Annotated in this window: 220 protein-coding genes, 1 tRNA gene and 2 pseudogenes (1 of these 223 only partly in view); 93 read left to right on the plus strand and 130 right to left on the minus strand. The window is 69.9% G+C overall.

Annotated elements, in window-relative coordinates; translation table 11 throughout:
• The 4 genes from ACFY0U_RS33865 to glgB form a co-directional block, all read left to right on the plus strand.
• Window positions 1-449: alpha-glucosidase C-terminal domain-containing protein (locus ACFY0U_RS33865; protein WP_388642306.1), on the plus strand; the 449-nt coding region annotated here is incomplete at its 5' end.
• Window positions 446-2,146, plus strand: coding sequence for a maltose alpha-D-glucosyltransferase (gene treS / locus ACFY0U_RS33870; protein WP_388642307.1), 1,701 nt, complete (start codon window positions 446-448; stop codon window positions 2,144-2,146). The genes ACFY0U_RS33865 and treS, both read left to right, overlap by 4 nt.
• 83 nt (window positions 2,147-2,229) lie before the next feature.
• The gene (locus tag ACFY0U_RS33875) at window positions 2,230-3,600 is read left to right on the plus strand and encodes a phosphotransferase (RefSeq protein ID WP_388642308.1); all 1,371 of its coding nucleotides are present in this window, start codon (window positions 2,230-2,232) and stop codon (window positions 3,598-3,600) included.
• A 26-nt stretch (window positions 3,601-3,626) separates the two neighbouring features.
• Window positions 3,627-6,059: a 1,4-alpha-glucan branching enzyme gene (glgB, locus tag ACFY0U_RS33880; protein WP_388642309.1), complete on the plus strand. Its 2,433-nt coding sequence runs from the start codon at window positions 3,627-3,629 to the stop codon at window positions 6,057-6,059.
• 51 nt (window positions 6,060-6,110) lie between these two features.
• On the opposite strand, the gene ACFY0U_RS33885 is transcribed toward glgB, so the two are convergent.
• From ACFY0U_RS33885 to ACFY0U_RS33900, 4 genes are all read right to left on the minus strand, one after another.
• Window positions 6,111-8,324 carry a HelD family protein gene (locus ACFY0U_RS33885; protein ID WP_388642692.1) on the minus strand — a complete coding sequence of 738 codons (2,214 nt, stop codon included), beginning with the start codon at window positions 8,322-8,324 and terminating at the stop codon, window positions 6,111-6,113.
• Window positions 8,325-8,477: 153 nt separating this feature from the next.
• Window positions 8,478-8,792 (minus strand): co-chaperone YbbN, encoded by a 315-nt coding sequence (locus tag ACFY0U_RS33890; RefSeq protein ID WP_266887862.1) that lies wholly within the window; start codon window positions 8,790-8,792, stop codon window positions 8,478-8,480.
• A complete protein-coding gene (locus ACFY0U_RS33895; RefSeq protein ID WP_388642311.1) occupies window positions 8,789-9,178 on the minus strand; it encodes a MerR family transcriptional regulator in 390 nt (129 codons plus the stop codon). Before ACFY0U_RS33895 ends, ACFY0U_RS33890 begins: the two co-directional genes overlap by 4 nt.
• Window positions 9,179-9,207: 29 nt before the next feature.
• Window positions 9,208-9,717 (minus strand): Lrp/AsnC family transcriptional regulator, encoded by a 510-nt coding sequence (locus ACFY0U_RS33900; protein ID WP_388642313.1) that lies wholly within the window; start codon window positions 9,715-9,717, stop codon window positions 9,208-9,210.
• A gap of 45 nt (window positions 9,718-9,762) precedes the next feature.
• On the opposite strand from ACFY0U_RS33900, the gene ACFY0U_RS33905 reads away from it, so the two are divergent.
• On the plus strand, window positions 9,763-10,677 hold the full coding sequence (locus ACFY0U_RS33905) for an NAD-dependent epimerase/dehydratase family protein (RefSeq protein WP_388642315.1): 915 nt from the start codon (window positions 9,763-9,765) through the stop codon (window positions 10,675-10,677).
• A 1-nt stretch (window position 10,678) separates the two neighbouring features.
• Window positions 10,679-11,575, plus strand: coding sequence for an aldo/keto reductase (locus ACFY0U_RS33910; RefSeq protein ID WP_388642316.1), 897 nt, complete (start codon window positions 10,679-10,681; stop codon window positions 11,573-11,575).
• Here ACFY0U_RS33910 and ACFY0U_RS33915 read toward each other — a convergent pair.
• From ACFY0U_RS33915 to ACFY0U_RS33925, 3 genes are all read right to left on the minus strand, one after another.
• Entirely contained in the window at window positions 11,554-13,161 is a 1,608-nt protein-coding gene (locus ACFY0U_RS33915) for an AAA family ATPase (RefSeq protein ID WP_388642318.1), read from the minus strand. The genes ACFY0U_RS33910 and ACFY0U_RS33915 overlap by 22 nt on opposite strands.
• Before the next feature lie 120 nt (window positions 13,162-13,281).
• A complete protein-coding gene (locus tag ACFY0U_RS33920; RefSeq protein ID WP_388642320.1) occupies window positions 13,282-13,887 on the minus strand; it encodes a hypothetical protein in 606 nt (201 codons plus the stop codon).
• Window positions 13,888-14,084: 197 nt separating this feature from the next.
• A complete protein-coding gene (locus ACFY0U_RS33925; protein ID WP_388642321.1) occupies window positions 14,085-14,726 on the minus strand; it encodes a maleylpyruvate isomerase family mycothiol-dependent enzyme in 642 nt (213 codons plus the stop codon).
• A 91-nt stretch (window positions 14,727-14,817) separates the two neighbouring features.
• On the opposite strand from ACFY0U_RS33925, the gene ACFY0U_RS33930 reads away from it, so the two are divergent.
• Window positions 14,818-15,258, plus strand: a complete 441-nt coding sequence (locus ACFY0U_RS33930; protein ID WP_388642323.1) for a MarR family winged helix-turn-helix transcriptional regulator — start codon at window positions 14,818-14,820, stop codon at window positions 15,256-15,258.
• Here the strand turns inward: ACFY0U_RS33930 and ACFY0U_RS33935 are convergent.
• Window positions 15,255-16,025, minus strand: coding sequence for a DUF2127 domain-containing protein (locus ACFY0U_RS33935; RefSeq protein ID WP_388642325.1), 771 nt, complete (start codon window positions 16,023-16,025; stop codon window positions 15,255-15,257). The two genes, ACFY0U_RS33930 and ACFY0U_RS33935, sit on opposite strands and share 4 nt — an antisense overlap.
• 80 nt (window positions 16,026-16,105) lie before the next feature.
• Entirely contained in the window at window positions 16,106-17,779 is a 1,674-nt protein-coding gene (locus ACFY0U_RS33940) for an MFS transporter (protein WP_388642327.1), read from the minus strand.
• 125 nt (window positions 17,780-17,904) lie between these two features.
• On the opposite strand from ACFY0U_RS33940, the gene ACFY0U_RS33945 reads away from it, so the two are divergent.
• Window positions 17,905-18,522 (plus strand): TetR/AcrR family transcriptional regulator, encoded by a 618-nt coding sequence (locus ACFY0U_RS33945; RefSeq protein ID WP_388642329.1) that lies wholly within the window; start codon window positions 17,905-17,907, stop codon window positions 18,520-18,522.
• Between the two features lie 180 nt (window positions 18,523-18,702).
• Here the strand turns inward: ACFY0U_RS33945 and ACFY0U_RS33950 are convergent, their stop codons facing one another.
• Window positions 18,703-20,085, minus strand: coding sequence for a cation:dicarboxylate symporter family transporter (locus tag ACFY0U_RS33950; RefSeq protein ID WP_388642331.1), 1,383 nt, complete (start codon window positions 20,083-20,085; stop codon window positions 18,703-18,705).
• A gap of 152 nt (window positions 20,086-20,237) precedes the next feature.
• Here ACFY0U_RS33950 and ACFY0U_RS33955 point away from each other — a divergent pair, with 152 nt between their 5' ends.
• Both ACFY0U_RS33955 and ACFY0U_RS33960 read left to right on the plus strand, forming a co-directional pair.
• Window positions 20,238-22,100, plus strand: coding sequence for an ATP-binding protein (locus ACFY0U_RS33955; protein WP_388642333.1), 1,863 nt, complete (start codon window positions 20,238-20,240; stop codon window positions 22,098-22,100).
• Window positions 22,097-22,783 carry a response regulator gene (locus tag ACFY0U_RS33960; RefSeq protein WP_388642335.1) on the plus strand — a complete coding sequence of 229 codons (687 nt, stop codon included), beginning with the start codon at window positions 22,097-22,099 and terminating at the stop codon, window positions 22,781-22,783. Before ACFY0U_RS33955 ends, ACFY0U_RS33960 begins: the two co-directional genes overlap by 4 nt.
• Here the strand turns inward: ACFY0U_RS33960 and ACFY0U_RS33965 are convergent.
• On the minus strand, window positions 22,770-23,315 hold the full coding sequence (locus ACFY0U_RS33965; RefSeq protein ID WP_388642337.1) for a hypothetical protein: 546 nt from the start codon (window positions 23,313-23,315) through the stop codon (window positions 22,770-22,772). The two genes, ACFY0U_RS33960 and ACFY0U_RS33965, sit on opposite strands and share 14 nt — an antisense overlap.
• Window positions 23,316-23,389: 74 nt before the next feature.
• On the opposite strand from ACFY0U_RS33965, the pseudogene ACFY0U_RS33970 reads away from it, so the two are divergent.
• The 5 genes and pseudogenes from ACFY0U_RS33970 to ACFY0U_RS33990 all read left to right on the plus strand — a co-directional run bounded on the left by ACFY0U_RS33970 (window position 23,390) and on the right by ACFY0U_RS33990 (window position 27,822).
• Window positions 23,390-24,244 (plus strand): annotated as a pseudogene (locus ACFY0U_RS33970) (5'-methylthioadenosine/S-adenosylhomocysteine nucleosidase).
• Between the two features lie 142 nt (window positions 24,245-24,386).
• Window positions 24,387-24,677 (plus strand): hypothetical protein, encoded by a 291-nt coding sequence (locus ACFY0U_RS33975; RefSeq protein ID WP_388642339.1) that lies wholly within the window; start codon window positions 24,387-24,389, stop codon window positions 24,675-24,677.
• 67 nt (window positions 24,678-24,744) lie between these two features.
• Window positions 24,745-26,127, plus strand: coding sequence for an extracellular solute-binding protein (locus ACFY0U_RS33980; protein ID WP_388642341.1), 1,383 nt, complete (start codon window positions 24,745-24,747; stop codon window positions 26,125-26,127).
• Between the two features lie 10 nt (window positions 26,128-26,137).
• Window positions 26,138-26,989: a carbohydrate ABC transporter permease gene (locus tag ACFY0U_RS33985; RefSeq protein ID WP_388642343.1), complete on the plus strand. Its 852-nt coding sequence runs from the start codon at window positions 26,138-26,140 to the stop codon at window positions 26,987-26,989.
• Between the two features lie 5 nt (window positions 26,990-26,994).
• A complete protein-coding gene (locus ACFY0U_RS33990) occupies window positions 26,995-27,822 on the plus strand; it encodes a carbohydrate ABC transporter permease (RefSeq protein WP_388642345.1) in 828 nt (275 codons plus the stop codon).
• A gap of 135 nt (window positions 27,823-27,957) precedes the next feature.
• Here ACFY0U_RS33990 and ACFY0U_RS33995 read toward each other — a convergent pair whose 3' ends face one another.
• Together ACFY0U_RS33995 and ACFY0U_RS34000 are read right to left on the minus strand one after the other, a co-directional pair.
• Complete coding sequence (locus ACFY0U_RS33995; RefSeq protein WP_388642347.1) at window positions 27,958-28,281, minus strand: hypothetical protein; 324 nt, start codon at window positions 28,279-28,281, stop codon at window positions 27,958-27,960.
• Window positions 28,282-28,623: 342 nt separating this feature from the next.
• Window positions 28,624-29,076, minus strand: coding sequence for a PPOX class F420-dependent oxidoreductase (locus ACFY0U_RS34000; protein ID WP_388642349.1), 453 nt, complete (start codon window positions 29,074-29,076; stop codon window positions 28,624-28,626).
• Window positions 29,077-29,264: 188 nt separating this feature from the next.
• On the opposite strand from ACFY0U_RS34000, the gene ACFY0U_RS34005 reads away from it, so the two are divergent.
• Complete coding sequence (locus ACFY0U_RS34005) at window positions 29,265-29,978, plus strand: helix-turn-helix domain-containing protein (RefSeq protein WP_388642351.1); 714 nt, start codon at window positions 29,265-29,267, stop codon at window positions 29,976-29,978.
• A gap of 44 nt (window positions 29,979-30,022) precedes the next feature.
• Here ACFY0U_RS34005 and ACFY0U_RS34010 read toward each other — a convergent pair whose 3' ends face one another.
• Window positions 30,023-31,048: an ATP-dependent 6-phosphofructokinase gene (locus tag ACFY0U_RS34010; protein ID WP_388642353.1), complete on the minus strand. Its 1,026-nt coding sequence runs from the start codon at window positions 31,046-31,048 to the stop codon at window positions 30,023-30,025.
• Between the two features lie 182 nt (window positions 31,049-31,230).
• On the opposite strand from ACFY0U_RS34010, the gene pta reads away from it, so the two are divergent.
• The 3 genes from pta to pyk all read left to right on the plus strand — a co-directional run bounded on the left by pta (window position 31,231) and on the right by pyk (window position 36,051).
• Window positions 31,231-33,324: a phosphate acetyltransferase gene (gene pta / locus ACFY0U_RS34015; RefSeq protein ID WP_388642355.1), complete on the plus strand. Its 2,094-nt coding sequence runs from the start codon at window positions 31,231-31,233 to the stop codon at window positions 33,322-33,324.
• Entirely contained in the window at window positions 33,321-34,544 is a 1,224-nt protein-coding gene (locus ACFY0U_RS34020; RefSeq protein WP_388642357.1) for an acetate kinase, read from the plus strand. Before pta ends, ACFY0U_RS34020 begins: the two co-directional genes overlap by 4 nt.
• An 82-nt stretch (window positions 34,545-34,626) precedes the next feature.
• Entirely contained in the window at window positions 34,627-36,051 is a 1,425-nt protein-coding gene (pyk, locus tag ACFY0U_RS34025; RefSeq protein ID WP_388642359.1) for a pyruvate kinase, read from the plus strand.
• A 124-nt stretch (window positions 36,052-36,175) separates the two neighbouring features.
• Here pyk and ACFY0U_RS34030 read toward each other — a convergent pair whose 3' ends face one another.
• The 4 genes from ACFY0U_RS34030 to ACFY0U_RS34045 all read right to left on the minus strand — a co-directional run bounded on the left by ACFY0U_RS34030 (window position 36,176) and on the right by ACFY0U_RS34045 (window position 40,441).
• Entirely contained in the window at window positions 36,176-37,480 is a 1,305-nt protein-coding gene (locus tag ACFY0U_RS34030) for a hypothetical protein (protein WP_388642361.1), read from the minus strand.
• Window positions 37,470-38,039, minus strand: a complete 570-nt coding sequence (locus tag ACFY0U_RS34035; protein WP_388642363.1) for a DUF6114 domain-containing protein — start codon at window positions 38,037-38,039, stop codon at window positions 37,470-37,472. Before ACFY0U_RS34035 ends, ACFY0U_RS34030 begins: the two co-directional genes overlap by 11 nt.
• 119 nt (window positions 38,040-38,158) lie before the next feature.
• Entirely contained in the window at window positions 38,159-38,794 is a 636-nt protein-coding gene (locus ACFY0U_RS34040; RefSeq protein WP_388642365.1) for a DUF6230 family protein, read from the minus strand.
• 666 nt (window positions 38,795-39,460) lie between these two features.
• Window positions 39,461-40,441 (minus strand): tetratricopeptide repeat protein, encoded by a 981-nt coding sequence (locus ACFY0U_RS34045; protein ID WP_388642366.1) that lies wholly within the window; start codon window positions 40,439-40,441, stop codon window positions 39,461-39,463.
• 235 nt (window positions 40,442-40,676) lie between these two features.
• Between ACFY0U_RS34045 and ACFY0U_RS34050 the strand changes: the two genes are divergently transcribed.
• Window positions 40,677-41,303, plus strand: a complete 627-nt coding sequence (locus tag ACFY0U_RS34050; protein WP_388642368.1) for a TetR/AcrR family transcriptional regulator — start codon at window positions 40,677-40,679, stop codon at window positions 41,301-41,303.
• 34 nt (window positions 41,304-41,337) lie between these two features.
• Here ACFY0U_RS34050 and ACFY0U_RS34055 read toward each other — a convergent pair whose 3' ends face one another.
• Window positions 41,338-42,312: a hypothetical protein gene (locus tag ACFY0U_RS34055; protein WP_388642370.1), complete on the minus strand. Its 975-nt coding sequence runs from the start codon at window positions 42,310-42,312 to the stop codon at window positions 41,338-41,340.
• 92 nt (window positions 42,313-42,404) lie between these two features.
• The gene (locus tag ACFY0U_RS34060; RefSeq protein ID WP_388642372.1) at window positions 42,405-42,890 is read right to left on the minus strand and encodes a peptidase inhibitor family I36 protein; all 486 of its coding nucleotides are present in this window, start codon (window positions 42,888-42,890) and stop codon (window positions 42,405-42,407) included.
• A gap of 217 nt (window positions 42,891-43,107) precedes the next feature.
• Between ACFY0U_RS34060 and ACFY0U_RS34065 the strand changes: the two genes are divergently transcribed.
• Entirely contained in the window at window positions 43,108-44,121 is a 1,014-nt protein-coding gene (locus ACFY0U_RS34065) for an ArsR/SmtB family transcription factor (RefSeq protein WP_388642373.1), read from the plus strand.
• 31 nt (window positions 44,122-44,152) lie between these two features.
• Here the strand turns inward: ACFY0U_RS34065 and ACFY0U_RS34070 are convergent, their stop codons facing one another.
• A complete protein-coding gene (locus ACFY0U_RS34070) occupies window positions 44,153-45,853 on the minus strand; it encodes a methylmalonyl-CoA mutase (RefSeq protein WP_388642375.1) in 1,701 nt (566 codons plus the stop codon).
• 64 nt (window positions 45,854-45,917) lie between these two features.
• On the opposite strand from ACFY0U_RS34070, the gene ACFY0U_RS34075 reads away from it, so the two are divergent.
• Window positions 45,918-46,259, plus strand: coding sequence for a DUF3817 domain-containing protein (locus tag ACFY0U_RS34075; RefSeq protein WP_388642376.1), 342 nt, complete (start codon window positions 45,918-45,920; stop codon window positions 46,257-46,259).
• Between the two features lie 3 nt (window positions 46,260-46,262).
• On the opposite strand, the gene ACFY0U_RS34080 is transcribed toward ACFY0U_RS34075, so the two are convergent.
• From ACFY0U_RS34080 to ACFY0U_RS34090, 3 genes are all read right to left on the minus strand, one after another.
• Window positions 46,263-46,622 (minus strand): hypothetical protein, encoded by a 360-nt coding sequence (locus ACFY0U_RS34080; protein WP_388642378.1) that lies wholly within the window; start codon window positions 46,620-46,622, stop codon window positions 46,263-46,265.
• A 163-nt stretch (window positions 46,623-46,785) separates the two neighbouring features.
• Complete coding sequence (locus ACFY0U_RS34085) at window positions 46,786-47,295, minus strand: MarR family winged helix-turn-helix transcriptional regulator (protein WP_388642380.1); 510 nt, start codon at window positions 47,293-47,295, stop codon at window positions 46,786-46,788.
• 11 nt (window positions 47,296-47,306) lie between these two features.
• Window positions 47,307-48,557: an MFS transporter gene (locus tag ACFY0U_RS34090; protein WP_388642381.1), complete on the minus strand. Its 1,251-nt coding sequence runs from the start codon at window positions 48,555-48,557 to the stop codon at window positions 47,307-47,309.
• A gap of 85 nt (window positions 48,558-48,642) precedes the next feature.
• Between ACFY0U_RS34090 and ACFY0U_RS34095 the strand changes: the two genes are divergently transcribed.
• Window positions 48,643-49,629 (plus strand): DUF5937 family protein, encoded by a 987-nt coding sequence (locus ACFY0U_RS34095; RefSeq protein ID WP_388642382.1) that lies wholly within the window; start codon window positions 48,643-48,645, stop codon window positions 49,627-49,629.
• 141 nt (window positions 49,630-49,770) lie between these two features.
• Window positions 49,771-50,769 (plus strand): glycoside hydrolase family 6 protein, encoded by a 999-nt coding sequence (locus tag ACFY0U_RS34100; RefSeq protein WP_388642384.1) that lies wholly within the window; start codon window positions 49,771-49,773, stop codon window positions 50,767-50,769.
• 22 nt (window positions 50,770-50,791) lie between these two features.
• On the opposite strand, the gene ACFY0U_RS34105 is transcribed toward ACFY0U_RS34100, so the two are convergent.
• The 7 genes from ACFY0U_RS34105 to ACFY0U_RS34135 all read right to left on the minus strand — a co-directional run bounded on the left by ACFY0U_RS34105 (window position 50,792) and on the right by ACFY0U_RS34135 (window position 58,336).
• On the minus strand, window positions 50,792-52,747 hold the full coding sequence (locus ACFY0U_RS34105; protein ID WP_388642385.1) for a galactose oxidase-like domain-containing protein: 1,956 nt from the start codon (window positions 52,745-52,747) through the stop codon (window positions 50,792-50,794).
• A 3-nt stretch (window positions 52,748-52,750) separates the two neighbouring features.
• Entirely contained in the window at window positions 52,751-54,526 is a 1,776-nt protein-coding gene (locus ACFY0U_RS34110) for a glycosyltransferase family 2 protein (RefSeq protein WP_388642386.1), read from the minus strand.
• Window positions 54,527-55,429: 903 nt separating this feature from the next.
• Window positions 55,430-56,095, minus strand: coding sequence for a TetR/AcrR family transcriptional regulator (locus tag ACFY0U_RS34115; protein WP_388642388.1), 666 nt, complete (start codon window positions 56,093-56,095; stop codon window positions 55,430-55,432).
• Window positions 56,092-56,772, minus strand: a complete 681-nt coding sequence (locus tag ACFY0U_RS34120) for a DUF4166 domain-containing protein (RefSeq protein WP_388642389.1) — start codon at window positions 56,770-56,772, stop codon at window positions 56,092-56,094. The genes ACFY0U_RS34115 and ACFY0U_RS34120 overlap by 4 nt, the downstream gene beginning before the upstream one ends.
• Complete coding sequence (locus tag ACFY0U_RS34125; protein ID WP_388642391.1) at window positions 56,769-57,533, minus strand: hypothetical protein; 765 nt, start codon at window positions 57,531-57,533, stop codon at window positions 56,769-56,771. The genes ACFY0U_RS34120 and ACFY0U_RS34125 overlap by 4 nt, the downstream gene beginning before the upstream one ends.
• 165 nt (window positions 57,534-57,698) lie before the next feature.
• Entirely contained in the window at window positions 57,699-57,992 is a 294-nt protein-coding gene (locus tag ACFY0U_RS34130) for an MTH1187 family thiamine-binding protein (RefSeq protein ID WP_388642393.1), read from the minus strand.
• Window positions 57,989-58,336: a DUF3817 domain-containing protein gene (locus tag ACFY0U_RS34135; protein WP_388642395.1), complete on the minus strand. Its 348-nt coding sequence runs from the start codon at window positions 58,334-58,336 to the stop codon at window positions 57,989-57,991. The genes ACFY0U_RS34130 and ACFY0U_RS34135 overlap by 4 nt, the downstream gene beginning before the upstream one ends.
• Before the next feature lie 129 nt (window positions 58,337-58,465).
• On the opposite strand from ACFY0U_RS34135, the gene ACFY0U_RS34140 reads away from it, so the two are divergent.
• The 5 genes from ACFY0U_RS34140 to ACFY0U_RS34160 all read left to right on the plus strand — a co-directional run bounded on the left by ACFY0U_RS34140 (window position 58,466) and on the right by ACFY0U_RS34160 (window position 61,518).
• The gene (locus ACFY0U_RS34140) at window positions 58,466-58,783 is read left to right on the plus strand and encodes a DUF6191 domain-containing protein (protein WP_388642397.1); all 318 of its coding nucleotides are present in this window, start codon (window positions 58,466-58,468) and stop codon (window positions 58,781-58,783) included.
• Window positions 58,784-58,867: 84 nt separating this feature from the next.
• Window positions 58,868-59,500 carry an AIM24 family protein gene (locus ACFY0U_RS34145; RefSeq protein WP_388642694.1) on the plus strand — a complete coding sequence of 211 codons (633 nt, stop codon included), beginning with the start codon at window positions 58,868-58,870 and terminating at the stop codon, window positions 59,498-59,500.
• A 1-nt stretch (window position 59,501) separates the two neighbouring features.
• The gene (locus ACFY0U_RS34150) at window positions 59,502-60,152 is read left to right on the plus strand and encodes an AIM24 family protein (protein ID WP_388642695.1); all 651 of its coding nucleotides are present in this window, start codon (window positions 59,502-59,504) and stop codon (window positions 60,150-60,152) included.
• On the plus strand, window positions 60,149-60,946 hold the full coding sequence (locus ACFY0U_RS34155; protein WP_388642399.1) for an AIM24 family protein: 798 nt from the start codon (window positions 60,149-60,151) through the stop codon (window positions 60,944-60,946). The genes ACFY0U_RS34150 and ACFY0U_RS34155 overlap by 4 nt, the downstream gene beginning before the upstream one ends.
• A 95-nt stretch (window positions 60,947-61,041) precedes the next feature.
• Window positions 61,042-61,518 carry a MarR family winged helix-turn-helix transcriptional regulator gene (locus ACFY0U_RS34160; protein WP_388642400.1) on the plus strand — a complete coding sequence of 159 codons (477 nt, stop codon included), beginning with the start codon at window positions 61,042-61,044 and terminating at the stop codon, window positions 61,516-61,518.
• A 14-nt stretch (window positions 61,519-61,532) separates the two neighbouring features.
• Here the strand turns inward: ACFY0U_RS34160 and ACFY0U_RS34165 are convergent, their stop codons facing one another.
• Together ACFY0U_RS34165 and ACFY0U_RS34170 are read right to left on the minus strand one after the other, a co-directional pair.
• Window positions 61,533-62,951, minus strand: a complete 1,419-nt coding sequence (locus ACFY0U_RS34165) for a sensor histidine kinase (RefSeq protein ID WP_388642402.1) — start codon at window positions 62,949-62,951, stop codon at window positions 61,533-61,535.
• Window positions 62,948-63,616: a response regulator transcription factor gene (locus tag ACFY0U_RS34170; RefSeq protein WP_388642404.1), complete on the minus strand. Its 669-nt coding sequence runs from the start codon at window positions 63,614-63,616 to the stop codon at window positions 62,948-62,950. Before ACFY0U_RS34170 ends, ACFY0U_RS34165 begins: the two co-directional genes overlap by 4 nt.
• A gap of 143 nt (window positions 63,617-63,759) precedes the next feature.
• On the opposite strand from ACFY0U_RS34170, the gene ACFY0U_RS34175 reads away from it, so the two are divergent.
• On the plus strand, window positions 63,760-64,434 hold the full coding sequence (locus ACFY0U_RS34175; protein ID WP_388642405.1) for a PepSY domain-containing protein: 675 nt from the start codon (window positions 63,760-63,762) through the stop codon (window positions 64,432-64,434).
• Window positions 64,435-64,440: 6 nt separating this feature from the next.
• Here ACFY0U_RS34175 and ACFY0U_RS34180 read toward each other — a convergent pair whose 3' ends face one another.
• The 3 genes from ACFY0U_RS34180 to ACFY0U_RS34190 all read right to left on the minus strand — a co-directional run bounded on the left by ACFY0U_RS34180 (window position 64,441) and on the right by ACFY0U_RS34190 (window position 68,225).
• Window positions 64,441-65,715 (minus strand): MFS transporter, encoded by a 1,275-nt coding sequence (locus tag ACFY0U_RS34180; RefSeq protein WP_388642406.1) that lies wholly within the window; start codon window positions 65,713-65,715, stop codon window positions 64,441-64,443.
• A gap of 320 nt (window positions 65,716-66,035) precedes the next feature.
• Window positions 66,036-66,992: a methylmalonyl Co-A mutase-associated GTPase MeaB gene (meaB, locus tag ACFY0U_RS34185; RefSeq protein WP_388642408.1), complete on the minus strand. Its 957-nt coding sequence runs from the start codon at window positions 66,990-66,992 to the stop codon at window positions 66,036-66,038.
• Between the two features lie 30 nt (window positions 66,993-67,022).
• Entirely contained in the window at window positions 67,023-68,225 is a 1,203-nt protein-coding gene (locus tag ACFY0U_RS34190; RefSeq protein WP_388642410.1) for an acetyl-CoA C-acetyltransferase, read from the minus strand.
• A gap of 148 nt (window positions 68,226-68,373) precedes the next feature.
• On the opposite strand from ACFY0U_RS34190, the gene mce reads away from it, so the two are divergent.
• The 3 genes from mce (at window position 68,374) to ACFY0U_RS34205 (ending at window position 74,043) form a co-directional block, all read left to right on the plus strand.
• Window positions 68,374-68,814 carry a methylmalonyl-CoA epimerase gene (gene mce / locus ACFY0U_RS34195; RefSeq protein WP_388642411.1) on the plus strand — a complete coding sequence of 147 codons (441 nt, stop codon included), beginning with the start codon at window positions 68,374-68,376 and terminating at the stop codon, window positions 68,812-68,814.
• Between the two features lie 210 nt (window positions 68,815-69,024).
• A complete protein-coding gene (gene scy, locus ACFY0U_RS34200) occupies window positions 69,025-72,906 on the plus strand; it encodes a polarized growth protein Scy (RefSeq protein ID WP_388642413.1) in 3,882 nt (1,293 codons plus the stop codon).
• A gap of 198 nt (window positions 72,907-73,104) precedes the next feature.
• Entirely contained in the window at window positions 73,105-74,043 is a 939-nt protein-coding gene (locus ACFY0U_RS34205) for a cellulose-binding protein (RefSeq protein ID WP_388642415.1), read from the plus strand.
• A 12-nt stretch (window positions 74,044-74,055) separates the two neighbouring features.
• On the opposite strand, the gene ACFY0U_RS34210 is transcribed toward ACFY0U_RS34205, so the two are convergent.
• On the minus strand, window positions 74,056-74,466 hold the full coding sequence (locus tag ACFY0U_RS34210) for a TetR-like C-terminal domain-containing protein (protein WP_388642697.1): 411 nt from the start codon (window positions 74,464-74,466) through the stop codon (window positions 74,056-74,058).
• 12 nt (window positions 74,467-74,478) lie between these two features.
• Window positions 74,479-74,589 (minus strand): annotated as a pseudogene (locus ACFY0U_RS34215) (TetR family transcriptional regulator); the annotation flags it as partial.
• 119 nt (window positions 74,590-74,708) lie between these two features.
• Between ACFY0U_RS34215 and ACFY0U_RS34220 the strand changes: the two are divergent.
• From ACFY0U_RS34220 to ACFY0U_RS34235, 4 genes are all read left to right on the plus strand, one after another.
• Complete coding sequence (locus ACFY0U_RS34220; RefSeq protein WP_388642416.1) at window positions 74,709-75,680, plus strand: ABC transporter ATP-binding protein; 972 nt, start codon at window positions 74,709-74,711, stop codon at window positions 75,678-75,680.
• Entirely contained in the window at window positions 75,677-76,447 is a 771-nt protein-coding gene (locus ACFY0U_RS34225; protein WP_388642417.1) for an ABC transporter permease subunit, read from the plus strand. Before ACFY0U_RS34220 ends, ACFY0U_RS34225 begins: the two co-directional genes overlap by 4 nt.
• Window positions 76,448-76,558: 111 nt before the next feature.
• On the plus strand, window positions 76,559-77,989 hold the full coding sequence (locus ACFY0U_RS34230) for an ABC transporter ATP-binding protein (protein WP_388642418.1): 1,431 nt from the start codon (window positions 76,559-76,561) through the stop codon (window positions 77,987-77,989).
• Window positions 77,986-78,864: an ABC transporter permease gene (locus ACFY0U_RS34235; RefSeq protein WP_388642419.1), complete on the plus strand. Its 879-nt coding sequence runs from the start codon at window positions 77,986-77,988 to the stop codon at window positions 78,862-78,864. Before ACFY0U_RS34230 ends, ACFY0U_RS34235 begins: the two co-directional genes overlap by 4 nt.
• Here the strand turns inward: ACFY0U_RS34235 and ACFY0U_RS34240 are convergent.
• Window positions 78,861-79,190: an ATP/GTP-binding protein gene (locus tag ACFY0U_RS34240; RefSeq protein WP_388642421.1), complete on the minus strand. Its 330-nt coding sequence runs from the start codon at window positions 79,188-79,190 to the stop codon at window positions 78,861-78,863. The two genes, ACFY0U_RS34235 and ACFY0U_RS34240, sit on opposite strands and share 4 nt — an antisense overlap.
• Window positions 79,191-79,413: 223 nt before the next feature.
• Here ACFY0U_RS34240 and ACFY0U_RS34245 point away from each other — a divergent pair, with 223 nt between their 5' ends.
• Window positions 79,414-80,442: an LLM class flavin-dependent oxidoreductase gene (locus ACFY0U_RS34245; protein ID WP_388642422.1), complete on the plus strand. Its 1,029-nt coding sequence runs from the start codon at window positions 79,414-79,416 to the stop codon at window positions 80,440-80,442.
• 86 nt (window positions 80,443-80,528) lie between these two features.
• On the opposite strand, the gene ACFY0U_RS34250 is transcribed toward ACFY0U_RS34245, so the two are convergent.
• Window positions 80,529-80,921 carry an SCO5389 family protein gene (locus ACFY0U_RS34250; protein WP_388642424.1) on the minus strand — a complete coding sequence of 131 codons (393 nt, stop codon included), beginning with the start codon at window positions 80,919-80,921 and terminating at the stop codon, window positions 80,529-80,531.
• A gap of 249 nt (window positions 80,922-81,170) precedes the next feature.
• Between ACFY0U_RS34250 and nucS the strand changes: the two genes are divergently transcribed.
• Entirely contained in the window at window positions 81,171-81,842 is a 672-nt protein-coding gene (gene nucS, locus ACFY0U_RS34255; RefSeq protein WP_388642426.1) for an endonuclease NucS, read from the plus strand.
• Window positions 81,843-81,917: 75 nt separating this feature from the next.
• Here nucS and ACFY0U_RS34260 read toward each other — a convergent pair whose 3' ends face one another.
• The 4 genes from ACFY0U_RS34260 to ACFY0U_RS34275 form a co-directional block, all read right to left on the minus strand.
• Entirely contained in the window at window positions 81,918-84,440 is a 2,523-nt protein-coding gene (locus ACFY0U_RS34260) for an ATP-binding protein (RefSeq protein WP_388642427.1), read from the minus strand.
• Window positions 84,441-84,694: 254 nt separating this feature from the next.
• Window positions 84,695-85,018 carry an STAS domain-containing protein gene (locus ACFY0U_RS34265; protein WP_067029557.1) on the minus strand — a complete coding sequence of 108 codons (324 nt, stop codon included), beginning with the start codon at window positions 85,016-85,018 and terminating at the stop codon, window positions 84,695-84,697.
• Between the two features lie 150 nt (window positions 85,019-85,168).
• Window positions 85,169-86,017 (minus strand): 3-hydroxyacyl-CoA dehydrogenase family protein, encoded by an 849-nt coding sequence (locus ACFY0U_RS34270; protein WP_388642428.1) that lies wholly within the window; start codon window positions 86,015-86,017, stop codon window positions 85,169-85,171.
• A 136-nt stretch (window positions 86,018-86,153) separates the two neighbouring features.
• Window positions 86,154-86,795, minus strand: a complete 642-nt coding sequence (locus ACFY0U_RS34275) for a TetR/AcrR family transcriptional regulator (protein ID WP_388642429.1) — start codon at window positions 86,793-86,795, stop codon at window positions 86,154-86,156.
• Window positions 86,796-86,875: 80 nt separating this feature from the next.
• On the opposite strand from ACFY0U_RS34275, the gene ACFY0U_RS34280 reads away from it, so the two are divergent.
• Genes ACFY0U_RS34280 through ACFY0U_RS34290 form a run of 3 tightly spaced genes read left to right on the plus strand, consistent with a single transcriptional unit; the run spans window position 86,876 to window position 89,001 of the window.
• Window positions 86,876-87,658 carry an ABC transporter ATP-binding protein gene (locus ACFY0U_RS34280; protein ID WP_388642431.1) on the plus strand — a complete coding sequence of 261 codons (783 nt, stop codon included), beginning with the start codon at window positions 86,876-86,878 and terminating at the stop codon, window positions 87,656-87,658.
• Between the two features lie 7 nt (window positions 87,659-87,665).
• Complete coding sequence (locus tag ACFY0U_RS34285; protein WP_388642433.1) at window positions 87,666-88,415, plus strand: ABC transporter permease; 750 nt, start codon at window positions 87,666-87,668, stop codon at window positions 88,413-88,415.
• Window positions 88,416-88,428: 13 nt separating this feature from the next.
• On the plus strand, window positions 88,429-89,001 hold the full coding sequence (locus tag ACFY0U_RS34290) for a cob(I)yrinic acid a,c-diamide adenosyltransferase (protein ID WP_388642434.1): 573 nt from the start codon (window positions 88,429-88,431) through the stop codon (window positions 88,999-89,001).
• On the opposite strand, the gene ACFY0U_RS34295 is transcribed toward ACFY0U_RS34290, so the two are convergent.
• On the minus strand, window positions 88,927-89,535 hold the full coding sequence (locus ACFY0U_RS34295; RefSeq protein WP_388642436.1) for a hypothetical protein: 609 nt from the start codon (window positions 89,533-89,535) through the stop codon (window positions 88,927-88,929). The two genes, ACFY0U_RS34290 and ACFY0U_RS34295, sit on opposite strands and share 75 nt — an antisense overlap.
• A gap of 152 nt (window positions 89,536-89,687) precedes the next feature.
• On the opposite strand from ACFY0U_RS34295, the gene ACFY0U_RS34300 reads away from it, so the two are divergent.
• From ACFY0U_RS34300 to ACFY0U_RS34310, 3 genes are all read left to right on the plus strand, one after another.
• Window positions 89,688-90,869 (plus strand): sensor histidine kinase, encoded by a 1,182-nt coding sequence (locus ACFY0U_RS34300; RefSeq protein WP_388642438.1) that lies wholly within the window; start codon window positions 89,688-89,690, stop codon window positions 90,867-90,869.
• Window positions 90,866-91,507: a response regulator gene (locus tag ACFY0U_RS34305; RefSeq protein WP_388642440.1), complete on the plus strand. Its 642-nt coding sequence runs from the start codon at window positions 90,866-90,868 to the stop codon at window positions 91,505-91,507. Before ACFY0U_RS34300 ends, ACFY0U_RS34305 begins: the two co-directional genes overlap by 4 nt.
• Before the next feature lie 131 nt (window positions 91,508-91,638).
• Entirely contained in the window at window positions 91,639-93,465 is a 1,827-nt protein-coding gene (locus tag ACFY0U_RS34310) for a glycosyl hydrolase family 18 protein (RefSeq protein ID WP_388642442.1), read from the plus strand.
• 5 nt (window positions 93,466-93,470) lie between these two features.
• On the opposite strand, the gene ACFY0U_RS34315 is transcribed toward ACFY0U_RS34310, so the two are convergent.
• The 26 genes from ACFY0U_RS34315 to ACFY0U_RS34440 all read right to left on the minus strand — a co-directional run bounded on the left by ACFY0U_RS34315 (window position 93,471) and on the right by ACFY0U_RS34440 (window position 121,234).
• The gene (locus ACFY0U_RS34315; protein ID WP_388642444.1) at window positions 93,471-93,917 is read right to left on the minus strand and encodes a DUF2550 domain-containing protein; all 447 of its coding nucleotides are present in this window, start codon (window positions 93,915-93,917) and stop codon (window positions 93,471-93,473) included.
• Between the two features lie 129 nt (window positions 93,918-94,046).
• Window positions 94,047-94,421, minus strand: a complete 375-nt coding sequence (locus tag ACFY0U_RS34320) for a F0F1 ATP synthase subunit epsilon (RefSeq protein WP_171143736.1) — start codon at window positions 94,419-94,421, stop codon at window positions 94,047-94,049.
• Window positions 94,422-94,531: 110 nt separating this feature from the next.
• Window positions 94,532-95,968: a F0F1 ATP synthase subunit beta gene (gene atpD, locus ACFY0U_RS34325; RefSeq protein ID WP_388642446.1), complete on the minus strand. Its 1,437-nt coding sequence runs from the start codon at window positions 95,966-95,968 to the stop codon at window positions 94,532-94,534.
• Window positions 95,968-96,885: a F0F1 ATP synthase subunit gamma gene (locus tag ACFY0U_RS34330; protein ID WP_388642448.1), complete on the minus strand. Its 918-nt coding sequence runs from the start codon at window positions 96,883-96,885 to the stop codon at window positions 95,968-95,970. The genes atpD and ACFY0U_RS34330 overlap by 1 nt, the downstream gene beginning before the upstream one ends.
• 20 nt (window positions 96,886-96,905) lie before the next feature.
• The gene (atpA, locus tag ACFY0U_RS34335; RefSeq protein WP_388642450.1) at window positions 96,906-98,498 is read right to left on the minus strand and encodes a F0F1 ATP synthase subunit alpha; all 1,593 of its coding nucleotides are present in this window, start codon (window positions 98,496-98,498) and stop codon (window positions 96,906-96,908) included.
• A 122-nt stretch (window positions 98,499-98,620) separates the two neighbouring features.
• Window positions 98,621-99,436, minus strand: coding sequence for a F0F1 ATP synthase subunit delta (locus ACFY0U_RS34340; protein WP_388642452.1), 816 nt, complete (start codon window positions 99,434-99,436; stop codon window positions 98,621-98,623).
• Window positions 99,433-99,981: a F0F1 ATP synthase subunit B gene (locus ACFY0U_RS34345; RefSeq protein ID WP_388642453.1), complete on the minus strand. Its 549-nt coding sequence runs from the start codon at window positions 99,979-99,981 to the stop codon at window positions 99,433-99,435. Before ACFY0U_RS34345 ends, ACFY0U_RS34340 begins: the two co-directional genes overlap by 4 nt.
• 41 nt (window positions 99,982-100,022) lie before the next feature.
• The gene (gene atpE / locus ACFY0U_RS34350) at window positions 100,023-100,256 is read right to left on the minus strand and encodes an ATP synthase F0 subunit C (RefSeq protein WP_031485821.1); all 234 of its coding nucleotides are present in this window, start codon (window positions 100,254-100,256) and stop codon (window positions 100,023-100,025) included.
• Between the two features lie 76 nt (window positions 100,257-100,332).
• Entirely contained in the window at window positions 100,333-101,103 is a 771-nt protein-coding gene (gene atpB, locus ACFY0U_RS34355) for a F0F1 ATP synthase subunit A (protein ID WP_327722604.1), read from the minus strand.
• A gap of 273 nt (window positions 101,104-101,376) precedes the next feature.
• A complete protein-coding gene (locus ACFY0U_RS34360; RefSeq protein ID WP_388642455.1) occupies window positions 101,377-101,808 on the minus strand; it encodes a hypothetical protein in 432 nt (143 codons plus the stop codon).
• Window positions 101,809-102,120: 312 nt separating this feature from the next.
• Window positions 102,121-103,461 carry an MraY family glycosyltransferase gene (locus tag ACFY0U_RS34365; RefSeq protein WP_388642457.1) on the minus strand — a complete coding sequence of 447 codons (1,341 nt, stop codon included), beginning with the start codon at window positions 103,459-103,461 and terminating at the stop codon, window positions 102,121-102,123.
• A gap of 129 nt (window positions 103,462-103,590) precedes the next feature.
• The gene (glyA, locus tag ACFY0U_RS34370) at window positions 103,591-104,832 is read right to left on the minus strand and encodes a serine hydroxymethyltransferase (RefSeq protein WP_388642459.1); all 1,242 of its coding nucleotides are present in this window, start codon (window positions 104,830-104,832) and stop codon (window positions 103,591-103,593) included.
• 78 nt (window positions 104,833-104,910) lie between these two features.
• Entirely contained in the window at window positions 104,911-105,582 is a 672-nt protein-coding gene (locus tag ACFY0U_RS34375; RefSeq protein ID WP_388642461.1) for a protein-tyrosine-phosphatase, read from the minus strand.
• Entirely contained in the window at window positions 105,579-106,226 is a 648-nt protein-coding gene (locus ACFY0U_RS34380) for an L-threonylcarbamoyladenylate synthase (protein WP_046262518.1), read from the minus strand. Before ACFY0U_RS34380 ends, ACFY0U_RS34375 begins: the two co-directional genes overlap by 4 nt.
• Before the next feature lie 50 nt (window positions 106,227-106,276).
• A complete protein-coding gene (gene prmC, locus ACFY0U_RS34385; protein ID WP_388642463.1) occupies window positions 106,277-107,122 on the minus strand; it encodes a peptide chain release factor N(5)-glutamine methyltransferase in 846 nt (281 codons plus the stop codon).
• A gap of 40 nt (window positions 107,123-107,162) precedes the next feature.
• Window positions 107,163-108,239 (minus strand): peptide chain release factor 1, encoded by a 1,077-nt coding sequence (gene prfA, locus ACFY0U_RS34390; protein WP_388642464.1) that lies wholly within the window; start codon window positions 108,237-108,239, stop codon window positions 107,163-107,165.
• A gap of 103 nt (window positions 108,240-108,342) precedes the next feature.
• A complete protein-coding gene (gene rpmE, locus ACFY0U_RS34395) occupies window positions 108,343-108,561 on the minus strand; it encodes a 50S ribosomal protein L31 (RefSeq protein ID WP_266821981.1) in 219 nt (72 codons plus the stop codon).
• 149 nt (window positions 108,562-108,710) lie between these two features.
• Entirely contained in the window at window positions 108,711-109,847 is a 1,137-nt protein-coding gene (locus ACFY0U_RS34400; protein ID WP_388642466.1) for an LCP family protein, read from the minus strand.
• Between the two features lie 207 nt (window positions 109,848-110,054).
• On the minus strand, window positions 110,055-111,800 hold the full coding sequence (locus ACFY0U_RS34405) for a trypsin-like serine protease (RefSeq protein WP_388642468.1): 1,746 nt from the start codon (window positions 111,798-111,800) through the stop codon (window positions 110,055-110,057).
• Window positions 111,801-111,973: 173 nt separating this feature from the next.
• Window positions 111,974-113,986 carry a transcription termination factor Rho gene (gene rho / locus ACFY0U_RS34410; protein ID WP_388642470.1) on the minus strand — a complete coding sequence of 671 codons (2,013 nt, stop codon included), beginning with the start codon at window positions 113,984-113,986 and terminating at the stop codon, window positions 111,974-111,976.
• Between the two features lie 422 nt (window positions 113,987-114,408).
• Window positions 114,409-115,338, minus strand: coding sequence for a homoserine kinase (thrB, locus tag ACFY0U_RS34415; protein WP_388642471.1), 930 nt, complete (start codon window positions 115,336-115,338; stop codon window positions 114,409-114,411).
• 258 nt (window positions 115,339-115,596) lie between these two features.
• Window positions 115,597-116,655, minus strand: a complete 1,059-nt coding sequence (thrC, locus tag ACFY0U_RS34420; protein ID WP_388642473.1) for a threonine synthase — start codon at window positions 116,653-116,655, stop codon at window positions 115,597-115,599.
• A gap of 6 nt (window positions 116,656-116,661) precedes the next feature.
• Window positions 116,662-117,954, minus strand: coding sequence for a homoserine dehydrogenase (locus ACFY0U_RS34425; RefSeq protein WP_388642699.1), 1,293 nt, complete (start codon window positions 117,952-117,954; stop codon window positions 116,662-116,664).
• Between the two features lie 146 nt (window positions 117,955-118,100).
• Window positions 118,101-119,492: a diaminopimelate decarboxylase gene (lysA, locus tag ACFY0U_RS34430; protein WP_388642475.1), complete on the minus strand. Its 1,392-nt coding sequence runs from the start codon at window positions 119,490-119,492 to the stop codon at window positions 118,101-118,103.
• Window positions 119,493-119,509: 17 nt separating this feature from the next.
• A complete protein-coding gene (gene nrtL, locus ACFY0U_RS34435) occupies window positions 119,510-120,643 on the minus strand; it encodes an ArgS-related anticodon-binding protein NrtL (protein ID WP_388642476.1) in 1,134 nt (377 codons plus the stop codon).
• A 120-nt stretch (window positions 120,644-120,763) separates the two neighbouring features.
• On the minus strand, window positions 120,764-121,234 hold the full coding sequence (locus ACFY0U_RS34440) for a response regulator (protein ID WP_388642478.1): 471 nt from the start codon (window positions 121,232-121,234) through the stop codon (window positions 120,764-120,766).
• Between the two features lie 206 nt (window positions 121,235-121,440).
• Here ACFY0U_RS34440 and ACFY0U_RS34445 point away from each other — a divergent pair.
• The 3 genes from ACFY0U_RS34445 to ACFY0U_RS34455 all read left to right on the plus strand — a co-directional run bounded on the left by ACFY0U_RS34445 (window position 121,441) and on the right by ACFY0U_RS34455 (window position 122,704).
• Window positions 121,441-121,512 (plus strand) — tRNA-Arg (locus ACFY0U_RS34445).
• Window positions 121,513-121,715: 203 nt separating this feature from the next.
• Window positions 121,716-121,949: a YozE family protein gene (locus ACFY0U_RS34450; protein ID WP_388642479.1), complete on the plus strand. Its 234-nt coding sequence runs from the start codon at window positions 121,716-121,718 to the stop codon at window positions 121,947-121,949.
• Window positions 121,950-122,074: 125 nt separating this feature from the next.
• The gene (locus ACFY0U_RS34455; RefSeq protein WP_388642480.1) at window positions 122,075-122,704 is read left to right on the plus strand and encodes a hypothetical protein; all 630 of its coding nucleotides are present in this window, start codon (window positions 122,075-122,077) and stop codon (window positions 122,702-122,704) included.
• A 134-nt stretch (window positions 122,705-122,838) separates the two neighbouring features.
• Here the strand turns inward: ACFY0U_RS34455 and ACFY0U_RS34460 are convergent, their stop codons facing one another.
• From ACFY0U_RS34460 to ACFY0U_RS34535, 16 genes are all read right to left on the minus strand, one after another.
• The gene (locus ACFY0U_RS34460; RefSeq protein ID WP_388642701.1) at window positions 122,839-124,293 is read right to left on the minus strand and encodes a tyrosine-type recombinase/integrase; all 1,455 of its coding nucleotides are present in this window, start codon (window positions 124,291-124,293) and stop codon (window positions 122,839-122,841) included.
• A gap of 2 nt (window positions 124,294-124,295) precedes the next feature.
• The gene (locus ACFY0U_RS34465) at window positions 124,296-124,490 is read right to left on the minus strand and encodes a helix-turn-helix transcriptional regulator (protein WP_388642481.1); all 195 of its coding nucleotides are present in this window, start codon (window positions 124,488-124,490) and stop codon (window positions 124,296-124,298) included.
• Window positions 124,487-125,644 (minus strand): AAA family ATPase, encoded by a 1,158-nt coding sequence (locus ACFY0U_RS34470; RefSeq protein ID WP_388642482.1) that lies wholly within the window; start codon window positions 125,642-125,644, stop codon window positions 124,487-124,489. Before ACFY0U_RS34470 ends, ACFY0U_RS34465 begins: the two co-directional genes overlap by 4 nt.
• Entirely contained in the window at window positions 125,641-126,540 is a 900-nt protein-coding gene (locus ACFY0U_RS34475) for a bifunctional DNA primase/polymerase (protein WP_388642484.1), read from the minus strand. The genes ACFY0U_RS34470 and ACFY0U_RS34475 overlap by 4 nt, the downstream gene beginning before the upstream one ends.
• A gap of 89 nt (window positions 126,541-126,629) precedes the next feature.
• Window positions 126,630-127,139, minus strand: coding sequence for a hypothetical protein (locus ACFY0U_RS34480; protein ID WP_388642486.1), 510 nt, complete (start codon window positions 127,137-127,139; stop codon window positions 126,630-126,632).
• A 3-nt stretch (window positions 127,140-127,142) separates the two neighbouring features.
• Entirely contained in the window at window positions 127,143-127,748 is a 606-nt protein-coding gene (locus tag ACFY0U_RS34485) for a hypothetical protein (RefSeq protein ID WP_388642487.1), read from the minus strand.
• A gap of 10 nt (window positions 127,749-127,758) precedes the next feature.
• Window positions 127,759-127,947, minus strand: a complete 189-nt coding sequence (locus ACFY0U_RS34490) for a hypothetical protein (RefSeq protein WP_388642489.1) — start codon at window positions 127,945-127,947, stop codon at window positions 127,759-127,761.
• A gap of 3 nt (window positions 127,948-127,950) precedes the next feature.
• Window positions 127,951-128,232 carry a hypothetical protein gene (locus tag ACFY0U_RS34495; RefSeq protein WP_388642490.1) on the minus strand — a complete coding sequence of 94 codons (282 nt, stop codon included), beginning with the start codon at window positions 128,230-128,232 and terminating at the stop codon, window positions 127,951-127,953.
• Between the two features lie 141 nt (window positions 128,233-128,373).
• Window positions 128,374-130,611, minus strand: a complete 2,238-nt coding sequence (locus ACFY0U_RS34500) for a cell division protein FtsK (protein WP_388642492.1) — start codon at window positions 130,609-130,611, stop codon at window positions 128,374-128,376.
• A 124-nt stretch (window positions 130,612-130,735) separates the two neighbouring features.
• Window positions 130,736-130,912: a pRL2-8 gene (locus tag ACFY0U_RS34505; RefSeq protein ID WP_388642494.1), complete on the minus strand. Its 177-nt coding sequence runs from the start codon at window positions 130,910-130,912 to the stop codon at window positions 130,736-130,738.
• Window positions 130,909-131,226 (minus strand): hypothetical protein, encoded by a 318-nt coding sequence (locus ACFY0U_RS34510; protein ID WP_388642496.1) that lies wholly within the window; start codon window positions 131,224-131,226, stop codon window positions 130,909-130,911. Before ACFY0U_RS34510 ends, ACFY0U_RS34505 begins: the two co-directional genes overlap by 4 nt.
• A 2-nt stretch (window positions 131,227-131,228) precedes the next feature.
• Window positions 131,229-131,636 carry an RRQRL motif-containing zinc-binding protein gene (locus ACFY0U_RS34515; RefSeq protein WP_388642498.1) on the minus strand — a complete coding sequence of 136 codons (408 nt, stop codon included), beginning with the start codon at window positions 131,634-131,636 and terminating at the stop codon, window positions 131,229-131,231.
• A complete protein-coding gene (locus ACFY0U_RS34520; RefSeq protein WP_388642500.1) occupies window positions 131,636-132,286 on the minus strand; it encodes a GGDEF domain-containing protein in 651 nt (216 codons plus the stop codon). Before ACFY0U_RS34520 ends, ACFY0U_RS34515 begins: the two co-directional genes overlap by 1 nt.
• Window positions 132,283-133,284 (minus strand): DUF2637 domain-containing protein, encoded by a 1,002-nt coding sequence (locus tag ACFY0U_RS34525; protein WP_388642501.1) that lies wholly within the window; start codon window positions 133,282-133,284, stop codon window positions 132,283-132,285. Before ACFY0U_RS34525 ends, ACFY0U_RS34520 begins: the two co-directional genes overlap by 4 nt.
• Window positions 133,284-133,427 (minus strand): hypothetical protein, encoded by a 144-nt coding sequence (locus ACFY0U_RS34530; protein ID WP_388642503.1) that lies wholly within the window; start codon window positions 133,425-133,427, stop codon window positions 133,284-133,286. Before ACFY0U_RS34530 ends, ACFY0U_RS34525 begins: the two co-directional genes overlap by 1 nt.
• Entirely contained in the window at window positions 133,424-133,714 is a 291-nt protein-coding gene (locus ACFY0U_RS34535; protein WP_388642505.1) for a hypothetical protein, read from the minus strand. Before ACFY0U_RS34535 ends, ACFY0U_RS34530 begins: the two co-directional genes overlap by 4 nt.
• Before the next feature lie 162 nt (window positions 133,715-133,876).
• On the opposite strand from ACFY0U_RS34535, the gene ACFY0U_RS34540 reads away from it, so the two are divergent.
• The gene (locus tag ACFY0U_RS34540) at window positions 133,877-134,272 is read left to right on the plus strand and encodes a GntR family transcriptional regulator (protein ID WP_388642506.1); all 396 of its coding nucleotides are present in this window, start codon (window positions 133,877-133,879) and stop codon (window positions 134,270-134,272) included.
• A 213-nt stretch (window positions 134,273-134,485) separates the two neighbouring features.
• On the opposite strand, the gene ACFY0U_RS34545 is transcribed toward ACFY0U_RS34540, so the two are convergent.
• Window positions 134,486-135,049, minus strand: a complete 564-nt coding sequence (locus ACFY0U_RS34545) for a flavoprotein (protein WP_388642507.1) — start codon at window positions 135,047-135,049, stop codon at window positions 134,486-134,488.
• Window positions 135,046-136,281 (minus strand): helix-turn-helix domain-containing protein, encoded by a 1,236-nt coding sequence (locus ACFY0U_RS34550; RefSeq protein ID WP_388642509.1) that lies wholly within the window; start codon window positions 136,279-136,281, stop codon window positions 135,046-135,048. The genes ACFY0U_RS34545 and ACFY0U_RS34550 overlap by 4 nt, the downstream gene beginning before the upstream one ends.
• Before the next feature lie 1,286 nt (window positions 136,282-137,567).
• On the opposite strand from ACFY0U_RS34550, the gene ACFY0U_RS34555 reads away from it, so the two are divergent.
• The 3 genes from ACFY0U_RS34555 to ACFY0U_RS34565 all read left to right on the plus strand — a co-directional run bounded on the left by ACFY0U_RS34555 (window position 137,568) and on the right by ACFY0U_RS34565 (window position 142,712).
• Complete coding sequence (locus tag ACFY0U_RS34555) at window positions 137,568-138,899, plus strand: sugar transferase (protein WP_388642510.1); 1,332 nt, start codon at window positions 137,568-137,570, stop codon at window positions 138,897-138,899.
• A 579-nt stretch (window positions 138,900-139,478) separates the two neighbouring features.
• Window positions 139,479-140,789, plus strand: coding sequence for an acyltransferase (locus tag ACFY0U_RS34560; RefSeq protein WP_388642511.1), 1,311 nt, complete (start codon window positions 139,479-139,481; stop codon window positions 140,787-140,789).
• 144 nt (window positions 140,790-140,933) lie between these two features.
• The gene (locus ACFY0U_RS34565) at window positions 140,934-142,712 is read left to right on the plus strand and encodes a beta-ketoacyl-[acyl-carrier-protein] synthase family protein (RefSeq protein WP_388642513.1); all 1,779 of its coding nucleotides are present in this window, start codon (window positions 140,934-140,936) and stop codon (window positions 142,710-142,712) included.
• A gap of 87 nt (window positions 142,713-142,799) precedes the next feature.
• Here the strand turns inward: ACFY0U_RS34565 and ACFY0U_RS34570 are convergent, their stop codons facing one another.
• A complete protein-coding gene (locus ACFY0U_RS34570; RefSeq protein WP_388642515.1) occupies window positions 142,800-143,825 on the minus strand; it encodes a Ku protein in 1,026 nt (341 codons plus the stop codon).
• Window positions 143,826-143,887: 62 nt separating this feature from the next.
• Here ACFY0U_RS34570 and ligD point away from each other — a divergent pair, with 62 nt between their 5' ends.
• Window positions 143,888-144,769, plus strand: coding sequence for a non-homologous end-joining DNA ligase (ligD, locus tag ACFY0U_RS34575; protein WP_388642516.1), 882 nt, complete (start codon window positions 143,888-143,890; stop codon window positions 144,767-144,769).
• Between the two features lie 217 nt (window positions 144,770-144,986).
• Here ligD and ACFY0U_RS34580 read toward each other — a convergent pair whose 3' ends face one another.
• Window positions 144,987-145,793, minus strand: a complete 807-nt coding sequence (locus ACFY0U_RS34580; RefSeq protein WP_388642518.1) for a nuclease-related domain-containing protein — start codon at window positions 145,791-145,793, stop codon at window positions 144,987-144,989.
• Between the two features lie 100 nt (window positions 145,794-145,893).
• Here ACFY0U_RS34580 and ACFY0U_RS34585 point away from each other — a divergent pair, with 100 nt between their 5' ends.
• From ACFY0U_RS34585 to ACFY0U_RS34615, 7 genes are all read left to right on the plus strand, one after another.
• Window positions 145,894-146,400 (plus strand): dual specificity protein phosphatase family protein, encoded by a 507-nt coding sequence (locus tag ACFY0U_RS34585; RefSeq protein WP_388642519.1) that lies wholly within the window; start codon window positions 145,894-145,896, stop codon window positions 146,398-146,400.
• A gap of 102 nt (window positions 146,401-146,502) precedes the next feature.
• Window positions 146,503-147,192, plus strand: coding sequence for a hypothetical protein (locus ACFY0U_RS34590; RefSeq protein ID WP_388642521.1), 690 nt, complete (start codon window positions 146,503-146,505; stop codon window positions 147,190-147,192).
• The gene (locus ACFY0U_RS34595) at window positions 147,189-148,424 is read left to right on the plus strand and encodes an ATP-binding protein (RefSeq protein WP_388642522.1); all 1,236 of its coding nucleotides are present in this window, start codon (window positions 147,189-147,191) and stop codon (window positions 148,422-148,424) included. Before ACFY0U_RS34590 ends, ACFY0U_RS34595 begins: the two co-directional genes overlap by 4 nt.
• Window positions 148,425-148,582: 158 nt before the next feature.
• Window positions 148,583-149,059, plus strand: a complete 477-nt coding sequence (locus tag ACFY0U_RS34600) for an SH3 domain-containing protein (protein WP_388642523.1) — start codon at window positions 148,583-148,585, stop codon at window positions 149,057-149,059.
• A 43-nt stretch (window positions 149,060-149,102) separates the two neighbouring features.
• The gene (locus ACFY0U_RS34605; protein ID WP_388642524.1) at window positions 149,103-150,464 is read left to right on the plus strand and encodes an FtsW/RodA/SpoVE family cell cycle protein; all 1,362 of its coding nucleotides are present in this window, start codon (window positions 149,103-149,105) and stop codon (window positions 150,462-150,464) included.
• Between the two features lie 20 nt (window positions 150,465-150,484).
• The gene (locus ACFY0U_RS34610; protein WP_388642703.1) at window positions 150,485-151,942 is read left to right on the plus strand and encodes a penicillin-binding transpeptidase domain-containing protein; all 1,458 of its coding nucleotides are present in this window, start codon (window positions 150,485-150,487) and stop codon (window positions 151,940-151,942) included.
• Between the two features lie 44 nt (window positions 151,943-151,986).
• Window positions 151,987-152,493 (plus strand): DUF3291 domain-containing protein, encoded by a 507-nt coding sequence (locus tag ACFY0U_RS34615; protein WP_388642526.1) that lies wholly within the window; start codon window positions 151,987-151,989, stop codon window positions 152,491-152,493.
• Here ACFY0U_RS34615 and ACFY0U_RS34620 read toward each other — a convergent pair.
• On the minus strand, window positions 152,490-153,386 hold the full coding sequence (locus ACFY0U_RS34620) for an ADP-ribosylglycohydrolase family protein (protein ID WP_388642528.1): 897 nt from the start codon (window positions 153,384-153,386) through the stop codon (window positions 152,490-152,492). The genes ACFY0U_RS34615 and ACFY0U_RS34620 overlap by 4 nt on opposite strands.
• Window positions 153,383-154,489, minus strand: coding sequence for a ferritin-like domain-containing protein (locus tag ACFY0U_RS34625; protein WP_388642529.1), 1,107 nt, complete (start codon window positions 154,487-154,489; stop codon window positions 153,383-153,385). Before ACFY0U_RS34625 ends, ACFY0U_RS34620 begins: the two co-directional genes overlap by 4 nt.
• 89 nt (window positions 154,490-154,578) lie before the next feature.
• On the opposite strand from ACFY0U_RS34625, the gene ACFY0U_RS34630 reads away from it, so the two are divergent.
• The 4 genes from ACFY0U_RS34630 to ACFY0U_RS34645 all read left to right on the plus strand — a co-directional run bounded on the left by ACFY0U_RS34630 (window position 154,579) and on the right by ACFY0U_RS34645 (window position 157,766).
• Window positions 154,579-155,517 carry a diiron oxygenase gene (locus ACFY0U_RS34630; RefSeq protein ID WP_388642531.1) on the plus strand — a complete coding sequence of 313 codons (939 nt, stop codon included), beginning with the start codon at window positions 154,579-154,581 and terminating at the stop codon, window positions 155,515-155,517.
• Between the two features lie 126 nt (window positions 155,518-155,643).
• Entirely contained in the window at window positions 155,644-156,291 is a 648-nt protein-coding gene (locus ACFY0U_RS34635; RefSeq protein WP_388642532.1) for a TetR/AcrR family transcriptional regulator, read from the plus strand.
• Window positions 156,284-156,613, plus strand: a complete 330-nt coding sequence (locus ACFY0U_RS34640; protein ID WP_388642534.1) for a hypothetical protein — start codon at window positions 156,284-156,286, stop codon at window positions 156,611-156,613. Before ACFY0U_RS34635 ends, ACFY0U_RS34640 begins: the two co-directional genes overlap by 8 nt.
• 103 nt (window positions 156,614-156,716) lie before the next feature.
• Window positions 156,717-157,766: an NlpC/P60 family protein gene (locus ACFY0U_RS34645; RefSeq protein WP_388642536.1), complete on the plus strand. Its 1,050-nt coding sequence runs from the start codon at window positions 156,717-156,719 to the stop codon at window positions 157,764-157,766.
• Here ACFY0U_RS34645 and ACFY0U_RS34650 read toward each other — a convergent pair.
• Genes ACFY0U_RS34650 through ACFY0U_RS34670 form a run of 5 tightly spaced genes read right to left on the minus strand, consistent with a single transcriptional unit; the run spans window position 157,745 to window position 163,165 of the window.
• A complete protein-coding gene (locus ACFY0U_RS34650) occupies window positions 157,745-158,992 on the minus strand; it encodes a styrene monooxygenase/indole monooxygenase family protein (protein WP_388642538.1) in 1,248 nt (415 codons plus the stop codon). The genes ACFY0U_RS34645 and ACFY0U_RS34650 overlap by 22 nt on opposite strands.
• A gap of 25 nt (window positions 158,993-159,017) precedes the next feature.
• Complete coding sequence (locus ACFY0U_RS34655; RefSeq protein ID WP_388642539.1) at window positions 159,018-159,629, minus strand: ATP/GTP-binding protein; 612 nt, start codon at window positions 159,627-159,629, stop codon at window positions 159,018-159,020.
• Window positions 159,610-160,017 carry a DUF742 domain-containing protein gene (locus tag ACFY0U_RS34660; protein WP_388642541.1) on the minus strand — a complete coding sequence of 136 codons (408 nt, stop codon included), beginning with the start codon at window positions 160,015-160,017 and terminating at the stop codon, window positions 159,610-159,612. Before ACFY0U_RS34660 ends, ACFY0U_RS34655 begins: the two co-directional genes overlap by 20 nt.
• Window positions 160,014-160,514 carry a roadblock/LC7 domain-containing protein gene (locus ACFY0U_RS34665; protein ID WP_388642543.1) on the minus strand — a complete coding sequence of 167 codons (501 nt, stop codon included), beginning with the start codon at window positions 160,512-160,514 and terminating at the stop codon, window positions 160,014-160,016. The genes ACFY0U_RS34660 and ACFY0U_RS34665 overlap by 4 nt, the downstream gene beginning before the upstream one ends.
• A complete protein-coding gene (locus ACFY0U_RS34670) occupies window positions 160,511-163,165 on the minus strand; it encodes a nitrate- and nitrite sensing domain-containing protein (protein ID WP_388642544.1) in 2,655 nt (884 codons plus the stop codon). Before ACFY0U_RS34670 ends, ACFY0U_RS34665 begins: the two co-directional genes overlap by 4 nt.
• 369 nt (window positions 163,166-163,534) lie before the next feature.
• Between ACFY0U_RS34670 and ACFY0U_RS34675 the strand changes: the two genes are divergently transcribed.
• Window positions 163,535-164,323, plus strand: a complete 789-nt coding sequence (locus ACFY0U_RS34675) for a protein phosphatase 2C domain-containing protein (RefSeq protein WP_388642546.1) — start codon at window positions 163,535-163,537, stop codon at window positions 164,321-164,323.
• A 35-nt stretch (window positions 164,324-164,358) separates the two neighbouring features.
• On the opposite strand, the gene ACFY0U_RS34680 is transcribed toward ACFY0U_RS34675, so the two are convergent.
• Entirely contained in the window at window positions 164,359-164,853 is a 495-nt protein-coding gene (locus ACFY0U_RS34680) for a MarR family winged helix-turn-helix transcriptional regulator (protein WP_388642547.1), read from the minus strand.
• A gap of 233 nt (window positions 164,854-165,086) precedes the next feature.
• Between ACFY0U_RS34680 and ACFY0U_RS34685 the strand changes: the two genes are divergently transcribed.
• Entirely contained in the window at window positions 165,087-165,920 is an 834-nt protein-coding gene (locus ACFY0U_RS34685) for a lysozyme (RefSeq protein ID WP_388642548.1), read from the plus strand.
• Between the two features lie 75 nt (window positions 165,921-165,995).
• Here the strand turns inward: ACFY0U_RS34685 and lon are convergent, their stop codons facing one another.
• The gene (lon, locus tag ACFY0U_RS34690) at window positions 165,996-168,410 is read right to left on the minus strand and encodes an endopeptidase La (RefSeq protein WP_388642549.1); all 2,415 of its coding nucleotides are present in this window, start codon (window positions 168,408-168,410) and stop codon (window positions 165,996-165,998) included.
• 165 nt (window positions 168,411-168,575) lie between these two features.
• On the opposite strand from lon, the gene ACFY0U_RS34695 reads away from it, so the two are divergent.
• Entirely contained in the window at window positions 168,576-169,220 is a 645-nt protein-coding gene (locus ACFY0U_RS34695) for a GNAT family N-acetyltransferase (protein WP_388642550.1), read from the plus strand.
• Between the two features lie 95 nt (window positions 169,221-169,315).
• The gene (locus ACFY0U_RS34700; RefSeq protein WP_388642705.1) at window positions 169,316-170,071 is read left to right on the plus strand and encodes a GNAT family N-acetyltransferase; all 756 of its coding nucleotides are present in this window, start codon (window positions 169,316-169,318) and stop codon (window positions 170,069-170,071) included.
• 150 nt (window positions 170,072-170,221) lie between these two features.
• Here ACFY0U_RS34700 and ACFY0U_RS34705 read toward each other — a convergent pair whose 3' ends face one another.
• Together ACFY0U_RS34705 and ACFY0U_RS34710 are read right to left on the minus strand one after the other, a co-directional pair.
• Complete coding sequence (locus tag ACFY0U_RS34705; RefSeq protein WP_388642552.1) at window positions 170,222-170,623, minus strand: hypothetical protein; 402 nt, start codon at window positions 170,621-170,623, stop codon at window positions 170,222-170,224.
• Between the two features lie 8 nt (window positions 170,624-170,631).
• The gene (locus tag ACFY0U_RS34710; protein WP_388642553.1) at window positions 170,632-171,408 is read right to left on the minus strand and encodes a rhomboid-like protein; all 777 of its coding nucleotides are present in this window, start codon (window positions 171,406-171,408) and stop codon (window positions 170,632-170,634) included.
• Window positions 171,409-171,587: 179 nt separating this feature from the next.
• On the opposite strand from ACFY0U_RS34710, the gene ACFY0U_RS34715 reads away from it, so the two are divergent.
• From ACFY0U_RS34715 to ACFY0U_RS34735, 5 genes are all read left to right on the plus strand, one after another.
• On the plus strand, window positions 171,588-172,265 hold the full coding sequence (locus ACFY0U_RS34715; RefSeq protein ID WP_388642555.1) for a spermidine synthase: 678 nt from the start codon (window positions 171,588-171,590) through the stop codon (window positions 172,263-172,265).
• Between the two features lie 134 nt (window positions 172,266-172,399).
• On the plus strand, window positions 172,400-173,140 hold the full coding sequence (locus tag ACFY0U_RS34720; protein WP_046261291.1) for a response regulator transcription factor: 741 nt from the start codon (window positions 172,400-172,402) through the stop codon (window positions 173,138-173,140).
• Window positions 173,137-174,243 carry an ATP-binding protein gene (locus tag ACFY0U_RS34725; protein ID WP_388642557.1) on the plus strand — a complete coding sequence of 369 codons (1,107 nt, stop codon included), beginning with the start codon at window positions 173,137-173,139 and terminating at the stop codon, window positions 174,241-174,243. Before ACFY0U_RS34720 ends, ACFY0U_RS34725 begins: the two co-directional genes overlap by 4 nt.
• Before the next feature lie 281 nt (window positions 174,244-174,524).
• Window positions 174,525-178,328, plus strand: coding sequence for a multifunctional oxoglutarate decarboxylase/oxoglutarate dehydrogenase thiamine pyrophosphate-binding subunit/dihydrolipoyllysine-residue succinyltransferase subunit (locus tag ACFY0U_RS34730; RefSeq protein WP_388642558.1), 3,804 nt, complete (start codon window positions 174,525-174,527; stop codon window positions 178,326-178,328).
• Window positions 178,329-178,411: 83 nt separating this feature from the next.
• Window positions 178,412-178,996 carry a hypothetical protein gene (locus ACFY0U_RS34735; protein WP_388642560.1) on the plus strand — a complete coding sequence of 195 codons (585 nt, stop codon included), beginning with the start codon at window positions 178,412-178,414 and terminating at the stop codon, window positions 178,994-178,996.
• Here the strand turns inward: ACFY0U_RS34735 and ACFY0U_RS34740 are convergent, their stop codons facing one another.
• Together ACFY0U_RS34740 and ACFY0U_RS34745 are read right to left on the minus strand one after the other, a co-directional pair.
• Window positions 178,997-179,176, minus strand: coding sequence for a DUF6104 family protein (locus ACFY0U_RS34740; protein WP_010476542.1), 180 nt, complete (start codon window positions 179,174-179,176; stop codon window positions 178,997-178,999).
• A gap of 110 nt (window positions 179,177-179,286) precedes the next feature.
• Window positions 179,287-180,138 (minus strand): hypothetical protein, encoded by an 852-nt coding sequence (locus ACFY0U_RS34745; RefSeq protein WP_388642562.1) that lies wholly within the window; start codon window positions 180,136-180,138, stop codon window positions 179,287-179,289.
• A gap of 150 nt (window positions 180,139-180,288) precedes the next feature.
• On the opposite strand from ACFY0U_RS34745, the gene ACFY0U_RS34750 reads away from it, so the two are divergent.
• A complete protein-coding gene (locus ACFY0U_RS34750; protein ID WP_388642563.1) occupies window positions 180,289-181,290 on the plus strand; it encodes a DUF4097 domain-containing protein in 1,002 nt (333 codons plus the stop codon).
• 1 nt (window position 181,291) lies between these two features.
• The gene (locus ACFY0U_RS34755; protein ID WP_388642564.1) at window positions 181,292-182,344 is read left to right on the plus strand and encodes a helix-turn-helix transcriptional regulator; all 1,053 of its coding nucleotides are present in this window, start codon (window positions 181,292-181,294) and stop codon (window positions 182,342-182,344) included.
• A gap of 60 nt (window positions 182,345-182,404) precedes the next feature.
• Here the strand turns inward: ACFY0U_RS34755 and ACFY0U_RS34760 are convergent, their stop codons facing one another.
• From ACFY0U_RS34760 to ACFY0U_RS34775, 4 genes are all read right to left on the minus strand, one after another.
• A complete protein-coding gene (locus ACFY0U_RS34760; RefSeq protein ID WP_388642566.1) occupies window positions 182,405-182,971 on the minus strand; it encodes a Clp protease N-terminal domain-containing protein in 567 nt (188 codons plus the stop codon).
• Complete coding sequence (locus ACFY0U_RS34765; protein ID WP_007384656.1) at window positions 182,971-183,180, minus strand: helix-turn-helix domain-containing protein; 210 nt, start codon at window positions 183,178-183,180, stop codon at window positions 182,971-182,973. Before ACFY0U_RS34765 ends, ACFY0U_RS34760 begins: the two co-directional genes overlap by 1 nt.
• Before the next feature lie 114 nt (window positions 183,181-183,294).
• Window positions 183,295-184,260, minus strand: coding sequence for a zinc-binding dehydrogenase (locus ACFY0U_RS34770; RefSeq protein WP_388642568.1), 966 nt, complete (start codon window positions 184,258-184,260; stop codon window positions 183,295-183,297).
• Window positions 184,261-184,477: 217 nt separating this feature from the next.
• On the minus strand, window positions 184,478-185,698 hold the full coding sequence (locus ACFY0U_RS34775) for an NADP-dependent malic enzyme (protein WP_388642570.1): 1,221 nt from the start codon (window positions 185,696-185,698) through the stop codon (window positions 184,478-184,480).
• A gap of 614 nt (window positions 185,699-186,312) precedes the next feature.
• Between ACFY0U_RS34775 and ACFY0U_RS34780 the strand changes: the two genes are divergently transcribed.
• From ACFY0U_RS34780 to ACFY0U_RS34790, 3 genes are read left to right on the plus strand one after another with little or no spacing between them, the layout of a single operon-like run.
• On the plus strand, window positions 186,313-187,272 hold the full coding sequence (locus ACFY0U_RS34780; protein ID WP_388642571.1) for an ABC transporter substrate-binding protein: 960 nt from the start codon (window positions 186,313-186,315) through the stop codon (window positions 187,270-187,272).
• A 30-nt stretch (window positions 187,273-187,302) separates the two neighbouring features.
• Window positions 187,303-188,268 carry an amino acid ABC transporter permease gene (locus ACFY0U_RS34785; RefSeq protein WP_388642573.1) on the plus strand — a complete coding sequence of 322 codons (966 nt, stop codon included), beginning with the start codon at window positions 187,303-187,305 and terminating at the stop codon, window positions 188,266-188,268.
• Window positions 188,265-189,026 (plus strand): amino acid ABC transporter ATP-binding protein, encoded by a 762-nt coding sequence (locus ACFY0U_RS34790; RefSeq protein WP_388642574.1) that lies wholly within the window; start codon window positions 188,265-188,267, stop codon window positions 189,024-189,026. Before ACFY0U_RS34785 ends, ACFY0U_RS34790 begins: the two co-directional genes overlap by 4 nt.
• Window positions 189,027-189,083: 57 nt before the next feature.
• On the opposite strand, the gene ACFY0U_RS34795 is transcribed toward ACFY0U_RS34790, so the two are convergent.
• The gene (locus tag ACFY0U_RS34795; RefSeq protein WP_388642575.1) at window positions 189,084-189,842 is read right to left on the minus strand and encodes a class I SAM-dependent methyltransferase; all 759 of its coding nucleotides are present in this window, start codon (window positions 189,840-189,842) and stop codon (window positions 189,084-189,086) included.
• Window positions 189,843-189,944: 102 nt separating this feature from the next.
• Between ACFY0U_RS34795 and ACFY0U_RS34800 the strand changes: the two genes are divergently transcribed.
• A complete protein-coding gene (locus tag ACFY0U_RS34800) occupies window positions 189,945-190,574 on the plus strand; it encodes a CGNR zinc finger domain-containing protein (RefSeq protein WP_388642576.1) in 630 nt (209 codons plus the stop codon).
• Here the strand turns inward: ACFY0U_RS34800 and sodX are convergent.
• Window positions 190,478-190,912, minus strand: a complete 435-nt coding sequence (gene sodX / locus ACFY0U_RS34805; protein WP_388642707.1) for a nickel-type superoxide dismutase maturation protease — start codon at window positions 190,910-190,912, stop codon at window positions 190,478-190,480. The genes ACFY0U_RS34800 and sodX overlap by 97 nt on opposite strands.
• 145 nt (window positions 190,913-191,057) lie before the next feature.
• Here sodX and sodN point away from each other — a divergent pair, with 145 nt between their 5' ends.
• Both sodN and ACFY0U_RS34815 read left to right on the plus strand, forming a co-directional pair.
• Complete coding sequence (gene sodN / locus ACFY0U_RS34810) at window positions 191,058-191,453, plus strand: superoxide dismutase, Ni (protein WP_059192389.1); 396 nt, start codon at window positions 191,058-191,060, stop codon at window positions 191,451-191,453.
• A 209-nt stretch (window positions 191,454-191,662) separates the two neighbouring features.
• Entirely contained in the window at window positions 191,663-193,918 is a 2,256-nt protein-coding gene (locus ACFY0U_RS34815; RefSeq protein WP_388642578.1) for a peptidoglycan recognition protein, read from the plus strand.
• A 42-nt stretch (window positions 193,919-193,960) separates the two neighbouring features.
• Here ACFY0U_RS34815 and ACFY0U_RS34820 read toward each other — a convergent pair whose 3' ends face one another.
• Both ACFY0U_RS34820 and ACFY0U_RS34825 read right to left on the minus strand, forming a co-directional pair.
• Window positions 193,961-194,194, minus strand: coding sequence for a hypothetical protein (locus ACFY0U_RS34820; protein ID WP_388642579.1), 234 nt, complete (start codon window positions 194,192-194,194; stop codon window positions 193,961-193,963).
• Between the two features lie 16 nt (window positions 194,195-194,210).
• Window positions 194,211-195,365, minus strand: coding sequence for an anion permease (locus ACFY0U_RS34825; protein WP_388642580.1), 1,155 nt, complete (start codon window positions 195,363-195,365; stop codon window positions 194,211-194,213).
• 90 nt (window positions 195,366-195,455) lie between these two features.
• On the opposite strand from ACFY0U_RS34825, the gene ACFY0U_RS34830 reads away from it, so the two are divergent.
• The 3 genes from ACFY0U_RS34830 to ACFY0U_RS34840 are packed head-to-tail and all read left to right on the plus strand — an operon-like array spanning window position 195,456 to window position 197,045.
• Window positions 195,456-195,848 (plus strand): helix-turn-helix transcriptional regulator, encoded by a 393-nt coding sequence (locus tag ACFY0U_RS34830; protein WP_046260418.1) that lies wholly within the window; start codon window positions 195,456-195,458, stop codon window positions 195,846-195,848.
• Between the two features lie 27 nt (window positions 195,849-195,875).
• On the plus strand, window positions 195,876-196,286 hold the full coding sequence (locus ACFY0U_RS34835) for a VOC family protein (protein ID WP_388642583.1): 411 nt from the start codon (window positions 195,876-195,878) through the stop codon (window positions 196,284-196,286).
• 15 nt (window positions 196,287-196,301) lie between these two features.
• Window positions 196,302-197,045, plus strand: a complete 744-nt coding sequence (locus ACFY0U_RS34840; protein ID WP_388642585.1) for a VOC family protein — start codon at window positions 196,302-196,304, stop codon at window positions 197,043-197,045.
• Here ACFY0U_RS34840 and ACFY0U_RS34845 read toward each other — a convergent pair.
• From ACFY0U_RS34845 to ACFY0U_RS34885, 9 genes are all read right to left on the minus strand, one after another.
• Entirely contained in the window at window positions 197,032-197,280 is a 249-nt protein-coding gene (locus tag ACFY0U_RS34845; RefSeq protein WP_388642587.1) for a hypothetical protein, read from the minus strand. The genes ACFY0U_RS34840 and ACFY0U_RS34845 overlap by 14 nt on opposite strands.
• Window positions 197,277-197,603, minus strand: a complete 327-nt coding sequence (locus ACFY0U_RS34850; protein WP_388642588.1) for a DUF952 domain-containing protein — start codon at window positions 197,601-197,603, stop codon at window positions 197,277-197,279. Before ACFY0U_RS34850 ends, ACFY0U_RS34845 begins: the two co-directional genes overlap by 4 nt.
• A 9-nt stretch (window positions 197,604-197,612) precedes the next feature.
• Window positions 197,613-198,809: an RNA polymerase sigma factor gene (locus tag ACFY0U_RS34855; RefSeq protein WP_388642589.1), complete on the minus strand. Its 1,197-nt coding sequence runs from the start codon at window positions 198,807-198,809 to the stop codon at window positions 197,613-197,615.
• 5 nt (window positions 198,810-198,814) lie between these two features.
• Window positions 198,815-199,228 (minus strand): YciI family protein, encoded by a 414-nt coding sequence (locus tag ACFY0U_RS34860; protein ID WP_388642591.1) that lies wholly within the window; start codon window positions 199,226-199,228, stop codon window positions 198,815-198,817.
• An 84-nt stretch (window positions 199,229-199,312) separates the two neighbouring features.
• Window positions 199,313-199,522, minus strand: a complete 210-nt coding sequence (locus ACFY0U_RS34865; RefSeq protein WP_388642592.1) for a hypothetical protein — start codon at window positions 199,520-199,522, stop codon at window positions 199,313-199,315.
• A 26-nt stretch (window positions 199,523-199,548) separates the two neighbouring features.
• A complete protein-coding gene (locus ACFY0U_RS34870; RefSeq protein ID WP_388642594.1) occupies window positions 199,549-200,133 on the minus strand; it encodes a dihydrofolate reductase family protein in 585 nt (194 codons plus the stop codon).
• Between the two features lie 211 nt (window positions 200,134-200,344).
• Window positions 200,345-200,944 (minus strand): GNAT family N-acetyltransferase, encoded by a 600-nt coding sequence (locus tag ACFY0U_RS34875; protein WP_388642596.1) that lies wholly within the window; start codon window positions 200,942-200,944, stop codon window positions 200,345-200,347.
• Between the two features lie 225 nt (window positions 200,945-201,169).
• The gene (locus tag ACFY0U_RS34880) at window positions 201,170-202,246 is read right to left on the minus strand and encodes a family 2 encapsulin nanocompartment cargo protein polyprenyl transferase (RefSeq protein WP_388642597.1); all 1,077 of its coding nucleotides are present in this window, start codon (window positions 202,244-202,246) and stop codon (window positions 201,170-201,172) included.
• Window positions 202,247-202,359: 113 nt separating this feature from the next.
• Window positions 202,360-203,766, minus strand: a complete 1,407-nt coding sequence (locus ACFY0U_RS34885) for a family 2B encapsulin nanocompartment shell protein (protein WP_388642599.1) — start codon at window positions 203,764-203,766, stop codon at window positions 202,360-202,362.
• A 285-nt stretch (window positions 203,767-204,051) separates the two neighbouring features.
• On the opposite strand from ACFY0U_RS34885, the gene ACFY0U_RS34890 reads away from it, so the two are divergent.
• Together ACFY0U_RS34890 and ACFY0U_RS34895 are read left to right on the plus strand one after the other, a co-directional pair.
• A complete protein-coding gene (locus tag ACFY0U_RS34890) occupies window positions 204,052-204,642 on the plus strand; it encodes an N-acetylmuramoyl-L-alanine amidase (protein ID WP_388642601.1) in 591 nt (196 codons plus the stop codon).
• Between the two features lie 45 nt (window positions 204,643-204,687).
• On the plus strand, window positions 204,688-205,590 hold the full coding sequence (locus tag ACFY0U_RS34895; RefSeq protein WP_388642602.1) for a 1-aminocyclopropane-1-carboxylate deaminase/D-cysteine desulfhydrase: 903 nt from the start codon (window positions 204,688-204,690) through the stop codon (window positions 205,588-205,590).
• Window positions 205,591-205,710: 120 nt separating this feature from the next.
• Here ACFY0U_RS34895 and ACFY0U_RS34900 read toward each other — a convergent pair whose 3' ends face one another.
• Window positions 205,711-207,306 (minus strand): Na+/H+ antiporter, encoded by a 1,596-nt coding sequence (locus tag ACFY0U_RS34900; protein WP_388642603.1) that lies wholly within the window; start codon window positions 207,304-207,306, stop codon window positions 205,711-205,713.
• 85 nt (window positions 207,307-207,391) lie between these two features.
• Here ACFY0U_RS34900 and ACFY0U_RS34905 point away from each other — a divergent pair, with 85 nt between their 5' ends.
• The 3 genes from ACFY0U_RS34905 to ACFY0U_RS34915 all read left to right on the plus strand — a co-directional run bounded on the left by ACFY0U_RS34905 (window position 207,392) and on the right by ACFY0U_RS34915 (window position 209,419).
• Window positions 207,392-207,652 carry a UBP-type zinc finger domain-containing protein gene (locus ACFY0U_RS34905; protein WP_388642605.1) on the plus strand — a complete coding sequence of 87 codons (261 nt, stop codon included), beginning with the start codon at window positions 207,392-207,394 and terminating at the stop codon, window positions 207,650-207,652.
• Between the two features lie 259 nt (window positions 207,653-207,911).
• The gene (locus ACFY0U_RS34910; protein ID WP_030784224.1) at window positions 207,912-208,325 is read left to right on the plus strand and encodes an anti-sigma regulatory factor; all 414 of its coding nucleotides are present in this window, start codon (window positions 207,912-207,914) and stop codon (window positions 208,323-208,325) included.
• A gap of 17 nt (window positions 208,326-208,342) precedes the next feature.
• Complete coding sequence (locus tag ACFY0U_RS34915; protein ID WP_388642606.1) at window positions 208,343-209,419, plus strand: RNA polymerase sigma factor SigF; 1,077 nt, start codon at window positions 208,343-208,345, stop codon at window positions 209,417-209,419.
• Between the two features lie 14 nt (window positions 209,420-209,433).
• Here ACFY0U_RS34915 and ACFY0U_RS34920 read toward each other — a convergent pair whose 3' ends face one another.
• Window positions 209,434-209,883: a hypothetical protein gene (locus ACFY0U_RS34920; protein WP_388642608.1), complete on the minus strand. Its 450-nt coding sequence runs from the start codon at window positions 209,881-209,883 to the stop codon at window positions 209,434-209,436.
• A 242-nt stretch (window positions 209,884-210,125) separates the two neighbouring features.
• On the opposite strand from ACFY0U_RS34920, the gene ACFY0U_RS34925 reads away from it, so the two are divergent.
• Both ACFY0U_RS34925 and ACFY0U_RS34930 read left to right on the plus strand, forming a co-directional pair.
• A complete protein-coding gene (locus tag ACFY0U_RS34925; protein ID WP_388642610.1) occupies window positions 210,126-211,094 on the plus strand; it encodes a diacylglycerol/lipid kinase family protein in 969 nt (322 codons plus the stop codon).
• 318 nt (window positions 211,095-211,412) lie between these two features.
• Window positions 211,413-211,670, plus strand: coding sequence for a WhiB family transcriptional regulator (locus tag ACFY0U_RS34930; protein ID WP_016639615.1), 258 nt, complete (start codon window positions 211,413-211,415; stop codon window positions 211,668-211,670).
• Between the two features lie 181 nt (window positions 211,671-211,851).
• Here ACFY0U_RS34930 and ACFY0U_RS34935 read toward each other — a convergent pair whose 3' ends face one another.
• Together ACFY0U_RS34935 and ACFY0U_RS34940 are read right to left on the minus strand one after the other, a co-directional pair.
• A complete protein-coding gene (locus ACFY0U_RS34935) occupies window positions 211,852-213,318 on the minus strand; it encodes a sensor histidine kinase (protein WP_388642708.1) in 1,467 nt (488 codons plus the stop codon).
• Between the two features lie 448 nt (window positions 213,319-213,766).
• Window positions 213,767-214,399, minus strand: a complete 633-nt coding sequence (locus ACFY0U_RS34940) for a TetR/AcrR family transcriptional regulator (protein ID WP_388642613.1) — start codon at window positions 214,397-214,399, stop codon at window positions 213,767-213,769.
• Window positions 214,400-214,494: 95 nt separating this feature from the next.
• On the opposite strand from ACFY0U_RS34940, the gene ACFY0U_RS34945 reads away from it, so the two are divergent.
• Entirely contained in the window at window positions 214,495-215,256 is a 762-nt protein-coding gene (locus ACFY0U_RS34945; RefSeq protein WP_388642614.1) for an SDR family oxidoreductase, read from the plus strand.
• Between the two features lie 97 nt (window positions 215,257-215,353).
• Here ACFY0U_RS34945 and ACFY0U_RS34950 read toward each other — a convergent pair whose 3' ends face one another.
• On the minus strand, window positions 215,354-216,424 hold the full coding sequence (locus ACFY0U_RS34950) for an SIS domain-containing protein (protein WP_388642615.1): 1,071 nt from the start codon (window positions 216,422-216,424) through the stop codon (window positions 215,354-215,356).
• Window positions 216,425-216,692: 268 nt separating this feature from the next.
• Here ACFY0U_RS34950 and nagB point away from each other — a divergent pair, with 268 nt between their 5' ends.
• Complete coding sequence (nagB, locus tag ACFY0U_RS34955; protein WP_388642617.1) at window positions 216,693-217,478, plus strand: glucosamine-6-phosphate deaminase; 786 nt, start codon at window positions 216,693-216,695, stop codon at window positions 217,476-217,478.
• Between the two features lie 87 nt (window positions 217,479-217,565).
• Here nagB and ACFY0U_RS34960 read toward each other — a convergent pair whose 3' ends face one another.
• The 4 genes from ACFY0U_RS34960 to ACFY0U_RS34975 all read right to left on the minus strand — a co-directional run.
• Window positions 217,566-219,053, minus strand: a complete 1,488-nt coding sequence (locus ACFY0U_RS34960; RefSeq protein ID WP_388642619.1) for a glycoside hydrolase family 3 protein — start codon at window positions 219,051-219,053, stop codon at window positions 217,566-217,568.
• Between the two features lie 9 nt (window positions 219,054-219,062).
• The gene (locus ACFY0U_RS34965; RefSeq protein ID WP_388642621.1) at window positions 219,063-219,908 is read right to left on the minus strand and encodes a carbohydrate ABC transporter permease; all 846 of its coding nucleotides are present in this window, start codon (window positions 219,906-219,908) and stop codon (window positions 219,063-219,065) included.
• Window positions 219,905-220,891 (minus strand): carbohydrate ABC transporter permease, encoded by a 987-nt coding sequence (locus ACFY0U_RS34970; RefSeq protein ID WP_388642623.1) that lies wholly within the window; start codon window positions 220,889-220,891, stop codon window positions 219,905-219,907. The genes ACFY0U_RS34965 and ACFY0U_RS34970 overlap by 4 nt, the downstream gene beginning before the upstream one ends.
• Before the next feature lie 108 nt (window positions 220,892-220,999).
• A protein-coding gene (locus ACFY0U_RS34975; protein WP_388642625.1) for an extracellular solute-binding protein crosses the window boundary here: on the minus strand, window positions 221,000-222,006 show its 3' portion. The gene runs 277 nt beyond the window's last position; the window shows 1,007 of its 1,284 coding nt (coding positions 278-1,284); the start codon falls outside the window, past its right edge; the stop codon is at window positions 221,000-221,002.

Here is a 222,006-nt window from a genome sequence, read left to right on the forward strand (position 1 = left end):
GCGCCGGCAGCGAGGAATACCTCGACTCGGAGAAATACCAGCTCCGCCCCCGCGACTGGGACACCACCGACACCATCGCCCCCCTGATCACCCGGCTCAACCGGATCAGGCGGGCGAGCCCCGCGCTGCGCCAGTTGCGCGATCTCCACTTCCATCACACGGACCAGGAAGCGGTGATCGCGTACTCGAAGCGGAGCGGATCGAACACGGTTCTGGTGGTCGCCAACCTCGACCCTCACCACACCCAGGAGGCCACGGTCTCGTTGGACATGCCGCAACTCGGCCTGGAATGGCACGAGTCGGTGCCGGTGCGCGACGAGCTCACCGGCGAGACCTATCACTGGGGCAGGGCGAACTATGTGCGCCTCGAACCGGGCACTCGCCCCGCGCACATCCTCACCGTCCTGCGACCGTCCACCCCGCAGACCGGAGGGTCACCCACAACATGATCGTCAACGAGCCCGTCCAGGACACCTTCGAGGACACCCCCGCGAAGGACCGGGACCCCGACTGGTTCAAGCGCGCCGTCTTCTACGAGGTGCTCGTCCGCTCCTTCCAGGACAGCAACGGCGACGGCGTCGGCGACCTCAAGGGCCTCACCGCCAAACTCGACTACCTGCAATGGCTGGGCGTCGACTGCCTGTGGCTGCCGCCCTTCTTCAAGTCGCCGCTGCGCGACGGCGGCTACGACGTCTCCGACTACACCGCCGTCCTGCCCGAGTTCGGCGACCTCGCCGACTTCGTGGAGTTCGTCGACGCCGCCCACCAGCGCGGCATGCGCGTCATCATCGACTTCGTCATGAACCACACCAGCGACCAGCACCCGTGGTTCCAGGAGTCCCGCAAGGACCCCGACGGCCCCTACGGCGACTACTACGTCTGGGCCGACGACGACAAGCAGTACCAGGACGCCCGGATCATCTTCGTCGACACCGAGGCCTCCAACTGGACCTTCGACCCGGTCCGCAAGCAGTACTACTGGCACCGCTTCTTCTCCCACCAGCCGGACCTCAACTACGAGAACCCGGCGGTCCAGGAGGAGATCACCTCGGCGCTGCGGTTCTGGCTGGATCTGGGCATCGACGGCTTCCGCCTCGACGCGGTGCCGTACCTGTACCAGCAGGAGGGCACCAACTGCGAAAACCTTCCGGCGACCCATGAGTTCCTCAAGCGGGTCCGCAAGGAGATCGACGCGCACTATCCGGACACGGTGCTGCTGGCGGAGGCCAATCAGTGGCCCGAGGACGTCGTCGACTACTTCGGCGACTACCAGTCCGGCGGCGACGAATGCCACATGGCCTTCCACTTCCCCGTCATGCCCCGCATCTTCATGGCGGTGCGCCGCGAATCGCGCTACCCCGTCTCCGAAATCCTCGCCAAGACGCCCGCGATCCCGTCGGGCTGCCAGTGGGGCATCTTCCTGCGCAACCACGACGAGCTCACCCTCGAAATGGTCACCGACGAGGAACGCGACTACATGTGGGCCGAATACGCCAAAGACCCCCGCATGCGCGCCAACATCGGCATCCGCCGCCGGCTCGCCACCCTGCTCGACAACGACCGCAACCAGATCGAGCTGTTCACCGCACTCCTGCTCTCCCTGCCCGGCTCGCCGATCCTCTACTACGGCGACGAGATCGGCATGGGCGACAACATCTGGCTCGGCGACCGCGACGCCGTGCGCACCCCCATGCAGTGGACACCGGACCGCAACGCAGGTTTTTCCTCGTGCGACCCCGGACGGCTCTACCTGCCGACCATCATGGACCCCGTCTACGGCTACCAGGTCACCAACGTCGAGGCGTCGATGTCGTCGCCCTCCTCGCTGCTGCACTGGACCCGCCGCATGATCGAGATCCGCAAACAGAACCCCGCCTTCGGCCTCGGCTCCTACACCGAACTCCAGTCGTCCAACCCCGCCGTCATCGCGTTCCTGCGCGAGTACGAGGACGACCTCGTCCTGTGCGTGCACAACTTCTCCCGCTTCGCACAGCCGACGGAGCTGGACCTGAGCACGTTCAACGGGCGCAACCCGGTCGAGCTGTTCGGCGGGGTGCGGTTCCCGGCCATCGGGGACCTGCCGTACTTGCTGACGCTGGCAGGGCACGGTTTCTACTGGTTCCGGCTCCGCAAGGAAGCCCCTTAGAAGCCCGGCGGGACGGTTTCCCCCGTCCCGCCCGGGGCACGCATCAGTAACACCCCGCCCACCCGGGGAAAGGACGCGACGCCATGTCGGAAGCCGTCATCCGTACTGCCACGACAAGTCCCGCCCTCCTTGCGTCACTTGATCCACTGCTGCGGGAGTGGCTGCCGCGGCAGCGGTGGTTCGCGGGCAAGGGCCGTCCGGTCACCGGGTTCTCGCTGGTCGCGGCCACCGAACTGCTCCCCGTCGACGGCCGGCTGGGCCTGTACCACCTGCTGGTGCGGGCCCATCAGCCCATGACGTCGGGCGACTGCTACCAGCTCCTCATAGGCGTGCGCGAGGCGCTGCCACCCCATCTGGCGCCCGCGCTGATCGGTCACATGGAAGAGGGCCCGCTCGCCGGACGCACGGTGTACGAGGCCCTGTACGACACCCGGCCCGCCGAGGTGCTCCTGGAGGCACTGCGCACCCAGGCCCGCATCGGCGGGCTGCGCTTCGAGCGGGAACCGGGCCAGGAGATCCGGCCCGGGCTGGTGCCCCGCATGGTGACCGCCGAGCAGTCGAACTCGTCGGTGATCTACGGAGATACGTTCATCCTCAAACTGCTCCGCCGGATCGTGCCCGGCGTCAACCCCGACCTGGAGCTGCCGCTGGCGCTGGCCCGCGAGGGCTGCCCGCGGGTACCGGCGCCGACGGCTTGGCTGCACGCCGACCTCGACGAGGAGCCGGCCGTCCTCGGTGTGCTCCAGCCCTTCGTCCAGGGCGCGGCGGACGGCTGGGAGCTGGCGCTGCGCGAGCTGGCCAAGGGGGAGGACTTCGCCGCGGAGGCGCGGGCGCTGGGGCGGGCCACCGCCGAGGTGCACACCGCGCTGGCCCGGGCGCTGCCCTCGGTGACCCTGGGCGCGGCCCAGCTGCACCTGCTGGTCGACGGCATGATCGAGCGCCTGGAGGCGGCCGTGCAGGCGGTGCCCTCGCTGCACCCGTACGCCCCCGGGCTGTACTCGGCGTTCACCGCGCTGGCCGACCTGGCCGCGGAGGGCCGTACCTGGACCGCGCAGCGTGTGCACGGCGATCTGCACCTGGGCCAGTGCCTGCGCTCGCCCGCCGGGCAGTGGTCGCTGATCGACTTCGAGGGCGAGCCGTCCAAGCCGCTGGCCGAGCGGCGGATGCCCCAGCCACCGTCGCGGGACGTGGCGGGCATGCTCCGCTCCTTCGACTACGCCGCGCTCTCGGCCGATCCCCCGATGCCGGGCTGGGCGCACGCCTGCCGGGCCGCGTACTGCTCCGGGTACGCCGAGATCGCCGGCGCCGATCCGCGTACCGATCCCGTGCTGCTGCGGGCCTACGAGACGGACAAGGCGATCTACGAGGTCGTCTACGAGGCCCGGCACCGCCCCGACTGGCTGCCGGTGCCCATGGCCGCGATCGAGCGGTACGCCACATCCGATCCGATCTGACCCGCACAGCCGAGGAGGCTCCACCCGTGACCCCGCGCCCCCCGTCCAGCGACTCGGATCCGAAGAAGTCGGCCAAGAAGGCCGCGAAGAGTGTGAAGAAGGCCGCGGAGAAGGCGGTCACGAAGAAGGCCGCCGCGAAGAAGGAGGCTCCGGCGGCGAAGAAGGCCGCCGCCAAGAAGGTCGCGGCGAAGAAGGTCACGGCGAAGAAGGCTGTCACCAGGAAGGCGCCCGCCAAGAAGGTCCCGGCGCAGCCCGAGCCCCTCGTCCCGGCCGTCTCCCCCACCGTCGACGCCCACGACCGCGAGCGTCTCCTGTCCGCCACCCACCACGACCCGCACGGCGTCCTCGGCGCCCATCCGGTGCCCGGCGGCATCGCCTTCCGTGTCTTCAAGCCGTACGCGCTCTCCGTCACGGTCGTCGCCGGCACCCTGCGGGCGGAGCTGCACGACGACGGCGACGGGTTCTTCACGGGCCTGGTGCCGCTGCGGGAGGTCCCCGCGTACCGGCTGCTCGTGACGTACGAGGGAAGCGTCCAGGAGACCGAGGACGCCTACCGTTTCCTGCCCGCCCTGGGCGATCTGGACCTGCATCTGATCGGCGAGGGCCGGCACGAACAGCTGTGGACGGCGCTCGGCGCCGAGCCGATGACCCACCAGGGGGTGACCGGCACCCGCTTCACGGTGTGGGCGCCGAACGCGCGCGGGGTGAGTCTGGCCGGCACCTTCAACTTCTGGGACGGAACCGGCTATCCGATGCGCTCGCTCGGTGCGACCGGCGTCTGGGAGCTGTTCGTGCCCGGCATCGGCGAGGGCGAGCTGTACAAGTTCGAGATCACCCGGCAGGACGGTTCGAAGACCCTGCGGGCCGACCCGCTGGCCCGCCGTACGGAGGTCCCGCCCAACACCTCGTCCATCGTGCACGCCTCGCGTCACGAGTGGCACGACGAGGCGTGGCTGGAGCGGCGCGCGGACATCCCGGCGCACGAGGGCCCGTTCTCGGTGTACGAGGTCCATCTGGCGTCCTGGCGACCGGGGCTGACGTACCGTCAACTCGCCGAGCAGCTCCCGGCGTACGTCAAGGACCTCGGGTTCACCCATGTCGAGCTGATGCCGGTCGCCGAGCACCCCTTCGGCGGCTCCTGGGGCTACCAGGTCACCGGGTTCTACGCGCCGACGGCCCGTCTGGGCACCCCCGACGACTTCAAGTACCTGGTGGACGCCTTCCACCAGGCCGGCATCGGTGTGCTGATGGACTGGGTGCCGGCCCACTTCCCGCGCGACGACTGGGCGCTGGCCGAGTTCGACGGGCGGCCCCTGTACGAGCACGAGGATCCGCTGCGCTCCGCGCATCCCGACTGGGGCACCCTGGAGTTCGACTTCGGACGCCGCGAGGTGCGCAACTTCCTGGTCGCCAACGCCGTCTACTGGTGCGAGGAGTTCCACATCGACGGGCTGCGGGTGGACGCGGTCGCCTCGATGCTCTACCTCGACTACTCGCGCGAGCCGGGCCAGTGGCTGCCCAACGAGCACGGCGGCCGGGAGAACCTGGACGCGGTGGCGTTCCTCCAGGAGATGAACGCCACGGTCTACCGGCGGGTGCCGGGCGTGGTGACCATCGCCGAGGAGTCGACGGCCTGGGACGGCGTCACCCGCGCCACCCATCACATCGGGCCCGGCGGCTTCGGCGGTCTGGGCTTCGGTCTGAAGTGGAACATGGGCTGGATGCACGACTCCCTGGGCTACGTCCAGCACGAGCCGGTCCACCGCAAGTACCACCACCACGAGATGACCTTCTCGATGGTGTACGCGTACAGCGAGAACTACGTGCTCCCCATCTCCCACGACGAGGTGGTCCACGGCAAGCGGTCCCTGGTGTCGAAGATGCCCGGCGACTGGTGGCAGCAACGCGCCACCCACCGCGCCTACCTGGGCTTCATGTGGGCCCACCCCGGCAAACAACTCCTCTTCATGGGCCAGGAGTTCGCCCAGGGCGCCGAGTGGTCGGAGGCGCACGGCCCGGACTGGTGGCTCCTGGATCCGGCGTACGGCGCGGAGGCGGACCACCGGGGAGTGCGGGACCTGGTCCGCGACCTCAACATCGTCTACCGCCACACCCCGGCACTGTGGCAGCGGGACACGACTCCCGACGGCTTCCAGTGGATCGTGGGAGACGCGGCAGACGACAACGTCTTCGCCTTCCTCCGCCTCGACGCCGACGGAACCCCGCTCCTCTCGGTCTCCAACTTCTCCCCCGTCGTCCGCCACGACTACCGCCTCGGCGTCCCCGACGACATCCCTGCCTGGCACGAGACCCTCAACACCGACGTCGGCAAGTACGGCGGCGGCGACCTCATCAACCCTGACGTCATCAAGCCGGAGGCGACGGCCTGGCACGGCCGCCCGGCCAGCGTCACCCTGACGCTGCCGCCGCTGGCGACGGTGTGGCTACGGCCCGAGTAGCCGGCAGCGGCACTCCCCGCGGTGGCGCGGGTCCACGTCGGCACCCGCGCCCTAGCCGGCCAGCGCCTTCGGCAGTCGCCCGGTGTGCAGCACTCCCAGCCGCTGCGTCGCCCGCGTCAGCGCCACGTACAGGTCGCTCGTGCCGTACAGCCCCGGCTCGACCACCAGCACGGAGTCGAATTCGAGGCCCTTGGACTGCCGCGGGTCCAGGAGGACGACGGTCCGGGTCAGGTCGGGTTCGGTGTCCGCCGTCACCCCGTCCAGGTGTGCGGCGAGCTTCCGGTGAAGGTGGCGCGGGGCGATGACCGCGAGCCGGCCCTCGGCGGGGGTCAGCTCCTCGACCGCCTTGGCCACGGCGCCGGGGAGGTCGTCGGTGGCGCGGATCCAGGGGCGTACACCGGTGGAACGGATCGAGCTCGGCGGCTCGAAGTCCGGGTTCTCCGCGCGTACGACGGCCGCCGCCAGCTCCATGATCTCGGCGGGCGTGCGGTAGTTGACGCCCAGCCGGGTGTGGTCCCAGCGGTCCTCGACATACGGTTCGAGGATCTTCCGCCAGGAGCCGACGCCCGCCGCCTCCGCGGTCTGCGCGGGGTCGCCGACCAGGGTCATCGAGCGGGTCGGGCTGCGCCGCATGAGCAGCCGCCAGGCCATCGGCGACAGCTCCTGTGCCTCGTCCACGATGATGTGTCCGAAGGCCCAGGTCCGGTCGGCCGCCGCGCGCTCGGCGGCGCTGCGGTGGTCGTCCTCCTCCTGCCGCTCGGCGAACCGCTCGGCGTCGATGATGTCGTGCGCGGACAGCACCTCGGAGTCCTCGTCGTCGATGTCCTCGAACTCATAGGTCCGGGAGGCGTAGGAGACGTCCAGCACACCCTGCGCGTACGCGACCTGGGTCTCCCGCTCGCGCTCGGCCCGGGCCCGCGCCAACCGCTCGTCCACGCCGAGCAGTTCGGCCGCCTCGTCGAGAAGCGGTACGTCCGCCACGGTCCACGCCCGCGTCACCGGGCGCCGGATCGCGGCCGCGTCCTCGTCGGGGAGGTGGCCCACCGGGTCGGCGAGGAAGTCCGCGACCAGGCGCTGGGGCGTCAGCCGGGGCCACAACTGGTCGATGGCGGCCCACACTTCACGGTTCTCGGCGATCTCGTCGCGGATCTGGGTGACGTCGCTCGGGTCGAGAAGGTTCGTGCCGTCGTACGGGTCGGTGCCGACGCGCTCGGCGTACAGCTCGGTGAGCGTGTTGAGGATGTGGCCCTCGAAGTGCTCGCGGGCGACGTTGTGCGGCAGCCCGGCCTCGCGGGTGCGCTCGCGGGCGACCCGCACCAGGTCGTCGTCGAGCATGAGGATCTCGCGTTCGTGCTCGATCGCGATCACCGGATCGGGCAGCGACTGCCAGTCGCGTACGGCGGCGGCGAGCACGTCCGCCATGTCGGCGCGGCCCTTGACCGCGGCCGCCTCACGGGTGTCGGTCGCCTTCGCCTTCACGCCGGGGAACAGTTCGCCGACCGTCGCGAGCAGCACGCCCGTCTCGCCCAGCGAGGGCAGCACCTCGCCGATGTAGCCGAGGAAGGCGGGGTTGGGGCCGACGATCAGGACGGCGCGCTTGGCCAGCAACTCCCGGTATTCGTAGAGGAGATACGCGGCACGGTGCAGGGCGACGGCCGTCTTGCCGGTGCCAGGGCCGCCCTCGACGACCAGGACCCCGCGGTGCGGTGCGCGGATGATCTCGTCCTGCTCGGCCTGGATGGTCTGCACGATGTCGTGCATCCGGCCGGTGCGGGCGGCGTCGAGCGCGGCCAGCAGGACGGCGTCGCCGGTCGGGTCCTCGTGGCCGGTGCGGGTGGCGTCGCCCAGGTCGAGGATCTCGTCGTGCAGGGCGGTGACCTCACGGCCCTCGGTGGTGATGTGCCGGCGCCGCCGCAGGCCCATCGGGGTGTGGCCGGTGGCGAGGTAGAAGGGGCGGGCGACCTCGGCCCGCCAGTCGATCAGGACCGGGGTGCGCTCGGCGTCGTCCTTGCGCAGACCGATCCGGCCGATGTGGTGGCTGGTGCCGGACGTCAGATCGATCCGGCCGAAGCACAGCGAGCCGTCCACCGCGTTGAGCGCGGCCAGCAGCCCCGAGCGCTCGGCGACGAGGATGTCCCGCTCCAGGCGGGCCTGCATCGGCGTGTTGCCCTGCGCGAGCGCGTCGGTGACACCGGCCTCGGTGTCACCGCGCAGGGCGTCCACGCGTGCGTACAGGGTGTCGATGAATTCCTGCTCACCGCGAATTTCATCGCTGTTTGACAATTCCACTCCCACGCCGATATACTGTGCCTACTGAACTTCTCCGCGACTGAATTCCCGTAAAGTCGCGAACCATTGAGTGTAAGCAAAGAAATCCCCCCGGCGCAATTGCCGAGGGGATTCTTTCGTTGTGCGGAATCAGATCACGTCGGCCAGTTCCTCCAGCAGACGGCGCTTGGGCCTGGCTCCCACCATGGACTTCACCGGCTCACCACCGCGGAAGACCATGAAGGTGGGCATCGAGAGGACTTTGTAGGCGTTCGTGGTCAGCGGATTGTGGTCCACGTTCAGCTGCACCACCTTGAGCCGGTCGGCCTCCTCGGCGGCGAGGGCGCGCAGCACGGGCCCCATCTGCCGGCACGGCGGGCACCAGTCCGCCGTGAACTCCACGAGCACCGGCATCTCGGACCCGATCACTTCCGCCGCGAAATCCGCGTCCGTCACATCGATCACCGTTCCTGCCCTCCCAGTTCGCACAACGGTGGTTCCTCCCCGGCCATGGCCGCAAGGCGTACGCCGATCTGCGCCCGCACCGCCTGGAGTTCGCCGATCAGCTCGTCCAGCTCGGTCAGCTTGCGCCGGTAGACCGCGAGCGAGGCGGGGCACGAGTCGCCCTCGGGGTGCCCCGACCGCAGGCACTCCACGAAGGGCCGCGTCTCCTCCAGGTCGAACCCGAAGTCCTGGAGCGTCCTGATCTGCCGCAGCAGCCTCAGATCGCTCTCGTCGTACGCCCGGTACCCGTTCTCGCCGCGCCGCGCGGGCAGCAGCCCCCGGGACTCGTAGTACCGCAGCGTCCGCGTCGTGGTCCCGGCCCGTGCGGCCAGCTCGCCGATTCGCATGCGTACGAACGTAAGCCTTGACCCCGACGTCAAGGCAACAGGGGTTTGCGCTCCACGGGAGAGGTGAGCACGATCGAGGTGGTCGTGCGGCCCAGCGCGGAGACCGCTTCGAGGACCTCCTCCAGGTGGACCGTGTCGCGGACGGCGACCTTGAGGATCCAGCAGTCCTCGCCGACCACGTGGTGCACCTCGGTGATCTCGGGGCGCTCGATCAGCTCCAGGGTCCTCGGGTGCTTCAGGGTGTAGCCGCCGTGCGGGTTGACCCGGATGAACGCCTGGATGCCGTAGCCCAGCCGGGCGGGGGCGACATGGGCGCCGTATCCGCTGATCACGCCCGCTGCCTCCAGCCGCCGCACCCGCTCGGTGACCGCCGCCGGACTCAGCCGCACCCGGCGCCCCAGCTCGCTCAGCCTGATCCGGCCGTCGCTCTGGAGCAGCTCCAGGATCTGCCGGTCCACCGCGTCGAAGGCCACCGAGGTTTCGTCGGCGGCGGCGCGCAGATGCCGAGGTTCTTTTGGTGCGGCTGCCTGAACTCCCATGGTTCCCCCTTCAGAACGCGGATGTACGCCGGGAGAATTATGGCCATGGAAAAGGCACGGGAGATACTGGTCATCGGCGGCAACCGCTATTTCGGCAAGCGCCTCATCGCGCGGCTGCTGGCCGCCGGGGACCGCGTGACCGTACTGAATCGCGGCTCCTCGCCGCCACCGCCGGGCGCGACGCATCTGGTCGCCGACCGGAACGACGAGAAGTCCCTGACCGACGCGCTCGGTCCACGCGTGTTCGACGTCGTCGTCGACCAGGTCTGCTACACCCCGCGGCAGGCGGAGATCGCCCGCCGGGTCTTCGCGGGGCGCACCGGGCGCTATGTGATGACGTCGACGGTCGAGGTCTACGAGTACGAGGACTCCATCGCGCTCGTACGGGAGGACGCCGTCGACCCGCTGACGGTGCCGGTCGACACCGAACTCCCGTGGGACGACCCGGAGTTCCTGGAGTCGCACTACGGCGAGGGCAAGCGGCAGGCGGAGGCGGTGTTCGCGGCCGCGCCGGACTTCCCGTACACGGCCGTCCGCGTGGCCCATGTGCTGGGCGGCGACGACGACTTCACGGGACGCCTCGACCACTACGCCGACCGCATCCGCACCGGCGAGCCGATCGCGGTGCCCTTCTCGAACCAGCCCGCCACCTACATCCATGTCGAGGAGATCGCCGACTTCCTGGCGTGGGCGGCCGGCGAGGAGTTCACGGGCCCGGTCAACGCGGCCTCCCACGGTCTGCTGGCCACCGTCGAGCTGTGCGAGGCGGTGACCGCGCACCTGCCCCAGGGCAAGGTCGTGCTCCAGCTCGTCGAGGTCGGCGAGGTCTCGCCGTTCGCCTTCTCCCGCTCCTACGGCATGGACAACTCCCGCGCCACACGGCTCGGTTTCCCCTTCGGCGACGTACGGAAGTGGCTGCCCACAGCGGTCGCCGAGACCCTCGGCAAGGGCGGCAACTGACATGCGGTACCGCACACTTGGCGACCTGCGGGTCAGTGCCGTCGGGCTGGGCGCGATGCCGCTGTCCCTGGAGGGCCGCCCGGACGAGCGGCGGGCGCTGGCCACCGTGCACGCGGCGCTGGACGCGGGCGTCACGCTGCTGGACACGGCGGACTCGTACCATCTGCCCGGCGCCGAACCCGGCCACAACGAACTGCTGGTGGCCCGCGCCCTCGCCGCGTACGGCGGTGACACGTCCGAGGTGCTGGTGACGACGAAGGGCGGCCGGGGCCGGCCGGCCGACGGCGGCTGGACGGTGACGGGCGACCCGCGCCATCTGAAGCGGGCCGCCGAGGGCTCCCTCAAGCGGCTCGGCGTCGAGGCGATCGGCCTCTACCAGCTGCACAAGCCCGACCCGGCCGTGCCCTTCGAGGAGTCCGCCGGGGCGCTGCGGGAGCTGCTCGACGAGGGCAAGATCCGCCTCGCCGGGGTCTCCAACACGGACGTGGAGCAGATCCGTGCGGCGCGCGCGATCCTCGGGGAGCGGCTGGTGTCGGTGCAGAACCAGTACTCCCCCGCCGTGCGCGACAGCGAGGCCGAGCTGCGGCTGTGCGCGGAGCTGGGACTGGCGTTCCTGCCGTGGAGCCCGCTGGGCGGGATCTCGCGCAGCGCGCTGGACGGGCCGTCACGGCTGCCGGGGGCGGGGCGCTTCGGCGTCTTCCACGAGGTCGCGGCCGAGCGCGGGGTCAGTGCCCAGCAGGTGTGCCTCGCCTGGCTGTTGGCCAGGTCGCCGACCGTGATCCCGATTCCGGGCGCGAGCAGGCCGGAGACGATCCGGGACTCGGCGGGCGCGGCGGACCTCGTGCTGGACGCGGGGGAGCTGGCGCGGCTGGACGGTCAGCGCGGCGGCGGGTCGTAACGGCCGGGCGGCATCCCCGGATACCCCGGGTACAGGCCCGGACCCGGGCGCAGGCCCTTGACGACCCGCACCACCCCTCCCCCGTCCTCCTCGCCCTCCGTCATCCAGTCCTCGTCCTCGATGTCCTCGGCGCCCCGCACCCCCAGCAGCCGCCGGGTGAGCCGGTCCCCGTCGGACAGCAGCTCGTCGAGGGCCTCGCGGACGTCCCGCGCCTCGGTGCGGTCCGACTCGCGTTCGACGGAGATGAGCACGGACCGGCGGACCAGCTCCTTGGTGAAGGAGGCGGTCGTGCCCTCCGTACGGGCCACGACCTCGTCCGTGATGTCCTGGCCGAGGCCCAGTCCGCCGCCGTACAGGCCGAGCAGGGCGGCACGGCCCTCGGCGTCGGGGAGCGGGATCTCGACGGCGAGGTCGACCCGGCCGGGGCGCTGCACGAGAGCGGGTTCGAGGAGGTCGGCGCGGTTGGTGGTGAGGAGGAAGGTCACGTCGGCGTCGTCGCCGAGGCCGTCCATCTCGTTCAGCACCTGGAAGAGCAGGGGCTGCTCGCCGCCGCCGTAGTCACGGGCCTCGGCGATGAGGTCGCAGTCCTCCAGGACGACGAGGGCCGGCTGGAGCATCCGGGCCAGGGCGCAGGCCGGGCCGATGGCCCCGATGCTCTCGCCGGACAGGATCACCACGGTGAACTGCGGGAGGTGGGAGAGGAGATAGCGGATCGTGTGCGTCTTGCCGGTGCCGGGCGGGCCGTACAGCAGCAGGCCCCGGCGCAGATGCTGACCGGCCGCGCGGAGCTGCTCGCGGCGCCGGGCCACGCCCACGACCTGGCGCTCCACGCGGTCCAGGAGTCCGGTCGGCAGCACGATGTCGTCGCGGGTCAGGTCGGGGCGGCGGTGGAAGCGGAACGGGCCGAGGCCATGGCCGAACTCCGAGCCCTCGAAGGAGAGGACCTGGCCGCGGAAGACGTTGTGCTCGCGCAGGAGGGCGTCGATCTCGGCGAGGAAGCGGTCGCCGAACTCCTTTTCTCCTGCCAGGACTTCGAGCTCGACCTTGTTGCGTCCGTACTCGTCCTGCGGGCCGCGCAGAAGGACGGCGAACCGTTCCTCGCCCTCCGCACCGAGGTAGAACCCGCAGGAGACGCAGGCCAGTTCCTCGTCCGGGGAGACCGGCATGTGCGCGTAGTCGACGGCGCCGATCACGAACCGCTCGTGACGGTGGGCGACTTCGAGGATGTCGCCGAGGGTGAGGTCGCCGTGGTGCTGGGAGCCGCGCATGCCGATCAGTTCATGCGTACGGCCGTCCGCGGCGAACCAGCGCTCCAGGGCGAGGTGGACGTTGGGCAGGTCGAAGGAGGCGTACGCCGCCTTCACCACCGGGCGGTCCGTCGGAGCCGAACCCAGATGGTCGCGGAGCCGTTTGGCGAGGTCCCGGCCGCCGTCGGTGGCGCGCTTCGGGCGGGCGACCGCCGCGAGGAACTCGTAGAACAGCTCGCTGATCCGGTCCAGCGACAGGGGCGAGGGTTCGCGCTCCTTGCCGTACCTCGCCTCGTACTCGGCGTTGCTGACGATCTCCGCCCCACCGGGCTCCCCCATGTCCGCCTCCGCGTCGCTCTGCCGTACGCCCCGAGGCTCTCCAGCGTGCGCCCCGGCGGGCCGCGGGTCAAAGCATGTGGGGCAAGTGGTCGCGAACAGACCGCAAAGGGGCGGGAGGCGTCACTCGGAGAGCGCCTCGACCAGGGCCAGTTCCTCGTCGGTGATCCCGCGGAAGCAGGTGTCCTCCGTGGCCATGACGGTGGACCGGCTCCAGGCCCCCAGGCTGGTGTGCCGGGCGTGGAGCGTCCATCCCTGCTTCTTGTACGTGGCCATGAAGTAGGTGCCGTTGTCCGCGACCGGCGCTTCGGTGGCCGGTGCGGACGTCTCCCAGTCCCGCTTCTCAAGGCCGGACAACACGACGTCGAGCTGCCGACGCGGCTCGGTCGGGCCGGTCGTGGGGGTCGTGGGCCCCGTGTCCTTGGACGACCAGGAGACCACGCAGGGTGATATCCGGGTGATGAGGGCGGCCAGTTTCCGTTCGTCCGCGGCGGTCGCCGCACTGGCGGACCTGCCCGTCCGGTCGTACCCCACCTCGATCTTCCCCTCCGGCAGCCCGGCGGCCCGGACGGCCGCTGCCACGTCACCCCGCACGCCTTCCTGTCCGAAGGACGCCGGGGAGGACGCGGTCGAGGCGGAGGGCCCCTCGGTACCGCCGCATCCGGCGACGAGAAACGCCCCCGTCGCGGCAGCGGCCATCCATCCGGTCCTGGTCACGGTGGTACGCATGCGCTCTTCTCGGTCGCTGGATCGTCGGCTCCGGATCCTCGCACGACCGGATCGGCCGGCGTCGCGGGAGGTCGGCCGAGCGAGCCCTGGGGGCTCCGGTCCTGGAGCCCCCGTTCGCCGGCGTTTCAGCCGGTCGGTGAGCGAGCCCTGAGGGCTCCGGGTCCTGGACGTCCGGGCCCGGAGCCCCCACCCCCCGTTCAGCCCGCCTTCGGAACCGGCCCGTCGAGCCGTGGTGCGGCCGCCTCCGAGCGTCCCGTCAGCAGGAGCAGCAGCGCGGAGATCGGGCCGCTGATCTCCTCCCCCTCACCCCGCGTCCACGCGATGTCGGTGGCGACGAGGCGGGCCTTCGGCAGCGGCCAGGGGCGGGGCGGGAAGCGCATGGTCCACACCCGGTCGGCGGAGTCACGGGCGGCGGCCGGGGGCATCTCACGGGTCCGGCCGAGCGCGAGGGCGATGTCCTGGCCGTGGACGAGGAGGTCGAGGAGGGGCTCGCGGGGTGAGGTGGTGGGGGCGAGACGGCGGGAGCCGATGGTGGAGCGCACGGTGGCCACGATCTCGGCGACGGGCCGCTGCGCCTCCCGCACGGCCGAGTCGTGGATCATCCGGTTCCAGTCGCCGCGAGCACGGAACATCTCCCGTACGACCTGCCCGTATGTGAAGCGCGCGGCGACGGTCAGATGCGCGGCCACGTCCCTGACCCGCCAGTCACCGCACCGCGTGCGCGTCTCCCACTCCTCGGGGCGCAGCCCCTCCAGGAGGTCGGCCAGAGTCTCGCGCTCCCGGTCGACGATCCGCCAGAGTTCGTCGGTGTCCAGCGCGGCATCCGAGACAGCACCCACGGAAATCACCCACTCAAGTGGTAAGCTTCTCTGACCAAATTAGTCAGAGACCCTGACCAATGTCAAGCGATACGGACCGGAGGCGTCGACCATGGTGGCGGAGAGCGAGCTCAACACGGGCGTGCTCCTGTTCCTCCCGTACCGGGCCCTGGAGAGCCGGGTCTTCGCCGCGCTCGCCGAGGCCGGCTTCGACGACTTCACCCCCGCCCAGGCCCGGGTCATGCAGCGCATCGGCCCCGACGGCACCCGTCTGACAGAACTGGCCGAACAGGCCCAGATCACCAAGCAGACCGCCGGCTTCCTGGTCGACCAGCTGGAGAAGTCGGGCTATGTGACGCGGGTCCCGGACCCGACGGACAGACGGGCCCGTCTGGTCCGCGGCGCGGCGAAGGCCTGGGCGGCCAAGGAGGTCGCCGACGCGGTGGTCGCCGAGGTCGAGAAGGAGTGGGAGGAGCACCTGGGCAAGCGGCGCATGGGACAACTCCGGGAGGCCCTGACGCTGCTGCGGGAGATCACGGACCCTTGGGCCTAGGCCGGAGCCCCCGCCTTCGCCGCCTCCTCGACCTCCAGCAGGGACGCACTCCGCCGTTCCGCCTCGAAGGCGCGGTGGCCGCCGCGCAGCCCGAACAGCCGCTTGGCCAGCAGGATGTAGGCCACGGCCAGGACGTTGAGGACCAGCGTGGCGATCTTCAACCAGCTGATGTGTTCGGTGAGTTCGTAGATCTCCAGGGGCAGGAACGCGGCCGTGGCGACGACTGTCAGGTACTCCGCCCAGCGCTTGGCGTACCAGAGGCCGACCGCCTCGACGAGTTCGATCAGGGCGTAGGCCAGGAGCAGCACCGCGACCAGGACGAGGGTGTTGTGGCGATAGCCGAAGGTCTTCTGGATGGTGCCGACGACCGGTGAATGGTCGAGGTCGTAGTGGAAGTGCTCGAACACCGGGCGGAGGACGTCCAGATACTCGTCGAAGAGACTGCGCACCGCGTCCTGGGAGTTGCTGAACTTCCAGACCGCCAGCGCCACCAGCACGACGAACACCCCGCGCACGGCCCGCTCGACGGCGAGGAAGCGGAGGATGAACAGATCGCGCAGGACCTTGCCGCGCGGCACCAGCGGGGCTTCGGAGGCCGGTCCGGAACCGTGCGGCTCGCCCAGGGCGAAGTCGCCGCAGCGCAGACAGCGCCAGACCTCCCCGAGGGCGGTCTCGGCGCGCAGCCTCCCTCGCAGCCGGGGGTCGTCCGGCGCGTACGTCACATGCCCGCGCCGAGCGCACGTCCGCCGGTCCCAGTCGATCGCCATCCCCCGTGCCTCCACCGACGTGCCGCGCCTGTACTGGACAGACGCGGCACGCTAGCGGGACCGGGTAAGAGTCCGGTGAGTCAGCGGCTGCCGGCCAACTCCTTCTCCTCCGTGGCCGTTTCGGCGGGCTCCGCCGTCTTCTTCCGCTCCGGCAGCAGCACCGCGACCAGGACCGTGCCGACGCCCAGGATCACGGCCCCGATCAGGCTGGTGTGGGCGACCGCGTCCGAGAAGGAGGAGCCGACCGCGTCGGCCATCTGCCGGGCGCCGGTGGCGAGTTCCTCGGCCTGTGCCTTCAACTGGGCGGCCTGCTGGGGGTCCGTGGCCTTCGCGGCCTGCGCGGCGATCTGCCGGGCCTGTTCCCCGATGCCCTGCGCGACGGTGTACCCGGCGCCGACGGAGTCCTGCGCGGTGTCGAGCGTGGCCGCGGGGAGCTTGCTGCCGCCCGTGGCGTCGGCGAGGTGGTCCGAGTACGAGGTCGCCAGCAGCGAGCCGAGGATGGCGATGCCGAGCGAGCCGCCGAGTTCGATCGAGGTGTCGTTCACCGCGCCGCCGACGCCCAGTTCGGACTCGGGGAAGGCACCCATGATCGCGTCCGTGGCGGGCGAGAGGGCGAGGCCGATCGCCAGGCCGAGGACGGCGAGGGGGGCGACGAAATCGCCGTACGGCGAACCGGCGTCCACCTGCGTCAGCAGCGCGAGCGCCGCCGTGCCGCCGACCATGCCCGCGGTGACCGTCCACTTCATGCCGACCCGGGGGGTGAGGAAGGCGGTCAGCGCCGAGCCCACGAAGACCGCGCCGGCGAGCGGCAGCATGCGCAGTCCGGTCTCCAGGGCGCTGTAGCCGAGGACGAACTGGAGGTGCTGGGTGAGGTAGTAGAAGGCGCCGAAGACGGCCAGGAAGAACAGGGCGACGGCGAGGTTGGAGCCGGCGAAACCGCGGTCGGTGAAGCGGCGGACGTCCACGAGGGGACGCGGGTGCCGCAGCTCCCACAGGACGAAGGCCAGCAGTCCGGCGGCCGCGACGACCGCGGCGCCGATGGCCTTCACGCCCCATCCGAAGTGCGGACCCTCGATGATCATGTAGACCAGCGAGCCGATCCACACCACCGACAGCAGGCCGCCGACGTAGTCGATCCGGCCCTTGTCCTTGGCCTTGGACGGCGGGACGAGGACCAGGGCGCCGACGATGGCGAGCGCGGCGACGGGGACGTTGATGAGGAACGTCGAGGTCCAGTCGTGGTTCTCCAGGAGCGCGCCCGCGACCAGCGGACCGGCCGCGATGGCCACGCCCGAGGTGGCGGTCCACACGGTGATCGCCTTGGCCCGCTCGGCGCGCGGGAAGGTCGAGGCGAGCAGGGACAGCGTCGCCGGCATGATCATCGCGGCGCCGGCGCCCATCACGGCGCGGGCCGCGATGACCGTCGTAGAGCTGTCGGCGAAGTACCCGAAGACGGACCCGCCGCCGAACACGGCCAGCCCGAGGAGCAGGGCGCCGCGGCGGCTGTACTTGTCGCCGATCGCGCCGAGCAGCAGCATCAGGGCGGCGTACGGGACGGTGTAGCCGTCGATGACCCACTGAAGGTCGGCGCTGGACAGGCCGAGGTCCTCGGTCATGGCGGGCGCGGCGACCGTGAGGGCGGTGTTCGCCATCACGATGATCAGCAGGCTCAGACAGAGCACCAGGAGCGCCCACCAGCGCCGGGCGTAGGGGCGGTCCATCCTCTCGACCGGTTCGGTCATGACGAGTCGCATGGCAGGGGTGGCCTTCCTCAGCGGACTTGTTCCAGCGGAACTGCACAGCGCCGTGCAGTTGCACAACGCTGTGCAATGTACGCTCGTTGCACAGGTCTGTGCAAGTCGATGAGGGAGAAGGCACAATGGCGTCCATGACCACGGGTAACACCAGCCGCGCCGACGCCAACCGCCGCCGCATCCTCGACGTGGCGCTCGCCGAGCTGCTGCGCGATCCGGACGCGTCCATGGACCAGATCGCGCGCGCCGCGGGAGTCGTACGACGGACCGTGTACGGGCACTTCCCCAGCCGCGAGGCGCTGGTGAGCACGCTCATCGATGGAGCCGTGGAAGCGGTGGCGGCCGCCGACGAGGCGGGGCGCAAGGACGTCGAGGACCCGGCGCAGGCGCTGGCCGCCTCCACCCTGTCGGTCTGGGAGGTCGCCGACCGCTATCGCATCCTGGTCGCGCTGGCCCAGCGCAGCGTGACGATGCAGGGCATCCGGGAACGTCTGGCGCCGGTGCGCGAGTCCAGCGAGGAGCTGCTGCGGCGCGGCCTCGAAGAGGGCGTCTTCGCCTCCGTGCTGCCCGTGCCGGCCCTGGCGTATGTCCATGAACAGCTGGTGTTCGCGGTGATGGAGGCGGTGAACGACGGTCTCCTGGCACCCGAAGAGGCGGGCCGCTCCGCCGCGATCACCGTACTGACCGCGGCGGGCGTACCCGCCTCTCGTGCCACCGAGCTGGTGGCGAAGCTGAGCGATTGAGTTGTCCTGCTCGGGTTGTTGCCCGGGCGGCTGAGCGACGGGGGAGCTACTCAGCCGCCCGGAGTTCGGGGGGGCAGCGTCCCGAAGTGGCGCGGGGAACTGCGCGACCAGCCAGAGCGGACCCGCAGTTCCCGACCAGAGCAAGCCCCCGAGTTCTCGACGGCTTACCCAGCGGAGCGCCTACGCCTTCGCGAGTTCCTTCTCGCCGCCCTGCTCCGGCACCTCCACGGCAGCGGTTCCGTGGCCGTCGTCGAGGAGGGTCTTCTCGTCGAAGGGGATCTGGCCGGCGAGGACCTGGTCGACGCGCTCGCGGTCGATCTCCTTGGTCCAGGTGCCGATCAGGACCGTGGCGACGGCGTTGCCCGCGAAGTTGGTGAGGGCGCGGGCCTCGCTCATGAAGCGGTCGATGCCGACGATGAGGCCGATGCCGTCCACCAGGGCCGGCTTGTGCGACTGCAGACCACCGGCCAGCGTGGCCAGACCCGCGCCGGTGACACCGGCGGCGCCCTTCGAGGCGACCAGCAGGAAGAGCAGCAGCGGGATCTGCTCGCCGATCGACATCGGCGTACCCATGGCGTCGGCGATGAACAGGGACGCCATGGTCATGTAGATCATGGTGCCGTCGAGGTTGAACGAGTAGCCGGTCGGGACGGTGATGCCGACGACGGGCTTGCTGACACCGAGGTGCTCCATCTTCGCGATGAGGCGCGGCAGCGCCGACTCGGAGGAGGAGGTCGACAGGATCAGCAGGAACTCACGGCCGAGGTACTTGAAGAACGTCAGGATGTTCAGGCCCGAGACGATCTTCAGCAGCGCGGCGAGCACGATGAAGACGAAGAGGAAACAGGTGGTGTAGAAGCCGAGCATCAGTACGGCGAGGCTCTTGAGCGCGTCCAGACCGGCGGAACCGGTGACGGCGGCGATGGCACCGAAGGCACCGATCGGCGCGGCCCACATCACCATGGCGAGGATGCGGAAGACGAGCCGCTGGATGTGCTCCACACCGCGCAGGATCGGCTGACCGGCGTCACCCATGGCCTGCAGCGCGAACCCGGCGAGCAGGGCGATGAGCAGGGTCTGGAGGACCTCGCCGCCGGTGAAGGCGGAGACCATCGTGGTCGGGATGATGCCCAGCAGGAACTCGGTGGTGTCCTTGGCCTCGGCGTCCACCTGCGCGTGGCCGACGTCCTTCACGGCGTCGGTGATCGCGAGGCCGGTGCCCGGCTCCAGGATGTTGCCGACGACCAGGCCGATGCCCAGCGCGACCAGCGACATGACCGTGAAGTAGACGAGGGCGATACCGCCGACGGCGCCGACCTTCGCGGCCTTCCGTACCGAGCCGATGCCGAGCACGATCGTGCAGAAGATGATCGGCGAGATCATCATCTTGATCAGGTTCACAAAGCCCGTACCGATGGGCTTCAGCTCGACCGCGAAATCGGGAGCGGCCAGACCGACGGTGATGCCGAGGGCGACCGCGACGATCACCGCGATGTACAGATAATGGGTGCGGTCCCGCTTGGCGGGTGCGGCAGGTGCGGTCTCGGGGGTGCTGGCGGCCACGGCTGCCCTCCTTTGACGTCTTCGTCGGTTGTCACCGGCGTGCGGCTCACGTCCGGGCTTTAGAGGAATGCCGTGACTATCTCCCGCCCTGTGAGGGCGGTCACCCTTCCGTTCATTTAGTTCACACTTACTGTCGGGGGCACACTGACGACATGCACATCCCGGTCCCCCGACCCCGCAGCCTGGCCGGCCAGCTCTTCGCGATGCAGGCCGTGCTCATAGCGGTGCTCGTCGCCGGGTACGCGCTGTTCACCTACGTCAGCGACCGCAGCCAGGCGGAGGAGGCGGCGGGCCGCCAGGCGATGGCGGTGGCGCGTACGGTCGCGGACTCCCCGTCGGTCCGGGAGGCGATCGGTACGTCCGACCCCTCGGCGCGGCTCCAGCCGTACGCCTTGCGCGTCATGCGCGACGCCGAGGTCGACTTCGTCACGATCATGGACCCCGAGGGCACCCGCTGGACCCACCCGAACAAGGACGAGATCGGCCGCAAGTTCCTCGGCCACATCGCCCCCGCCCTGAGGGGCGAGTCCTTCACCGAGATCTACAAGGGCACCCTCGGCCGCTCCGTCCGCGCGGTCACCCCGATCGAGACGGACGGCCAGGTCGTCGGCCTGGTCAGCGCCGGCATCCGGGTCGAGGCGATCAGCGAGCGGGTGCAGGGCCAGCTGACGGCCCTGCTGGGCGTCGCCGCGGGCGCGCTGGCGCTGGGCGCGGTGGGCACGTACGTCATCAACGCCCGGCTGCGCCGCCACACCCACAACATGAACGCGACCGAGCTCAGCCATATGCACGACTACCACCAGGCCGCGTTGCACGCGGTGCGCGAGGGGTTGTTGATGCTGGACGGGCAGTACCGGGTGGCGCTGATCAACGACGGCGGCCGGGAACTGCTGGGCGTGGCCGACGACGTGGTGGGCCGCTCGGTGGCGGAACTGGGCCTGCCCGCGCCCCTGACGGGTGCGCTGCTGGCGTCGGAGCCTCGCGTGGACGAGGTGCACCTCACGGCGGACCGGGTCCTGGTGATCAACACCTCACCGGTGTCCGGAGGAGAGCGCCGGGGCACGGTCGTGACCCTGCGCGACGTGACCGAACTCCAGTCCCTGATGGGCGAGTTGAACTCCGAGCGCGGCTTCACGCAGGCGCTGCGCTCACAGGCGCACGAGGCGGCGAACCGTCTCCACACGGTCGTCTCGCTGATCGAACTGGGCCGCGCCGAAGAGGCGGTGGACTTCGCGACGGCCGAGCTGGAGCTGGCGCAGGCGCTGACCGACCAGGTGGTGGCGGCAGTGAGCGAACCGGTGCTGGCGGCCTTGCTGCTGGGGAAGACGGCACAGGCGAACGAGCGGGGTGTCGAGCTGGTGGTGTCGGAGGACAGCCGCCTGGACGACGGTTTGCTGCCGCCGTCGCTGCCCTCCCGGGACCTGGTGACGATCCTCGGGAACCTCATCGACAACGCGGTGGACGCGGCGCAGGGCAGCGTCGGCGCGCGGGTCACGGTGACGGCTTACACGGATGAGGGTGAGCTGGTCCTGCGCGTCTCCGACACGGGCGCGGGCGTGGATCCGGCGCACGCGGAGGCGGTGTTCCAGCGCGGCTTCTCGACGAAGCCGGCGGGGCCGGGTGGGCGGGGGCTGGGCCTGGCTCTCGTACGACAGGCTGTCGGCCGGCACGAGGGGACACTGACGGTGGCGGAGGCCGCGGAGGGTGGGGCGGAGTTCGAGGTTCGGGTGCCGTTGCGGGGTGGGGGGTCGCGGGAGGCCCGGGAGCGGGCCGTGAGCGTCGGGAGCGAGGCGGAGGCCGGGGCGTCGGTGTCCTCGCGGGGCGGCGGAGTGGGGGCCGGGCGTGTGGCGGGGGCGGTGGTGTCCGAAGATGCGTCGACGACAGGTGCCGTACCGGTGGGGATCGAGCCGCGAACCCCGGAGCCGGAGGGTGCCGAACCGGAGGGCTCCGGGCGTGGGGCTCCCGCGCCGGAGGGCGCCGGTTCGCGGGGTACCGCTTCTGGAGGCGACGCATGACGAGTGAGCAGCCCATCCGTGTCCTGGTCGTGGAGGACGACCCGGTCGCCGCCGACGCGCACGTCATGTACGTCAACCGGGTCCAGGGCTTCACCGCCGTGGGCAAGGCGCACACCGGGGCGGAGGCGCGGCGCCTGCTGGACCGTACGCCGGTGGACCTGCTCCTGCTCGACCTGCACCTCCCCGACGTGCACGGTCTCCAGTTCGCCCGCTCGCTGCGGGCCGCCGGACATCAGGCGGACGTGATCGCGGTGACGTCGGCGCGGGACCTGACGGTCGTACGGGAAGGGGTCTCGCTGGGTGTCGTCCAGTACGTCCTGAAGCCGTTCACCTTCGCCACGCTGCGCGACCGACTGGTGCGGTACGCCGAGTTCCACGCGGCGGCGGGCGAGGCGAGCGGGCAGGACGAGGTGGACCGGGCGCTCGCGACACTGCGGGCGCCGGGGCCCGCGGCACTGCCGAAAGGGTTGAGCTCCCCGACGCTGGAACGGGTCACCGTGGCACTGCGGGACAGCGGTGAGGGACTGACGGCCACCGGGCTCGCGGAGGTCGTGGGGATCTCACGGATCACCGCCCGGCGTTATCTGGAGCACCTGGTGGACGCGGGAAGGGCGGCGCGCGCCCCGCAGTACGGCACCGTGGGACGCCCGGAGTTGCAGTACCGGTGGGTCAAGGGGCCGTAGGGCCGAACGGCCGCGTATATACGACGACTTGGGCCGCGAGCCCGATCACGGTCAGCGCCTCGACGAGCGACAGTACGAGAAGCCCCGCGCCGGTCCCGCCCGCCACCCAGTAGACGGCGAGCCCGGCGAGGGGCACGACACAGAAGGCGAGCAGATCGATCCCGCACTGGATGACCTTGCGCTGACGCCGGCGGGAGTCGGAGCGGTGGGCGGACTCCCAGGTGAACGCGTGCTCGGCCTGCGCGAGTCGGGCGAGCTTCGGTCCGAGATCGTGACGTATGTGCCTGCCGATCGCGGAGATCTTCTCGTCGTTGACGAGGTACGTCCACCCGAGCACGACGCACACCGGCGGGAGCGCGAGCAGCATGTCGGGACGCTCGGCCTGCGCGGTGGCGGCGATGACGGCCGCGACGATGGTGAGGGTGACGTAGAGGAGGTTGTCGCGGAAGCCGATACGGGTCTTCTGCTCGTCCTTGAGGGTCTGGTACTCGGCGAGGAGCAACTGCCCGACGGTGACGTCCGACTCCGCCATTGGCTGCGCCTCCCCCGGCTGCCCCGATGTCCAACGCCCCTCGTGGGAAGGGTGCTTGGCAGTACCTTAAATGCGTGCCGCAGACTTCACCCACCGTTGTGGTCCTGACCGCTCTGTCCGTCGAGTACGACGCCGTACGTGCCCATCTGGGCGACGAGGTCGAGGAGTTGGTGCACGAGGACGGTACCCGGGTGGAGCGAGGGCGACTGGCCGGTACGGAGTGGACGGTGGCCGTCGCGGAACTGGGCGAGGGCGCGCTGAACGCCGCCGCGCTCACCACGCAGATCGTCACCTGACTCCGTCCGGAGGCCATGCTGTTCGTGGGTGTGGCGGGTGCGCTCAAGGACGACGTCGAGATCGGTGACGTCGTGGTGGGGACGAAGGTGTATGCCGTGCAGGGCGGCAAGGTGACACCGGAGGGTTTCCAGACACGGCCCGAGGTCTGGCACGGATCCCATCGGCTGTCGCAGGCGGCCCGGTCGGCATTGCGGGGAATGGCGGAGGTGAGGGGGCACTTGAAGCCCATCGCCTGCGGGGACGTGGTCCTGACCGACAGCAGGTCGGCCTTCGCCGAGTTCATCAAGCGCAACTACAACGACGCCAACGCCATCGAGATGGAGGGGTCGGGGGCGGCGCACGCGGCGCATCTCAGCGGACAGTTGGACGCGTTGGTGATCCGTGGGATCAGTGACCGGGCGAACCCGGGTAAGTCCGAGGAGGACGCGGGCGGTTCGCAGGAACGGGCGGCCGCGCGGGCGGCGGCGGTGGCGGTGGCGTTGCTGCGGAAGCAGCGGCCCCACGGAAGCAGGGAAGCCGGCGACTCCCGGCCCTCCGGCCCCGAGGAGGGGCCCCAATACGGCGGTGACCACATCGACTTCCGGGGCGGGGTCTTCCACGGGCCCGTCGTCGGGAAGCGGGTCGAGCGGTAGCGGGATCGGCAAAGGCACCATCCATGGGCCGGTACCGCGGGCGACGGCGACTCTCCCGCCACGGCGGTTGGGGTTCACTGGACGGTCGGCCGAGCTGAAGCGGCTGCTCAGGCAGCTCGCGCCGGGGGCCGGTGGCACGGAAGTGATCATTTTCGCGGTCGCGGGGATGGGCGGAATCGGCAAGACGGCGTTGGCATTGGAGGCGGCGCACGGGGCGGGCGAAGAGGGGTGCCGGTCCCTGGAGGTCCGCTCCGAGTTCGAGGACTGGTACGGGACCGCCCAGACCCTCGACAACTTGGCCCTCGCGCACATGGACATCGACCACTCCGCCGAAGCCCGCGCCTGCTACCTCCAGGCCGCCGACGACTACACCCAAGCCAACGCCCCCACCGAAGCCGCCGACGCCCAATCCGCCGCAGAGTCATTGACCTGACTAGACCACTCCCCCTACGTTCACCGGGCAGCCACCAGGCCACCCCCACGTGAGCCCGTAGGAGGTCATGCCCGTGCGCCCCACCGCCGTTCGCTCCGCGCTCCCCACACTCCTCGCCGCCACTCTCACCGCCACCGCCCTCACCGCGTGCAGCTCCGGCTCCGGCAGCGACCCGGACACGCTGAAGGTCTCCTTCAAGCAGTCGACGGACAACTCCGTCAAGGTGATGGACGAGTACCTGGCCGACATCAAGTCGCAGTTCGAGAAGGCGAATCCCGGCAAGAAGGTCGAGCTCGTCCCGATCAAGGCCCCGGACTCGGAGTACTACACCAAGGTCCAGCAGATGCTCCGCTCCCCCAAGACCGCGCCGGACCTGGTCTACGAGGACACGTTCCTCATCAACTCCGACATCACCAGCGGGTACTTGAAGCCCCTGGACGCCTACCTCGCCAAGTGGCCGGACTGGGACCAGTTCATCGACACGGCGAAGACCGCGGCCAAAGCCGAGGACGGAAAGACGTACGGCGTCCCGGACGGCACGGACACCCGGGGACTGTGGTTCGACAAGGCCATCTTCAGCAAGGCCGGCCTCCCGACCGACTGGCAGCCCAAGACCTGGGACGACGTCCTGGAAGCGGCCCGCACGATCAAGGAGAAGGTCCCCGACGTCACCCCCCTCAACGTCTACACCGGCAAACCCGCGGGTGAGGCCGCGACGATGCAGGGCTTCGAGATGCTGCTCTACGGCACGAACGACGGCACCACGGACCCCCTCTACGACACCGCCACCAAGAAGTGGATCGCCGGCGGCCAGGGCTTCAAGGACGCCCTCTCCTTCGTCGAGACGGTCTACAAGGAGAAGCTCGGCCCGGACGTCGAGACCGCCCTGGACCCCAACATCCAGACCATCATCCGCGGCGACCTCCTCCCCAAGGGCAAGCTCGGCATCGACCTGGACGGCTCCTGGCTCCCGCAGGACTGGCTCCCCGGCAGCGGCCACGAATGGCCCGAGTGGTCCCAGAAGCTGGGCCTCGCCTACATGCCCACACAGAACGGCCAGGCCCCCGGCAAGGTGAGCATGTCCGGCGGCTGGACGTGGGCGATCCCGTCGAAGGCGGCCAACCCCGACCTGGCCTTCGACTTCATCAAGACGATGCAGACGAAGGCGAACGCCCAGAAGTGGTACGTCGCCAACTCCGGCATCGCGGTCCGCAAGGACGTCGCGGAGGACCCGGCGTACGCCGACGCCCAGCCCGGCATCAAGTTCTTCACGGACCTCGTCGCGAGCACGCACTACCGGCCCGCCTACCCGGCGTACCCGAAGGTCTCCACGGCGATCCAGGAGGCGATGGAGGGTGTGACGACGGGCGACATGTCGGTGGAGGAGGCGGCGAAGGCCTACGACGAGGAGCTGAAGACGGCGGCGGACAACCAGGTGATCCAGAAGTGAGCCCCCGCGTATGAAGCCCGTCCGCGCCCTGCCCCTCCTCCCCTCCGTGGTCCTCCTGACCCTCTTCCTGGCCGGCCCGATCGCGTACTGCGCCTACATCGCCTTCACCGACCTCCAACTCACCGGCCAGGCCCAGGAGTCGTTCATCGGCTTCGAGAACTTCCGTACGGCGTTCGGGGACGAGGCGTTCCTCAACGCGGTGTGGCTGACGCTGGTCTTCACGGTCGTGTCGGCGCTGATCGGCCAGAACACGCTGGGCCTGGCGCTGGCGGCGCTGATGCGGCGGGCCTCGAAGCCGGTGCGTACGGTCGTCGGCGCGGTGGTCATCGCGGCATGGGTGCTCCCGGAGGTGGTCGCCGGTTTCCTCCTCTACGCCTTCTTCCGCCGCGAGGGCACGCTGAACGCCATCCTCGACTGGCTCCAACTCCCCACTCAGAACTGGCTGTTCACGCTCCCGATCCTCGCGGTGTCCTTCGCGAACGTCTGGCGGGGTACGGCCTTCTCGATGCTGGTCTACTCGGCGGCTCTGAACGAGATCCCCAAGGAGATCACCGAGGCGGCGGAGGTCGACGGCGCGGGCGGCTGGCGCCGCATGTGGCACATCACCCTCCCGATGATCCGCCGCTCGATCGGCACGAACCTGATGCTGATCACCCTCCAGACCCTGTCCGTCTTCGGCCTGATCTGGGTGATGACGAGGGGCGGCCCGGGCGGCAAGAGTCAGACGCTGCCGTTGTTCATGTACGAGGAGGCGTTCCAGAAGAGCATGATCGGCTACGGCACGGCGGTGGCGCTGCTGCTTCTGGTCGTGGGCTCGCTGTTCTCGCTGGTGTACGTGCGCCTGCTGCGGACGGAGGTCTGACGCCCATGGCATCCCGCAGAACGACCCACCGTCTGGCGGCCGACGCGGGCCTCCTGGTGGTGGCCGCCGCGTTCATGCTCCCGCTGGCGTGGGTGCTCCTGTCATCGGTGGACACGGAGGCGAACCTCCAGGTGAAGGTCCCTGACGGTGTGACCCTGTCCAACTTCGACGCGGTTCTGACTCCGGAGATCACGTTCACGCCGCTGCTGAACAGCCTGCTGCTGTGCGGTGGGGGTACGGCGTTGACGGTGGTGTGCGCGGCATTGGCCGCGTATCCCTTGTCACGGTTCCGGTCCCGCCTGAACAGACCCTTCCTGCTCACGATCCTGTTCGCGACAAGCCTGCCGATCACCGCGATCATGGTCCCGGTGTACGCGCTGTTCGTCCAGGTAAACCTGATCGACACCCTGCAAGGCACGATCTTCTTCTTCGCAGCCTCTCAACTCCCCTTCGCCATATGGCTGATGAAGAACTTCATGGACGGCGTTCCGAAGGAACTGGAGGAGGCGGCCTGGACGGACGGAGCGTCGCCCTTCCAGTCCCTGCTCCGGATAGTCCTGCCGCTGATGGGCCCGGGTGTGGCGGTGGTGACGGTGTTCTCGTTCGTGATGATGTGGGGGAACTTCTTCGTCCCGTTCATGCTGCTGCTCACACCGGATCAGATGCCGGCTGCGGTGAGCATCAATGAGTTCTTCGGGAATCGGGGGATGGTGGCGTATGGGCAGTTGGCGGCGTTCTCGGTGATCTACTCGACGCCGGTGATTTTGCTGTACGTGCTGGTGGCGCGGCGGTTGGGTGGGGGGTTCGCGTTGGGTGGAGCGGTCAAGGGGTGAGGGTTTCGGCTCGGGCGTCGGCGGCTTGGAAGAAGTAGGCGCGGGCTTGGCCGGGCTGGTCGAAGTTCTTGTGGACGTTGCCCAGGTTGTGCAAGACGTTGCCTGTTTCGTACCAGTCCTCGAACTAACGGAAGATCACCAGACCCTTGCTGCCTTGTCCCGGTCCAGCACAAGCAGCGCCGCCGCAATCTGAAGTGCCAGCGGCAGATACCCACACCGCGAGGCAACCTGCGCGGCGGCCTCGGCTTCATCGACAACCCGACTGTCGTCCGGATCGGCAATCCGCAACGCACGGTCGAGAAGCTCGTACGCCTCCCCCGGCGAAAGCTCGTCCAAAGCAAGCAACCGAGCCCCCAGCTGAGGCAACTTGCCGCGCGAAGTCACCAGCAGACGATGCCGCCCATCCCCGGGAAGCAACGGCCGCACCTGATCCGGAGAAGAGGCATTGTCGGCAAGCACCAGTACGGCACCCCGCTCCCGCCCCCGCTCAGCAATCACCGACCGATACAACGCCCCCCGCGCATCCACCCCCGCCCACACGCCTCATGCGCGGCCTCCACCGCAAGCGTGGTCTTCCCGATCCCCCCGAGCCCGGACATGGCGGCAACCAACACAGGCACCGACCCGTCCCCCACCGACGGGTCGAAGGCCCGAAGCAGGAGGTCCAGTTCGCCACCCCGCCCGTTGAACTCCGCGCCCGAAAACTCGAACCGATCCCCGCCGTACCCGTCGCCCACCACGCCGACCCCCGTGCAGCCCCCGACCCCGCGTGGCAACGAAGTACGCCCCCGCCGCCCTCCCCTACCCCTCTTCAGGCAACACCCCGGGACGGAACGGCTCCACCCCCACAACGCGCCGCACCTTCACCGGCTCGATCAACAACATCACCCGCCGCTCCCCAGCAAGCAGCCACGGATACCGCTCCTCCCCGATGTACTTGCGAGTAAGCCGATCCATGGACCGCTCCGCCTCCTCCCCCTCGACGAATCGCACAACCCGCCCCCGGATCTCCACCCGGTCGTAGGGGTTCTCGGGGTCATGGTGCGACAGCGAAACGCTCGGATTGCGCCGAAGATTCTCCTCCTTCACGCGCCCGATCGCCGTGTTGACCATGACGTACTCCCCTTCGAGATCCGCCCACATGGGCGAGACCTGCGGAGACCCGTCTGCCCCCACCGTCGCGAGGTGCCAGAAGTTCGGCGCCAGCAGGCGCTCGCGAATATGCCCCTCTACCTTGCCATTCACTTCGTACACGAAGATCCACACACCTTCCCGGCCGCCGGAACAACGCACTCCGCGCCATCCTCGCGACCACCCCCACCCACCCGACAGACGATCTTCGGCCACCCCCGACCGGGGCCTGAACCGTACGTTCCTACAATCCGTGTTCCTGGCCGAACAGACCGTAGTCATCTGAGCCCAGGGCCCCTACGTTGTGCCCCGTGCGCCGACCCCCAGCCCTACCGAACCAGCCAGGCCCTCCCTTCAACGCCCCCGCCGCCCGCCGCCTCCGTACCGCCCTGAACATGGGACCCGAACATGTCGCCTACGGCATGCGGGCCTCCTACGGGCTGCCCTATGTCACCCCGGACCTCGTCATCGCGTGGGAACGGGGCATGACGAACCCCACCAGCCCCGAACTCACCGCTCTCGCGGGCGTGTTGTGGTGTTCCCCCGGTGAACTCATCGGCAAGCCCCGCACCCTGCGCGAGCATCGCATCAGCCGGAGCCTGGCCCCCGAGGACGTCGCTCATTCCCTCGGACTCGAACTCCTCGCCTATCTGCGCATGGAGGAGAACAACGACTGGCGCGGCAACGACCGGCAGTCCGCCGCGCTCGCCGAGGTGCTCGACCTGGCGCTGCCGGACTTCATCAAGGTGACCGGCCGCGAGGCGCGGCTCGTCGAGCTGCTGCACAGCGCCGTCACCACGCGCTGGCAGGCGTACGTCCGTCCCGTGAGCAAGATCGTGCCCCTGGACCGGCGGCTCCTGGAGGACGTCCTCCAGGAGCTGCACCAGGAGTACCAGGGGCAGATGGTCGCCACGCTGAGCTGGGGAGAAGGCAGCGCGGCCGGTGAGTCGAGCCACTCCGGCCGGGATTTCCTGGACCGGATCGTCGATCACTTCTGGACGAACGTCCAGCAATTCACCGGCTGAAAGGCCCCACGAAGGCCGGCGAACGACTCCTAGAAGACCGACTCCTAGAAGACCGACTCCGCCTCGTCCATCCGATCCTTCGGCACCGTCTTCAGCTCAGTGACCGCCTCCGCGAGCGGCACCATCACCACATCAGTCCCCCGCAGCGCCGTCATCCGCCCGAACTCGCCCCGGTGCGCGGCCTCCACCGCGTGCCATCCGAAGCGGGTGGCGAGGACGCGGTCGTACGCCGTCGGTACGCCGCCTCGCTGGACATGGCCCAGGATGACCGGCTTGGCCTCCTTGCCGAGGCGTCGCTCCAGCTCGTACGCCAGCGCCGTACCGATGCCCTGGAACCGCTCGTGCCCGAACTGGTCGATCTCACCCTTGCCGTAGTCCATGGAGCCCTCGGCGGGGTGGGCGCCCTCGGCGACGCAGATCACCGCGAACTTCTTGCCGCGGGAGAAGCGTTCCTCGACCATCTTCACCAGGTCGGCCGGGTCGAACGGTCGCTCCGGCAGACAGATCCCGTGCGCACCCGCCGCCATCCCCGACTCCAGCGCGATCCAGCCCGCGTGCCGGCCCATGACCTCGACGACCATCACCCGCTGGTGGGACTCGGCCGTCGTCTTGAGGCGGTCCATCGCCTCCGTGGCGACCCCCACCGCGGTGTCGAAGCCGAAGGTCCGGTCCGTCGAGGAGATGTCGTTGTCGATCGTCTTGGGGACGCCGACGACCGGGAGGCCCGCGTCCGACAGCATCCGTGCCGCGGTCAGCGTGCCCTCGCCGCCGATCGGGATCAGCGCGTCGATGCCGAAGGCACGGGCGATGTCGGGCGCGTTCTCGCAGGCCTCGCGGAGGCGGTCGCGCTCCAGCCGGGAGGAGCCGAGGATCGTGCCGCCGCGGGCCAGGATGCCGCTCACCGCGTCGAGGTCGAGGCTGCGGTGGTGGCCGTCCAGGAGACCCGCGTAGCCGTCCTCGAAGCCGATCACCTCGTCGCCGTACTGCGTGACCGCTCGGTGCACGACCGACCGGATCACTGCGTTCAGGCCGGGGCAGTCGCCGCCTGCGGTGAGAACTCCGATACGCATCGTGCTGTGTCTCCTGCTCGCTGTTGATACCGGTGAGCCAGTCCGATTGTTTCACGTCCCACACCGCACCGCCGCCTCCACTCCTGACGGGCGCCTTATCCAGCGCGAGAGGTATTGTCAAGAGGGTTCTGCTCACCTCGGTGGGCGATTTTTGTGCCCCCTCTTTCGAACGGAGAGCACGCGTGACCCGCAGCGTGTACGTGACCGGAATCGACCGCGGCGACGGCCGCCAGGTCGTCGAGCTGGGGGTCATGGAACTCCTGACCCGGCAGGTCGACCGGGTGGGTGTCTTCCGGCCCCTCGTCCACCACAGTCCCGATCGCCTGTTCGACTTGCTGCGTGCCCGCTACCGCCTCTCCCAGGACCCGGCGACGGTCTACGGCATGGACTACCACGAGGCGTCCACGCTCCAGGCCGAACGGGGCACCGACGAGCTGGTCTCGACGCTCGTCGACCGCTTCCATCTCGTCGCGCGGGACTACGACGTCGTCCTCGTCCTCGGTACGGACTTCGCCGACACCCAGCTCCCCGACGAGCTCTCGCTCAACGCCCGGCTCGCCAACGAGTTCGGCGCGTCCGTGATCCCCGTCGTCGGCGGCCGCAAGCAGCCCGCCGAGTCGGTGCTCGCCGAGACCCGTAACGCGTATCGCGCCTACGACGGCCTGGGCTGCGACGTCCTCGCCATGGTCGCCAACCGGGTCACCCGCGAGGACCGGGACCTCATCGCCGAGCGGCTCGACTCCTCCCGGCTGCCCGTGCCCTGCTACGTCGTGCCCGACGAGCCCGCCCTGTCCGCGCCGACCGTCTCGCAGATCGGCCAGTCCCTCGGCGCCAAGGTGCTGCTCGGCGACGACTCGGGGCTCGCCCGGGACGCGCTCGGCTTCGTCTTCGGCGGTGCGATGCTGCCGAACTTCCTCGGCGCCCTGACCCCGGGCTGTCTCGTCGTGACCCCGGGCGACCGCGCCGACCTGGTCGTCGGCTCGCTCGCCGCGCACAGCGCCGGCACCCCGCCGATAGCCGGTGTGCTCCTCACCCTGGGCGAGGTGCCGAACGACGACGTCCTCACCCTCGCCGCCCGTCTCGCCCCCGGCACCCCGGTGCTCTCGGTGCCCGGCAACAGCTTCCCGACGGCCGAGCAGCTCTTCTCCCTGGAAGGGAAGTTGAACGCGGCCACACCGCGCAAGGCGGAGACCGCGCTCGGCCTCTTCGAGCGGTACATCGACAGCGGCGACCTGCTCAAGCGGGTCTCGGCACCGAGCAGCGACCGCGTCACCCCGATGATGTTCGAGCACAAGCTCCTGGAGCAGGCCCGCTCCGACAAGCGCCGCGTCGTCCTGCCCGAGGGCACCGAGCCGCGCGTCCTGCACGCCGCCGAGGTGCTGCTGCGCCGCGGCGTCTGCGAACTCACCCTCCTCGGCCCCGTCGACCAGATCCGCAAGAAGGCCGCCGACCTCGGCATCGACCTCGGCCACGCCCAGCTCATCGACCCGGCCACCAGCGAGCTGCGCGACTCCTTCGCCGAGAAGTACGCGACCCTGCGCGCCCACAAGGGCGTGACCGTGGAGCTGGCGTACGACGTCGTCTCCGACGTGAACTACTTCGGGACGCTGATGGTGCAGGAGGGGCTCGCCGACGGCATGGTCTCCGGCTCCGTGCACTCCACCGCCGCGACCATCCGGCCCGCCTTCGAGATCATCAAGACCAAGCCGGACGCCGACATCGTCTCGTCCGTCTTCTTCATGTGCCTCGCCGACAAGGTCCTCGTCTACGGCGACTGCGCGGTCAACCCGGACCCGAACGCCGAGCAGCTGGCCGACATCGCCATCCAGGCGGCCGCGACCGCCGGGCAGTTCGGGGTGGACCCGCGGATCGCGATGCTGTCGTACTCGACGGGTACGTCCGGCTCCGGCGCCGACGTCGACAAGGTGCGCGAGGCGACCGAGCTGGTACGGCTGCGGCGACCGGATCTGCGGATCGAGGGGCCGATCCAGTACGACGCCGCCGTCGAGCCCACCGTCGCGGCGACCAAGCTGCCGGAGTCCGAGGTGGCCGGGCAGGCGACGGTGCTGATCTTCCCGGACCTCAACACCGGCAACAACACCTACAAGGCCGTGCAGCGTTCGGCCGGCGCGATCGCCGTCGGCCCGGTCCTCCAGGGTCTGCGCAAGCCGGTCAACGACCTGTCCCGCGGCGCGCTCGTCCAGGACATCGTCAACACCGTCGCCATCACGGCGATCCAGGCCCAGTCCCCCACCGAGAAGGCGTCCCAGCAGTGAGCTCGTCCCGCGGAACCCGCGTCCTCGTCCTCAACTCCGGCTCCTCGTCGGTGAAGTACCAGCTGCTCGACATGAGCGACAGCAGCCGGCTCGCGGTGGGCCTCGTCGAGCGCATCGGCGAGGAGACCTCACGGCTCAGGCACACCCCCCTCACCACAGGTGCCACCCGTGAGTGGACCGGGCCGATCCCCGACCACGAGGCCGCCCTCGAAGCCGTATCGGAAGAACTGGCCAAGGACGGGCTCGGCCTCGACTCCCCCGAGCTGGCCGCCATCGGCCACCGGGTCGTGCACGGCGGGCAGACGTTCACCGCGCCCACCGTCGTCGACGACACCGTGCTCGCCGAGATCGAACGGCTGATCCCGGTCGCCCCGCTGCACAACCCGGCCAACCTCACCGGCATCCGCACCGCCCAGGCGCTGCGCCCCGACCTGCCCCAGGTCGCCGTCTTCGACACCGCGTTCCACACGACGATGCCGGAGTCGGCCGCCCGGTACGCGATCGACGTCGCCACCGCCGACGAGCACCGCATCCGGCGCTACGGCTTCCACGGCACCTCGCACGCGTATGTCGCCCGGGCCACCGCGAAGCTGCTGGGCAAGGCGCCGGAGGAGGTGAACGTCATCGTGCTGCACCTGGGCAACGGGGCCTCGGCCTCGGCGGTCCGGAAGGGCCGGTGCGTGGACACCTCCATGGGGCTGACGCCTTTGGAGGGGCTCGTGATGGGTACGCGCTCCGGAGACGTGGATCCGGCCGTCATCTTCCATTTGATGCGTGTTGGCGGAATGTCCACGGACGAGATCGACACTCTTCTCAACAAGAAGAGCGGCTTGATCGGGCTGTGCGGGGACAACGACATGCGGGAGATCCGCCGCCGCGTGGACGAGGGTGACGAACAGGCGCAACTCGCCTTCGACATCTACATTCACCGTTTGAAGAAGTACATAGGCGCTTATTACGCGGTGCTGGGCCGGGTGGACGCGGTCGCCTTCACAGCGGGAGTCGGGGAAAACGCGAGCCCGGTGCGGGAGGCTGCGGTGGCGGGCCTGGAGGAACTGGGCCTCGTGGTGGACAGCGAGCTCAACGCCGTACGGAGCGACGAGCCGCGGCTGATCTCCCCGGAGTACGCGCGCGTGGCCGTGGCCGTCGTGCCCACCGACGAAGAACTGGAGATCGCCACACAGACCTACGCGCTGGTCGGAAGTAATACACGTCAGTAACACGCCTGAGCAGATAGCCGCCCATTTGTATCTTCCACCAGACGGAATATTCCGTAGCGAAACAAACCGATAGGATCGCCCCATGCGCCGTTCGAAAATCGTCTGTACTCTCGGCCCCGCGGTCGACTCCCACGAAATGCTCGTGTCCCTGATCGAAGCCGGCATGAACGTGGCCCGCTTCAACTTCAGCCACGGCACGCACGCCGAACACCAGGGGCGGTACGACCGCGTCCGTGCCGCCGCCAAGGAGACCGGCCGGGCCATCGGTGTGCTCGCCGACCTCCAGGGCCCGAAGATCCGGCTGGAGACCTTCGCCGAGGGCCCGGTGGAGCTGGAGCGCGGTGACGAGTTCGTCATCACCACCGAGGACGTTCCGGGTGACAAGCAGATCTGCGGGACCACCTACAAGGGCCTGCCGGGCGATGTCTCGCGCGGCGACCAGATCCTCATCAACGACGGCAACGTCGAGCTGAAGGTCCTGGACGTCGAGGGCCCGCGGGTCAAGACGATCGTCATCGAGGGCGGTGTCGTCTCCGACCACAAGGGCATCAACCTGCCCGGCGCGGCCGTGAACGTGCCGGCGCTGTCCGAGAAGGACGTCGAGGACCTCCGTTTCGCGCTGCGCATGGGCGCCGACATGGTCGCGCTGTCCTTCGTCCGCGACGCCAAGGACGTGGCCGATGTCCACAAGGTGATGGACGAGGAGGGCCGCCGGGTCCCCGTCATCGCCAAGGTGGAGAAGCCGCAGGCGGTGGACAACATGGAGGACGTCGTGATGGCGTTCGACGCCGTCATGGTGGCCCGCGGTGACCTGGCCGTCGAGTACCCGCTCGAGAAGGTCCCGATGGTGCAGAAGCGCCTCATCGAGCTGTGCCGCCGCAACGCCAAGCCGGTGATCGTGGCGACCCAGATGATGGAGTCGATGATCACCAACTCCCGTCCCACCCGCGCCGAGGCCTCCGACGTGGCCAACGCGATCCTGGACGGCGCGGACGCGGTCATGCTGTCCGCCGAGTCGAGCGTGGGCGCGTACCCGATCGAGACCGTGAAGACGATGTCGAAGATCGTCACCGCGGCCGAGGAAGAGCTCATGTCGAAGGGCCTGCAGCCCCTCGTCCCGGGCAAGAAGCCGCGCACGCAGGGTGGTTCGGTCGCCCGTGCCGCCTGCGAGATCGCCGACTTCCTCGGCGGCCGGGGCCTGGTGGCCTTCACGCAGTCCGGTGACACCGCGCGCCGTCTGTCGCGCTACCGCGCCGTGCAGCCGATCATCGCCTTCACCACCGACGAGAACACCCGCAACCAGCTGGCGCTCAGCTGGGGCGTCGAGTCCCACGTCGTGCCGTTCGTCAACAGCACCGACGAGATGGTCGACCTGGTCGACCAGGAGATCACCAAGCTCAACCGCTTCAACCCGGGCGAGATCGTCATCATCACCGCCGGCTCGCCCCCCGGCGTCCCCGGCACCACCAACATGGTCCGCGTCCACCACCTGGGCGGCGAGAAGTAGCACCCCGGGGCCCCTGCGGGGGCCCCGACGGCCGAGAAGGCCCGTGTACGGCGCTGAGGGCGCCCCCTGATCCAGGGGGCGCCCTCAGGCGTGTTGCGGCTCCCGAACGGGCCTGTGGCGGCGCTCAGTCGGTCTGGTAGCTGTGCAGTCCCGGCACGTGCAGGGTGCCGCCGAACTGGCCGGCCTGCACGACCGTCACCTTGGTGAAGTAGATCAAAGGGATGTTCAGCGGCGGCGGGCTCTTCGGACTGAACGTCACCGGGATCAGCCCCAGCAGGTTGCCGGAGATGCTCTCCGTGTACATCACCGTGTCACCGTTGCGGATCGTGGACGTCGAGCCCTTGGCCGCTTCCACGTGGTAGGTCTTGCCGGACTGCTCGTCCTTCACCGTCTGGTGGAGGTCGCCGATGTCGGTGCCGTCGGAGACGACGTACTTCAGCACCTCCTTGACGGTGCCGTCGGCCGTGCGCACCTTGACGATGCCCTTGTAGTCGGCGCCCTTCAGCAGCAGCGAGCTGGCGTTCAGGTACCAGGGGTCGACCGGCAGCGGCACGGCGTTGTCCACGCCGCCCTCCGCGTCGGTGGCGACCGGGCAGTCGTCGACGTCCGTGCTGGCACTCGGCGACGGGCTGGCGGTGGCCGCCTCGGCCGCCTCCTCGACAGCCTTGGTGGTGTCCTCGGCGGCCTCGGACGCCGTGTCGGTCGTGTCCTTCACGGTGTCGCCGACCGTGTCGGTGACCTTCTCGGTGGTGTCCTTGACGGCGTCGGACGCGTCGTCGTCCTTGCTGTCGTCGGAGGCGCTCTCCGAGGCCGTGGCCGACGGAGTCGGGCTGGCGCTCGCGGACGGCGAGGCGCTCTCACCGCCCGTGAAGATGCCCTCGATGGCGTCGCCGATCTCCTCCAGCACGTTCCCGCCGCTCTCGGAGGCCGAGGGCGAGGGCGTGGCGGTGGCACCGGACTGGGGCTCGTTGGAGCTCGCCGAGGGCGAACCGGCGGACGCCGACGGGGTGGGCTCGGCCTCGTCGTCGGAACCTGAATCCGACGAAGAGCCGTTGCCCGAGTCCGTGTCCGAAGGGGACGCGGACGCCGACGGGGTCGCCTCGGCCTCGTCGTCCTTGGAGTCGGAGTCACTGGCGCTCGCGGACGGTGAGGCGGACGCCGAGGCGCCGTCCTCCAGGGCCGCGACACAGTCCTTGTACTCGTCGGCCGTCAGGCTCTTGGAGGCGGGCTGGTCCTCGGCGTTGGCGAGCGTCGGCGTGAACCCCATCCCCATGAGGACCGCGGTCGGCATCGCCGCCAGGGCTATCGCCTTGCCGGCGGGCATGTGGAAGCGGGTGAACAGCGGCTTCTTGGGCGCCGCGTGCCGCGGCCCGGTTCTCGCACGGGACTCCTCCACATCAGTCCCGTGGGTCACCTCGTCAGCCGGCACTGTGCCTCCCGTTCGCCCCGTTCGCCGGGCTCGTTCCTGACAGATCGTTCGGCTCACCGACGTCGTACGCGTCCTTGGAGAGCGTGGGAACCGCACCCTCGGGGGCGTCGCCCTCACCCGCGGTGTCCTCCTGGACCGGCTCCTGCACCGGCGGCTCGCCCGGTACCCAGGCCACGGCCATCGCTCCGCCGACGAGGGCGAAGAGGAAGCCGATGAGGAAACCCCCGAGGTTGGACACGGGGATGGACACCAGGGCCAGCAGGATCGCCGCGACGCCCGCGAACGTGCGGACGTGCTTCTGGAACCAGAGGCTGATGCCGAGGACACCCAGCAGCACGCCGATGATCAGCGACCCGGCGCCCGCGGTGGTGGCCATCGCGAGGGTCAGGTGACCGATCTGGAGGTGTGCGTAAGGGAAGTACGCGATGGGGATTCCGCCCAGAAGGATGAACAGCCCGGCCCAGAACGGCCGGTCGCCGCGCCAGGCGCGGAACTTCCGCTTGGCGACCCGGAGGTAGTGCTCATCGCGACCGGGTACGGCAGGAGTCTCGGCGCTCATGGAAAAACAGCTCCCTGGTGCGGCGTTGCTGTGGTGGTGAGTTGTACGGCGCGTGAAGAACCGCGCTTCACAGTGGACGGGCGGGGGCGCCACCGGCCCCCCCGCCCGTCAGCGAGTGCTTAGTAGCACTCCTTGACGCCGGACGACAGCGACATCTTCAGGCCGCTGAGCTTGAAGGTTCCGGCGGTGGTGGCCCACGCCGTCTGCTTCACGTCGGTCAGCGTGGCCTTGTCGGCCTGCTGGGCGAAGCCGAAGGGGTTGGCCTGCTCGCCGCCGCCCTTCATGCCCGGACCCTTGCTGGCGTCCTTCGCGGCAACACCGATGTCGATGTTCTCGAAGGTCGCGTTGGCCTCGAGCTCTTCGACGTCGATGTACAGGTTCTGAGCCTCGACGGGAGTACCGCCGCCGCCGGCCTTCAGGATCAGGCTGACGGAACCGAGGACCGGGATGTTCGGCGTGACCACGGACTGGCACATGCCGGTGATCGAGGCCGACTTGAAGGCCGAGACCGCGACGGGGTGAGCCGTCTTCTTTCCGTCGAGGGTGTACCCCGAGTCAAGCGCACCGTACTGGGAGAAGCCCGTACCGACGAGCTTGTCCGCGGTGACCTTGAACGACTGACCCGACACGCTGAACGACGCGGCGAGAGCGCCCTGCGCGAGGGCGACACCTATCGCAGCCGTGGCGGCCACGCTGGGCACCATCACGACGGCGAACCGCTTCCATCTGGTCCCGCCACGCACCTGGGACTCCATATTTCCTCCTTCTCGGACGTACATCTCCTGGCCCTGACTGCCCCTGTCGAACATGACGGCTCAGCCGGGCAGGGATGGGAGAAGTGCTACGTCCTCGGGAAGGGGAGCGCCCGTACTCGGAGGCGCGAACCGCGCACCGATCACCGGCGATCACCCCCGAGCGACAACCACTGGTCGCGCCTGAAGCACATCACGCACAACCTTGCTGGACAGGCTTCACCGGAAGGTGAAGACCCCCCTGTCCAAGAGCGGGCACCACTGCTGCCCGCTCTGCTCGGTGGGGACCCAGGAGTTCCCGCGGGCCCGATTGGCTGTCGGGGTGCGGGGAATGGACCGAGCGTCGCCGATCGTGGTGCATTCTCGCCGCCCGCACAAGGGGCTTCGTTACTCGGTAGTAACGGGCGGATAACCGAACAACGACCCGCTGGTCTCGGCCGACGACTCTGGGTGGCGCGTAGTGGCCGGACAAAGTTGTTGATGAACGGACAGAGTCCGACAGATCAACGCCTGAAACTTACTGGAAGTAACAGCGGCCGCGATTACCAAGATTTGGTAAAGCGCGGCCGCAGTGGCACCTCATCGGCAAATCTTTCACTCGGGCACCACATGCCCGGGTGTTTAGGGACTGGTCAGAACGGGGCTCCCGCCCCGGTCGGCACCGCTCCCCTAGAACAGGGCCCGCGCCAGCGCCCGACGCGCCGCGGCCACCCGCGGATCATCGGCCCCGACGACCTCGAAGAGGTCCAACAGCCGTACACGTACGGCATCCCGGTCATCACCGAACGTGCGCCGCACGGTGTCGATGAGCCGCCCGAAGGCGTCCTCCACATGCCCGCCCACCAGATCCAGGTCGGCCGCGGCGATCTGCGCCGGCACATCGGCCGGCTTCTCGGCGGCGTCCTTGCGGACCTGCTGCGGGTCAAGCCCCTGCACCCGCTGGAGCAACTCGGCCTGGGCGAGACCGAGTTTGGCCTCGGAGTTGCCCGGGTCGTCGCTCAGCACGTTCTTGTACGCCTGCACCGCACCGCCGAAGTCCCCCGCGTCCAGGGCCTGTACGGCGGCCTCGAGGAGCGCGTCGTAGGGCCCGGCCGGCGTGGCGGGAGCGGCCGCCTGCGCGGCACCGGGCGCGGCGTCCGGGTCCACCGTGATCCCGGTGAGCCCGAAGCGCTGCTCGGCGACCTGCACCAGCTGGTCCAGGGTCTGCTGGATCTGCTCCTTGCCGGCGGCGCCCTGGAAGAGCGGCAGGGCCTGACCGGCCACCACCGCGAAGACGGCGGGGATCCCCTGGACCCCGAACTGCTGCATCAGCATCTGATTGGCGTCGACGTCGATCTTGGCGAGGAGAAGGCGCCCGTTGTACTCGACGACGAGCTGCTCCAGGACCGGGCTCAGCTGCTTGCAGGGCTCGCACCACTCGGCCCAGAAGTCGATGACGACGGGCACCTCGGTGGAGCGCTGCAGGACGTCCCGCTCGAACCCGGCCTCGTCGACGTCGATGACGAGATCGGCCGGCGAGACGGCTCCGGTGCCGCCGCCCTGGCGGGCCGCTTCGGCGCGCGCCTGCTCCGCCTTCTCCTTGGCCTCCTGGGCCGCCTTCACCGCGGCGAGGTCGACGACTCCGCTCATGGACATGTTCCGTGGCTGCATGCGTCTATCCTCCCCCGTCCGCGCGTGCAAGTGCTCCATACCCCGGGGACAACCCCGGACCCCCGGCCGATTCTCAAGCCAGGGGTCATTCGATTCAGTGCTCGGCGTCGGGTCCCCACCCTGCGCCCGTGGTTTCGCTACGGGTCGTAGCGTAATGGCACTGAGTGCCTCGGGGCCACCGGAGCCCGGTGATCTCCCTCACGGCCGCACCGGAACCGCCGGTTATGGTCAGGGGATGCAGAGCCGCACTCCCGTCCCACGGGCCACAGGACGCCCCCGCAGCGCCACCGCGGACGCGGCGATCCTCGCGGCGACCCGGGAGGCCCTGGTGGAGCTGGGCTGGTCCAAGCTCACCCTGGGAGACGTGGCGGCACGGGCGGGGGTCGCGAAGACGACGCTCTACCGCCGCTGGGCGGGCAAGAACGAACTGGTCGTCGACGCGGTGGCGGAGCTCTTCGACGAGCTGGAACTCCCCGACCGCGGCACGCTCGCCGCCGACATCGCGGGCGTGGTCCTCCAGTTCGCGCGGATCCTGGCCCGTCCGGAGGCGAAGAGCGGGCTGATGGCGGTGATCGCCGAGTCCACCCGCGACGACGTCCTGCGCGAACGCATCCGCGAGTCGATCGTCGAACGCCAGAAACGCCTCGTCCTCGAAGGCCGCGCCCGCGCCCAGGCCCGCGGCGAACTCCCCCCGGAATCAGACCCGGAGGAAGCCGCCCGCACCGTCGACCTCATCTTCGACGTCGTCGCCGGTGCGGTGGTCCACCGCACCCTGGTGAGCGCGGAACCGGCGGACGAGGAGTGGGTCCGCAGCTTCACCCAGATCCTGCTCCTGGGCCTGACCTCGGCCACACCCCGGTAAGTGCGGGAGGCCGCCCGGCGCCGAGTGGGTCGCCTCAGCCGTCTGTCGTGGGGTGGGACCGCACCGTGGGGCTGACATCACGGGCCCGTGCCACGGCCCTGGACCAGATCTCGGCGACCTTGCGCAGCCTGGACCTGTCGGCGACGGGCAGCGCGGCCGCGTACTGCTTGCGCAGCGAGAGCGCCGTGGACGGGATGTGCGACCGCGCGGCGCACTCCCCGTCTCCCACCGCCACCGCGATCTCCCGTCGGCGCAACTCCTCGGTCGCGCCCCGCTCGCGGAACTCGGTGCGGAGCCGCTCGCTCGCACCTTCGGGGGTCGGGTAGGGATGCCCCTTCTCCCTCATGCACGTCCGCCAGTCGCGCAGGGCGGCCGTGTACCGGGGAGCGCGGGCCACCTGGTCCGTGAGCGAGGCGTTGAGGTTCTGCGGGATGTGCATCGCCGCCGCCCAGGCGTCCAGGTCGCCGAACAGCCGTCTGCGGCTGTCCGCCTCGCACCCCACGGCCGAGAAGGTGACGGTGCTGCCCGCGCCGAACCTGATCTCCCGCAGGTCCGCCGGAGTGCCGCGCAGAGCGCGCAGATACGCGTCCGCTTCCCCGGCCGGCAGCCGGGCCACGTACTGGTCGTTGGTCGGACCGTCCGTGTCCGCCGCCTTGCGGGCACGCTCCTTCGAGAACCTCGCATACAGCCCGTAGCCTTCGCGGCGCCGGGTGTCCAAGCCGATCTCCCGCTCCTCGTAGGAGCCGGTGGCCGGGGCGAACGCGTCGACGCGGTAGGGGAAGCCCTTGGCTGTCATGCATGACGCGATGAGTTCGGTCTCGGCGTGGAAGAGCCGGGCCTCGTCCAGCGGCTGGCCCCCCGAGCGCGTGAGCAACGCGAGCTCGGCCTGGCCGAGTTCCGGCGTGGACGCCGGGGCCGAGCCCGAGTCGCTGCACGCCGTCACCACGAGAGCCGCCGCCACGGCGCAGGCGGACAAGGCTGCGCTTGTCGCCTTCCGGCGGTGTGTCATACGACCGTCCCCTCTCTGGACGTAGACGGCGTCCCGTCCGTGGACATGGGCGCGAGTGGCGGGCGGTGCCCAGGGACACCGCCCGGGCGCGCTCAGTCGAACGGGTTGGGGCCGCCGCACGCGGAAGTGGTCGTGTCGCTGGGCGAGATCCAGCTGTTGGACGAGAAGTTGTTGTTGTGCGAGGAGGCGAACTGGGTCTCACCGGAACCGCGGGACAACCGGTAGAAGCCGCCGGTGTAGTTCGTCCCGGTCCACATGACCGCGTTGCAGCTGACCCCGTTGTTGTAGGCGGAGGAGGCGCAGTCGCTCCAGGTGCCGTTCGGGCAGGCGCTCTGGCCGAACACCCCCCAGTTCGCGTTCCGTCCGGACAACTCGCCCGGTCCGGCGCCCGTGTAGTTCTCACCGTTCCAGAAACAGAGGTTCCCCGAGTCGCAGCCGGCGGGCGCGGCCGCTATCGCCACGCTCTTGGGCAGGGCGGCGGACGTACCGGCGACGCCACCGGACGAGGCGGCGGACGTTCCGGCCAGACCGGCGACCGCCAGGACCGCTCCCGCGGCGACCGACAAGAGTCTCTTCACGCATTTCTCCTTCCGATGTGGCCAGAATGCATCGGCCGTTCATGGCGCCCGAATTCCTCACCGGCAAAAGAGTCTCGCCCGGTCCTTTCCGGATGCCGATCCGGCCATGTTGCGCATGGCTGGCCTGAGCTGACCGGTACAGCATTGCCCGCTGATGCGAGAGCGGTCCATGATGCTGAATCTCATGGAAAAAGCGCAGGTACAGGGGAGGAATCAAATGCTCCGCATCCATTTCACGGACGCCGACCTCGCCCGGACACGCGTGGTCCGCTCACCCGACCCGATGTGGGAGATCACCACGAGCCTGCACCGTCTCCAGACGAAGCGCGGCCGCTGGTTCCATGCGGAATGGCACAGATCGACCCGCGACCGCATCGTGGATCGAGGACTCGGAAGTCTGCTGAAGAAGTTCTTACTGCCGCTCTTTCCCAGAGCCGCGTATTTTCCCGACTTCCTCACGCCGGGTCAGGGCGCTCATGAGGAACTCGACGGCTGCCTCGAAGGCATGCTCGCCACATCGCCCGACCGGGTTCTGAAGGAAATGGCGATCCTCGACCGCAGGGTGGGCGCCCCCTCCTGGGCGCCCCGCATCGCCGAGAAGGAGTCGAGGCAGGAACTCGCGGCGGCGCTGCGCGCCTATCACGACGTCGCCGTCGCTCCGTACGCCGAGCGGATGCAGGCACGCATGGACGCCGAGCGGGCCCTCTGCTGCCGGCACGCCCTCGACGGCGGCATCGGGGGGATGCTGGCGAGCCTGGGACCCACCATGTGCTGGCGGCAGCCGGTCCTGCACGTCTCGTTCACGGTCGCGGACCGGGACCTCTATCTGAACGGGCGAGGGCTGGTGCTGATCCCGTCCTACTTCGCCGCGCAGAATCCGACCACCCTCGCCGACCCGGAACTGCCGCCCGTCCTGGTCTACCCGGTCCACCGCGCCGCCCCGGAACGTCCCCCGCTCGCCACTGTGGCCGCGAACGCCGGTGCACCGCTCACGGCACTGCTCGGTCGCGCGCGAGCCGGGGTGTTGCGGGCCACCGCCGCGGGAGCCACAACCGGCGAGATCGCTCGCGTCACCGGCATCTCCGCGTCGTCCGCGAGCAAGCACACCACGACCCTGCGGGAGGCAGGGCTGATCATCAGCCATCGGCACGCGACGACGGTGCTGCACACGTTGACGCCCGCGGGGGCCGCGGTGCTGCGAGCGGCCACCCGCACCGCGCCCGACGCGTGAGCCGCCCTGTCCGCTCGGGGTCGGTACGGGCTCAGAACCCCGCAGGCTCCGTGTAGACGCCCCACTCGTCCCGCAGCACCCCACAGATCTCACCGAGGGTCGCCTCGGCCCGTACGGCGTCCAGCATCGGTCCGATCATGTTCGAGCCGTCCCGCGCGGCCGCGAGCATCGCGTCGAGCGCGGACCGTACGGCGGTGTCGTCCCGCGAGCCCTTGCGGTCCCCCAGCACGCGCACCTGCTCACGCTCCACCTCGTGGCTGACCCGCAGGATCTCCAGGTCGCCGGTGACGGAGCCGTGGTGGACGTTGACGCCCACGACCCTCTTGTCGCCCTTCTCCAGGGCCCGTTGGTACTGGAACGCGGACTCGGCGATCTCGCCGGTGAACCAGCCGTCCTCGATACCGCGCAGGATGCCGGAGGTGATGGGCCCGATGGGATGCCGCCCGTCGGGATGGGCCCGCAGGCCCCGCTCCTTGATCTGCTCGAAGATCTTCTCGGCCTCTGCCTCGATACGGTCGGTCAGCTGCTCCACGTACCACGAACCACCCAGCGGATCCGCCACGTTGGCGACACCGGTCTCCTCCATGAGCACCTGCTGGGTGCGCAGCGCGATCTCCGCGGCCTGCTCGGAGGGGAGCGCGAGGGTCTCGTCGAGGGCATTGGTGTGCAGGGAGTTGGTGCCGCCGAGCACGGCCGCGAGCGCCTCGACGGCCGTCCGTACGACGTTGTTGTACGGCTGCTGCGCGGTCAGCGAGACGCCGGCGGTCTGGGTGTGGAACCGCAGCCACTGCGCCTTGTCGCTCCGCGCCCCGTACACGTCCCGCATCCAGCGCGCCCAGATCCTGCGCGCCGCGCGGAACTTGGCGATCTCCTCGAAGAAATCGACGTGGGCGTCGAAGAAGAAGGAGAGCCCGGGCGCGAAGACCTCGACATCGAGTCCGCGACTCAGCCCCAGTTCCACGTACCCGAACCCGTCGGCGAGCGTGTACGCGAGCTCCTGTGCGGCCGTCGATCCCGCCTCCCGGATGTGGTACCCGGAGACGGACAGCGGCTTGTACGCGGGGATGCCGGTCGCGCAGTACTCCATCAGGTCCCCGATGAGCCGCAGATGGGGCTCGGGCTGGAAGAGCCACTCCTTCTGCGCGATGTACTCCTTGAAGATGTCGGTCTGGAGGGTCCCGTTGAGCACCCCCGGATCCACGCCCTGCCGCTCCGCGGCGACGAGGTACATACAGAAGACAGGTACGGCCGGCCCGCTGATGGTCATGGAGGTGGTGACGTCCCCCAGCGGGATGTCCTTGAACAGCACCTCCATGTCGGCGGCGGAGTCGATGGCCACGCCGCAGTGCCCGACCTCACCCAGCGAGCGGGGGTCGTCGGAGTCCCGCCCCATGAGGGTGGGCATGTCGAAGGCGACGGACAGCCCCCCGCCCCCGTTGGCGAGGATCATCTTGTACCGCTCATTGGTCTGCTCGGCGTTCCCGAACCCGGCGAACTGCCGAATGGTCCACGTCCGCCCCCGGTACCCGGTCGCGTAGAGCCCCCGCGTGAACGGATACTCCCCCGGCCACCCGATCCGCTCGAACCCCTCATACCGGTCCCCCGCCCGAGGCCCGTACACCGGCTCCACGGCATCCCCGGACAACGTGGTGAAGTCCGCCTCCCGCTTACGCGAGGCGTCGTACCGGGCCTGCCACCGTCGGCGGCCCTCTTCGATGGCGTCAGCGTCCATGCTTCGAATTTACTAGGACGTCCTAGTAAATGTCGACGGCAAACCACCCGTTACTCTCGACGACATGAAGAAGAGCGTCCTGACCCGCTACCGGGTGATGGCCTACGTCACCGCCGTTCTGCTCATCCTGCTGACGATCGGCGTGATCGGGAAGCGACTGCTGGGCATGGACGGGTTCGACGGCTTCGTCTCGGTGGTCGGCATCGCCCACGGCTGGCTGTACGTCCTCTACCTGATCTTCGCCTTCGACCTGGGCACCAAGGCGAAGATGCCGCTGGGCCGCCTCGCCTGGATGCTCCTCGCCGGCACGGTCCCGACCGCCGCGTTCTTCGTCGAGCGCAAGGTGACCCGGGAGGTCACGCCGCTCGTGATCGACGACCCCGCCCCCAAGGCCGCCGCGGTCTGACGCTCACTTCGTGATGAAGTGGCACTGCGTGGCGCGCAGCTTGCCGTTCACGTAGAACCTCGCGCAGGCCTTGCCGTACTTCGGCAGCGTCTGCGCGGAGTTGCGCCGCAGCGGATCCCGTCGGCACTCGTTGTGCGTCTTGCCGCGAGCGGTCCTGTACGTCCGGTTGCCGGTGTCCGCGTAGGTGAAGTCGATCCTCCAGTTGCAGAACTTGGAGAAGGTCGCCGCGAGCCCCATGCAGTCCACGCCCGCCCCGCGCAGGTCGTAGTCGAACGTCCCGACCGCGGTGGTCCCGGTGGCGCTGGCCTTCGCCTCTCCGCCGGCGATCTGCAAACGGCGAGTGGCATGCCGAAGCTTCGACACGGCGGATTCCCCTGTTCGTGCTAGGCCCGGACTCCGTTCGTCCGGACGATGACCGCCCAACAAGATCGCAGGGAAAACTCCGGCCCCCGGCTGCCGTATCGATCATGCTTGGGTGAGATCACCTTCAGGTGCGACCCGCTCCCCCGCACGTTGACCGGCGGCCTCAGTCCTCGTCGAAGTCGTGCGCGGCCACCCGTAGCGGTCTCAGCATCGCGAAGAGTTCGGCGCATTCCTCCGCGTCGTAGACGCCGAGGCCGAAGTCCATGGCCATGAGGTCGCGGGTGGCGGATTCGACGACCTCACGGCCTTTTTCGGTGATGACGGCGAGCGTGCCGCGCCCGTCGTTGGGGTTGGGCTTCTTGTCGACGAGGCCGGATTTCACCAGGCGGTCGACCGTGTTGGTGACCGAGGTGGGGTGGACCATGAGGCGTTCGCCGATCTTGGACATGGTCAGCTCGCCGGCCTTGGAGAAGGTGAGCAGGACCAGGGCCTCGTAGCGCGCGAAGGTCAGTCCGTAGGGCTTGACGACCGCGTCGACCTCGGCGAGGAGGATCTGGTGGGCGCGCATGATCGAGGTGATCGCCGCCATGGACGGCACGTTTCCCCAGCGCTGCTTCCAGAGTTCGTCGGCGCGGGCGATGGGATCGAAGGGAAGACTGAGGGGCTTCGGCACGGCACCAGACCTTACCGGCCGGTCACATGCCGGTCAGCCCCGTCTTGGCATTCGGTCCGCCGGGCCGCCACGGCCAGCAGCACACAGCACGCCGTCCCCAGCACCCCCGCCCCGGCCACGGTCCCCGCGACCCCCGCGAACTCCGCCACCACTCCCGCCAATGCCATCCCCACCCCCTGGATCGTCATCAGCCCGGCCGTCAGCAGCGTCATCGCCCGCCCCCGCAACTCCTCCGGCACCGCCCGCACGAACCACTGGTCCACACCCAGCGTGTACGCCGACCCGGCCCCCGACAGCACCAGCACCACCAGGGAGACGGACAGCCCCGGATGCAGCACATACGCCACGTACGGCACCAGCGTCACGCACACCAGCGGCAACGCGATCCGCTCCCGGGCCGCCGGCCCCAGCCGCGCCCCCGCCCACAGCTCCCCCGCGATCGTGCCCACCGGCAGCGCGCACATCAGCAGCCCCAGCCCCACCGACCCCGCGCCCAGATCATCCGCGTACGGCGCCGCCAGCGCCTCCGGCACCACCGAGAACATCGGCGGCACCCAGAACAACAACAGCAGCACCCTGAGTCGGCGGTTCGCGAACACCTGCCTCGCACCCTTCAGTGACTCCGTCACCAGCGCCGACCCGGCCCCCGCCCTCGCCGGCCGCCTCCGCGTGCCGAAACGCAGCAGCAGCGCCGACGCGCAGAACGTCCCCACCGTGATCAGCAGCGCATGCCGCGGCGCCACCACGGTCAGCAGCAGACCGCCCACCCCGTACCCCACGAGCAGCGCGCTCTGCGACACGATCCGCAGCAGCGAGCGGCCCAGCACGAACAGATCGCCGTCCCCGAGGATGTCGGCCAGCGTGGCCATCCGCGTCCCCTGGAACACCGGCGCCACCACCGCCAGACAGCACCGCAGCGTCAGCAGCAACGCGATGCCCGCCCCCGGCGCCGCCATCGGCAGCACGCACGCCGCGCACACCAGATCGCACACCACCAGCACCCGCCGGGCCGGAAAGCGGTCGGCGATCCCCGCCAGAAGGGTGCCGCCGACGACGTACGGCAGGAATCCGAGCGCGAACGCCAGCGCGCTCATCAGGGGCGAGCCCGTCAGGTCGTAGACGAGGACGGAGAGCGCGATCTCGCTGACCACGACACCCAGCAGGGACAGCAGGTGCGCCACGAAGACCGCGCGGAACTCCCGTACGGCGAAGACGCGGCCGTAGCCGGTGGGCGGGGCGGCGGTGAGGGTGTCGTCCGTCATGTGCAGCAGCGTGCCGACCGAGCCGACCGCGCCCTAGAGTTTCGGACACAGCCGAATCTTCCCGCCATCCGACCAGGGGACGCGCATGCCTTCGCGACTGCACTTCGGTGAGGACGACTTCCTCCGCTGCCGCTTCGCGATCTCCCCCCTCTGGGAGACGCAGGAGGTCGTCCGCACCCTCAAACGGCCCGACCGGCACGGCTATCACACGCCCTGGCTGCGCCGGATCCGTACCGCGGCCGCCGAGCTCGATCTCACGCCGCTGTGGCTGCTGATGCCCCGCCGCGGGCACTCCCCCGACTGGCTGGGCCCGCCCCCGCTCGGGCCCGCGGCCACCTTCGAGGAGGAGATCGCGGCCGTACGGGCGAGTGATCCGGTGGCCGCCCGCGCGGACACCGCGAAGTCGCTCGCGTCCACGCCCGGAGCGCTGGAGTCGGCGCACGGGCGGGCCTGGATGCGGGATCCCGTACGGATGGTGCGGGAACTGTCCGACGCGATGGAGGAGGTCTGGCGCACGCTCGTCGCCCCGGACTGGCCCCGCCTGCGCGCCCTGCTGGAGGCCGACGTCACCTTCCACTCACGCCGACTGGCCGAGGTGGGGCTCGGCGGGCTGCTGCCAGAGATCAGCCGGCGGTTCGGGTGGGATGCGGGGACGCTGACCGTCGAGCACCGGGGCGAGCACGAGCGACGGCTGGAGGGGAAGGGGCTGGTGCTCATGCCGAGCGTCTTCATCTGGCCGGACGTGGTCAGCACCTACGACCCGCCCTGGCAGCCGACCCTCGCGTATCCCGCGCGAGGCATCGGCGGGTTGTGGACCGAGCCCGACGACCGTACGTCCGACTCGCTCGTACGACTCCTGGGACGCGGGCGGGCCGCGGTGCTCGCCGCACTCGACGAACCGGCCACCACGACGGCCCTGGCCCACCGACTGGGCCTCGCCCCGTCGTCCGTATCCGCGCACCTGACGGTCCTGCGGGATGCGGGCCTGCTGACCGCGAGGAGGTACGGCCACCAGGTCCTGTACGAGCGCACGCCCCTAGGAATCGCCCTGAGCGGGTCCGCGCCCCGCTAGGGGCGGGACCAGCCCCCACCGGCCCGCAGACGAATACGGCCCTCCCCGAGGAGCGGTGTCGCATACGGCTCGGCCATGTGATCCATGTGACGATGAGTAACGCACCCTTACTCAAAGTCACCCCTCGCGCAAGGGAGCAGCATGCCCCGGCTGACCCACACCCTCGCGGTCCTCGCAACCCTCACGCTCGCCGCAGGCTGTTCGTCCGCGTCCGACGTAGAGGAGGCCTCCGTCGCCGGCCCTGCCAGCAGGAAGTCGGGCCCGGATCCGGCGTCCCCGTTCTGGGTGGACCCCAACAGTTCCGCCGCCCAGCAGATCCAGCTGTGGCAGCGGGAGGGCCGCACCAAGGACGCGGCGCTGCTCCGGAAGATCGCGGAACAGCCGGCCGCGCTGTGGCCGGCCGGTGAGATCGACCCCGGTGCGACCGTCAGGGAGGCCACCGCGGCCGCCGCGGCCGAGGACCGCACCGCACTGTTCGTGGCGTACAACATCCCGCACCGGGACTGCGGCCAGCACTCGGCGGGCGGGGCCGCGGACGCGGACACCTACCGGCGGTGGATCGGGAAGTTCGCGGACGCGCTCGGCGACGCCAAGGCCCTCGTCGTCCTGGAACCCGACGCCGTCGCGCACATCGTGGACGGCTGCACACCGGGCGAGTACCACGCCGAGCGCGAGCGGTTGCTGGGCGAGGCGATCGACCGGCTGAAGCGGCAGCCGCACACCAAGGTGTACCTGGACGCGGGCAACCCGTCCTGGATCAAGGACCCCCGCAAGCTGGTCGAGCCGCTGCGACGGGCGGGCGTGGCGAAGGCCGACGGTTTCTCGCTCAACGTCTCCAACTTCCAGACCGACGCCGTCACCAAAGAGTACGGCCGCCGCCTCTCCAAGGACCTCGACGGCAAGCACTTCGTCATCGACAGCAGCCGCAACGGCAACGGGCCGCTGCCGGGCGTGTGGTGCAATCCGCCCGGCCGGGCGCTGGGCACCGCGCCGACGACGAGCACGGGCGAGACCGCCCTGGACGCCTATCTGTGGGTCAAGCGGCCCGGCGAGTCGGACGGGACCTGTGAGGGCGGTCCGGACGCCGGGCAGTGGTGGCCGGAGTACGCCCTGGGGCTGGCGGACAACTCCCGGAACTGACCGGCCACTTCACCCGTCTGACCTACTTCACGTGGATCCACTTCGCTTCCGAAGGGGTGCCGTCCGCGTCCGTCACGAACAGCATGTACCAGCCGGGCGGCACCAGGGCCGGGTCCTTCGGCACGTCGAAGGTGACGGCGTTCGCGGTCTTCGTGATGCCGAGTTCGATGGAGCGCTGCTCGACGTCGGTGGTGTGGGTCACCGCGCTCGGCCGCATGAGCCGGGCCTTGGTGATCCGGTCCGCGTCGTCGGTGCGGAAGGTCGCCCGGTGGTTTGCGGCGAGTTCCTTCGGTCCGTCCTTCAGTACGGGGCGGTCGTCGCCGCCGCTGTGCAGGGCGGGCGGCGTGAAGATCTCCATGCGCTGCTCGAAGTGGCCGAGCTTGGTGTTCTGCTGGTCGTCGTAGAGCGGGTCGGAGCCGAAGCTGGCGACCCTTCCGTCGGGCAGCAGCAGCGCCTCGGAGTGGTAGTTGCGGCCCACCGTCGGGGACGCGGCCGCGTGGAAGGCGTTGTCCTTCGGGTCGTAGAACTGCGCCTTGAGGATGTTGCTGGCGCTGCGGCCGCGGTAGTCCTCGGCGCCGTTCGCGGTGAACACGGTGTCGTCCGGCATGATCACGCTGTTCAGGTACCGCGTGCCCTGCGGGAGGTCGGGGCCGTCCTCGAAGACGGGGTTGTCCTTCTTCAGGTCGACGACGGCCGTGCGCGGGGTCGACTTCTTCGACTCGCCGACGCCTCCGCCGCCCAGGATCATCACCTTCTGGTCCTGCGCGGGCGGCAGGAGGACGGACGCCGAGGTCTCCGTCTCGTCGGCGTCACGCAGACCTGGCACCTTCTCGAAGGTGTTGGTCTTCAGGTCCCACAGCCCGGGTTCGCGGCCCTTGTCGGCAGGCCCGTAACCGGCGTTGGAGGCCGGATAGAAGAGCTTGCCGCCCTTGGTGAGGAAGAGGGCGGGGTACGTCGGGAAGTAGCGCTTCGGCCCGGGGGACCACTTCTTGGTCTTCGGGTCGTAGATCTCGTTGTCGCCCGGGTCGATCATCCCCACGTCGTCCAGACCGGAGACGGCGAGGACACGGCCGTCGTCGAGGCCGACCAGGGTCGGGTACCAGCGGGCCTTGTCCATCGGGTCGACCGGGATGTACTTCTCGGCGACCGGGTCGAACTCGTAGGCCGCGCGGATCCCTTGGAAGTCCTGCTTGTCGAGGGTGATCTTCTCGCTGAGGCCGTAGGCGTTGTCCGCGTCCGCGCCGGTCAGACCCACGATCTCGTACTGGGCCTGCTTCTCGGTGACGGACATCGGGCCCTTCTCCACGGCCTCCACGAAGACCCGCGCCTCGGCGGCCGTCACCTTCGTCTGCCAGGGCTGCATCACACCGTTCGCGTTGTAGGTGACCTTGAAGGACTTCTTCGCCTTGGGGACGGTGACGTCGAACTTGGTGGCGTACTCGACCCCGGCGGGCGAGCGGAAGCGGGTCCCCTTCTTCAGGACCATCGCCTTGTCGGGGTTCTCGTTCTTCACACGCATGCCGCCGCCGGCCCGGTCGACCTCGCCTTCGAGCAGCTCGTAGCGGGCGGTGCCGCCGGCCACGAGGAGTCTGCCGTCCGCGAGTTGGGCGTGTCCCGCGCAGAAGAAGTCGTCGGGCGTGGGGATCTTCTTGAAGGTGTCGGTGGCGGGATCCCAGAGAACCGTGTCGAAGGACCCCTCGTCGAATTTCTTCTGCTCGTTCCCGGAGCCCGCGACGATGAGCACCTTGCCGGTGTGCAGGAGCGCCGCGTGGATGGCGTTGGTGCGGTACTCCTCCGGGATGTCGACCCGGCTCCAACTCCCGTACTTCGCCTTGTACCCGGGCTGGTCGATCTTGTACGCGTAGTACCGATCGCCGGCGAAGTCGAGCGCGGCGGGGGCGTTGAGGCCGACGAGGAGGGCGACGCCGCCGATACCGAGGACGGTCTTCTTGGTGCGCTTGGACGGCTGGTAGGCCATGGCCTAGTTCCCTCCTGTCGTGGTGCTGGAGGTGGTGGCGAGGGCGGGCTCGGTGCCGTCGACGGGGCGGGGGGTGGCTGAGGCCGTGGCCGTGGCGCGGTCGGCCTGGCGTTCCTTGAGGCGCGTGGCGATCCACACGCCCACCGGGGCCAGGGATATCGCCATCGCCAGGACCGCCCAGGTGCGCATCGCCACATGCGTGTGGTCCAGGGCGACCGAGCCGGCCAGCGAGGCGGCGAGGAGGGCGGCCCAGAACAGATGGATGCGGAAGGTGAGCAGCCGGTCGGGGCTGGCGTCGCCGCCCTTCGGGGTGATGACGAAGCGGCTGGGGCGGCGGACGAGGGCCTCGCCGAAGGACTTGAGGTAGATCGGCGCGGAGATGGCCGACATCGCCATGCCCGCGAGGCCGCCCGATCCCTCGGGTTCGTGCGGGGAGACGTTGTGGCGGCGGTTCCAGAGGTAGAGGCCGATCTGGAGGGCGGCGGCGTCGCTGTAGAGCATCAGCCAGACCGAGGCGGCGACCTGGGTGCCGGAGGCGCCGAACCAGAGGAACAGGAAGCAGCTCAGAATGCCCAGGAACCAGTTGACGGCGGTCATCGGGTAGTAGACGAGCATCAGCGTGTACGAGAACAGCCGCCCGGGCGGCATCGTGAACGGTGCCTTCCAGTACTGCTTGAAGAGCGTCTCGTACGTGCCGCGCGACCACCGCATCTGCTGGGTGAAGAAGTCCGTCCAGGAGGCGGGGCCTTCGCCGACGGCGAGGACGTCGGGAGTGTAGACGCTGCGCCAGTGGTTGCGGGTCTTCGGGTTGCGGTGGCGGTGGAGTTCGAAGCCGGTGGCCATGTCCTCGGTGATGGAGTCGTAGAGGCCGCCGATCTGTTTCACGGCCGCGATGCGTACGACGTTGTTGGTGCCGACGAACATGGGGGCGCGGTAGCGGTTGCCGGCGCGCTGGATCAGTGCGTGGAAGAGGAACTGCTGGGACTCGGCGGCCTTGGTGACGGGGTTGTGGTAGTTGCCGTACACCTGCGGGCCGACGACGAAGGCGACGTCCGGGTCCCGGAAGTAACCCATCATCCGCTCAAGGAAGTTGGGGAGCGGGACGTGGTCGGTGTCGACCGAGGCGAAGAAGTCGTACTCGTCGCCGTGCATGGCGATCCAGGCGTTGTAGTTCCCGTGCTTGGTGTTGGCCTTGTGGACGCCCTTGGGCCGGTTCCACTCGGGGACGCCGTGGCGGGTGAAGTGCCGTACGCCGAGTTCCGTGCAGAGGTCCTTGGCCTGTTCGTCGTCGCCCTCGTCCAGGAGCCAGATGTCCAGGGGGCCGGTGTGGGTGATCCTCGTGGCGCCTTCGAGGGTGGCGCGGACCATCTCCAGGGGTTCCTTGCCCGGGACGTACGTCGTGAGGAAGGCGACGCGGGTGGCGGGTTCGGGGGTGACGGGGACGGGGTCTCGGGCTACGAGGGTGGCGTGGGCGACGGAGGCGACGTTGACGACCATGAACAGCTCGATGAGCGCGATGGCTATGAGCATCGTGATGTCGAGCCCGATCATCCACTCGTCACCGCCCTCGCGCTCCACCCAGTGGGTGGGCCAGACGAGGTACACCAGCAGGGCGCCGGTGAGCAGGGGCGCGAGGGTCATCAGGAGGACCGCGCGTATTCGGTGCGGCTCGCCTGCGAGGAGTGAGGTGTACCGCACCTGGTACTTCTCGGCGGACGGCTCTGTGAGCGGTCCCGCGAGTCGGCTGTGGGTGTCGTAGTCGTAGCCCTCCGGCCGCACAGCGCCCTCCAGTGATCGAACGAGCCGATACCCATACACAAGTGGAGTTTTAGGGACGTGTCGAACTGGGAGGGTCCAGGCGGGTGGGCCTGCGTGGGGTGGGTGGGCGGATGCCTGCGGCGGCCCGTGGGGTGGGTGGGTGGGTGGGGGTGTGCGCTGCGCACTGCGGCTGCGGCGTGAGTGGGTGGATGCCTGCGGCGGCCCGTGGTGGGGCGGGTGGGGGTGCGCGCTGCGCATTGCGGCTGCGGCGTGAGTGGGTGGATGCCTGCGGCGGCCCGTTGCGGTCCGGTGGGGGTGTGCGTCGCGCAGTGCGGTTGCGTCGTGGGTCGGTGCCGCACCGGGGGGTGTCCGTCCTCGGTCGGGCGGTGCTGTGTGTTGGGGCTGTGCGGTTGGTCGGTCGCCCGACGCTGCGGGCGGACACCCCCCGGTACGTCCCCTGCTCGCCGTTGCGCGAGCGCGCGTGGTGCCCCGCCGGGGGTCGCAGGGAGCGGCTCTACGGTGGTCCGCGGGGCGCGGGCCGGCAGGTCCGGCGTCCGAGGACAAGGGCAACATCCACCCGCCGGGGACGACGCCCCCTACCCAGCCCGCCCGGCGCGGGACGAAGGTCAGCCACCCCGATCGCCCACCCACCCGCCGCGCGCGACACCCCTTCACGCCGGCCACGCGCCCCAGCCCACGCGAAGTTCGGGGACGAGAACCTGCCATCCCGAACCCCCACCCACCCGCCGGGCGCGACACCCCTCCACGCCGGTCCCGCATCTTCTTTCAGCCCGTCCGGCGTTTGAGGACGAGGCCCCTTCAGGGCCGATGGGGGTCTGGGGGCGGAGCCCCCAGGGGCGGGGTTGAAGGGGCGGCAGCCCCTGGGGATGGGAATGGGTAAGGGCGGCGGGGGCGAGAAGAGGTCTACGGCAGTCCTGGTTGGCGGCGATTTGTTCGGCGTAGGTGGTGGCGGACCGCGCGTTGGGCTACCGGGCCGAGTTCCTCCAGCGCGGCTACCAGGGCGCCCAGTTGTTCCAGGGCGTCGAGCGCGGCCGTCGCGCCCTGCATGTCGACGCCCTCGTACAGCTCGATGCCGACGAAGGACGCGGCGACCGCGCGGGCGAGACCCGCGGGGTTCGTGAACTCCTCGAACGGGGTGCCGGACAGAACCCTGCGCAGGACCTTCTCGATCTCGGTGATCCAGGACTCGAGGCCCGCCGCCGTGGCCGCCGCGAGGCTGTCGTGGGTCTGGGCGCCCGCGAGAAGCTGGCCGAGGAGCGCGACGTGACCGCCGGAGCGTTCCTCTTCGTGGATCTGCCTGCCGACGACGAGGAGTTCGGAGAGCGAGCCCACTTGGTCGAAGCGGGGACGGTAGCGGGACACCGCCTGTTCGGCGCCGTATCGGCAGGCCGCCGCGAGGAGTTCGTCGACGGAGCCGAAGTGGTAGAAGACCAGCGCCTGGTTGACGCCCGCCGCCGAGGCGATCGTGCGGGCGGACGTCTTGGCGATGCCCTGCTCGACGAGGGTGCGCAGGGCGCCTTCGAGGAGCTTGGTCTTGGTCTCCAGGGACTTCGCCGTCTCGGGGCTCACGCGCGGGACTCCTCGCGGACGGGGCGCAGACCGGGGCGGACACCACAGGTGCGGAGGGCCGTGTACGTCGCCTCGAAGCTGCCCTCGTAGCCGAAGAGGGGGCCGAAGTGCTTGTTGGTGACCCTTACTCGGATACGGAAGCGGTCCGTCTCGTCGTCGTAGGACTCCCGGACCTCCGCCGTCGCACCGATCAGTTCCGGCACCCGTACGTCCACCACGCCCTCGCGGAACCGGTGTTCGCCGGAGCGGATGAGGAGGGAGCCGTCGGGCTCGGCGTGGAAGTGGAGGTCGCTCGCCAGGTGCTGGTGGGTGCCGAGGTAGTCGAGGATCCGGTCGCCTTGGGGGCTCAGGACCATCTGGGCGTCGAAGCGGCGGGGGCGGCCGGGGAGGCGGAAGGTGCGCACGAAGGTCACCGTCTCACGGCCGTAGGTGTCCGTGTACGGCACGTTCTCGATGGTGAAGGGGACGTTCCGGCCGGTGCGCGGGACGAGGATGTTGCGGGTGGCGCCGAGGGCGAGGAACGGCTTCACGAAGGCGCCGCCGTGCCAGACGCGGTCCATGACGCCACGGCCGGTGCAGGCCTCGCCGGAGGCCAGACCCACCGAGAAGCGGCGCTGGAGCTGGGGGTGGAGGTCGTCGAAGGCCACGCCCATCACGGTGCGGAAGATCGAGGTCATCGCGGGGTCTCCAGGGTGCGCAGGAGACGGGGGGCACGGCTGCGGCTCGGCGCCTTTCGCCGGCAGCGGCGGGCCGCGGGGGTGCAGGGCAGCGGTGGTGCGAGGAGGGCCGCGAAGAACAGGACCGTCAGGAGCAGGGGCCAGCAGAACGCCATCAGCACCGCCAGTGGGCCGAAGGCGGGGAGTACGGACTCCGTGGCGAGGCCCGCACCGGTCACGGCCAGGATGACGGCCCTCGTGAACAGCTCCATGAGCCAGTTGAGGCGGGCCCGCTCCGGGCTGATGCCCCACTCCAGCCAGAGGCGCAGACGGTCGAAGGACCACGCCGTCGCCCAGCCCATCAGCGGGCGGAGGAGCAGGCGGTCGGCCAGTGCGCCGAAGGCTCCCCAGCGCGGGCGGTAGTCGTAGCCGGTGAGGAAGCGCACGCCGTCGCCGTCGGGGATGTACCGCCAGTAGCCGCTTCCCTCGGCGAGGAGCGAGAGCGGATGCGGAGAGCTGAAGCGCAGGGCGGAGGTGCGGGTGCCGTCGGGGCGTTCCTTCTCGCCGGCACAGACGCCGGTCCCGGCGATCATGAGGCCGGGCAGCAGGCGCGTGGCGTAGCGGAAGCGCTGTGGCTCGCCCTCCGCGCGCGGGAGGTGGGCGATCTCGGTGAAGCGGAGGTCCCAGCGCTGGTGGCGGGCCGGGTCCTGGGTGCGGGTCCAGAGGTCGTCGAGGTCGGCGTGGATCCGTGCCTCGATGTAGAGCGCGCTGCGCTGGCCCATGTGCATCCCCCTGCGAGCTGGCCTTTTCCGCATTTTTGAGCGACTGCTCAAACCTTGTGGGCAGGAACGTACACCTCTTTGAGCGATCGCTCAAACACCGGGCACAGGAAAACCCCGGTCCGCGCGGACCGGGGTTTCGGCTGTCTGTCCCTGCCGTCGCCGGGGCTACTCGGCGAGGTGCCGCTCCACCGTCGCCACCTTGGAGGTCAGCCCGTCGGACACGCCGGGGCGGATGTCCGCCTTGAGGACCAGGGACACGCGCGGGGCACGTGCCTCGACCGCGGCGACGGCGCGCTTCACGACGTCCATCACCTCGTCCCAGTCGCCCTCGATCGAGGTGAACATCGCGTCGGTGCGGTTCGGCAGACCCGACTCGCGGACGACCCGTACGGCGTCGGCGACGTACTCCCCCACCTCGTCGCCCACGCCGAGCGGCGTGACGGAGAAGGCGACGATCACGACGTCTTCACCGCGCTCTCCTGGCGGGCGCGGGAGGCGATGACCGCGTCCTCGGCCTCGCGCTTGAGCTTGCGCTCGGCGAAGAAGCCGCCGGTGGGCAGGACCGAGAGGACGAAGTACAGGGCGGCGGTGCCGACGGGCCACTTCGTACGGTTCCAGGCGTCGGCCCAGAAGATCACGTAGAGGATGAAGAGAACGCCGTGGACCATGCCCATCACGGGCACCGCGTTGAAGTCCGTGGTCCGCTTCAGGACCGAGCAGACGAGCAGGAGCAGGAACGAGACCGCCTCGGGGGCGGAGACGAGGCGGAGGCGGCGGAGGGCGCTGGCGGTCTTGAGGTCCACGGGTCACCTTCGGTGGAGGGGCGTCGACGCTTTGTGAATGCGTGCACAAACGTTTGCCCATTGTGGCAAACGGCTGAGCGGGGACAGGCTGGGGGGTCCGTCGTCGGCGTCTCGCAGCCAGGAGCGCGCGTGGAGTTCGTCTTCTTCATGACCCTGCCCGGGCTGGTCGTCCTGCTCACGGTGCTGGCCTTCGCCGATCAGCTGCTGCTGCGGGCCGGCCGGGCCGGAGTGCTGCCCTGGCGCAATGCCGCCCGGCAGGGGCAGGTCTCCGCGACCGGCTTCGAGCAACTGCACGCCGCCCTCTCGCCCGGCAAGCAGCACGAGCTCAAGGAGCGGCAGAGCGCGCTGGTGATGCGGGACGACGAGGAGGACGGCGCGCCCCCGCGCTCCACCGTCGACCTGACCTCGGGGAAGGCGGTCATACGGCTGCCCGGCGCCGGCCGCTGACCCCTAGGGGTGCGATCAGGGTCTCTCTCCACCCACGGGCCCTGTCGGCAAGGCCTTTCCGGGAGCTACCTTCGCAGCGTGGCGATGTTCCGACTTCAAGGCAGCAAGGTGCTCGCCGTCGAGATGACCGGGGACGCCGTGAAGGCGAAGAACGGCTCGATGGTCGCGTACGACGGACAGATGGCGTTCAAGAAGCTCAGCGGTGGCGGTGAGGGCATCCGGGGCATGGTGACCCGGCGGATCACCGGTGAGCAGATGACGGTGATGGAGGTGAGGGGGCAGGGGACCTGCTGGTTCGCCGACCGCGCCTCCGAGATCAATCTCGTCGGTCTCCAGGGGGACAAGCTCTACGTGGAGTCGAGCAATCTGCTCGCCACCGACGGCGGGCTGCGCACGGGGACCACTTTCACGGGGCTGCGCGGCGCCTCGCAGGGCAACGGCCTGTTCACGACCACCGTCGAGGGCCACGGACAGGCGGCGATCACCTCGGACGGACCGGCCGTGGTGCTGCGCGTCAGCCCGCAGTACCCGCTGAGCGTCGACCCGGGGGCGTACATCGCGCACCAGGGGAATCTGCGGCAGTCCTTCCAGTCCGGTGTGACTTTCCGCACTTTCATGGGAGAGGGCGGCGGTGAGGCCTTCCAGATCCGCTTCGAGGGGGACGGTCTGGTGTACGTCCAGCCCAGCGAGCGGAACACGATCGCGGGGGATGTCTGAGATGGCGTTCCGCGAGCTCAACTCGAAGATGGTCGAGGCGACCGTCATGCCCGGGCAGCGGCTGTTCAGCCAGCGCGGCGCGATGCTCGCCTACCGGGGCGAGGTCTCCTTCACGCCCAACACCCAGGGCGGCCAGGGCGGGATCGCGTCGATGATCGGGCGCCGGGTCGCCGGCGAGGCCACACCGCTGATGACCGTGGACGGCAGCGGCACCGTCCTGTTCGGGCACGGCGGCCACCACGTCCAGGTGATCAACCTCACCGGCGACACCCTGTACGTCGAGGCGGACCGCCTCCTCGCCTTCGAGGGCACCCTTCAGCAGGGCACGATGTTCATGGGCTCGCAGGGCGGCGTCATGGGCATGGTCCGCGGCCAGGTCACCGGCCAGGGGCTGTTCACCACCACGCTCAAGGGCCACGGCTCGGTCGCCGTGATGGCCCATGGCGGCGTCATCGAACTGCCGATCACCCCGCAGCGGCCGGTCCATGTCGACCCGCAGGCCTACGTCGCCCACCACGGCGACGTCCGCAACAAGCTGTCCACCGCGCTCGGCTGGCGCGACATGGTGGGCCGCGGCTCCGGCGAGGCCTTCCAGCTGGAGCTCAGCGGCCATGGAGCGGTGTTCGTCCAGGCGTCGGAGGAAAAGCTGTGAGCACCTACCCGGGCCCCGGCCCCACCGTCCACGACCCCGCGACGCTGCCCGTCGACGACAACGTGAACAACTACACCTTCTGCGTGGAGCTCAAGGGGAGCCAGTGGTTCCTGCAGAAGGGGAAGATGATCGCCTACTACGGCTCGATCGACTTCAACGGCGTCGGGCACGGTCGACTCGACCGACTTGTCCGTACGTCCTTCCATTCGCCTCTGCACGCGAGCGACTGGGTCGTGGCCGAGGGTTCGGGCAAGATGCTCCTCGCCGACCGGGCCTTCGACGTGAATTCGTACGACCTCGAGAACGGCAACCTGACCATTCGCTCAGGCAACCTGCTCGCTTTTCAGCCAAGTCTTGCCCTCAAGCAATCGATCGTGCCGGGTTTTCTGACCCTGATCGGAACCGGAAAGTTCGTGGCCGCATCTAACGGCCCGGTGGTGTTCATGGAACCCCCGATCCGGGTGGACCCGCAGGCGCTCGTCGGCTGGGCCGACTGCCCGTCGCCGTGCCATCACTACGACCACGGCTACATGACCGGCCTGATGGGCGGTCTACGTGCGATGACGGGCCTGGGCGGGGCCTCCGGAGAGGAGCATCAGTTCGAGTTCGTGGGGGCCGGCACCGTACTGCTCCAGTCCTCCGAGGCACTGATGGCGGAGCAGGCCACGGGGGCGGTTCCGCAGCAGGCCGGAGTACCCGGTTCCGGAGTGCCCTCCACAGGCCCTTCACAGCAAGCGGGCACACCGCGCCTTCCCGGACAGCTGGGAGACCTCCAGCGTCGCTTCGGGCTGTGAGCGGTAGTCTGCGGAGTGTGACGTCGAACGTGTGCACGCCGTCACATCGAAACCCTCACTAGTTCGCCTTTCAACTTCTTAGGTAGACTTCATTCATGGAGACCGAGACGGCCACGCCCTGGCTGACCGATGCGGAGCAGTGTGCCTGGCGCACCCACCTGGAGGTCAACAGGCTGTTGACGTACCAGCTAGAGAAGGACCTCCAGCCGTTCGGCCTGACAATGAACGACTACGAGATCCTGGTGAATCTCTCCGAGTCGGAGGATGTCCGGATGCGGATGAGCGACCTCGCGTCCGCCACCCTCCAGTCCAAGAGCCGCCTCTCGCACCAGATCACCCGTATGGAGAACGCCGACCTGGTGCGGCGCGAGAACTGCGAGTCGGACCGCCGCGGTCTGTACGCGGTGCTGACCGAGCACGGCATGGAGACGATGAAGAAGGTCGCGCCACACCACGTGGCGTCCGTGCGGCGGCACTTCATCGACCTGCTGAACCCCGAGTCCATGGCGGAGCTCGACAAGTCCCTCAAGCCCATCGCGGAGCATCTGCGCGGCCAGCGCGGGCGGCCGTGACCGGGTAGCGACAGCTAGACGATCGGCAGGCGGAGTTCGAACAGGGCTCCGCCTGCCGGTGCGTCGCGGACCGTGAGGGTGCCGCCGTGGCGGGCGGCGACGTCGCGGGCGATGGCGAGTCCGAGGCCGGCGCCGCCGTCGTCACGGCTGCGGGCCTCGTCGAGCCGTACGAACCGCTCGAAGATCCGCTCCCGGTCGGCCTCGGCGACCCCGTCCCCGTCGTCGGCGACCTCGACGACGGCCCACGCCCCCTCCCGCCGTACGGTCACACCGATCACCGCACGGGCGTGCCGCTGCGCGTTGTCGAGCAGATTGCCGATCACCCGTTCCAGCTGGCCGCGGGACCCCACCGCTTCCACGTCCACCGCCTCGACGGTCACCCCGTCCCGCCCCCGCGCCTCCCGCCGCGCCACCTCACCGAGGTCGAGCCGCTTGTCGCCGGGCCCCTCCCCCGCGTCCAGACGGGCGAGCAGCAGCAGGTCGGCGGCGAGGCGCTGGAGTCGTACGGTGTCCTCCACCGCGCCCGGCACGTCCAGCAACTCCGGGTGGGCGGCGCCCACTTCCAGCTGGGTGCGCAGGGACGCGATGGGGCTGCGCAGTTCGTGCGAGGCGTCGGCGACGAACCGGCGCTGGCGCTCCACGGAGGTCTCCAGCGCGGCCAGGGTCACATTGGTGGTGCGGGCGAGCCTGGCGACCTCGTCGTGCGTGTCCGGCTCCGGCACCCGGCGGGCCAGGTCCTCGGAGGCGGTGATCGCGGCCATCTCGCGGCGGATGCCCTCCACGGGGCGCAGGGCGCGGCGGGTGACCAGCCAGGTCGCGCCCGCGACGACGCCGATCAGCAGGGGGAAGCCGATCAGCATGGCGGTCGTCGTGGTGTCCACGGCGCTCTGTTCGGCGTCCAGGGAGCCGCCCGCCCAGACGGTGAGGGTGCCGTTGTCCTGGGTCTCCACGGGGACGGCGGCGAAGCGGTAGTCCTCGGTGTCGCCGTCGACCGTCGCGGAGCCGTCGGTGAACTCCACGTCGCCGATCTCCCCGGCTTCCCGGCTCTCGGTGTCGTCGTCCGCGTCGTCGTCGGAGTCGTCCGACCCGGTCGTACCGCCGGTACCGCCCGCCCGTGTCGTCGGCCTCACCTCGTCCGTGGCCGTCCCGCTGATCCGCTCCAGACCCTCGCTGGCCGCCACGAGCCTCCGGCCCTCGTCGACGACCTGGACCGGACTGTCGTCCCCCAGGTCCACCTGGTCGTGGCTCGTCGCGGTGAGGAGCTGGGAGGCGACGTCCCGCGCCTCGCGTTCCGCCTTCGTCCCCGCCTGGTCGACGAGATTGGACCGCAGCGACAGCAGTACCGCCGCCCCCGCCGCGACCAGCGCCACGGCCACGACGAGCGTGGCGCCGAGGGTCGCCCGGGCCCGGACCGAGCCGAAGAGCCTCCTCACCGTTCCGCCTCCAGCCGGTATCCGGCGCCGCGGACCGTCTTGATGAGCCCGGAGCGCAGCTTGCGCCGCAGGGCGCTGACGTAGACCTCGACGATGTTGGGATCGCCGTCGTAGGCGAAGTCCCATACGTGGTCCAGGATCTGCGCCTTGGACACGACCTCGCCCGCGCGGGTGACGAGCTGCTCCAGGACCGCGAACTCCTTGGCGGTGAGCGTCACCTCGTCGTCGGCGAGGAAGACCCGGCGGGCCGCGGTGTCGACCCTGAGGTCGCCGTGCGCCAGCACGGGCGACGCCCCGGCGCCCTGGCCCCGGCGGCGCAGCAGCGCCTTGACGCGGGCGACGAGGACGACGTACGAGAAGGGCTTGGTGAGGTAGTCGTCGGCGCCCGTGTCCAGGCCCTCCGCCTCGTCGTACTCGCCGTCCTTGGCGGTGAGCATCAGGATCGGCACCTCGTGGCCCGCGGCGCGCAGGGCGGCGCAGACCTTGTAGCCGTTGAGGCCGGGCAGCATGATGTCGAGGATCACGAGGTCGTACGTCCCCTCGGTGGCCCTGTGCAGGCCCTCCCGGCCGTCGTGGACCACGTCCACGGCGTATCCCTCGGCGGTCAGACCCTTCGCGAGCGACAGGGCCAGCCGCTTCTCGTCCTCCACGATCAACAGGCGCATGCGTACAGCGTGACAAAGCCAAGCTGAAGATCCCTTCAGGTGACTTCAGGTTCCCCTCAGCGTCGGTCGGCGATGTTTGTTCACGTCGAAAGCGAGCGAATCGCTGAAATCGAGCGAAAACGACTCAAGGGGAAGGAACCCTCATGAAGCGCAACATCGTCATCGCCACCCTGACCGCCGCCGCCCTGGCCACCGGCGGCACCGTCGCGGCCTTCGCCGCGGGCGACGACGAGACGGCGACGCAGCGCCAGTCGAGCGCCGGCACGCAGGTGGTCGCCGACCGCGACGACGCGGACGACCGGGCGGACGACGTGAACGACGACGCCGATGACGCCGACGACCGCGAGGACGACGCCGATGACCGTACGGCGGTCGCCACCGGCGATGTCGACGTCACCGCCGCCGAGGCGATCGCGGCCGCGCTGAAGAGCGTCCCGGGCACCGCCGTCTCCGCCGACCTGGACGACGAGGACGACAGCGGCAAGGTCGTGTGGGACGTCGACGTGCTGGGCGGCGACACCTGGCACAGCATCACGATCGACCCCGCCACCGGCAAGGTGCTGGGCTCCCACACCGAGCAGGAGGACGACACCGCCCAGGTGCGGGCCGCCCTGAAGGGTTCGTCCGTGACGGCCGCGGAGGCGGCACAGGCGGCCGCCGCCAAGGGCGCCGTGACCTCCGTGGACCTCGACGACGACGGTGGCTCGCGGGCCTGGGACGTGGAGACCCGCGCCACCGGCAAGGCCGATCAGGACTGGCAGGTCGACCTGAACAGCGGCAAGGTCACGACGGACCGCTCGGACGACGACGAGGACTGACGCGGATCAGAGGACCCGCACGTCAGCCGCAGCGGGAGTGGCGGCCGTACGCTCCGGCGTACGGCCGCTTCGCCGTGCCGTGACCAGCGCCCCGACCAGTGCACCCGCCAGTGCCGCCACCATCGCGACCGCTCCCGCCACCGCGAAGCACACCTCCAGCGGCAGCCGCTCCACCAGCAGCCCCGCGGTCGCCGCGCCCGTCGAACTCCCGGCGTTGACGGCCGTGTTGACCCAGGCGCCGGCCTGTGTGCGGAAGCCCGGCAGGGCCGCCTCGTCGGCGATCAGGTACGCCGTGGTCAGGGCCGGTGCGACGAACGACCCGGCGAGGGCCGCCGCCAGGGCGAGGGTGCCGGTGCCGGGGGCCAGGCCCGCGGCGGCCAGGGTGAGGCCCAGGCCGGCGGAGAGGAGCGGGAGGCGGATCCGGGCGGGCGTCCGCCAGTCGACGGCGCCGTTCAGCAGGCCGCCCACCGCGCTGCCCGCCGAAAGTGCCGCGAGGACCCAGGCCACGGTGTCGTCCCCCTGCTGCCGGGCCGCGGCGAAGGCCACGACCAGGAGGTCGACCGCGGCCAGCGACAGACCCACGCCCGCCGCCACGACCACCGGTTGCAGCAGGGCCCCGCGGGGCAGCGAACCAGTGCTGGACGAACGGGACTTGGGGCGCCCGGTGGGACGTATCGAGGACACCGCGGGCGAGGTGACGAAGGCGAGCGAACCCGCCGCCATGAGCAGGGCGCCCAGCAGCACGCCGGCGGCCGGGGAGGCGACGCCGATCACCACGCCGACCAGCAACGGGCCGGTGACGTAGAGGAGTTCCTCCGCGACGCCGTCCAGGCTGTAGGCGCGCTGCAACAGCGCCCGGTCACCGACGAGTTCACCCCACACCATGCGCATCGTGGGGCCGAGCGGGGGCGCACAGGCGCCCGTCACCGCGGCGGCCGCGCCGAGCACCACCGCGGGTGCGCCCGGCCGCCAGCTCACCGCCGCGAGCACGCCGAGCAGGCCCGCGTGGAGCAGGGCCATGGGGATCAGGGCCCGCCGGGGCCCGTACCGGTCGACCAGCGCCGCCCGGTACGGCGACAGGAGCACGCCCGTGGCCCCGAACAGCGCCATGACGACACCGGCCACGGCGTACGACCCGGTCGCCCGGGTCACGGCGAGCATGACGGCGATCGGGGCCATTCCGTACGACAGCCGACCGCTGAGGGCCGCCAGGAAGGTCCGGCGGGCATGGGGAACACGGAGCACGGCGGCATACGAAGGCCGCCGCGAGGACGCGGACATGGGGAGGTTCCTCCACTGAAGGCATGAGCGAGGGACGCCGAAGCGCCGCGACGGCCACGATCGGCCGGCCGCGAGCGGGGCGCGCTCTATGCCAAGAGAAGGAACATGTGGATCAACGTACCAACGGCGCGGGGAGTTTGGCCATGGGCGGGTCGGTGGCGGAGGCGCGGGGATGGGCGGATCCGTCTCACCTCCGGGCGGGAAAACCGCAGGTCACCGAAGCTCGGCAGGGGGACAGATCCACCCATCCCCACGGGGCAGCGCCTGCGCCGACCGCGCGACGCCCACGTGAGACCCAGCCTGCTCCCGCCCAGCCCGCCTCAGCCCTGCGTCAGCCCCGTCACCAGCTCGTCCGCCGCCCCATAAGGATCCAGCTCCCCCGCCACGATCCGATCCGCCAGCGCGTCCAGGCGTCGGTCCCCATGCAGGTCGCCGATCCGCTCGCGCAGGGCCGTGACCGCGATGGTCTCCACCTCGCGGGCGGCGCGGGCGCGGCGGCGTTCGGCGAGGACTCCGTGTTCCTCCATCCAGGCGCGGTGCTTCTCCAGCGCCTCGACGACCTCGTCGATGCCCTCGGCGCGGGCGGCGACCGTCTTCACGATGGGCGGGCGCCAGTCGCCGGGGCCGCGGGACTCGCCGAGGCCCAGCATGTGGTTGAGCTCGCGGGCGGTGGCGTCGGCGCCGTCCCGGTCGGCCTTGTTGACGACGTACACATCGCCGATCTCCAGGATTCCGGCCTTGGCCGCCTGGATGCCGTCGCCCATGCCCGGGGCCAGGAGCACGACTGAAGTGTCGGCCTGCGAGGCGATCTCGACCTCGGACTGACCGACACCGACCGTCTCGACCAGGACCACGTCGCAGCCCGCCGCGTCCAGGACCCGGATCGCCTGCGGGGCCGACCAGGCCAGGCCGCCGAGGTGGCCGCGGGTGGCCATCGAGCGGATGTAGACGCCGGGGTCGGAGGCGTGGTCCGACATCCGGACGCGGTCGCCGAGCAGGGCGCCCCCCGAGAAGGGCGAGGACGGGTCGACGGCCAGGACGCCGACCCGCTTGCCCTGCTTGCGGTACGCGGTGACCAGGGCGGACGTGGACGTCGACTTGCCCACGCCCGGCGAGCCGGTCAGGCCCACGACATACGCGTTGCCGGTGAGCGGGGCCAGCGCCGCCATGACCTCCCTGAGCTGCGGGGACGCCCCCTCCACCAGGGAGATCAGCCGGGCCACGGCCCGCGGCCTGCCCTCCCTCGCCTGGGCCACCAGAGAGGAGACGTCCTGCATCACAGCTCCGATCCGCTAGAGAAGAACAGCTCAGGCCTTGGGTACCCGCACGATGAGCGCGTCACCCTGACCGCCGCCGCCGCACAGCGCGGCCGCGCCGACACCTCCGCCGCGCCGCTTCAGCTCCAGCGCCAGGTGCAGCACCAGTCGGGCGCCGGACATGCCGATCGGGTGGCCCAGGGCGATGGCACCACCGTTGACGTTCACCGTTTCGGTGGACACCCCGAGGTCCTTCATTGACTGGACCGCGACCGCGGCGAAGGCCTCGTTGATCTCGATGAGGTCGAGGTCGGCGACCTCCAGGCCCTCCTTCTTCAGGGCGTGGAGGATGGCGTTGGACGGCTGGGACTGGAGGGAGTTGTCCGGTCCGGCCACATTGCCGTGGGCGCCGATCTCGGCGATCCACTCCAGGCCGAGCTCCTGCGCCTTGGTCTTGCTCATCACGACCACGGCCGCGGCACCGTCGGAGATCTGCGAGGACGTGCCCGCCGTGATGGTGCCGTCGCGGGTGAACGCCGGGCGCAGCTTGCCCAGGGACTCCGCGGTGGTCTCCGCGCGGATGCCCTCGTCCTTGCTGAAGACGACCGGCTCGCCCTTGCGCTGCGGGATCTCGACCGGGGTGATCTCGGCCTCGAAGATGCCGTTCTTCTGGGCGGCCGCGGCCCGCTGGTGGGACAGGGCGGCGATCTCGTCCTGCTCGGGGCGCCCGATGCCGAGGCGCGCGTTGTGCTTCTCGGTGGACTCGCCCATGGCGATGTTCTCGAAGGCGTCGGTGAGACCGTCGTAGGCCATGGCGTCGAGCATCTCGATGGCGCCGTACTTGTAGCCCTCGCGGGACTTCGGGAGCAGGTGGGGCGCGTTGGTCATGGACTCCTGGCCGCCCGCGACGATCACGTCGAACTCGCCCGCGCGGATCAGCTGGTCGGCCAGCGCGATCGCGTCGAGGCCCGACAGACAGACCTTGTTGATGGTGAGCGCGGGGACGCCCATCGGGATGCCGGCCTTGACCGCGGCCTGGCGCGCCGGGATCTGGCCCGCTCCGGCCTGGAGCACCTGGCCCATGATCACGTACTGCACCTGGTCGCCGCCGATTCCCGCACGGTCGAGGGCGGCCTTGATCGCGAAGCCGCCGAGGTCGGCTCCGGAGAAGGACTTCAGGGAGCCGAGCAACCGTCCCATCGGGGTGCGGGCACCCGCGACAATCACGGACGTCGTGCTGTTCGAACCAGACATGAGGTGCGATCCCCTTTCAGCTGCACAGCTGAGGAGTGAACGAGGGTTTACTTCGAATGTACTGAGTGGCACTCCGTGCCGTCACCGGGCCGTCGGTGTGATCGCGCGCACGTTGCGTAACCACCTCCGGAGCGCTGCACTGAGTTCCATGCTGACGCGAATCGACCACATCGGGATCGCCTGTTTCGACCTCGACAAGACCGTTGAGTTCTATCGGGCCACCTACGGCTTCGAGGTGTACCACTCCGAGGTCAACGAGGAGCAGGGCGTGCGCGAGGCCATGCTCAAGATCAACGACACCTCGGACGGCGGGGCCTCCTACCTGCAGCTCCTCGAACCGACCCGCGAGGACTCCACCGTCGCGAAGTGGCTGGCCAAGAACGGCGAGGGCGTGCACCACATCGCTTTCGGTACGGCGGATGTGGACGCGGAGTCCGCGGACATCCGCGACAAGGGCGTACGCGTTCTGTACGAGGAGCCGCGACGCGGCTCCATGGGGTCACGGATCACGTTCCTGCACCCGAAGGATTGCCACGGCGTACTGACAGAACTGGTCACTTCGGCGCCTGTTGAGTCACCTGAGCACTGACCCCCGTACATATGGGCCGGTAGGGTTGGGGGCGGTCGCCACCCTCGGGGGGTGACCGCGGGCCGGGGTCCGGGTTTTCGGGGGACGAGCGTCGGGGCTGCGGCCCTTGCTCCGCCGTTGATCTGACACCATTCCCCGGGGGCCCCGTTCGGCGGATGGACGGAGCTCGTTTGGCCAGACATGCGACCAGGGGACGGATGGGACCGCGCAGTGCGGGGCTACGAACGCCAGGAGCGAGAGCCGGCGGCTGACGTCGACCACCTCTCTCGGTTCGAGGCCGAGATGGATCGGCTGAAGACCGAGCGGGAGAAGGCGATCCAGCACGCCGAGGACCTCGGCTACCAGGTCGAGGTGCTGCGCGCCAAGTTGCACGAGGCGCGGCGCACCCTCATGTCCCGACCGTCCTACGACGGCGGCGACATCGGCTATCAGGCCGAACAGTTGCTCCGCAACGCCCAGATCCAGGCCGATCAGCTGCGCCAGGACGCCGAGCGCGAGCTGAGCCAGGCGCGGGCGCAGACGCAGCGCATCCTCCAGGAGCACGCCGAGAACGCGGCGCGGCTCCAGGCGGAGCTGCACCAGGAGGCGGTCACCCGCCGCCAGCAGCTGGACCAGGAGCTCTCCGAGCGCCGGCAGACCGTCGAGTCGCATGTCAACGAGAACGTGGCGTGGGCCGAGCAGCTGCGCGCCCGTACCGAGCAGCAGGCCCGCCGGCTCCTGGAGGAGTCCCGCGCGGAGGCCGAGCAGGCCATGGCCGCCGCCCGCGCGGAGGCCGAGCGGGTCGCCGCCGAGGCCCGGCAGCGGCTCCAGAGCGAGGCCGAGACGGCCCGCGCGGAGGCGGAGCAACTGCTGCGCCGTGCCCGCACGGACGCCGAGCGGCTGCTGAACGCGGCGTCCACGCAGGCCCAGGAGGCCACCGACCACGCCGAGCAGCTGCGCAACTCCACGGCGACCGAGTCGGACAGCGCCCGCCGCCAGGCGACCGAGCTGAGCCGTGCCGCCGAGCAGCGGATGTCGGAGGCCGAGGAGGCGCTGCGCAAGGCGCAGAGCGAGGCCGAGAAGCTCGTCGCCGAGGCCAAGGCGGCCGCCGAGAAGGCGCTCTCCAGCGCCGAGTCGGCCAACGAACAGCGCACGCGTACGGCCAAGGAGCAGGTCGCCCGGCTGGTCAGCGAGGCCACCAAGGAGGCCGAGACCACCAAGGCGGACGCCGAGCAGGTCGTCGCGGACGCCCGCGCGGAGGCCGAGAAGATCGTCGCCGAGGCCTCCGAGAAGGCCCGCACGATCACCGCCGAGGAGACCGCGTCCCAGCTGGGCAAGGCGGCCAAGACCGCCGAGGACGTTCTCAACAAGGCGTCCGAGGACGCCCGTAAGACCACCAGGGCCGCCGCCGAGGAGGCCGAGCGGATCCGTTCCGAGGCCGAGGCCGAGGCGGACCGGCTGCGCGCCGAGGCGCATGACATCGCCGAGCAGCTCAAGGGCTCGGCGAAGGACGACACCAAGGAGTACCGCGCCAAGACGGTCGAGCTCCAGGAGGAGGCGCGCCGGCTGCGCGGGGAGGCCGAGCAGCTGCGTGCCGACGCGGTCGCCGAGGGCGAGAAGATCCGCGCGGAGGCCCGCAAGGAGGCCGTCCAGCAGATCGAGGAGGCGGCCAAGACCGCCGAGGAGCTGCTGGCGAAGGCCAAGCAGGACGCGGACGAGCTGCGGCAGACGGCCACGACGGACAGCGAGAAGGTCCGCACCGAGGCCATCGAGCGCGCCACCACGCTGCGCCGGCAGGCCGAGGAGACCCTGGAGCGCACCCGCCAGGAGGCCGAGCGGCACCGCGCGGAGGTCGTCGAGCAGTCCGAGGCCATCAAGGCGGACGCCGAGCGGGCCGCGCGTGAGCTGCACGAGGAGACCGAGCGGGCCATAGAGACCCGCCGGGCCGAGGCCGCCGAGGAACTGTCCCGGCTGCACACCGACGCCGAGGAGCGCCTCGCCGCCGCCGAGCAGGCGCTGGCCGAGGCCCGCGCGGAGGCCTCGCGGATCCGGCGGGAGGCCGCCGAGGAGACCGAGCGGCTGCGCGCCGAGGCCGCCGAGCGGATCCGCACCTTGCAGCAGCAGGCCGAGGCGGAGGCCGAACGGCTGCGTGACGAGGCCGCCTCCGACGCGTCCGCGTCCCGTGCGGAGGGCGAGTCCGTCGCCGTACGGCTGCGTTCGGCGGCCGCGGCCGAGGCCGAGCAGCTGAAGGCGGAGGCCCAGGACACCGCCGACCGGGTCCGTGCCGAGGCGCAGGCCGCCGCCGAGCGGCTGGCGACGGAGGCGTCCGAGACGCTGGCCGCCGCCCAGGAGGAGGCCGTCCGGCGCCGCCGCGAGGCCGAGGAGACTCTCGGTTCGGCGCGCCAGGAGGCCGACCAGGAGCGCGAGCGGGCCCGCGAGCAGAGCGAGGAGCTGCTGGCCTCCGCGCGCAACCGCGTGGAGGAGGCGCAGGCCGAGGCGGTACGGCTGGTCGAGGAGGCCGACCGGCGCGCCACCGAGATGGTGTCGGGCGCCGAGCAGCACGCCCAGCAGGTACGGGACTCCGTGGCCGGGCTGCACGAGCAGGCGCAGGAGGAGATCACCGGGCTGCGCAGCGCCGCCGAGCACGCCGCGGACCGCACCCGGCGCGAGGCCGAGGAGGAGGCGGACCGGGTCCGCGCCGACGCCTACGCCGAGCGGGAGCGGGCCAGCGAGGACGCGGGCCGCATCCGGCGCGAGGCGAACGAGGAGTCGGAGGCCGCCAAGTCGCTCGCCGAGCGCACCGTCGGCGAGGCGATCGCGGAGGCGGAGCGGCTCAGGTCGGACGCCGCCGAGCACGCCCAGCGGGTGCGCACGGACGCCTCGAACGCGATCGCGGAGGCCGACCAGGCCGCCGCCCGTGCCCGGGCGGACGCCCGTGAGGACGCCAACCGCATCCGCTCGGACGCGGCCTCGCAGGCCGACACCCTCATCACCGAGGCGCGCAACGAGGCCGAGCGGCTCACCGCGGAGACGCTCGCCGACACCGACCGGCTGCGCACGGACACCGTCAACGAGGCCGAGCGCGTCCGGTCGGAGGCGGTCGCCAAGGCCGAGCAGCTGATCGCGGACGCCACCGGGGACGCGGAGCGGCTGCGCGCCGAGGCCGCCGACACGGTCGGCTCCGCACAGCAGCACGCCGAGCGGATCCGCAGCGAGTCCGAGCGCGTCAAGGCCGATGCCCTGGCCGAGGCCGAGCGGGTCACGACGGCCGCGCGCGAGGAGGCCGAGCGGACCCTCGACGAGGCGCGCAAGGACGCGGGCAAGCGGCGCCAGGACGTGGCCGAGCAGGTCGACAAGCTCATCACGGAGACCACGGCCGAGGCGGACAAGCTCCTCACCGAGGCACAGCAGCAGGCCCACAAGACCACCGCGGACGCGGAGGGGCAGGCCGACACCATGGTGGGCGCGGCCCGCGCGGAGGCCGACCGGCTGGTCTCGGAGGCGACCGTCGAGGGCAACTCCCTGGTGGAGAAGGCCCGTACGGACGCGGACGAGCTGCTCGTCGGTGCCCGCCGGGACGCCACCGCCATAAGGGAGCGCGCCGAGGAGCTGCGCGACCGCATCACGACCGAGATCGAGAACCTGCACGAGCGGGCCCGCCGTGAGGCCGCCGAGACGATGAAGTCGACCGGCGACCGCTGCGACGCGCTCATCAAGGCGTCCGAGGAGCAGCTGGCGAAGGCGCAGGCGAAGGCCAAGGAGCTGGTCTCGGAGGCCAACTCCGAGGCGGGCAAGGTCCGTATCGCCGCCGTGAAGAAGGCCGAGGGGCTCCTGAAGGAGGCCGAGCAGAAGAAGTCGGCGCTCGTGCGGGAGGCCGAGGAGCTCAAGGCGGAGGCGATCCGCGAGGCGCGGCGCACGGTGGAGGAAGGAAAGCGCGAGCTGGAGATCCTGGTGCGGCGCCGCGAGGACATCAACGCCGAGATCTCCCGTGTCCAGGACGTCCTGGAGGCGTTGGAGTCCTTCGAGGCCCCTGCGGCGGGCAAGGACGGTGGCGTCAAGGCCGGCGTCTCGGTCGGCGCCCCTCGTTCGGGTGGCAAGTCGTCAGACAGTTAGGCGACGGACAGCTGACCGACAGGTCGAATTCCGGTGCCGTCTGGGGCCTTTGACCAAGTTTTTGGCAAGCCGTCCCGGGGTTAGCCACTCAAAAGGGGTGTCATTCTCCAGATCAAACACGTATCCGCTCGATGACACACCGCTTCGGCCCCTAGGATTCCCCCTATCACCTCACCGGTCTCATTTGACAGGAACCCCATGAGCGACACTTCCCCCTACGGCTTCGAGCTTGTGCGGCGTGGGTACGACCGCGCTCAGGTGGACGAACGGATCTCCAAGCTCGTCTCCGACCGTGACAGCGCTCTCTCCCGCATCACCGCTCTGGAAAAGCGCATCGAGGAGCTCCACCTCGAAACGCAGAACGCGCAGGCTCAGGTCACCGACGCCGAGCCGTCGTACGCCGGTCTCGGCGCGCGTGTCGAGAAGATCCTCCGCCTCGCCGAGGAGGAGGCCAAGGATCTGCGCGAGGAGGCCCGTCGCGCGGCCGAGCAGCACCGTGAGCTCGCCGAGTCGGCGGCCCAGCAGGTGCGCAATGACGCGGAGTCCTTCGCGGCGGAGCGCAAGGCCAAGGCCGAGGACGAGGGCGTCCGGATCGTCGAGAAGGCGAAGAGCGACGCCTCTCAGCTGCGTTCCGAGGCCCAGAAGGACGCGCAGTCCAAGCGCGAGGAGGCGGACGCCCTCTTCGAGGAGACCCGCGCCAAGGCCGCCCAGGCCGCCGCGGACTTCGAGACCAACCTGGCCAAGCGTCGCGAGCAGTCCGAGCGCGACCTGGCGTCCCGTCAGCAGAAGGCCGAGAAGCGCCTCGCGGAGATCGAGCACCGCGCGGAGCAGCTGCGTCTCGAGGCCGAGAAGCTGCGCACGGACGCCGAGCGCCGGGCCCGTCAGACGGTCGAGACGGCGCAGCGTCAGGCCGAGGACATCGTGGCCGACGCGAACGCCAAGGCCGACCGGATCCGTTCGGAATCCGAGCGTGAGCTCGCGGCGCTGACCAACCGCCGCGACTCGATCAACGCTCAGCTGACGAACGTCCGCGAGATGCTGGCGACGCTCACGGGCGCCGCGGTGGCCGCGGCCGGTTCGCCGGCCACGGACGACGAGCCGATCTCCCGTGGGGTTCCGGCTCAGCAGTCCCGGTAATCAGTAGCGCGTTCAGAGGCCCGTACCGTCTCCCCCGAAGGTGCGGGCCTTTGGCGTGCCCGCCAGGGGCAGGAAGACGTCGTCGACGATCTCGGTGAGCGTCTCGTCCGTCACCGGTTCCCGGCTCAGCAGGATCTCGTGGCGCAGGAGGTCCGCGGGGAGGGTGAGGACCCGTCGGGGCAGCTGTGCCGTGGGGATCTCGCCGCGCTCGGCGGCCCGCTCGACGAGCGTCCGCAGCACGCCCCGCATGACGCCGAAGAAGGCCGGGCCCACCTCCCGGGCCTCCGCGAGCAGCCCGTGCAGTGTGTCCGGGCCGATCTCCCGCTGGCGGCGCCCACCCGCGCGAAGCACTTCCAGTACGTCGCCCCGGAGCGAGCCGGTGTCCGGGACCCGGTCGGCGATGGATCCGGTGCGGTGGCGCATGGCGGCAATGACCAGTTCCGCGCGGTTGCTCCAGCGCCGGTAGAGGACCTGCTTGCCGGTACGCGCGCGTGCGGCGACGCCCTCCATGGTGAGCTTCGGGTAGCCGACTTCCGCCAGCTCCGCCCAGGCCGCGTCCGGGCACCTTCCTCTGGTCGACGGCTTTCACCTTTCTTGCCGGTCTCGTCGGGCTCTGTTTCCCCGCACGAGTGGCAGCCGCCAGGACCCCGTCTTAGCGTGGCCGCATGATCGAACTCGAGGGCCTGACCAAGCGGTACGGCGAGAAAGTGGCGGTCAACAACCTGACCTTCACCGTCAGACCCGGCATCGTCACGGGCTTCCTCGGTCCCAACGGCGCCGGCAAGTCGACGACGATGCGGATGATGCTCGGCCTCGACCGCCCCACCGCCGGTGACGTCCGCATCGACGGTCAGCACTACGACCACCTCAAGGAACCGCTGAAGTACATCGGCGCCCTGCTGGACGCCAAGGCCATGCACGGCGGGCGCAGCGCCTTCAACCACCTCCTGTGCCTCGCGCAGAGCAACGGCATCCCCCGCAGCCGGGTCGCCGAGGTCCTCGACACGGTCGGCCTCACCGCGGTGGCGAAGAAGAAGGCCAAGGGGTTCTCCCTCGGCATGGGTCAGCGGCTCGGCATCGCGGGCGCGCTGCTGGGCGATCCGCGGATCCTGATGTTCGACGAGCCGGTCAACGGGCTCGACCCCGAGGGCATCCACTGGATCCGCAACCTGATGAAGTCCCTCGCGGCACAGGGGCGGACCGTGTTCGTCTCCTCCCACCTCATGAGCGAGATGGCGCTGACCGCAGACCACCTCGTCGTCATCGGCCAGGGGCGGCTGCTCGCCGACACCTCCATGGCCGAGTTCATCGAACAGAACTCACGCTCGTACGTCCGGATCCGCTCCCCCCAGCGCGAGCGGCTGCTCGACGTGCTGCACGGGGCCGGAGTCACGGTCGTGGAGACCGGCAACGGGACGCTGGAGGTCGACGGCGGCAAGCCCGAGCACCTCGGGGAGCTGGCCGCGCAGCACCAGATCGTGCTGCACGAGCTGAGCCCTCAGCAGGCCTCCCTGGAGGAGGCGTTCATGCAGCTGACCGCGGAGTCGGTCGAGTACCACGCACACGCCGACACACCCGTCGCCGCCGCGGCGCCACCGCCGCAGTGGGGCGACGACTGGAAGGGGAACCGGCCATGACGGCGATCCAGGTCGTACGGTCCGAGTGGACCAAGATCCGGTCGGTGGCCTCCACGGTGTGGACGCTCTCCCTCGCCGTGGTCGTCACCCTCGCCCTCGGCATGCTGATCGCGGCCCTGTCGAAGAACGAGTTCGACAAGATGAGCCGCAACGACCAGCTCTCCTTCGACCCCACCTTCATCAGCTTCGCCGGGATGGGCCTCGGCCAGCTCGCGATGATCGTGTTCGGGGTGCTGGTCGTGTCGAACGAGTACAGCACCGGCATGATCCGCACCTCGCTGGCCGCCGTACCGCAGCGCGGCACCTTCCTGTTCAGCAAGATCGCGGTGGCGGCCGGCCTCTGCCTCGTCGTCGGTCTCGTCACCAGCTTCGTCACCTTCTTCCTCGGACAGGCGATGCTCGGCTCGCACCGGGCCGAGATCGGCGACCCCGGAGTGCTGCGCGCGGTCATCGGCGGCGGGCTCTACATGACCCTCATCGCGGTGTTCTCGATGGGCGTGGCCACGATGCTGCGCTCGCCGATGCTGTCGCTGGGCATCCTGATGCCGTTCTTCTTCCTGATCTCCAACATCCTCGGCAATGTCTCGGCGACCAAGAAGATCGGCCGGTACCTGCCCGACCAGGCCGGCAGCAAGATCATGCAGGTGGTCACCCCGATCGACGACGACACTCCGTACGGCCCCTGGGGCGGGCTCGGGATCATGGTGCTGTGGGTGGTCGCGGCGGTCGCGGGAGGGTATGTCCTGCTGAAGAAGAGGGACGCGTGACGCCCCGGAGCTTTGCTTGGTCTTGAGTGGAACCGTCAGCGCCCGGATAAGCTCCTAACCCTTACGGGGGCGTGTGCCCTGCTGTCCTGAACCTTTCGATGGGTGCGGAGCATGATCGAGGCAGTCGGCCTGACCAAGCAATATGGCGACAAGACCGCTGTGTACAACCTTTCCTTCCAGGTGCGGCCCGGTGCCGTCACCGGCTTCCTGGGCCCCAACGGCTCCGGCAAGTCGACGACGATGAGGATGATCCTCGGCCTGGACAACCCCACCTCGGGCCAGGTGACGATCGGCGGCTACCCGTACCGCAAGCTCCCCAACGCCCCCCGCCAGGTGGGCGCGCTGCTCGACGCCAAGGCCGTGCACGGCGGCCGGCACGCCCGCAACCATCTGCTCTGCCTCGCCCAGCTCTCCGGCATCCCGGCCCGCCGGGTGGACGAGGTGCTCGGCGTGGTCGGCCTCCAGGACGTGGCCAGGAAGCGCTCCAAGGGCTTCTCCCTCGGCATGGGCCAGCGGCTCGGCATCGCCGCCGCGCTGCTCGGTGACCCCCAGGTGCTGCTGTTCGACGAGCCGGTCAACGGACTCGACCCCGAGGGCATCCTCTGGGTGCGCAACCTGATGAAGTCCCTGGCCGCGGAGGGCCGCACGGTCTTCGTCTCCTCGCACCTCATGAGCGAGATGGCGCTGACCGCCGACCACCTGATCGTCATCGGGCGCGGACAGCTGCTGGCCGACATGAGCGTGCAGGACTTCATCGCCGCGAACTCCGCCGGCTTCGCACGCGTACGCACCCCCGACACCGACCCGCAGCTGCGCGAGAAGCTGACGTCCGCGCTGACGGAGGCGGGCGGACACGTGCTGCCGGAGCAGGACGGGGCGCTGCGCATCACGGGTCTGCCGCTCCCCCGCATCAGCGACATCGCCCACGACACCGACGTACGCCTGTGGGAGCTCTCCCCGCACCAGGCCTCGCTGGAGGAGGCGTACATGCGGATGACCCAGGGCGCCGTCGACTACCGCTCGACGATCGACCAGAAGGCCGGCCTGCAACAGCCCCTCCCGCCGGGCGCCCAGCCTCCGATGCCGGTCCCGGGCCAGGGCCAGCCCGGCTGGTACGCGCCTCCGCCGCCGCAGCAGGGCGGCCAGCCGCCCGCCGGCGGGTACGGCACGGCCCCGGCGCCCGCCGGCGCGTACGGCAACGGGCAGCCCCCGGCAGGCCCGTACGGCGCCCCAGGCGCGGGTCAGCCCAACCCGTACGCCCAGACGCCTCCCCAGGCCCCCCAGGCCCCGGCCCAGCTCTCCGGCCCCGCGGGCACGCCCGCGCCCCAGCAGCCCGCCGCGAGCGCCCCCGCCGCGCCGCCCGCCGCAGCCCCGCCTGCCACGGCCCCCGCGCCCCAGCAGCCCGCCGCCGCGGCCCCGTCGGCCCTGCAGCCGGCCCCCGCCGCGGCCCCGTCGGCGCCCGCCGCCGCCCCGGCCGCCCCGGCCGCCGCAGGCGCCCCGCAGCCCGCCGCCGACCTGACGAAGTCCGAGGACGCCCGATGAGCACGCCCCAGCCCCCGATGCCGCAGGCCGCCGCACCCGACTGGCAGGCGGCGCCCGCTCCCTCGTACGCCGCGTACACCTCGCCGATCCCGGTGGTGCGCACGCATCTCGGACACGCGATCGCCTCGGAGTGGACGAAGATCCGCTCGGTGCGCTCGACCATGTGGACGCTGGGCGTCTTCGTGCTGCTGGTCGTCGGCATCGGTCTGCTCGCCGCCGTCGTGGTGTCGAGCAGCGCGAGCGACGGCGGTCTGTCCGGTGAGAACCCGCTGTCGTTCGGCTTCTTCGGACTGCTGCTCGGCACGATGTGCGTGATCACGCTCGGCGTGCTGACCACGGCCTCCGAGTACGGCACCGGCATGATCCGCACCACGATGACCGCGTGCCCGAGCCGTGGCCGGGTGCTGGCCGCGAAGGCCATCGTCTTCTTCCTGGTCGCCTTCGTCGTGACGTTCGCGTCGGTCCTGCTGGTCGCCCTCGCCGACGTGGCCCTGCTCGACGGCACCGGCGTGAAGGACCCCTCCGGCAGCGAGTGGCTCAAGGGCACCCTGGGCATCTCGCTCTACATCGCGCTGCTCGGCCTGCTCTCGCTGGTCGTCGGCTCGATCATCCGGCACTCGGCGGGCGCCATCACCATCATGATCGGCCTGGTGCTGGCCCCGCTGGTCATCGCCCTGTTCATGTTCTCGTCCTCGCTGGAGAGCCTGCGCACGGCCCTGTTCGAGTACTCCATCCCGAACCAGCTGAGCGTCTTCTACTCCAACTCGCTCACCGAGACCGGCCCCTCCGGCTGGGACCCGCTGTGGATCATCGCGGGGGTGACGGCGGCGGCGTTCGCCGGCGCGTTCGCCCTGCTGAACCAGCGCGACGTCTAGAACCTCGGCGCGTTACGGGACCGCTGCACCCTGGAGGTGCGGCGGTCCTTCGCGTTCCAGCACGCCTTGTGCCAGTGCCGACGCTCGTCGACGCCCGAGTGCTCCGGCCACGCCACCACGTGCGGGACGCCGTCGGGGATCAACTGGTCGCAGCCCGGGCAGCGGTAGGACTTGCCCTGGGCACTGGCCCCCGCCACATGACGGACGTTCCACTGCTCGCCCTGCCAGCTCTCCATCGACTGGAAGCCGCCGTAACGGCCCGAGCGGTCGTCCTCGCCCGGGCCTGACGGGTCGACTCCCTTGGGTCGGTTGCGACGCGGGGACACAGAACACCTCACGGGGCTATACAGGAAGCAGGGGCTGTGTCCAGCCTACGCGGCGCGGAGGCGGGTAGGCGTAGGGGACCAACCCCCACAAGTGCCCCTCGAGACCGACCCATTCTGCAGACAATCCGAGTATCTCTTCGCCAGGCCGTGTCCTCGGCACGTGTCAGACGGTTATGCCGGGTGGGGGAGCTCCGCGTCGGAGCCAAGGAAGCAGGAAAAGCACATGCGCGTTGGAAGTTTCGTGTTGGCGGCCCAGTTCCCGGGGCAGGGCCAGGGGGAGGCGCTGCACCGCGCGGTCCGCTCGGCCGAGGTGGCCGAGGAAGCCGGCCTCGACTCGGTCTGGCTGGCCGAGCATCATTTCGTGCCGTACGGCACCTGTCCATCGGCGATCACCCTGGCGGCGTTACTGCTGGGCCGCACCCGTCGCCTCAGGGTCGGCACCGCGGTCAGCGTGCTGCCCACCGTCCACCCGGTCGCCCTCGGCGAGCAGGCCGCGCTGCTGCACATCGCGTCCGGCGGACGGTTCTCGCTGGGCGTGGGGCGCGGCGGGCCGTGGGTGGACCTGGAGGTGTTCGGCTCGGGGCTCGACGCGTACGAGACGGGCTTCCCGGAATCACTCGATCTGCTGGTGCGCTGGCTGCGCGAACCGTCGGTGGCGGCCGCCGGCGAGCGCTTCAGCTTCCGTGAAGTGCCCGTCGTACCGCGGCCGTCGGAGTCCCTGTCGGAGGAGCCGGGCCCCGAGGTGGTCGTGGCGTGCACCTCCCCGGCGAGTGTGCGGCTGGCCGCCGAGCGCGGGTTGCCGATGCTGCTCGGGATGCACGTGGGGGACGAGGAGAAGGCCGAGATGGTCTCCCTGTGGCGCACCCACGCGCGCGCGGCGGGCCGTTCGCCGCAGGAGGTCCTGGACGCGGCCCATGTCTCGGCCGGGGTCTGCCAGATCGCGGACCGGCGCACGGACGCGGTGGAGACCTTGGTGAAGGCGATGCCGGGCTGGCTGAAGCTGGGGCTGGAGGCCCATGTGACGGTGGACGGCCGGCATCGCTCGATGCGCGACCCGGTGGCGTACACGGAACTGCTCTGCGGGCTGCACCCGGTGGGCACTCCGCGGCTCTGCGCCGACCGGCTCGCGGCGACCAGTGAGCGGACCGGCATCTCCCGCTTCGCCCTGCTCGTGGAGGGCTCGGGGGATCTGGCGGCGACGGAGGAGAACGTCCGGCGGCTGGGCGCCGAGGTGCTCCCCCACCTCGGCTGACCGTGCGTACCGCACTCGACGTGCTTGCCGCCCCGGTACCTGATGCACCTCCCGCGTACGGAGCGGCAAGCAAGCAGCTCGCTGTCTCAGCAGTCCCGGAACTCCGGTGACTGGTTGAGCAGCTGGCTACGGACCGAGGTGAAACGGGCCAGCGACTCGTCCACCGAACCGTCCAGCGGGAACACCGCCACACGGTGGCAGTTCTGGAAGGCCAGTCGCACCCCGAAGTGCCGTTGCAGCGCGCCGCGTATCGCGTCACTCGCAAGCGCACGCAGCAGCTGACCGCGTGCCTGCTCGTCCGGCGGAGGCGTCTGGTTGTCGGCGAACTGACCGCCGTCGACCTTCAGCTGGGCCACCAGGGAGCTGATCATCTCCCATGCGTAGGGCAGGGAGGTCCGGACGCAGTCGACGAATTCCGCTTCGTCGACCTCGCCTCGCTCGGCCTTCTCGAGTAGGGCCGGTGAGACGTCGAGCGACATGGGTTCTCCTCTCGCACCCCTGAACAGGTATTCAGGGGTTGCCGGACAGGTAAGGGAGTTCGCGAATATGAACACGCTGAGTGCACGCTCCGCGACCTCCCGGTTACTACGGTAAGCAACGGACGGTGACCGCACCAGGAGAATGCGTACATAGAGAGCCCTGGTTAGGCACACAATCGGCCACAAACGAACATCGCGTTTCTGGGGCGAATCGCGTGGACCCAGGCCCGTCGAGTAGCGTTGCCGACCATGCGTCTCGTCATTGCCCGGTGCTCCGTGGACTACGCGGGCCGGCTCACCGCCCACCTCCCGTCCGCCCCCCGTCTCATCCTGGTGAAGGCGGACGGCAGCGTGTCGATCCACGCGGACGACCGGGCCTACAAGCCCCTGAACTGGATGTCGCCGCCCTGCACGTTGAAGGAGGGTTCGGGTGACGAAGAGGGCGTCTGGACCGTCGTCAACAAAGGCGGCGAGAAGCTGATCATCACCATGGAGGAGATCCTCCACGACTCCTCGCACGAACTGGGCGTGGATCCCGGCCTGATCAAGGACGGCGTGGAAGCACACCTTCAGGAGCTCCTCGCCGACCGCATCGACACCCTCGGCGACGGCTATACGTTGATCCGCCGCGAGTACATGACCGCCATCGGCCCCGTCGACATCCTGTGCCGGGACGCCGAGGGCCAGACCGTCGCGGTCGAGATCAAGCGGCGCGGCGAGATCGACGGCGTGGAGCAACTCACGCGCTATCTGGAGCTGTTGAACCGCGATCCCCATCTCGCCCCGGTCCGCGGCGTCTTCGCGGCCCAGGAGATCAAGCCCCAGGCCCGCGTCCTGGCGACGGACCGCGGCATCGGCTGCACGGTCCTCGACTACGACGCGCTGCGCGGCATCGAGGACGACAAGCTGCGGCTGTTCTGACGGGTCCTTCTTCTACGACGAAGAGGGCCGGGTCCTGTTTCCAGGATCCGGCCCTCTCGTGTTGCCGTACCGGCGTCAGATCACCGCGTCCGACGCGGAGCCCGAGGTGCTGGGCGAACCCGCGTCGCTGCTCTCCGGGGCGCTGGCGGAGGTGCTCGCCGGTGCGCTGGAGGAGGCGGGGCCGCTGGCGGAGTCGGTGGTGGACGGCTCCTCCGTGGGCGTCGGGGTCGTCGTGGGCGTCGGCGGCTCCGAGGTCTCGGGGTCGGTCGGCGTCGGCGAGCCAGTGGGATCGGTCGGTGTCGACGAGGTCGGCGGCTTCGAGGTCGAGGACGGCGGCCTCGTCGTGGGCGTCTTGCTCGGCGAGCTCGACGTCCCCTTCGTCCCGCTCGGGTTGTCCGAGGGCTCCGCGGTGTCCGTCGGCGTCGGGTCGTCGGACGTGCCGTAGGTGCCGTCGGGGCCCGGGTCGGTCGGCCGGCTGGTGGCCTCGCCGGTGTCGCCCTCGTCGCCGTTCTTCGGCACGTCGGCGCCCAGGCTGCCGTCGTCCAGGCCCTGGCTGGCCGAGGGGTTGGGGCCGACCTTGGTGGACGGGGAGTTGGGGTCGTTGTCGGAGGTGGCGCCGAGCGTGACCACCGTGCCGAGCACCGCCGCGAGCAGCGCGCCCGCGCCGGCCGCGACGAGGTTGCGGCGGGCCAGGCCCTTCAGACCGCCCCGGGCCTTGCGGTTGGGGACGGAGGCCGCCGGGACCCGGTTGGTGACCAGGGTCGAGTTGTCGAGCGGCGACTGGAGCGGCGGGAAGGCCGTGGGCACCCCGCCGGGCGGCGACTGGGACTCCTCGTGACGGGCGTCCGGCACCTCCTCGCCCGCCATGGCGGCTATCCCGAGCGGAACGCCCGAGCGGTCGGAGACCAGCGCCAGCGCCCGGCGCCCAGCGACCGTGCCGCGCTTGTCGGCGAGTGCGCCGCGCAGCCCGATGGAGGCCTCCAGTTCGGAGCGGGCCCGGTCGAGCTGGTCGGCGCAGAGTGCGAGGATGCCCAACTCGTGGTGGAAGTAGGCCTGTTCGCCCACATCGCCGGAGATCCGGGCGGCCTCGGCGCCGAACCGCAGGGTCCGCTCCCAGGCGCTCCAGTGCAGCCCCGCGGCGAACGCGGGCGCCGCCGTGCGGGCGAGCTGGACGGTGACGCTCTCCTCGTCCTCGGCGGGCGGGACCGCGGCCGGTACGAGGATGCCGAGCGCGGCGAGCACGGCGTCCGCCTCGGCGCACACCCGCTCGGGGGTGACCGAGGGATGCCCGGCCCACCAGGCGTAGTGCCGGGCGGCGGCGAGGGCCTTGGCCTCGCTGTCGGTGCCGTATCCGGCGGCCTCCAGCTGGGCCTGCACACCGGCGGCGAGCCGGTAGCGGGAGCCGACCGGGGAGACCAGCGCGCAGCCCAGCAGTTCGCCGAGGGCGGCGTCCGCGTGGGTGTCGCCGACGAGGGCGGGCAGATGGGCCTGGTGCGGCACCTCGCCACCGAGCGCCACGGCGAACCGCAGTGCGGCGCGCGCCGAGTCGCTGAGCCGGGTGGCGAGCAGGGCCGCGGGCGCGGCTCCCTCGGCGAGCGAGGGCAGCGGTACGTCGTGTCCGTCGCCGGCCTCGAAGGGCGCGTCGACCTGGGCTTCCTGGAAGACGCCGAACTCGTCGAAGGCGTCGGCGCTGGCCCGCAGCTCGTCGCGCTGGCGCAGCAGGGCGCCGGCTTGGACGAAGCGCAGCGGCAGCCCTTCGGACTCGAACCAGAGGTCGCCTGCCCAGTTGGCCTCCTCCTCGGTGAGGACGCGGCCGACACCGCGCTCCAGGAGCTCGACGCCGCCGGCCCGGTCCAGGCCGCTGAGGAAGACCTCCTCCAGGGCCGAGTCGGCGGTCGGCGCGGGTACGTCCGGTGTCGTGGCGACGAGGAGGGCGCACTCGGGGGTGGCGTCCAGGAGTTCGTCGAGCGCGGCACCGCCGAACTCCACGTCGTCGATGATGACGACCGCGCCGATCTCCCGGACGTACCCGAGCAGCTCGTCCCGTGCGGGCCGGTGCAGGGGTGCGTCGAAGACGGCGTAGAAGAGGTCGTACAGCAGGTCGTCGGCCGTGCGGTGGAAGCCGCTCAGCCGGATCACGCCGTCGGGGGCGAGGTCCGAGCAGTCCTCGGCGAGGAGGTCGAGCAGGCTGGTGCGACCGGAGCCCGCGGGACCGGTGAGACGTACGGAACGGCCGCGGGCGAGCAGGCGTACCAGCCGTTCGCGCTCGTCCTGGCGGGCCAGGAGGTGCAGGGTGGGACGGTTGAGGCCGGCCGGGACGGGCGGCTTGGCCGCGCGGTCCACCTCGGCTCGTTCGGTGGCGCTGAGCTTGCGGGGCGGCGCGGGCCGCTCGCCGGGCGGGCAGTTCTCTATCTCGCTGCCGTCGACGGGGTTGACGGTGAGCAGGTAGTCGCCGGACACCAGCTGCACCGTGCGGGCCAGGGCGGGTGTGCTCTGGCCGAAGTCGGGTGTGAGGGGGTCCCTGGGCGGGCGCTGGCGCGGCGCATCGCCGTCACCGTCATGGCCGTACTCCTCGGGTCCCCGGTTGTTCGGGTCCATAGGTCAAGCCCCCCAAAAGCGTCGTGTGCCGAGCCCCTCCCGGCCTTGCTGCACACCGCGCTGTCGCTTCTGGTCCGGGCCCGCTCGATCAGGGATGTTCACTCAGCGGGCGACCGAACCCTAAACCTTCGCACAGTATCTACGACAGCCCGGGGTACCGCGCCGTCCGAGACGTCACAGTCTCGTGAGGATTGTGCGCGACGTGCGTTTCACAGCGACAGCACCCGGCCCTCACACCGCATCCACACAAGGGGTCACACCCGGGGCAGCGACTCCACCCCGATGCCGCCCTCGATCGCCAGGATCCGGTGCAGCCGGGTCGCCACCAGCAGGCGCTGCATCTGCGGCGGTACGTCGCGCAGCACGAGGCGTCGGCCGCAGCGGCCGGCCCTGCGGTGGGCCCCCATGATCACCCCGAGTCCGGTGGCGTCCCAGGAGTCCAGCTCGGACAGATCCAGCACCAGATCGCCGACTCCGTCGTCGACGGCCGTGTGCAGGACCGTACGGGCGTCCGCCGCGCTGCGGACGTCGAGGCGGCCCCCGACGACCAGCTCGGCGTGGTCGCCCCTGATGAACATATGCGCTCCCCGTGGTGCGTCTCGTGCTCCGCGAATGTGATGTCTGGTGATGCAACGTCTGACTGCCTTGGGCGGTCGGAGGTTGCCGTCTGTAAGCGAACCGATACCGAATTCACCCCCGGGAGTGATGCCTCAGGGGCCTGTGCGGTTTCAGTGCTTGTAGAAGCCCTGCCCGCTCTTGCGCCCGATGTCACCGGCGTCAACCATCCGGCGCATCAGCTCCGGCGGGGCGAACTTCTCGTCCTGGGTCTCGGTGTAGATGTTGCTGGTGGCGTGCAGCAGGATGTCGACGCCGGTGAGGTCGGCCGTGGCGAGCGGGCCCATGGCGTGGCCGAAGCCCAGCTTGCAGGCGAGGTCGATGTCCTCGGCGGTGGCGACGCCCGACTCGTAGAGCTTGGTCGCCTCGACGACGAGGGCGGAGATGAGCCGGGTGGTCACGAAGCCGGCGACGTCCCGGTTGACGACGATGCAGGTCTTGCCGACGGACTCGGCGAACTCCCGTGCGGTGGCGAGGGCTTCGTCGCTCGTCTTGTAGCCGCGGACGAGCTCGACGAGCTGCATCATCGGCACGGGCGAGAAGAAGTGCACACCGACGACCCGCTCGGGGTGCTCGGTGGCCGCCGCGATCTTGGTGATCGGGATGGCGGAGGTGTTGGAGGCGAGCACGGCGTCCTCACGCACGATCTTGTCGAGCGCGCGGAAGATCTCGTGCTTCACCTCCAGCTTCTCGAAGACGGCCTCGACGACGATGTCGGCGTCCGCGGCGGCGTCCAGGTCGGTGGTCGCGGTGATCCGGCCGAGGGCGGCGTCGGCGTCGTGCGCCTCCAGCTTGCCCTTGCTCACGAACTTGTCGTACGAGGCCTTGATGCCGTCGGTGCCACGCTTGAGCGCCTCGTCGGTGACGTCCCGCAGGACGACGTCCCAGCCCGCCTGCGCGGAGACCTGGGCGATCCCGGAACCCATCAAGCCGGCGCCGATGACGGCAAGCTTCCGTGCCACTGTGCGACTCCCCTTTGAACGCCTTACACGCTGTTTACGTATGCCTCTTCGGCGGACCTTAGCGGGCGTGAGGTGTCGTGTGACCGGTTAGTAATGCGCGTCACGTCTCATCTGACGGACATCACACCGGCACGGCTCATCGGTGGTCTCGTACGGCGTAGTTGAGCACGTTCCGGCTCAACAGCTCCTCGATGTCGTCGAGAAGCGCCAGCACCTCTCGTGACACTTCGTCCGGATTGCGCCCGGCGACCATCTCACGCCCGACGTGTTCGAACACCTCCGAGTGGACCCAGCAGATCTGACCGGCGATCAGCCCCGGCAGCGGGTCGGCGTCGGCGGCGCCGGTCTCCTCCCGGAGGGTCGCCGCGAGGTGGTCGTGGATCTCCTGCTGGAGGCTCCACAGCCGGGAGCGGAGCGGCGGCGCCTCGTGGATGCAGCGCATGAAACGGTCGTAGCCCTCCATGAGTCCGATCCGCGGCGAGACCGCCTCCACCTCCGCGCGCAGCTCGCGCAGCACGGCCCGCGCGGCCGACTCCCCCACGTCCCGGCCGCGCACCCAGCGCGAGAGCTGTTCGACGACACCGGCGGAGCGGTCGAAGAAGAGGTCCTCCTTCGCCGGGAAGTAGTTGTAGACGGTGTTCACGGAGACGTCGGCGGCCTCCGCCACCTCCGCGATGGTCACGGTCACGAATCCGTGCTCCAGGAACAGCCCGGTGGCGATGTCCGAGATCCGCTGTCTCGTCTCGCGCTTCTTCCGCTCCCTGAGCCCTTCAGCCATGGTCCACATCCTAGCTTCGCTGGACTCCCTGAAACTTTGGGGTCATTGCAAAATTTAAGAGACTCTGTTTTTCTGTCGCCATGACCGTCATCAGTACGGCGGGCCTGGCCCGTACCTTCCAGACCAAACTCGGCCCGGTGGAGGCCGTGCGCGGCATCGATTTGAGCGTCCGCGAGGGCGAGATCCTCGGCTTCCTCGGTCCGAACGGCGCCGGGAAGACCACCACCCTGCGGATGCTCACGACCCTGCTGAAACCCACCGGCGGCGCCGCCACCGTCGCCGGCCACGACCTCACCACCGACGCCGCCGGGGTGCGGAGGGCCTGCGGCTATGTGGCCCAGTCGGGAGGCGTGGACCCGCAGATCTCCGTGCGGGAGGAGCTGGTCACCCAGGGCCGCCTCTACCGGCTGACGAAGACCCAGGCCGCCGAGCGGGCCGAGGAGTTGGCCCGGGAGCTGGGCCTGAGCGAGCTGCTGGACCGCACGTGCGGGGCGCTGTCGGGCGGTCAGCGCCGGCGCCTGGACATCGCGATGGCCCTCACCCATCGCCCGAAAGTGCTGTTCCTCGACGAGCCCACCACCGGTCTCGACCCCGGCAGCCGGGCCGACCTGTGGGACCTGGTCCGCCGACTGCGCGACGAACACGGCACCACGGTGTTCCTGACCACCCATTACCTGGACGAGGCCGACGCCCTCGCCGACCGCCTGGTCGTCGTCGACAAGGGCGTGGTCGTCGCGGAGGGCACACCGACCGCGCTCAAGCTGGAGTACGGCGGCTCGATCGACGCCTCGCTCCAGGACACCTTCCTCGCCATCACCGGCCGCAGCGCCACACCGGCCGACGCCGCCCCCGTAGCCGTATAGGAATCCCATGCTTGTCCAGGACACGGCCCTGATCTACGGCCGCTACCTCCGCCAGTCCCTGCGCTCCCGCTTCGCCCTGCTCTTCGGCGTGCTGATGCCGCTCCTCTATCTCCTCTTCTTCGGCCCCCTGCTCACCGATCTGCCGCTGGGCGGGGCGGGCAGCTCGTGGCAGCTGCTGGTGCCCGGGCTGCTGCTCCAACTCGGCCTGTTCGGGGCCTCGTTCGCGGGGTTCACGATCATCGTCGAGAAGAGCCAGGGGGTGGTGGAGCGGATGCGGGTGACGCCGGTCAGCCGGCTGGCGCTGCTGCTGGGGCGGGTGCTGCGCGACGCCACCGTCTTCGTCTTCCAGGCGGTGCTGCTGGTGCTGGCCGCGCTGGTGATGGGGCTGCGGGCCCCGCTGACCGGCATCCTGATCGGCTTCGCGTTCGTCGCGCTGCTGACGGTGTCGCTGGCCTCGCTGTCGTACGCGCTGGCCATGAAGCTGCACACCCCGGGCGAGTTCGGTCCGGCGGTCAACGCCCTGACGATGCCGATGATGCTGCTGTCCGGCCTGATGCTCCCGATGACGCTGGGCCCGGCCTGGCTGGACGTCCTCTCGCACTTCGTGCCGTTCCGCTATCTGGTGGACGCGGTCAGGGACGCCTACGTCGGCTCGTACACCTCGGCGCACATGGCGTACGGCGTACTGGTCGCCCTCGCCCTCGCGGCACTCGCCGTGACAGTGGGCACACGCGTGTTCCGAACGGCCGGGGCGTAACTACGCTGACCTCATGGTCAATCTGACGCGCATCTACACCAGGACCGGCGACCAGGGCACCACCGCCCTCGGCGACATGAGCCGGGTCGCCAAGACCGATCTGCGGATCTCGGCGTACGCCGACGCCAACGAGGCGAACGCGGTGATCGGCACGGCGATCGCGCTGGGCGGGCTCGACGAGGAGATCGTCAAGGTCCTCACCCGGGTGCAGAACGACCTGTTCGACGTGGGCGCGGACCTGTCCACGCCGGTCGTGGAGAACCCTGAGTTCCCGCCGCTGCGGGTCGAGCAGTTCTACGTCGACAAGCTGGAGGCGGACTGCGACCACTTCAACGAGCGGCTGGAGAAGCTCCGCTCCTTCATCCTGCCCGGCGGCACGCCCGGTGCGGCCCTGCTGCACCAGGCGTGCACGGTCGTACGCCGCGCCGAGCGCTCCACATGGGCCGCGCTGGAGGTCCACGGCGAGGTGATGAACCCGCTGACGGCGACCTATCTGAACCGGCTCTCGGACCTACTGTTCATTCTTGCCCGTACGGCCAACAAGGACGTCGGGGACGTGCTCTGGGTCCCGGGTGGAGAGCGCTGAGGCCGGCTCCTTCTTGGGCCAGATCGTGTACGACAGGGCGATCAGTCCGTAGATACCGACCGCCCGCAGCGCCACCCACTGGAACGAGCGCAGTGAGCTGATGTCGCCGGAGTCCCCGACGTACCAGACGGCGAGCTGAAGCAGACCGGCCGCCACCGCTCCCCCGTACACGGCCCGTAGCCACAGCTTCGCCTCGTGGGCGGCGCGGGCCCGGCCGTAGCGCGGGGGCTTCGGCGGGCGCGGGGCCCCGGCCAGGCGGTGGGCGGCGTGGCCGTCCAGCCAGCGGATCGTGTAGTGGCCGAAGGCGACCGTGTACCCGATGTACAGCGCGGCCACGCCGTGCTCCCAGCTCGGTTCGGCGCCGTTCTTGAGGTCGATCGCCGTGGCGACGAACAGGACCAGCTCCAGCACCGGCTCGCACAGCAGCAGCACCACACTGGTCCGCCGCCACTTCAGCAGGTACCGGACGGCCAGGCCCAGGGCCAGCAGCACCCAGAAGCCCACTTCACAGGCGATGATCAGCGTGACGATCACGACTCGCTCCTCTCGGTCACCCTTCCAGGCTCCCGTCGGCGACAGCCGCTTTCGTCGTCGGCGGTGACGAAGTGGCGGTACATCGAAAGATGCAGTTCGGAACCGTTCGCGGGCATCAGGCGGAGCCCGGGCCTCCCGTGTTGGATGGGGACATGGCCGTACGACTCCCCCGCCCGCACCGGTTCGACGTGTACGTCGCCGTCGGCGGGCTGCTCGGCGGCCTGCTGCTGACTCTCATGGGGCTGGGCACGCGGCGGGCCGACGACCCGATCACCCTCTTCGACGGCCCCTGGCCGGTGCTGCTGCCGCTCGTCGTGATGGCGGGCTGCGAGCTGCTGCGCCGCACGGCGCCCCGCGCGGCCCTGCTCATCGGCACGGCCGCGATCTGCGCCGACCTGGTGACCCAGGGCAATCTGGCCACGATCCTGATGTTCACCGACCTCGTGTACGCGGCCGTCCTGTACGGCCCGCTCGCCTCGGCCCGCCGCATCCAGTGGATCACCGGTCTGCTCACCGTGATCGGGACACTGGTGCCGTTCGCCGTGTGGCGGGTGCCCGAGGCGCTGCTGATCGGCGTGGTCGTCGGCGTCGTCGGGTACGGACCGGCCGCCACCGGCTGGATCGTGCGCAACCACCGCGACGCCGCCGAGGCCGCCCTGCTGCGCGCCGAACAGACCGCGCTGCTCGCCGAGATGGACCGCAGCCAGGCCGTCGGCGCCGAGCGTGCCCGGATGGCCCGCGAACTGCACGACATGGTGGCCAACCACCTCTCGGCGATCGCCATCCACTCCACCGCCGCGCTCTCCCTCGACGACCCGAAGACCTCCCAGGAGGCCCTCGCGGTCATCCGTGAGAACAGCGTCGAGGGACTGGCCGAGATGCGCCGGCTGATCGGCATCCTGCGGGACAGCAGCGGCGATCTGGAACCGGTCGCGGCCCCGACGCTCGACGGGCTCGGCTCCCTGGTCGACGGCGCCCGCGCCAACGGGCTCGACGTCGGCCTCGACCTCGACCACGGCCCGTTGCCGACCCCGGTCGAGCTCGCCGCCTACCGCATCGTCCAGGAGTCCCTGACCAACGCCCTCAAGCACGCGTGCCCGGGCCGGGTCAGCGTCGCCCTCGCCCAGCGGAACGGCTCCCTCACCGTCGTCGTGACCAGCCCGTACGGCCACCGGGACGGCCCTCGCGCCCCTGGTTCCGGGGCCGGGCTCGTCGGGATGCGGGAGCGGGCCGCGCTGCTGGGCGGCACATTCGAGGCGGGTCCCGACGGCGCCCTGTGGGCCGTGCGCGCCACCCTCCCCGTCACCGACGTCACCGAAGGAGACCCCGCATGATTCGCGTGCTCGTCGCCGAGGACCAGTCCGCCGTCCGCGCCGGGCTGGTCCTCATCCTGCGCAGCGCGCCCGACATCGAGGTGGTCGGGGAGGCCGCGGACGGCGAACGGGCGGTGGCGCTGGCCCGGGAGCTGCGGCCCGACCTGGTGCTGATGGACGTGCAGATGCCGCGTCTGGACGGGGTGTCGGCGACCCGGAGGGTCACGGAGGAGGGGCTCGCGGACGTCCTCGTGCTGACCACCTTCGACCTCGACGAGTATGTGTTCGGGGCGCTGCGGGCCGGGGCGGCCGGGTTCCTGCTGAAGAACACGGAGGCGAGGGACCTCGTGGAGGCGGTCCGCACGGTGGCGCGTGGCGAGGGGATCGTCGCTCCGGCCGTCACCCGCCGGCTGATCTCCGAGTTCGCCGCCAAGCCGGTACGGCAGCCGAGCGTCGACCCGGCGGTCCTGGACACCCTCACCCGCCGGGAACGGGAGGTGTTGTCCTGCCTGGGCGAGGGGCTGTCCAACGCGGGCATCGCGACCCGGCTCGACATGGCGGAGGCGACGGTGAAGACGCACGTCAGCCGATTGCTGGGCAAACTGGGCCTCCGGAGCCGGGTCCAAGCGGCCGTACTGGCGCAGGAGTTGGGCGTCTGAAGGTTTATTGCCGCGCAAAGGCGGCACAGTGGTCCAGACCTATTGACCCGTGGTCCAGACCTTTCTATTCTCGCCGCACCGTGGGCGTGAAGGCTCAGTCGCGCCCCCAACACCCCTCAAGGAGGCGCTGCATGCGCTTCAGACACAGAGTGGCGGCAGGGATAGCGACCCTGGTGCTCCCCTTCGCCGGCCTCGTAGGCCTCGCGAGCCCCGCCCAGGCCGCGGCATCGGCGACCGCCACCTACGCCAAGACGCAGGACTGGGGCACCGGTTTCGAAGGCAAGTGGACCGTCAAGAACACCGGCGACACCACCCTCAGCTCCTGGACCGTCGAATGGGACTTCCCCTCCGGCACGTCCGTCACCTCCGCCTGGGACGCCGACGTCACCTCCTCCGGCACCCACTGGACCGCCAAGAACAAGTCCTGGAACGGCACCCTCGCCCCCGGCGCCTCCGTCTCCTTCGGCTTCAACGGCGCCGGATCCGGCTCCCCCGCCAACTGCAAGCTCAACGGCGGCAGTTGTGACGGCGGCACCACGAACCCCGGCGACAGCGCGCCGAGCGCCCCCGGCACCCCGACCGCCTCGGACATCACCAACACCTCGGTGAAGTTGTCCTGGAGCGCGGCCACCGACGACAAGGGCGTCAAGAACTACGACGTCCTGCGCGACGGCACCAAGGTCGCGACCGTGACGACCACGTCCTACACGGACACCGGGCTGACCGCCGGCACCGACTACTCCTACTCCGTGCAGGCCCGTGACACCGCCGACCAGACCGGCCCGGTCAGCGGCGCCCGCGCGGTGCGCACCACCGGCGGCACCACCGACCCGCCGCCCACCGGCGACAAGGTCAAGCTCGGCTACTTCACCGAGTGGGGCGTCTACGGCCGCAACTACCACGTCAAGAACCTGGTCAGCTCGGGCTCCGCGTCGAAGATCACGCACATCAACTACGCGTTCGGCAACGTCAAGAACGGTCAGTGCACCGTCGACGACACCTACGCCGCCTACGACAAGGCCTACACCGCCGACCAGTCCGTCAGCGGCACCGCCGACACCTGGGACCAGCCGCTGCGCGGCAACTTCAACCAGCTGCGCCAGCTGAAGGCCAAGTACCCGCACATCAAGGTGCTGTACTCCTTCGGCGGCTGGACCTACTCCGGCGGCTTCGCCCAGGCCGCGGCCAACCCGGCCGCGTTCGCCAAGTCCTGCAAGGCCGTCGTGGAGGACCCCCGCTGGGCCGATGTCTTCGACGGCATCGACATCGACTGGGAGTACCCCAACGCCTGCGGACTCACCTGTGACACCTCCGGCGCTGCGGCCTTCAAGAACCTGATGTCCGCGCTGCGCACCGAGTTCGGCTCGAACTACCTGGTCACCGCGGCCATCACGGCCGACGGCTCCTCCGGCGGCAAGATCGACGCGGCCGACTACGGCGGCGCCTCGGCCTCCGTCGACTGGTACAACGTGATGACGTACGACTACTTCGGCGCCTTCAACGCGCAGGGCCCGACCGCCCCGCACTCGCCGCTGACCTCGTACTCCGGCATCCCGCAGGCGGGCTTCAACTCCGCCGACGCGATCGCCAAGCTGAAGTCGAAGGGTGTGGCCTCGAAGAAGCTGCTGCTCGGCATCGGCTTCTACGGCCGCGGCTGGACCGGTGTCACGCAGGCCGCCCCCGGCGGCACGGCGACCGGCGCGGCCCCCGGCACCTACGAGGCCGGCATCGAGGACTACAAGGTCCTCAAGAACTCCTGCCCGGCCACCGGCACCATCGCGGGCACGGCGTACGCCTACTGCGGCAACAACTGGTGGTCCTACGACACCCCCGCCACCATCGGCACCAAGATGACCTGGGCCAAGAACCAGGGCCTGGGCGGGGCGTTCTTCTGGGAGTTCAGCGGCGACACCGGCAACGGTGAGCTGGTGAGCGCCATCAACAGCGGGTTGCAGTAATCCCGTTAAGCAACATTGACGCGCTGACCGGGCGGGGCTGCTTCCAGCCACGCGAGGAAACCGGTCAGCGCGTCTTCGCTCATGGCGAGTTCAAGACGCGTGCCCCGGTGCAGACAGGTCAGGATGACGGCGTCGGAGAGCAGCGCCAGCTCCTCCTCGCCCTCGGGCAGCCGGCGTCCGGCGACCTCGATCGCGGCGCGCTCCAGGATGCGGCGCGGGCGGTAGGCGTAGGAGAAGACGCGGTACCACTCGATGCGGTCGCCGTTGTAGCGGGCGACGCCGTAGCTCCAGCCCTTGCCGTTGGTGTCGGGTTTCTCCGGGACGTCCCAGCGCAGCGAACAGTCGAAGGTGCCGCCGGAGCGCTGGATGAGTCTGCGACGAAGGCCGAAGACGAACAGCCCCAGCACTACGAGTGCCACGACGATTCCGCACACAGTCAGAGCGAGGACCATCGACACCGACCTCCTCGTCTACTCGGTAACGGAATGGAAAAAACATCCACATTTGCCTCAGCCGCGACCAGGGCCGGATTGCTCCGGTCCCAGCCGCGGCTGAGTGACGTCATACGCGATCGCGCTGGTTCAGCGCGTCGCCGCCGCACGGATACGTACGTCCGCGCGGCGCTCGGCGGCGGCGTCACCCTCCGCCTTCGCACGCTCCAGCTCGCGTTCCGCGCGCTGGATGTCGATCTCGTCCGACAGCTCGGCGATCTCGGCCAGCAGCGACAGCTTGTTGTCCGCGAACGAGATGAAACCGCCGTGCACCGCGGCGACGACCGTTCCACCATCACTCGTACGGATGGTCACCGGGCCCGACTCCAGCACACCGAGCAGCGGCTGGTGACCGGGCATGACGCCGATGTCGCCGGACGTGGTGCGCGCGACGACCAGGGTGGCCTCGCCGGACCAGACCTCTCGGTCGGCCGCGACCAGCGCGACGTGCAGCTCAGCAGCCAAGGTGGCTCCTCGGGTCACCACCCGGCTGTTCGGCCGGGTGTTGGTTACAAGTCTAGTAGGCGTGAAAGAGGGGGCGGGACGTGCCCCGCCCCCTCAGACGAGCACGGGGGTCAGGAGACGCCCAGCTCCTTGGCGTTGGCCTTCAGGTCCTCGATGCCACCGCACAGGAAGAACGCCTGCTCCGGGAAGTGGTCGTAGTCGCCGTCGATGATCGCGTTGAACGCGGTGATCGACTCGTCCAGCGGTACGTCCGACCCGTCGACGCCGGTGAACTGCTTGGCGACGTGGGTGTTCTGGGACAGGAAGCGCTCCACGCGACGGGCACGGTGGACGACGAGCTTGTCCTCTTCGCCCAGCTCGTCGATACCGAGGATCGCGATGATGTCCTGAAGGTCCTTGTACTTCTGCAGGACCGTCTTGACACGCATGGCCGTGTTGTAGTGGTCCGCCGCGATGTAGCGGGGGTCCAGGATGCGGGACGTGGAGTCCAGCGGGTCCACGGCCGGGTAGATGCCCTTCTCGGAGATCGGACGGGACAGAACCGTCGTCGCGTCGAGGTGGGCGAAGGTGGTGGCCGGGGCCGGGTCGGTCAGGTCGTCCGCGGGGACGTAGATCGCCTGCATCGAGGTGATCGAGTGACCACGGGTCGAGGTGATGCGCTCCTGGAGGAGACCCATCTCGTCGGCCAGGTTCGGCTGGTAACCCACCGCGGAGGGCATACGGCCGAGCAGGGTCGAGACCTCGGAACCGGCCTGCGTGAAGCGGAAGATGTTGTCGATGAAGAACAGCACGTCCTGCTTCTGCACATCGCGGAAGTACTCCGCCATGGTCAGACCGGCGAGGGCCACGCGCAGACGGGTGCCCGGGGGCTCGTCCATCTGACCGAAGACCAGGGCGGTCTTGTCGATGACGCCCGACTCGGCCATCTCCTCGATGAGGTCGTTGCCCTCACGGGTGCGCTCGCCGACACCGGCGAACACGGAGACACCGTCGTGGTTGTTGGCGACGCGGTAGATCATCTCCTGGATGAGCACCGTCTTGCCGACGCCGGCACCACCGAACAGACCGATCTTTCCACCCTTGACGTACGGGGTGAGAAGGTCGATGACCTTGACGCCGGTCTCGAACATCTCGGTCTTCGACTCGAGCTCGTCGAAGTTCGGCGCCTTGCGGTGGATGCCCCAGCGCTCGCCGTCGTACTGCTCGTCGGAGTTCAGCACCTCACCGAGAGTGTTGAACACCTTGCCCTTGGTGAAGTCACCGACCGGCACGGAGATGGAGGCACCCGTGTCGGTCACCGGGGCCTGGCGGACCAGACCGTCGGTGGGCTGCATCGAGATGGTGCGGACCAGGCCGTCACCCAGGTGCTGGGCGACCTCCAGGGTCAGCGTCTTCTTCTCGCCGGCGAGGGCCGGGTCGGCCACCTCGACGTGAAGGGCGTTGTAGATGTCGGGCATGGCGTCGACGGGGAATTCCACGTCGACGACCGGGCCGATGACCCGGGCGACGCGGCCCGTGGCAGCGGCCGTCTCAACTGTCGTCGTCATTACCTGTCACTCCCCGCGGTCGCGTCGGCCAGGGCTGCGGAGCCACCGACGATCTCGCTGATTTCCTGGGTGATTTCGGCCTGGCGGGCCGCGTTGGCAAGACGGGAGAGCGTGGTGATGAGCTCTCCCGCGTTGTCGGTCGCCGACTTCATCGCGCGCCGCGTGGCGGCGTGCTTCGAAGCGGCCGACTGGAGCAGCGCGTTGTAGATACGGCTCTCCACGTAGCGCGGCAGCAGGGCGTCGAGGACGTCCTCCGCCGAGGGCTCGAAGTCGTACAGCGGAAGGATCTCGCCCTTGGGCGCGGCCTCCGCGGCGACCTCTTCGAGGCTGAGCGGCAGCAGACGGTCGTCGAGCGCCGTCTGCGTCATCATCGAGACGAACTCGGTGAAGACGATGTGGAGTTCGTCCACGCCGCCCTCGGCCGTGTCCTTCTCGATGGCCTCGATCAGCGGACCCGCGACCTTCTTCGCGTCCGCGTACGTGGGCTCGTCGGTGAAGCCCGACCACGATTCCACGACCTTGCGCTCGCGGAAGTTGTAGTGGGCCAGACCGCGGCGGCCGACGATGTACGTGTCGACCTCCTTGCCCTCGGCCTCAAGACGCGCGGTCAGCTGCTCCGCCACCTTGATGGCGTTGGCGTTGAAGGCGCCTGCGAGACCACGGTCGCTCGTGAGGAGCAGCACCGCGGACCGCACGACCGTCTCGGCCTGCGTGGTCAGCGGGTGCTTCGTGTTCGAGCCGGTTCCGACCGCCGTGACCGCGCGGGTGAGCTCGGTCGCGTACGGCGTGGAGGCCGCCACCTTGCGCTGCGCCTTGACGACACGCGAGGCGGCGATCATCTCCATCGCCTTCGTGATCTTCTTGGTCGCGGTGACGGATCGGATGCGACGCTTGTAGACCCGGAGCTGGGCTCCCATGAGTCAGGTCCCTTCCGTCGTCACTTGGCCGAGGCGGCCGGCGCGTCTTCGCCGAGAAGCTTGCCGTCCGAGGTCTCGAACTGCTTCTTGAAGTCCGCGATGCCGTCGGCGATGGCGGAGAGGGTGTCGTCCGACATCTTGCCGCCCTCCTTGATGGAGGTCATGAGGCCCTGCTCCTTGCGGTGCAGGTACTCCAGCAGCTCCTTCTCGAAGCGGCGGATGTCGGCGACCGGGACGTCGTCCATCTTGCCGGTGGTACCGGCCCACACGGAGACGACCTGGTCCTCGGTCGGCATCGGCTGGTACTGCGGCTGCTTGAGCAGCTCGACCAGACGCTGACCACGCTCCAGCTGCGACTTCGACGCGGCGTCCAGGTCGGAACCGAAGGCGGCGAACGCCTCCAGCTCGCGGTACTGGGCGAGGTCGAGGCGCAGACGGCCGGAGACCTGCTTCATCGCCTTGTGCTGCGCGGAACCACCGACTCGGGAGACGGAGATACCGACGTTCAGCGCGGGGCGCTGACCGGCGTTGAACAGGTCCGACTCCAGGAAGCACTGGCCGTCGGTGATGGAGATGACGTTGGTCGGGATGAACGCCGAGACGTCGTTGGCCTTGGTCTCGACGATCGGCAGACCCGTCATCGAACCGGCGCCCAGCTCGTCGGAGAGCTTCGCGCAGCGCTCCAGCAGACGGGAGTGCAGGTAGAAGACGTCACCCGGGTAGGCCTCACGGCCCGGCGGGCGGCGCAGCAGCAGGGACACGGCGCGGTAGGCGTCGGCCTGCTTCGAGAGGTCGTCGAAGATGATGAGGACGTGCTTGCCCTCGTACATCCACTGCTGGCCGATGGCCGAACCGGTGTACGGCGCCAGGTACTTGAAGCCGGCCGGGTCGGACGCCGGGGCGGCGACGATGGTCGTGTACTCCAGCGCGCCGGCCTCTTCCAGGGCGCCACGCACGGAGGCGATGGTCGAGCCCTTCTGACCGATGGCGACGTAGACGCAGCGGACCTGCTTCTTCGGGTCGCCGGAGCGCCAGTTGTCGCGCTGGTTGATGATCGTGTCGACGGCCAGGGCGGTCTTGCCGGTCTGACGGTCACCGATGACCAGCTGACGCTGGCCGCGGCCGATCGGGGTCATCGCGTCGACGGCCTTGTAGCCGGTCTCCATCGGCTCGTGCACCGACTTACGGGCCATGACGCCCGGAGCCTGCAGCTCAAGGGCGCGACGACCGCTGGTCTCGATCTCGCCGAGGCCGTCGATCGGGTTGCCGAGGGGGTCGACGACACGGCCGAGGTAGCCCTCGCCCACGGCGACCGACAGGACCTCGCCGGTACGCGTGACCGGCTGACCCTCCTCGATGCCACTGAACTCACCGAGGACGATGGCGCCGATCTCGCGCTCTTCCAGGTTCAGCGCGAGGCCGAGGGTGCCGTCCTCGAACTTCAGCAGTTCGTTGGCCATGGCCGAGGGAAGACCCTCGACCTTCGCGATGCCGTCGCCGGCAAGGGTGACCGTACCGACCTCCTCGCGCGAGGCCGCGTCCGGCTTGTACGACTGGACGAAGTTCTCCAGCGCGTCCCGGATCTCCTCCGGCCGGATCGTGAGCTCCGCCATCTGGGTTCCCTGCTCTCCTTGTTGGGCCCGAAGTTTCAACTTGGGGGTCTGGGGGCGACCCCCAGGAATCCTCTGCACGGCCCAACCGGGCCGTATGTACGTACTGCTTATGAAGTTGCTGCTCAGCCGGCCAGGCGGCGGCCGGCGTCCTCGATACGGTCCGCGAGGGAGCCGTTGATGACCTCGTCGCCGACCTGCACCCGGATACCGCCGAGGACCTCGGGGTCCACGTCGATGTTGAGGTGCATCGTGTGGCCGTAGAGCTTCGCGAGGACAGCGCCCAGGCGCTGCTTCTGCGCGTCGCTCAGCGGCACCGCCGAGGTGACGACGGCGACCAGTCGGTTCCGGCGCTCGGCGGCGAGCTTGGACAGGGACTCCAGTCCCGACTCCAGGCTACGTCCCCGGGGCGCGGTCACAAGACGCGTCACCAGACGCTCGGTGGTCGCGTGGGCACGGCCGCCGAGCAGGCTGCGCAGCAGCTCGCCCTTGGCCGACGCCTTCGCGGCGCGGTCGGTCAGCGCGGCGCGCAGCTCGGTGTTCGAAGAGACGATCCGGCCGAAGCGGAACAGTTCGTCCTCGACGTCGTCGAGCGCGCCCGCCTGCTGTGCGGCGGTGAGCTCGGCGAGGTTCGCCAGCTGCTCCAGCGCGTCCGCCAGGTCGCGCGACTGCGACCAGCGGGAGCGCACCATGCCGGACACCAGATCGGCGGTCTCGCCGCCCACCTGGCCACCGAGGAGGCGCTGCGCCAGTTCGGCCTTGGCCTCGCCGGCCTGCGCCGGGTCGGTGAGGACCCGACGCAGCGACACCTCGCGGTCGAGCAGCGCGGTGACGGCGGCCAGCTCGTCGGCGAGCGTGCCGACGTTCACGGACGTGTTGTCCGTCAGCGCGTCGAGACGCTCACGTGCGGCTGCCAGGGCCTCGCGGCTCGCTCCGTTCATCGCGCGGCCTCGGCCTTCTCCTCGAGCTCGTCGAGGAAGCGGTCGATGACGCGGCTCTGCCGGGCGTGGTCCTCGAGGGACTCACCGACGAGCTTGCCGGCCAGGTCGGTGGCGAGCTTGCCGACGTCCTGGCGCAGCGCGGACGCGGCGGCCTTGCGGTCGGCCTCGATCTGCGCGTGACCGGCGGCGACGATCTCCTCGCGCTGCCGCTGGCCTTCCGCGCGCATCTCGGCGATGAGCGTGGCGCCCTGCTCCTGCGCCTCCTGGCGCAGACGCGCGGCCTCGTGCCGGGCCTCCTGGAGCTGTGCCTTGTACTGCTCAAGGACGCTCTGGGCCTCGACCTGAGCGGCCTCTGCCTTCTCGATTCCACCTTCGATCGCCTCACGGCGCTCTTCCAGAACCTTGTTGATGTTCGGAAGCAGCTTCTTCCAGAAGAAGAAGAACACGATGGCGAAGGCGATCGTGCCGACGAGCAGCTCGGGGCCCGGAGGAATGAGCGGGTTCTGCTCTTCCTCGGCCGCCAGCTGTACCCAATTGGCGATCACATCAGTGCCTTTCGTAGAAAGGTTGGCTCGTCAGGGTTCGATCATCCGTAGACGAACGGCATGACGATGCCGATGAGGGCGAGCGCCTCACAGAAGGCGAAGCCGAGGATCTGGTTGGCACGGATCAGACCGGCAGCCTCGGGCTGACGGGCGAGGGCCTGGGTGCCGTTACCGAAGATGATGCCGACGCCGACGCCGGGGCCGATGGCGGCAAGGCCGTAACCGATGGAACCGATGTTGCCTTCGACAGCGGCGAGGGTCTCAAGGGCAGCCATGCTGATTCTTCCTTCTCTTTCATGGACCGGCGGGGGTTGACCACCGGACGTTCTGGGGGCTTGGGGGCGGTACGACTCAGTGGTGCTCGGCCATCGCGCCCTGGAGGTACGAGCAGGCCAGCAGCACGAAGACGTACGCCTGGACGGCCTGCACGAAAAGCTCGAAGAGGATCATGACCATCGTCATGACGAACGAGACGCCGGCAGCCGGGATCATCCAGCTGTTCAGCAGGTACCAGGAGGCGACCGTGAACATGACCAGCATCAGGTGGCCGGCGAACATGTTGGCGAAGAGCCGGACCGCGTGCGTGAAGGGTCGCACCAGCAGGTTCGAGAAGAACTCGATGACCATCACGAGCGGCAGAACCGGGCCCAGCGACTTGTCGTAGCCGGTGACGTTCTTGAAGAAACCGACGAAGCCGTGACGCTTGAACGTCACCGAGACCCACATGATCCAGACGATGGCCGCGAGCACCATCGGGAAGGCGATGATCGACGACACCGGGAACTGGGCCAGCGGGATCACGGACCAGATGTTCATGATCCAGATGAAGAAGAACAGCGAGACCATGAACGGGACGTACTTCTCGCCCTCGCGCTTGCCGAGCGTCTCGTAGACGATGCCGCGGCGCACGAAGTCGTAGCCGGCCTCGCCGACCATCTGCAGCTTGCCCGGGACCACCTTGGCCTTGCCGAAAGCGGCATAGAAGAAGGTGATGACGAGCAGCGTGGTGATGAGCGCCAGCAGCATCACCTTGTTGAACTCGAACCCACCGACCGTGGCGATCGGCTTGAAGAGGAACGAGTGCAGGCCCGGAGCCGGGAAGCCACACCCGTTGTCGGACATGATCCGACAACTCCAGTCAAAGGCGAGCTGGGTCTGGTCAGCACTCACCACGGGCTCCTTCGGCGTGACGCATGGGTACGGCAACCTCGTTGTGTCGGCGCGGCATGCAGCCGCGGATCGGCACCGGACTGGTGTTTCGGATGTGAGGGCGGCTGGGGGGCTTCGAGCCTCGCGATTGAGCAGGCGTCAGCTCAGATGCCCGCGCCCGCGATGCCGCAGTTGGCACCGGACGATAGCAGGAACTCTCAAGCGCCCTTATCCCGGCCCTACCTCTCACGACGAGTGCCCTGTCTTTTCGGGCTTGTCACCCGAATCAGGCTCGACGTAGAGGATCTTGGCCTTCATGTGGGCACGCGTCTGCGCGGCGATCCACACGAGCGTGCCCGCGAGGAGCGTGATCGCGAAGGCCCGGGGATTGAACAGGGTGGTGTCCTTGAAGGCGGACAAGAAGATGAAGAGCAGCAGGATCTGCGCCGCGTACAGCATCAGGCCCATCATCTGGAACAGATGCGGAAGCGATTTGGCAGTGCGTTGCAGGACGTAGAACCCCAGCCCCATGAACAGGATCACGAGCACCGTCGCGACCGCGGCCCCCAACGCCCCTTTGCCGCCGGCGACGACACCGCTGACAACAGCGGCGACGGCTCCGGCGGCGGCTGTGGGCACAGCAGCCTGGAGCAGGGTCCGGACGTCATTGGACGGCATGGCGGCAGCTCCGCTTTCACGGTGGGGGAAGGGGTGTCGTCATGGACGAGCGTAGTCCCGGGCCGAGAGTGGTCCTCACGCCAATGGACCGTCGCACTACGGTCCTTCGGCTCTACCCGGGGTTCTCGTGAACCGTATCACAAACTATTTGATGAGGTCTTTACCTGGTTGGTGTGCTCGCTGTCACACATGAGAGTGACAGCGCGCGTTTGTGCAAGAACGTCGCCGACTTGTCTGGTATTGGGGCGCTTCGCACCCCCAACCCACTCCCACGACTTGGCAATGCTCTAGTCAGATTCTTACCTTGCCGCGTCAGCGCGACGTGCCGGCTTTCCGCCGGTCCAGGAAGCGCGAACGGGCGCCGAGGGCGGTCGCCCCGTTGACACCGGAGACGCCGACGGCGACCGGGGTGCGCTCCTCCTCTTCCTCCGACTCCACGGCCACGGCGGCCGGTTCGGTGACCGACGCGGATTCCGCGACGGCCCTGCGGCGGCGGTAGCGCGGCGGCACGAAGGCCTGCGCCCACATCGGGGCACGCGGCGTGAAGCGCGGCAGCAGCAACAGGAGCAGGCCGATCGCCGAGAGGAACACCACACTCAGGACGATCCACATGGACGCGGAGTTCACCGAGTACGCGAGGGCGCCGAAGGCGATCAGCGCCGACCAGAAGTACATGATCAGCACCGCCCGGCTGTGCGAGTGCCCGATCTCCAGGAGCCGGTGGTGCAGATGCCCGCGGTCGGCGGCGAACGGCGACTGACCGCGCCAGGTGCGGCGCACGATCGCCAGGACCAGGTCGGCCGCCGGGATCGCGATGATGGTCAGCGGCAGCAGCAGCGGGATGTAGACCGGCACCGTCTGGTGCACGGCCGCCTTCTCGGAGCCGGCGAACAGCTTCAGCGCGTCCGGGTCGACCTGGCCGGTGATGGAGATCGCTCCCGCGGCCAGCACCAGGCCGATCAGCATCGAGCCCGAGTCGCCCATGAAGATCCGCGCCGGGTGCATGTTGTGCGGCAGGAAGCCCAGGCACATGCCCATCAGGATCGCCGAGAACAGCGTGGCCGGGGCGGCGGCCTCGATGCCGTACGACACCCAGACGCGGTAGGCGTAGAGGAAGAACGCCGCCGAGGCGATGCACACCATGCCCGCCGCGAGGCCGTCGAGGCCGTCGACGAAGTTGACCGCGTTGATGGTGATGACGACGAGCGCCACCGTCAGCAGCGTGCCCTGCCACTGGGTCAGCGCGACATTGCCCACCGTCGGGATCGGCAGCCACAGGATCGTCAGACCCTGCATGACCATGACGCCGGCGGCGATCATCTGGCCGCCCAGCTTGATCAGGGCGTCGATCTCGAACTTGTCGTCCAGGACACCGATCAGCCAGATCAGCGCGGCGCCGCTGAGCAGCGCTCTGGGCTCGTTCGACTTGTCGAAGACCTGGCTGAGGTTGGTCAGGTGGTCGGCGACCAGCAGGCCCGCGCACAGGCCGAAGAACATGGCGATACCGCCGAGCCGCGGAGTCGGTTCCCGGTGCACGTCACGGGCCCTGATCTCCGGCATCGCTCCGGCCACGATCGCGAACTTCCGTACCGGCCCTGTCAGCAGATACGTCACCGCGGCCGTGATGCAGAGCGTCAGCAGGTATTCACGCACAGGCTTCCCCACAGGTCTCGCTGGCCATCTCAGCCCCACACCCTAGCGATGGACGCATATGGATGGGGACTTTCGGGTAGCGACGATGGTTGCACGAGTGGCTGTGCACCTCGGAGCGCCTACCCCCGCTCAGGCCGGATACGGCGGAAATCCCCCGACCAGATCCCGGACTTCTTCACGTGCCTTCTGCGTCTCGGCCTCACCTCGGAGCACCCCGGCGAGCAGTACGGCGATCCGCGCCATCTCCGCCTCCCCCATCCCCTGGGTGGTCACGGCCGCCGTGCCCAGGCGCAGGCCGCGGGCGTCCGCGTGCGGCAGCGCACAGCAGTCGAGCACCATGCCGGCCGCCGCGAGCCGTCCTCTCGCTGTCCGGCCCTCGACGCCGAGCGGTGCCGGGTCGGCGGTGACCAGATGGGTGTCCGTGCCGCCGGTGGTGACGACGAGCCCCTCGGTGGCCAGCCCCGCCGCGAGGACCCGCGCATTGGCGACCACCTGATGGGCGTACGCGGTGAAGGCCGGTGTTGCCGCCTCGCCGAACGCGACGGCCTTCGCGGCGATGGTGTGCATCTGCGCGCCGCCCTGGGTGAACGGGAAGACGGCCCGGTCGACCCGCTCGGCCAGATCGGCGCCGCACAGGATCATGCCGCCGCGGGGTCCGCGCAGCACCTTGTGCGTGGTGGCGCAGACGACGTCGGCGTACGGCACCGGGCTGGGCGCCGCTCCCCCGGCGACGAGGCCGATGGGGTGGGCGGCGTCGGCGATGAGATACGCCCCGACCTCGTCGGCGACCTCGCGGAAGAAGGCGTAGTCGATGTGGCGGGGGTAGGCGATGGAGCCGCACACGATGGCCTTGGGCCGGTGCTGACGGGCCAGCGTGCGGACCTGGTCGTACTCGATGAGCCCGGTCTCCGCGTCGACGCCGTAGGGCACGAAGTCGAACCAGCGGCCGGAGAAGTTGGCGGGCGAGCCGTGGGTGAGGTGACCGCCGTAGGGCAGGCCGAGGGCCAGGACGGTGTCGCCGGGGCGCAGGAGCGCGGCGTAGGTGGCCAGCACGGCCGACGACCCCGAATGGGCCTGCACATTGGCGTGCTCGGCGCCGAAGAGGGCCTTGGCGCGGTCCACGGCGATCCGCTCGGCGACGTCGACGATCTCGCAGCCGCCGTGGTGCCGGGCGCCCGGGTATCCCTCGGCGTACTTGTTCGCCAGCGGCGACCCCAGCGCGGCCAGCACCGCCGGCGAGCTGAAGTTCTCGGCGGCGATCAACTGCAACGACGTCGACTGCCGCGCCAGCTCACCGAGCAGGATCTCGGCCAGCTCGGGATCCTGCCGCCGCAGGATGTCGGCGGTCTCGGGGGCATGGGTGACCGACATGGTGGACTCCGGGGCGTCGACGATGACGTACGTCCAATGTAGGCCCGGGTCGACGGAGGCGCCCGGTGTTGACGGCGCCTACGTCCTCGCAGGTACTCCTGTGAGCGCCGTGACGACCGGATCCACCGCCTGGTGTATCTCGTCCCCGATCGACCGGAAGAACGGCAGCGGCGCCCCGTACGGGTCGTACACCTCGTCCGCCTCCGCCGTCGGCGCCAGGAGCCACCCGCGTAGAGCCGCCGCGGCGCGGACCAGGGCTCGGGCGCGGGCGACCACGCCGTCCTCCAGAGGCGGCAGCGTTGTCGGGTCTATCGCGCGGACCAGGCGGGTGAACTCCTTCAGGGTGAAGGTGCGCAGGCCCGCCGAGTGGCCCATGGAGATGACCTGCTGACGGTGGTCGCGGGTGGCGGTGAGGACGAGGTCGGCCATGATGACGTGCTCGTCGAGGAGTTCGCGGCCCGTGAAGCCGGTCGCGTCCGCGCCGAAGTCGGCCAGCACGGTCTCCGCGTTGGCCTCCATGGGCGCGCCCTCATGGCCCCAGGTCCCGGCGCTCTCCACGACGAGCCCGCCCCACAGCGGATCGCCGAGCCGGTCCGCCAGGGCATGCCGGGTCAGCCGCTCGGTGATCGGTGAGCGGCACACGTTGCCGGTGCTGACGTGGAGGATGCGAAAGCTGTCACGCGGCAGCCCTGTGAAGGTCCGCGTCTCTTCCGGGTCCCATATGCCACGCCCCGCGTCAGGGGCCGTCAATTCGCCACCTCGAGGTCGGGTACGACCTTCCTGAGCTCCTCCGCGGAGATCGCGCCCGCACGCAGCAGCAGCGGCACCTCGCGGGTGACGTCGACGATCGAGGAGGGGACGTTGCCCGGGGTCGGACCGCCGTCGAGGTACACGGAGACCGAGTCGCCGAGCATCTCCTGGGCCGCGTCACAGTCCTCCGGCGCCGGGTGGCCCGTCAGGTTCGCCGAGGAGACCGCCATGGGGCCGACCTCGGTCAGCAGCTCGATGGCGACGGGGTGCAGCGGCATACGGACGGCGACCGTGCCCCTGGTGTCCCCCAGGTCCCACTGGAGCGACGGCTGGTGCTTGGCGACGAGCGTCAGCGCGCCCGGCCAGAACGCGTCGACGAGCTCCCAGGCCAGCTCGGAGAAGTCCGTGACGAGGCCGTGCAGGGTGTTCGGGGAGCCGATGAGGACAGGGGTGGGCATGTTGCGGCCCCGGCCCTTGGCCTCCAGCAGATCGTGCACCGCTTCCGAGGAGAACGCGTCGGCGCCGATGCCGTACACCGTGTCGGTCGGGAGGACCACCAGCTCGCCACGGCGGACGGCGGACGCGGCTTCGCGCAGACCGGTCGAGCGGTCGGTCGCGTCGTTGGTGTCGTATCGCCGTGCCATTTAGCGGGCCTCCTCGTACACGTACTGCTCTGAAGACTGGGGGGTGTGGCTCACGGCATCGCCTTGCGGGCCGTCGCGAACCGGGGGCGGTTGTTGAGGTCGGGGTGGTCGGCCGCGTCGGCCCAGCCCCGCTCCTCGGTGAAGATCCACGGCACCTGGCCGCCCTGGGTGTCGGCGTGCTCGATGACGACGACGCCGCCGGGGCGCAGGAGCCGATGTGCGGTCCGTTCCAGACCGCGGATGAGTTCGAGGCCGTCCTCCCCTGAGAACAGGGCGAGTTCGGGATCGTAGTCCCGCGCCTCGGGAGCGACGTACTCCCACTCGGTCAGCGGGATGTAGGGCGGGTTGGAGATGACCAGGTCGACCTGGCCGTCGAGGTCGGGGAAGGCGTCCAGGGCGTTGCCCTGACGCAGGTCGACCCTGGACCCCTCCATGTTCTTGCGGGTCCACTGGAGGGCGTCCTCGGACAGCTCCACGGCGTGTACGCGGGAGCGCGGGACCTCCTGGGCGAGGGCGAGCGCGATGGCGCCGGAGCCGGTGCACAGATCGACGATGCACGGCTCTACGACGTCCATGGCGCGTACGGCGTCTATCGCCCACCCGACCACGGACTCGGTCTCGGGCCGCGGCACGAAGACACCGGGGCCGACCTGGAGTTCCAGGTAGCGGAAGAACGCCCGCCCGGTGATGTGCTGGAGCGGCTCACGCTGCTCACGGCGGGCGATGACCTCCCAGTACCGGGCGTCGAAGTCCGCGTCCTTCACGGAGTGCAGCGCGCCCCGCTTCACGCCGTGCACGAACGCGGCGAGCTCCTCCGCGTCGTTGCGCGGCGAGGGCACGCCGGCGTCGGCCAGCCGCTGGGTGGCCTGGGCCACCTCTGCGAGCAGCAGGTTCACGCAAGTCCTCCGTGTCGTACTCGGTCGTGCGTACGTGCCTTTAGGCGGCTGCCAGCTTGGCCGCCGAGTCCGCGTCGACGCAGGCCTGGATCATCGCGTCGAGGTCGCCGTCCAGGACCTGGTCCAGGTTGTACGCCTTGAAGCCGACGCGGTGGTCCGAGATGCGGTTCTCCGGGAAGTTGTACGTGCGGATCTTCTCGGAGCGGTCGACGGTGCGGACCTGGCTGCGGCGGGCGTCGGCGGCATTCTTCTCCGCCTCCTCCTGCGCCGCGGCGAGCAGCCTGGAGCGCAGGATACGCAGTGCCTGCTCCTTGTTCTGCAGCTGGCTCTTCTCGTTCTGGCAGGAGGCGACGACTCCGGTGGGAATGTGCGTGATGCGCACGGCGGAGTCGGTCGTGTTGACGGACTGGCCGCCGGGTCCGGAGGAGCGGTAGACGTCGATGCGGAGGTCGTTGGGGTTGATCTCGACGTCGACCTCCTCCGCCTCGGGGGTCACCAGGACGCCGGCCGCGGAGGTGTGGATACGGCCCTGGGACTCGGTCGCCGGCACGCGCTGCACACGGTGCACACCGCCCTCGTACTTCAGCCGGGCCCAGACACCCTGCCCGGGCTCGGTGGCACCCTGGCCGCCCTTGGTCTTCACGGCGACCTGGACGTCCTTGTAGCCGCCCAGCTCGGACTCGGTGGCGTCGATGATCTCGGTCTTCCAGCCGACGCGCTCGGCGTACCGCAGATACATGCGCAGCAGGTCGCCGGCGAACAGGGCCGACTCGTCGCCGCCCGCGCCCGCCTTGATCTCGAGGATGACGTCCTTGTCGTCGCTGGGGTCGCGCGGGACGAGGAGCAGGCGCAGCTTCTCCGTGAGCTCCTCGCGGGACTTCTCCAGCTCCTTGACCTCGGCGGCGAAGTCGGGGTCGTCGGCGGCGAACTCCTTCGCCGTCTCGATGTCGTCGCCGGTCTGCTTCCAGGAGCGGTACGTGGCGACGATCGGGGTGAGCTCGGCGTAGCGCTTGTTCAGCTTGCGCGCGTTGGCCTGGTCGGCGTGGACCGACGGATCGGCGAGCTTCGTCTCCAGGTCGGCGTGCTCACCGACGAGTTCCTCGACGGCCTCGAACATCTCAGGGCTCCTGTACTGCGGATGAAGGGGGAAGGCGGGCGACCAAAAACGCCGGTCCCGGCGCACTCCGAGGAGTGCGGCGTGGACCGGCGCTGGTGGCTCGCTACTTCTTGGCAGCAGCCTTGCCGAAGCGGGCCTCGAAGCGGGCCACACGGCCACCGGTGTCGAGGATCTTCTGCTTGCCCGTGTAGAACGGGTGGCACTCGGAGCAGACCTCGGCGCGGATGGCGCCGCTGGAGATCGTGCTGCGGGTGGTGAACGACGCGCCACAGGTGCAGCTGACCTGCGTCTCGACGTACTCGGGGTGGATGTCGCGCTTCAAGGTGTCTCCTAGTTTCGGGAGGGCACCGGGTCGCCTTCCGCGGGCTGCGGGGGCGTGAACCGGGGCCGACGTACCAGTCTGCCAGGACTGGCCGCATCCCCCAAAACGAGGGGTGGCCGTGATCTATTCCCAGCGGGTTCGGTGCGGCGCTAGGAGGCGCTCACGACACCGTCGGCCTGGCCCGTGGCCGTGCCCTTCGTCGCCGACTTCGGGATCGCCCGGTCCGCCTCCAGGGCCTTCCAGACCAGCTTCGCCTTGGCCTCGTCCACCAGTACCCGGTTGCCGTCCTGCGGGTCGTACTGGACCGGCATGGTGACCATGGTCATGTTCTTCGAGCTGATGCCCTTGAGGCCGTTGGCGAAGGACATGAGCTTGTTGACCGAGCCGAGGCCGGTGTCGGTGGTCACGGCGTTGGTGGCGGTGTCGGCGAGGTTGTAGAGCTTCTTCGGGCTGTCGAAGAGGTCGACGGTCTTGATCTGGTCGATCAGGGCCTTCATGAACGCCTGCTGGAGCTGGATGCGCCCGAGGTCGGAGCCGTCGCCGACGCCGTGCCGGGTGCGGACCAGGCCGAGGGCCTGCTTGCCGGTGAGCGTGTGCGTGCCGGCCTTCAGATCGAGGTGGCTCTCGGCGTCGCTGATGTTCTTCGTGGTGGTGACCTTGACGCCGCCGAGCTCGTCGATGAGCTTCTGGAAGCCGGAGAAGTCGACCTCCAGATAGTGGTCCATGCGGATGCCGGAGAGCGACTCGACGGTCTTCACGGCACAGGCGGCGCCGCCCGTGGAGTACGCGGAGTTGAACATCACGCCGCTCGCGGCGTCGTGCACGGTGCCCTCGGAGTCGGTGCACTCGGGCCGGTCGATGAGGGTGTCGCGGGGTATGGAGACCACGCTGGCCTTCTTGTGGCCCTCGTAGACGTGCACGACCATCGCCGTGTCGGAGCGGGCGCTGCCGTCGTCGGCGCCGCCGCCCAGCTTCTTGTTGGAGCCGGAACGGGTGTCGGAGCCCAGGACCAGGATGTTCTCGGAGCCGTTGTCGACCTTCGTGGGCCGGTCGGTGCCGAGGGCCTGGTCGATGTCGACGCTCTTGATGTTGCCGTTGAGCTTGAAGTACAGATAGCCGGCGCCGGTACCGCCCAGCACGACGATGCCCGCGGTGGTCCACGCCGCGATCATCAGGCCCTTGCGCTTGCCGCGGGTCTTGCGGCGCCGGCCCTTGGCGCGGTGGCGCGGGCCCGTGGTGCCGGACTCCCCGGGTATGCCGGGTTCCGGCGTGCTCTCGGCGGACATGTGCTCCTCGTTCTCGTCCGGTCTCGATTACCCCCTGCTTTCAGGGTCAGACGTGGTCGTTACGACCCGAACCACACCATGGTCGCTCCGTCCGGTCAGACGGGTAAACCGGAGAAAGGGTTGCACAACGCACTGTGCCCGCCCTGTGGAAGGGCGGGCACAGCGTGTAGTCGCCGAACGCGGGGCGTACCGCGCTCACCTGCTATTTCATCCGAAGATGTCGTACTGCTTGAAATCGGTACCGACAGAGATCCTTGTGGCGAAGATCTCGCTCGTGGCCTTGCCGGTGCCCTTGTACAGGTACAGGGTGCCGCCGGGCGTACGGGCCAGGAAGTCGGCCTTGCTGTCGCCGTTGACGTCACCGATGGCGTCGAAGGCGTTGTACGTCGAGTTGCTCCAGGTGCGCACCTTCACGCGGGCGGAGAAGGGGCTGGAGGCCTTGCCGGTGCCCTTGTACAGGTAGAGGGCGCCGGTGCTCTTGTTGCGCGCGAGCAGGTCGGCCTTGCCGTCACCGTTGAAGTCGCCCTTGCCGCGGACCATGTTGTAGGCGTTCCAGCCGGTGCCGGTGCCGATCTGCACACGGGCCGAGAAGGTGCCGTTGCCCTTGCCCGGGTAGAGCCACGCCTTGCCGGCGGAGTCCACGGAGACCAGGTCGGGCTTGTAGTCACCGGTCAGGTCACCCGGGGTGATGATGCGGGTGCGGGTCTTCCAGTTGTCGAAGATCTGCTTGGTCGCCCAGTCCTGGAGGGACCAGTCGTAGTGCGTCCAGTAGACGTCGCCGTTGTCGCTGCGGCGGTACACCAGGTCCTGGACGCTGTCCCGGTCGAAGTCCGTCTGCGTGACGAGGTTGACGCCGCCCCAGTCGCCGAGGCTCTGCCGGGCGCCGAAGGACGTGCCCTTGGAGTCCTTCTCATAGCCCGTCTTCGTGGACGCGTTGCGCACGAAGAGGTCGGCCTTGGCGTCGGTGTAGCTCATGTTGGCGTCGTCGACCTGGCCGTAGGCGGCACCGAGGTACGTCTTGACCTTCGCGAAGACGCTGTACGCGCCCTTCTCGACGCAGTCCACGACACCCCAGGAGACGACACCGACGATGCGGCCGTTGACCACGAGCGGGCCACCGGAGTCACCGTTGCAGGCGGACGTCGTACCCGCGTCGCTGCCGCTGGCGGGCTTGCCCGCGCAGACCATGTGCCCCTTGACGAAGTCGGAACCGTAGTAGCCGGCGCAGGTGCTGTCCGACTGGATCGGCAGCGTGGCCGTCTTCAGGGTCTCGGAGACGTCCTGGGTGGTGGAGCTGGTGCGGCCCCAGCCGTAGACCTTGGCGCTGGTGCCGGCGGCGTACGAGGCGGTGTCCGTGGACGTCGTCATCCGGATCGGCGTCGCCTTGACCGGGGAGGCCAGGGTGAGGACGGCGATGTCGTTGTCGATGGTCCGCGAGCTGTACGACGGGTGGGTCCACTGACGGACCACGCCGGAGACCTCGCCGGTGGTGTTGCCCGCGTCGTCGGGCAGCTGCGTGGCACCGGTCACGATCGCGCCGTACTTGGCCCAGTCGTAGCCCTTGGCGCAGTGCGCGGCGGTGAGGATCTTCGTGGGCGAGACCACGGTGCCACCGCAGAAGAAGCCGGTGTCGGTGGTGTCGTCGTAGTACCAGAGCTGGGCCATCCACGGTGCCGAGGTGATCGTCGTGGTGGAGCCACCGATGATCTTCGCGTCGACGGTGCCGCTGCTCGTGTCCGAGCTCAGCGACGACTTCGAGGTCGTCTCCCCCGCGGTGTCGTCACCGGCGACCGCCCCCGCGACGCGCTGCTGGAGTTCGGCGGCAGAGACGGTCGTCAGGGCGGGCTTGACCGGCTCCGGCGCCGCGGTCGCGGCACCGGCCGACGTGGTCAGCAGTGCGGCGGCGACGGCGGCTGCGACACCTGCCGCGCCGATGGGCAGGGCGATCCGCATCCGACGTCTGTGGCGACCGGCTCCGGACGTGGCTGTACCCACTCAAGTCCCCCCTCGGGATCAGAAGTTCAAGGGTCGAAAAAGTGACCGAAGAGCGCGATCGTACACTGAGCCACAGACAGCGAAGAGGGCCACCCTTGCACCAAGGGTGGCCCTCTTTACAAAGACTTACGTCAGTCGCCGTTGCCCGGCGTCGGCGTCGTCTTCTGGATCTGCATCAGGAACTCGGCGTTCGACTTCGTCTGCTTCATCTTGTCGAGGAGCAGTTCGACCGCCTGCTGCTGGTCGAGCGCGTGCAGCACCCGGCGCAGCTTCCAGACGATGCCGAGCTCGTCGGGAGCGAGCAGGATCTCTTCCTTACGGGTGCCGGACGCGTCGACGTCCACCGCCGGGAAGATGCGCTTGTCGGCGAGCTTGCGGTCGAGCTTGAGCTCGGCGTTGCCGGTGCCCTTGAACTCCTCGAAGATGACCTCGTCCATGCGGGACCCGGTGTCCACCAGGGCGGTGGCGAGGATGGTCAGCGAGCCGCCGTCCTCGATGTTGCGGGCCGCACCGAAGAAGCGCTTCGGGGGGTACAGGGCGGTCGAGTCGACACCACCGGACAGGATGCGGCCGGAGGCGGGCGCGGCGAGGTTGTACGCACGGCCCAGACGCGTGATCGAGTCGAGCAGCACGACGACGTCGTGGCCCAGCTCCACCAGACGCTTGGCGCGCTCGATGGCGAGCTCGGCGACCGTGGTGTGGTCCTCGGCCGGGCGGTCGAAGGTCGAGGAGATGACCTCGCCCTTGACCGACCGCTGCATGTCGGTGACCTCTTCCGGACGCTCGTCGACCAGGACGACCATCAGGTGGCACTCGGGGTTGTTGTGCGTGATCGCGTTGGCGATCGCCTGCATGATCATGGTCTTGCCGGTCTTCGGCGGGGCCACGATCAGACCGCGCTGGCCCTTACCGATCGGCGCGACGAGGTCGATGATGCGGGTGGTGAGGACGCCCGGGTCCGTCTCCAGACGGAGGCGGTCCTGCGGGTACAGCGGCGTCAGCTTGTTGAACTCCGGCCGCCCGCGCCCGGATTCGGGCGCCATGCCGTTGACGGAGTCCAGCCGGACCAGCGCGTTGAACTTCTCGCGCCGCTCGCCGTCCTTGGGCTGACGGACCGCACCGGTGATGTGGTCGCCCTTGCGCAGGCCGTTCTTGCGGACCTGGGCGAGGGAGACGTACACGTCGTTGGGGCCCGGGAGGTAACCCGACGTACGGATGAAGGCGTAGTTGTCGAGGATGTCCAGGATGCCCGCGACGGGGATCAGGACATCGTCGTCGGCGAGCTGCGGCTCGGCGGTGCCACCCATCTCGTCACGGCCGCGACGGCCACGACGGTCACGGTAGCGGCCGCGACGGCCACGGCGGCCGCCGTCGAAGTCGTCGTCGTCCTGCGGGCCGGCATTGCGGTCCTGGCGGCCGCCGCCCTGCTGCTGGCTCTGCTGCTGGCCGCGCTGGCCGCCCTGCTGGTCGTCGCCCTTGCCGCGGCGGTCGCGGTCCCGGCCGCCCCGCTCGCGGTCACCGCGGTCACCGCGGTCGGTACGGTCGCCGCGGTCCCGGCGGTCGCGACGGCCCTGACGGCCGTCCGCGTCACCGGCGTCGCCCTGCGGCTGCGCGGGAGTCTCGGCCTTCGGCTCGCTCTTCGCCTCGGCGACCACCGTCTCGGGGCTGCCGGCGTCGGCCGTGGCACGGCGACGGCGGCGCTCCGCGGGAGCGGCGTCCTCGCTGGCCGGCTGGCCGGGGATCTCGATCTGCTGCTGGGCCACGGCCTTCTCGGCGGGGGCCTCGGCCGCCTTCTCCGCCTTCTTCTCGGCGGATTCGCCGGTACGGGCCTTGGAGGTGGCGCGGCGCTTGGGCTTGGTCTCGGCGGTGTCCGCGGCGGCGGACGCGGCCTTCGCCGGGGCGGCCCCACCGCCGGCCTGTGCCTCCTTGATGACCTCGATCAGCTGGCTCTTGCGCATACGCGCGGTGCCCCTGATGCCGAGGCCGGATGCGACCTGCTGCAGCTCGGCCAGCACCATGCCCTCGAGGCCGGTACCGCGGCGCCGCCGGGAGCCGGCACCGCTGGCAGGCGCGGAGGCGTCCGTGGCGGGCGCGGCAGCGGTCTCCTCGACACGTGCGCCCATCAGATCGGTGGTGTCGCTCACGAAGGGTCCTTCCCTGGAGCGGACGTCGGCCTGTCTGGCTCGGCGACCGTTTGTGCTGTCCGACGTCGGTCCCATCTTTGTGGACCGTGCCGGGGCGGTGGTCCGCCTGGGCGGCGGAGGAATCTGGTGATGGCGCTTCCCAGAGCAGTGACACCGACTGTCTGTGTCACATGGCTCGGTCGCACCGGTTCCGGAGCGTGCCCGGCAAGTCGCTCAGTGCTCGCGTACGAGATACAGCCCACGTACGTCGTACGAAACACAGTGCGGCTTGGGAGGCTCCCGGAAGAATGTCTGTCCCGGACGGGGACGTGAAGCACCTCGCCATGGTGGGGTCGGGTGCAGACTTGAGGTTAACACTACCGGATCCAACAAACATTCCCCCTCTCGAAATCCGGCTCGCCGCCGGATTTCAAATGTCCCTGTCACATGTCACCGGTGGAAGCGAGCGGCAGCACACTCGCCCCCTGAGCATCGAGTTCGAGCCGGTTGGCGGCCCAGCCCTCACCTGCCAGATGGGCCACCTTGTCCGCGCTGTCCTCGTCGGCGAGCGCGAGAACGGTGGGCCCGGCCCCGGAAATCACGGCCGGAACTCCGTCCGCCCTCAAGCGCTCCACGAGCGCGGCACTCTCCGGCATGGCCGGAGCCCGGTATTCCTGGTGCAGCCGGTCCTCGGTCGCGGGCAGCAGCAGCTCGGGGCGCCGGGTGAGGGCCTCGACGAGCAGCGCGGCACGGCCCGCGTTGGCGGCTGCGTCGACGTGCGGCACGGTGCGCGGCAGCAGTCCGCGCGCGGTCTCGGTGAGGACCGGCTTCCCGGGCACGAAAACCACCGGAACGATGGAACGGTCGGGCTCCATCCTGATCGCCCGCGCGGCGCCGGCCTCCATCCAGGAGAGCGTGAAACCGCCGAGCAGACACGCCGCGACATTGTCGGGGTGGCCCTCGATCTCGGTCGCGAGCTCAAGGAGCGCGGTGTCGTCGAGCCTGGACTCGCCGCCTATGGTCACGGCTCGCGCGGCGACGATGCCCGCGCAGATGGCGGCCGAGGAGGAGCCCAGGCCACGGCCGTGCGGGATGCGGTTGGCGCACACGATCTCCAGGCCGCGCGGCTGTCCGCCGAGCAGGTCGAAGGCGGTGCGCAGGGACCGTACGAGGAGGTGCTTCTCGTCGCGCGGGAGGGTCTCGCTGCCCTCACCCGCGATATCGATGTGCAGCCCGGAGTCGGCCACCCGGACGACGACGTCGTCGTAGAGCCCCAGCGACAGGCCGAGGGCGTCGAAGCCCGGGCCGAGGTTGGCGCTGGTGGCGGGGACGCGCACCCGGACGGCGGCGGCGCGGAACGCTGGACCGGCCATCGCTCGATGACTCTCCTTGAGCTGCGTGATTGTCGAAGACATTCGATACGTACCTGGAAACCCTCGGGTCGCGGAGATGACGCGACGCCCGGCCATGCGCGGGGGCATATGCGGCGGGCGGGTTCAGTACAGCCTATCGAAGGAAGGTTCTGTGGCGACATAGGGCGCACAGGAGGCGCACGATGCGTGTCGTAAGCCCCCTGTGCACCCCCTATAGGGATGTCGCCCCCTATAGGGAGTCGCTCCAGGGATTGTCCCTTATACGAGGCCGAGGCGCTCGGCCGCCGTCGCCGCGTCGACCGGGACGGTGACCGGCTGCGGGGCGCCGGCGACGGCCCAGTCGGGGTCCTTGAGGCCGTTGCCGGTGACGGTGCACACGATCTTCTGGCCCGGGTCGACCAGGCCCTGCTCGGCGGCCTTCAGCAGACCGGCGACGGACGCGGCGGAGGCGGGCTCCACGAAGACGCCCTCCTGCGCGGCCAACAGCCGGTAGGCGCGCAGGATCTCACGGTCCGTCACCTCGTCGATGAGGCCGCCGGACTCGTCGCGGGCCGCGAGCGCGTACTGCCACGACGCCGGGTTGCCGATGCGGATGGCGGTGGCGATCGTCGACGGGTCCTTGACGACCTCGCCGCGCACGATCGGGGCACTGCCGGAGGCCTGGAAGCCCCACATACGGGGGGTCTTCGCGGCGATGCCGTCGGCGGCGTACTCCTTGTAGCCCTTCCAGTACGCGGTGATGTTGCCCGCGTTGCCGACCGGGAGGACGTGGATGTCGGGTGCGTCGCCGAGCATGTCCACGATCTCGAAGGCGGCGGTCTTCTGGCCCTCGATACGGACCGGGTTGACCGAATTGACCAGCGCCACGGGGTAGTTGTCGCTCAGACCGCGGGCCAGGGTGAGGCAGTCGTCGAAGTTGCCGTCGACCTGGAGGATCTTCGCGCCGTGGATGAGCGCCTGGCCCATCTTGCCGAGCGCGATCTTTCCCTGCGGCACGAGTACGGCGCAGACCATGCCGGCGCGCACGGCGTACGCGGCGGCGGAGGCGGAGGTGTTGCCGGTGGAGGCGCAGATGACCGCCTTCGCGCCCTCCTCCTTGGCACGGGTGATGGCCATGGTCATACCGCGGTCCTTGAAGGACCCGGTCGGGTTCGCGCCCTCCACCTTGAGGTGGACCTCGCAGCCCGTGCGCTCGGAGAGCACCTGCGCGGGCACGAGGGGCGTGCCGCCCTCGCGGAGCGTCACGACCGGCGTGGTGTCGGAGACGGGCAGCCGGTCCCGGTACTCCTCGATGATTCCGCGCCACTGGTGGGTCATTGCTGGTTACTCTCCTTCAACCCGCATGATGCTGGCGACACCGCGCACGGTGTCGAGCTTGCGCAACGCCTCGACGGTCCCGCCCAGGGCGGCGTCGGACGCGCGGTGGGTCACGACGACGAGGGACGCCTCGCCGTCCTTGCCCTGCTGGCGAACCGTATCGATGGAAACCCCGTGCTCGGCGAACACGGTCGCGACCTGGGCGAGAACACCCGGTTTGTCGGCGACATCGAGACTGATGTGATACCGCGTGAAGACCTCCCCCATGCCCGACACGGGCAGGGCGGCGTACGCGGACTCACCGGGACCGGTCGCACCATTGAGCCGGTTCCGACAGACGGCGACGAGGTCGCCGAGCACGGCCGAGGCGGTGGGGGCACCACCGGCGCCGGGGCCGTAGAACATGAGCTGACCGGCGGCGTCGGACTCGACGAAGACGGCGTTGTAGGCGCCGCGCACGGAGGCCAGCGGATGGGTCAGCGGGATCATCGCGGGGTGCACGCGCGCGGTGACGGAGCCGCCGTCCTCGGCCCGCTCGCAGATGGCGAGCAGCTTGATGGTGCAGCCCATGTTCTTCGCGGAGGCGAAGTCGGCGGCGGTGACCTCGGTCATCCCCTCGCGGTAGACGTCGTCGAGACGCACGCGCGTGTGGAAGGCGATACCGGCGAGGATGGCGGCCTTGGCGGCGGCGTCGAAGCCCTCGACGTCGGCGGTCGGGTCGGCCTCGGCGTATCCCAGCGCGGTGGCCTCGTCGAGGGCCTCCTGGTAGCCGGCGCCGGTGGAGTCCATCTTGTCGAGGATGAAGTTGGTCGTGCCGTTGACGATGCCCAGCACGCGGTTGACCTTGTCGCCGGCGAGGGACTCGCGCAGCGGCCTGATCAGCGGGATGGCACCGGCGACGGCGGCCTCGTAGTAGAGGTCCGCGTCGTGGTCCTCGGCGGCGGCGTGCAGGGCCGCGCCGTCCTGGGCGAGGAGCGCCTTGTTGGCGGAGACGACGGAGGCGCCGTGCTCGAAGGCGGTGGTGATGAGGGAGCGGGCGGGCTCGATGCCCCCGATGACCTCCACCACGACGTCGATGTCCCCGCGTTTGACCAGGGCGGTGGCGTCGGTGGTGACCAGCTCGGCCGGGATGCCCTCGCGCACCTTGGAGGGCCGTCGCACGGCGACACCGGCGAGCTCGACGGGGGCGCCGATACGGGCGGCGAGGTCGTCGGCGTGCGTCGTCATGATGCGCGCCACCTCTGAGCCGACAACCCCACAGCCCAGCAGCGCCACCTTCAGCGGACGCGTACGCATCATCCGACCTCGTTTCCTCATACCGTCTACGGTTGGACCAGTCTCACTCACCGGACGGGAGTTTCTACCCTTCGTCCGGATCGTGAGACATCTATTTCATTTGTACGGGGGTGGAAGACAGGAGATCTTCCACCCCGCGGCCACGGGGCCTAGCCGACGTCGAGACGCAGCAGGTCCTCCTCCGTCTCACGGCGGACGATGACCCGGGACTCCCCGTCGTTCACCGCGACGACCGGCGGCCGCAGCACATGGTTGTAGTTGCTGGCCATGGACCGGCAGTAGGCACCCGTGGCCGGTACGGCAATGAGGTCACCGGGCACGATGTCGGCCGGCAGGAACGCGTCCCGCACCACGATGTCCCCGCTCTCGCAGTGCTTGCCGACGACACGGGCGAGCATCGGCTCGGCGTCGGAGGTGCGGGAGACCAGGGCGACGGTGTACTCGGCGTCGTACAGCGCGGTCCGGATGTTGTCGGACATGCCGCCGTCGACGGAGACATAGGTGCGCAGCCCGTCGAGGGCCTTGGTGGTCCCGACCTCGTAGAGCGTGAACGCGGTAGGGCCGACGATGGCGCGCCCCGGCTCGACGGAGATACGCGGAGTGCGGAGCTTGGCGGACTCGCACTCCCGGGTGACGATCTCGGTGAGCGCCTTGGCGATCTCGTGCGGCTCGCGGGGGTCGTCGTCGGAGGTGTAGGCGATACCGAGGCCACCACCGAGGTCGATCTCCGGAAGCTCTACGCCGTGCTCGTCACGGATGTCCTTGAGCAGCCCGACGACCCGGTGGGCGGCGACCTCGAACCCGGACATGTCGAAGATCTGCGACCCGATGTGGGAGTGGATGCCGATGAGTTCGAGACCGTCGAGCTGAAGCGCACGCCGCACGGCCTCGGCGGCCTGTCCGCCGGCGAGGGGGATGCCGAACTTCTGGTCCTCGTGGGCGGTGGCGATGAACTCGTGCGTATGTGCTTCCACGCCGACGGTGATACGGATCTGGACGCGCTGCCGCTTGCCCAGTTCCTGGGCGATGTGGGCGACCCGGACGATCTCCTGGAAGGAGTCGAGGACGATACGGCCGACACCGGCCTCGATGGCCCGGCGGATCTCGTCGGTGGACTTGTTGTTGCCGTGGAAGGCGATGCGGTCGGCGGGCATACCGGCGGAGAGGGCGGTGGCGAGCTCGCCGCCGGAGCAGACGTCGAGGTTGAGCCCCTCCTCGTGCAGCCAGCGCACGACGGCGCGGGAGAGGAAGGCCTTGCCGGCGTAGAAGACGTCGGCGTCGGCACCGAAGGCGGAACGCCAGGCGCGGGCCCGTGCGCGGAAGTCGGTCTCGTCGATGACGTACGCGGGAGTGCCGTGCTCCTCGGCGAGCTGCGTGGCGGTGATACCGCCGACGGTGAGGACACCGTCCTCGTTGCGCGTGACCGTCTGGGCCCAGACCTTGGGGTCGAGGGTGTTGAGGTCGGCGGGCGGCGCGGAGTAGTGGCCCTCGGGGAGGACGTCGGCGTGACGGGGCCCGGCGGGGTGTGCGGAACGGCTCATGATCTGTCGCTGGCTCTCTAGATGTGGTCGGGTGCGTCGATGCCGAGCAGGGTCAGGCCGCCGGCCAGCACCGTCCCGGCGGCTTCGGCGAGAGCGAGCCGGGAGCGGTGGGCGACCGAGGGTTTCTCGTCGCCGAACGGGAGGACCGTGGGGAGAAAGGCGAGGGTCGCGTCGGCGACGGTGACGAGGTGACGGGCGAGGCGGTCCGGTGTGCGGGCCTCGGCGGTGGTGCGGAGGATCCGGGGGTGGTCGGCGAGGGCGGTGATGAGGGCGCCCGAGGGGGTGTGCGCCCGGTGTGTGTCTGTGAGGTGGGTGTCGGCCGGGTGCGCGGTCGCGGGGTGGGCGTCGCTGGGACGCGGGCCTTCGAGCTGTACGTCGCCAGGGTGGGCGTCGAATCCCAGGTCGGCGGCGTTGCGGCTGAGGGCTCGGGTGCGGGCGTGGGCGTAGCGGACGCGGAAGAGGGGGTTGCTCTCGCGCTGGACCAGGTGCTCGTCGGTGATGCGGGGACGGTCATGGGCGGCGGGGTGGAGCAGGGCCCAGCGGGCGGCGTCGCGGCCGAGGGGGGTGGGGTCGGCGGGGGCGGGCACCGGACGGACGTTGACGTCGAGGGGGGCGGGCGCCTCGGGGGTGCCGAAGGCGTCGACGTGCGCGCCGAGGATGTCGGTCCACTCCGGGCGGGGCGGGGCTTCCGATGACGTGCGGACGAGGGCGCCCTGAGAGATGAGGATGCGGGCGGTGGCCTGCATGACGACGACGGCGCGGACCTCGTGCGGGGCGTGGAGCTGCACGATCTGTCCCGCGGGGCGGTCGACATGGCCGTAGCGGAGGCCACGCCGCAGGATCTCCTCGACGAGCGCGGCGGCGGAGGTGTCGCCCAGGCTGATGTTGAGGAAGCCGGGCCCGGTGACGACGACGTCGGTGACGCCGGGGGCGTCCAGGAGATACGGCCGGAGGATCTCGGCGACCTTTTCCGACGGCTGCCCGGCGGGGCGGGCGAGCTGGAGGGCGATGGTGGTGGCGAAGTCACCACAGCCACCTGGCCCGGGGGGCGTGACGACGGCCCGTCCGGGAACGGTCACGCTCAGCTCTCCACCGTCGACAGCGCGACGGACCGCGCGCAGCACGGTGCGGGAGAGCTCGACGGGGGTCACGGGACAAGCGTAGGGGAGGAGGGGGGTGGGTAAGCGAGTCGGTTTGGGCGAAGGTCCGCGATGTGGACGGAGTCGGCGGGGAGGCGTGACGCGGATGCGGTGTCCTGGGTCGGTCTCGGCTCAACCGCCGGTACGCCCGGCCCTCTCGGTCTCCCCAGCGCCGAGGACGCGCCCGAAGACGTCGTCGCTGTCCTCCTCGACCGGGTCCCCGGCATGCCCGCGCTCGATCAACTGCCGTACGAGCTGGACGAGTTCGGCAGGTTCGAAGGGCTTGGCCAGGAAGGCGTCGACACCGACGTCGAGCCCGCTCTCGACCTCGTACTGCGTACACGCGCTGACGATGGCAAGGGGAAGATCACGGGTCCGTGGATCGGAACGCAGCCGCGCGGCGGTCCGAAGCCCGTCGAGTCGGGGCATAACGACATCAAGGGTCACCACGTCGGGCCGTACCTGATGCACCACATCCAGACACTCGGCACCATCGGCCGCGGTCACGACCTCGATGCCCTCCAGCTCGAGATTGACCCTGATCAACTGCCGGATGACCTTGTTGTCGTCCACAACAAGCACCCGGCCCGACGCGCCTGGCACAACTCGAGAGTAGGTCCGGACCGGCCACCGCGTCCGGGTTTTACCGACTTCTGCCCCCCGCAGGCGAACGAACGAGATCACCAGTCCACACAACCGACCACCACGCCCCCTCCCGGACAGGCCCACGACCCCACTAAACCCGTTCATGAACACCCCGACGAAGCTGGTAGTGTTCTACTCGTCGCCGCGAGCAACGCGACCGACACGCCCCCGTAGCTCAGGGGATAGAGCAACGGCCTCCGGAGCCGTGTGCGCAGGTTCGAATCCTGCCGGGGGCACTCGCCAGTCAGACAGCAAGAATCAAGCTCTGACCTGTGCGGATGCCGACTTGAGAGAGCGGGAGTCAGTCTCACTGACTCCCGCTCTTTCTCGTTGCCTCTCACTGTTCGCGCACCATCTGCGATACACGCGACACACCTCCGACACGGTCACGCGTAGGGCACCCCTGACTATCTCGGGGGCATTGCGGAAGGATGTGGACATGCCCAAACCGAAGAGCTTCACAGCCTGGTTGAAGACCCAAACCGATCGAGACACCGGCATCGGCGACCTCGCCCGTGATGTCGCCAACGATCCCGACTGGCCCTCGCGAAGGAACCGGGCGGGACAGCTGGCCTATCTCGAAGAGTGCGGCGCCATCCCAGCTGCCATCGAGATGTTCGAAAACGCCTGGGTGCGATACGAGGCGTACCGGGCGACGCTGGGCGATGTCTGAGTCGGTAGCGCGATCCAACAGGAGTATTGGCCCCTCGCTGCGCCTCTAGAGGCCTTTACGATGCGGGTTGCGCCGGGTCAATGACCTTGGCGTGGACCACGCTATGCCGGAGGGAGCATGGGCATATGGCGGATGGCGCAGCGGTGTATGGGTTAATCGGAGCCGTAGGAGGGGCGCTACTGGGAGCGCTGGGAACCCTCTCGGTGCCACTGTTGCAGAACAGGAGGACGGATCGCGAGCGGGATCGGTCTCGCGCAGAAGGCCATTTCGAGAAACTAATGGCCTTGCGGAATGCTACCCGCGACCTAGTGATGCTTCTAGAGGATACCCTCGACCAAAGATCGGAAAGTTTTACAGGCAATCAATTCAACGAAGATCGGTTTCGGTCCGACATTCAGGCCGCGAAAAGAAAGGTGATCGCAGCGGCAGAAGGTCTCTGGATCCACGGATGGGATTTCCGGATCCACAACAGCACTCCAGGGCCTGATTACACCAGCACTCTACCTAATCCATACACGGGGGCCGCCGGCCAAGTGGTTAACGGGCCCCCTGTAGCCGATGCATTTAATAACTTCGCATACAAGACGTTCATTTTATCGAGAATGATCGAGTCCGGAGTGGCAGAATTGCCGTTCCTTGACCGCCGAAGCCGTGGAGCCTATGACGCGTTCCGTGAGGTGGAAGAAAGCCGCAAGGTTCTCATGGGGTATGTCCTTGAACGTATGGGCGCGCTGCGCGATGGGGACCTAAGCTAAGAGACCTCGAATGGGCTTGCGTTAAGGAAGAGTGCTGAGCCGGTCTTGGTTAAACCCCGACGCTTGAAGGCCTCCAGCGCTAGAGGGCGGTCCGAGCCTCCCGGGCCGCCCTCGCAGCGCGGTGATACGGACCGCTATGCAGAGTCTCCGTCCTCTTCCAGCGCTTTTGCGATCTTCGCGTTGGCGGCTTCCTCGTGACCGTCGATGCAGCCGTGATAGCGCCGGTGGATCACCTCGGGAGAGTTGCCGACCCGCCGAGCTACCTCAGCGATCGGAACCCCGGCGTTCAACCACCGTGTGATGCAGGCATGCCGGAGGTCGTACGGGCGCCCAGCCAACGGCGAGTCGACGCGCTCAGGAGGGAGCGCGTATTCCCGTGCTTCCTCCCAGACCCGCCAGTAGGTAGAAGAACCGACCACACCCCCACGTTCGTTGCCGAACACGCGCCCTTCCTTGGCCGTCCCGAACGAGTCCAGGTGAGCCCGCAGGATCGCCACCAGGACAGGCGGGATGGGGACCGGCCGATCACTCGTGGCCTCCCGCGCCTTGAGCCCGCGCCGGTCGTGACGTTCCCCGGAATCGGTCCACTGCTTCCCGGAGACAGGACGCGTCTCCCGGAGCGTCAGCGTGCCCCATCCTGCGTCTGGGAGGTGGCAGTCAGAGCGCCTCAATCCGACCGCTTCGGCCGGACGCAGGCCCGCGTAGTACAGGACCGCATAGAAGGCCACCAGACGCCTCCCACGACACCGATCCCATGAACCAACGTAAGAGACTGCCGCGAGCAACTGGCGAGCCTGCATGGCGTTCACGAGGACGCGCCGGTCCACCACCACATTGGAGCCCACGTGCTTCCGGCGAGTGCGCTGAAGCGGGTTCTCCGGGAGGTCGCCCGCTACTACCGCATGTTCGAGTGCGGTGTTCAGAGCACGGCGGCGCCGTCTGTACGTGTCCCCTGCTGCCGGGGTGCCGTCCAGCTTGTACCCGAGGCGATAGAGCACATCCTCGAACACCGCAGCGTCTGCCACATCGCTGACCGGGCGGTCCGTCGCCGTGAGCCATTCATACGCGGCTTTGAGGTTGGCCGGCGGATCCTCCTTCGCATTTGCGGGAACCACCCCCCACCGGAAAGCCAACCGCAGTTGTTCATCAGAGGGAGCGTCGTCCCCACGCTTAACCATGGCGAGAGAAACGGCGGCAAGACCGTCCGCCATACCTTCTCGGGTCTTGGCCGCGCTCGCACGCCACCGCCCGGCGAGGTACTTCCGGCAGAACTCGAACCATCGCAACGGCGGCTTTCCTTCAGCGACTTTGGCCGCTGCTGCTGCCGCGCGGACTTCAGACTCAGGCTGTCCGCTTGCAATCTCGAATGCCTCGCCTCGACGCATTGCCTGCCGCAATTCCGAGCGCCGGTTTTCGGCAAGTGCCGACGTGGCGAAAGTCGCGCTGCTTACCTTTCCGCCTACAACCCATCGCAGTTGGTACGGACGTGCCTTCCGATTGACTTTCGCGACCTTCCAGAGCCGAATGTCGAGGGAATATCCCGGCTTTGCTTCCCCGTGCGGCCGGAGGACAGGAGTGTCGTTGTCCATGCTCACGCAGCGTCCTCCCGCTCTGTAAGCCAACGTTCGTATTCCGACCGCCGGATCCGTACATCGCCGTTGGGGAGCTTGATTGCGCGGGGTCCTTTGCCGAGTTGGCGCCACCGGTAGAAGGTCGATGGGGCGACCTTCAGATCGGCGATGACCTCTCTGACGGTCATCTTCTCGTCCGACGTACGGGCGCTCATTCCGCCGTCCTCTCGGCTTCGTCCTCACAGGACAGGGCGGACAGGTCCAACTCCGACTGTCCGGGGTGTTCGTGCTGGTCAGATGGGGCAACCGGACAGCCGGACAGTGCGGACACCTCTCCGGGGTCCTGCATCCGGGTCTCGGTGTCCGGGTAGTACCGGCCGCCGGGGTCCTTGGTGAGCTGTCCTGCGTCGGCCATGCGGTTGCACGTACGCCGGATCGTGTCCAGGTCCACGTGCGGCAGCTCGCTGGCCATGTCTTTGGGTTTGGCGCCGGGGTGGGCGCGGACGTAACGCAGGATCGTGGCGCGGGTGTCGCTAACGGTGTGGTCGGTGACCGGACCGTCCAGCAAATGCCAGGCGCCGGAGGCGGGTTGGAAGCTGAGGGCGTATTCGGATTCATCCACGTCGCGGCCGGTGACGTGCAGGATGCCGTCCGCCTGCCCACGCGCGCGCTTCAGCACGAGGGTGGCGTCTGCCGCTCCGGCGATGCCGTTGGTTCCGGAGACCTCGGTCAGGAAGTCGTCGGAGCCTGCCTTGCGGACATGGTGGACCAGAACGACGGCCACGCCGTAGTGGTCGGCAAGCCGCTTGGCGTAGCCGACGGAGACGTAGTCAGCGTCGTACGCAGACACCCCTTGCGGGGCCTGACCACGCATCTTGGCGAACACGTCGATGACGACCATGCGCGCGTCGGGGTTACGTTCCAGCCACTGGGCGATGGCCTCGCTGCCGCCCTGGGGGAAGGGCGGGCATTCGGTGACCAGGGTCAGCCCGGCAGGTGCCGGCTGTCCGCCCAACAGCTTGCCCATGCGGGTCTGGAGACGGCGCGGGGTGTCTTCCAGAGCAAGGTAGAGCACCGGGCCTCCCTCGACGGGCACAGAGTCAAAGGCCTTGCCCCCGGCCGCGACCGACAGGCCCAACCCGAGAGAGAGCCAGGACTTGCCGACCTTGGGCGGTCCGGCAAGCAGGCTGACGCCCTCCGCGAGGATGCCGGGCACGGCCCATTTCGGCTCAGGGAAATGTGCGTCCATGAGCTGGTCGGCGGTCCATGCGGTCCGCGGGCGCTCCCGTTTGAGCGGCGCCATGGGGACTGTCTCCGCGTCGCTGGGCACGGAGTACAGGTGCAGGGGCGGGATGGGGTTGGCGCTCATGCCGCGACCGTCCGCGGGCGCCGGGCTCCGGCTCGCAAACCGGAAGCGATGGTGCGCAGTGCCTCGCGCTCCCCCTGGCCGACTTGGAGCGCGGCGGTGAGGAGCCAGCCGGTGACGTCGGCTTCGCTCAGTTCGCCTCCGGCAACGAGCTGTCCTAGGGCGACCGAGGCGCAGAAGAGCGAGTTGTTGTGCTCGTGCGGGCCGGAGCCGGTCACCCGCTCCACTTCGCTATTGATCGCGGAGCGGAGGAAGGCGGTGCGCCTCCCGCGGCCGGTGAGGGCGACCGTGATGGGGGTCTGCGGGGGCAGCGGTGCCGGGCGCAGGAGTTCGGCGAGCCAGTCCGGCAGGGGCGCCACGGGGGCGTTGCGGGTGACCTCGTACGGGTGTCCGGCGAAGGTGCTACCCGCGCCGACCACGAGTCCTCCCCAAGCGCGGGTGTCGACCTTCCAGCCGAGCCCGCGAGCGCTGTCCCCGGCGGTGTTGCGCAATTCCTCGCCCTTGGGAGCGGCGAAGTACAGATGAGTCCCGCCACTCCAGGTGCGGACGGTATGCGTATCCCCGGGGAAGGGCTGGCCGTGGCGGTCACAGAGCACGGCGAGTACGTCGGCGCCGTCGGTGACGCCGTGTTCGGCCCATGCGGCTGGCGGGGTGTCGTCCGGGTGCTTGGGCTTGTCCAGGTCGATGACGATCAGACCGGAAGGGCCGGTGGCGATACCGACGTTGAAGACCGCGACAGACCACGCGCGGTCGATGCGGTCCGGGTCGGTGGTGGCGCGGGTCTCCCAGTCGGAGACGGCCGGGCGCTTGTCGCCAGGGATGAGAGGGAAGACGCGCCAGCCGCGTGACGCTGCGTCAAGCGCGGCGGCGTGCTGGGCGGAGCCGTCCGGGTGCGGCATGCTGGGGTTCTCCTGTTCTGTCTTCGGATGGGCAGGGAGAACCGCGGCGGCGGGCGACCTTGCTGGGGAGTCCCGCCGCCGCGGCGTTGCTACTGGTTCTTGATCCAGTGGGTGTATTCCTGGCGGACGTAGCCGCGCGGGTCGGCGTTGGAGACGGCGTTCTCCGGCCCGTACGGAGTGCCGTGGCAGTCGCTCTCGCCGTCCCGGTCGAACGCGATCAGCCGATGGGCCGCTTCGATGGCGGCCTCGGCTGCGTCGGTGTGGAAGCCGTCGGTCTCTCCGTGGAGGGCGATGCGGTCCAGGAGAGCGGCCTTGCGGAGCCAGAAGTCGCGGGGCAGGTGGGTGCCGAACGGCTTGCGGGCGGCCTGGTCGGCGGTCCATCCGACCTCGCTGACCATGCTGGGGGCGAGGGCGTAGGCCGTTTCCGGGGTGGGCCACGGGCCCGTGTCGGGGCGGTGCTCGGCACTTACGTACAGCCGTAGCCGCTTGCCGTCGCGGGTGGGGTACTGGCGGACCGGGCCGGTGGTGAACACCTGGGACAGGGCCTTGTGGACGCGGTCGCTGTCGTCGGGGTCGCAGATGATGCGGATGTCGAGCATGACTCAGTACTCCTTCGTCGTGTCGGCGGTGGGGAGTTGGGGCAGTCCCGCGGCTTGCAGGGCGGCGGGGTCGAAGCCCGGCAGGGCGGCGCGATGAACGAGCGCTTGCGCGAGGGATTCGGCGTAGGCGGCGCCGCTGCGGGCCACTTCGATCTGTGTGGTGGAGCGGAGGGTTTCGACGCGCTCGATGTGGGCGTACTCCTCGCGTCGCTCGCTGGTCTCCCGCTGGTAGGCGACGGTTTCGCGGCGGTCGGTGCGCCAGTAGCGGGCGGCGAGTCCGTAGGCGCCGGCCGTGGCCAGCGACCACAGCAGCAGCGGCAGGGGCAGGCCGTCGGCGTATCCGGCGACCCCGGCGAAGGCGAGGGCGCCGGAGGCGGCGAACGCGGTCCCGACAAGCACGGAGTCTCCGGTTGCGTTGCCCGCGACCACTCCCGCGGCGGCGGCCCCGAGAGACAGGGCGGTCATCAACGCGGCGTTGCCGATGCTGTGTTCGGCGCCGTTGGCGTTCCAGATGCGGGCCAGTGCGAGCACGGTGGTGGTGGCGATGGCGGGGGCCGCCTTGGGTAGCGCCGCCGCGGCCCAATGCCGGGCGGTGGTGGGCTCGTTCATGGCTGGCCTCCTAGATCTTGCCGAGGGCGTTGACGACGGCGGCGGTCAGCTCGGTCACCGGCTCAGAGACGCCGGTGGAGGCGAGGTAGAAGCCGAACATCACGGCGATGAACGCGGAGCCGTAGCCGAGGGTGTTGGAGCGCAGCAGGAAGAACAGGACCAGGCCGAACAGGAAGACCAGGGAGACGGTGACGGCCATCGGTTATCCCTTCGAGGCAGGCGTGGTGGCGGGGGTGTCGGTGCCGGCGCGGTAGATGCGGGCCCACCGGTTGTAGAGCCAGCGGCCGACGCGTATGCGCTTGCCGGTGGCCTGGCAGCGGCGGCAGTCCTTGCCGCGCTTCATGCGGCCCTTGCGGTCGGTCTTGAACGCGAAGCCCCAGCCGGAGCACTTGCGGCAGTTGCCGAACGGCGAGGCAGCACACACGGCGACGTAACACAGAGTGACATTGACGAGCAGGGTGATAGCGAGCAGGATCAGGGGCATGAAAGGCCCTTCCAGGCGGTTTCCAGGGGTTTCCGCAGGTGGGCCGCTATCCGCTAGCGGCCTGATCAGAGCCTGTTTGGGGCGCTAGCGGGGCCGCTAACGTTAGCGGGGTGTGCCGCTATCGTTAGCGGCCCCGGAGTGTCAGCCCGCGCCCCGGGTCCCGTCACGCTCCGCAATCGCGGCGACGATGTGGGAGCGGTCGATACCGCGCCGGTTGACCACCTTGCCCTTGACCCGGCGCCCCACCTGGATGGTGGAAACCCCGTGCGGCTTGAGCGCGGCGGCGAGCCCCTCGGGGTCCCAGCCGCTGTAGACGTCCTCGCGCAGGTCGGCGAGGCGGGCGACGACGGTTTCGGACCACACCTTGGGCTCATCGGCCGGGACGACGGCGAGGATGTCGGCGAGCAGGTCGTAGCCGGACGCGACCGGCTCGGGTGCCTCCCCCAGCGCGTAGCCGGACAGCAGTCCAGCCTTCTCGCGGGTGCGGCGGGCGCGGGCGGCGATCGTGTCGGCGCCCGGGGCGTCCACGTAGACGGAGGAGACGATGCGGGCATCGGAGCCTTCACCCACGAAGTAGTGAATGCCCTTGTCTCCCCAGGCGAACATGGTCGCCCGCACCCCGCGCTTGTACGCGGACGTGCCCAGGACCATGTCGTTCTCCAGCTGGCCCATCACCTTCAGGCACCAACGCGCCGACGCGTTCGCCGAGATGCCGGTAGGCAGTGCCTTGGCGTCCGGGCGCTGCGTGGCGAGCAGCAGCACGATGCCGGTGGCCGGACCGCGCTTGACCAGGTCGGTGCCGATCTCCTCGAACTCCTTGCCATGCTCGGGGTGCTCGAAGAGCACCTGGCACTCATCCACCCCGATCACGATCGGATGCAGGCCCAGGGAGCGCTTGTCGGCAAGAGCGCTGGTCACCTTCGACTCGGGGCAGATGTCCCGCGGCAGCGAGCGGATCACCTTGGTGCGGCGGCGCAGTTCCTCGCGCAGCGCCCGCCAGTCGTTGAGCGCGTACAGGATCGCTTCGTCGTCATCTCCGGCAGCGTGCCGGTGGGAGACGGCGTTGCCGACCGGGTCCAGGTCACCGGTGCCCTTCATGTCGTAGGTGTGCAGCTCCGCACGCGGGTCCAGGGCGGCGATAAGCAGCAGCAGACGCAGCAGGAACGTCTTGCCCATACGCGGGATGGCGCCGATGATGCCCGCGATGTACATCAGCGTGACTTCGATCCAGCGTCCGCGCTGGTCAGTGCCGTAGGCGACCGGCTTGAACAGATCCACCGACCCCGACTTGAGCAGCGACCATGCAGGCTTCTTGGCCTTGTTCATGTCCTGGTCACCGACCCACAGCACCAAGTGGCCGGTGTGCTCGTCCGGCACTGCCTCGGGCCACACGCACCCGAGCGGGCGGCGCAGGCCGGAGGCGAGCCGGTCGCGGCGCTCGATGACGTCGGTGACGGTGACGCCGTAGGGGAGGTTGCCCTCCGCGCGCCAGCCGGGGCCGTCGCGGGTGATGGGGGCGGTGAACTCGAACCCGTCCCGGCCCTTGGACTGTGCCTGGTTGATGGCGGGGATTCCGAGCGCCCCGAGTGCGCGCAGCACGATGTCCGACGTGAGCTTGACCGCCTTGGGCAGTTCCACGGCGCGGTGGATGACTGGCGCGTCCGCCTTGCGGCCGGCCGCCCCCAGGGCGAGGACGACCGTGCCGACCGAGACGGCTTGCAGCCAGTCGGGGGCCAGCACATACAGGGCGAGCGCCAGGCCAAGCCCGACGAACATCGCCAGCACCGTGACGAGGGTGCGCAGGCGGACCCGGCCGTCACGCTGCCGCGACAGCTTCAGATACTCCGCCGCATCCTCGCGGCGCACGGCGGCGAGGCGGACCGGTTCGCCCTCGCGGTCGGCCACCCACCGCGCGGTCCCTCCGATGAACCGGACGGCGCCGGTGGGGGCCTGGAAGGCGAGGCGGGCGGCGTAGACCGGGGCGCGCAGCGCGTGATACCCGGCCGCGTGGGCGTAGTGGCGGGCCACCCACGTGGTGGCGGTGCGCAGCTCCGCTGTGGAGCGCAGCCAGACGGGTACGACCGCACGGCGCCGCGCTCCGGCGAGCCGACCGAGGTAGCCCGGACCGGTCGCGGTCGGCGTCGGCTGGTCGACCATCCGGCGGGCGGTCGGGTCACCCGACCCATCACCCGACCCACCACGCTCCGGGTCGGCCGACCCGACCGCGTCGGGTCGGGCGGTCGGGTCGGCCGACTCGGTACGGGCCGACCGTGCCTTGTCGAGGTCGACCACCTCACCCCCGGAGTCGGGGCGCGAGTCGGCGGCCAACTCGGCTTCAAGCCGGTTGAAGAGTTCGTGGTCGTCGTCGGGGTGCTTCACTGAAGGTCCCTTCCAAGGGGAGAAAGGCGGGGCCGGTCCGTCGCTGTAGGAGGTGAGCGGACGGGCCCCGCCGGAACTTTGCGAGCAGGTCAGACGGTGGTGCGGGCGCGCGTCGTCGGCACGGTCACCGCCGACGGGTCCTCTGCTTGGGCACGATGTAGGGGTGGCCGTTGACCATGTGGTCGACGCACTGCGGGCAGTCCTCGCGAGGGGCGAGGTGGCGGTGTGCACGCCGGTCGTTGGCGTGCTGCCAGCACTGCGGGCACTCGCCCGCAGGCGTCTCTGTTCGGGCCACGGTCACCACCACCCCGAGGACTTACGGGCGGCCTTGGCGGCGGTGGCGGCGTTCACGATGCGCTGCCGCTCGTTCTCCAGCGCGCTCAGCTCCGACGCGAGCCGCTTCATCACCGACTGCGTCACCGCATCCAACTTGCGTTCCGCGCGGGCAGGGCTCTTGCCCCGCGCCACCTTCAGCGAGCCTCCGGCGAGGGCGGTCATGATCTGGCGGCGCTCGGAGCCGGTCAGCGGCCACCACTCCTGCCTGCGAACCGCCTCGATCTTGCGCTGTACGAGCAGGATTTCACGGTCCTGACGGCGGGTGTTGGGCTTGCCCATGGTCAACCCCTCCTCGGGGACGTGCAGTTGGCGGGTTGGGTGGCGGGGTAGGCACACAGCAGGCACATGCCGAGCGAGGTCGGCATGCAGTAGCTGTAGGTGACCTGGCAGACGGGGCAGGTGCGGCGGGCGAGCATCGCCAGCGCGAGGGCGCCCCACTTGCGCGACGTCATCGGCCGCACCGGCTTGGCGAGGTCCTCGCGGTACAGGTAAGCGACCTGCACACCGGCCTTGCGGCCCCGGTGCCGGCGCATCACCTGCGCCGCCACCGGCTGACCGCCGGGACGTAACCCTTGCTCGCGCAACTGGCGGCGGGTGGCGTAGCCGTCCGGGGCGAAACGCCACGGAAAGGTCGGGACGCCGAACCGGACGCCGGTCGGGTCGTAGCACTTGGTGTAGGCGGTGCCCATCAGGCCGCCACCCCCACCGTGGGAGCGTCGGTGCGGGCGCCGGGGCGTCCGGACCGGCGCCCGGCGACCGTGGCGAACAGCCGGCCGAGCCCGGCGCGGCGGGTGCCGGCGCGGCCCTGCTTGGCCGCATACATCGCCTCATCCGCCCGCCGCAGCAGGCCGGACAGGTCATCGGCGGGGAAGTCCGCGGCACGCACCCAGCCCAGCGACACAGTGGTGTGCACGGCCGGGTCCTGGCCGTCGACCGGGCGGGCGAGGACATGGTGCAGCAGCGGCAGCATGCCCGCGGTCAGCTCGTGGTCGTCGATCAGGACGGCGGCAAACTCATCGCCCCCGAGCCGCCCGGTAACCCCGGACGGGCCGACGTGGTGGGCGAGACGGTCAGCAACTGCCTTGAGCAGCGCGTCACCGGCCGGATGCCCGAAGGTATCGTTGATCTGCTTGAACCGGTCGACGTCAGCCAGCACCACGACCGCACGCGGGTCCCTGAGCAGGGCAGTGGCGCGGCGGGTGAAGCCGTCGCGGGTGCGCAGGCCGGTGAGCGGGTCACGCCGGGCACTGTTCAGGCAGCCGCGCAGCCACCACACATGGACCGCCCATGCGGCAGTGATCGGAAGTGCAGACAGCAGGATCGTGGCCAGAGTGCTCACGCGGCCACCTCCGCGCGCTGGTCGTCCTCAGCCAGCCCGGCGGCCGGGACGTCAACGGGTTGCAGCACCGGGCCGTTGGCACGCTCGGCCTTCAACTGGTCCCGCAACGTGCGGGCGTTGGCCTGCGAGACATGCAGCGTGGTGCGGATACGGTCCGCGGTCAGCTCCGCCTCCGGCCAGTCCTCGGTCACCTCGCGCGCCTCCGTCACCAGCTCCTCGAAGGTGCGCTGCGTCTTGGCCTTGCCCTTGGCGGGCCGCTTCCGCGGACCCTTGGGCGCCGCACCCTGCGGAACCTGCGGAACCGGCCCCGGCTCCGGCTCGGAGTCGACCAGCACGGCGCCGGTGGGGGCGAGGTCGCCCATGCGCAGCATCACGCGCTCACGCCGCGGGGTCTTCGAACGCCACGAGCGGCCGTAGCGCTCGCGCAAGTCCGCGCGGGCCAACTGCCGTTCCTTCTCCCGCGCCAGCGCATCGGAGTAGGAGGTGATCTCCCACAGCGTCATGCGACGCCACAGCGCGAAGGTGGACGGGAAGGCGAGCAGCCAGCGGGAGAACCGGATCTTCTCCATACGGCGACCGGTCGCGGCGCCGATACGGACGGCGTAGATGTGCGCGCCGATCTCGGAGAACACCACCCACAGCAGCGGCATCGTGCCGTGCGCGACCTTGGCCGACAGGGAGTGTCCAGCCGCGATGTTCAGCCCGCACGTGATCAGCGTGAGCACCCAGGGCACGAACCGCACCCACGCCAGCGCCATGTCCATGCGGATCAGCAGCAGGTTGGCCACGGTGAACACCGGGATGGCCACGTCGATACCGACCGGCAGCATCCACGGCGCGGAGAACCCCCACCGGAGCGCGGCGGACGACACCGCGTCGAAGGAGGAGATCAGACCAAGCGCACCAACCCCGGCCGCGGTGAGCGCGCCGATACCGGCGAGCCCCATCTCCGGGCGGGTCAGCGGCGGCACAGCCGCATGTTCCACGGCGGTGGCCATCACTCGTCACCCGCCTCGGACGCCCGAAACTGCGCGTCCATCAGCTCCGCCTGCACGTCGGTGACCTGACCGGCGAGGATGCGCTCATAGACCGCCTGGCTCTCCAGGAACATCCGGTCCTCGAAGTTCGCGCCCTCGCTCATGCCGCCGCTCCCTTCCGGGAAGCCCGGCGCCGCCCGGACGGGCGGGCGAGGGGGACGACGTTGACCAACTCGGGGTGCAGCTCGATGAGTTCGGCGGCGACGCGGGAGACGTCGTCGGCGAGGTGCGGGGAGTCGGCGAGGATGTCGCGGGCCGCATCCCGACGGGCCGCGCGCTCCTCCTCACTCTCCCCCTCCTCCCCGAGCCACAGCTCAACCGGGGTACCGAGGGCGAGTTCTACGAAGTCCTCAGCAGAGATGGCCTGTTGATGGCCGACGTACGTGCGCATGGACGTTCTCCTGAGTCGAAGGAACAGGGAGGGACGCGACACCGGGCGACCTTGCTGGGGAGTCCCGGCGTCGCGATTTCAGATTGACCTAGGTCAATCTGACTGTCAAGAGAGTCCGGCCTAGAAGCAGAGATTGACCTAGGTCCAGTTACTCTCGAACCCATGGAGCAGAGCCCAGAAGCGCCCAAGCAGACGCCCACAGCCAAGGAGATCGCTGCGGAGTTCCGCGAAAAGATCACGGGCCCGAACCGCGAGTACGACCCGGGAGACCAACTCCCCGCGGCTCGCAAGCTCGCCAAGGACCTTGGTGTGCAGCTCATGACCGTGCAGAGCGCGTTCGGCCAGCTCCGTGACGAGGGGCTGATTCTCACCCAGCAGGGCCGCGGGACATTCGTCCGTGACCCATCGCTGCCGCTCGGCAGCGAGCCGGGCAGTAGCCCCGCGTTCACCGCGCTGGCAACAGAGCTCAGCTCGATTCATGACGCTCTTCGTCTGCTTGGTGAGCGACTCGACCGCCTTGAACAGCTAGTCGGTGACGGGACTCCACCCTTGCCGTGAGTTCGTCGGCACGCCTCAGCAGGCTTTCGACCGTGGTACGCGCCTCCCTCAAACTCGCCCCGATCAAGGCGAGCTCGGTGAGAGTCAGGCCACTCGCACTGCTCCGCTCATTGATCCCTGACATGCCAATGAGCATGCGACCGGAAACGAAAGAGGACCCGGACAGTATGTCCGGGTCCTCTTTCCTTGCAGCTCAGGCAGGTTGACGACTCGTCATCGAATAGCCTCATCCACAGCGTCCAGCACCGCCGCCCACGGGAGTTCACGCCCCGCCGGCGCTTCTCGCGGCTCGTACAACGGCCATACGTCCGGACCATCGACGATGCGCACTCCCCCGGCCCGCAGGGTGTCGATGTGGCGCTGCCACGCTGGATGGCGAGCGTGCGCGGCGTTCACCCGCGGGAAGACGACGACCGGCAGACCGAGAGTGCCGATGGCTTCGCCCACCTGTGTCAGGGCCTGGTTGTCCATCAGACCGGTCGCAAGCTTGGCGACCATGTTGGCCGACGCGGGAGCGACCACGTAGCAACCAACGGGCGGATGCGGCGGCGCCTCTCCGGGCAGCCGCGGTTCATCACGCACGGGAAGGCCAGTGAGCTTCTCCAGCCGTTCAACCTCGCCGCTCATCCGCAGCCACTGACCCGCGGTCGGCGTCAGTGTGACAGCCACCTGCCATCCGCGGTCCATCGCGGGCTCAACGAGACCGATGCGCAGTGCCTCTACGCCCCCGGCCGCCGACCCGACGACTCCGAGCACCCCGCGCTTGCCTGAACTCACTGCACCGCCCTGCACCGTTGAGCCATCACGAACACCTCAGACGAACGCGAGCCACCGGTCACCGGAGACTGCTTGATCAGGTCCCGTAGCGTCTCACGTACTCTCGGATTGTTCCGTACGAGCTGCGGCGACGTGCGCTCAGCCGTTCGCAGCTCGGCGAACGCCTCATCTCCGTGGCCGGCGAGCGACAGAGCCCTCGCGAAGTCGATGCGATGCGAGACGCTGCGCTCCTGCGGCATGTGGTCGACGTTGATCCGGCCGCGCTCCACGACGTACGAGATGTTGTCGAGATCCAGCTCAACGGACAGGCGATGGAGCAGTACGTTCGTGGGCCCGAACCCGGTCTGCCAGTAGTTTTCATCCGCCCCCAGGTCATCCGCGAGATCCTCGGCACGGTCCAACAAGGTCGTGGCGGTGGGCCGGTCCTGGTGTCGTGCTGCGGCGACGGCAGCGCGCAGGTGGATCATCCCGAGCAAGCTCAGCGCTGCGGGGTCGTTGTCGATCACCCGCGACGACAGCCATGCAGCCGCGGTGTTGCCCAGCTCCAGGGCATCGTCGTACCGGCCGTTCGCCAGAAGAGCATGCGTGCCGGATCGCGCGGCGGATGCCAGCACGAGCGGGTCGTCCGACTCATCCGCCGCTCGCATCGCGCGCTCGGCCGCAAGCCATGAGACGTCCGATTCACCGATCTTCGCAAGTGTCGTAGCCGCGAGATGGTGAGTGCGCGCCGACACTGCCCAGCAATCGCCACGGTCTTCGCCGCGGCGCGCCGCTCGCTCCTCCAACTCCTGTGCCGTCTGAAGCAGAGCAGGAAGGGCAGCGATGACACTGCCGAGCCGTCCGCCCTGGTAGTCGTTCCACGCCTGCTCCACACGTACGGCCGCAGGGGCGGGCGTCGGGAGCTGAGCCTCAGCGTCGGGACCGAAGAGCAGACGCGAGAGGCGACGCGGACTCATGAGGGCGTCACGTACGGCAGGGACGTCATCCTGCTGCCGCTCGTCTTCCATGAGGACGGTCTGTCCGAGCAGATCCCCAAGGGGCACGCGCAGGGTGTGCGACAACTCCGCGAGCATGTCGATACGCGGTGGCTTCCGGCGCCCAGTCTCGATCTTGGCGAGCCAGTCAGTGCTACGGCCCACCAGACCGGCCAGCACCTCTTGCGTGTAACCGCGGCGCTTACGGTAGAACGCGATGCGCTCACCAATGCTGAGGTGATCTCCGAGACCACGCATGGGGTGTTGCCTCCCGCTGCCGAGTAGGGGCGTCTCTCACGGTACCGACGCAGCGGGCAACGGGTAAGCGACCTCGCCCCTTACCGGCCCGCCATGGTCAGCATGTGGCACAGATCAGGAGGGGACCCGGACGGATTGTCCGGGTCTGATGGAGCCATACCGGGAGGTGTCCAGGCTGTCCGACTGTCCGGTTGCGGCTCCCACCTGCACAAAGAGACCGGACAGCTCAGAGCACCAGTGTCCGGGCTGTCCGGCTACAGACGGCTGTAACACCCAGAGGTGCTACAGCCAGTAGGCCCAGCCGCCCGTTCGAGGCACGAAGGCCGTATGAAAGCTGGTCTGAGCCTCACCAGTGTGCCGAGTTCGGAGAGACCCGGCACGCTCATTCACGGCCAGCACACCAGCCCCCGAGGATCCGAGACTGACATCCTCCGACAGCACTCTGACCCTCGAAACAGGCACACACGCGGCTCCGACGACCTAGTCTGGCGTCGCGCATGTCAGTTGCAGCACTGCCATGCTGTCTGAACAGTGGCGGGTGGGGGCGATATGCAGTGGTGGGAGTATGCCCTGCTGGGCGCTACGGGCGGTGCCCTGGTCGAGCTGCTTTCGATCTTCAACTGTCTTGCACGCTGGCAGGAAGCACGAAAGACAACAACCGGCAGAATAAGGGCTAAACCCCCCTCAGTGAGAGTATACCTAGACATTCCAGCTCACTTCTGGATGACGTTCTTTCGGACGCTTCTCGGCTCGGCCACCGCTTTGGCATTTGGCGCCAGTGGATCTATTAGTGGCGTAGCGGCAGCGATAGCTCTCGGTTTCTCGGCTCCATCTCTTTTGGCGCAGCTGGGAAACATTCCTCAAGTGGCTGACGCGGTTGGAGATCCTTCAGCAGAGGGGCGCTCCAGCCCTCGCAGCAGTGTTGAATTCACCGGAGGGAGCGGCCAGTGACTGATGGGAAAATTACCCAACGGATTCTTTCCGGCTTGCTTGAAGCCTCTCCACCGCCAGCGCCGATTATCCCATCTCCGGACAGAATGAACCTACCCCGAAGGGTCCTCGCAGGGCTTTTGGGGGTCCCCGCCCAGACCGGATACTTGCCACCTGAGCCACAGCCAGCACCCGTGCCTGCACCTTCCCCCCTTCTGGTGTCCGTAGGCGCGGGTGGCGGAAGCAGGGAAGAGCCTGATCCTGGATGGCCAGCGGATTCGGAAATCGCATACCCCAAGAGAGATCGCAAGCCGTGGAAGTACGTATTCGGATCGGTTTTCGTCGACCTGACCGGTATGACAACTCTGGCTGGTTCCGCACTCCACCAATCCGATCCATCGCATACAGGGCTGTTTGCCGTACTGCTGGGGGCGGCCTGGGTTCTGGTGCGATTCGCTCGCCGTAGGTACTCATTCCAGACTCTAGGACAGAAAAACCCATTCGGCGCCATGCTTGTCGATGGGCTTGTTCTTACTGCACTGGCTAGTCTGGCGCATGCTCTTTTGGGAATCGACTCAAGCAATAGTGCAAGTACAATTCCCCTATGGCTGGGAGTACTCTCCTCTTATATAGCCCAGGAGGTTCTGCGTTGGAGTAGGCGTAGGAAATGGAGGCAAGGCCTGGACCGCAGCACGACGCTCCTGGTTGGACCCTCACGCGATATCGTGCACCTATTCTCTGCGATGCGGCGAGGCAACGCACAACAATTCAAGGTCGCGGGCGCATGCTTGAGCGACCCGGAAAATGCCGCGGAGGTACGGGACGCAGGCCTCCCCGTTCTTGGTGGTACGGACCGCATAGACGACGTTATCCACGCCCTGGGCATCAGCTCCTTGGTCACCCTACCGATTCCCGGAGCTGACCCCGCCGTGCTGCGCCGCATGTCCTGGAGCGCGGCCGTACAAGATGTCGACTTCCTACTAGCCCCAGTACTGACCGACGTGTCAGCCTCCCGACTGGAAGTACGACCTACCGACGGAGTTCCACTAATTCGGATCAAGAGACCCGACATTTCCCGGGTTTCCCGACTACCCAAAGAACTGATGGACCGCACCCTCGCCGCCAGCCTCCTGCTGATGCTGGCGCTGCCCATGCTGCTCATCGCCCTAACGATCAGGCTGGACAGCTCTGGCCCGGCCCTGTCCCGGACCCGGCGAGTGGGCCGCTTCGGCGACCAATTCACCATGCTCAAGTTCCGAACTATGCGGGCTGACTCTGAGGCCCTGCGGGCAGAGCTGGCAGAGCACCTGCACCTCAACAACCGCGCCGGGATGGTGTTCAAGTTGCCGCGGGACCCCCGGATCACCCGGGTCGGTTCCTTCCTGCGCCGCACCTCGCTCGACGAACTACCACAACTGATCAACGTCCTCGGGGGCCACATGTCGCTCGTCGGTCCCCGCCCGCCGCTGCCGGAGGAAGTGGAGGAGTACGCGCCGGAGGTCAAGCGCCGGCTGCTCGTCAAGCCCGGACTCACCGGGCTGTGGCAGGTCAGCGGACGCTCCGACCTGTCCTGGGACGAGGCGGTCCGGCTCGATCTCTACTACGTAGACAACTGGTCCATGGCCCTGGACCTATCGATCCTGGCGCGTACCGGGTCCGCAGTGGTGCGAGGAACGGGGGCCTACTGACCCCGATGGGACAACCCGGGGTGTTACAGCCCGTCGGCGAAGCCGACCAGTCAATGGGCGCAGGAGCCGGAGGCGACTTCCGACTTCGCACTATCTGCGATACAGGGGGCACCACATGCTTCCGTGGATCAAGGAACCTGCTGGTCAGGAACCATTCGCAAGCCGAACTCTGATTGTGCTCCGGAGCCGTGTGCGCAGGTTCGAATCCTGCCGGGGGCACCCTGTATGAGGTGCCCAGAGACCCCGTAAGCAGCGGAAACGCTGAGTGCGGGGTCTTCGCGTATGTGTGGGGCGTGGGGTGCTGGGGGATCGAGGCGGCTTTACTCGGCGTTCGGCAGTGACTCGGATGGTCCGGTGGGTGCTCGCCGTGGGGCGTCGCCCGTGCGCGTGGGCCCACTGCTCGTGTCCGGGGCGAAGAGCGGCCGGGTGTACTCCAGTGTGGCCGCGTGTTCGGGATTTGGCTTCGTGGCGGGGGCATGGTGGGGCTCGAGTCCAAGAGGTGGTCGGCTACTTGAAGGGCGGTCGCGGTCTTCGCTTGTCGGGGGACTTCGGCAAGTCGGGGGCTGGGGGAAGTAGTTGGTGGCAGCATCGGCGGGCATGGGGAGAGATCGGTACGTCGACTTGCTGCGGGCGTGGGCGATCGTGTCGGTCGTTGTCGGGCACTGGCTCATCACCGCGCTCGTGCGGGAGCCCGATGGGGCGATTCGGGCGCCGGAGTTGCTCGCTGAGATTGCGTGGACGCAGTGGCTGACGCTCGGGTTTCAGGTCATGCCGGTGTTCTTTTTGGCGGGAGGGTATGCGGCGGGTGGGTCCTGGGGGGCCGCGAGGGGTGGGGGCTCGGGGTGGGTGCGGCGGCGGGTTCTGCGGTTGCTGGTGCCCGCCGGGGTCTACAGCGGGCTGGTGCTGGTCGCCGTAGGGGTGTGTCAGGGCGTCGGGGTGGATTCCGGCACGCTGGAGCTCGTCGGGTGGGCCATGGCGATGCAGTTCTGGTTTCTGCCGGTGTATGTGGTGCTCGGGGCGCTCACGCCGTTGCTGTATGCGGCGCATGTGCGGTGGGGGCTGCTTGTGCCGGTCGGGATGGGGGCGGTCGCCGCGGTGGCGGCGTTCGTGCCGTACGGAGGGATCCTCGGCTACGTCCTCGTGTGGGGTGTCGCCTATCAGCTCGGCTTCTGCTGGCGGGACGGTCTGCTGCGAGGGAAAGGGCTCGCGCTCGCGGGCTGTGGTGGGGTGGCCTTCGCCGGGCTCGTCGTCCTCGGGCCTTATCCCGTCAGTCTCATCCGGGTCACCGGGCAGGATCCCAGCAACACCGATCCGCCCTCGCTCGCCATGCTCGCCTGGGTGGTGGCCCAGGTGGGCGGGTGTCTGCTGCTCGCGCCGCCGCTCAGGAGGGTGCTTGCGCGGGAGCGGGTGTGGCGGGTGGTCCGGGGTGTCGGGGGTGCCAGCATGACGCTCTATCTGTGGCACATGCTGCCCGTGCTCGTCGTGGCCGCCTGCTTCTATCTCACCGGGCTCGCGCCGCAGCCCGCGCTCGGATCGCTCGGCTGGTGGGGGCTGCGGGTGCCGTGGCTGGTGGTGCTCGGGGTCGTGATGGCCGGAGTGGTGGCGGGGGTACGGCCGTTGGCGGGGATTCATGAGCGGGTCCGGCTCCCGGTGCAGAGGCGCTCCTGGACGCTCTGGGTCGGGATCGGGATCGCCGTCCCGTCTCTCGCTCGCTTCGCCGTGCACGGCTTCGCTCCCGACGGGCGGTTTCCGGTGCTGCCGGCGCTCGGGCTGGCGGTGGGTACCGCGCTGGTGATGGCGGGCGATGATCGAGCTGTGTGCGACCGTGACCTTCCACACAGATCATCCGCCATCGGCTCGGGTAACTCGGCGGATGCTGACGCGAGTTGACGGCTGGTTCGTTCTGCGGTCCGTTTGCGGATCGCAAGAAGCCGGGCATGTTTTCCTTTCAACAATGGCCTTTCCGGCTTGCGTCCAGTTCACTCGGGACGGTCTGCCGCAAGGCAGTTCGGACCACAGGAAGCATGTGCGGATATGTCCAAATCGTCCGAGAATTCCCAAGTACCGATAAATCCCCACCCTGTTAGCGCCGCCGAGGTCATCCCGGGTGATCTCGTCGCCCTGGCGCCGGAGGATGTCGAGGGGCCGCGGTGGTACGTCGTCACCCACACGCTGCCCGAGTCGCCGGAGACGATCCGGCTGACGTTGCGGCCGCCGTTGGGCGGTGTGGACCGCGACGAGGTGCTCGGGCGGGAGCGGCCGGTGACCGTCGCCTGTCGGCGGATGGATGTCGCCGGTGTGCCCCACCTCTCCTCGCCCCCTCTCGACGACGTCGAGTTCCGGGACGGGGACCGGGTCGGATCCCTGCGGGCCGTCGATCCGGCCGCCGTCGAGGTGACCTTCGTACGCCGGTGGGGGGTCTGGCACCGGGACCTCGACCACTGCGCCGACGCGCCCGTGTCCGACCGTGATGTGCGGCGGTGGGCCGCCGACGCGGATCGGGAGGGGATGGTCGTACGACATCACCCGCGGCCCGCGCGTGAGGCCGCCGCCGTTGGACCCCGGCGGGTCGTCGTCACCGGGCTCGGGGCCGTCACTCCGCTCGGTGTCGGGGTCGACGAGCTGTGGCGGGGGCTGCTCGACGGGCGGCACGGGATACGGGAGTTGGACGACGAGGAGTTCCGTGAGCTGCCGGTGCGGGTGGCCGGGACCGTGCCCGTGGATCCCGTCACGCTGCTGCCCCGCGCGGCCGCTCGGCGGATGAACCGTGCCGCCCAGTTCGCCGTGCTGGCCGCCCGGGAGGCTTGGGGGGACGCCGGGTTCGTGGACGGCGGGACGGTCGAGAGCGGGCTCGATCCGGCGCGGGTGGGGGTCAGTCTCGGCGCGATTCTCGGGGACGCGTCCGTGCTCGTGGGCGGGGACCGGAAGCTGCGGGACAAGGGGCCTCGCGGGGTCTCGCCGCTCACCACGCCCATGACCGTGCCCTCGCAGGCCGCCTCCCAGGTCTCGCTCGATCTGCACATCACCGGCGAGGCACGGACCGTCACCAGCGCGTGCGCCTCCGGGACCGAGGCGATCGGGCAGGCCATCGACCGCATACGGTACGGCCGGGTCGACCTCGCTCTCGCGGGTGGCGCGGAGGCCGTCGTCACGCCGGCGATCATGGCCTCGTTCGCCTCCATGCGGGCGCTGTCCCAGGCGGGGTTGGCGCAGGGGTCGCCCTCAAAGCCGTTCGCCAAGGACCGGGACGGGTTCGTCAACGGCGAGGGGGCGGGGGTGCTCGTCCTCGAGGCCGAGGAGCATGCCCGGGCCCGGGGTGCGCGGATCTACTGCGAGGCCGCCGGGTGGGGGCTCTCCGCCGACGCGCATCACATGGCCGCGCCCGATCCGTCCGGGAGCGGGGTCGCGCTCGCCGTGCGGCGGGCGGTGCGGGACGCGGGTGGGTACGTGGTGGACGTCGTCCATGTGAACGCGCATGCGACGGCGACCGTGGAGGGGGATCTCGCCGAGGCGGGTGCCCTGCGGGCCGTGCTGGGGCTGCGGTCGGTGCCGGTGACCGCGTTGAAGGGGCACCTCGGGCATCTCCAGGGGGCCGCGGGCGGGGTCGAGGCGGTTGCCGCCGTGCTGACGTTGCATCACGGGGTGGTGCCGCCGACCGTGGGGTGCGGGGAGGTCGACGACGCGGTCGGGCTGGATGTGGTACGCGGCGCTCCGCGCGACTTGCCGACCGACGGCGACCTCGCGCTCAGCAACTCCTTCGGGTTCGGAGGGCACAACGCGGTACTGGCCTTGCGGCGGCTCGGACTCGGGTAGTTCGGCACCGCCGGGCAGCGGCGTTGTGGTTGAGCACCGTCGCGGTGAGGAACCCGGCGTGCGGCGAGAAGAGACCCCGGGATCGTCTCAGGCCGAGCGCTTGCGCGCGGTTGTCTTCTTCGCCGCTGTCTTCTTCGCCGAAGCCGTGGACTTCGATGCCGTGGACTTGGACGCCGTGGACTTCGACGCTGTCTTCTTCGTCGTCGCCGTCTTCTTCGCGGAAGCCGCCGTCTTCTTCCCAGCCGCAGTCGCCGTCGACTTCTTGCCCCCCGCCTGCTTCGGTGTCGCCCGTGCCGACTTGCGCTGGGGCAGGCGGCGGACCTCCGCGGGCTCCTCGCCCCGGGACTCCTTCGCGTCGCGGACGCTCTTCTCCAGGGCGGCCATGAGGTCGAGGACCTTGCCGCCCTTCGCGGGTTCCGGAGCCTCGGGCACGGTCTCGCCGGCGGCCTTCGCGGCGACGACCTCCTCCAGAGCCTCGCGGTACTCGTCGTGGAGGTCGTCCAGGTCGATCTCGCCCAGGGTGTCCATCAGCGCGTCGGCGAGGTCCAACTCCTTGTCGTTCACCGTGACCTTGGTGTCAGGTGCGACGCCCTGCGGGGCCCGGACCTCGTCCGGCCACAGCAGCCCGTGCATGGCGATCGCGTCCTCCACCACCCGCAGCATGCCCAGGCGCTCGCGGCCCCGCAGCGCGTACTTGGCGATGGCGACCTTGTTGCTGCGCTTCAGGGCCTCCCGCAGCAGTGTGTACGGCTTCGCCGCCGGGGCGCCGCCCGCCGCGAGGTAGTACGCCGCGTCCATCTGGAGCGGATCGATCCGGTCGGCCGGCACGAAGGCGACGATCTCGATCGTCTTGGCCGTGGGGAGCGGGAGGTGGGCGAGGTCCTCGTCGGTGATCGGGATGATCGTGCCGTCGGCGTCCTCGTAGCCCTTGCCGATCTCGGCCGAGCCGACCTCCTTCTCCTCCAGCTCGCAGACCTTGCGGTAGCGGATGCGGCCGCCGTCCTCCAGATGGATCTGGCGGAAGGAGATCGAGTGGCTCTCGGTGGCGTTGACCAGCTTGATCGGGATGCTGACCAGGCCGAACGAGATGGCGCCGTTCCATATGGATCGCACGATCAGGACCTTTCCGTACGGTAAAAACCCCTATCCGCCCTTTTGCATGCAATTCTCATCGTATGACGCCGATCACCGAGGTGGACGGGCACCGGCTCGCGCTCAGCAATCTGGACAAGGTGCTGTATCCCGCGACCGGGTTCACCAAGGGCGAGATGCTGCACTACTACGCGACCACCGCCGAAGCCCTGCTCCCCCATCTGCGCGACCGGCCGCTGTCCTTCCTGCGCTATCCGGACGGCCCCGACGGTCAGGTGTTCTTCGCCAAGAACGTGCCGCCGGGTACGCCCGACTGGGTCACCACCGCCGAGGTGCCCAGGTCGGAGGGGCCGGCGCGGATGGTGCTGGTGCAGGATCTGGCGAGCCTGATGTGGGCCGCGAACCTCGTCACGGAGTTCCATACGCACCAGTGGGTGATCCAGCGGCCCAACGTCGCCGACCGGATCGTCTTCGATCTCGACCCCGGCTCTCCCGCCACCGTCGTCGACTGCTGCGAGGTCGCGCTCTGGCTGCGGGAGCGGCTCGCCGAGGACGGGATCGTGGCGTACGCGAAGACGTCCGGGTCCAAGGGGCTGCATCTGCTGGCCGCCGTGCGCCCCACGCCCTCCGAACGGGTGACGGAGTACGCCAAGGAGCTCGCCGTCGCCGCCGAGCGCGCCCTCCCCCGCCTCGCCGTGCACCGGATGACCAGGAGCCTGCGCCCCGGAAAGGTCTTCGTCGACTGGAGCCAGAACGCGGCCCGCAAGACGACCGCCACGCCCTACACGCTGCGGGCCCGCCAGGAGCCCACCGTCTCCGCTCCCGTCACCTGGGACGAGGTCGAGGAGTGCCGCTCACCCGGCCACCTCACCTTCCTCGCCACGGACATCGCACCCCGCCTCCAGGACCACGGCGACCTGCTCGCCCCGCTCTTCGACAGCGCCGACGCCGCGCCACTCCCCTAACCACGGATCCGACGGGACGACAGGCATACGACAAGCCGCCCGCACCCGGCGGACCGCCCCGCGGCGGCACCTTGCCGGCACGGTTCCACGCCTCCTCGCAGGCCCGCCGGCCGGCGCCATCACACCGTCTTCATCCGGCCTGCCCAGCGCCAAAGCACCCCGGCCGCCCCTCACCGCCCAACCGCCCAACCGCCCAACCGCCCAACCGCCCAACCGCTCAACCACCGGACGCCCACGTGTGCCGATCGCGCGCCATCGCGTGCAACGCCTCCACGTCCGCCGGCTTGAGCATCCCGCCGAGCCGGGCCAGGCTCTCCACCTCCGTGTCCGCGATGACCCGGACCTCCCGCAGCGGGGCCGTGATCCGGACGTCCGTCGGGCCGACGAGGGCGAGGACGGGGTGGACCTCGGCGGTCAGGGCGTAGGAGGCGCGGTCGGCGTCGGCGCGGACGCGGCGCAGCAGCGGATGGGGTTCACGGCGGCCCAGGGTGACCATGGGGTCGGCGACCGTCACCCGTTGCTTGCGGGCGTACAGCGTGTGGATCGCGAAGAGCCCGCCCGGGCCGATCGCCAGATGGTGGACGCGGTCACCGCCGGGGAACGGGACCGAGTGCAGGACGTGCCAGCCCGCCCCGTCCAGCCGGTCCAGCGCCTCCCCCACCGCCTGCTCGGCCAGCAGGGCCCTGCGACGCGGGTCCGGGCGCAGCCGGTGCGATGGTCCGGGGTCGCGGTCGAGGGCGATCTGGAGGGCCTCGCCGGGGCGGTTGGGCGCCAGGTCGTCGTCCGGGTGGAGGGTGAGCCGGGCGAGCTCCGCCGGTGTCGGCACCGGGGGCGGGCCCACCGCCACCGGGCCGGTCAGGAAGGGTCCGAGGACTTCGAGTACGTCGTCCCTGCGCTCCTCGCTCAACAGGTTCACCCGGGCCGCCTCACGGTCGTACCAGGCGACGTTCCGCCCGTCCGTCAGGCACACGTAGAGCCGCTCCTGGCCGTGCCGCCAGGTCGGTATGACGCGCAGTCCGCTCATGCACCATCACCCCTTGACCATGGGAACAGGCGGGGTGCTCCAGGGGCAAGAAGGCGGTTACCTTTGGGAGTAGTTGGGTGGGGGAGTTGGGGAGGCGTTATTGCGTACCCGCAGGAAGCAGCCCGACGTACCGGCCCCGGACAGTCCATGGAATGAGATAGTGCCCGGCCTGTGGATGGGCGGGCACGAGTTCAGGGGCCACTCGGGGCAACTGGAATTCGCCGTCGTACGGGACGAGTTCGATCTCGTCCAGACTCTGCTGAGGCTGCCGGGGCACGGGCCCGACCCGGGAGTGGAACACCATGTCTGGCCGATTCCCGACGGGCCACTGGACGGAACCCAGCTCGCGGGCGTGATACGTCTCGCGCAGGCCGCGAGCGACGCACTGGACGAGGGCCGCAAGGTCCTCGTCCGCTGTTACCACGGCTACAACCGCTCGGGACTGGTCATCGCGCACACACTGATCCGGAGCGGGCGCTCCGCGGAGGAGGCGATCCGGACGATCCGGTCCCGCCGTTCGCCGTGGGCGCTGCACAACGACCTGTTCGTCGACTATCTGCGGGCGGGTCTGCCGACCGCACGGCTGCTGGAGGAGCTGGCAGAGTAGGCCCACGTCACGCCCATCAGGTGCGCAAAAAGGACTTCCGTACGAATAAGGTGTACGGGCCGGTCATCGTCCTCGTCCGTTCCCGTCCGCCTCTGGAGCACAGTGCCACGCCCCGTCCGTCCCCTCGTCACCGCCGCCCTGGTGCTGGCCACCGTCGCGGGCTGCGGTGACGCGGGCGGGCTGCACGGCGCGGGCCCCACCTCGACCGCGACCAGCCCGGCCCGGCTGTGGCCGAATCTGACCCCCGCCACCAGTCCCGCCTGGAACTACGACGACGGCGAGTCCGAGGCCATGAAGGGCATCACCGCGCCGGGCGACGACGTCCACAAGGTGGATCCGGTGGCCGTCGTGAAGGCGGAGATCGCCCAGCATCCCGACGAGTACTCCGGTGCGAAGGCGCCGTACCACGAGACGGCCCGCCGCATGCCGTACTGCGGGAGGAAGCCGGCCGACAGCCGGTGCCCGCTGCTCAAGGCGTACTACCGCGACCTCACCGGCGACGGGCGCGACGACCTGACGCTGGGCTTCCGGCTGCTGCCGGGCCACCAGACGGCGGTGCGCGTCTACACCGTCGAGGGCGGCCGGCTGGTCCAGGTCATGGCCAACGAGGACGCCGTGAGCGGGGTCGAGCTGGCCGGGCGCTCGGTGATCATCCACGCGCCGTCCGACCTCGCGGACTACGAGTACCGCTTCCAGTGGACCTGGGATCCGCAGCAGCACGTCATGCTGCTGACCCACGACGAGATGCTGCACATCGGCAAGAGCCCGTCCCCGTCGGCGAGCGCGCGGTGAGGCTCGCGCTCCCCCGGTGGGCCGGCACCCTCGCCGTGAAGGCCGCCCTCTTCATCACGGTGATGTGCTGTGCGCTGGCCGCGCTGCTCGGCGTCCTCGTGCATGTCTCGGTGACCAACCAGACCGTCGGCCAGGCCCGCGACCTCGCGCTCCAACGGCTCGAGGACGCGACCTCGGCGTACGAGGCCGGGGACACCCTCGGGCCGTTCGCGAGTGTCGATCCGCCGGAGCTGCCGGACTCTCTGCGGGACCTGGCCGTGGCGGGCGACCGCGGCACGATGGTCGCCTCCCGGGACGGGGATCCCACGATGTGGGCGGCCGGCCCCGCCGACGGGAACCGGGCCCTCGCGGTCCGTGTCGACTACCGCCAGCAGGCCCACACCATCGCCGCCCTCGACCGGTCGATCCTGTGGTCCTCGGCGCTGGCGATCGGGGCGACGCTGCTGGTGGGCGCGTTCGCGGTGACCCGGGTGACGCGTCGGCTGCACGCCACGGCCCAGGTGGCCCGGCGGATCAGCGCGGGCGATCTGGACGCGCGGGTCGACGATCCCCGGACGAAGGATCCGACCCGGGCTCCCGACGAGGTGGCTGCCGTTGCTTCCGCGCTGGACTCCATGGCGGCCTCGCTCCAGGGAAAGCTGCTGAGCGAGCAGCGGTTCACGGCGGACGTGGCGCATGAGCTGCGCACGCCGTTGACCGGGTTGCACGCGGCGGCGGAGCTGTTGCCTCCGGGGCGGCCGACGGAGTTGGTGCGGGATCGGGTGGGGGCGCTGCGGACGCTGACGGAGGATCTGCTGGAGATCTCGCGGCTGGACACCGGGCGGGAGCGGGTGGAGCTGGACACCGAGCCGTTGGGGGCGTTGGCCGAGCGGGTGGTGCGGGCGTCGGGGACGGACACCGAGGTCGTCGTCGTACGGGATGTCTCGGTGGAGACGGATCGGCGGCGGCTGGAGCGGGTGCTGGGGAATCTCGTGGCGAATGCGCATCGGCATGGGCGCGGGCCCGTGGTTCTGACCGTGGAGGGGCCCGTGGTGTCCGTGCGGGATCACGGGGACGGGTTTCCGGAGTATCTGGTCGAGCATGGGCCGCAGCGGTTCCGTACGGAGGGGGGCTCCAAGGGGCATGGGCTGGGGTTGACCATTGCGCTCGGGCAGGCGGAGGTGTTGGGGGCGCGGCTTTCGTTTTCGAATGCGGCCGGTGGTGGGGCGGTTGCGACGTTGGTGCTGCGGTAGTTCGCGGCCCTGCGGTCGTGGGTGGCTGGTCGCGCAGTTCCCCGCGCCCCTTGAAGGAGCGCTGTGCGCTCCTATGGCCCATCGTGGCGCGCGTCCGTCTGCGAGCACTCCTAATGTGGCGAATAGTCAGCTTCGCCCCATACGTGGAGGTCTCCCCCATGTCCCTGCGCTCCCGCCTCTCCATAACCGTCGCCACCGGCGCCCTCCTCGCCGCGGCCGTCGCCACGCCCGCTGTCGCGGACGACGACTGGGGTGGCCCCCAAAGCGACTCGCAGAGCAACTCCCAGAACGACTCTCAGAACGACTCCCAGAGCGACTCCCGCGGTGACTGGGGCGACTCCGAAGGTGACGCGCAGAGTGACTCCCGCGGTGACTGGGGTCAGCACCAGCAGAGCAACCAGCGTCTCTACAAGGGCGTCGTCACGGCCAGCACGCTGCGGTTGCGGAGCAAGCCGACGACCGGCTCCCAGGTCATCCGCTACGCCTACCAGGGCGAGATCGTGTCGATCTTCTGCAAGACCGGTGGCCAGAACATCGACGGCAACCACCTCTGGTACCTCCTCACGGACGGCACCTGGGCCTGGGGCGCCGCCCGGTACATCGACAACATCGGGCCCGCGCCACGCTGGTGCTGATGGGCTAGGAAGACAACCTGCACCATTTGGGTAAGTTCCGGACATGACCAAGGCCGGAACCACCGTGGCTCAAGCGGATCCCCCCGCTCCCGCTGTACGCCTGCCCCGGCGCCGTGGCATCGAACTCTCCCTCATCGTCGTCGCCGTACTGCTCTCCGTGTACGGCTACTGCGACGTCGGCCTCGCCACCCACGGCACCGTCCCGCCCGGCGCCGCCGGTTACGGCGCCGGGCTCGGCGTGCTCGCGCTGGTCGCGCATCTCGTGGTGCGCTTCCGGGCGCCGTACGCCGATCCGCTGCTCCTGCCCATCGGCGTCCTGCTCAACGGGCTCGGCCTGGTCCTCATCTACCGGCTCGACCTGGAGACGCCCGGCGACCGGGCGGCCCCCACCCAACTCGTGTGGTCCACGGTCGGCGTCGCCCTGTTCATCGTGACCGTGCTGCTGCTGCGCGACTACCGCGTGCTCCAGCGATACGCCTACGTCTGTGTCGCCGCCGCCCTGGTGCTGCTCACCCTGCCGATCTTCTTCCCCTCCGTGAACGGCGCCCGGATCTGGATCCGGATCGCCGGATTCTCCATCCAGCCGGGCGAGTTCGCGAAGGTGCTGCTGGCGGTCTTCTTCGCGGCCTATCTCGCCGCCAACCGCAACGCCCTCGCGTACACGGGCCGCCGGGTGTGGCGGCTCCAGTTGCCGACGGGACGGGTGCTCGGGCCGATCGTGGCGATCTGGCTGCTGAGTGTCTGCGTGCTGGTGCTGGAACGGGACCTCGGGACGTCACTGCTGTTCTTCGGACTGTTCGTGATCCTGCTCTACGTCGCCACCGGGCGCACCGGCTGGATCGCCGTGGGCCTGTTGCTGGCCTCCCTCGGCGCGGTCGCGGTCGGCTGGCTGGAGCCGCATGTGCACAGCCGGGTGGAGGACTGGCTGCATCCGTTCGCCTCGATCGAGGCCGGGCAGGGGCCGAACCAGCTCGCGCAGTCCCTGTTCGCCTTCGCCGCCGGCGGCATGCTCGGCACCGGGCTGGGGCTCGGGCACTCGATCCTCATCGGGTTCGCGGCGAAGTCGGACTTCATCCTGGCGACGGCGGGCGAGGAGCTGGGGCTCGCCGGACTGTCGGCGATCTTCCTGCTCTACGCCCTGCTGGTGGAGCGCGGGATCCGGGCCGGGCTGTCCTTGCGCGATCCCTTCGGACGGCTGCTGGCCGTCGGGCTCGCCTCGATCGTGGCGTTGCAGGTGTTCGTCATCGCGGGCGGGGTGACCGGGCTGATCCCGCTGACCGGGATGGCGATGCCGTTCCTGGCGCAGGGCGGCTCGTCGGTCGTCACCAACTGGGCGATCGTGGCGCTGCTGATCCGGGTGAGCGACTCGGCCCGCAGTCAGTACGACGGGGAGGTCGCCCCGTGACCCAGGACAGGACCCGGCACATGACCCGCTACATCCGCCACGCCGCCTGCTTCTGCGCCCTGCTGCTCGGGGCGCTGCTCGTCAACGCCACCCGCGTCCAGGTCTTCGAGGCCCGGTCCTACGACGACAATCCCGCCAACCGCCGCTCCTCCATCGCCCGTTACAGCCAGCCGCGCGGCGACATCCTGGTCGGCGGGGAGCCGGTCACCGGCTCCCAGGACACCGACGGGCGGCTGCGCTTCGAACGGACGTATCCCAAGGGCCCGTTGTACGCGCCCGTCACCGGGTTCGCCTCGCAGATCTACGGCACGACGTTCCTGGAGCACTCCGAGGACGGCATCCTGTCCGGGACCGACCCGATGCTCTCGGCGTTCCCGCTGTGGAACGACTTCACCCGGGCCCAGAGCCCCGGCGGGAACGTGGTCACCACCATCAACGGGGCCGCCCAGGAGGCCGCTTACGCGGGGCTCGCCGGACGGAAGGGCGCGGTGGCGGCCGTCGAGCCGTCGAGCGGCCGGATTCTGGCACTGGTGTCGAGTCCGTCGTACGACCCCGGGGTGCTGTCCGGGAACGACACGGCGGTGGAGCGGTCCTGGGCGGGGCTGAACGAGGACCCGGACAAGCCGATGCTCAACCGGGCGATCCGGCAGACCTATCCGCCGGGTTCGACCTTCAAGGTGGTCACCGCGGCGGCCGCGCTGGACGCGGGCGTGGTGACGGACGTGGAGAAGCCGACGAACTCACCGGACCCGTACCGGCTGCCGGGCACCTCGACCTCGCTGGTGAACGAGGCGACGGGCTGCGAGGACGCCTCGGTGCACGCGGCCTTCGTGTGGTCGTGCAACACGGTGTTCGCCAAGCTGGGGGTGCGGGTCGGGGTGACGGACATGGCGGCCACGGCGGCCGGGTTCGGCTTCAACGACCAGGGGCTCGGCATCCCGTTCTCCGTCGCCGAGAGCACCTTCGACGTCTCCGTCGACAAGGCGCAGCTCGCGCTGTCGTCGATCGGGCAGTACAACACACGGGCCACGCCGTTGCAGATGGCGATGGTGTCGGCGGCCGTCGCGAACGGGGGGCAGGTGCGGCCGCCGTATCTGGTGGAGCGTACGACCCGCTCGGGCGGCGCCACCGTGGGGACGTCCGGCGCGCGGACGGTACGCCAGGCGATGTATCCGTCGACCGCCGCACGTCTGAAGGAGCTGATGGAGGACGTGGTGCGGGAGGGCACCGGCACCAACGCCGCGATCCCCGGCGCGACCGTCGGCGGCAAGACCGGCACCGCGCAGCACGGGGTCGGCAACTCCGGGACGCCGTACGCCTGGTTCATCTCCTGGGCGCAGGGCGAGCGCGCCATGGAACCGAAGGTCGCGGTCGCCGTGGTGGTGGAGGACGCGGAGGCGGACCGGGGGGAGATCAGCGGGGGCGGGGACGCGGCGCCGATCGCCCGGGCGGTGATGGAGGCGGTGCTCAGTTCCTGAGACGGGGGTACCGATGAGTGGCGCCCCGACCTACCGTTCGGTACATGACTTCAGCCGTCGCGTACGAACTCGCCCAGGTCAATATCTCCCGCCTCAAGTTCCCGCTGGACTCACCCGAGTTGAAGGATTTCGTCGACGCGCTCGACCCGGTCAACGCCTCCGCGGAGGTGGCCGACGGGTATGTCTGGCGGCTCCAGTCCGAGGGGGGCGACGCGACCGACATCAAGGTGTTCGGGGACGACTGGCTGATCATCAACCTGACGGTGTGGCGCGATCCGAACGCCCTGACGGCCTTCATGTACCAGGGGCAGCACCGCGAGATGCTGGCCCGCCGCCGTGAGTGGTTCGAGAAGGTCGCGGAGGCGATGACGGCCCTGTGGTGGGTCCCGGCCGGCCATCGCCCGACGGTCGCGGAGGCCGAGTCCCGCCTCCTGCATCTGCGGGCGAACGGCCCGACTCCGTACGCCTTCACCCTGCGCACGTCGTTCCCGGCCCAGGGCGCGGAGCCGGTGTCCTTCGCGGTGCCGGAGGACCTGGGCTGCGGGGTCTAGCCGGCCCCGCCGGGTACCGCCTCCCGACGCCGCAGCCACCCCTCCGGCACGCCCTCCACGCCCGTGCGGGCGGCGACGACGCCGCCCGTGATGGCGCAGGTGGTGTCGACGTCACCGAAGCCCTCGGCGGTGGTCCACAGGGCGGAGACGAGGTCGTCGGGGTGGCGGGCGGCGGACCAGAGGGCGAAGGGGACGGTGTCGTCGGCGCGGATGCGCTGTCCGTTGCCGAGGAGGTCGGAGGCCTTCCACGGTTCGGTGGAGAAGGGGACCTCCGCGGCCCGGACGAGGCCCCCCTGCACCGCGCTGCGGGGCGTCAGCGCCGCCACCGCGTCCAGCGTCAGTTCGTGCCCGGCGGAGAGCGCCGCGGCCACCGCCACGGCGACCGCGCCCGCCACCCCCTCCGGGTGGGCGTGTGTGACCTCGGCCGACAGGGTGGCCTGCTCGACGACCCGGGACACATCGGTGTGGAACCACGCGCCCAGCGGCGCCACCCGCATCGCCGCCCCGTTGCCGAGGCTGCCCTCGCCGCCGAACAGCTCCCGGGCGAACTCGGGCCAGCGGCCGGGCTCGTGGAGCAGCCGGGGCAGCAACTGGTGCATGCCGTGGCCGTACCCACGGGCGGGATCGACGTCGTAGCCGAGCGCGAACGCCTGGGCCAGCTCGGTCTGACGTATCTCACCGAACTCGTCGAGCACCCGGAAGATCCCGAGCGCCATGGCCGTGTCGTCGGTCCAGTGCCACTCGGGCTCCTGGGGCATACGACGGTCACGGACCTCGTTGTACGCCTGCCGGGGCTCGCGGAAGAGCGGGAACCACCGCTCGCCGAAGGCGTCGCCGAGGGCGAGGCCTTCGAGGCTGCGGCGTGCGGCGGCACGGTCCGGAACGGCACTCACTCACTGGCTCCCAGGTCGATCGACTGCCGCACCTCCGCGACCCGTTCATGCTCCTCCGCCGCGAACCGTTCCGCATCCAGTTTCTCGGCGATCTCCTCGTCCTGGGCCATCAGCAGATCGAGGTTGGAGTCCCCCATCTCGAAGACCCCCATGTCGACGTAGGCCTGCTGGAGCCGCTTGCCCCACAGTCCGATGTCCTTGACGCAGGGCACGATGCGCGAGAACAGCAACTGCCGGAACAGGGCGAGGAATTCGGACTGCTCGCTGTACTCCTCGGCCTCGGCGGTGGGGATGCCGAAGTTCTCCAGGACCTCGACTCCGCGGAGGCGGTCGCGCATCAGATAGCAGCCCTCGATGACGAACTCCTCCCGTTCCCGGAGTTCGGCGTCGCTGAGCTGCTTGTAGTAGTCGCGCAGCGCCATGCGTCCGAAGGCCACATGCCTTGCCTCGTCCTGCATGACGTACGCCAGGATCTGTTTCGGCAGCGGCTTGTCGGTCGTGTCGCGGATCATGCCGAAGGCGGCGAGGGCGAGCCCCTCGATGAGGACCTGCATCCCCAGATAGGGCATGTCCCAGCGGCTGTCCCGCAGGGTGTCGCCCAGCAGGGACTGGAGGTTGTCGTTGATCGGGTAGAGCATCCCGATCTTCTCGTGCAGGAACCGGCCGTAGATCTCGGCGTGCCGGGCCTCGTCCATCACCTGGGTCGCCGAGTAGAGCTTGGCGTCGAGGTCGGGCACGGACTCGACGATCCGCGCGGCGCAGACCATCGCGCCCTGCTCACCGTGCAGGAACTGGCTGAACTGCCAGGAGGCGTAGTGCTGCCGCAGCTCACCCTTGTCCTTGTCGGTGAGCTTCGCCCAGTGCTTGGTGCCGTACAGGGACATGGACTCGTCGGGTGTGCCCAGCGGGTCGTTCGGATCGACCTCCAACTCCCAGTCGATGCGCCTCTGCCCGTCCCACTGCTTGTCCTTGCCCTTCTGGTAGAGGGCCAGCAGACGGTCCCGCCCGTCGTCGTACTCCCAGCTGAAACGCGCCGCGCCGGTCGCCGGCACCTGCCAGTGGGGATCTCCCGGATCTGTGGCGTACAGGTCGAAAGTCGGCATGTCCCGCAGGCTCACACGCGGTAGACGCGGGGTCAACAAGTCGCGCGCGAGGGATTGACGAGCTTGCTGACAAGCAGTCTCATAAGGGCATGACGACGCTGACGGACGCCGACGCGCTCGCAGGGCTGCGCGATGCGCTCGGCCTGCTGAAGGACCGGGAGCAGGTGGCCCAGCGGCTCCTCGACTCCTCCGCCAAGCACTCCTTCGACCCGGACAAGGAACTGGACTGGGAGGCGCCCTTCGAGGAGGGCAAGTGGTTCTGGCCCCCGGAGCTGGTCTCCCTCTACGACACCCCGATGTGGAAGCGGATGAGCGAGGAGCAGCGCATCCTGCTCTCCCAGCACGAGGCCGCCGCGCTGGCCTCGCTGGGCATCTGGTTCGAGATCATCCTCATGCAGCTGCTCGTCCGGCACATCTACGACAAGGCGGCGACGAGCGCGCATGTGCGCTACGCGCTGACCGAGATCGAGGACGAGTGCCGGCACTCGAAGATGTTCGCCCGCCTGATCTCGCACGGCGGCACCCCCTGGTACCCGGTCAGCCGGGCCCACCAGAACCTGGGCCGCCTCTTCAAGACCATCTCCACCACCCCCGGCTCCTTCACGGCCACGCTGCTCGGCGAGGAGGTCCTCGACTGGATGCAGCGGCTGACGTTCCCGGACGAGCGGGTCCAGCCCCTGATCCGGGGCGTGACCCGCATCCACGTGGTGGAGGAGGCGCGGCATGTGCGGTACGCCCGTGAGGAACTGCGCCGCCAGATGATGACGGCGCCGCGGTGGTCCCAGGAGTTCACGCGGGTCACGTCGGGTGAGTTCGCCCGGGTGTTCTCGGTCGCCTTCGTCAACCCCGAGGTCTACACGAACGTAGGCCTGGACCACCGTGAGGCCCTGGCCCAGGTGAAGGCGAGCGGCCACCGGCGGGAGGTCATGCAGACGGGTGCGAAGAAGCTGACGGACTTCCTGGACGACATCGGGGTGCTGCGGGGTGTCGGGCGACGGCTGTGGAGGTCTTCGGGGCTGCTGGCCTGAGTTTCGGCTGACGGCCGGTGGGGGCTGGTCGCGCAGTTCCCCGCGCCCCCGAAGAAGCTGGGTCCAGCGCACGTACCTCCGCGACCAGCCACGACGCACCCCCAGACGCCCGACTACGCTGCACCCATGACCCCTGCCGCGCCCGCCTACCGCCGTCTGAGTGTCGAGGAGCGCCGCACCCAGCTCCTCGGCGCCGCCCTCGGCCTCTTCGCGCACCGCGCACCCGAGGACGTGTCCCTGGACGACGTGGCGGAAGCGGCCGGAGTCTCCCGCCCCCTGGTGTACCGATACTTCCCCGGCGGCAAGCAGCAGCTGTACGAGGCCGCGCTCAGGTCCGCCGCCGACGAGCTCCAGCAGTGCTTCGACGAACCGCGCGAGGGCCCGCTGCTCACCCGTCTCTCCCGCGCCCTGGACCGCTACCTCACCTTCGTCGACCAGCACGACGCCGGGTTCAGCGCGCTGCTCCAGGGCGGCAGCGTGGTCGAGACGTCCCGCACCACCGCCATCGTGGACGGCGTACGCAGGGCCGCCGCCGAGCACATCCTCAGCCACCTCGGGGTCACCGATCCCGGTCTCCGGCTCCGGATGACCGTACGGATGTGGATCACCGCCGTGGAGGCTGCGTCCCTGATCTGGCTCGACGAGGAGAAGCAGCCTCCCGTCGACGAGCTCCGCGACTGGCTGGTCGAGCAGTTCGTCGCCGTCCTCACCGTCACCGCCGCCCGCGACCCGCAGACGGCGGCGCTGGCGCGGACCCTGACACCGGATGTCTGAGACTGGTCCCGTGAAGAGCGAAGACACCCCCTTCGAGGGCGGCCCGATGGACGGACGCGTACTGCCCGTCCTCCTGGGCCCCACCGGCCACCCGCCCAAGCAGTACCGCATCCCGGTCCCCGACGCCGCCGGTGGCCCGCCCACCGTGCTGGTCTACCGCCGGGTGCCACGGGGCCAGAGCAAGCGGCTCGGCCTCCAGCAGGGCTGGAAGTACGAGTACGAGCCCGAGGGCAAGCCCTCCCGGCTGCGCTGGCCGTGGTCGAAACCCGGCACCAAGCCCGACGCCACGCCGGGCGGCAAGCGGGAGGACACCAACGGGTGACGTGATGGGGCCGAACCGCGCACGCTCGACGCGCGCGCCCTTCTGATCCGTCCCATGCTCGCCGTGCGGAACAGAGCGGCTGTCCCGCACCGGAGGTGATGACGTGTCAGGAAGGCTGCTGCGACTGGCGTGTACGGCGGCGATCGCGGCCGGTACGGCCCTGGCGCCCGTGCCCGCGACCGCCGTACCGGAACCCGGTGAGCGCACGGTGACCGAACTGCTGACGGATCTTCAGCGCCTGTACCGGGAGGCGGAACGGGCCACGGAGACGTACAACGCGACCGAGGAGAAGCTGAAGAAGCAGAAGGCGGAGGTGCTCCGCCTGGACACCGCGCTGGCGCGGGCCCGTCTCTCCCTGCACGACAGCCGGGGCGCGGCCGGCCGGCTGGCCCGCCAGCAGTACCAGAACAGCACCGACATCTCCCCCTACGTCCGGCTGCTGCTGGCCCGCGACCCCCAGCACGCCCTCGACCAGGGCCATGTCATCGGCCAGTTGGCCAAGGAGCGCGCCGAGACGGTCGGCCGGCTGACCGGCAGCGAGAAGAAGGCCGGCGATCTGGCCCGCGAAGCCCGCAAGGCGCTGGACGCTCAACTCACCCTGGCCGCACGCCAGAAGAAGGACCGGGACGGCGTACGGAAGAAGCTGCACGACGTCGAGGAGCTGCTCGCCTCCCTGAGCGAGGAGCAGTTGCGCGACCTCGCCCGGTTCGAGGAGGACGAGATCACCGAGGCACAGGACGACCTCATCGCGTCCGGTGCCTTGAGTGACGAGGACCGCAAGCCCTCGGACCAGGGCGACCGGGCGTTGCGGTACGCCATGGACCAGCTCGGGAAGCCGTACAAGTGGGGCGCGGAGGGGCCCAAGGAGTACGACTGCTCAGGTCTGACCTCGGAGGCCTGGGGCCATGCGGGGACGCCCATCCCCCGGACCAGCGAGGAGCAGTGGGCACGGCTGCCGCGTATCCCTCTCAAGGAGCTGCGCCCCGGCGACCTGGTGGTCTACTTCCCCGATGCCACGCATGTGGGGATGTACCTGGGCAAGGGCAAGATCGTCCAGGCTCCGAGGACGGGCGAGAAGGTCAAGGTGTCCCCGATCGCGTCGAACCCGATCCTCGGAGCCGTGCGCCCCGATCAGGAGAGGGAGGCGAGGTAGGCCGCGGTCTTGTCGGGCTCGTAGAAGAAGTTCTCGAAGTCTGCCGGGTCGTCGAAGGCGTTGGCGAACCGGTCGGCGGCGGGCTGCAACTGCCCTGCGGCACCGATGAGGTTGAGGATGTGCTCCGGCGGCGGCGCCAGCATCGCGTTCGTCCACTTGGTGACGTGCAGGGCGGTGTCCCAGTAGCGGTCGAACGTCCCCTGCATCCACTCCTCGTCGAACTCCTTCTCCCCGCGCTCCAGGATCGAGGCGAGGTACGAAGCGGCGCACTTGGACGCGGAGTTGGAGCCCTGTCCGGTGATCGGGTCGTTCGCGACGACGACGTCGGCGACACCGAGGACGAGGCCGCCGCCGGGAAGGCGGCCGATGGGGTTACGGACGGTGGGGGCGTAGCGGCCGGCCAAGGTGCCGCCGGCGTCGGTCAGTTCGACCTTGGTGGCCCGCGCGTACTCCCACGGCGTGAACCGCTCCATGAGTTCCAGGGTCAGGGAGAGGTGTTCCGCGGGGTCCTTGACGCCGTTGAAGACGTCGAGCGGGCCGCCGGGTATGCCCTCCCAGAACAGGATGTCCGCGCGGCCGGAGGTCGTGAGGGTCGGCATGACGAAGAGCTCGCCGACGCCGGGGACCAGGTTGCAGCGGACCGCGTCGTACTCGGGGTGCTCGGGGCGGGGGCCCAGGCCGTGGACGTACGACACGGCCAGGGCGCGCTGGGGCTCGCTGTACGGCGAACGGGAGGCGTCCCGGCCGAACATCGACACCAGCTCGCCCTTGCCCGCCGACACCAGCACCAGGTCGTACGTACGGGAGAAGTAGTCGAGGTCGGAGACCGCGGCGCCGTGGATGACGAGCTGTCCGCCGCGCTGGGCGAACGTCTCCATCCAGCCCGCCATCTTCACCCGCTGGTCGACCGACTGCGCGTACCCGTCGAGCCTGCCCACCCAGTCGATGGCACGGGCCGCGGGGCCCTCGGCCCAGGAGCCGGGGGCCGCGACCGAGACGCCGAGTCCTTCGATCTTCGGGGCCTGGGACTCCCAGAAGTTCAGCTGGAGATCGCGCTCGTGCTGGAGTGCCGTGTGGAACATGCACTGCGTCGACATGACCCGGCCGGAGCGGATCTCGTCCGCCGTCCGGTTCGACATCAGGGTGACCTCGTACCCGTGCGACTGGAGTCCGAGGGCGAGCTGGAGCCCGGACTGGCCGGCTCCTACGACGAGTATCTTCCGCATACGGGTGGTGGCTCCTAGGTCGCGACTACTCAGGTGTTTCTGCCAGCGCGTGGCCGACGAGGGCCAGGAGGCTCTCGATCACGGAGATCCGGCGGCGCGCATCCATGATCATTACAGGTATGTGCGCGGGGATCGTCAACGCCTCCCGCACGTCCTCCGGTTCGAAGAGCTCGCTGCCCTCGAAGTGGTTGACGGCGACGACGTACGGCAGTCCGCAGCTCTCGAAGTAGTCGAGCGCCGGGAAGCAGTCCTTGAGCCGGCGGGTGTCGGCCAGCACGACCGCGCCGATCGCGCCGCGCACCAGGTCGTCCCACATGAACCAGAACCGCTGCTGACCGGGCGTGCCGAACAGATAGAGCACCAGGTCGTCGTCGAGCGTGAGACGGCCGAAGTCCATGGCCACGGTGGTGGTGAGCTTGCCGGGCGTGGCGGTGAGGTCGTCGGTCTCCTCGCTGGCCTCGGTCATCAGCGCCTCGGTCTGCAGCGGTGTGATCTCCGAGACGGCGGTGACGAGTGTGGTCTTGCCGACGCCGAAGCCGCCGGCCACGACTATCTTCGTCGCGATCGGGGCCCGGTTGCGGTCCGTCTGCCAGGACTTCAGATCCTCATCGGTGTCATCAAAGACGACGGAGTCCACTCAGCACCCTTTCGAGCAGAGCGCGGTCCGGGCGGCCGGTGCCGTGACCGGTGCCGGTGCCGTACACACGGATCTTTCCCTGGTCCGCGAGGTCGCTCAGGAGCACGCGGACCACGCCGAGCGGCATCTTCAGCAGCGCGGCGATCTCGGCCACCGTGCGCATACGGCGGCAGAGTTCGACGATGGCCCGCATCTCCGGCATGACCCGGGTGTTGAGGGAACCATTCGTCAGTTCCTTGCGCTCCTCCGGGGCCTCCAGCGCCGCGACGAACGTCTCCACGAGGAGGACGTGGCCGAAGCGGGTGCGGCCGCCGGTGAGCGAGTAGGGGCGGACACGGGCCGGCTTGCGGTCGCCGCCGCGCACGGGGAGGCCGGGACGTTCGGTCATCGCGTGCCCCCCGTGGTCTCGGACTCCAGCGACTGCCGTAGCTCACTGCGCAGTTCGGGGGTCAGCACATGGCCGGCCCGGCCGACGAACAACGCCATGTGATACGCCACGACGCTCATGTCGCTGTCCGCGGAGCCGTGCACCCCGAGGAGTGAGCCGTCGCTGATCGACATCACGAAGAGACTGCCCTCGTCCATCGCGACCATGGTGTGCTTCACACCGCCGGACTCCATGAGCTTGGCGGCGCCGATGGTGAGGCTGCCGATGCCGGACACGATGGTCGCGAGGTCGGCGGAGGAGCCTCGTGGGCCCTTCGGGGTGGTGCGGGTCTGCCGGGCCTCGTCGTTGGTGCCGGGGTCGGAGGAGAGCAGGAGCAGGCCGTCCGATGAGACCACCGCTACTGACTGGATGCCCGGCACCTCCTCGACCAGGTTCGTCAGCAGCCAGTGCAGGTTGCGTGCTTCACTGCTCAGTCCGAAGGTACTGGGCGCGGTCAACTGCTTGCCTCCTCGGGAGTGCCCCCCGTGGAATCTTCGCTGTGTGCGGGTGTCCTCGTCTGACCCGTCTGTTCGGCGATCTCTGCTTCTACGTCGCGGTAGCCGGCCTCCGCCCCCCGGCGGAAGCCGCCGAGCCTCCGGCGGAGGGCTTCGGCGTCGACAGAACTGCTGCGCGGGCGCGGTGTGGTCGCGGGCGCGGTGATCTTCGGTGTGCGCTTGGGGAGGCCCTTCGCGGTGAGCTGGTCCTCGTCCGGGGTGCGCTCGTGTTCCGTCTCGTCGTCATCGGCGGCGGGTGGCCCCTGTGGGGGTTCCTCGCCGTCGGCGGCCGCGGGTCCAGGGGTTGCCTCGGGCTCGGCCGCGGCCGGGAGCAGCAGCTCCATCGTCGTCTCGGCGGGGGTCTCCTCCGAGGTCCGTACCGCCTGCTCCGCCAGGGCCACCAGCACGTCGCCGGTGCCCGAACGGGTGGGAAGGACGTTGGAGTTGGCCTCCGCGTCGGCACCCGGCAGGGAGAAGGTGGGGGTGGTGCCGGCCGGCGGGGTGGCGGAGGGGACCGCGGCGGACGGTGCCGCCGCCAGCAGGCCCTTCGGAAGGACGACCACCGCGGCGATGCCGCCCTGCTTCTGCTCGCGGAGCTGGACGCGGACGCTGTGGCGGTGGGCGAGGCGGGCGACGACGTACAGGCCGAGGCCGAGTCCTTCCTCGCCCTCCTGGTCGTAGGGGGACTCCGGGTCGAAGTCGGCGAGGCGGGAGTTGAGGCGGGTCAGCCGCTCCTCGGTCATGCCGATGCCCTCGTCCTGGACGGAGAGCATGACCTCGCCGCTCTCCAGCAGCCAGCCGGAGACCTCGACGGGCATGTCCGGCGGGGAGAACGACGTGGCGTTCTCCATCAGCTCGGCCAGGAGGTGGGAGAGGTCGTCGGCCGCGAAGCCCGCGACATGGGCGTGCGGGGGCAGGGCGGCGATACGGACGCGCTCGTAGCGCTCGATCTCGCTCACCGCGGCCCGTACGACATCCACCAGCGGGACCGGACCGGCGTGCTGCTGGACGTGTTCCGTGCCGGCGAGGACGAGGAGGTTCTCGCTGTGGCGGCGCATGACCGTGGCGAAGTGGTCGAGCTTGAAGAGGGTCGCGAGCCGGTCGGGGTCCTGTTCGCGCTCCTCCAGGCCCTCGATGACCGCGAGCTGGCGTTCCACCAGGCCGAGGGTGCGCAGGGAGAGGTTGACGAAGGTGCCGCCGATGCTCTCGCGCAGCCGCGTCAACTGGGCGGCGGACTCGGCGAGTTCGGTGCGCAGCTCCTCGCGGGCGTCGGCCATCTTCTGGCGCTGGCCGACGAGGTGCTTGCGGTCGGACTCCAGGGTGGCGACGCGCTCCTGGACGGCGACGGCGTGCGCGTGCAGAGCGTTGACGGACCGGACGACCTGGGCGAACTCGTCATTGCGGCCGGTGAACTTGACGGGTTCCTCGGCGGTCGGCTGCTCGGACTGCGCGAGGCGGGCGGAGCCGATGCGCAGGACGGCCAGGGGGCGGGTCAGGGTGCGGGCCATGGCGGTGGCGACACCGACGGCGAGCAGCATGAGGGCGCCGAGGATCGCGACGCGCAGCTCCAGCGCGGTGACGTCGTCGTCGCGGAGCTGGGTGAGGTCCTCGGTGCGCTGGTGGTAGAGGGCGGACTCCACACCGCGCATCAGGTCGACGCGGGCGGAGAGGGCGGCGTCGGCCTTCGTGACGCTGGTGTCGAGTTCGCCGTCGGAGAGCGTGGCCTGGTCGGTGAGGCCGGCGAGGTACTTCTCGGCGGAGTTGACCTCGGGGCCGGTGACCGTGGAGTCGTAGCTGTTCCTCGCGGCCTCGGGTGCCGTGTCGTGGAAGTCGGCGAGAGCGGCGTCGGAGCGCAGCCGGGCCTGCTGGGCGGCGGCGGTCAGGGCGTCGCGCTGCTTGGTGTCGGCGGCCGAGGAGGTGACGACGGTGGAGGCGATCCCGGTGATGGGGTCGGTGACCGTCTGCTCGGTGCGGGGCACATTGAGCGCCGCGAGGAGCAGGCCGCGGGCGGCGGCGGCCTGCTGTACGGCGGAGTCCAGCTCGGCGAGCGCGTAGGCGCCGGAGCCGGCCCGGGGCGGCATCTGCTCGGCCAGGCGCTCGGCGAGGCGGTGCAGCTCGGTGATGGCCGCGGAGTAGGTGCGGTGCACCTCGAGGGCGGAGCTCTTGCCGGTGAGCGCGGCGCGGCGCAGGGCGGCGATGCCGTCGAGGTCCGTACGCAGGTCGGCGGGGGTGTCGGTGTCGGCGCGCAGTTCCTCGACCTGGCGGTCGACGCGGGCGCTGCGCTGCTCGGAGGGCGCCTTGGACTTGGCGCGTCCGGCGGCGACGTACGAGGTGACCTCGTCCCGCTCGTCGGCGAGCGAGTGCGCGAGGATCAGGGCGTCCTGGGTCTGCTCGGCGAGCGTCACCAGGTCCTGGGAGTCGCTCAGTTCTCCCGAGGCGGCGAGGATCGAGGGGGTCCCGGCGCCGGCGATGGCGGCGGCCACGACGGCCGCGGCGACGATCAGCCGGTTGCGTACGTGGGTGGGGCGGCCCTTGCCGACGGCGGAACCGTCGGCGGTGGTGGGATCGGCGGGGGCCGTCTGCTTGCTCGTACGACGAGGCCGCGTCTTCTGCACCGGTGCTCGCATTCCTGACTCGTGTACCCATGGGCCCGGGTGACGCTCCGTCAACTGGAGTCACACACCGGGTACGTTTCCCGACCCTCCCAGTGCCGCTGGGCAGCGGGCGCGCATCACCCGACCCGCCACCCGAAGGAGTGAACCCCGGACGGGAGTTGGCGAGCAAGTTCCGGTGGCATGGTCAGCGACCTTGACCGGCGGGCCGGTTGGACGTCGCCGCCGACCGATGGCATTATCCGCCACCACGCCTTCCCGGAGTGAACCATTCCCTCCCAAACCAGGCGCCTGACCTGCGCGCCTGCGCCCTTCCGGCAACCATTGCCAGCCTTTTGTGAACACCGTGAAGGGCTCGTGCAGACTGGCCGAATGCGTACGGAACTTATCTCGGAGCCCGGCGACCGGACCCGCCCCAACGAGGACTTCGCGAGCGTCGCCCTTCCGGCCTCCGGACAGGGCGGGGCACTCGTGGTCCTGGACGGTGTCACGCCACCGGCGGGCGAGACGGGGTGTCTGCATTCCGTCCCCTGGTTCACGGCACGACTGGGTGGCGCACTGACCGAACTGACCGTTTCCCTCCCCGATGTTCCGCTGGCCGACGCGTTGAGCCTCGCCATCTCGCGTACCTCCGAGTCCCACGCGCACACCTGTGACCTTTCTCACCCACGCACACCACAGGCAACGGTGGTTGTCGCCCGCTGGTCGGCGCGGACCCTGGAGTACCTGGTCCTCTCGGACTCGGCCCTGCTGCTGGAGTCGGGGGACGGCGCGGTGACCGCCGTCCTCGACGACCGCCTCTCCCGCCTCCCCCGCTCCGCCTTGGCGACGGACGCCCTCGTGGACTCGACGCTGCGCAACAAGGAGGACGGCTTCTTCACGGCCGCCGCCGATCCGACGGTGGCGGCGCGGGCGGTGACGCGGACGCTGCCACGCTCGTCCGTCCGCTCCCTGGCCGCGCTGACGGACGGGGCGACCCGGTGGGTGGAGAAGTTCCGCGAGGGCGACTGGGCGGACTGCCTCACCTTCGTACGCAAGGACGGGGCGAGGGCGCTGGTGGCGCGGGTGCGGGAGCTGGAGACCGCGGACGCGGAGGAGCGGGTGTATCTGCGGCGGAGCAAGACGCATGACGACGCGACGGTCGTGTACGCGGAGTTGTGAGAGCGCGGAGCTGCGAGAACGCCGTGCTGTGAGTCCTACTTCTCCATCCCCCGGTTCAACTGCTGCAGCAGCCGTGCCAGCTCGCCGACCTCTCCCGGATCCCAGTCCGCCAGCCGCCCCGCGTACCGGGCCCGGCGCGCGTTGCGTACCCGGCCCACCCGGGTCCGTCCTTCCTGTGTGAGCTCGACGAGCCAGGCGCGGCCGTCCGCGGGGTCCGGGGCGCGGGTGACGAGGCCCAGGGTCTCCAGGGCGCGGAGCTGGCGGGACATGGTGGCCTTGCCCACGCCGATGTACGCGGCGAGTTCCGTGGCGCGCTGCTGACCGCACTCGTCGAGCCGCACCAGCAGGCCGTACGCGGAGGACTCCAGGTCGGGGTGGACCTCGCGGGCCATCTCGCCCTGGTTGGCCCGGGCGCGCCGCAGGAGCACGGTCAACTCGCGTTCCAGCGCCAGGAATTCGGGCTGGTCCACACCACTTCTGGACACCCCGGACCCGTCTGCCTGTCCGCCGTCGTTCCCGTCTTCGCGCACGTCAGTCCCTGCCTCGGTTTTCCCGGTACTGAAAGTTTCCGCCAAATTGCGCCGTCACCGCAGCTCGGTAAGTATTTCGCAGGGCTAGACCAACGGCAGCAACTGGTCCCTCTTCCCACCCGCTCGTCGACGTGCGTAGCTTCTTGACCAGGCGATGTCTGGCATGCCCACGCCACACACCCCCGGCCGGGTGTTCCCCCACCGAGCATCACCGAGCCCTTCGGAGGCACGCCATGCCCGTGCACAGACCCGGATCGCCCCGCTCACGGCGCCTGCTCCTGGCCGGGGTCCTCATAGCCGTGGGCGCGCTGCTGCCCATCAGCCCGGCATCGGCCGCCGAGTCGCCCGACGCCACCGCCACACCGGCCCGCGGCAGCGCCCGCATGGGCATGGGCGTCGTCGCCCACGACGGACAGGGCGGTCTGCCCGCCCGCACCCGCGCCGCCCAGACCGAGGGCGTCGACGTGGCCAGCTACCAGGGCAACGTCGCCTGGACGACCCTGTGGAACAGCGGGGTCCGGTGGGCCTACACCAAGGCGAGCGAGGGGACGTACTACACGAACCCCTACTTCTCCTCGCAGTACAGCGGCTCCTACGGCGTCGGCATGATCCGCGGCGCGTACCACTTCGCGACCCCGGACACCACGACCGGCGCAACGCAGGCCGACTATTTCGTCGACCACGGAGGCGGCTGGTCCGCCGACGGCAAAACGCTGCCCGGCACCCTCGACATCGAGTGGAACCCGTACGGCGACTCCTGCTACGGCAAGACCCCGAGCGCGATGGTGAGCTGGATCCGTTCCTTCCTGAACCAGTACAAGGCCCGCACCGGCCGCGACGCCGTCATCTACACCTCCACCAGCTGGTGGACCCAGTGCACCGGCAACTACGCCGGCTTCACCGCCAACCCGCTGTGGATCGCCCGCTACGCCTCGACCGTGGGCACGCTGCCGGCCGGGTGGAGCACCTACACCATGTGGCAGTACACCTCGTCCGGGCCGACGGTCGGCGACCACGACCGGTTCAACGGGGCGCTCGACAGGGTGCAGGCGCTCGCCAAGGGCTGATCCCTTCCCCGATACGGCGAAGGCCCGGGCCTCCCTCACGAGAACCCGGGCCTTCACCTCATCCGGTGACGCCCGTCACGCCGCCACCGGAACCTCCGCCGTCGCCCCGTTCGTGGCCGGCGACAACGCCAGTTCCAGGACCTGGCGGACGTCCGTCACGGCGTGGACCTCCAGCTTGTCCAGCACCTCGGCGGGGACGTCGTCCAGGTCGGGCTCGTTGCGCTTGGGGATGATGACGGTCGTGACGCCCGCCCGGTGCGCGGCCAGCAGCTTCTGCTTCACACCGCCGATGGGCAGCACACGGCCCGTCAGCGAGACCTCGCCCGTCATGGCGACGTCGGTCCGCACCAGCCGCCCGCTCAGCAGCGAGGCCAGTGCCGTCGTCATCGTCACGCCCGCGCTCGGGCCGTCCTTCGGCACCGCGCCCGCCGGGAAGTGGATGTGCGCGCCCCGGTCCTTCAGGTCGCCCACCGGCAGCTCCAGCTCGGCGCCGTGCGAGCGAAGGAAGCTCAGCGCGATCTGCGCGCTCTCCTTCATCACGTCACCCAGCTGGCCCGTCAGGGTCAGACCCGCCGCACCCGTCTCCGGGTCCGCCAGGGACGCCTCCACGAAGAGCACGTCACCGCCCGCTCCCGTCACCGCCAGGCCCGTCGCCACACCCGGCACCGCGGTACGCCGCTCCGCCGGGTCCTGCGCCGACTCCGGCACGTGGTGCGGCCGCCCGATCAGGCCCCGCAGCTCCTCGTCGGTCACCGTGAACGGCAGCTTCCGCTCGCCCAGTTCGTGCTGGGCCGCGACCTTGCGCAGCAGCCGTGCGATGGACCGCTCCAGGGTGCGGACGCCCGCCTCTCGGGTGTACTCGCCGGCGAGCTTGCGCAGGGCGCTCTCGTCCAGGGTCACCTCGTCCTTGTCGAGCCCCGCCCGCTCCAGCTGGCGCGGGAGCAGGTGGTCACGGGCGATGACGACCTTCTCGTCCTCGGTGTAGCCGTCGAGGCGGACCAGCTCCATACGGTCGAGCAGGGCCTCGGGGATGGCCTCCAGGACGTTGGCGGTGGCGAGGAAGACCACATCGCTCAGGTCCAGCTCCACCTCCAGGTAGTGGTCCCGGAAGGTGTGGTTCTGCGCGGGGTCGAGGACCTCCAGCAGGGCCGCCGCCGGGTCGCCCCGGAAGTCGGACCCCACCTTGTCGATCTCGTCGAGCAGGACCACCGGGTTCATCGACCCGGCCTCCTTGACGGCACGGACGATCCGGCCGGGCAGCGCGCCGACGTACGTACGCCGGTGGCCGCGGATCTCGGCCTCGTCCCGCACACCGCCGAGGGCGACGCGGACGAACTTGCGCCCCATGGCGTGCGCGACGGACTCGCCCAGGGACGTCTTGCCGACACCGGGCGGGCCGACGAGCGCCAGGACGGCACCGCCACGGCGGCCGCCGACCACGCCGAGGCCCCGCTCGCTGCGGCGCTTGCGCACCGCCAGGTACTCGGTGATCCGCTCCTTCACGTCCTCCAGGCCCGCGTGCTCGGCGTCCAGGATCGCCTTGGCGCCCTGGATGTCGTACGCGTCCTCGGTCCGCTCGTTCCACGGCAGTTCGAGCACCGTGTCCAGCCAGGTCCGGATCCACGAACCCTCGGGCGACTGGTCGCTGGACCGCTCCAGCTTGTCGACCTCCTTGAGGGCCGCCTCGCGGACGTTCTCCGGCAGGTCGGCGGCCTCCACGCGGGCGCGGTAGTCGTCGGACTCCTCGCCGTCCTTCTCGCCGTTGAGCTCGCGCAGTTCCTTGCGCACGGCCTCCAGCTGGCGGCGGAGCAGGAACTCGCGCTGCTGCTTGTCGACGCCTTCCTGGACGTCCTTGGCGATGGTCTCGGCGACGTCCTGCTCGGCGAGGTGGTCGCGCAGCTGCTGGGTGGCGAGCTTGAGGCGGGCCACCGGGTCGGCGGTCTCCAGCAGCTCGATCTTCTGGTCGGTGGTCAGGAAGGGCGAGTAGCCGGAGTTGTCGGCGAGCGCGGAGACGTCGTCGATGGCCTGGACCCGGTCCACGACCTGCCAGGCGCCGCGCTTGCGCAGCCAGGCGGTGGCGAGGGCCTTGTACTCCTTGACCAGTTCGGCGACATGGCCCGGCAGCGGCTCGGGCGCGGTCTCGTCGATACGGGTGCCCTCGACCCAGAGGGCGGCACCCGGCCCCGTGGTCCCGGCACCGATGCGCACCCGGCCGCGGCCGCGGATCAGCGCGCCCGGGTCGCCGTCGGCCAGCCGGCCGACCTGCTCGACGGTGCCCAGGACGCCGGTACCGGCGTAGGTGCCGTCGATGCGTGGCACCAGCAGGACCCTGGGCTTGCCCGGCTCCGAGCGGGCGGCGGCCTGGGCGGCCTCCACCGCGGCGCGTACGTCGGGGTCGTTCAGGTCGAGCGGGACCACCATGCCGGGCAGCACGACCTCGCCGTCGAGCGGCAGCACGGGCAGAGTGAGCGGTGTGGACGTCGAAGCCATGATCTCCCCTTCGGCATTCAAGTTGAGCTATGCCGACTCAATGCACGTGAGCCTTTGATTGTTCCCCTGGGCGCGTTCGCTGTGAGCGATCACGTCTGCCGGAATGCGCGACCCAGCTGATGTAGTAACCCCGGAGGGCTTTCAATCATTACCAAGGGGGGTCCCATGGACCGGATCGTGCGGGCCTGGGTGGACGGATGGGTGCTCTCGCGCGGGGCGGCTCCGCCGGTGGTCGAGCCGTGGGGCTGCACGATCGACATGGGCGTGGACGGCCATGTCGCACGGCATGTGTTCGGCACGCTCGACGACGACGTCGAGGAGGCGGCCGTACGGAAGGTGGCCGGGGCGGTCACCGGTGCCGGGGTGTGGCTCAAGGTCTTCCGGGATCCGGCCGTGGCCGGCGGCTGGCTGGGCGCGGGCTGGTGGATCGATCCCGAGCCCGGCTACCTGATGACACTCCCCCCGACCAGGGCCCTCGACGAGCCGGCGGTCCCCGACGGCTACCGTCAGCGCACCTGGTCCCGCGGCGGCGTCATCCGCACCATGCTCGCCGCCCCCGACGGCTCCTGGGCGGCCCGCGGCCAGCTCGCCCCGACCGGCGCGACCGCGGTCGTGGACCAGGTCGAGACCTCGCCGCGGCACCGCCGCAAGGGCCTCGGCACCGTCGTCATGCGCACCCTCCAGCGGGCCGCCGCCGAACAGGGCGCGGAGACCTGCGTCCTGGCGGGGACGCCCGCGGGGCGGGGGCTGTACGAGTCGCTGGGCTGGACGGTGACCGCGCCGCTGACCAGCGCGAAGTTCACCGGCTGAGGACGCCGCGCAAAACCGGTTGCCTCCCGCGCCGGGCGCCGTACGGTCGTGCCGTGACCGACACCGAGATCTTCCTCGCCGCCTACGACGACCAGATGCGCGGTGCGCCACCCACCCCGCCCGCCGGGGTGACGTACGAGAAGGACGGCCCGCTGCTGCGGATCGTCGGACAGTTCCGGGGGTTCGTGAGCGGGCCGCGCGAGCTCGGCGTCGACGGGGACGCGCTGGACGGGCTCATCGTCCGGCAGCGGGACTTCTTCGCGGCGCGCGGCGAGGCCGTGGAGTGGAAGACACGCGGCCACGACACCCCCGCCGACCTCACCGAACGGCTCAGCGCGGCCGGATTCGTGCCGGAGGACCGGGAGACGGTGCTGATCGGCCGGGCGGCCGACATGGCCGTACGCGAGCCCGTCCTGCCGGCGGGCGTGACGTTGCGGCGGGTCACGGCGGACGCCGACATGCACCGGATCGCCGCCATGGAGTCCACCGTCTGGGGCCAGGACTGGAGTTGGCTGGCCGACGACCTCATCGGCCGGGTCGCCGCCGCCCCCGACGAGGTCGCGATCTACGTCGCGGAGGCGGACGGCGAGGTCGTCTCCGCGGCCTGGCTCGCCTTCCGCGCGGGCACCGCCTTCGCGAGCCTGTGGGGCGGCTCCACGCTCGCCGAGTGGCGGGGCCGGGGGATCTACCGCGCCCTGGTCGCCACCCGCGCCGCCCTCGCGACCGCGCGCGGCGTCACCTATCTGCACGTGGACGCCTCCGACGACAGCGCGCCCATCCTGCGCCGCCTCGGCTTCGAGGCGGTGACGACGACCACGCCGTACGTCTGGAACCCGCCCCGCACGGCCTGATCGCCTCGACACCGCAGGTCCGTCGTCATGAACCCGCAACGGCACTCACAGGAACCGCCTGCACGGGGCAACCGAGGCGGACGAACAACACCTCGGCGTACCGGCGTTGGCGAGGGGGCTGGCGGCGGCGCGGAAGGCGTAGGACGGCCGTCAGGGACGCCCGTGCTCCGGGACGAGCGTCTCGCAGTGGTCGCACAGCACGAGATGGATCCGCCTGCTCTCCCGTAGGGAGCCCTCGGCGCCGCATCGTTCGCAGATGCGCTTGCTGCGGCTGCTGAAGGCACTGGTGACCACACGGAGGCGCGAATGTTCGGCGTCCGTCCAGTCGCCGCCGGGCTTCCACGGGCGCGGAAACGCCTGGAAGGCCAATGACCCGAACTTCTGCTTCACGGCCAGCAGTTCGTAGTCGGGGAATTCCGCGACCAACGCCTGATGACACTCGAGCACCAGCCGCCGCCAGCCGGGCCCCACGTCGAAGCCGTACGACGGGTCCCGCAGGTGTCGCCGGAGCGGCTCCAGCGTGTCACCCGGCGCCGGAACAGTCCCAGCCATCCGTCCCCCTACGCAGCAACGGCCACCGACGGTACGGCCCGGCGCCGTATCACCGGCCAGGTCGCCACCCCGATCGTCAGCGCCATCAGATGCCCCCACTCGGTCATCGGATCGGTGAAAGCGAGCAGGTCCTGGACCAGCATCCCGCCGAACAGCACGAGCAACGGCCACCGCAGCCACGGTGGGAGCAGGCCCGCCAGCGCGCCCGTCGCTGCCGCGACGCCGAAGCTGATGCCGTAATCGAGGCGGTGCAGGGAGCTGTCGGGGAGGTGGCCGATCAGGACGGCGAGGCCTACCGGGAGCTCGGTCGCGAGCGTGGCCAGGACGTGGCCGAGGAGGAAGACGCCTGCCGCGCGCAGACCGCCTATGCGGCGCTCCAGCGCGGTCATGACCAGCAGGAAGCCGAGGACGTACGGCGACGCGATCCCGCCCGCGATCCACAGCGCGCTCGCGAGCAGCACGAGCACCGGTGTGCGTACCAGGTGGGCCACGTCGGTGCTGGAGCCCTGGAGCAGGGAGTGGACCAGGGTGGGGTCGGCGTACTCCGTCACGAGGGAGGTCACGGCCAGGACGGCGGCGTAGCCGAAGGTGAACGGCGTTCCGGTGGGGGTGGGGAGGAGGCGCCAAGGGCGGATCCGCGCGCGGGGCTTGGGGAGCTCGGCGGCATCCGGAACCGAAGCCGGTCCGCGCTGGGTGGGCACCGCGTCCAGCAGACCGCCGACGTCGGGACAGCAGGCGCCCGGCGAGGAGAGCACGTTGTCCGCAGACTTCGCCGTCCGTTCCACCGCGAGGCGCTCCTTCCGTTTCACCCCAGCCTTCGCGCTCCGCTGCCCCCGTGTCTGTGACCGGCGCCACGCGGACCCCGATTCACAGCCACTTCTCAACAACCGTCCGGCATCCCTCCCCAGGGGCGGGCCCCGGACAAATCCCTGTGCACCCCGCACCGAACTGCCAAAATGGGCCGATGCCCATCTCGTACGACATCCCCGAAGTCCTGGACCGTCGCGAGGGCCCGCACGGCGAGGTCGTGCTGCGCCGGCACGGTGAGCTGCTGCAGATCATCGCCAACGGGTGCTTCCTGATGGACACCTCCGACGGGCGCTCGGAGCGGCTGCTGGTGGACGTGGCGCTCGACGCGCTGGACGGCCGGCCAGAGCCGGGTGTGCTGATCGGCGGTCTCGGGGTCGGGTTCTCGCTCGCACATGCCGCCGCCGATCCGCGCTGGGGCCGGATCGCGGTCGTGGAGCGCGAAACGGCCATCATCGACTGGCATCGCCACGGCCCGCTGTCCGCTCTCTCCGCGGCGGCGCTCGCCGATCCACGCACCGACATTCTGGAGACGGATCTTGTCACTTATGTGAATGAGACATCGGACACGTACGACGCGCTGTGCCTGGACATCGACAACGGACCCGACTGGACCGTCACCGAGGGCAACGACGGGCTGTACTCGGCGCGCGGACTGGCCAGCTGCGCAAGGGTGTTGAGGCCCGGTGGCGTGCTGGCCGTGTGGTCGGCGCAGCCCTCACCGGAATTTGAAGGATCCCTACGGAATGCCGGGTTCCAACGGGTGCGTACCGAAGAGGTCCCGGTTGCCCGGGGCGTTCCGGACGTCGTGCACCTCGGGGTCCGACCTGGATAGCCGTGGCGTGGTGACTCCCCGTACTCTGCTTCCCTGGCGCAGATCATTCAAGCGTCAATCGCAAGCATGCGCAGGCATAAGCCAGTAAGCGGGATCACCCCACTGATTCCGGAAAGCAACCCTTGGGGCGGGCGATGGAGCAGACACACACCTCCCACAACGGCACGGCTACGGCCACTCCGGGCGCACAGCGCCGGGTGCTGGTGGTCGAGGACGACCCGACGATCGTGGAGGCCATCGCGACCCGCCTGCGTGCCGAGGGATTCCTCGTGCAAACCGCGGGCGACGGTCCGGCGGCGGTCGACACGGCCGAGGCCTGGCAGCCCGATCTGCTGATCCTCGACATCATGCTGCCCGGCTTCGACGGTCTGGAGGTCTGCCGTCGTGTGCAGGCCGCCCGGCCGGTGCCGGTGCTGATGCTCACCGCGCGCGACGACGAGACCGACATGCTGGTCGGACTCGGGGTCGGCGCCGACGACTACATGACCAAGCCGTTCTCGATGCGGGAGCTGGCCGCACGGGTGCACGTACTGCTGCGCCGGGTGGAGCGGGCCGCACTGGCCGCCGCGACGCCCAGAAGCGGCATCCTGCGCCTGGGCGAGCTGGAGATCGACCACGCGCAGCGCCGGGTCCGGGTCCGCAGTGAGGATGTTCACCTCACGCCGACCGAGTTCGACCTCCTGGTGTGCCTGGCGAACACCCCGCGCGCGGTCCTCTCCCGCGAGCAGCTGCTCGCCGAGGTGTGGGACTGGGCGGACGCCTCCGGCACCCGCACGGTCGACAGCCACATCAAGGCGCTGCGCCGGAAGATCGGTGCCGAGCGGATCCGCACGGTGCACGGCGTGGGCTACGCCCTGGAGACGCCGACGCCATGAGCGGCGGTCCGTCCGGACGGAGAGGCCCCTGGGAGCCCTGGGGCGGCGTGCGCCCGTTCTCGATCAAGACCAAGCTGGGTGCGCTCGTCGTCACCTCGGTCCTGATCACGACGGGTCTGTCGATGATCGCGGTCCGCACCAAGACCGAGCTGCGCTTCATCACGGTGTTCTCGATGATCGCCACACTGCTGATCACGCAGTTCGTGGCGCATTCGCTCACGGCTCCGCTGGACGAGATGAACGCGGTGGCCCGCTCCATCTCACACGGCGACTACACCCGCCGGGTGCGGGAGAACCGCCGGGACGAGCTGGGCGACCTCGCCGAGACCATCAACCGGATGGCCGACGACCTGGAGGCCCAGGAACAGCAGCGCAAGGAACTCGTGGCGAATGTCTCCCATGAGCTACGCACCCCCATCGCGGGGTTGCGGGCGGTGTTGGAGAACATCGTGGACGGGGTCTCGCCCGCGGACCCCGAGACGATGCGTACGGCCCTGAAACAGACGGAGCGGCTCGGCCGGCTGGTCGAGACCCTGCTCGACCTCTCCCGCCTCGACAACGGCGTCGTACCACTGAAGACGCGCCGCTTCGAGGTGTGGCCGTATCTGTCGGGCGTGCTGAAGGAGGCCAACATGGTCGCCTCCGCGCGCGCGGGCATCGCCTCCGGATCCGGCAGCCATACGCGTACGGACGTCCATCTGCACCTCGACGTGTCCCCGCCGGAGCTGACCGCGAACGCGGACCCGGAGCGGATCCACCAGGTCGTGGCCAACCTGATCGACAACGCGGTCAAGCACAGCCCGCCGCACGGGCGCGTGACGGTGAAGGCCCGGCGCGGACCGCTGGCGGACTCCCTTGAGCTGGAGGTCCTCGACGAGGGCCCCGGCATCCCCCGTTCGGAGTGGCACCGCGTCTTCGAGCGGTTCAACCGGGGGGCCGTGAACCGGCCGCACGGTCCCGGCAGCGACGGCGGCACGGGGCTCGGGCTGGCGATCGCCCGCTGGGCGGTGGATCTGCACGGCGGCCGGATCGGAGTGGCCGAATCCGAGCGGGGTTGCCGGATTCTTGTCACCCTTCCGGGACTTCCATCTCTGCCAAGTTGACGTAAAGTTCGAACCGGAGTCACAAGATCCATGTGCGTCCGCGCTGACGGACACGTGTGATCGGCCACAGGCCTGCGCCATCGGCGTCCGGGGCCCCGCTCCCGCCTTCCCTTCTGAAGCGGAACCACGCTTGTTTCCCGCCATTTCTGGCCCCGAAACACACTTTCCGATGTGACTTACGCGACGATGACCTTGCCCGGCCTGACCTTCCCGGCCATGGGGGCGTAGCCTTTATTCCCGCTGTCCATCACCTTGTGAAGCGGAAGAGGGCGGTTGCCGCCGTGTCGCCACAGTCCCCCAGTAACTCGAGCATCTCGACCGACACCGACCAAGCGGGGAAGAACCCCGCTGCTGCGTTCGGTCCCAATGAGTGGCTCGTCGACGAGATCTATCAGCAGTACCTCCAGGACCCGAACTCGGTCGACCGAGCCTGGTGGGACTTCTTCGCCGACTACAAGCCGGGAGCGGCCGCCGCCCCGGCGGCGACTGCTGCTCCGGCCCCTGCCGCGCCGGCCCAGGCCGCGCCCGCCGCCCCGGCCGCTCCCGCGGCTCCTGCGGTGCCCGCTCCGGCTCCCGCCGCGCCTGCGGCCCCGAAGCCCGCCGCGGCCGCTCCGGCGCCCGCGCAGGCCGCCGCCCCGGCTCCCGCTGCCGCTCCGGCCGCTGCGAAGCCCGCCGCGGCCAAGCCGAAGGCCGAGCCCGCCGCCGCGTCCGCGGACGGTCCGGAGCTGGTCACGCTGCGTGGCCCCGCCGCCGCCGTCGCGAAGAACATGAACGCCTCGATCGAGGTGCCCACGGCCACGTCCGTGCGCGCGGTCCCGGTGAAGCTGCTCTTCGACAACCGCATCGTCATCAACAACCACCTGAAGCGCGCCCGGGGCGGGAAGATCTCCTTCACCCACCTCATCGGCTACGCGATGGTGCAGGCCATCAAGGCCATGCCGTCGATGAACTACTCCTTCACGGAGAAGGACGGCAAGCCGACCCTGGTCAAGCCGGAGCACGTCAACTTCGGCCTCGCCATCGACCTGGTGAAGCCCAACGGCGACCGCCAGCTGGTCGTCGCGGGCATCAAGAAGGCCGAGACGCTGAACTTCTTCGAGTTCTGGCAGGCCTACGAGGACATCGTCCGCCGCGCCCGTGACGGCAAGCTGACGATGGACGACTTCACCGGTGTCACGGTCTCCCTGACCAACCCCGGCGGCCTCGGCACCGTCCACTCCGTGCCGCGTCTGATGCCCGGACAGTCGGTCATCATGGGCGTCGGCTCCATGGACTACCCGGCGGAGTTCCAGGGCACGTCCCAGGACACCCTGAACAAGCTCGGCATCTCGAAGGTCATGACGCTCACGTCGACCTACGACCACCGGGTCATCCAGGGCGCCGCCTCCGGCGAGTTCCTGCGGATCGTCGCGAACCTCCTCCTCGGCGAGGGCGGCTTCTACGACGACATCTTCGAGGCCCTGCGCATCCCCTACGAGCCGGTCCGCTGGCTCAAGGACATCGACGCCTCGCACGACGACGACGTCACCAAGGCCGCGCGGGTCTTCGAGCTGATCCACTCCTACCGGGTCCGCGGTCACGTCATGGCCGACACCGACCCGCTGGAGTACCGCCAGCGCAAGCACCCCGACCTGGACATCACCGAGCACGGGCTCACCCTGTGGGACCTGGAGCGCGAGTTCGCGGTCGGCGGTTTCGCGGGCAAGTCCCTGATGAAGCTGCGCGACATCCTCGGCGTGCTGCGCGACTCGTACTGCCGCACCACCGGCGTCGAGTTCATGCACATCCAGGACCCCAAGCAGCGCAAGTGGATCCAGGACCGCATCGAGCGCGCGCACTCCAAGCCGGAGCGCGAGGAGCAGCTGCGCATCCTGCGCCGGCTGAACGCCGCGGAGGCCTTCGAGACCTTCCTGCAGACGAAGTACGTCGGCCAGAAGCGCTTCTCCCTGGAGGGCGGCGAGTCCGTCATCCCGCTGCTCGACGCGGTCATCGACAGCGCTGCCGAGTCGCGCCTGGACGAGGTCGTCATCGGCATGGCCCACCGCGGCCGCCTGAACGTTCTCGCCAACATCGTGGGCAAGTCGTACGCCCAGATCTTCCGCGAGTTCGAGGGCAACCTCGACCCGAAGTCGATGCACGGCTCCGGCGACGTGAAGTACCACCTGGGCGCCCAGGGCACCTTCACGGGCCTCGACGGTGAGCAGATCACCGTCTCGCTGGCCGCGAACCCGTCCCACCTGGAGACGGTCGACCCGGTCATCGAGGGCATCGCCCGCGCCAAGCAGGACATCATCAACAAGGGCGGCACGGACTTCACCGTCCTGCCGGTCGCCCTGCACGGTGACGCGGCCTTCGCGGGCCAGGGTGTGGTGGCCGAGACCCTGAACATGTCGCAGCTGCGGGGTTACCGCACCGGCGGCACGGTCCACATCGTCATCAACAACCAGGTCGGCTTCACGGCGGCGCCTGAGTCGTCCCGCTCGTCGATGTACGCGACGGACGTGGCGAGGATGATCGAGGCCCCGATCTTCCACGTGAACGGCGACGACCCGGAAGCGGTCGTGCGTGTCGCGCGCCTGGCCTTCGAGTTCCGTCAGGCGTTCAACAAGGACGTCGTGATCGACCTCATCTGCTACCGCCGCCGTGGTCACAACGAGTCGGACAACCCGGCCTTCACCCAGCCGCTGATGTACGACCTGATCGACAAGAAGCGCTCGGTGCGCAAGCTCTACACCGAGTCCCTCATCGGTCGCGGCGACATCACCCTGGAAGAGGCCGAGCAGGCGCTCCAGGACTACCAGGGCCAGCTGGAGAAGGTCTTCACCGAGGTCCGCGAGGCCATCACGGCCCAGCCGGCCGCGGGACCGATCTCGGACCCGCAGGCGGACTTCCCGGTCGCCGTGAACACCGCGATCACCACGGAGACCGTCAAGCGGATCGCCGAGTCCCAGGTCAACATCCCCGACACCTTCCACGTCCACCCGCGTCTGCTGCCCCAGCTCCAGCGCCGGGCGACGATGGTCGAGGACGGGACGATCGACTGGGGCATGGGCGAGACGCTCGCCGTCGGCTCGCTGCTCCTGGAGGGCACCCCGGTCCGTCTGTCGGGCCAGGACTCCCAGCGCGGCACCTTCGGCCAGCGCCACGCGGTCCTCATCAACCGCGAGACGGGCGAGGAGTACACCCCGCTCCAGTACCTCGCCGAGGACCAGGCCCGCTACAACGTCTACAACTCCCTGCTCTCCGAGTACGCGGTCATGGGCTTCGAGTACGGCTACTCGCTGGCCCGCCCCGACGCGCTCGTGATGTGGGAAGCGCAGTTCGGCGACTTCGTCAACGGCGCGCAGACGGTGGTCGACGAGTACATCTCGGCGGCGGAGCAGAAGTGGGGCCAGACCTCTGGCGTCACCCTGCTCCTCCCGCACGGCTACGAGGGCCAGGGCCCGGACCACTCCTCGGCCCGTGTCGAGCGCTTCCTCCAGCTCTGCGCCCAGAACAACATGACGGTCGCGATGCCGACCCTGCCGTCGAACTACTTCCACCTCCTGCGGTGGCAGGTGCACAACCCGCACCACAAGCCGCTGGTGGTCTTCACCCCGAAGTCGATGCTGCGCCTCAAGGCCGCCGCGTCGAAGACGGAGGAGTTCACGTCGGGTCAGTTCCGCCCCGTCATCGGCGACGCGACGGTGGACCCGGCCGCGGTCCGCAAGGTCGTCTTCGTCGCGGGCAAGCTGTACTACGACCTGGAGGCCGAGCGGGTCAAGCGCGGCATCACGGACACGGCGCTCATCCGTATCGAGCGTCTGTACCCGCTGCCGGGTGCCGAGCTCCAGGCGGAGATCGCCAAGTACCCGAACGCCGAGAAGTACCTGTGGGCCCAGGAGGAGCCGGCGAACCAGGGTGCGTGGCCCTTCATCGCCCTCAACCTGATCGACCACCTCGACCTCGCGGTCGGCGCGGACGTCCCGCACGGCGAGCGCCTGCGGCGCATCTCGCGCCCGCACGGCTCGTCGCCGGCGGTGGGTTCGGCCAAGCGTCACCAGGCCGAGCAGGAGCAGTTGGTGCGTGAGGTGTTCGAGGCGTAGGTCTCGGAACAGCTGGTCAATTGACCGCAGAAGGGCCCGACCCCGTCAGGGGGCCGGGCCCTTCCCGCTACGGGGGTGTGTTCGTGGGCAAGCGCCACATACGGAAGATGCTGCGACGGATGGGCAGCGGTGAGCCCGTCCGGGCCACCACCGCCCTGGGGACCACCAAGGGGCTCGCTCGACTCGCCTTCTACGCCGAGCAGTTCGGGTACCAGTACGCGAACGCCCATCAGCTCGGCAACAAGTACGTGATCCGGGTCGTGCCCGCCTCCGGCACCGCCGCACGCGCGCGTGCGGCGGAGAACTGGATGAGATACCCGGGCGCCGCCCAGGGAGGGGCGCTGCCGCCGCTGGACGACGGCGCGGTCGCGGTGCTGAACGCGCGGATCAGTTTCGAGCTGGCCACCCGCTTCACCGAGAAGCAGATGCTCGGGCTCACCGTGTTCGGCTTCACCGGGGTGGCCATCGGCCCCTGGATCAAGTTCGGCCTTCTCGTCGGCGGCAGCCTCTGGGCCGTACTGATGGCCCTCATCCCGGTCCTGCTCGTCGCCAACCGGCGCTACCGGGCCAGGAACGCCGCCCTGCTGGAGGGCGCGGGATTCACCGCGGTGACCGAGCCGGACGGGCGGCCGCGGTATCTGCCGCCCGCCGCCGGCCGACCGGAGTGACTACTCGTCGTCCTCGTCGTCCAGCCGCGCGAGCCATGTGGCCAGCCGCTCCACCGGCACCTCGAAGTCCGGGTTGAGATCGACGAACGTCCGCAGCTGCTCGGCGAGCCACTCGAAGGTGACCTCCTCCTGGCCGCGCCGCTTCTCCAGTTCCTCGATGCCACGGTCGGTGAAGTACAACTCTCGCTCCTGATACGAAAGGGCACTGCCCTGGGACCTACTCCCTCAGGGTATGCCGTACGTCCGTGGCGGGACGGGCCAGGTCGCACGGCGGCCCGGCAGGGCGTACGTCAGTCGCGGGGGCGGGCCAGGTCGTACGCCAGTCCCAGTGCCCCGTGCGCCAGCAGCAGGACGCCTGCCGTGATCCAGCCGCCGCTGCGGCGGTGCAGCCCGAGGGCGGTGAGCGGGGCGCCCGCGATGACCTGGGCGAGGGCCAGGACGCGGGCCTTGGGGGTGCCTGCCCAGGGGAGCCAGGGGCCCAGGCGGCTGCTCTCGACGACGTCGAGTTCCGCGCGGACCGCGTCCCGCCAGCCCGGCCACTCGATCGGGAGGGCGTCCGGCTGGACGCGGGCGACCTCGCGGAGACGGTCGGCGGGGTCGCCGGGAGTGAGGCCGGTGGGGAGGGTCAGGCCGGTGCGGGTGAGGACGGCGAGGAGGCCACGGAGGCGGGCGCGGGCGTCGGCCGCCGGGTCCGGTTCCATGAGGGCGTCCAGGGACTGCGCGTCCAGGACCGGGTCCAGGCCCAGGCGGGTGGCGAAGGTGCGCATGGCCTCGTCCTCGCCGGCCGGGGTGCCGTTGGCGAGCCAGACGTAGCCGACGGGGCGGCGGAAGCCGGAGGCGAGGGTGTAGCCGCTGCGGTCGGCGTCCCACCACAGGGCCACGACGGGCCAGGGGGCGCCGACGGCGAGTGCCGTGGCCCAGCCGGTGAGCACCCGGTCGACCGGCTCGCCGCCCTGCTGCCAGGGCTTGCCCTCGGGGACGAGGACGCTCCACTGCCCGCCCGCGCTCGTGAGCAGCATGCGTTCGCGCAGCAGTTGGGCGGCCGGGGCGACGGACTCGGGTTCCGCGCGGCAGAGGAGCAGGGCGCCCGGGGCGGGACCGGGACGAGGGGCACCGGGACGAGGGGCTTCCGTCGGCGACATGCTCACACGCTAGGTGGATTCGTACTGTTTGGTCATTTTTGGGGCGCGAGTGTCCCCAGAACGGGTGTCTTGACTTTCCGTGCCCGCGATATATCGTGAATAGCGGAAGACGCGATATGGCGTGTGTGGTGTCACGGGGAGGTCTGCACCATGTCCGAGTGGTCCGTATCGGAGCCGCGGAAGCTCACGTTCGACGAGCCGGTGAGCCGGCTCCATGTACGCATCGTCAATGGAACGGTGAACGTCGTGGGCACGGACGAAGGTTCCGCCCGTCTGGAGGTCTCCGAGCTGGAGGGGCCGCCCCTGGCGGTGACCCAGGAGGGCGGCGTCCTCACGGTGGCCTACGACGATCTGCCCTGGAAGGGCTTCCTCAAGTGGCTGGACCGCAAGGGCTGGCGGCGCAGCGCCGTCGTCTCGCTGGCCGTGCCGGCCAACACCGAAGTCGAGGTGGGCGTGGTGGGCGCCGCGGCCGTGGTCTCGGGGATCGACGGACGCGCGGAGGTCAAGGGGGTCACCGGCGACACCACGCTCGTCGGGCTCACCGGTCCCGTCCGCGCCGACACCGTCTCGGGCAGTCTGGAGGCCCAGGCCCTGCGCGGAGACCTCCGCTTCAACTCCGTCTCCGGGGACCTGACCGTGGTCGAGGCGGGCTCCTCGGTCAAGGCGGAGTCGGTGAGCGGTTCGATGATCGTCGACCTCGATCCGACGAGCCGCCCGACCGACATCAACCTGACGAGCGTCTCCGGCGAGATCGCCATCCGGCTCCCCCACCCGGCGGACGCGGAGGTGGAGGCGAACACCGCGAGCGGAAAGGTCTCCAACGCCTTCGAGGACCTGCGGGTCGGCGGCCAGTGGGGCGCCAAGCGGATCACCGGCCGGCTCGGCGCGGGCCGCGGCAGCCTCAAGGCGACCACCGTCTCCGGCTCGATCGCCCTGCTGCGCCGACCGCCGGCCGAGGACGTGCCGTGGGACGTGGACCCGGCGGACGTGCACCCGGCGCCCGAGGAGGGACCCATAGGCCCGGTGGCCGATCCACAGAGCGACTCGGGGGACAATTCCGTTTCCGGCCCGGGTGAGGGCGCTGACGCCGCGGACGCGGCCGACGCCGACGACACCCCGGCCGACGGCACGACCGACAAGAAGGTGCTCTGACATGCCTCCCGTCTTCGCCCACGGCCGCCTCCGCCTCTACCTGCTGAAGCTGCTCGACGAGGCCCCCCGCCACGGCTACGAGGTGATCCGGCTGCTGGAGGAGCGGTTCCAGGGGCTGTACGCACCCTCGGCCGGCACCGTCTACCCCCGTCTCGCCAAGCTGGAGGCCGAGGGCCTGGTCACCCACACCACCGAGGGCGGCCGCAAGGTGTACGCCATCACGGACGCGGGCCGCGCCGAACTGGCCGACCGCAGCGGTGAGCTGGCCGATCTGGAGCTGGAGATCCGGGAGTCGGTCGCCGAGCTCGCCGCCGAGATCCGGGCCGATGTGCGCGGCGCGGCGGGCGATCTGCGGCGCGAGATGCGGGCGGCCGCCTCGGAGGCCGGCGGCGGCGAACAGGACGGCGCCCCCGGGGAGTTCGGGGACTACGGCGACAAGGAGGCGTGGCGCGTCGCCAAGGAGGAGATGCGCCGCGTCAAGCAGGAGTGGAAGGAGCAGGCCCGGCGCGCCAAGGACGAGAGCCGGCGGGCCCGCGAGGAGGCCCAGCGGGCCCGGCGGCAGGCCAAGGAGGCGCAGGAGCGGGCGCGGGTCCAGGCCCAGGAGGAGGTGCAGCGCATCGCGCGGCGGGTCCAGGAGCAGGTGCAGGATCACTTCGCGCGGGGTGACTGGCCGACGGGGGTGCGCGAGGGGCTGACCGAACTGGCCAAGGAGTTCGGCGAGTTCGGGCGGGACTACGGCAGGGAGTTCGGCAAGGACTTCGGGTTCGGGCACGGGCACGCGGAGAAGAACGCCGCGAAGTCGGCGCCGAGTGCGCCCGAGTACTCGCAGACCCCCGAGGACTTCCCCGCCGACTACGAACCGGCCTGGGCCCATGAGGACGGCACCGGGGACTCGGCCCGCGACCTGGACCGCCTTCTCGACCGCTTCCGGGACGACATCCGCGACGCGGCCCGGGACCACGGCGTCACCTCGGACCAACTCCGCGACGCCCGCCGCCATCTGTCGACGGCGGCGGCACACATCGGGGCGATACTGCGGACACCGAAGGCCTGAGGCGCCTTGGGCCCGCCGATGGGCCCGGCGTCGTCCGACCGCCCCCGACCCCGCCCCGCCTCAGCCCGCCTTCGCCTCCCCGTCGCCGTAGAGCACGCGGACCAGCGACTCGTAGGTCACACCGTGGTCGGCGAGCACCTCGCCCGGGACGCCGGGGCGGATCGTGAGGGCGACAAGCATGTGTTCGTCGCCGACATGGCGGTCACGGCGGGCGACGGCGGTGCGCAGGGCTCGTTCCAGGACGTCCTTGGCGCCCCGGCTGAAGGGGCGGCGCCCGGTCAGGCCACTCCTGCCCTTGCGATCGCCGGACATCGCGCCGACGCCGTGCACCTCCTCGACGCGGGCGACGATCCGCGCGACGTCGATGCCGAGACCGGCGAGGGCGTCGGACTCGGCCTGAGAGAGGCCTGCGCGGCGCCGGGACTCGGCCAGGGACTGCCGTACCGACTCCTTGCGTTCCTCCGCGACACCCAGCGAGGCCAGCGCGAAGGACGCGCGGCTCGCCTCGCGGTCGAGCAGCGCGAGCAGGATGTGCTCGGCGTCGACGGTGGCCGCACCTGTCCGTTCGGCCTGTTCCACCGCCGACTGCACCACGGCGCGGGCGTCCTTCGTGAACCGCTCGAACATCAATGCCTCCCGTACTTCTTGTGCACGGCCTGCCTGCTCACACCGAGTTCGGCGGCGATCTCCTGCCACGACCAGCCCTGGTTGCGCGCGCTGCGCACCTGCACCGACTCCAGCTGTTCGAGGAGCCGGCGCAGGGCGGCGACGGCCCGCAGGCCGACCCGTGGATCGCGGTCGCCCGCCCGCTCGGCGAGATCCGTTGCTTCGGTCATGACGTCAACTTACGTTGACAAGAGCCGCATGTCAACCAGAGTTGACACCACGGGTACACGAAAGGCGGGCCCGGCGCCCCGGACCCGCCTCACGGCACGTCACATCACGTCACATCAGGAATTCGTGAGCACGATCTTCCCGAACTGCTCGCCCGACTCCAGCCGTTCGAAGCCCTCCCGGGCCCGGTCCAGCGGAAGCACCTCGTCGATCACCGGGCGTACCCCGGTGGCGGCGCAGAACGACAACAGGTCCTCCAGCTCGTCCTTGGTGCCCATGGTCGAGCCCACGACCTTGAGTTCGAGGAAGAAGATCCGGGTGAGTTCGGCGTGCGAGGGCCGGTCGCCGCTCGTCGCGCCGGAGATGACCAGCGTGCCGCCCGGCTTCAGGGACTTCACCGAGTGGGACCAGGTGGCAGCACCGACGGTCTCGATGACCGCGTCCACCCGCTGCGGCAGCCGCGCGCCCGACTCCAGCGCCTCCACGGCGCCCAGCTCGATGGCCCGCTTCCGCTTGGCCTCGTCCCGGCTGGTGGCGAAGACTCGCAGACCGGCGGCCTTGCCGAGCACGATCGCGGCCGTGGCGACACCACCGCCGGCGCCCTGCACGAGGACCGAGTCGCCGGGGCGTACGCCCGCGTTGGTGAAGAGCATCCGGTACGCCGTCAGCCACGCCGTGGGCAGACAGGCGGCCTCGGCGAAGGAGAGCTCCTTGGGCTTGGGCAGGACGTTCCAGGTCGGCACGGCGACCTGCTCGGCGAAGGTGCCCTGGTAGTGCTCGGTGAGGATGGAGCGGGGCTCCCTGGGGCCGACGCCGTGTCCGGTCTGGCCGATCACGGAGTGCAGGACGACCTCGTTGCCGTCCTCGTCGACACCGGCGGCGTCACAGCCGAGGATCATCGGCAGCTTGTCCTCGGGCAGGCCGACGCCCTTGAGGGACCAGAGGTCGTGGTGGTTGAGGGAGGCGGCCCTGACGTCGATCACGCTCCAGCCGGGTCGGGCCTCGGGGGCCGGGCGCTCCCCCAACTCCAGGCCGTTGAGCGGCTGGTCACGGTCGATGCGGGCGGCGTAGGCGGCGAACATGACCTTGACGATAGGGTCCGGCGCGGCTCGGGGGAACCGCGGAGCTCTGTGACACACACCCTCTTGCCAGTCCGGCACCCCGCCGGTGCCGGGCCGCGCGACCCGCTCCCGGCCGACGCCGACCCCGGGACGCCACCACTCGAACAGCCCCACCCCAACGTAAAAAGTGGCCCCGCCCGGAACGCACCGGACAGGGCCACCTCAACGCTCACTCACCTCAACGGCGGGCGACACCCTCCGCACGGGCCGCGGCCGCGACGGCCGCCGTGACGGCCGGAGCGACGCGCTCGTCGAACGGGGACGGGATCACGTAGTCCGCCGCGAGATCGTCGCCGACGACCGCCGCCAGGGCCTCCGCCGCCGCGATCTTCATGCCCTCGGTGATGCGGGAGGCCCGCACCTGGAGCGCACCGGCGAAGATGCCGGGGAACGCGAGGACGTTGTTGATCTGGTTGGGGAAGTCGGAGCGGCCGGTGGCCACGACCGCCGCGTACTTGTGCGCGACGTCCGGGTGCACCTCGGGGTTCGGGTTGGCCATGGCGAAGACGAAGGCGCCCTCTGCCATCGACGCCACCGCCTCCTCCGCGACCGTGCCGCCGGAGACGCCGATGAAGACGTCGGCACCCTCCAGCGCGGCCTCCAGGGACCCGGTGAGGCCGGCCTTGTTGGTGAAGCCGGCGAGTTCCCGCTTGACCGGGGTCAGGTCGTCCCGGTCGGCCGACACCACGCCCTTGCGGTCGGCGACGGCGACGTCCCCGATCCCGGCGTCGACGAGGATCTTCGCGATGGCGACACCGGCCGCGCCGGCGCCCGAGATGACCGCCCGCAACTCGCCGACGGCGCGCCCGGTCAGCCGCGCGGCGTTGCGCAGGGCGGCCAGGGTCACGACGGCCGTGCCGTGCTGGTCGTCGTGGAAGATCGGGATGTCGAGGGCGTCCTGGAGGCGCTTCTCGATCTCGAAGCACCGGGGCGCCGAGATGTCCTCCAGGTTCACGCCGCCGAAGGACGGTGCGAGCCGGACCACGGTCTCGACGATCTCGTCGACGTCCGTGCAGGCCAGCGCGATCGGCACCGCGTCGACGCCGCCGAACTGCTTGAAGAGGATGGCCTTGCCTTCCATCACCGGAAGGGAGGCCTCGGGCCCGATGTCACCGAGTCCGAGCACCGCCGTACCGTCCGTGACGACGGCGACGACGGAGGACTTCCACGTGTAGTCGTGGACGAGGTCGGGCTGCTCGGCGATGGCGCTGCACACCTTCGCCACGCCGGGCGTGTACGCGAGGGACAGGTCGTCCTTGTCGCGGATCGGCACGGTGGCCTGCACGGCCATCTTGCCGCCGCGGTGCAGCGCGAACGCGGGGTCGAAGGAATCGAGGGGCTCCGCCCCGTCCTGGCCCGTTTCGTTGTCGCTGCGAGGATTGACGATCTCCGCTGCCACTTGTTCTACCCCTTAGATATTCATGGTTTGAGGGTGGCCACTCCTGGTTGAGAAGTGGGCGGGCACCGCGTACGACCCTGTCGGTGATGCGTATGGGCCGTGCGCGACGGGCGCGCCGCACACGCGCCCTGAGCCCCGGATGAGGGGTGTAAAGAACCTTCTTACCGGACGGACGGCACGCTCGACGAGTCCATAAGTGCAAGGTCACATGTCGACATCCGAAGGTCACGGAACAGTGACATGAATCATGGTCAAATATACGGACTCGTCCTCGACCGCCTCTTGACGGAGACTCGAACAATGGAGCGACACGTCAAGGTGTCACTCACATCGTGAGATGCGCCGAAGATCCTCCGGCCGGAAGGACAGATTCCCGCAGAAGGTGCGGCCGTGATGTCCGACCTGATGCGGTTCGGGGGTCACCCGTTATCCGATTTTGACATGGCTGGCCCCCTGAATGGTCCAGTCCGAATGGCAAGATGCCGTAATCACACGAGGTCGCGGCACTCGAAGGCGTGTGCTCTCGTCGACCTGAGAAACCAAGGCGTCCGTCGGCACCGTCGGCAGATGCCCGCCCCATCGGCAACTCCACCCATCCGCCGGAGGAACCCAAAATGACCGCAAGCTCCCGTCGTACGACCATCGCGCGCTCCAGGATTGCCGCGGTAGGTGCGATCGCGGTCGCAGGCGCCCTGATTCTCACCGGTTGCGGTGACCAGACGGAGGGCGGCGGCGACAGCTCCAACGAGACGTCGTCGTCGAGCAAGGCCCCGCTCTTCGACAAGCTGCCCGCGAACATCCAGAAGGCGGGTGTCATCAAGGTCGGCACCAACGCCGAGTACGCCCCCATGGAGTACCAGGAGGGCGGCAAGATCGTCGGTGTCGACCCCGACATCGCCGCGGCGCTGGGCAAGCAGCTGGGCGTGGAGTTCAAGTTCACCTCCGGCTCCTTCGACGGCCTGATCACCTCCCTCAACTCAGGCCGTTACGACGTCGCCATGTCCTCCATCACGGACACCAAGGCACGTCAGGAAGGCCTGGACGACGAGGGCAAGAAGCTCGGCCCCGGTGTCGACTTCGTGGACTACTTCACGGCGGGCACCGCCGTGTACGTCCAGAAGGGCAACCCGAAGAAGATCAACTCGATCGCCGACCTCTGTGGCCAGACGGCCGCCGTGCAGCGCGGTACGACGTACGAGCAGGCGCTGCAGAAGCAGTCCAAGGCCTGCACGGACGACGGCAAGAAGAAGATCACGATCGAGTCGTTCGAGAACGACACCGAGGCCCAGACCCGTGTGAAGTCGGGCGGCGCGGTCGCCGGCGTCAACGACTACCCGGTCGCCATCGACATGGCCCGCAAGGCCGACGGCGGCAACGCCTTCGAGGTCGTCGGCGAGCAGGTCGACGCCGGTCCGTTCGGCATCGCCGTGAACAAGGACAACAAGGAGCTCTCCGCCGCCCTGGAGGAGGCCGTCAACGCGATCATCGAGGACGGCACCTACAAGACGATCCTGGAGAAGTGGGGCGCCGAGAGCGGCGCCATCGACAAGGCCGCCATCAACGGCGGCAAGTGACCGACCCAGCAGCACTGAAGGGCAGTCACTGTGACTGACAAGTTCGACAAGGAGCCGGCGGACTCGACACCGCCTGCCTCCACGGTCTCCAAGGAGGCCTCCGTTCGGCCGGAGGCGATCAAGGCCATCCCGGTCCGCCACTACGGCCGCTACGTCAGCGCCGTCGTGGTGCTGGCCCTGGTGGGCCTGCTGGTCAACGCCTTCGCCACCGCCGAGAAGATCCAGTGGAACGCCGTCGGCGACAAGCTGTTCGACTCCACGGTCCTCGCGGGCGCCGGCCGCACCCTGCTGATCAGCGTCCTGGCGATGATCCTGGGCGTCGTCCTCGGCGTGATCCTGGCCGTCATGCGGCTCTCCAAGAACCCGGTGACCAGCTGGGTGGCCTGGGTCTACATCTGGTTCTTCCGCGGGACGCCGGTCTACGTCCAGCTCCTCCTGTGGTTCAACCTGGCGCTGATCTTCCCGATGCTGAATCTCGGTCCGATCTACAAGGACGAGATGACGGACGTCATGACCCCGTTCATGTGCGCCCTGCTCGGCCTCGGCCTCAACGAGGCGGCGTACATGGCGGAGATCTGCCGCGCCGGTCTGATGGCGGTCGACGAGGGCCAGACGGAGGCGTCGCACGCGCTCGGCATGAGCCACGGCAAGACGCTGCGCCGCATCGTCATCCCGCAGGCGATGCGGGTGATCGTGCCGCCGACCGGCAACGAGTTCATCAACATGCTGAAGACCTCGTCGCTGGTGTACGCGGTGACGTACAACGAACTGCTGCGCGCCACCTCGACGATCGGCTCCACGTCGTACGCCGTGATGGAGATGCTCTTCGTCGCCTCGATCTGGTACCTGGTCATGACCAGCGTGTTCAGCGTCTTCCAGTACTACCTGGAGCGCTACTACGCGCGCGGTTCAAGCCGCAGTCTGCCGCCGACGGTCTTCCAGAAGGTCAAGGCGAACATGCTCGGGCTGGGCAGCGAGAGGGGCAAGGCAGCATGACCGCCATGGTGAAGTCCGAGGGCGTCCACAAGTCCTTCGGCCTGGTCGAGGTCCTCAAGGGCATCGACCTGGAAGTGAACACCGGCGAGGTGTTCTGCCTCATCGGACCCTCCGGCTCCGGCAAGTCGACCTTCCTCAGGTGCATCAACCACCTGGAGAAGATCAACGCCGGTCGCCTGTACGTCGACGGCGAGCTGGTCGGCTACCGCCAGAAGGGCGACAAGCTGTACGAGCTCAAGGACAGCGAGGTCGCGCAGCAGCGCCGGGACATCGGCATGGTGTTCCAGCGGTTCAACCTGTTCCCGCACATGACGGCGCTGGAGAACGTCATCGAGGCGCCGGTCCAGGTCAAGGGCACCAACAAGTCCGAGGCCCGGGAGCGCGGCATGCAGCTCCTGGAGCGCGTGGGTCTGGCCGACAAGGCCAAGAGCTACCCCTCGCAGCTCTCCGGCGGCCAGCAGCAGCGCGTCGCCATCGCCCGGGCCCTCGCCATGGACCCGAAGCTGATGCTCTTCGACGAGCCCACCTCGGCCCTCGACCCGGAGCTGGTCGGCGACGTCCTCGACGTCATGCGCGACCTGGCCGAGTCCGGCATGACGATGGTCGTCGTCACCCACGAGATGGGCTTCGCCCGCGAGGTCGGCGACAGCCTGGTCTTCATGGACGGCGGCGTGGTGGTCGAGTCCGGCAACCCGCGTGACGTTTTGACGAACCCTCAGCACGAGCGGACACAGGCGTTCCTGTCGAAGGTGCTGTAGCGGCGCTACGACGGGAAAGGGGCGGTACGGGATTCCGTACCGCCCCTTTCCCATGCGCTACTTCACCGCGAGCAGCAGCGTGTCCGACGGCGAGCACCACACCGGCCGCGCCTCCCCGAAGCCCTTCTCGCGCAGCACGCGCGCGTGCCACGCGGCGGAGGGCATGTCGCCGTCGGCGTGCTCGCCGTAGATCTCGAAGCGGCGGGCGGTGGGCTGTGCGAGGACGGGGTCGTTCGCGGCGACCTGCCACCACTCGGACCAGTCGAGGGCGCCCTCGCGCTTGGCCTGATCCATGCGGGTGTGGCGCTGGGCGCGTTCGGCCGCGTTGATCCGGGGCGTGGTGTCGTCGATCATGTGGTCCGCGTTCATGAAGAGACCACCGTCGCGGACCAGGCCCGCGACCTGACCGTAGAGGGCCGCGAGGGGTTCGCTGTGCAGCCAGTGCAGGGCCGTGGCGGTCAGGACGGCGTCGTACGAGTCGTAGGGCAGTTTGGCCCTCCAGTCAGGGTCCTTGAGGTCGGCCGTCACGAAGGTGACCCGCTCGTCGTCGGCGAAGGTGCCCTCGGCGATGGCGAGGAGCGCCGGGTCGAGGTCGACGCCGGTGCTGAGGGCGTCCGGGAACCGGGCGAGCAGCCGGGCCGTGATACTTCCCGTGCCGCACGCGAGATCCAGTACCCGGGGGCGGGGCCCGACGAGGGCCTCGACCATGTCGAGCATGATCCGGAAGCGCTCCTCCCGGTCGGGCATGTACCACTCCTGCTGCCGGTCCCAGCTCTCCTGCCAGGCCTGCCAGTCGGTTCCGGTACTCGTCGTCATGAGAGCCCCCTCTTCGGACGTATGCGTAATACCCTGGAAGCACGATCAGCTGTTACCGACCGACCGCACCACGACGATAGAACGCCTCCGTAAGGACTACAAGTGGAACTGGCCTATTACTCGGACTACGCCGTGCGTCTCGTCAACACCGAGGACCCGGCCCGGGGCAAGGACTCGCTCACCTCGGTCGAGGCCGTGCGCGACCTCTTCGGCGCCAGCCAGGACGCGGCCCGGCGCGCCGCCGAGGCCGACGTCAGCCGCTTCCGCTCGGTCCGCGGCCGCCTGAGGGCGGTCTTCGAGGCCGCGGACGACGGCGACGAGACCCTGGCGGTGAACCTGCTGAACTCGCTCCTGCTGGAGTTCCCGGTGAGCCCGCAGATCTCCGGCCACGACTTCCGGGACGACGACGGCCGCCCCCTGTGGCACATGCACCTGGCGGACCACCCGTCCAACGCGACCGCCGGCTACGCGGCCATCGCGGCGATGGGCCTCGCCTTCCACCTCACGGAGTACGGCGTGGACCGCCTCGGCCTGTGCGAGGCGTCGCCCTGCCGCAACGCCTACCTGGACACGTCCACGAACCGCTCCCGGCGCTACTGCTCCGACCGCTGCGCCACCCGCGCCAACGTGGCCGCCTACCGCGCCCGCAAGCGCCTGGAGGCCGACCGGTCGGAGAAGACGGGCCTGGCGGACGACAGCGCCCAGCGCGCGACGGCGAACGGCGAGCGCTGATCCGGCTTGCGCGGCCGGTACCGGAAGCGCGCCTTGCCCAGCACCAGGTCCTCCGGAACCACCCCGTAGTCGGTGCTGTCGCCGCCGGCGTACGCGTTGTCCCCGAGCACCCACCAGCCGCCCTCACGCCGCTCCGCGGCCCGCTTGACGACCAGCAGGTCCTGCTGGAACGGATGCCGCAGGACGACGACGTCACCCGGCCTGATCCGGGCCCCGTAGTGCACCATGAGCCGATCCCCGTGCTGCAGCGTCGGCACCATCGACGGGCCGGTCACCTCGGCCAGCCCGAACGGCAGGAGCGCTCCCCTGTGGTCGGTCTCCTGCGACAGCTCCGGCATCCCCGGCACCTCCCCGGTACGTTCGTCCACCAGTCTCAGTCTCACCCCGGACTTTTGTCCTAAGCCCATGGGGGCACTCGCGAAAACCCGTCTCGCAGGGAGTAATGTCCCACCTGAGAAGACGATCACGAGGAAGGAATGCTCCATGCTTTCCCGCCTGTTTGCCCCCAAGGTCAAGGTCAGCGCACACTGCGACCTGCCCTGCGGTGTGTACGACCCGGCCCAGGCCCGCATCGAGGCGGAGTCGGTGAAGGCCGTACAGGAAAAGATTGCCGCCAACGACGACCCGCACTTCCAGGCGCGTGCCACGGTCATCAAGGAGCAGCGCGCCGAGCTCGCCAAGCACCACGTCTCGGTGCTCTGGAGCGACTACTTCAAGCCCCCGCACTTCGAGAAGTACCCGGAGCTGCACCAGCTGGTCAACGACACCCTGAAGGCCCTCTCGGCCGCCAAGGCGTCCACCGACCCGGCCACCGGCCAGAAGGCGCTGGACTACATCGCCCAGATCGACAAGATCTTCTGGGAGACCAAGAAGGCCTGAGGCAAGGCTTTCCGAAGGGGCCCGGTCGCCGTCCGCGATCGGGCCCCTTCCTTGTGCCGTGACGCAGATCACTGTGCTGCCGTCGGGTGCAACGACCGCCTTCTTCCGGCTTGTTGCACTTTCCGCCCGTCCTGGTGCGCATACCTTTCCGTAGGCATCACATCTGTGGTGTCAGTGGGGGCACTGTTGCGGAAGGTGTACGCGTCGACATGAGACGTCGTTGGTGGGGGGCGGCCGCGTTGACGGCTGCCACGGTGACCGGGGCGCTGGTCGTCCAGGGCGTGACCGGTGATTCGGCGGACAGCGCGGCGGACGACGGCAAGTCACGGCCCGTCAAGAGCAGCACCCGCACGGCACCGTTGTCCGTGGCCGCCGACGGCACCTCGGCCAGGCTCGGCAAGCGCGACACCGCGCCCTTCAGCATGCTCGGCCTCACCTGGTCCGACACCTCCGCGCGCGTGAGCGCCACGATCGAGGCCCGCACCCGGGACGCCGAGACCGGCACCTGGTCCGCGTGGCTGACGCTGGAGGGCGACGGCGGCGAGGGCGAACAGGGTGCCACCCGCGCGGGTACCGAGCCGGCCTGGGTCGGGGCGTCCGACGGCGTGGAAGTACGTGTGGACGGCAAGTCCTCGGCCAAGCTGCCCGAGGGGCTGCGCCTCGACATGGTCGACCCGGGCTCCGGAACGGTGTCCGGCCTGGAGCCGGCCGCCTTCGCGATGGACGCCACCGAGTCGCCCGCCGCCACCCAGAGCACGGAGCCGACGGACACGGCCACGACCACGCCGTCGACCGGCGAGACGGACGGCACGGGCACCCCCAGCGCGTCCACGAGCCCGACCCAGACGCCCACGGCCACCTCGCCGACGACCGGTACGCCGAGCGCGTCCACGTCCCCGACGGCCACCCCGACCTCGACCGCGCCCTCCGCCCCGGCGTCCACCGTGCCGGAGCCGCCGATCACCTCGCGGGCCGGCTGGGGCGCCGACGAGTCGATCAGCCCGGAGGAGCCGACCTATCTGCCGGGCGGGAAGATCAAGGCGGTCACGGTCCACCACACCGTCGACTCCAACGACTACACCTGCGAGCAGGCCCCGGCCGTCGTCCGCGGCATCTACGCGTACCACGTGAAGACGCTGGGCTGGAAGGACATCGGCTACAACTTCCTCGTCGACAAGTGCGGCACGGTCTACGAGGGCCGCAAGGGCGGCGTCGACCTCCCGGTGCTGGGCGCGCACACCTACGGCTTCAACAGCCAGACCACCGGCATCTCGGTGCTCGGCACCTACACGGACGCGGCCCCGAGCACGGCCGCGATGACCTCGGTCGCCCGGATCGCGGCCTGGAAGCTGGGCCAGTACGGGGTCGACCCCAACGGCACCACCACGCTGACGGCGGGTGCGGACGGCAACAACTACTTCGGCAAGTCGTGGACCCTGGGCACCCAGCTGTCGTTCCCGACGATCATCGGGCACCGCGACGGCTACAACACCGAGTGCCCGGGCAACGCCTTCTACGCCAAGCTCTCCACGGTCCGCGACTGGGCTGCGGGACCGGTCTCCGGCCTCGCCCTCAAGTCGGTCACGGGCGCGGGCACCGTCGGCTCGACGACGTACGCCAAGGCCTCCGTCACCCTGAACTGGTCGGCCACCACCCCGTCCGCGCTGATAGCGAAGTACGAGATCCTCGTCGACGGCAGGGTCGCCGCCACCACCGCGGGCACCGCCACCAGCGGAAAGGCGACGCTCGCGGTCGGCAGCCACAAGGTCGCCGTACGGGCCGTCCACCAGTCCGGCACCACGGCGACCACCCCGACGGCCACGGTCGTCGCGGAGACCACCGCGCCCACCTTCGCCACCAAGCCGAACCTCGCCCTGCGCACCGGCACGGTGAGCACCGCGGCCGTCCCGCTCACGCTGAAGTGGAAGGCCACCGACACGGCCGCGCTGAAGGAGGTCAGGCTGACCGCCCCGGTCGCCAAGACCTACGGTCCGACGACGGTCAGCGCCTCGCTCACCGCCAAGTCCGGTGCGGCCACGACCTGGTCGCTGAAGGCCTACGACCAGGCCGGCAACACCGCGACGGCCTCGGTCAGCGGCACGCCGGTGATCCTCCAGGAGACCTCGGCGACGAGGTCCGGCACCTGGACGGCCAAGTCGTCGACCAGCTACCTGGGCGGCAAGTCGTACACCAGCAAGACCAAGAACGCCTCCCTGAGCTGGACGTTCACCGGCCGCTCGGCGGCCTGGGTGGTCTCGCGGGCCGCGACCTCGGGCCAGGCGTACGTCTATGTGGACGGCACGAAGGTCGCCACCGTCGACCTGAAGTCGACGACGACCAAGTACCGCGACGCGCTGTGGACGAAGACCTGGTCGAGCAGCGCCAGGCACACCGTCAAGATCGTGGTCGTCGCCACGAGCGGTCGTCCGACGGTGACGACGGACGGGCTGGTCTACCTGAAGTGACGGCTGTGCGGGGGACCTGCGCGAAGGTCCCCCGCACCTGCCTCAGTGGAACTGCGGCACGATCAGATAGATCCCGTACGCCACCACGCCCGCGCAGGCGAGGAAGCACAGCCCCGCCTGGGTCAGGCCGAGGGCGGACGTGCCGCCGGCCTCCTCGCGGGCGCCCTCGAAGCGGGCGAGGCCCAGGACGCCGAGGGCGAAGACGACGACCACGGCGACGGTGACGCCGATGCTCACCCCGGCCACCTGGCCGAGTGCGGTCCAGTCCAGTTGCATCGAAACTCTCCCTGACTCAGGCGGCCGTGCCGACCTCGGCCGGCCCGGTGCTGCGTACGGTGACCTCGTGGGTGTCGTTGACGTTGTGGGCGCTCACCGGGTTGCGGCGCGAGACCAGGACGATGCCCGCGGCGACGGCGGCACCGACCAGCGCGACGACGACCGTGCCGAAGTCGCCGCCGTGCTTGACCGCACTCGCCGACACCCCGCCGACCAGCGCCGCGGCCGGCAGGGTGATCAGCCAGGCGACGACCATGCGGCCCGCGACGCCCCAGCGCACCTCGGCCAGCCGTCGGCCCAGCCCCGCGCCGAGGATGGAGCCCGAGGCGACCTGGGTGGTGGAGAGGGCGAAGCCCAGGTGGGCCGAGGTCAGGATCACCGTCGTGGACGCCGTCTCCGCGGCGAAGCCCTGCGGCGACTGGATCTCGGTCAGCCCCTTGCCCATCGTGCGGATGATCCGCCAGCCGCCGAGGTAGGTGCCCAGGCCGATGGCGAGCCCGGCGGACGCGATCACCCACACCGGCGGACCGGCGTCATGGCCGAGCGCGCCCGCCGAGATCAGGGTCAGCGTGATGACGCCCATGGTCTTCTGCGCGTCGTTGGTGCCGTGCGCGAGCGAGACCAGTGAGGCCGAGGCGATCTGCCCGAGCCTGAAGCCCTTGGTCACCGAGCCCTTCCGGGCGCGGGCGGTGAGCCGGTAGGCGAGGTAGGTCGCGATCAGGGCGGCGGCACCGGCCACCAGCGGTGAGGCCACGGCCGGGATCAGCACCTTCTCGACGACCTTGTCGAAGTGCACGCCGGAGGACCCCGCCCCGACCCACACGGCCCCGATCAGCCCGCCGAACAGCGCGTGCGAGGAACTCGACGGCAGCCCCACCAGCCACGTGAGCAAATTCCACAGAATCGCCCCCACCAGACCCGCGAAGATCATGCCTGGGGTGACCAGGGTGTCGTCCACGATCCCGCCGGAGATGGTCTTGGCCACCTCGGTGGACAGGAAGGCGCCGACGACGTTGAGAACTCCGCTGATCAATACGGCTGTTCGCGGTTTCAGCGCGCCGGTGGCGATGGAGGTGGCCATCGCATTCGCCGTGTCATGGAAGCCGTTCGTGAAGTCGAACGCGAGGGCCGTGACGATGACGACCGCCACGAGGAACGTGATGTGGTCCATTCCGCAATGCAAACAAGCGCACGCCAATTCCGCGCGAACCGCAGGCAAAGGCCTTACCAGGAATCTCGGCCTCCGTGCGATGCTGGCGGGGTGAATCGTGAGGATCTGGTGAGGCTGCGCAAGGCACGCGACCGCATGGACCGCGAGTACACCGAGCCCCTGGACGTGACCGCCCTCGCACGCACCGCCCTGATGTCCCCGGGCCACTTCCAGCGCAGCTTCAAGGAGGCGTACGGCGAGACGCCGTACGGCTATCTCATGACCCGCCGCGTCGAGCGCGCGAAGATGCTGCTGCGCCGCGGCGACCTCTCCGTCACCGATGTCTGCATGGCGGTCGGCTGTACCTCCCTCGGCTCCTTCAGCTCCCGCTTCACCGAGCTGGTGGGCGAGACACCGAGCTCCTACCGGGCCCGCTCGCACGAGGAGAGCGCGGAGATCCCGCCCTGCGTGGTGCGGGCGTACACGCGTCCCCGACGGACGTGACGCCGGTTCTGACCTTAGGTTGGTCCCATGGACCTGAAACTCCACACCTGTTTCATCGCCGTCGACGACCACGACAAGGCGATCGCCTTCTACTGCGACGTCCTGGGCCTGGAGATCCGCAACGACGTCAAGTACGAGGGGATGCGGTGGACGACCGTCGGGTCGCCGTTGCAGCCGGACGTGTCGATCGTCCTGGAGCCGCCCGCGGCCAACCCCGACCTCTCCCCCGCCGACCGCGAGGCGATGGAGCAGCTGCTGGCCAAGGGCGTGCTGCGCGGGGTCAATTTCACCACCGACGACTGCGACGCCCTCTTCGCCCGCGTCCAGGCGTCCGGCGCCGACGTGCTCCAGGAACCGACGGACATGCCGTACGGGGTGCGCGACTGCGCGTTCCGGGACCCCGCCGGAAATATGCTGCGGTTCATGCAGTCCCCCTGATCTACGATCCCCGGCATGAGCATCCGCTGGACGTACGCCTTCGTCGACCGCCCCCTCGGACGGTTCGAGCGGGCCGGTGACTTCTGGACCGCCGTCACGGACACCCGGCTGTCCGAACTCCGGGGAGAGCACAAGGAGTTCGCCACCCTGCTGCCCGGCGGCGAGGCTGACGCCTGCGTGAAGATCCAGGGGGTGGCCGCGGGGCCGGGTGGCGCGCATCTCGACTTCGCCGCGGACGACGTACGGGAGTTCGCGGGGTCCGCGGTGCGGCTGGGGGCTCAAGTGGTCGACGACCAGGGCACGTTGATCGTACTGCGCTCCCCCGCCGGGCACTTGTTCTGCGCGGTGCCCTGGCACGGCGAGTCGGTCCGCCCGCCCGTCGTCCACGGCAGCCGTCTCGACCAGGTCTGCCTGGACCTCGCACCTTCGCGCTACGACGCCGAAGTCACGTTCTGGAGCGCCCTGTTGCCCGACTGGCACTCCCGCCCCGGCTCCCTCCCCGAGTTCCACGCACTCGTCCCGCCGCCCGGTCTCCCGGTCCGCGTCCTGCTCCAGCGGCTCGACGAGGAACGCGCCGGCTCCGCCCATCTCGACCTGGCCTGCGCGGACATCGCGGCGACCCGGGTCCGGCACGAGAAGCTGGGCGCGGAGACGGTCGCGCACGGCAGGCACTGGACGGTGATGCGGGACCCGGCGGGCGGGACGTACTGCCTGACGGGCCGGGATCCGGAGACGGGCGGTCTGCCTAGGGCTTCATGACGACGCACAGGACCCGCGTCCCTTCACCGTCCTCCTCCGGCGGGCTGGGCGTGGCGAGCCCGCACTGCTCCTTCCAGTCATCCGGGAGCGAGGGCTGGGGGCTCAACTCGACGCGCCCCACGGGTTTCTGGGGCTCTTCCGAGTCCTGAAGCCACCACGTGAGTCCGCCCCCGACGACCACCGCGACCGCCCACGCGATCACGGCCCATCGCCACCACCGGGGCCGGTGCGTCACCCCCACGGCTCCACGTCGACCACGGCCTCCACCGGCAGCGGCCCGTAGATGTGCGGAAACTCCTCGGCGCCCGGCTCCGGGGCCTCGTACTTCAGGGGTACGCCGAGCCGGTCGGGGTCGATGACCAGGAGCACCAGTTCGTCTGGCCCGTCGTAGGAGCCGTAGAGGAAGGGCGCGACGCTCGGGAGCTGGGCGCGTGTCGAGCAGTGGATGAAGCCCTCCTCCTGGAGGGTCTTGCCGCGGGTCGACATCTCGTACGTGCCGCGGGCGCGGGCGGCTTCCCAGAGGGCGCGTTCTGTCAGGTGCACGATGGGTGTGGACATGGACTCACGTTAAGCCCTGAGCCGTGCCGCCCGCCCCTGCAAATAGCGCTGCTCGGGCAGGCTCAGGGTCTGCGCGGCGGCCGACTCGTAGGCGGCGCGCGCTTCGTCGTACGATCCGGCGCGCTCCAGCAGATGACCTCGTACGGCATCCCGTCGGTGCCCCAACTCGCCCACCAGGGCGTCCACTTCGGCGAGCCCCGCTTCGGGCCCGTGGACCATGGCGACGGCGACCGCGCGGTTGAGGAGTTCGACGGGGCCGGGGACGAGGCGGACCAGGACGTCGTAGAGGCCGAGGATCTCCCGCCAGTCGGTGGCCTCGGCGGAGGGTGCCTCGTCGTGCACGGCGGCGATGGCCGCGCGCAGTTGGTAGGGGCCCGCCGGGCCGCTGCTCAGGGCATGGGTGATGAGAGCGACGCCCTCCTCGATCGCGGCCTTGTCCCAGCGGTCGCGGTCCTGCTCGTCGAGGGGCACGAGGTCGCCGTGCGGGCCGGTACGGGCCTCGCGGCGGGCGTCGGTGAGCAGCATCAGGGCGAGCAGTCCGGTGACCTCGCCGGTCTCGGGGAGGAGACGGTGGACGGTACGGGTCAGCCGGATCGCCTCGCCGGCGAGGTCACGGCGTTGCAGGGCCGGGCCACTGGTCGCCGTATAGCCCTCGTTGAAGATCAGGTACAGCGTATGGAGGACGGCCGGCAGCCGTTCCACCCAGTTGTCGGGCCGCCCGAAGCGCGCGCCTTTGATCTTCTGCTTGGCTCGGCTGATGCGCTGGGCCATGGTCGCCTCGGGCACCAGGTGGGCGCGGGCGATCTCGGCCGTCGTCAGACCGCCGACCGCGCGGAGCGTGAGGGCGATCTGCGCGGGTGGGGGCAGGTCGGGGTGGCAGCACAGGAAGAGGAGGGAGAGGGTGTCGTCGTCCTGCGGGACCCGCTCGGCCGGTGGCAGCGCGAGCGCCGCCGCCTTCTGCTCCCGCGCCCGGCGCGCGTCCTCCGCCCGCAGCGCGTCCACGAGCCGCCGCGAGGCCACCTTGATGAGCCAGCCGCGCGGATTGTCCGGCACCCCTGCCGCGGGCCACTGCCCGGCCGCCGCGAGGAGTGCTTCCTGTACGGCGTCCTCGGCGGCGTCGAAATGGCCGTAGCGCCTGATCAGCGCACCGAGGACCTGCGGCGCGTGCAGGCGCAGCAGGTCCTCGACATCGGTCGTCCGTCGCACGGGGCTCAGATGTCCCCGGCGCCGTCCAGGATGGGGCGGATCACCACCGGGTACTCGGGGGCGCCCGCGGGCTGCGGGCAGTGGGCGATGCGCTCGGCGATCTCCGTGACCCGCTCCAGGCTCGCGCAGTCCAGCACCCAGTAGCCGGCCAGCAGCTCCTTGGTCTCGCTGTACGGCCCGTCGGTGATCACGGCCTTGCCGTCCGCGCCGAGGCCGACGTGCCGGACCTTCGCGGGCTCGGCGAGACCCTGGCCGTCGACCATCTCGCCGCTCTCGGCGAGGTCGTCGTTGATCGCGCTCATGAACGCGTACATCGCCTGGATCTCCTCCTGGCTCCAGGCCGGGGAGTTCGCGGAGGCCTTGCCACGCATGGCCTCGTAGTCGGCCTGGGTTCCCTGCACCATGACCAGGTACTTCATGAGTCCACTCCTTCGGCTCCGGCCACCCCTGGTGGGCGGCTCTCACAGGGGACGTCGGAGCCGGGGCCGGGTTCTCGACAGGGTTCAGGATTTTTTCGCGGCGGATTTCCTGCCGATCTTCTTCGCGCGCTCGTCCTCGGGCTCGCCGCCCTGCTCGACGTGCGCCTCGCACTTGGGGTTATGGCACGGCCCGGCCACCCAGACCGGGACCCACGCGCCCAGCGTCTTGTGACGCTTGACGACCGTCTCGACGGACTGTCCACAGGCGGGACAGGCATGTTTTTCGCTGTCCATGCCTTCAGAGTAGGGCCGACAGGGCGTCAGCGCTTCCTGCTGTACGTCCGTACGAACACACCGTTCTTGAACGTGCGGACGTCGTCGAGCCCGAACTCGGTGATCGAGAAGCCGGATCCGAACATCGGCATGCCCGAGCCGATGGTGACCGGGTAGGTCTTGATGACGAGTTCGTCGATCAGGTCGAACAGTTCGCCCGCGATCCGGGACCCGCCGCACAGGTAGATCCCCAACTCCCCGTCCTCGGCCTTCAGTTCACGCACCTTGCCGACCAGGTCGTCGGCGATGATCTCGACGTTGGGGTCGGGCGACTCGGTCAGGGTGCGGGAGGCGACGTACTCGCGCAGATGGCCGTAGGGGCTGGTGATTCCCTCCTTCAGGCCCTCGTTGTAGCTGCCGCGGCCCTGGATGACGGTGTCGAACCTCTTGTTCTCCAGGTGATGGATGCCGAGGGCCTTGCGACCGTGGGCGGCCATGGTCTCCGGGTATTCCGCCGTGAGGAACGCGATGAACTCCTCGTCGACGAACGGCATCATGAACGTCGCGTCGCCGCCCTCGTCGCCGATGAAGCCGTCGATGGAACAGGCGATGAAGTACGTGAGCTTGCGCAAGCTGGTCTCTTTCCGTCGGCTGCGTGGTTACCGTGCCCTGCCGTTGAATGACTCCATTTGTAGTACTTCACTTGTAGTGGTCGCAAGGGTGTTTTCGGGATGGGACGCAAGTAGGAGAGGGGATTCCGCATGGCGAGCAACCCGGAGCGCCGGTCGACTCCGGGGTCCAGGTGCTCTCAGGGCCCTCGAAACGCGCCCGGCGGCGAAACGGTCACCCCCGCGGTTCGCGCCACATCGGCCACATCTGGGGACCCGCCGGGAGGTCGAGGGCGGGGCCGGCCGGCTGGAAGCCGAGGCGTTCGTACAGGGCGCGGCTGCGGGCGCTGCTGGCCTCCAGGTAGGCGGCGAGGCCCTCGCGGTCGCAGCGGTCGAGGACCGAGGCGATGAGCGCGGTGCCCAGGCCCTGGCCCTGGTGCTCCGGTGCCACGCCGATCATCCAGAGGTATTCGTGGGCGCGGCCGGCAGGGTGGATGTCCGCCGTCAGCCGGCCGATCAGCTCCACGCGCTCGTTCTCCGGGTCGACCTCCGCCCGCAGCGCGGCGGGGCCGTCGACGTCCTCCTCGTCCGCGTGCTCGCCGTCCGGCACCGAAAGCCACAGCGCACAGGCCGTACCGTCCTCGGTGACGTCGACACGTCCCTCGGCCAGCACGATGTCGGTGAAGGCGGCCATGAGCCGAGCGTGGGTCGTACGGCGGTGCTCGGCCCCCGGGAACACCCACCGGCTGACCGGGTCGTCCTGGAACGCCGCGTCCAACAGTGCGACGACCAGCTCACGATCCTCTTCGCCCGCCGCCCGGATCGCCACGCCCATGTTCCGCCGCCCCTCGAATCAACTGGCCTCGACCGTACGGTCGTTGACTCTATCGGGGCCCGAGTGACGAAGGAGGCGGGGCCCGCACGCCGTGGGGATGTGCGGGACCCGCCCGACCGGAGCCCCGCGGGGCCGTGCGGGGTCAGGAGCCGCACGGCCCCGGGGGCTCCGGGGTCTGGGTCGACTGCTTCCGTGGAGCAGTACGGCCTACGGAGGCACCAGCGCTCAACCGGTGCGCCGTGTCACGAACTCGGCCAGGGCCAGCAGTCCCCCGGCCGCCGCCGGCTCGGGCACCGCACGGGACAGTTCCCCCAGCGCGCGGGCCATCCGGTCGGCCGCCTGGACCTGCGCCCAGTCCCGTCCCCCGGCCCGCTCGACGGCGAGTGCCGTCCGGTCGAGGTCCTCCTGCGCGTACGCAGACGCGTAGAGCTCCGCCAGTTCCGCGCCCGCCGGGGTGCCGGAGGCCAGCGCGGCGACCACCGGCAGGGACTTCTTGCGGACCGCGAGGTCGGCCCCGGCCGGTTTGCCGGTGCGGCGCGGGTCGCCCCATATGCCGATCACGTCGTCGATGAGCTGGAAGGCGAGCCCGGCCTCCCGGCCGAACGCGTCAAGGGCCTCGACGTCCTCCCGCGCCGCGCCCGCGTACAGCGCGCCCAGCGCACAGGCACACCCGAGCAGCGCGCCGGTCTTGGCCTCGGCCATGGCGAGCGCCTCGTCGAGGGTGACCTCGCCGGGGCCGCGCGCCTCCATGGCGGTGTCCGCGTGCTGGCCGGCGCACAGCTCGACGACACAGGCCGTGAGCCGGGCGGCGGCCGCCCCGGCTGCCGGGTGCGGGTCCTGGGCGAGCAGCCCGAGGGCGAGCGCCTGGAGGGTGTCCCCGGCGAGGATCGCGTCGGCGTCACCGAACACCGTCCACGCGGTGGGCCGGTGCCGCCGGGTGGTGTCCCGGTCCATCACGTCGTCGTGCAGCAGCGTGAAGTTGTGGACCAGCTCCACCGCCGCGGCCGCCCGCACGGCCGCCTCCCGTGCCGCCGCTCCCCCCAGTGCGGCGGCCGCGGTGAGGACGAGCGCGGGCCGTATCGCCTTGCCGGCATGGCCCGCCGCCGGGGTGCCGTCGGCGTGCTCCCAGCCGAAGTGGTAGAGCGCGATCCGGCGCATGGAGCCGGGCAGCGAGTCGATCGCCTCGCGCAGCACGGGGTCGACCGACGCCCGGGCCCGCTCCAGGATCACCGCCGACTCGTGCCCGTCGAGCGGCTCGGTCCCGGCGGAGTGCTGTGTCGCCTCCCTCATGCGCTCGGCCATGGGGGTCTCCTCGCAGAGTCCGCGGACGGTGGCGTTTCCGCTGCGACTGGGCGCGTACGACCGGGGTGTACCCGCCCGCGGGGGCGGGGACACGGTTCCCAGCTGCAGAAACGTCACCTCCAGCGGCCGATCTCGACGTTCTCCAACACCCCGAGCGCGTCCGGCACCAGCACCGCAGCCGAGTAGTACGCCGTCACCAGGTACTTGATGATCGCCTGCTCATTGATGCCCATGAACCGCACCGACAGGCTCGGCTCGATCTCGTCCGGGATACCGGCCTGCTGAAGACCGATGACACCCTGCTCGGCCTCGCCGGTACGCATCGCGATGATCGAGGTCGTACGGGCCTCGGTGACCGGGATCTTGTTGCACGGGTAGATCGGCACCCCCCGCCAGGTGGGGATGCGGTTGCCGCCCACGTCGATGGTCTCGGGGACGAGTCCGCGCTTGTTGAACTCACGCCCGATCGCGGAGATGGCCCGCGGATGGGCGAGCAGGAACTTGGTGCCGCGCCGCCTGCTGAGGAGCTCGTCCAGGTCGTCGGGGCTGGGCACACCGTCGTGCGGCTGGAGCCGCTGGTCGTACTCGCAGTTGCTGAGCAGCCCGAACTCACGGTTGTTGACGAGCTCGTGCTCCTGGCGCTCCTTCAACGCCTCGACGGTCAGCCTGAGTTGCTGCTCGGTCTGGTTCATCGGCTGGTTGTAGAGGTCGGCCACGCGTGAGTGGATGCGCAACACGGTCTGGGCGACGCTCAGTTCGTACTCGCGCGGCCGGGCCTCGTAGTCCACGAAGGTGTGCGGGATGTCCGGCTCGCCGCTGTGGCCGGCTGCGAGGTCGATCGCCTTCTCGCCGTACCTGTTGGTGCTCTGCTCCGGGATCGAGCGCAGCGCCTGGAGGTGCTCGCGCAGGGAGTCGGTGCGCTCCGCGATCTGCTCGACGGCGTTGCGCGGCAGGACGAGCACCGTGCAGGCGGTGACCGCGCGTGCGGTGTACTCCCAGATGGCCTCGGGGTCGAGCAGCGCCTGGTCGCCGAAGTAGGCGCCGTCGGCGAGGACTCCGAGCACGGCGTCGTCGCCGTAGGGGCCCGTGCCGATCGTCTCCACCCTGCCGTGCGCCAGCAGGAAGACCGCGTCGGCCTGACTGCCGAACGAGGCGATCACGTCCCCCGCCGCGAACTCGCGCTGCTCACAGCGCCGGGCGAGCTCGGTGAGCACCTCTTCGTCCTCGTACGACCGCAACGCCGGCAGCTCGCACAGCTCCTCCGGGATGACCTCGACCCGATCGCCTGTCTTCACAAAAGTGACCCGGCCGTCCCCCACGGCGTAGGTCAGCCGCCGGTTCACGCGGTATGTACCGCCCTGAACATTCACCCAGGGCAGCATGCGCAGCAGCCAGCGGGAGCTGATCTCCTGCATCTGGGGTGCGGACTTGGTGGTGGTGGCCAGGTTCCGCGCGGCCGCCGTGCCGAGACTCTGCTGCGGCCGGCCCTGCTCGGTGCGGACCTCTTCGCCTACCGACATATGAGAATTGCCCTCCCGGTCATACCCCGGCGCCGGTCTGCACCGAGGCATCGAACTGCCGACCAGCCTTCCATCACGGAGCGTGCCGGTGCTATTACACGAAAGAGTTGGAATGGATCTTCGATAACTGGGCAATACCGAGATCCCGCGCACCGTTCCCGGCCCGGTGTCCGAAACGGCTCGCACACCGTGCGAACCAGGTAGTCCCGGGTGTCGGGCTCCGGTACAAGCAGCGGTACGAGCCGATCGCGAAAGGGCGGTCGCCGCGCACGCGAAGGAGGCGGCATGGCCCCACCCATGTCCGCGAGCAGGTTCCTGGACGCTCTCCAGGACGAGGGCGTCACCGTCGTCCAGGTCGGCGACTGGAGACATCACAACCGCAATCACAAGGGCCCTTGGGGCCCGGTGCACGGCGTGATGATCCACCACACGGTCACCAAGGGCAGCCAACGCACCGTCGAACTCTGCCGCGACGGCTACGAGGACCTCCCCGGCCCGCTCTGCCACGGCGTGATCACCAAGGACGGCCGGGTCCACCTCGTCGGCTACGGCCGCGCCAACCACGCGGGCCTCGGCGACGACGACGTCCTGCGCGCGGTGATCGCCGAGAGGGCCCTCCCGCCGGACAACGAGGCGAACACCGACGGCAACCGCCACTTCTACGGCTTCGAGTGCGAGAACCTCGGCGACGGCCAGGACCCGTGGCCGGCGGCCCAACTGGACGCGATCGAGAAGGTCGCCGCCGCGATCTGCCGCCACCACGGCTGGACGGAACGGTCCGTCATCGGCCACCTGGAGTGGCAGCCCGGGAAGGTGGACCCGCGCGGCTTCACGATGACCTCGATGCGGAACCGGATCAAGGACCGGCTGGCGTAACGGCACGGATGTTCCGGGGGCGACCACACAGGCGACAATGAGGGCGTGACCAGCACCGACCTCGCCGCCCTGCGCCCCCGGCTGCCGTCGCCGCTGCAGGAGACCGAGGACGACCGCTTCACCCGCAGAGGCGTCCGCCTCCTCCTCAAGCGCGACGACCTGATCCACCCCGACCTCATCGGCAACAAGTGGCGCAAACTCGCCCCGAACCTCACGGCCGCGGCCGGCCGCACGCTGCTCACCTTCGGCGGCGCGTACTCCAACCACCTGCGCGCGACCGCCGCCGCGGGGCGGTTGCTGGGGCTGCCGACGGTCGGCGTGGTGCGCGGCGACGAGCTGGCCGACCGCCCGTTGAACCCCTCCCTCGCCCGCTGCGCGGCGGACGGCATGCGGCTGCACTTCGTCGACAGATCGACATACCGTCACAAGTCCGAGCCGTCGGTGCGGGAAGCGATCCTGCGGGCCGCGGGCGCGAAGGAGGCGTTCGTGGTGCCCGAGGGCGGCAGCAACGCGCCGGCGGTACGGGGCTGCCGGGCGCTCGGCGAGGAGCTGCGGGGGCGGGCCGACGTGGTCGCGGCGGCGTGCGGCACGGGCGGCACCTTCGCGGGGCTGGCGGCGGGACTGGGGCCGGGTCAGCGGGCGTTGGGGATACCGGTGCTCAAAGGGGGTTTCCTCACGGCCGACATAGAGGGCCTTCAGCGGGAGGCGTTCGGGGGGCGTCGCGGCGACTGGTCCCTGGACGACCGGTTCCACTTCGGGGGTTACGCACGCACGACACCCGAACTCGACGCCTTCGCCGAGGACTTCGAGGCGCGGCACGGGGTGGGGGTGGAGCGGCTGTATGTCGCCAAGTTGCTGTATGGACTTGTGGCGCTGGTCGAGGAAGGAGCGTTCGCGACAGGGACCCGTCTGGTCGCCGTGATCACCGGCGCGCCGTTCACCGGCTGAGCGGCCCGTCGCGCAGCTCTCGGCGGCGACTCCCTGGTGGGCCTCGGTCCGGCCCGGCCGCGGATTCGCCCCGTCCAAGCGGGAGTCGACAGGTCACGTGGCCCGCACGGCCTTCGCCCCTCACGCCGCCTCCCGGTAAGCCGCCGCCTCCTCCAGGTCCAGCCGGCGCAGCAGTGTCCGCAGCATCTCGTCGTCGATGTAGCGCCCGTCCCGCAGCTTGACGAAGACCTCCCGTTCCGCGCCGATCATCTCCCGGGACAGCCGCCGGTAGGTGTCGTCGACGGTCTCGCCCGTGATCGGGTTGACCTGGCCCAGGCGTTCCCAGACGGCGTTGCGGCGGCGTTCCAGGACGGTGCGGAGGCGGTCGGCGAGGGGTTGGGGGAGGGCGTTGCGTTCGTCGGCGAGGAGGTCGTCCAGGCGGCGTTCGGCGGCCCGGGAGGCCTGTGCCTGGGCGTTGGCCTCGGCCAGGGTCTCGGCCTGGGCGTCGCGGCCGGGGAGCTTCAGCATGCGGATCAGCGGGGGGAGGGTGACGCCCTGGACGACCAGGGTGCCGATGACGGTGGTGAAGGTCAGGAAGAGGATGAGGTTGCGGCCGGGGAACGGCTCGCCGCCGTGCATGGTCTCGGGGATCGAGAAGGCGATGGCCAGCGAGACCACACCCCGCATGCCGGCCCAGGCGATGACGAACGGACCCTTCCAGGTGGGGTTGTCCTCGCGTTCCCTGATCCGCGCGGAGAGCAGACGAGGAAGGAAGGTCGCGGGGTACACCCAGACGAACCTGGAGACGACGACCACGAGGAAGACGGCCACCGCGTACCAGGCGGCGCTGCCCCCCTCGTACTCCCCGAGGCCCTTCACCACGACGCGCAGTTGCAGGCCGATGAGGGCGAACACCGACGACTCCAGGACGAAGGCGACCATCTTCCACACGGCGTCCTCCTGGAGGCGCGTGGCGAAGTCGACCTCCCACGCGCGGTGTCCGAGGAAGAGGGCCACGACGACGACCGCGAGGACTCCGGAGGCGTGGAACTGCTCGGCGGCGGCGTAGGCGACGAAGGGGATCAGCAGGGAGAGGGTGTTCTGGAGCAGCGGTTCCTTGAGGTGGGTGCGCAGCCAGTGGATCGGGACCATCAGGATGAGACCGACCGCCACGCCGCCCACGGCCGCGAGCAGGAACTCTCCGATGCCGCCCGCCCAGGACGCGCCCTCGCCGACCGCGGCCGCGAGGGCGACCCGGTAGGCGGTGATCGCGGTGGCGTCGTTCACCAGGGACTCGCCCTGGAGGATCGTGGTGATCCGGGACGGCAGCCCCACCCGGCGCGCGACCGCCGTGGCCGCGACCGCGTCCGGCGGCGCCACCACCGCGCCCAGCACGAGTGCGCCGGTCAGCGACAGGCCGGGCACGATCTGGTAGGCGGCCCAGCCGACGACGAAGGTCGCGAAGAGCACGTATCCCACGGACAGCAGCGCCACGGGCCGCAGTTGCGCGCGCAGATCGAGGTAGGAGCTGTCGGTGGCCGCCGAGTGCAGCAGCGGGGGCAGCACGAGGGGCAGGACGATGTCCGGGTCGAGGGTGTACTCCGGGACCCCGGGGACGTACGAGAGCACCAGCCCCACGGCGACCAGCAGCAGGGGGGCCGGCACCGGGGTGCGCCGGGCCGCCGCGGCGACCGCTGCGCTGCCCGCGACCAGCAACAGCAGTGGCATCACGTCCATGGTCCTCGCCCGCCCTCGTTCATCGTCGTCGCCCGCCCTCGTTTTTCCGCGCGGCCTTCCGCGCGGCCGTCGTAACCTGGCAATCATGAAACAGTGCACGCACGCCGACGCGCTGCCGCACCCGGAACCCGCCCCGCTGAGCGACACGTGTCCCGAGTGTCTGCGCGAGGGCCAGCACCCGGTGCAGCTGCGGCTCTGCCTCGATTGCGGCCACGTCGGCTGCTGCGACTCCTCGCCGGGCCGGCACGCCACCGAGCACCACAAGGATTCCGGACACCCGATCATGCGGACATTCGAACCCGGTGAGAGCTGGCGCTGGTGCTTCGTGGACCACGTACTCGTATGACCCCGGACCACTCCGGTTTTCGACGGTTCGAGCGTCTGACGTCTGGGTACGTCAACCCGGCGCGCGTTCTTCCCAATTGGAGCCGCAGACCCCTAGACACGGAGCGTATCCACAGTTTTACTGTGAGTGACGCCAAGGGGTTGGGGTCCTGGGGACAGGAAAGTTGAGAGCGCGATAGCGTCACCGCTGAACCACACTTCGCGTTACCCCGGGGGGCGACCCTCGGCCCCGAAAAGCTTGTACCACCTTGGAGGTGAGGGTGTCCCAGATCGCAGGCGAGCCCGCGACCCAGGACTTCGTGGAAGTCCGGCTGCCGGCTGCGGGTGCCTACCTGTCGGTGCTGCGTACGGCGACTGCCGGCCTCGCGGCCCGTTTGGACTTCACCCTCGACGAGATCGAGGACCTGCGCATCGCGGTGGACGAGGCGTGCGCGATCCTGCTCCAGCAGGCCGTGCCAGGCTCGGTGCTCAGTTGCGTCTTCCGCCTTGTCGACGACTCACTCGAGGTCACCGTCTCGGCGCCGACCACGGACGGTCACGCCCCCGCGCGTGACACCTTCGCCTGGACCGTCCTGTCCGCTCTCGCGGGCAAGGTCTCCTCAGCCGTGGACGACGACAAAACCGTTTCGATCAGCCTCTACAAACAGCGCGGCGCGGGCCCCGGGCCGGCGTGAGGACAGGGGACGGGCCGGTGCGTGACGAAGAGCGCGGCACACGGGAGCTGCCGGCCGAGGGCACAGGCGGGTCCCGACGCATGGGGGACGGCGTCAACGGCATCCCCGAACAGGCCCGGCCGCATCCGGAGGACGACTCGCCGGAGGCCGGCTTCCTGGACGACGGGCAGCGGGATCAGGAAGGTGCCGTGCAGAGCGTGCCTCTGGACGGACGGATCGGGGTCTCCCCTGTCCGAGCAGAGACGAGGGCTCGGGGAAGGGCGACGGGCGGGACGATGAGCGAGCACGAGCGAGACGATCAACAGGGCGCGCAGAGCGGGCAGGCCACGCAGCACGACCCTCAGGACCGCAGCGGGGCGCGTGCGCTGTTCATCGAGCTGCGCAAGCTTCAGGACGGCAGCACGGAGTACGCGGACCTGCGCAACCGGCTGGTCCGTATGCACCTGCCGCTCGTCGAGCACCTCGCGCGCCGCTTCCGCAACCGCGGCGAGCCGCTGGACGACCTGACCCAGGTCGCCACCATCGGCCTGATCAAGTCGGTCGACCGCTTCGACCCGGAGCGCGGCGTCGAGTTCTCGACGTACGCGACGCCCACGGTCGTCGGCGAGATCAAGCGGCACTTCCGGGACAAGGGCTGGGCGGTCCGCGTCCCGCGCAGGCTCCAGGAACTGCGCCTCGCGCTCACCACGGCGACGGCGGAGCTCTCGCAGCTGCACGGCCGCTCCCCCACGGTCCACGAGCTGGCCGAGAAACTCGGCATCTCGGAGGAGGAGGTCCTGGAGGGCCTGGAGTCCGCCAACGCGTACTCCACGCTGTCCCTGGACGTCCCGGACACCGACGACGAGTCCCCGGCGGTGGCGGACACCCTGGGCGCGGAGGACGAGGCGCTGGAGGGCGTCGAGTACCGCGAGTCGCTCAAGCCGCTGCTGGAGGACCTGCCGCCGCGCGAGAAGCGGATCCTGCTGCTGCGGTTCTTCGGCAACATGACCCAGTCGCAGATCGCGCAGGAGGTCGGCATCTCGCAGATGCATGTCTCCCGGCTGCTGGCGCGGACGCTGGCACAGCTGCGGGAGAAGCTCCTGGTCGAGGAGTAGTCGAGGGCCGGGCCCTACTTCTGCGCACCGTCGGCGTTGCCGGGCCCGCGGATCCCGAGGGCCCGGGTCGTCTCCGCGTTGACCAGCAGGACGAGCGCGGTGACCGCGACGACCGCGAGCACGATCCCCGCCGGGATGGCCACACTGTCGGCCTGGAGCAGGTTGTAGGCCACGGGCAGCGCCAGGATCTGCGTGATGACGGCGGGCCCCCGGCTCCAGCCGCGGCGGGCGAGCAGCCCCCGCGCGGCGAGCAGCGGCAGCAGGGCGAGGGCGATCAGCGTGATGCCGCCGGTGACACCGGTCTCCCGGTTGTCCGAGTCGCCCGTGATTCCCGCCACGAGCATCCACACACCCCCGACGAGGAGCGCGAGCCCCTCCAGCGCGGCCAGCGCGGCAGCGTAGGTCAGCCGCCGCGGACGCGGACCGACGGTTTCCTCGGGAACGGGCGTCTGCTCACTGGTCACCTCTGAAGGGTATCCGCCGCCCACAGCGCCCCCATGGCGGGCCCGAGCGTCTCTGAGGCGGATCCGGACGCACGCCCCGACGCCTCTCCCGCACCGCTCCCGGCGGACCCGGAAACTCTCCCGCGGACCCGGGCGCACCCGGCGGACGCGAGTGCTTCCGTGGCGAGGTTCACGTGGCGATCTCTTACTTGATCCCTACCTCGGCCTGTGCCGGGTACCACCCAGTAGGTACGCTGCAACTCATGCGTGCACTTCTCGTGGTCAATCCGGCAGCTACCACCACAAGCGCACGTACGCGCGATGTGCTGATCCACGCGCTCGCGAGCGAGATGAAGCTCGAGGCGGTCACCACCGAGTACCGAGGGCACGCGCGCGACCTGGGCAGGCAGGCGGCGGAGAGCCAGGACGTCGATCTCGTGGTCGCCCTCGGCGGCGACGGGACGGTCAACGAGGTCGTCAACGGTCTGCTGCACGCCGGACCCGATCCGGAGCGGCTCCCCCGTCTCGCCGTGGTCCCCGGCGGCTCCACCAACGTCTTCGCCCGCGCCCTGGGCCTGCCCAACGACGCCGTGGAGGCGACCGGCGCGATCCTGGACGCGCTGCGCGACGGCAGTGAGCGCACGGTCGGCCTGGGCCTGACCTCGGGCACGCCCGGCACGGAGGACGAGGCGGTGCCGGCTCGCTGGTTCACCTTCAACGCGGGCCTCGGTTTCGACGCCGGTGTGGTCGGCCGGGTCGAGCAGCAGCGCGAGCGCGGCAGGAAGTCGACGCACGCGCTCTACGTCCGTCAGGCCCTGCGCCAGTTCTTCGGCGAGGCCCATCGCCGGCACGGCACGATCACGCTGGAGCGCCCGGGCGCCGATCCGGTGACCGATCTGGTGCTGTCCATAGTCTCGAACACCTCTCCGTGGACGTTCCTGGGCAATCACCCGATGTACGCGTCGCCTAAGGCCTCGTTCGATAAAGGCCTCGACGTACTCGGTCTCAGCCGAATGACGACGACCGCGGTTGCCCGGTATGGCACCCAGTTGCTCACTTCGTCCCCCGAGCGTGGACCGCATGGGAAGCATGCGTTCTCCCTGCACGACCTGGACCAGTTCACCTTGCATTCCAAGGTGCCCCTGCCCCTCCAGATGGACGGCGACCACCTAGGGCTGCGTACGAGCGTGACGTTCACAGGCGTACGCCGTGCACTGCGTGTGATTGTGTGAGCAGAAAGGGCTGAAGTCCTTTCACTCGAACGTTTAGGCCAGGATCCACCCCATGGAAGTACGGCTGTGACCTAGTCGACACCGAGGAATCAAAAAAAACTTTCCGGAAGGGGTTGTATCCGCCGCTGAGGTTTGCGAGTCTCTACGTGGCGATCGGGACAGCCCGCAACACCGGCTCCACAGATCACCGGAACCCCTCTTCAAAACCAGGACCACGCCAGGGAAACCTGACGGTCGGCCCTTCACTTGTTGAGGGATTCGTGAAAGCGTTCACATTCACAAGCAACTTGCACGTAATACCAAGGAGAGGTAGCAGCCATGGACTGGCGTCACAACGCCGTTTGCCGCGAGGAAGACCCCGAGCTCTTCTTCCCCATCGGCAACACCGGTCCTGCGCTGCTGCAGATCGAGGAAGCCAAGGCCGTCTGCCGTCGCTGCCCCGTCATGGAGCAGTGCCTGCAGTGGGCGCTCGAGTCCGGCCAGGACTCCGGCGTCTGGGGTGGTCTCAGCGAGGACGAGCGTCGCGCCATGAAGCGCCGTGCCGCCCGCAACCGGGCCCGTCAGGCTTCTGCCTGACGCAGCCACCCCGCCTGAGCTTGGCGGCGCGTACAGCGAGTACGCATCTCCCGCCCCCGAGCCGCAGCGCGCAGTACCCCCGATGCGCAGCACATGCTGGCAACGAGCATTCGAGCCCCGGACCACTTCAGGTCCGGGGCTTCTTGCTGTGCCCGTGCACTGAACACAGCGCGTTTCACTCCTACTTGTTCGCGCGCACCGGAACGTCCAGGATCACCCTGGTACCGCCCTCGGGTGCCGGAACCATGTCGAAGGTTCCGCCCAACTCGCCCTCCACCAGGGTCCGTACGATCTGAAGGCCGAGGTTCCCCGCGGTGTGCGGGTCGAAGCCCTCGGGCAGACCGACCCCGTCGTCCTGGACCGTGACGAGAAGGCGGGCCTCCTTCGTCGTACCGCCGCGGACGGCCGAGACCTCGACCGTGCCGGTCTCGCCCTCACGGAAGCCGTGTTCCAGGGCATTCTGGAGGATCTCGGTCAGCACCATGGAAAGCGGGGTGGCGACCTCGGCGTCGAGGATGCCGAAGCGGCCGGTGCGCCGGCCGGTGACCTTGCCGGGTGAGATCTCCGCGACCATCGCCAGGACCCGGTCGGCGATCTCGTCGAACTCCACACGCTCGTCCAGGTTCTGAGACAGCGTCTCGTGCACGATCGCGATCGACCCGACCCGTCGTACCGCCTCTTCGAGGGCTTCGCGGCCGCGATCGGACTCGATGCGGCGGGCCTGGAGGCGCAGCAGGGCGGCGACCGTCTGGAGGTTGTTCTTCACCCGGTGGTGGATCTCCCGGATGGTCGCGTCCTTGGTGATCAACTCGCGCTCGCGGCGCCGCAGTTCGGTGACGTCACGGAGCAGGACCAGCGAACCGATCCGGGTGCCCTTGGGCTTCAGCGGAATCGCCCGGAACTGGATGACCCCGTCCCCCGACTCGATCTCGAACTCACGCGGGGCCCAGCCGCTGGCGACCTTGGCGAGCGCCTCGTCCACCGGGCCGCGGGTGGGGGCGAGTTCGGCGGTGGTCATGCCGAGGTGGTGGCCGACCAGGTCGGAGGCGAGGCCGAGGCGGTGGTAGGCGGACAGCGCGTTCGGGGAGGCGTACTGGACGACTCCGTCGGCGTCGAGGCGGATCAGGCCGTCGCCGACGCGGGGGGCGGCGTCCATGTCCATCTGCTGGTTCGCGAACGGGAAGGAGCCGGCCGCGATCATCTGCGCGAGGTCCGACGCGCTCTGGAGATAGGTCAGTTCGAGACGGCTCGGCGTGCGCACGGTGAGCAGGTTGGTGTTGCGCGCGATGACACCGAGGACGCGGCCCTCCCGTCGTACGGGGATCGACTCGACCCGTACGGGGACCTCTTCGCGCCACTCCGGGTCGCCCTCGCGCACGATCCGGCCCTCGTCGAGCGCGGCGTCGAGGAGCGGACGGCGGCCGCGGGGGACGAGGTGGCCGACCATGTCGTCCTGGTAGGAGGTGGGGCCGGTGTTGGGGCGCATCTGCGCCACGGACACATACCGGGCGCCGTCCCGGGTGGGCACCCACAGCACGAGGTCGGCGAAGGAGAGGTCGGAGAGCAGCTGCCACTCCGAGACCAGCAGATGGAGCCACTCGAGGTCGGAGTCGTCGAGGGCGGTGTGCTGGCGGACCAGTTCGTTCATGGAGGGCACGGGTGCGAGCGTACCTGGCGGTATGTGGATGGCCTAAAAGCGCCGGGGATCGTGCGGCCGTCCGCACCGGCCCGGTCCGAAAGGGCCCTGAGAACACCCGCGGGCCGCGGCGCCTGAGAGGGACCCTCAACCCTCTCGGCACCGCAGCCCGGAGCAATATCGGCCACGGGGTGTGCGGTCCCGGACGGCCGAAGGATGAGGAGCCGGAGCAGTCAGGGCAGAGAGCACCGGTTCCTCGGTCCGCCTTCCTGTGCGGGGAAGGCGGAAGTCGTGTATTGAGTTCTCTCCATGGCATTGTGGACTAGACCACTGCGTGTGTCCATGCGTTGGAGGCTGTTCGTTGTTGTCAGTTCTCCGAGGGTCTTTGACGTGGCTCGACCCCCGCTGGAGAACTGATCGGACGCCCTAGCATCCACCACGCAGCCTAACCCGTGTGGGTTCATGTGCGGGGCCAGATGGCCATGGCAATTTCCGCGAGCGCCTCCAACTCCTCCCGGCTCGCCCCGTCCCGCGCCTGTTGGGACATGCCGGTGATGATCGCCCCGGTGTGACGGGCGAGCGCGAGGGCGTCGACGCCTGGCGGGAGGGCGCCGGTGGCCATGTCCGCCCGGATCCGGCTCTCCAAGGCGGCGATGGTGGCGTTGCGCCGGTCACGCAGGGAGTCCGCGACCTCCGGAGTCGTGCAGTTGATGGCCGCGTGGGCGATGAGGCAGCCGTGCGGGTGCTCCGGGTCCGTGTACATGACGGCGGCTTCCCGCAGGGTCCGTTCGACGACGGCGCGGGCCGTGGGCTCCTCGGCGAGGGCCCGGTCGGCGAAGGCGGCGTAGCGGGCGGTGTAGACGCGGACGGCCTCGTCGAAGAGGGAGCGCTTGTCGCCGAAGGCGGCGTAGAGACTCGGGGCGCCGATGTCCATGACCCGGGTGAGGTCGGAGACCGAGGTGGCCTCGTAGCCGTGCTCCCAGAAGGCGAGGATCGCCTTCTCCAGGGCGGTCTCCCGGTCGAAGGAACGGGGCCGGCCGCGGGGCTTGGCCACGGCTGCGGTCTTCGCCTCGGTCTCCTCGGTGTTCACCATGGAGTGCATTTTATAGCGAGTGCTAGAGAACTGTCGGAGGGCTGTTGTACGGTCTTTCTGTATCGACCGCTAGGGAATTGCGAGGGGGCGTCGGCATGGGTGGCACGGGTGTGCTCGCGGGCAGGACGGCACTGGTCACGGGGGCGAGCAGGGGGATCGGGCGGGCGGTGGCGGAGCGGCTGGCGCGCGACGGGGCGCGGGTCGCCGTGCACTACGGCAGCAATGAGGCGGCGGCGAAGGAGACGGTCGCCGCGATCGAGGCGGCGAGCGGGAGCGCCTTCGCGATCCGTGCCGAGCTGGGCGTGCCCGGCGACGCGGAGTCCTTGTGGGAGGCCTTCGACCGGCATGCGCAGGGGGTGGACGTCCTGGTCAACAACGCGGGGATGGCGCTCTTCGCGACCGTCGAGGAGACGGACGAGGAGCTCTACGACCGGACGCAGGCGGTCAACGCCAGGGCGCCGTTCTTCATCGTCAGGCACGGCCTGCGGCGACTGCGCGACCACGGCCGGATCATCAATGTCACGGCGGCGACGGACGCCGCCATCTCCCCCATCGCCGCCACCCACATGGCCAAGGGAGCGGTCACGACCCTGACCCGCTCCCTCGCGGCCGAGCTGGCACCCCGCGGTATCACCGCCAACTCGGTCGGGCCCGGCTTCATCGACACCGACCTGACCAGCACGGCACTGGCCGACCCCGCGATGCGCGCGCACGCGAAGTCCGTGTCGGTCTTCAAGCGCGTCGGCACGACGTCCGAGGTGGCCGACGTGGTGGCGTTCCTGGCGTCACCGGACTCCCGCTGGGTCACGGGGCAGCACATCGACGCGACCGGGGGGTCCTTGCTGAGCCTGCACTAGAGGCCGCGGGAGCGGAGCCGGGCGGGCTCACGGCCGGGTGGGTCCGTGGGGCGCGCTGTCCGCGTCCGATCGAGTCGCACGCCGGCCGTGCCGGTGTTCAGCGGGTCTCCGTCACCTTCGCCAGGGCGCGCGGCGCGTCCGGGTCCTGGCCGCGGGCGATGGTGACCTCGTAGGCGAGGAGTTGCAGCGGGATGATCTCCAGGATCGGCTGGAGCTCCTCGGCGACGCCCTCGGTGGGCAGGACGAAGCCGGCCGAGGCCTGTTCGACCTGGCCGGCGGGGCCGATGACGACCAGGTCCGCGCCGCGGCCGCGCAGCCGGTCGAGGACGGGCTGGAGGGCCTCGCCGCCCTTGCCGTCGGTGACGACCGCGATGACCGGGGAGACGTTGTCGACCATGGCGAGGGGGCCGTGCAGCAGGTCGGCACCCGAGTAGGAGAGGGCGGGGATGTAGCTGGTCTCCATCAGCTTGAGGGCGGCCTCCTTGGCCGTGGGATAGCCGTAGCCGCGCGAGGTGATCACCATGCGCTCGGCGAAGCGGTAGCGGGAGGCGAGGGCGCGGACCTCGTCCTGCCGGGCGAGGAGCTGTTCCGCCAGGTCGGGCAGGGTTTTCGCGGGGGCGCCGTCGCCGCCGCGCAGGCCCTCGACGAAGAGATAGAGCGCGAGGAGGGAGGCGGTGTAGGTCTTGGTCGCGGGGAGGGCCTTCTCCGGTCCGGCCATGATGTCGACGTGGTACTCGGAGACGCCGGCCAGCGGTGAGTCGGGGTTGTTGGTCACAGCGAGCGTGATCGCGCCGGCCTCGCGGGCGGCCCGGGTCGAGGCCACGAGGTCCGGGGAGCCACCGGACTGGCTGACGGTGACGACCAGGACGTCGGTGAGGTCGGGGCGGGCACCGTAGGCGGTGGTGGTCGACATCGAGGTCAGACCGCAGGGCAGGCCGAGGCGGATCTCCAGGAGGTACTTGGCGTAGAGCGCGGCGTTGTCGGAGGTGCCGCGGGCGGTGAGCAGGACGAAGCGGGGCTTGCGGGCGGCGATCTCCTGGGCGACCTGCCGGATGCCGGGGGCGCCCTCCTCCAGGATCCGGCGGAGCACTGCGGGCTGCTCGGCCATCTCGCGGGCCATGATCCGGCCGGGGAGTTCGCTCTGGGGCTCCGATGTCGTGGCGGTCATGCGGGGGTCCTCCCGGGTGGTGCCGTGCGGCTTGTTCTGCGGTGGTCCAGGGGTTCGCCGGCCTCTCCCGTGGCTCTCCCGTTCCCCTCCCCCTATTCCACTCCCCCGGACGCGGGGACGCCTGTGCGGGGTGTGGATGCGTTCGTCCCGGCACTTCGTCCACACCTGTTCGTGACTGCCTCGTAGGGGCCGCTTCACCTGGGCAGGGAAAGCTGATTCTGTTAAATTGGTCTAAACCACATAGCCCTTTCAGATCGGCAGGCCCAGCGTGGAAGTTGTCATCGTTCCGGACGCCAAGTCGGGCGGCGAGCTCATCGCCGAGGCCATGGCGCGGCTCCTGCGGCGCAAGCCGGACGCGCTGCTCGGCGTGGCCACCGGCTCGACCCCGCTGCCGATCTACCAGGCGCTGACGGCGAAGGTGCGGGCCGGTGCGGTGGATGCCTCGCGGGCGCGGATCGCTCAGCTCGACGAGTACGTGGGGCTGCCGGCCGAGCATCCGGAGTCGTACCGTTCGGTGCTGCGGCGCGAGGTGCTGGAGCCGCTGCGGATCGGGATGTCCTCCTTCATCGGGCCGGACGGTACGGCCCAGGACGTCCAGGCGGCGTGCGAGGCGTATGACGCGGCGCTGGCGGACGCCGGGGGTGTGGATCTGCAGTTGCTCGGGATCGGGACCGACGGGCACATCGGGTTCAACGAGCCGTGTTCCTCGCTGGCCTCGCGGACCCGGATCAAGACGCTGACCGAGCAGACCCGGGTGGACAACGCGCGGTTCTTCGACGGGGACATCTCGCAGGTTCCGCATCACGTGATCACTCAGGGGATCGGGACGATCCTGGAGGCCCGGCATCTGGTGCTGCTCGCCACGGGGGAGGGCAAGGCGGATGCGGTGGCGGCGACGGTGGAGGGGCCGGTGGCCGCGGTGTGTCCGGCGTCGGCGTTGCAGTTGCATCCGCATGCCACTGTGGTTGTGGATGAGGGGGCCGCGTCCAAGTTGAAGCTGGCGGATTACTTCCGGCACACGTTTGCCAACAAGCCGGACTGGCAGGGGATTTGAGGGTAGTTGGCGGGCCGGCCCTCCTGAAAAAGCAAAGACAGGCGCCGGTTCCTTCCGACGGAACCGGCGCCTGTCTCGTCGTACCTGCTACTCCCCCGCGACGACCTCCGCCGCCGCCCTGCCGCACACCCTCGCCGCGCCGTGGGTCGCGATGTGGAGGGTGCCGCGTGCGGGGGCCTGGGGGACGCCCATCTCGACCACGATCGTGTCCGGGCGGCTGCGCAGGACGCTGTCGAGGGCTGATGTCATCCAGGGGTGGCGGTGTTCGTCGCGGACGACGGCGACGATGCGGCGGCGGCCCGCTGCCGCGAGTGCGGCCATGCCGGCGCCCTCGCCCGCGAAGCTGCCCGTGTCCGTGCCCGGCAGGAGGCGGGAGAGTTCCGCGGCCACGCCCCAGGGGGTGTCGTCGCCCACCGCGAAGTTGGCGACCGGGGTGAAGGCGGCGACGTAGGGCGGTTCGGTGAGGGGGGTGAAGTGCTCGGCGCCGGTCAGAGTGAGGGCTCGGCGGGCCGCGCGCAGGCCTACCTCCGGGTCCGGCTCGGCCTCCGTGTCGGCCGCCGAGGCCGCCGCCGTCCAGCGGGCCAGGGACCGGACCCGTTCCGCCGCGTCCGCCAGGCGCTCCTCGGGGAGTTCGCCCGAGCGGACCGCCGACACCAAGGCGTCGCGCAGCCGTCGTACCGTCTCGTCGTCCGCCAGCCCGCCGCCCACGCAGATCGCGTCCGCGCCGGCGGCGATGGCCAGCACGCTGCCGCGCTCGATGCCGAAGGTGCCCGCGATGGCCTGCATCTCCATGCCGTCGGTGACGATCAGGCCGTCGTAGCCGAGTTCGCCGCGCAGGAGGTCCGTCAGCACCTTGCGGGACAGCGTCGCCGGGTGGTCGGCATCAAGGGCCGGGACCAGGATGTGGGCGCTCATCACCGCACGGGAGCCGGCGGCGATCGCGGCGCGGAACGGGGAGAGTTCACGGGACATCAGCACCGAGAGGTCCACGTCGATGCGGGGCAGGGCATGGTGGGAGTCGATCGCCGTGTCGCCGTGGCCCGGGAAGTGCTTCGTGCAGGCGGCCACCCCGGCCGACTGGAGGCCGGTGACGTAGGCCGCGGTGTGCCGGGCGACCAGGTCCGCGGAGGCGCCGAAGGAGCGGACGCCGATCACCGGGTTGCCCGGGTCCGAGTTCACGTCGGCCGACGGGGCCCAGTTGAGGTTGACCCCGCAGGCGGCGAGGCGGCGGCCCAGTTCGGAGGCCACCTCGCGCGTCAGGTCCACGTCGTCGACGGCGCCGAGTGCGTGGTTGCCGGGGAAGGAGGACCCCGTCCGCACCTCCAGGCGCGTGACGTCGCCGCCCTCCTCGTCGATGGCGACCAGGACGTCGTCGCGCTCGGCGCGCAACTGGGCGGTGAGGGCGGACAGTTGGTCCGGGGAGGCGATGTTGCGGCCGAACAGGCCGACCGAGGCGAGCCCCTCCCCCAGACGGCGCAGCAGCCAGTCGGGGGCGGTGGTGCCGGTGAAGCCGGGCTGGAGGACCGTCAGGGCGTCGCGGGTCAGGGTGTCTGTTCCGCTGGCGAAAGTGGTCATCGGGGGGCGTTATCCCTTCACCGCGCCGGCGGTCAGGCCCGCGGCCATCTTGCGCTGGACGAGGAGGAACAGGACGACGATCGGCACGGCCATCAGGGTGGATCCGGCCATCATCGGGGCGTATTCGGTGCCGTGCTTGGTGGTGAAGTTGCCCAGCCAGACGGTCGCGGTCTGGTTCTCCTGGCTGAGCAGCATGAGGGCGTAGAGGTACTCGTTCCAGGCCTGGATGAAGCCGTAGACCGAGGTGGCGACCATGCCGGGAGCCAGGAGGGGGAAGACGACCCGGATGAAGGCCATCGTGCGGGAGCAGCCGTCCACCATGGCCGCCTCCTCCAGCTCCTTGGGGATGTTGACGATGAAGCCGCGCAGCGTCCACACCGTGAAGGGCAGGATGAAGGTCAGGTAGGTGAGGACCAGGCCGGACAGCCTGTCGTACTGGCCGAGGTCGTTGAGCAGCAGGAAGACCGGGATGATCATCGCGACCAGCGGGACCATCTGGACCGCCAGGATGCCGACGATCACGATCTTGCGGCCGCGGAAGGCGAACCGGGAGATGGCGAGCGCGGCCAGCAGGCCGATGACGATGCCGATCGCCACGACCGACAGCGACACGATCAGACTGCGGCCCACCGGGCCCCAGAAGTCGGCGATGTTCAGCGCCCGGTCGAAGTTGGAGAAGGTGATGCCGGTCGGCAGCAGACTCGGGTCCGGGTCGATGGCGTCCTTGGCCGGCTTGAAGGCCGTGTTGAGCATCCAGTAGACGGGGAAGCCGGCCGTGACGAAGACGAGGAGACCGAGAAGGTTCCAGCCGGCCTTGGACTTCCGACGCCGTACAGGAGTAGTCAGCGCGCTCATTCGACCTCTCCGATCTTCAGCATCTGGCGCATGTAGACCGCGACCACGCCGAGCAGGAGCAGCACGGTGAGCAGGGCGATCGCCGAGCCCTGGGCGTAGTCGTTGACCACGAAGGCACGGTCGTAGGAGTACGTGGTGAGGAGCTGGAACTCGGCCTCGGGATGCCCGTTGCGCATCACGAAGACCTGCGGGAAGACACCCATGTCCCAGATGACCGACAGCGTCGTGAGCATCACGATGATCGGCTTGAGGATGGGGAGGGTGACGAAGCGGAAGACGCCCCAGGCGCCCGCGCCGTCGAGCCGGGCCGCCTCCTCCAGCTCGGCCGGGACCTGGGTGAGTCCGGCGCTGAGGGTGATGACGACGAAGGGGACGGCTCCCCAGACCACCAGCAGCATGATCACGGCCAGGCCCTGCGGCCCGCTCGCGAACCAGTTGTGGCCGACCATCTCGACCCCGGGCAACTTGCTGAGCAGCGCGTTGAGGATGCCGTAGTCCGCGTCGAAGAGCCACTTGAAGACCGTGGTGGCGACGATGATCGGCATGCCCCAGCTGGCCACGAGGGCGATGTTGACGAGGGTCTTCACCCAGCCGGAGACCCGCTGGAGGAGCAGCGCGATCAGCATGCCGGCGACCATCGTGAAGATGACGCAGCCGGCCGCGAAGACGACCGTGCGGACCACGACCGCCCAGAACTCGCTGTCGCCCAGCACCTTGGTGAAGTTGTCGAGCCCGACCGACTCGGCCGGCTTGAAGCCCCACAGCTGGGACTGCCCGAACTCCTGGAAGGACAGGGTGACCAGGCGCACCAGCGGATAGCCGAGGACGAGCGCCAGGATCAGCAGACAGGGGGCGAGCAGCAGCCAGGGGGTGCCGGCGCCGGAACTCCGTCCTCTGGATGGCTTCTTGGCCGTGGCCGGTGCTGGTGGTGGCGATTGCCGTGTCGGCGGCACTTTGGCAGTGGTCGTGTCTGCGGCACTCATCCGCGCGCTCCTCAGCGGTCCCTCAGGTCGTACGCAAGCAAAGGCCCCACAGGGGCAGGTCGTACGAGAAGCAGGGCCCCGCCGATCTCAACGGGGCCCCGCCGTCGGTCACTTGGTGTTGATGACCTTGTCGATCGCGGCGTCCGCTTCCTTCGCGGCGTCCTCGACCGACTTCTTGCCGGTGCCGATGGACTGCAGCATGGTCTGCAGGACCTGGGCCTTCTCGACCTGGCCCCAGCCGGGGGCCATCGGGACGAACCAGTTGGACTCGGCCGCGGTGGCCGGGACCGCCGTCGCCGGGTCGTTCTTCAGGGTGGCGAGGTCGGTCTTGTTGTTGGGCAGGTTGCCCTTGGCCATCAGGCCCTTCTGGCCGGAGGAGCCCGCGAAGGCGTTGATCCACTCGGCGGCGACGGCCTGCGCGTCGGACTTCACCGGGACGGCGAGGTCGGAACCGCCCAGGAAGACGGGGAGGTTCTTGCCGGACGGGCCGGGCATCACGAAGTTCTCGACGTTGCCCTCGAGCTTGCCGGTCTTGTCGTTCTCCTTCGCCGCTGCGGTGGCGCCTTCCCACGCGGGGGCGAAGATCATGCCGGACTTGCCCTGGCCGTAGACGATGTAACGGTCGGACTCGTCCTTGGTCTTGTCGCCGTGCATGTACGTGTCGACGACGTTCTGGAACGCCTTGAGGCCCTTGATGGACTCGGGCGAGGAGAGGTTGGCCTTCCACTTGCCGCCGGACTCGACGGCGATGGAGCCGCCGGCGTCGTAGACGAAGGACATGGCCGCGTACCAGTCACGGGTGGGCTGGTACCAGGCGTTGAACTTGTCGCCCTCCTTCTTCTGGACCTTGTCCAGGGCGGCGGTGAGCTCGGCGTACGTCTTCGGCGTGGACTTGACGCCGACCGAGGCGAAGAGGTCCTTGCGCCAGTTGGCGACGCGGCCACCGGCGTAGTAGGGGACGCCGTAGGTCTTGCCCTCGTAGGTCACCGAGGCCTTGAGGCCGTCCAGCCAGGCGTCCGAGTTGTCGAACTTCGACGCGTCGACAGGCGCGAAGGCGCCCTTGACCATGTAGCTGAGCATCTCGGTGTTGCCCATCTCGACCACGTCGGGGGCCT

It is taken from the genome of Streptomyces sp. NPDC001536 (genome assembly GCF_042894505.1).
Lineage (GTDB): Bacteria > Actinomycetota > Actinomycetes > Streptomycetales > Streptomycetaceae > Streptomyces.

Bases quoted from the DNA above. Each gene is read 5' to 3' on its own strand.
- treS (WP_388642307.1), top strand. From the start codon at position 446: ATGATCGTCAACGAGCCCGTCCAGGACACCTTCGAGGACACCCCCGCG.
- ACFY0U_RS33875 (WP_388642308.1), top strand. From the start codon at position 2,230: ATGTCGGAAGCCGTCATCCGTACTGCCACGACAAGTCCCGCCCTCCTT.
- ACFY0U_RS33895 (WP_388642311.1), bottom strand. From the start codon at position 9,178: ATGCGAATCGGCGAGCTGGCCGCACGGGCCGGGACCACGACGCGGACG.
- ACFY0U_RS33900 (WP_388642313.1), bottom strand. From the start codon at position 9,717: ATGGGAGTTCAGGCAGCCGCACCAAAAGAACCTCGGCATCTGCGCGCC.
- ACFY0U_RS33905 (WP_388642315.1), top strand. From the start codon at position 9,763: ATGGAAAAGGCACGGGAGATACTGGTCATCGGCGGCAACCGCTATTTC.
- ACFY0U_RS33910 (WP_388642316.1), top strand. From the start codon at position 10,679: ATGCGGTACCGCACACTTGGCGACCTGCGGGTCAGTGCCGTCGGGCTG.
- ACFY0U_RS33915 (WP_388642318.1), bottom strand. From the start codon at position 13,161: ATGGGGGAGCCCGGTGGGGCGGAGATCGTCAGCAACGCCGAGTACGAG.
- ACFY0U_RS33920 (WP_388642320.1), bottom strand. From the start codon at position 13,887: ATGCGTACCACCGTGACCAGGACCGGATGGATGGCCGCTGCCGCGACG.
- ACFY0U_RS33930 (WP_388642323.1), top strand. From the start codon at position 14,818: ATGGTGGCGGAGAGCGAGCTCAACACGGGCGTGCTCCTGTTCCTCCCG.
- ACFY0U_RS33935 (WP_388642325.1), bottom strand. From the start codon at position 16,025: ATGGCGATCGACTGGGACCGGCGGACGTGCGCTCGGCGCGGGCATGTG.
- ACFY0U_RS33940 (WP_388642327.1), bottom strand. From the start codon at position 17,779: ATGCGACTCGTCATGACCGAACCGGTCGAGAGGATGGACCGCCCCTAC.
- ACFY0U_RS33945 (WP_388642329.1), top strand. From the start codon at position 17,905: ATGGCGTCCATGACCACGGGTAACACCAGCCGCGCCGACGCCAACCGC.
- ACFY0U_RS33955 (WP_388642333.1), top strand. From the start codon at position 20,238: ATGCACATCCCGGTCCCCCGACCCCGCAGCCTGGCCGGCCAGCTCTTC.
- ACFY0U_RS33960 (WP_388642335.1), top strand. From the start codon at position 22,097: ATGACGAGTGAGCAGCCCATCCGTGTCCTGGTCGTGGAGGACGACCCG.
- ACFY0U_RS33965 (WP_388642337.1), bottom strand. From the start codon at position 23,315: ATGGCGGAGTCGGACGTCACCGTCGGGCAGTTGCTCCTCGCCGAGTAC.
- ACFY0U_RS33980 (WP_388642341.1), top strand. From the start codon at position 24,745: ATGCCCGTGCGCCCCACCGCCGTTCGCTCCGCGCTCCCCACACTCCTC.
- ACFY0U_RS33985 (WP_388642343.1), top strand. From the start codon at position 26,138: ATGAAGCCCGTCCGCGCCCTGCCCCTCCTCCCCTCCGTGGTCCTCCTG.
- ACFY0U_RS33990 (WP_388642345.1), top strand. From the start codon at position 26,995: ATGGCATCCCGCAGAACGACCCACCGTCTGGCGGCCGACGCGGGCCTC.
- ACFY0U_RS34010 (WP_388642353.1), bottom strand. From the start codon at position 31,048: ATGCGTATCGGAGTTCTCACCGCAGGCGGCGACTGCCCCGGCCTGAAC.
- pyk (WP_388642359.1), top strand. From the start codon at position 34,627: ATGCGCCGTTCGAAAATCGTCTGTACTCTCGGCCCCGCGGTCGACTCC.
- ACFY0U_RS34035 (WP_388642363.1), bottom strand. From the start codon at position 38,039: ATGAGCGCCGAGACTCCTGCCGTACCCGGTCGCGATGAGCACTACCTC.
- ACFY0U_RS34040 (WP_388642365.1), bottom strand. From the start codon at position 38,794: ATGGAGTCCCAGGTGCGTGGCGGGACCAGATGGAAGCGGTTCGCCGTC.
- ACFY0U_RS34045 (WP_388642366.1), bottom strand. From the start codon at position 40,441: ATGCAGCCACGGAACATGTCCATGAGCGGAGTCGTCGACCTCGCCGCG.
- ACFY0U_RS34050 (WP_388642368.1), top strand. From the start codon at position 40,677: ATGCAGAGCCGCACTCCCGTCCCACGGGCCACAGGACGCCCCCGCAGC.
- ACFY0U_RS34055 (WP_388642370.1), bottom strand. From the start codon at position 42,312: ATGACACACCGCCGGAAGGCGACAAGCGCAGCCTTGTCCGCCTGCGCC.
- ACFY0U_RS34065 (WP_388642373.1), top strand. From the start codon at position 43,108: ATGCTCCGCATCCATTTCACGGACGCCGACCTCGCCCGGACACGCGTG.
- ACFY0U_RS34070 (WP_388642375.1), bottom strand. From the start codon at position 45,853: ATGGACGCTGACGCCATCGAAGAGGGCCGCCGACGGTGGCAGGCCCGG.
- ACFY0U_RS34075 (WP_388642376.1), top strand. From the start codon at position 45,918: ATGAAGAAGAGCGTCCTGACCCGCTACCGGGTGATGGCCTACGTCACC.
- ACFY0U_RS34090 (WP_388642381.1), bottom strand. From the start codon at position 48,557: ATGACGGACGACACCCTCACCGCCGCCCCGCCCACCGGCTACGGCCGC.
- ACFY0U_RS34095 (WP_388642382.1), top strand. From the start codon at position 48,643: ATGCCTTCGCGACTGCACTTCGGTGAGGACGACTTCCTCCGCTGCCGC.
- ACFY0U_RS34100 (WP_388642384.1), top strand. From the start codon at position 49,771: ATGCCCCGGCTGACCCACACCCTCGCGGTCCTCGCAACCCTCACGCTC.
- ACFY0U_RS34105 (WP_388642385.1), bottom strand. From the start codon at position 52,747: ATGGCCTACCAGCCGTCCAAGCGCACCAAGAAGACCGTCCTCGGTATC.
- ACFY0U_RS34120 (WP_388642389.1), bottom strand. From the start codon at position 56,772: ATGACCTCGATCTTCCGCACCGTGATGGGCGTGGCCTTCGACGACCTC.
- ACFY0U_RS34125 (WP_388642391.1), bottom strand. From the start codon at position 57,533: ATGGGCCAGCGCAGCGCGCTCTACATCGAGGCACGGATCCACGCCGAC.
- ACFY0U_RS34145 (WP_388642694.1), top strand. From the start codon at position 58,868: ATGTTCCGACTTCAAGGCAGCAAGGTGCTCGCCGTCGAGATGACCGGG.
- ACFY0U_RS34150 (WP_388642695.1), top strand. From the start codon at position 59,502: ATGGCGTTCCGCGAGCTCAACTCGAAGATGGTCGAGGCGACCGTCATG.
- ACFY0U_RS34160 (WP_388642400.1), top strand. From the start codon at position 61,042: ATGGAGACCGAGACGGCCACGCCCTGGCTGACCGATGCGGAGCAGTGT.
- ACFY0U_RS34170 (WP_388642404.1), bottom strand. From the start codon at position 63,616: ATGCGCCTGTTGATCGTGGAGGACGAGAAGCGGCTGGCCCTGTCGCTC.
- ACFY0U_RS34175 (WP_388642405.1), top strand. From the start codon at position 63,760: ATGAAGCGCAACATCGTCATCGCCACCCTGACCGCCGCCGCCCTGGCC.
- ACFY0U_RS34180 (WP_388642406.1), bottom strand. From the start codon at position 65,715: ATGTCCGCGTCCTCGCGGCGGCCTTCGTATGCCGCCGTGCTCCGTGTT.
- meaB (WP_388642408.1), bottom strand. From the start codon at position 66,992: ATGCAGGACGTCTCCTCTCTGGTGGCCCAGGCGAGGGAGGGCAGGCCG.
- ACFY0U_RS34190 (WP_388642410.1), bottom strand. From the start codon at position 68,225: ATGTCTGGTTCGAACAGCACGACGTCCGTGATTGTCGCGGGTGCCCGC.
- mce (WP_388642411.1), top strand. From the start codon at position 68,374: ATGCTGACGCGAATCGACCACATCGGGATCGCCTGTTTCGACCTCGAC.
- ACFY0U_RS34205 (WP_388642415.1), top strand. From the start codon at position 73,105: ATGAGCGACACTTCCCCCTACGGCTTCGAGCTTGTGCGGCGTGGGTAC.
- ACFY0U_RS34210 (WP_388642697.1), bottom strand. From the start codon at position 74,466: ATGCGCCACCGCACCGGATCCATCGCCGACCGGGTCCCGGACACCGGC.
- ACFY0U_RS34220 (WP_388642416.1), top strand. From the start codon at position 74,709: ATGATCGAACTCGAGGGCCTGACCAAGCGGTACGGCGAGAAAGTGGCG.
- ACFY0U_RS34225 (WP_388642417.1), top strand. From the start codon at position 75,677: ATGACGGCGATCCAGGTCGTACGGTCCGAGTGGACCAAGATCCGGTCG.
- ACFY0U_RS34230 (WP_388642418.1), top strand. From the start codon at position 76,559: ATGATCGAGGCAGTCGGCCTGACCAAGCAATATGGCGACAAGACCGCT.
- ACFY0U_RS34235 (WP_388642419.1), top strand. From the start codon at position 77,986: ATGAGCACGCCCCAGCCCCCGATGCCGCAGGCCGCCGCACCCGACTGG.
- ACFY0U_RS34245 (WP_388642422.1), top strand. From the start codon at position 79,414: ATGCGCGTTGGAAGTTTCGTGTTGGCGGCCCAGTTCCCGGGGCAGGGC.
- ACFY0U_RS34250 (WP_388642424.1), bottom strand. From the start codon at position 80,921: ATGTCGCTCGACGTCTCACCGGCCCTACTCGAGAAGGCCGAGCGAGGC.
- nucS (WP_388642426.1), top strand. From the start codon at position 81,171: ATGCGTCTCGTCATTGCCCGGTGCTCCGTGGACTACGCGGGCCGGCTC.
- ACFY0U_RS34260 (WP_388642427.1), bottom strand. From the start codon at position 84,440: ATGGACCCGAACAACCGGGGACCCGAGGAGTACGGCCATGACGGTGAC.
- ACFY0U_RS34265 (WP_067029557.1), bottom strand. From the start codon at position 85,018: ATGTTCATCAGGGGCGACCACGCCGAGCTGGTCGTCGGGGGCCGCCTC.
- ACFY0U_RS34275 (WP_388642429.1), bottom strand. From the start codon at position 86,795: ATGGCTGAAGGGCTCAGGGAGCGGAAGAAGCGCGAGACGAGACAGCGG.
- ACFY0U_RS34280 (WP_388642431.1), top strand. From the start codon at position 86,876: ATGACCGTCATCAGTACGGCGGGCCTGGCCCGTACCTTCCAGACCAAA.
- ACFY0U_RS34285 (WP_388642433.1), top strand. From the start codon at position 87,666: ATGCTTGTCCAGGACACGGCCCTGATCTACGGCCGCTACCTCCGCCAG.
- ACFY0U_RS34290 (WP_388642434.1), top strand. From the start codon at position 88,429: ATGGTCAATCTGACGCGCATCTACACCAGGACCGGCGACCAGGGCACC.
- ACFY0U_RS34300 (WP_388642438.1), top strand. From the start codon at position 89,688: ATGGCCGTACGACTCCCCCGCCCGCACCGGTTCGACGTGTACGTCGCC.
- ACFY0U_RS34305 (WP_388642440.1), top strand. From the start codon at position 90,866: ATGATTCGCGTGCTCGTCGCCGAGGACCAGTCCGCCGTCCGCGCCGGG.
- ACFY0U_RS34310 (WP_388642442.1), top strand. From the start codon at position 91,639: ATGCGCTTCAGACACAGAGTGGCGGCAGGGATAGCGACCCTGGTGCTC.
- ACFY0U_RS34315 (WP_388642444.1), bottom strand. From the start codon at position 93,917: ATGGTCCTCGCTCTGACTGTGTGCGGAATCGTCGTGGCACTCGTAGTG.
- atpD (WP_388642446.1), bottom strand. From the start codon at position 95,968: ATGACGACGACAGTTGAGACGGCCGCTGCCACGGGCCGCGTCGCCCGG.
- ACFY0U_RS34330 (WP_388642448.1), bottom strand. From the start codon at position 96,885: ATGGGAGCCCAGCTCCGGGTCTACAAGCGTCGCATCCGATCCGTCACC.
- atpA (WP_388642450.1), bottom strand. From the start codon at position 98,498: ATGGCGGAGCTCACGATCCGGCCGGAGGAGATCCGGGACGCGCTGGAG.
- ACFY0U_RS34340 (WP_388642452.1), bottom strand. From the start codon at position 99,436: ATGAACGGAGCGAGCCGCGAGGCCCTGGCAGCCGCACGTGAGCGTCTC.
- atpE (WP_031485821.1), bottom strand. From the start codon at position 100,256: ATGGCTGCCCTTGAGACCCTCGCCGCTGTCGAAGGCAACATCGGTTCC.
- atpB (WP_327722604.1), bottom strand. From the start codon at position 101,103: ATGTCCGACAACGGGTGTGGCTTCCCGGCTCCGGGCCTGCACTCGTTC.
- ACFY0U_RS34360 (WP_388642455.1), bottom strand. From the start codon at position 101,808: ATGCCGTCCAATGACGTCCGGACCCTGCTCCAGGCTGCTGTGCCCACA.
- glyA (WP_388642459.1), bottom strand. From the start codon at position 104,832: ATGTCGGTCACCCATGCCCCCGAGACCGCCGACATCCTGCGGCGGCAG.
- ACFY0U_RS34380 (WP_046262518.1), bottom strand. From the start codon at position 106,226: ATGGCACGGCGATACGACACCAACGACGCGACCGACCGCTCGACCGGT.
- prfA (WP_388642464.1), bottom strand. From the start codon at position 108,239: ATGTTCGAGGCCGTCGAGGAACTCGTCGGTGAGCACGCCGACCTGGAG.
- ACFY0U_RS34400 (WP_388642466.1), bottom strand. From the start codon at position 109,847: ATGTCCGCCGAGAGCACGCCGGAACCCGGCATACCCGGGGAGTCCGGC.
- ACFY0U_RS34405 (WP_388642468.1), bottom strand. From the start codon at position 111,800: ATGCGGATCGCCCTGCCCATCGGCGCGGCAGGTGTCGCAGCCGCCGTC.
- thrB (WP_388642471.1), bottom strand. From the start codon at position 115,338: ATGGCCGGTCCAGCGTTCCGCGCCGCCGCCGTCCGGGTGCGCGTCCCC.
- thrC (WP_388642473.1), bottom strand. From the start codon at position 116,655: ATGACCCACCAGTGGCGCGGAATCATCGAGGAGTACCGGGACCGGCTG.
- ACFY0U_RS34425 (WP_388642699.1), bottom strand. From the start codon at position 117,954: ATGATGCGTACGCGTCCGCTGAAGGTGGCGCTGCTGGGCTGTGGGGTT.
- lysA (WP_388642475.1), bottom strand. From the start codon at position 119,492: ATGAGCCGTTCCGCACACCCCGCCGGGCCCCGTCACGCCGACGTCCTC.
- ACFY0U_RS34450 (WP_388642479.1), top strand. From the start codon at position 121,716: ATGCCCAAACCGAAGAGCTTCACAGCCTGGTTGAAGACCCAAACCGAT.
- ACFY0U_RS34455 (WP_388642480.1), top strand. From the start codon at position 122,075: ATGGCGGATGGCGCAGCGGTGTATGGGTTAATCGGAGCCGTAGGAGGG.
- ACFY0U_RS34460 (WP_388642701.1), bottom strand. From the start codon at position 124,293: ATGGACAACGACACTCCTGTCCTCCGGCCGCACGGGGAAGCAAAGCCG.
- ACFY0U_RS34465 (WP_388642481.1), bottom strand. From the start codon at position 124,490: ATGAGCGCCCGTACGTCGGACGAGAAGATGACCGTCAGAGAGGTCATC.
- ACFY0U_RS34470 (WP_388642482.1), bottom strand. From the start codon at position 125,644: ATGAGCGCCAACCCCATCCCGCCCCTGCACCTGTACTCCGTGCCCAGC.
- ACFY0U_RS34475 (WP_388642484.1), bottom strand. From the start codon at position 126,540: ATGCCGCACCCGGACGGCTCCGCCCAGCACGCCGCCGCGCTTGACGCA.
- ACFY0U_RS34480 (WP_388642486.1), bottom strand. From the start codon at position 127,139: ATGCTCGACATCCGCATCATCTGCGACCCCGACGACAGCGACCGCGTC.
- ACFY0U_RS34485 (WP_388642487.1), bottom strand. From the start codon at position 127,748: ATGAACGAGCCCACCACCGCCCGGCATTGGGCCGCGGCGGCGCTACCC.
- ACFY0U_RS34490 (WP_388642489.1), bottom strand. From the start codon at position 127,947: ATGGCCGTCACCGTCTCCCTGGTCTTCCTGTTCGGCCTGGTCCTGTTC.
- ACFY0U_RS34495 (WP_388642490.1), bottom strand. From the start codon at position 128,232: ATGCCCCTGATCCTGCTCGCTATCACCCTGCTCGTCAATGTCACTCTG.
- ACFY0U_RS34510 (WP_388642496.1), bottom strand. From the start codon at position 131,226: ATGGGCAAGCCCAACACCCGCCGTCAGGACCGTGAAATCCTGCTCGTA.
- ACFY0U_RS34515 (WP_388642498.1), bottom strand. From the start codon at position 131,636: ATGGGCACCGCCTACACCAAGTGCTACGACCCGACCGGCGTCCGGTTC.
- ACFY0U_RS34525 (WP_388642501.1), bottom strand. From the start codon at position 133,284: ATGGCCACCGCCGTGGAACATGCGGCTGTGCCGCCGCTGACCCGCCCG.
- ACFY0U_RS34530 (WP_388642503.1), bottom strand. From the start codon at position 133,427: ATGAGCGAGGGCGCGAACTTCGAGGACCGGATGTTCCTGGAGAGCCAG.
- ACFY0U_RS34535 (WP_388642505.1), bottom strand. From the start codon at position 133,714: ATGCGCACGTACGTCGGCCATCAACAGGCCATCTCTGCTGAGGACTTC.
- ACFY0U_RS34540 (WP_388642506.1), top strand. From the start codon at position 133,877: ATGGAGCAGAGCCCAGAAGCGCCCAAGCAGACGCCCACAGCCAAGGAG.
- ACFY0U_RS34550 (WP_388642509.1), bottom strand. From the start codon at position 136,281: ATGCGTGGTCTCGGAGATCACCTCAGCATTGGTGAGCGCATCGCGTTC.
- ACFY0U_RS34555 (WP_388642510.1), top strand. From the start codon at position 137,568: ATGACAACTCTGGCTGGTTCCGCACTCCACCAATCCGATCCATCGCAT.
- ACFY0U_RS34565 (WP_388642513.1), top strand. From the start codon at position 140,934: ATGTCCAAATCGTCCGAGAATTCCCAAGTACCGATAAATCCCCACCCT.
- ligD (WP_388642516.1), top strand. From the start codon at position 143,888: ATGACGCCGATCACCGAGGTGGACGGGCACCGGCTCGCGCTCAGCAAT.
- ACFY0U_RS34580 (WP_388642518.1), bottom strand. From the start codon at position 145,793: ATGAGCGGACTGCGCGTCATACCGACCTGGCGGCACGGCCAGGAGCGG.
- ACFY0U_RS34600 (WP_388642523.1), top strand. From the start codon at position 148,583: ATGTCCCTGCGCTCCCGCCTCTCCATAACCGTCGCCACCGGCGCCCTC.
- ACFY0U_RS34605 (WP_388642524.1), top strand. From the start codon at position 149,103: ATGACCAAGGCCGGAACCACCGTGGCTCAAGCGGATCCCCCCGCTCCC.
- ACFY0U_RS34610 (WP_388642703.1), top strand. From the start codon at position 150,485: ATGACCCGCTACATCCGCCACGCCGCCTGCTTCTGCGCCCTGCTGCTC.
- ACFY0U_RS34615 (WP_388642526.1), top strand. From the start codon at position 151,987: ATGACTTCAGCCGTCGCGTACGAACTCGCCCAGGTCAATATCTCCCGC.
- ACFY0U_RS34625 (WP_388642529.1), bottom strand. From the start codon at position 154,489: ATGCCGACTTTCGACCTGTACGCCACAGATCCGGGAGATCCCCACTGG.
- ACFY0U_RS34630 (WP_388642531.1), top strand. From the start codon at position 154,579: ATGACGACGCTGACGGACGCCGACGCGCTCGCAGGGCTGCGCGATGCG.
- ACFY0U_RS34635 (WP_388642532.1), top strand. From the start codon at position 155,644: ATGACCCCTGCCGCGCCCGCCTACCGCCGTCTGAGTGTCGAGGAGCGC.
- ACFY0U_RS34640 (WP_388642534.1), top strand. From the start codon at position 156,284: ATGTCTGAGACTGGTCCCGTGAAGAGCGAAGACACCCCCTTCGAGGGC.
- ACFY0U_RS34650 (WP_388642538.1), bottom strand. From the start codon at position 158,992: ATGCGGAAGATACTCGTCGTAGGAGCCGGCCAGTCCGGGCTCCAGCTC.
- ACFY0U_RS34660 (WP_388642541.1), bottom strand. From the start codon at position 160,017: ATGACCGAACGTCCCGGCCTCCCCGTGCGCGGCGGCGACCGCAAGCCG.
- ACFY0U_RS34675 (WP_388642546.1), top strand. From the start codon at position 163,535: ATGCGTACGGAACTTATCTCGGAGCCCGGCGACCGGACCCGCCCCAAC.
- ACFY0U_RS34685 (WP_388642548.1), top strand. From the start codon at position 165,087: ATGCCCGTGCACAGACCCGGATCGCCCCGCTCACGGCGCCTGCTCCTG.
- lon (WP_388642549.1), bottom strand. From the start codon at position 168,410: ATGGCTTCGACGTCCACACCGCTCACTCTGCCCGTGCTGCCGCTCGAC.
- ACFY0U_RS34695 (WP_388642550.1), top strand. From the start codon at position 168,576: ATGGACCGGATCGTGCGGGCCTGGGTGGACGGATGGGTGCTCTCGCGC.
- ACFY0U_RS34700 (WP_388642705.1), top strand. From the start codon at position 169,316: ATGCGCGGTGCGCCACCCACCCCGCCCGCCGGGGTGACGTACGAGAAG.
- ACFY0U_RS34705 (WP_388642552.1), bottom strand. From the start codon at position 170,623: ATGGCTGGGACTGTTCCGGCGCCGGGTGACACGCTGGAGCCGCTCCGG.
- ACFY0U_RS34715 (WP_388642555.1), top strand. From the start codon at position 171,588: ATGCCCATCTCGTACGACATCCCCGAAGTCCTGGACCGTCGCGAGGGC.
- ACFY0U_RS34720 (WP_046261291.1), top strand. From the start codon at position 172,400: ATGGAGCAGACACACACCTCCCACAACGGCACGGCTACGGCCACTCCG.
- ACFY0U_RS34725 (WP_388642557.1), top strand. From the start codon at position 173,137: ATGAGCGGCGGTCCGTCCGGACGGAGAGGCCCCTGGGAGCCCTGGGGC.
- ACFY0U_RS34745 (WP_388642562.1), bottom strand. From the start codon at position 180,138: ATGTCGCCGACGGAAGCCCCTCGTCCCGGTGCCCCTCGTCCCGGTCCC.
- ACFY0U_RS34750 (WP_388642563.1), top strand. From the start codon at position 180,289: ATGTCCGAGTGGTCCGTATCGGAGCCGCGGAAGCTCACGTTCGACGAG.
- ACFY0U_RS34755 (WP_388642564.1), top strand. From the start codon at position 181,292: ATGCCTCCCGTCTTCGCCCACGGCCGCCTCCGCCTCTACCTGCTGAAG.
- ACFY0U_RS34760 (WP_388642566.1), bottom strand. From the start codon at position 182,971: ATGTTCGAGCGGTTCACGAAGGACGCCCGCGCCGTGGTGCAGTCGGCG.
- ACFY0U_RS34765 (WP_007384656.1), bottom strand. From the start codon at position 183,180: ATGACCGAAGCAACGGATCTCGCCGAGCGGGCGGGCGACCGCGATCCA.
- ACFY0U_RS34770 (WP_388642568.1), bottom strand. From the start codon at position 184,260: ATGTTCGCCGCCTACGCCGCCCGCATCGACCGTGACCAGCCGCTCAAC.
- ACFY0U_RS34780 (WP_388642571.1), top strand. From the start codon at position 186,313: ATGACCGCAAGCTCCCGTCGTACGACCATCGCGCGCTCCAGGATTGCC.
- ACFY0U_RS34790 (WP_388642574.1), top strand. From the start codon at position 188,265: ATGACCGCCATGGTGAAGTCCGAGGGCGTCCACAAGTCCTTCGGCCTG.
- ACFY0U_RS34795 (WP_388642575.1), bottom strand. From the start codon at position 189,842: ATGACGACGAGTACCGGAACCGACTGGCAGGCCTGGCAGGAGAGCTGG.
- sodX (WP_388642707.1), bottom strand. From the start codon at position 190,912: ATGCCGGAGCTGTCGCAGGAGACCGACCACAGGGGAGCGCTCCTGCCG.
- sodN (WP_059192389.1), top strand. From the start codon at position 191,058: ATGCTTTCCCGCCTGTTTGCCCCCAAGGTCAAGGTCAGCGCACACTGC.
- ACFY0U_RS34815 (WP_388642578.1), top strand. From the start codon at position 191,663: ATGAGACGTCGTTGGTGGGGGGCGGCCGCGTTGACGGCTGCCACGGTG.
- ACFY0U_RS34820 (WP_388642579.1), bottom strand. From the start codon at position 194,194: ATGCAACTGGACTGGACCGCACTCGGCCAGGTGGCCGGGGTGAGCATC.
- ACFY0U_RS34825 (WP_388642580.1), bottom strand. From the start codon at position 195,365: ATGGACCACATCACGTTCCTCGTGGCGGTCGTCATCGTCACGGCCCTC.
- ACFY0U_RS34835 (WP_388642583.1), top strand. From the start codon at position 195,876: ATGGACCTGAAACTCCACACCTGTTTCATCGCCGTCGACGACCACGAC.
- ACFY0U_RS34840 (WP_388642585.1), top strand. From the start codon at position 196,302: ATGAGCATCCGCTGGACGTACGCCTTCGTCGACCGCCCCCTCGGACGG.
- ACFY0U_RS34850 (WP_388642588.1), bottom strand. From the start codon at position 197,603: ATGTCCACACCCATCGTGCACCTGACAGAACGCGCCCTCTGGGAAGCC.
- ACFY0U_RS34860 (WP_388642591.1), bottom strand. From the start codon at position 199,228: ATGAAGTACCTGGTCATGGTGCAGGGAACCCAGGCCGACTACGAGGCC.
- ACFY0U_RS34865 (WP_388642592.1), bottom strand. From the start codon at position 199,522: ATGGACAGCGAAAAACATGCCTGTCCCGCCTGTGGACAGTCCGTCGAG.
- ACFY0U_RS34875 (WP_388642596.1), bottom strand. From the start codon at position 200,944: ATGGGCGTGGCGATCCGGGCGGCGGGCGAAGAGGATCGTGAGCTGGTC.
- ACFY0U_RS34880 (WP_388642597.1), bottom strand. From the start codon at position 202,246: ATGGCCGAGCGCATGAGGGAGGCGACACAGCACTCCGCCGGGACCGAG.
- ACFY0U_RS34885 (WP_388642599.1), bottom strand. From the start codon at position 203,766: ATGTCGGTAGGCGAAGAGGTCCGCACCGAGCAGGGCCGGCCGCAGCAG.
- ACFY0U_RS34890 (WP_388642601.1), top strand. From the start codon at position 204,052: ATGGCCCCACCCATGTCCGCGAGCAGGTTCCTGGACGCTCTCCAGGAC.
- ACFY0U_RS34900 (WP_388642603.1), bottom strand. From the start codon at position 207,306: ATGGACGTGATGCCACTGCTGTTGCTGGTCGCGGGCAGCGCAGCGGTC.
- ACFY0U_RS34905 (WP_388642605.1), top strand. From the start codon at position 207,392: ATGAAACAGTGCACGCACGCCGACGCGCTGCCGCACCCGGAACCCGCC.
- ACFY0U_RS34925 (WP_388642610.1), top strand. From the start codon at position 210,126: ATGCGTGCACTTCTCGTGGTCAATCCGGCAGCTACCACCACAAGCGCA.
- ACFY0U_RS34930 (WP_016639615.1), top strand. From the start codon at position 211,413: ATGGACTGGCGTCACAACGCCGTTTGCCGCGAGGAAGACCCCGAGCTC.
- ACFY0U_RS34935 (WP_388642708.1), bottom strand. From the start codon at position 213,318: ATGAACGAACTGGTCCGCCAGCACACCGCCCTCGACGACTCCGACCTC.
- ACFY0U_RS34940 (WP_388642613.1), bottom strand. From the start codon at position 214,399: ATGGTGAACACCGAGGAGACCGAGGCGAAGACCGCAGCCGTGGCCAAG.
- ACFY0U_RS34945 (WP_388642614.1), top strand. From the start codon at position 214,495: ATGGGTGGCACGGGTGTGCTCGCGGGCAGGACGGCACTGGTCACGGGG.
- ACFY0U_RS34950 (WP_388642615.1), bottom strand. From the start codon at position 216,424: ATGACCGCCACGACATCGGAGCCCCAGAGCGAACTCCCCGGCCGGATC.
- ACFY0U_RS34960 (WP_388642619.1), bottom strand. From the start codon at position 219,053: ATGACCACTTTCGCCAGCGGAACAGACACCCTGACCCGCGACGCCCTG.
- ACFY0U_RS34965 (WP_388642621.1), bottom strand. From the start codon at position 219,908: ATGAGCGCGCTGACTACTCCTGTACGGCGTCGGAAGTCCAAGGCCGGC.
- ACFY0U_RS34970 (WP_388642623.1), bottom strand. From the start codon at position 220,891: ATGAGTGCCGCAGACACGACCACTGCCAAAGTGCCGCCGACACGGCAA.